The sequence below is a fragment of the Streptomyces sp. NPDC087300 genome (assembly GCF_044744425.1).
Taxonomy (GTDB): Bacteria; Actinomycetota; Actinomycetes; order Streptomycetales; family Streptomycetaceae; genus Streptomyces.
In genome coordinates this window covers 1-164366 of sequence record NZ_JBIUYI010000001.1, presented here as the reverse complement: position 1 = coordinate 164366, position 164366 = coordinate 1, and the positions used below count along the sequence as shown (strand labels likewise).

Below are 164366 nucleotides of genomic sequence, written 5' to 3'. Positions count from 1 at the left end.
GGGGGCCCCGGGGGGGGGGGGGGGCGCGGTGGGGGCCGGCGGGGGGGGGGGGGGGGCCCGCCCCCCCCCCCCCCCCGGGGGGGGGGGGCCCCCCCCCGCGCGGGGGGGGGCGCCCCCCCGCCACGGGTGCCCTTCCCGCGCTGTGTGGCGTCGTCGCGTCAGATCCTGCGCCAGCGCGCGTTGACCCACGAGAAGAGCCCGAACGCGGCGAGGCCGACGGCGATCAGGGCGAGGAGCCAGGGACCGGCGGCCGTATCGGTGAAGGACCGCAGGGTGTCGTCCATGCCCTTGGCCTTGCCGGGCTCGTGCCGCAGCGCGGCCGCGACGGCGAAGCCGCCCGCGGTGGCGAAGAGCACGCCGCGCGCCGTCCCGCCGGTCACCCCGAGGACGTCGGCGCCGCGGCGCACGCGCCGGGACATCTCCCCGATCCGCAGCCGGTCGCGGAACTTGCGCAGCAGGGCGCGGCCCGCGATCCACAGTCCCGCGCCGAGCACCGCGGCGCCCCCGGCGGCCACGATCCACTGCCCGCCCGGCCAGTCGAGGGCCTTGGCCGTGACGTCCTGGGTCTGCTTGTCGCTCGATCCGCTGCCGCTTCCCTTGTCGCCCGCCGCGTAGGCCAGGACGGAGTAGGACACGAAGCCGTAGAAGACGGCGCGCCCGCCGGACATGGCCCGCTTGCTCGCCGAACGTCCTTCGGGACCCGCCTGGCCGAAGAAGAGTTCCGACAGGCGCCACAGCGCCATGCCGGCCAGAGCGGCGCCGAGCAGCCAGAGCAGCGCGTTGCCGAAGGGACGGTCGGCGATCTCCGCCACCGCGCCCCCTCGGTCGGCCTGCTGTCCGCCGGAGTCGGAGAAGGCGATCCGCAGCGCGATCGCGCCGACCAGGAGATAGAGCACGCCGCGGCCGACGAATCCTGCGCGCGCCACGGCGGCGACGGTGCGGCCCTTGGCCACCCGCCGCGCCTGTACGGTGCCGCTGCCTTTCGCATGGGGAAATCGCATGGATCCCAAGTGCCCAGGTCGGAGCGGCTCATGCCCGCCTGTGTCAGTTGTCAGTGGAACCCGCTTCTGGCCCACGGCCGTGCCCCCGCGACCGGGTCGCAGGAGGGGACCGTGAAGGCCCGGTCGAGTCGGGTGATGCAGAGCACCCGCCAATTGCGCGAGCTGCCGGGCACGAGCCACAACATGCCCTGATTGTCGGCCACTTGTCGTCTGATCCGCACAAGGAGGCGCAGGCCGCCGGCGTCGAGGAAGGTGACCTGCCGGAGGTCCGCGACGACCTGGTGGCCTGCGCGGTCGAGAAGTGCCGTCACACGCGGAGCGAGTTCCTGGTCGGCCCAGGCATCCAGTTCGCCCCAGAACGCAAGGACATCAGTGCCGTTCACCACGTCGTGATGCAGGCCGAAGGTGAAGTCGGCGGTGCCCGATTCCCAGTCCAGCAGTTTCCTGTCTCCTCACAGAGAGTAATCGTATCGGCGGTGGCGTGGCGTACATAGACCGGCGCCGGACGCCACCGGGGTCCTGGGCGGCACCGAAGTCATATCTGCATCGTGCCCGCTCAGGGCTATTCGTACCCTTGTCTGGGGGCGGCAATAAGGATCGAGTGCGGATGATCAGGCTTCAAGTGGTCGATTACGGAGAGTAGTTGAAGGTTTTGGGGTCCGCGCTGCCGGGTGTCCCGGGCCGGGTGCCGGGTCAGCGCGGTGTCGCGCGAAACGCCCTGCGATAGCCGCCCGGTGTCGTGCCGGTGGCACGCAGGAAGCGCCGGCGGAGATTGGTGGCCGAGGAGAGTCCGGAGCGCCGGGCGACGGCCTCCAGCGGAAGATCCGTGGACTCCAGCAACTCCCTGGCCAGGCCGATCCGTTGGGCGAGCAGCCACTGGCCGGGGCTGACGCCGAGCTGGTCGCCGAAGCGCCTGGCCAGCGTGCGCGCCGAGACGCCCGCCCGCGCGGCCAGGTCCTCGATGCCGATCGGCTCGGCGAGCCGCTCACGGGACCAGGCGAGCAGCGGCGCGAGCGACCCGTCGAACTGGACGGGGTGGGCGGGCGCCGCGTACTGGAGCTGGCCGCCCTCGCGGTGCGGCGGCATGACCATGTTCCGCGCGACGTGCGCGGCGTATCCGGCACCCTGGTCGGCGCGGACCAGATGGAGGCACAGATCGACGCCCGCGCCCGACCCCGCGCTGGTGGCCACGTCCCCGTGGTCCACGTACAGGACGTCGGGATCGACGTGAACGGCCGGGAAGAGCGCGGCCAGTTCGTCCGCGAGCGCCCAGTGCGTGGTCGCCCGCCGCCCGTCGAGCAGTCCCGCGTGCGCGAGGGCGAACGCGCCGGAACAGATGCTGAGCACCCGGGCACCCCGCCCGTGCGCCCGGCGCAGCGCGGCCACGACCGCGTCGGACGGCGGCTCCCGCGGGGGCAGCCAGCCGGGCACGACGACGGTGTCCGCCCGCTCCAGCGCGTCGAGGTCGTCGCTCACGACCATGTCGTAGCCGGCGCGCGTCGCCACCTGGCCGGGGTGCTCGGTGCACACCCCGAACGAGTACCGCCTCTCCAGGCCCTGCTGCTCCCTCCCGAACACCTCGGCCGCGCAGGCGAGTTCGAAGGGGGACTGCGGCTCGTGGACGAGGGCGACGACACGGTGCATGGCAGGAAAGTACCTCGGCACGACTTTTCTGACACTGGGTGGGTCGACCACCGCCGGACAGTGTTGAGCCATGACGACAGAACAGACCCCCGCGTCGGCAGGCCACGCGGACCAGGACGCCATGGCGGGCTACGTGTGGTCGGCCGTGCGGGACGCCCCGGTCCGTGAACTCTTCCCCGGCATCCGGCTGCGCCCGCTGTGGCGCGGCGCCGACGGCGCCAGCGCCCAGGTGCTCGAAATGGATCCGGGCTCCCACTGGGAGGGCATCGACGTGCACGAACCGGGCCCCGAGGAGGTCTTCGTGGTCTCCGGGGTCTTCCACGACGGCGAACGCGCCTATCCCGCGGGCTCGTTCATCCATGCCCCGGCCGGCTCCTGGCACATCCCGCAGACCACCACGGGCTGCACGCTCTTCGTCTTCTACCCCGAGGGCTGAGACCTCTCCCGCGCCCGGTCGGAGGACTTCTCCGACCGGCTGCGGCCCGCGGCTTCCAGGAGGGTCGGCAGCGCCTGCTCCAGCGCCTCAACCCCGTGCGCGTACGGCAGGCGCAGCCGGTCCCTGAAGCCGTCCACCGCCGAGAACGCGGACCCCGGCACCACGGCCACGCCCCGGCGCCGCGCCCACTGGGCCATCGCCTCCGTGTCGGTGCCCGGCACGCGCACCCACAGCGCGGCGCCCCCGTCGGGACGGTCCCACTCCCAGTGCGGGGCCAGGGACCGCAACAGCTGCTCCGCGTCCGCCCGTTGCCCGCGCAGCGCCGTACGCCGCGTGGTGCGCGCCTGCGGAAGGCGGCCGAGCAGCCGCACCGCCACCAGCTGCTCCACCACGGGGCAGGACAGGTCCACCGACGTCTTGATCTTCGCTAGGCGGGCCACGACCTGCGGCGACGAGCGCACCCAGCCCACCCGAAGGCCGCCCCAGAACAGCTTCGACAGCGTGCCCACGGTGATCGTGGAGGCCTCGGGGAGCCGGGCGGCGAGCGGCACGGGCGGCCCGTCGCCGTCCAGGGCGAGCTCCGCGCACGAGGTGTCCTCGACCGTGAACAGCTCCCGCTCGGCGAGCGCCGTCGCCCACGCCCGCAGCGCCGCCCCGTCCAGGCTGCGGCCGGTCGGATTGTGCACGGTCGGCTGGAGGTACACGAGCCGCGGCCGCACCCGCGCGCCGAACCGCCGGAGCGCCTCGGGATCGGCGCCGTCCGGGCCCCCGCCGGGCCGGTCCCCGCCGACCGGCACGAGGCGCGCGCCGCGCGAGCGCAGCGCCTCCAGGGCGCCGCGGTAGGTCGGGTTCTCCACCACCACCGTGTCGCCCGGGTCGACCAGCGCCTGCGCGACCAGCCACACCGCCTGCTGCGACCCCGAGGTGACCAGGATCTGCTCGGGCCCGGTGGGCACCCCGGCGGCCCGGTAATACGCGGCGATCCCCTCGCGCAGCTCCGGCAGCCCGTACGGCAGATATCCGTCGGCGCCGAGCAGCGGCGCAAGGTCGTCGGCCGTCAGTGCGCCCACCACGTCACCCACCGTGCCGAGCCCGTCCAGGGCGCCGCTGGACAGGTCGACCGTGCCCGTACGCGCGTCGAAACTGGCGAGCCTGCCCTCGCCCGCACCCTGGTCCAGGGATCCCGAGCCGCGCAGCCGCGAACCGCTGCCGCGCCGGCTCTCCAGCCAGCCCGACTCCTCCAGGAGGCTGTACGCGGCGGTCACCGTGGAGCGGCTGACACCGAGCACGAGCGCCAGCTCGCGCTGCGAGGGCAGCGTCGACCCCGCCGGCACGTCCGCACGCTCGGCGAGCTCCCGCAGGGCGGCCGCGAGCCGTCCGGGCAGCGGCCCCGACCCGTCGGCGGCCCAGCCGGTGAGCAGTCGGGACAACCGGGCCGTCGGAATCTTCGCCATGCGCCCATCCTCCTCCACACGGGCCACCGTTCGCCCCGCACGCCCCATGACCAGGCAGGACGCGCAGGCCAATCGGGCCCGACTGGTCGTTGCCAGGGCCCCGGCGGCGACGCAGGATCGGCAGCACCGCGCACAAGAAGGAGTGTGAAGGACATGGCGACCGTCGTGCTGGCCGGAACCCTGGACACCAAGGGCGAGGAGTACGCCTGGCTGCGGGAACGCCTCAGGGAGTACGGCAGCGACGTCCTCCTCGTCGACATCGGCGTCCAGCCGCCGCCCGCCCACGCGCCCACCCCGGACGTACCGGCCGACGTGGTGGCGCGGGCCGCCGGGCACAGCCTGACCAAACTGCGCGCGGCGGGGGAGCGCGGCACCGCGGTCGCCGCGATGGCCGAGGGGCTCACCCGCGTCGTCCTCGACCTGCACCGCGAGGGCCGGCTGCACGCGGTGCTCGCCGCGGCGGGCAGCGGCGGTTCGGCGATCGCCGCGCAAGCCATGCGGGCCCTGCCCATCGGCGTGCCGAAGGTCCTGGTCAGCACCATGGCGGGTGGAGACGTGGCGCCGTACGTCGACAGCAGCGATCTCACGATGATGTACAGCGTCGTCGACATCTCCGGCATCAACTCGGTCTCGCGCCAGGTGCTCGGCAACGCGGCCGCCGCCGCGGCCGGCATGGCGCGCCGCAGGGAGCGCAACCACGAGCAGCTCGCGGGTCCGCGCCGCAAGGTCGTCGCCGCGACCATGTTCGGCGTGACCACGCCCGCCGTCGACACGGCCCGCGCCCGCCTCGCCGAACTCGGCTACGAGGTCCTCGTCTTCCACGCCACGGGCGCGGGCGGCCGCGCCGTGGAGAAGCTCGCCGCCGACGGCATGCTCGACGGCGTGCTCGACCTGACCACCACCGAACTCGCCGACGAACTGGTCGGCGGCGTGCTCAGCGCGGGCCCCGACCGGCTCACCGCGGCGGGCGCCGCCGCCGTCCCCCAGGTCGTCGCGCCCGGCGCGCTCGACATGGTCAACTTCGGCCCCGCGGCGACCGTGCCCGAGCGGTTCGCCGACCGGCGCCTGCTGGTGCACAACTCGACGGTGACGCTGATGCGGACCACCGCCGACGAGATGACCGAGCTCGGCACCGTCCTCGGCCACAAGCTCGCCGCCGCCCGCGGCCCCGCCGAACTCTTCTGGCCGCTGCGCGGTCTGTCCGCCGTGGACGTGACGGGCGGCCCCTTCGACGACGGCGTGGCCGACACCGCGGGCCTGGAGGCGCTGCGCGCCACGGTGCGCGGCAGCGGCGTACGGCTGCGGGAGATCGACGCGCACATCAACGACGCGTCGTTCGCCATCGCCATGGCCGACCGCCTGCACGAACTGATCACCGAGCGCTCCGCGGGCGCGGCAGCCCACTGACCGTCACCCGCACACGAAGGAGAACACCATGAACCGCGAGGAAGCACTCGCCAGGCTGCGCGCCCAGGTCGCCGCGGGCAAGCCAGTGATCGGGGCGGGCGCGGGCACCGGCCTCTCCGCCAAGTGCGCGGAGGCCGGCGGCGTCGACCTCCTGATCATCTACAACTCGGGCCGCTACCGGATGGCGGGGCGCGGCTCGCTGGCCGGACTCCTGCCGTACGGCGACGCCAACGAGATCGTCGTCGACATGGCCCGCGAGGTGCTGCCCGTCGTCAAGGACACCCCGGTCCTCGCGGGCGTCTGCGGCACGGATCCCTTCCGCCGCATGGACCTCTTCCTCGACCAGCTCAAGGCCATGGGGTTCAGCGGCGTGCAGAACTTCCCGACGGTCGGCCTGTACGACGGCACGTTCCGCGTCAACCTCGAAGAGACCGGCATGGGTTACGGCCTGGAGGTCGACATGGTCCGCGCCGCCCACGAGCGCGACCTGCTGACCGCGCCCTACGTCTTCGATCCCGAGCAGGCCGCGGACATGGCACGCGCGGGCGCCGACGTCCTGGTGCCCCACGTGGGACTCACGACGAAGGGCTCGATCGGCGCGGGCACCGCACTCACCCTCGACGACGCGGCGGCCGCCGTGCAGGAGATGCACGACGCCGCCAAACGCGTCAATCCGGACCTGCTCGTGCTGTGCCACGGCGGCCCCATCGCCGAACCCGAGGACGCACGGTACGTCCTCGAACACACCGAAGGCATCGTCGGCTTCTTCGGCGCCTCGTCGATCGAACGGCTGCCCACGGAACAGGCCATCGTCGAGCAGACCAGGGCCTTCAAGTCCCTGACGCCCTGAGGCGAGGGGAGTTCACCAGAGGCGTGCGCCCCGCCGCGCCAGGTACTTGAACGGACTGACGTCCGAGCCGTAGTGCCGCCGGGCCCGTATCTCCAGATGGAGATGGGGGCCCGTGGCGCGCCCGGTGGCTCCGCTGCTGGCGAGCCGCGAACCGGTGCGGACGCGGGCGCCCCTGCGGACGCTGATGCGGGAGAGGTGCGCGTACACCGCGTAGTGCCCGTCCGGCATCCGCACGGTGACGGCGTTGCCGTACGCCCCCGACCAGCTGGCCAGGACCACGGTGCCGCCGCCGACCGCGTACACGGGGGTGCCGCTGGGCACCGCCAGGTCGATGCCGGTGTGGTACCCGGCGAGCCAGTCGCCGCGCACGCCGTACTGGGTGGTGATCCGGTAGTGCCGCCGCAGGGGCAGGGCACACCGTCCTGGAGGTCCGAACTGCGCGAGTCCGCGGTCGTCGTCGGGTATCTCTTCGTCGCCGCGAGCCAGCGCTGACTCGAACTCGGCGTCGTAGTGGGCCGTGCAGGAGTCCTCGGACTCCTCGGCCGATGCCGGGGTGGCCGCCCGCAAGGAGAGCGCACCGCCCGCCAGAAGCGCCGCGGCCATGCCCAGTGCGTCACGTCGTGTGGTGCCCGCTCGAGGCGGGCTGTCTATGTGGTAGCCCATTTCAGCCAGCAGACCGGTCGGGGCCGCGATGCGCACGCCGACTGCGCCATCCGGTGTACGCGGCCGGGGCGGGGCAGCGGGCCGCCGGGAGAAGTTCCGGCAAATCTTCCCGGGACCGAGCAGCCGGTGGCACCCGGCGGGAAAGCCCGTGCCGCGCGGACCCGCCACGCCGAACGCCCCGGTCAACTGCTGCACACCTATAGTCAGTTCACTCCGTACGATGTGCGGGCGGGCCCCGCGGGACACGCCGGCCGAAGTGATCGTCCCCGGCGCCGGGGGACCGGTTATTCGTACAGACCGCCTGTCCGGTTGTCGTGCCCGGCGCAAACAGCGGATACGGTGCTGCCGTGGTGATCGAGAGGGAGGGGCCGGTGCCAGGAACTGCGCTGCTCGTCGCGGCGGCTCCGGTGGGCAAGGGCCGCCTCGTGGACGCGGCCTCCGTACTTCCCGTGCTCGCGGCGGTGTCACCGGCGGCCCTCGCCGGAACCCCGACCGCCAGCGTCGTGGAGCTGGCCGACCCGCTGGACCCGCAGACGGTCCTGACCCGGCTGCGCGCCGCCGCCATGGCGCCGGGACCCCTGACGATCTACCTCGTCGGGCAGGTCCATCTCGACCGCCGCCAGCGGCAGTTGCACCTTGCGCTCGCCAGGTCGACGCCCGCGACCATGCGCTACACGGGACTGCCCTGGCACTGGATCACCCAGGAACTGCGGCTGCGCCCCGCGGGCGACACGACGATCCTCGCCGACCTGCACACCGACCCCGAGAGCTGGGCGACCCTCACCCGGCACCCGCTCGACGCGGGACCCGGCGTCGCCCTGTACGGGCGGATCGCCCCGCCCGTCCGGCGCCGCGGCATCGAGACGCCGGCGTACATGAGGGCGCTCGCCACCGTCCTGCGCAGCGGCCACCGGCCGCCGCTGCCCCAACTCCACCAGCAGGCCGCCATCCAGTCCGTCGCCGACGACGCGCAGGACCTGCTGCTCGCGTCGACCGGCGCGGCCCCGATGCCGCAGGGGCCCTACCGGCAGGCGCCCACCGCCTCCGACATGGACCCGCACGCGGCGATCACCGCGGCCGTCGAGGCGGGCCGGCACGGCGAGGCCGCGTCCATGGCCGCCACCTGGGAACAGACCGCGCTGCGCATGCACGGTCCCGGCTCGGGCGAGGTCATCCACTGGATGGAGGTCCGTGCGGACCTCGCGAGATTCGCCGGGGAACCGGCGCGCAGCTGCGAGACCTGGCTCGCCGTCGCCGCCGCCCGGCTCTCCGCGGGCCAGGCCCCCGACTCCGCCGAGGTGGAGGCCGCCGCGGACCGGGCCCACCACTTGTGGGACCGCGTGCGCGACCCCGAGACCGTCCGCGGGCTCGGCCCCGCCCTGGTCGCCCTGCGCCGCCAGGTCCCGGGACGCCAGCGCGGCACGCTGCTGCTCGCCCAGCGGCGGCTCGAACAGTTCCACACGCAGCAGGTCGGCTGACGGGGCCGCCCGCCCCGGGTACGGGGCGGTGGCGGGCCCCGCGCGGGTCAGAGCGCCGTGCCGAACGCCTGTGTCCACCACGGGCCGCCGGAGCCGTTGTGGATGCCCACGCCCAGCTCCTTGAAGTCGCAGTTGAGGATGTTGGCGCGGTGGCCGGGGCTGTTCATCCACGAGTCCATCACCGAGGCGGGGGTCTGCTGGCCGCGCGCGATGTTCTCGCCGTACGTGCTCCAGCGGTACCCGGCCGCGGTGATGCGGTCGCCGGGGTCGGTGCCGTCCGGGCTCGTGTGGTCGAAGTAGTCCCTGGCCGCCATGTCGGCGGAGTGCTTGGACGCGGCGGTGGCGAGCTTGTCGTTGGAGCGGACGGGACCGCAACCCGCCTTGGAACGCTCGGCGTTGACCAGCGAGACCACCTGCGCGGCGTCGCCGCTCGGCTGCTGCGGCGCCGGATCGTGCTTCTCCGGCTCGGGCTTCGGCGCGGGCGCCGACCTGGTCTTCGTGGGCGTCGGTGACGGCTTCTTCTTCGGCTTCGCCTTCTCCTTGGACTTGCTGGGGCTCGGCGACGCGGAGGGCGAGGGGGAGTGCGAGGGCGACGGGCTCTTCGACGCCGTGGGCCGGTCCGACGCCGATGCGGGCGCGGCCGCGGTCGACGGCGTGCTCTCGTCCGCGTCCGGCTCGGTGAGCAGATGCACCGCCGCGCCACCGGCGACGAGCGCGACCACCGCGGCCGCAGCCCCCGCCGTGCGACGTCGGCGCGTCGCCCGCTCCCGACGGGCCAGCGCCCGCGCGGACGGCGGAGCCTGCCCCGAAAGGGAGGTGGTGGAGCCGACGCCGACCATGTCGGTGGGCGGCAGCAGCCTGCTGGCCAGAACGGCCCCCACCGGCACCAGCCCCAGCGCCACCAGCAGCCCCTCGGCGGGCACCAGGTTCGACCAGTGGCTCTCGCAGACCTGACAGCCGCGCGCGTGCCGGGCGATCCGCTTGCGCCACAGCGCCGACGGCAGTCCGTCCCAGGCTTCGGTCACCTGTTGCAGGCCCGCGCAGCGCGGCGCGGCCGACAGGGCGCGCACCACCACGCGCGCCGTCTCCAGCTGCGCCTTCATCCGCTGGACCCGCACCGCCGCGTGCTGCGGCGCGAGCTCCAGGGCGGCGGCGACCTCGGGCCGCGTCAGCTCGCCCGCCGACTCCAGCCACCACAGGGACAGCAGCGCCCGATCGTCCTCGTCCAGCCACCGGGTGGCCTCGGCGGTCTCGCGGCGCTGGCCCGAGAGGCCGAGCCGGGTGATGGTCAGGTCCACGAAGTCCGCGCCCGGATCCACCACGTCGTACCCGTCACCGAGATGACCGCCGGTGGGTATCGCGCCGGTGGCACGCTCCCGCCAGTGGCCGCGTATCTGGTTCATGGTGATGGCGACGAGCCAGCTGCGGAACGTCTCCGGACTGCGCAGCCCGTCCAGGCCGCCCAGCACGCGGAGCATGGTCTCCTGCACCACGTCGTCCACGTCCGCGTGCCCGTTCAGGGCGCGCCCGACGATGTTGTAGACCAGCGGAAGATACTCCGCCACGAGCGCGTCCTGCGCCTGCTGGTTCCCGTCCTGCGCTGCTCTGACCATCGCGGCTTGGCGTTCGCTGCTCACGCTGTGTCCACTTCCTCTGTGGGGGGTCCGTCTGCTCCGACAAAGGGGAGACGCCCCCCGCCCGCCCCGATAACAGAAACCCGTCGGATTCCGTCGGCGGCGGTCCACTATGCCGTGCCGCCGGTCCCGGGTGGACAAGGGGTCCTTACGCGTGGGCGTCACTCGAATGGGCGTACGTCACGGGGTCAGGGCGCGACAGAACAGGCGCGGACAGGCATCTCGGCAGACGATGGCCGGGGGGTCCGGCAGAGCCTGCGAGGTGGTTGCTGTGCAGATCAGAGCGGTGGTATCGGAGTTCATCGGGACCTTGCTCCTCGTCTTCTTCGCCGTGGGGTCGGCGGTGCTCGGCGCCGAGTTCATCGGCACCCTCGGCATCGCGCTGGCCTTCGGCTTCACGCTGCTCGCGCTGGCGTACACCCTGGGCCCGGTCTCCGGCTGCCACGTCAACCCGGCGGTGACCCTGGGCATGCTCTGCGCGCGCCGCATCGACGGGCGCACCGCCGTGACCTACTGGGTCGCGCAGTTCCTCGGCGGCATCGTCGGCGCGGCCCTGCTCTTCCTGCTGGCCAAGCAGGTGCCGGGCCTGAAGACGAGCGAGTCCTTCGGCAGCAACGGCTACGACGACCGGTCCGCCGTCGGCATCAACCTGGGCGGCGCCTTCCTCGCGGAAGTGGTCCTGACCTTCCTGCTCGTCTTCGTGGTCCTCGGCGTCACCCACCGGGTCGCGGTGACCGGCTTCGACGGCCTGCCGATCGGCATCGCGCTGGCCGTCATCCACCTGGTCGGCATCCCGCTGACCGGCACCTCGGTCAACCCCGCGCGGAGCCTTGGCCCCGCCCTCTTCGCCGGCGGGGCCGCGCTGTCCCAGCTGTGGCTGTTCATCGTGGCCCCGCTGGTGGGCGGCGTCGTCGCGGCGCTCGTGCACCGGGTGACCCACCCCGCGGGCGAGGAGCGGGTCATCGCCGACAAGGCGTCCGCGGCCTGACGGAGGCCTCGGTCCCGGCACCGGTCACTGCTTGCGGAAACCCACCTCGGGGTGAGCCGGGGACGGGCCGTCGAGCAGCGGCTGGTGCCGGCCGCGCAGCTGCTGTTCGAAGAACGCGCCGACGTAGGCGCGGGTGATCCGCTGCGAGCGCTCACCGGAGAGGGGCACGGCGGGATCCACCACCCCGGCCTGGCCGGTCAGTACGGGCAGGTCGGTGAACGTGAAGTGCCCGGACCCCTTGACGGTGAGCCAGCGCTTCCAGCCGTTCAGCCCCTGCCAGGTGCTGTCCCAGTTCACGCCGTCCTCCTGCCCCGGGGTGTGGTCGAGCTCGGAGCCCATCATCAGGAAGGGGCGGCCGCCGATCCCGGCAGGACCGGTGTGGAAGTGACCGTCCATGTTCATGCCCGCGCGCACCCGTCGGTCGGCGGTCATCGAGGCCAGCGCGGCGGCCCCGCCGATGGAGTGCCCGCCGGCCCCGACGCGCCCGGGGTCGATCATGCCGGTGTGCCGCCAGCTCGCACCGCGTCCGGTCAGCCGGTCGATGACGTACGAGATGTCCTTGGCCCGCCCCTCGGTGACGACCTCGCCCATCCCTGGCTCCTCGGCGGGACCGCACGCCTCGCAGGTGAGGATCCGGCCACCGGGGAACGCCGTGCCGACGGACTCGTAGGCATGGTCGACGGTGGCGACGACGAACCCGCGGCTCGCGAGGTCCTCGGCGAGGTGCGTCAGCGTCGAACGGGGAGCGGTGAACCCGGGCGAGAGCACGACCAGCGGGAACCGGCCGGGGGCGGGCCGCGCCCCGGCGCGCGCGAAGGTCCGGGTCTCGCTGTACGCGGCGGCGGAGATGTTCTTCTCCAGCTCTCCCGCCTCAAGGAGAAGCCGGGCCTCCGCCTCCGAGGTGTAGGCCGTGGGGCGTCCGCCGCCGTGCCGCGTGGGGTAGTACACGGACGTCATCAGCTCGCGCGCCCCCGCCGAAGGCACCCACGGGTCGCGGCGGCTTTTGTCGACGAGGTGAAGGGTGTCGCGGCCCACGGCGAACGGGCCCGTGGGGCGGGGGAGGTGCAACGGAGCCGTCGCCTCGTCGGACCCCCGCTCGGCGGCTCGGTCCACCGACGCGGGCGCGGCGTGTGCGAGCGCGCCACTCGCGGCGGGCAGCGCCAGGGACAGGGCGAGAACGGTGACAACGGCGCGCCCGCGCAGGGCAGTTCGGGTTCCGGTCATGACACAGGACGCTAGACGGGGCGGCCGATGCGGCACGTCGCCCCGCGGTCTGACCCGCACCAGCCTCCGGAGGTACACGGACGTCAGCTCCTGGTAGGAGACTTGATACGGCCACGGTGGCGCTTTCGGCGCCTCCGGTGGCCGACGCGTGCGTCACGCGGCCGCACTCGGCGGACCCGCACCGCGCCCGCACGTCGCCAACCGCATCTCACTGACCGCGCGTCACCACTCGTCACCAGGAGGCCCGTTGCCCCCGCAGGAAGCGCAGTCACCGCAAGAACCACGGAAGCCGAGGCAAGCCCCCGAAGCCGGGCGGCCTGCCCCTAAGGACCAGCAGGACCACCAAGACCCACAGGATGAGGGCGGCGAGGCGCCCTGCGCCCTCGACCGGGTGTGCCCGGAGTGCGGCCGTCTCAACGAGGCGGCCGGAGCGCGCCACTGCGAGCGGTGCGGCGGCGAACTGCCGAGTGCCCGCCCGTGGTGAACGGCTAGCGCGGCCCCGAGCCCGGCGGGAACGCCGCGTTGACGGCGTCGGCCACCGTCCCCACCCACGGCGCCCTGACGATGTCGTAGTGCGTCGCATCGAGCTGTCTGCACTCCTGGAGGTCCGCCAACCGCTCCTGCCACAGCCGCTGTTGGTGATCCGGTGAGCCATGCGCGGGGAGTTCGGCCACCGGCCGGCCCGCCAGCCACAGCCAGGTCGGTGTGGCGTCCAGGCGTGGCGGTTCGTGCCGCGCCATGCCGGTGACGTTGGCCCGGCAGCAGTGCGCGAGGCGCTCGGCGTACGCCTGGGCCTGGGGGCCCGCGGGTGCACCGGAGCCCGACTGGCTCAGCTCGTGGGCGAAGACCGCCTCGATGCGGCTCTCGTCGTACTCACGGAAGCGCGGCGCGGCGTCCGGCGGCGGCGGGTCGATCAGATGCAGCCCGTCGAAGCGACGGCCCGCGTCCCCCGGGTCGGCCGCCATGGCCTGGGCCACCCAGGCGCCGAAGGACCAGCCCACGAGGTGCGTGCGCCATTCGTCGCCCGGGAACCGGGTCCACAGCGCGTCCCGGTAGCGGCGCGCCCGCTCGGTCAGCGACCAGGCGGGCAGGTCGGGCCGCCGCAGCGCGGGGTCGGGGATCAGGCAGACCGTGAGGCGTGGATCGAGCTCCGAGACCAGGGCGCGGTAGGCCTGGATGTCGCCGCCGACCGGGTGGATCAGGCACACCAGGTCACGCCCGGTGCCTTCCTGCCACACCTCGACGGCGACCGGATCGCCGGACGGGTCCACGGCCCCGGGGCCCGCGTCGGCGACGCGCGCCAGGACCTCGTTGAGGCTCACCCGGTGGCTGAGCCGGGAGAGTTCGATCGCGACACCGTGCTCCTGCTCGACCTCGGCGATCACGTCCAGCAGGGTCAGGGAGTCGGCGCCGTGGTCGTACAGGGAGGCGTCGGGATCGAGCTCGTCGAGGCCGAGCAGCTCGCACAGCAGGCCGGTGAGCCGGGCCGCGACGGACTCGGCCGTGGGGTCCACGAGGGCCGGTCCGAGGTTCTCCCGGCCGACGTCGACGGCTGGTTCGTCGCCGTGCGGCGCGTAGAACGTACGGGCCTGCTCGATGTCCGTGGTGGACACCAGCAGATGCGGCAACTGGAGCCGCAGCGCCCGCGAGAAGACGGCGCGGCCCTCCTTCACCGCGAGACCGACCGCCAGATGCGCCTGATGGCGTGCGTCGGAGTGGAGGGCGTCGCGGGCCATGCCGACCTCGCTCCACACGTCCCAGTCGACGGCGATGCGCAGCGTCGTCTCCGCGGGGCCCGAGCGGTGCCGGGCGAAGCCGTCCAGGAGGCCGCCCGCCGCCGCGTAGTCGAACTGGCCGATGCCGCCGAACAGTGCCGCCATCGACGAGCAGTACACCGCGAACGCGGGCCGGTGCCGCTCGATCAGGCGCTCGACGAGCAGGGCGCCGCGCGCCTTGGCGTCCGTGACCCGGCGCATCGCGGCGGCGTCACGACGGGCGAGCAGCCCGCCGCCCGCCACGCCCGCGGCGTGCACGACTCCGTCGACGCGGTCCGTGACCTCCTCGATCCTGCCGAGGACCGCGTCGGGCGTCTGCCCCGCGAGGTCGGCCCGCACCAGGTCGACGCGGTCCGCCCACTGCGCGAGATCGGCGGGCAGCCGCGACTGACGGGACGTCAGAACGACCCGGCAGTCGGACTGCGTGAGCAGCCAGGCCGCGATGGCGGAGCCGATGCCGCCGGTCCCGCCGAGCACGAGGTACGTCGCGGGTCCTGGCGGCAGCGCGGACGGCGCTGTGGGTGCGGGCGCGGGCACCGCGAGCAGGGCCTGGCGCCACCAGTAACCCTGGCGCAGCGCGAGCCGCCGGGGCAACGACGGGGAGTGGTCGCTCCCCGCCAGCAGGGCCGCCACGGACGGCGCCCAGTCGGCCGGTTCCGCGGTGGGCAGGTCGAGCCAGTGCCCGTCGACACCGCACTCCTGCGGCGCGACCTCGCCCGCGCCCGCCAGGAGGCCCGACTCGGGCCGCTGGACGGTGCCTTCGACCGGCTGCGCGCCGTACGAGATCCACCAGGGCCGCAGCCGTACCGGCGATGACGATTCCGCGGTCGCGACCGCGGTCGCGCGCAGGAGCGCGGCGGGTGTGTCCAGGCAGGCCCAGCGGGCGAGTTCGAGCGAGTCCTCGCCGACCGGGCCGGTCACCGCGAGCGGCAGGGCGTGCAGCCAGTCGATGCCGGCCGGTCCCGCGTCGGCGAGCTCGCCGATGAGCCGTCGCAGCGAGTCGGGGTCGGCGGGGTCGACTTGGTAGACGTCGTCCGCGAGCCGGGCGAAGGAGTCGGCGGCGGTGACGCGTACGACCCGGTCGTAGACCGCCTCGAAGGAGCGGACCGCCGCGGCGGCCAGCGGCTCGGCCGTCAGCGCGACCAGCACCCCGGGCAGGCGCGGCGCGTCGCCGGTGGCGCGGCTGAGCCGCACCCAGTGCGGCTGGTGCAGCCAGTCCGCGTCGGGCAGGCGCTGCGGACGGTCGGCGGAGGAGCGAGCGGTCCGGTCGCCCGACGGTGCGGTCTGCTCGATGTCGTACTCGGCGAGCGCGAAGGCGGGCGGCGGGAAGTCCCACGGAGCCTGGGCGGGACCGGCGGGCCAGTCGACCGGACGGCCGGACAGCCAGGCATCGGCCAGTTCCCCCGCCGTGCGGCCCTCGGCGGACAAGGCGGACAGAGGGGCCTGTGCGGTGTCGTCCGGTGTCACCTCGACGCCCGACACCGTACGCAGCCAGGCCACGGCCGAAGCCACGTCCGCGCAGACCCCGGCCGCACGCCAGCGGCCGGGCGTCCGCCCCGCCTGGAGGTGGCGCAGCACCTGGCCGTACGTCTCCGGCCTGGCCTGGAGGTGGTCCGCGATCCGCGCGGCGTCGGCGCGCAGAGCTTCCGCGCTGCTGCTGGAGAGCAACAGGCAGGAGGGGCTGTTCAGTTGACGTGCTTCCGGTGTCTCCTCAGGGGCGTCGGTGTCCGCTTCGAGCACCAGATGCGCGTTCGTGCCGCCGATGCCGAAGCTGCTGACGGCGGCGACGCGCGGGCGCCCCGCAGGCCAGGGGAGTGCCTCGGTGGGGATGTGGAACGGTCCCGCGTCGGCGCCGATCTGTGGGTTGAGCCGACGGAAGTCGACGTTCGGCGGGATCACGCCGTGGTGGACCGCCAGCGCGGCCCTGACCAGGCCGACGACGCCCGCCGCCGCGCCCAGGTGCCCGATCTGGCTCTTCACCGAGGACAGCGCGCACCGCTGCGACGCGTCCAGGTCGAAGGCCTGGCGCAGCGCGCCGACCTCGACCGGGTCGCCGAGCCGGGTGCCGGTGCCGTGCGCCTCGACGTAGCCCAGATCGGCGCTCTCCCGGCCGCTGCGGCGCAGCGCGGCGCGAATCACCTCGCGCTGGCCCGGCAGGGAGGGCGCGCTGTAACTGAGCTTGCCCGCACCGTCGTTGTTGAGGGCCGAGCCGGTCACCACGGCGTACACGGTGTCGCCGTCGCGCCGCGCCAGACGCAGCGGCTTGAGGACCACCACGCCCGCGCCGCTGGCGCCGACGGTGCCTCCGGCGTCGTCGCTGAACGGTCTGCAATGCCCGTCGTCGGAGAAGATGTGCTGCGGCCGGTACGCGTAACCGTCGGTCAGCAGCCGGTCGACGAGGACGCCGCCCGCCAGCATCACATCGGCGTCGCCCTGCCGCAGCAGACCCGCCGCGACGTGCACCGCGACCAGCGAACTCGCGCAGGCCGCCTGGACGGTGAAGGCCGGGCCCGACAGGTCGAGGTGGTAGGCGACCTTGGTGGTGAGGAAGTCCTTCTCGTGGTGCAGGGCGAGCTGGAATCCGTCGGGCAGCCGCGCCGGGTCGACGTGGCGCAGCATCGACTGGAAGTAGGTGTTCTCGCCGCAGCCCGCGACGAGCCCGACGCGCTGCCCCGACGGGTCGGCGATCCCGGCGTGCGCGAGCGCCTGCACGGAACTCATCAGGAGATGCCGCTGCTGCGGGTCCATCAGCCGTGCTTCCTGGCGGCTGATGCCGAAGTGCTCCGGGTCGAAGGACAGCAGCCCCGACATCTGACTGCGCGCGCCGACCAGGCCCTCGGCCGTGTCGAAGTGCTCCACGCCCCGGCCGCCGCCGCGGACCAGCTCCCAGAAGGCCGCCAGATCGTCGGCTCCGGGCAGCCGCACGGCCATGCCGATGACGGCGATGGGCTCGTCGGCGGGACCGGCCGCCACCGGGTCCGGTGCGCCCGCGTCCGCGGTCCTGCCGCCCGGCGCGTCCCTGCCGTCCAGGAATCCGGCGAGCGCGCGCACGGTCACGTGCTCGAACAAGTCCGGGATGCTGAAGGCCAGTTCGGGCTCGGCCGTGCACCGCAGATGGAAGCGCATCAGGTCCAGGCTGGTCGCGCCCGCGTCGAAGAAGCGCTGGTCGGGTCCGACGGTCCGGCCCACGACCGACTCGAACAGCTCGGTGAGCCGGACCTCGCGCGCCGAACGCACCGTGGCGGCCGGACGGTCCTGGCCTTCGATGGACCGCTCCGACCCCTCGGAAAGCCGTGCCCGCTCCGCCAGTTCCTCGCCCGGCGCGCTCGCGGCCGCGCGCCGGTCCAGCTTGCCGCTCGGTGTGAGCGGCAGCCGTGCCAAGCGCCGGAAGCGGTCGATCCGTACGTACGGCGGGAGCAGCGGCGCCAGGTGCCCGGCCAGCTCGGCCGGGTCCGGGGCGGGGGCGTCGTCGCGGCACTGCAGGCAGGCCACCAGGCGGGCACCGTCCCGTACGACCACCGCGTTCACGATGTCCTGGTGCCGCAGCAGGGCCGCTTCGACCTGGCCCAGTTCGAGACGGTGTCCGCTCAGCTTGATCTGCTGGTCGTCCCGCCCCCTGAAGTGCAGCAGGCCGTCCGCGTCGAAGCGGGCGAGGTCGCCGCTGCGGTAGAAGGTGCCGAGGCCGGGCAGATCGACGAACCGGTCCGCGTTGAGGGCGGGGTCACCCAGGTAGCAGGGCGCGGCCATCGGACCGCCGATGAGGAGTCGGCCCGTGCGGCCGGGCGGCAGCGGCTCGTCGGCCTCGTCGACCACTCGCAGCCAGGCGCCCGCGACCGGCGATCCGACGGCGGGGCGCTCCGGCCAGTCGGCCGTGTCGCCGGCCAGGCGCAGCGCGCTCACCACATGGGTCTCGGTGGGACCGTAGTGGTTGAACAGGCGCGCGCCGGACAGCCCGGCGAACCAGCGGCGGATGGCGTCGGTGCACAGCAACTGCTCGCCCGCGGTGACCACTTCGCGCAGCCGCGAGGGACAGCGCCCGAGCCGCACGCCGTGTTCGGCGAGGAGCTGAAGCGCGACGTAGGGCAGGAACAGCCGCTCCACGCCCGCGAGTTCGAGCCGCTCCAGCAGCGCGGGCACGTCCTGGCGCCACTCGGGACGGACCAGATGCAGCCGTCCGCCGCCGCACAGCGTGCCGAAGATCTCCTGGAAGGAGACGTCGAAGGAGAGCATGGAGAACTGCTGGGTGACCGCCGCCTCGGCGAGATCTCCGGACTCGGCCTGCCACTGGATCAAGTTGCACAGCGTACGGTCGGGCACCCGCACGCCCTTGGGCGTGCCGGTGGAGCCCGAGGTGAACAGGGTGTAGAGCGGGCGCCGTCCGTCGTGCGGCAGCGGTTCGGGTGCGCCGACGGGGGCCGGGGGGTCAGCCGCCAGGGTGACGGGGTGGCGCGGTGGCCCGTCCGGGGCGATCGAGTCGAGCACGCCGAGCGCCTCACGCGTGCCCATGGCCCCCTGCGCGGCTGGCTCCTCCGGCGGCACGAGGACGCACAGCGGCTCCGCCTGCGCCAGGATCTGCCGCAGCAACTCGGGCGGGTAGGAGGGGTCGAGCGGCACGATCGTCAGATTCAGCCGGGCGAGCGCCAGCAGCGCCACCACGTGCTCGGCCGACGGCTGGAGATACAGCGCCACGCCGCACGGCTCCTCGCCGTCCGCGCGTGACGGATACAGTTCGCGCAGCTCGGCGGCCAACGCGGCGGCATGCGCGTCCAGTTCGGCGTACGAGAAGGTGCGCCCCTCGGCCGTGACGACCGCCTGCGCGTCGGGCGTGCGGCGCACGGTCCGCGCGAAGCCCTCGGCCACGGTGCGGAAGACGGGCGGGACCTCGGCGGCCCTGCCGGGCTCGGGGAGCGCCTGCCGGTAGGGCGCCGCCAGCTCCGCGGGCGTCACGTCCGCGCCGTCGGCCAGCAGGTCGATGCCGCGCCGGAACAGCGCGGCGAGCGCCGTCACCTCGTCGGCGTCGAAGTGCCGGGCGTCGTACTCCCAGAGGCAGTCGAAGCCCGTGCCCCGCTCGATCACCGACAGGGTGAGCGGGCACTTCGCGTCGACCGGCGGACGCCACTGGGGACGGACGGCGCAGCCGGGCAGCGCCAGCGCGTCGAAGTCGGTGTTCTCCAGGACGAACAGGAAGTCGAACGGGGCACCGTGCTCCGCGCGGTCGGCCAGGGCGTCGGCGAGCGACACGTCCTGACGGTCGAGGACCGACCGCACGACGGCACCGTGCCGTCGCAACTGCTGGCGCAGGTCGTCGCGGGGTGCCAGGTCGAGGGGGAGGAGCACGGTGTTGGCGAACATGCCGACACCGGAATCGAATTCCTGCACGGGCCGGTTGGCCACGGGGCTCGCGACGCGCGGCCGCGTCAGGCCCGTGACTCCGTAGAGGCTCCAGGCGTAGACGCTCAGGAGCAGTTGGAAGCGGGTGAGACCGAGCTCGGCGCAGAGCCGGTCCAGCGCGGCCCTGCGCCCCGGGTCGAGCGTGTCGTGCAGCAGCCGCCCCGCGGTACCGTCCACCGAGTGGACCTGCTCCAGGGGTTCGTCCCTGGCCTCCAACTCGCCGTAAAAGTCCGCCAGTTCAGTGCGCTGAGTGCGGTACGCCTCGTGGGTGAACCACTCGGCCTGCCAGGCGGCGAAGTCGAGCGGGGTCGGTACGGGGGCGGTGCGCGGGTCTTCGGTCCCCGCGCGCAGGGCGGCGGCGTAGTCGGCCGAGAGCTCGCCGAACAGGACGTTGAGCGACCAGCCGTCGACGGCGATGTGGTGCAGGAGCAGCCGCAACTCGCCGCCGTTGCCGCCGGGGTGCGGCAACCAGGCGGCCCGGAACAGCCGGGGGTCCGCCAGGTCGAAGGGCTCGGTGAGTTCGCTGAGTTCGGTGAGCTGGGTCGGCTCGTTCTGGTCGATCCAAGGGTCGTACGGCTCCGCGACCGCCTGCCGCAGTCCCTCGGGCGTCGCCTCGAAGGCGGTGCGCAGCGCCGGGTGGCGTGTCACGAGGCCGCGCAGCGCCTGCCGGAGCGCGGTGGTGTCGACCTCGCCGTCGATCCGGAAGGCCATCGGCACGTCGTACGCGCGGGATGCGGGGTCCCGCTGCTGGAGCAGCCACAGCCGTTCCTGCTCGGCCGTCGCGGGTGCCGTGCGCGCGCCCGACGGTGCGCCAGGGGCCGGATACGACGTCGTCCCCTCGCCCGCCGCCACGGCGAGCTGGGCGAAGTCACCCCCGAGGATCGCGGCCTGGGACACCTCGCGGCCCCAGCGCCGCCGGGCTTCGAAGCGCAGCCGCAGCGCCTTGAGGGAGTCGCCGCCGACCGCGATCCAGCGGTCCGCGAGACGCAGCTGGGTCACGCCGAGCACCTCTTCGGCGAGGTCGAGCACCTCGCGCTGCCAGGGCGTGAGGTCGGTGTCTCCGGCCCCGTCGCGCCGCCAGGGCGCGTCGTCCCTGGCGAGGAGAGCGGCCGTGTCGACCTTGCCGTTGGCGTTGAGCGGCAACTCGTCGACGAGGTAGGCGCGGTGCGGGCGCATGTACGCGGGCAGCGCGGCGGCCACGTGGCGGTCGAAGTCGTCGAAGGACAGCTCGGCGCCGAGCACCAGATAGGCGAGCAGCTCGTTGACGCCGCTCGTGTCGCGGCGGGTGCACACATACGCCTGGCGCACCGCCGGATGGGTCACGATCTGCCGCTCCAGCTCGCCCGGTTCGACGCGGAAGCCGCGGACCTTGACCTGCCGGTCGGCGCGGCCGACGTACTCGACGCGGCCTGCCTCGTCGAGCCGCACCAGGTCCCCGGTGCGGTAGTGGCGCGCGGAGCCGCCGTCGGGCCGGGGCAGGGCGACGAAGCGCCGCTCGGTCTCCTCGGGCAGATTGCGGTATCCGGCTGCCAACGCCTCGCCCGCGAGGCAGAGTTCACCCACCTCGCCGGGTTCCGCGAACCGGTCGCCGTCCGTCGTCACGAGCAGGTCGGTGCCCGGCAGCGCGCGCCCGATCGGCACCACTTCGCCGGTGAAGTCCCGGGGGATCGGATGGCACAGCGCGAACGTGGTGGCCTCGGTCGGGCCGTAGACGTTGTGGAGCCGGGTGGTGCTCTCGGGGTTGTCGCGGTACCAGCGGCGGATCAGCCGCGCGTTCAACTGCTCGCCGCCGACCAGGACTTGGCCGATCGTGGCGAAACAGTGCGGCGCCTTGTCGACCACAGCGTTGAACAGCGCCACCGTCATGAAGAGCACGTCGACGCGTTGCCTGGTGAGTTCGGCCGCGAGGACGTCGGGCGTCTGTACCGTCTCGTCGCCGAGGATCACGCAGCAGCCGCCGGTCAGGAGCGGCACCCAGACCTCGAAGCTGATGGCGTCGAAGGCCGGGTTGGACAGACACGCGTACCGCGCGCCCTCGTCGATGCGGAGATAGCCGGGCCGGGCCAGGCGCAGGATCCCCGCGTCGAGGACCTCGACCCCCTTGGGGCGGCCGGTCGTGCCCGAGGTGTAGAAGACGAAGGAGATCGGCGCGTCGCCGGTCCCTCCGGCGGGCACGGGGTCGTCCGTGCCGTCGGCGCGCGTGCCGTCGCCGCTCGCGAGCAGCTCCGCCACCGGCAGCGGCCGTACGCCGTCCGGCAGGGCGTCCGGTTCGGTGTCCGCGTGCAGGACCGCCACGCAGGCCGCGTCGGTGAGGATGTGGCGGCGCCGGTCGGGCGGGCTCTGCGCGTCGAGCGGCACCACCACCGCGCCGGCGCGCAGGATCCCGAGCATGGCGCAGACCAGCTGCCAGGAGCGTGGCAGACAGACGGCGACGGCCTGTCCCGGACGTACGCCATGGCCACGCAGCGCCTCGGCGACGGACGCGCTGGCGGCGTCGAGTTCCGCGTAGTCGAGGCGGTGCGCCCCGTCGACGACGGCGGGGGCGGACGGATGGCTGCGCGCCCGCCGGAGCACGGCCGCGGCGAGGCAGCCGTCCTGCGGGGAACACGCGGCCGGACCCTGCCGTGGTGGGACGGACGGGCCGGAAGGGGCGGATGGGCCCGACGCGGACCCCATCAGCTCTCCTGAGCCGGAGCCGGAGCCGGAGCCGGAGCCTGCGCCGAACCGGTCCCGGCTGCGGAGTCCGCGAGCCGCCCCAGCTCCGCATCGATCGTCGCCGCCACCCGCAGGACCTCCGCGGACTCCAGCATCTCCCAGTGGTCGCACTTCACCGACTCGACCGCGTGATCGCCCCCGGCGCGCTCGTGCCAGAAGGCGCGCACGGCGCTCAGCATGGCGTCGGTCGTGCCCTCGACGGCCTCGATGAGGACCGTGCGCGCCGTGGTCGGGGCGGGCACGTGGTCGCGCGAGGTGTGCAGGTTGTGGTTGTAGATGCGGTGGTACTGCTCGATCTGCCGGTCGTCGATCCCGGGGTACATGCCGTTGAACTTGATGAGCTTGGAGCGGAACACCGCGAGCCCCACCGGGTCGGTGGCCACCCGGAGTTCGGGGTCGTCCGTGGCCTGCGTGTCGAGCAGCACCACGCTCAGCCGCTCGTGCCCCGCGGCGGCCAGACGGCGCCCCATCTCGTGGGCGACGAGCCCGCCGTAGGAGAGGCCGGTGAGGACGAGCGGCCCGTCCGGCAGGGGCTCGATGAGCTTCAGATACGCCTCGGCCATGGCCTCCACCGAGGGCAGGAAGTCCTCGCCGGGGTTGACGCCGGGCGACTGGATGCCCTGGACGCCGACGGACTCCGGCAGCGCCTTGGCGAGCGACAGATAGCAGAACGCGGTGCCGCCCGCCGGGTGGACGCAGACCACCCTGGCCCGGCCGTCGCCCGCGCGGAACTCCAGGAGGTTGCTGGGCGGCGGCCCCGACGCGCCCCTGCGCAGCCGCGCGGCGAGCGCCTCGATGGTCGGGTGGAGCACGATGTCGCGGACCGGCAGGGCCTCGCCGAACTCCTCGCGTACGGCGTGCGCCAGCTTGATGGCGGAGATCGAGGTGCCCCCGACGTCGAAGAAGCTGTCACTGATGCCGATCTCGGACTGGAGCAGCAGCCGCTGCCATATCCGGTACAGCGCCAGCTCGACGTGGTCGCGCGGGCTGGCCTGGTTGACCTGGACGGGGCGGTCGGCGCGCGCCTTGGCGAGCAGGGCGGCGCGGTCGAGCTTGCCGTTGGGGGTCAGGGGGAGCTGCGGCAGTTCGACGAAGTAGGCGGGGACCATGTAGGCGGGCAGCCGCTGCCCGAGCGCAGCGCGCCAGGCCGCGAAGGACCGCGGCGCCGAGTCGCCCACCGCGACCGCGGCCACCAGGAACTGCTCGCCCGCCGCGTCCCGGTCGGCGAGGACCACGGCCTCCACGACGCCCGGCTGGTCGAGCAGCGTCACCTCGATCTCACCCGGCTCGATGCGGAAGCCCCGCAGCTTCACCTGCTGGTCGCTGCGCCCGGCGTACACGAGATGGCCGTCGGGCAGCCTGCGCGCCAGGTCACCGCTGCGGTACATCCGCTCCCCGGGCGCGAACGGGTCGGCGACGAAGCGCTCGGCGGTCGCCGCCGTGCGGCTCAGATAGCCGCGGGCCATGCCGGCGCCCGCGACGTACAGCTCGCCCACGACGCCCGGGGGCACCGGCTGGAGCCGCTCGTCGAGCACGTAGGTCCGCATGTTGGCGATCGGCGAGCCGATGGGGGACTGGCGCGCGGCCGGGGTCAGTTCGGGGTACGCGGTGCAGTACAGCGCGGTCTCGGTGGGCCCGTAGGTGTAGAGGATGCGCAGTCCAGGCAGGGTCTGTTCGAGGCGGTGCAGGCCGTCCTCGGGCAGTGACTCCAGACCGGTGTGGATGTAGCGCAGCGCGAGGCCCGCGAGGCGTTCCTCGGGCGCCTCGCAGAACCACTTGATGTAGGAGGGCGGCAGGAACACCTCGACGATGCGGCGCTCGCGCAGCCAGCCCGTCATCAGTTCGGGGTCGTGGCGCACCTCCGCGGGCACCAGGTCCAGGGTGCCGCCGCTGGTGAGGGGCAGCAGGAACTCCTGGACGGAGGCGTCGAAGGCGAAGCTCGGCCACATCGCCGACGGCAGTCCCGGCGTCGTGCCGAACGTGGCGATCCAGTTGTCGAGCACGTTGAGGATGCCCCGGTGGGTGGCGGCCACGCCCTTGGGGCGGCCGGTGGAGCCCGAGGTGTAGATGACGTACGCCAGGTTGTCCGGGCGGAAGCCGACTCCGGGCGCGTCGTCGCGGGGGCCCTCGGCCTCGACCTCGGTGAGCGTCGGCCAGCCGTCCGGCGCCGCCGCGGCATCGCTGAGGACCAGCGCGGCCCCGGCGTCCGCCACCATGCCGGTGAGCCGCTCGGCGGGCAGTACGGGATCGAGCGGCAGATAGGCGCCGCCCGCCTTGAGGATGCCCAGCATGCCCACCACGAGGTCCACCGACAGGTGGTGGTGCAGGCCGACGACGTGATCGGTGCGTACGCCGCGCGCGATGAGGGCGTGGGCGAGGCGGTTGGCGCGCCGCTCCAGGGTGGCGAAGTCGAGCTGCTCGTCCTCGAAGACCACGGCGGGCTGGCCGGGGCGCTCGCGTACCTGCGTCTCGAACCGCTCGACCAGACCGGCCGGGGTGCCGGGCCTGCGGGTGTCGTTGAAGTCGGTCAGGATACGCCGGCGCTCCTGCTCGTCGAGCAGCGTGAGCGCGGCGGCGGTCCGCTCCGGGGCCTCGGTCATCTGCCGCAGGACCAGGGCGAGTTGGTGGCAGAAGCGCTCGGCGGTCGTCGCGTCGAAGAGCGCGGCGGCGTACTCCAGGGCGCCCACGACGCGGCCGTCGTCCTCGGTGAGGGACAGCGTCAGGTCGAACTTCGCGACGGTGTACGGCGAGGGGAGCGGCGTCGTCTCCACACCAGGCAGCGTCAGCTCGCCCTGCGTGGCGTCCCGCCAGTCGAAGAGCACCTGGAACAGCGGTGTGTGGGCGAGGCTCCGCTCCGGGTTCACCACGTCGACGACCTGCTCGAACGGCAGCTCCTCGTGCTGGACCGCGGCAAGGCTCACGTCCCGTACGCGTGCCAGGAGTTCGGCCACCGTCGGCTCGCCCGAGAGGTCGACGCGCAAGGCCAGCGTGTTGGCGAAGAGGCCCATCAGGCCGTCGAGTCCGGCGCGGCGGCGATTGGCGGTGGGCGCGCCGATCACCACGTCGGTCTGCCCGGAGAGACGCGAGAGGACCAGGGCCCACCCGGCGAGCACGGCCATGGACACCGTGCATCCGTGGCGCCGCGCCAGGTCGCCGAGGGCCGCGGTGAGCTGCTCGTCGAAGCGGATCGGCACCCGACCGCCGCGGACGTCCTGCTCGGCGGGGCGCGGCCGGTCGGTCGTCAGCTCGAGCAGCGCCGGGGCGTCGGCGAGGACCTGTCGCCAGTAGGCACGCTGCTGCTCCGCGTCGTCCTCGGACAGCCACCGGTGCTGCCAGGCCGCGTAGTCGGCGTACTGCACCGCGAGCGGCGGCAGGGGGTCGGCCGCGCCGTCGGCGAACGCGCCGTAGAGTGCGCCGAGTTCCCGCGTCAGTACGTCCAGCGACCAGCTGTCGGCGATGCTCTGGTGGAGTGTCAGCAGCAGGACGTGCCGGTCGGCGCCGAGCGCCACCAGGGAGCCACGTGCCAGCGGCCCGTGCGCCAGGTCGAACGGTGCGGTGGCCTCCTCGCGCTGGAGCAGGGCGAGTTGCTCCTCCGCGTCGGCCCGGTCGGTGAGGTCGTGGAGCGCCAGCGGGAAGCCCGCGTCGGCCGGTCCGATCTCCTGGAAGGGCGTGCCCGTCACGGTGGCGAGCCGGGTCCGCAGTGCCTCGTGGCGAGCGGTCAGCGCGTCCAGCGCGTGCCCGAGCGCCGCGCGGTCGAGGGCGCCGCTCAGCTCGACCGCCAGGGGCAGGTGGAGCGCCTCGCCGGCGGACCGCATCTGTGCCAGGAACCACAACCGCTGCTGCGCGTAGGACAACTCCAGGGGCGCGGTGCGGTCGGCGGGCGGAACGGCGGAGGGCTCGCCCCGCGTCACCTCCGATTGTCCGGGAGGTGAATTGCGGAACTCTTGGTACGCGGGCAAGGCTGACTCTCCACTCCGAGGGAACCCTATTCACGGTGGTGACGGGATTTCACCCGGCGGGGTCTGCCGGGCTCAAAAGCTTCCCCTCAACGCTCGATTGCGGTCCCGTAATGCACGATGCCGACCTTCAAACGCGATGATTGATCAATGCTTCGGAGCCTGTCAATGGCCAGTGGTACGAGCTTCAACACTTGTGGCCCCTGGGCCCGCCACCTGTCCGAACGGGCAGGCGGGAAGGTACGAAAGGGCAGTCGGGGCGGGCGGGGCATTGCCATTTCGGGCCTGCATGAGGCAGTTTGAGGGGAACGCGTACCGCCATGGGAGGGCTTGCGATCACCCTGTCCGATGGCGTGTCCTGGGCGTGTCCGAGATGAATCCGGTGCCGGTTCCCCGCGATGTGAACCCGCCCTGTTCTGATGTGCACCCGCCCTGTTCTTCGGAGCCGGAGGAAAGCAGGGGAAGGCGGGAAAAGCCGCGAGGATCTCTCGTGTTCACCTGACTGCGGCCCCGAGTCGGCTCCCGGTGTCTTGACAGCACCCGCTCCACGGCGATCGCCTGGGACCCGTCGCGGCGAAGGACCGCGGCCGCCATGGCGGCGAGCGCGGGCACGGGGGAGCGGCAGATCATGCTTCGGGTGCACTTCACGTCCGAGGATCTGACACGGGTACGCATCGCGTCGGGTCCCGACCACCTGTGGGAGATCAGCAACAGCGTGCAGACGCTGCAACGGCGCGACGGGGCAAGGGAGTTCGGCGAGTGGCGCCGCTGGGCGGGGCCGCGCCTCTCGGAGAGTTCCCGGCTCCTCTCGCCCCTGCTGCCGCCGCACGGCAACTCGCCGGACTTCCTCACCCCGTCGCTCGGGGAGAGCGCGACGCTGGAGTCCGCGGTGGACGCGCTGGTGCGTACGCCCCGGCCGCGGCTCCGCGCCGATCTGCGACGGGTGGCCGCCTCGCGCCGACTGCCCGGCTGGACCGAGTCGCTCGCGGGCGGTGACGGCGCCACGCTGAAGCAGCTCGGCCGGGCGCTCCAGACGTATCACCTGGAGGCGCTCGCGCCGTTCTGGCGCCGCGTGCACGCCCACGTGGACGCCGACCGGGTGCTGCGTGCCCACAGCCTCCTGGAGGGCGGCACGGAGGGCCTGCTGGCCGGTCTCGGGCCCCAGTTCCGCTGGCGCGCACCGGTCCTCGAGGTCGACTACCCGGTGGAACACGAGCTGCGCCTGGACGGGCGCGGGCTCACCCTCCAGCCCTCGTTCTTCTGCTGGCCCACACCCATCACGCTCGCCGACGCGGAACTGCCGCCCGTGCTGGTGTATCCCATCGACCACGACATGGACTGGACGCGCGCGGCGACCGGCGGCCGCCCGCACGACGGCGCGCTCGGCGCGCTCGTCGGGCACACCCGCGCCGCCGTCCTCAGGGCGGTCCGCACCGGGGCGAGCACGGTCGATCTCGCCCGTCGTCTCGACGTGACCCATCCCGCGGTCAGCCAGCACATGAAGGTGCTGCGCGCGGCGGGTCTGGTGACCACGGTGCGCAGGGCGGGCCGTTCCCTGCACGTCGCCACCGCGGAGGGGCGCGCGCTGCTGCGCAGCTGTGACCGCGGGGACGGCGGCTAGCCGCACAAGAGCGCGCAAGGGTGCGCCAGGGGGCACGAGGGCGGTGCCGCGGCCGTAAGCCTGGGCTTTCGCCGGTTGCGTATGGCATGAGCATGCAAGGAGGCTGACCGGGCTGTGACACACGCGTCCCCCACCGTTCGTGTATCAACAGCCAGAACCAGGCGCGCGGTTGGCGCGCGCACCTGGCGGTTCCGGCGCGCCCGGTCCGACTGTGCCCCGCCGGTCCGCTGTCCCGGCGCGCTCCGCCGGCCGGACCGGGCGACCGGGCCGTGCGCGGTCCCACGAGCGGGCCGGGGACGCATCGACGATCCGACGAAGGAGTGGCGATGCGCACCAACCGTCCCCGAACCCCCGTACGCCCGGCGGTCGTTGCCGTCACTTTGGCCGCCGTCGGCGCGCTGTTCGGCGCGCCGGGCGCGGCCCACGCGGCCACGCCCTCGCCCGACGGCACCGCCGCGACCTCTCCGGCGGCCGCCGGGCACGGCCTGGAACGGTTCCAGGCCCGGCACGGGCTGCCGAGCACCGGCTCCGTCGACCGCGCGACCGCGAGAGCGCTGCGGGCGGCCTCCGACGCCGAGCTGCACAGGACCTTCCGGACCGCCGCCGACCTCGGCCCGGAGGAACTCGCCAACGCCCGCACCGTCATCGGTGTCGGCAAGGGCGCCCAGATCCCCGAGCAGGGCCAGGTCATCGCGCTGATGACCGCCATGCAGGAGTCGAAGTTCGTCAACTACCTGACCCCGGTGGACCACGACTCGCTCGGCATCTTCCAGCAGCGCCCCAGTACCGGATGGGGCACGCCCGAGCAGATCACCGACGTGCCCACCTCGTCCAAGTCCTTCTACGGAGTGGCCCCCTTCGGCAGCAATCCGGGCCTGATCCAGATCGACGGCTGGCAGACGATGCCGCCCGGCGAGGTCTGCCAGGCGGTCCAGGTCTCCGCCTACCCGGACCGCTACGCGCAGTGGGAGCAGTTCGCCCGGGACCTGCTCGCCCAGGAGGGCCCGTCGGTCCCGCCCATTCCCTGAGCGGCCCACGCGCCGGCCCCCTTCAGTCACGTACGACCCGTAGACCCCGCGTACTTGTCGAGCACCCCTCACTCCAGGAGCCCGTATGCGCAAGAGACTTCTCTCCACGGCGATCGCCGCGGCCGCCGTAGGCGCCCTCGTCACCCCGGCCGCCGCCCACGCCGGGACCGACCCCGCGCCCCGTGCCGCGGTGTCGGTGCTCGACCACGGTTCCGAGGCGGGGACCGCGGTCGTCAGCGGGCACAACGAGCAGGGCACCCGGCTGCGCGTCGACGGGGCGCGGACCAGGAGCGCCCACACCCTCCAGGTCGACTACCAGGTACAGGAGACGGGCTACTGGTGCGGCCCCGCCGCCACCCGCATCGCGCTGTCCGCCCGCGTCGCCCCGCCGGGACAGGGCGCCCTCGCCGCGCAGCTCGGCACCACCGAGGCGGGCACCGATCACATCAGCCAGGTGACCGGCGTCCTCAATGCCAACCTCGGCACCGGCTGGTACGAGACCAAGGAGATGCCGAACGATCCGCCCACCCAGGCCCAGAAGGACCTGCTGTGGCGCGACATCGTCCTGGACATCGACAACAACTACCCGATCGTCGCCAACATCGTCGCCCCGCCCGGCAATCAGCCGCCTGGCTACCCCTCGGACCAGACGATCTACCACTACTTCACGGTGATCGGCTACGACGACGCCAATGGGACGGTCCTCATCGCCGACCCCGCCTCCTTCGGCGGCAACCAGATCTACTGGCTCTCCTTCGACCAACTCGCGAGCCTGATCCCGCCGAAGGGCTACGCGGCCTGAGCCGCACGGAACGTCGGGGGGCCGTGAGTGGTGCGGATCGGGGAACCGCGCACGGCCCCTCAACCCTCTTGACACATGTGTACGGTTTGGCGACCTTTGAGCATCGCCGACGCGTCATTGGGGGGAGTGATCGCCCGTGCGACCAGAGAGCTTCGAGCCATTCGCGGCACCGTTCCGCGCCACGGTGGGAACGTCTGGCGCGTGCCACGGCGAGTCCGCGGAGAGGTGGCCGAGCTGACATGGACGACATCACGCTGCACGGAGCCGACGGACTGAGCCCCGCGCTCCGCCTCGCCTGGCACCGCACGATGGACATGTCTCCGGTGTACGCCAACCCGTTCCTGGCACCGGAGTTCGCGGCCGGTGTGGCCAGGCACCGCGGCGGGGCCCGGGTGGCGGTCCTGCACGAGAACGGCGAGCCGGTCGGCTTCCTCCCGTTCGAGCGCAACTCCTTCGGCGTCGGCAGGGCCATAGCGCTCGGCCTCTCCGACTGCCAGGCGCTCGTGCACCGCCCGGGGGTCATCTGGGACACCGGGGAACTGTTGCGCTCCTGTGGACTCTCGGTCTTCGAGTTCGACCATCTGGTCGAGGAGCAGCAGCCGTTCGCCGGTTCCGTCACCGGCACCTTCGCCTCGCCGGTGCTCGACCTCAAGGTCGGCGAGGAGAGCTATCCGGAGTGGCTGCGCGGCGCCTACCCGGGCCTCGCCAAGACGACCCTGAAGAAGGAACGCCGCCTCGGCCGCGACCACGGTGAGGTGCGGTTCGTCTACGACGAGCGGGACCCGAAGGCGCTGCGCACCCTCATGCGCTGGAAGTCCGCCCAGTACCGCAGGACGGGGCGGATGGACCGGTTCGCCAAGCCGTGGATAGTCGACCTGGTGGACGACCTCTTCCAGGTCAGGGAGGAGCACTTCACGGGTGTCCTCTCGGTGGTGTACGCGGGGGACCGCCCGGTCGCCGCACATTTCGGGCCGACCTCGCGCACGGTCTTCGCGGCCTGGTTCACCGCGTACGACCCCGAGCTGAGCTACTACTCGCCCGGTCTGATGATGCACCTGCGGATGGCGGAGGCCGCGGGCAGGGACGGGGTGCGCGTGATGGACATGGGGCGCGGCGAAAAGGAGTACAAGGACTGGCTCAAGACCCGCGAACTGCGCGTGGGCGAGGGCTTCGCGACCCGGCCCCACCCGGTGGCGGCCGCGCACAGAATGTGGCGCAGACCCGTGCGCGGACTGCGCAACACCGTCCTGGCCCATCCCGCGCTGCGCGAGCGGGCCGATCGCCTCCTGAAGACGGTGGGCAATCTCCGTACGTCGACCGGTCCCGGCTCAGGGAGCACCGCCGGGCACGAGCACTGAGCGGACTTCCCGCGAACCTTACCGGCGGGTAGGGTCATGGCCTCCGAGGAACGGAGCATTCCATGACCCGTACGTTCACCGTATCCCGCAGCATCGTGGTCCAGGCGTCGCCTTCGGCCGTGTACGAACAGGTCAGCCGCCCCGCCCGGATGGGCAGATGGAGCCCGGAGAACCTGGGCGCGACCGTCGCGGGGGCGGACGGACCGGCCCGCGTCGGCCTGGTCTTCGAGGGGCACAACAAGCGCGGGGCGTTCCGCTGGACCACGCGCTGCACGGTCACCGCGTCCGATCCGGGCCGGAGTTTCGCGTTCCGCGTGCACGCCATCGGGCTGAAGCGGCCCCGCCTGCGCGCACCCATCGCCACCTGGGAGTACCGATTCGAGGAGGCGGCTGCCGAGGGGGCAGGGGCGGAGTCCGGGGGAGCGGGTGCGACGCGGGTGACCGAGACCTGGACGGACGACCGGCGCCGCTGGCCCACCTTCGTGGCCAACGCCTTCGACCGGATCGCCACCGGCGGACACACCTTCGCGGCCTTCCAGGTCGGCAACATCGACCGGACCCTGGGCAACCTCAAGAAGGACCTGGAGGACGGGAGCCGCTCCTGAACCGGCGTGCGCCGAACGAGGTGGGGTCGTCCATGCGAATCCCGACGCGTTCCGCGCGGAATCCGGCGAGGGGGAGGTGGCTCACCTGGTGGGAGGGGCGCGCCAGGGAGCCCGCCACCCCCTCGCCGGCCAGCTCCCGGCGGGGGCCGGACGGCCGGTGTCTCCCGCGGTGGCCGCCCTGACGGTTGGTGCTGCCCACGGGAGCCTGCTGTGGTCCGCACGGGGTGGGAGTCGTGGGCCGGGACGGGAAGAACGGCTGATCCGTCCTCCCGTTCCTGTGCCTTCACGATGGCAGCGGCAGGGGGGCCTGTCCATGACTAATCCGGAGGATTGTGGACAGGTTCCGGGTGGCGGAAGTGGCCTGACTCCCGGCGCGCACAGGGGTGTTGAGGGTCGCGTCGACGCGCCTCACGCGGCCTGGCATCCGTGGCGTAGGAGGGGCGGGGCCGTCGGGCGTACGCCTTCCTCGGCCCTGGGCGGCGGCCGGGTAGGGGCTCGCGATGGCCGAGATGCGGCGGTGTCCTGGCCCTGGCCGAGGAGTGGCGCGCCGTCGCCCCCACGGTGTTGCCCCTGGCGCGGGCGATGCGCGAGTGTGCTCTGTCATGGACTGTGAGCGGAACCATGCCGCGTTGCCCCTGTCCCGTCGTCAACTTCTCCTCGCCGCGGGCGCCACCGGCGCCGCGGGAGCGATCACCACGCTGGGCGCCACCCCTGCCCTCGCCAGGCCGGACACCGAAGTCGCCCTCTCCTTCACCCGGGGCACCAACGCGGCGGCGACGCTCGCGCCCGCCGGGGACCGTCTCGTCGCGGAGGTGCAGGCCACGCTCTGGTCACTGCCGCGCGCCGGTGGTGAAGCCGTGCCGATCACCCCCGCGGGCCTCGAACCGAACCGGCCCGTGCACGCCCCGGACGGCGTACTGGTGGCCTTCTGCGCCTACCAGGGCGGCGGCTTCCACATCTGGACCGTACGGCCGGACGGCACGCGGTTGCGACAACGCACCGAAGGGCCCTGGGACGACCGGGGCCCCGCCTGGTCGCCCGACGGCACGCGCATCGCCTTCGCCTCCGAGCGGGGCGGCGACCCGGTCGCGGGCAGTCCGTACCGGATCCACGTCCTGGACCTCGACAGCGGCAGGCTCACCCGGATCACCGGCCTTCCCGGGCAGCAGGGGCCGCTCCAGGACGGCGCGTGGGAGGACTTCGACCCCACCTGGTCGCCCGACGGGAAGCGGATCCTGTTCGTCCGGGGGACGCCGGTCACCACGCCCCAGGGCACCGGCCTCGACGCCCGCACCATCGCCGCGGTCGACGCCACGGGCACGGGCCCCGTCACCGTCGTCCACACCGAAACCGGCACCGCGCAGGTGATGACCCCGGCCCTCTCCGCAGGTGGGGGAGGCGCCAAGGTGGGGAAGGCGGGCGGCGGCCGCCTCGCCCATCTGCGCACCACCGCGTCCCCGAGCGGCTCCTGCACCCTGGTCGTGGACGGCGAGCCCGTCGCCGTCGAAGGCGACGTCGCGCCCGTGCCCCCGCGCTGGGCGCCGGACGGACGGCTGCTCCTCACCGTGGACGGCCGCTTCACCCTCGTACGCCCGGACGCGCCGAAGACCACGGAGGCCATCGCGTTCGACGGCACCCTCCCCGTGGACCGCCCCCGCTACCGCGTCAAGGAGTACGACCTGGGCGAGGGCCGTGCGCGCCCCGTGCGCGGCATCCATCTGCCCGCCCTCTCGCCCGACGGGCGGCAGATCGCCTTCGCGGCCCTCAACTCGCTCTGGCTGGCCTCCACTTCGGGCGGCAAGCCGCCCCGGCGGCTGCGCAAGGCGAGCGCCACCCAGTACCTCCTCGGCCCCGCCTGGTCCCGCGACGGCAAATCGCTCGTCTACGCCGACGACCGCGACGGACTGCTGGGCGTACGCAGCCACGACCTCTCCACCGGCGAGGAGACCGCGCTCGCCACGGGCGGCCGCGTGCACCCCGCGCTCTCGCCCGACGGCAAGCGGCTCGCCTGCCTCGACCTGACCGGCGCACTCGTCGTACGCGACCTGGCCGCGGGCACCGAGCGCGTCCTGGTGACCCCGCTGGGCGGCGGAGGCCTGCCCGGCAGACCCAGCTGGTCGCCCGACGGACGCCACATCGCGCTCTGCGACCGCAACCGGCTCAACCTGCGCTTCCGCGAGGGCTACAACCTCATCCGCGTCGTCGACGCCACCTCGGGCGCCGATCGGCTGCACGCCGTCGCACCCCACACCTCGATCTCCGACCGGTACGCCTCCGGGCCCGTCTGGTCACCGGACGGCCGATGGCTCGCGGTCATCGTCGAGTCCGCGCTCTGCCTGCTGCCCGTGGCACCCGACGGCACCCCGCGCGGCGCCCTGCGCACGCTCACCCACGAGGCGGCCGACCACCCCTCCTGGTCAGGGGACTCCAAGACCCTCCTCTACCTCTCGGGCACCCGGCTGCGCCTGATCGGCGTCGACGGCGGCGACGCCCGCACCGTCCGTGTCCCGCTGGACGCGCGCAGGCCCGCACCCGCCGACACGGTCGTGCACGCGGGACGGCTCTGGGACGGCACCGGGGAGGCCGTGCGCGACGACGTCGACATCGTGATCCACGCAGGACGCGTCAGCGCCGTCGAACCCCACAGGGCCGCCCGCCACGCGGCCGCGAAACACCGCGTCGACGCTTCGGACCGCACCGTCGTGCCCGGCCTCTGGGACACCCACACCCACCCCTGGCAGTCCACCTACGGCGGGCGCCAGACCGTGGGACAGCTGACCTACGGCATCACCACGGCGGTCTCCCTCGGCGGTTTCGCCCACGAACAGGCCCGCATCCGCGAGGCGGTCGCGGCCGGGCAGCTCGCCGGGCCACGGCTGTTCACCACGGGGGAACTCCTCGACGGCGCCCGGGTCGCGTACAGCATGGGCCGCGCGCACACCACCCGCGCGGGCCTGCGCCGCTCCCTGGACCGGGCCGCCGCCCTCGACTGGGACTTCGTCAAGACCTACGTACGGGCACCGGGCTGGATCATGGCGGACGCCGCCCGGTTCGCACACGAGCGGCTCGGCGTGCGCACCGGCGGCCACCTGCTCTCGCCGGGCATCCAGCTGGGCCAGGACGTGACGAGCCATCTCCAGGCCACCCAGCGCGCCGAGTTCGGCCACGCGATCACCGCGTCGGGCCGGGCCTACGAGGACGTCGTGGAGATCTACAGCGCGGCCGGCGCGCACTTCTCCCTGATCGCCACGCCGTTCACCTCCGCCCCGCTCATCGGCGCCGACCCCGGCCTCGCCGAGGACCCGAGGGTCACCGCCGTCATGGCGCCCTGGGACGCCGAGACCGTGCGGAAGGCGGCGCAGGTGCCGCCCACGCAGGCCCAGTTGAGCACCCTGCGCACGGAGACCGACATCTACCGCAGGGTCCTCGCGGCGGGCGGCCTGGTGGCGCTCGGCACCGACCAACCCATCGTCGCGGTCGGCCTAGCCCTCCACCTGGGGCTGCGCGCCCTGCACCGCGGCGGTCTGAGCCCGGCGCAGACCCTGCGCACCGCGACCGTGCTCCCCGCCCGGCTGTTCGGCGTCGAACGGGACCTCGGCACCGTGGAACCCGGCAAGCTCGCCGACCTCACCGTGGTCGACGGCGACCCGTTCACGGACTTCAGCACCATGGTGCGGACGGTCGCCGTGCTGCGTGGCGGAACGCCGTACACCACCAAGGAGTTGGTGGCGGCGTACGAACCGGCCGCCAGGCACATGACCCGACGGCGCGACGCGACACCCGGCGGCGCGGCCGGGCGGGACGACTGGCTGGAGGTCGGCGTCCAGATGCGCAAGGACGGGTGCTGCTGACGGGTGACGTCGAGCGGTGCCGTCGAGCGACGTCGAGCGCTGCCGTTGGGCGAGGACGAGCGCTGGCGGTGAACGACTACGTGGCCTGCGTCAACTTCGCGCCGCCCACCGTCAATACGGAGCCTCCCGTACACCAGGCGGCTTCCCGGCCGCCCGCGCCGACGCTCCCGCCGGTGCACCAGACTGCTGCCCATGGAAGGAAAGGTTCCTGAGGAGAAGACCAGTTTCGTGGGGCGCGAGGCGGACCTGCGACGGCTGAGCGAGTCGCTCGCCGCGCACCGCCTCGTGACCCTGACGGGCATGGGCGGCGTCGGCAAGACCCGCCTCGCCGTCCGGGGCGCCCTGCGGGCCGGGGGCGAGTACCGCGACGGCGTGTGCTGGGCCGACCTGTCCCCGCTCATGGACGACCACCTACTGACCGCGACGGTGTGCGATGCCGTGGGCCTCGCCGACCACACCCCCCGCATGCCGGTGGACGCGCTGCGGTCCTGGCTGCGCGCCAAGCAACTGCTCCTCGTCCTCGACTCCTGCGAGCACCTGACCGACCAGTGCCGCGGGCTGATCGGCGAGCTGCTCGCCGCGGCCCCCGGCCTGACCGTCCTCGCGACCAGCAGGCAGCCGCTGCTCCTGTCCACGGAGCGCGTCCTCGACGTGGGGCCCCTGCCAATCGGACAGCCGCCGCACGAGGGGCCGCCACCCGAGGGCCCGGCGGCGGCCGGGGCCGCGGCCGACGAGGCCCGCATCGCCGAACACTCCGACGCACTGCGCCTGTTCACCGACCGGGCGGCCCGCTTCGTCCCCCGGCAGACCCTCGAATCGCCGGACTGGGCGGCCGACGCCGCCGAGGTGTGCGAACGCCTCGAAGGCATTCCGCTCGCCCTGGAACTGGCGGGCGGACAACTGCGCCACCGCAGCGTGCGCAGCCTCGCCGAAGGGCTCGGCTCCCGGCTCGCCGAGCTCACCGGCGCCCCGCGGGTGCGGCCGCCCCGGCACCAGAGCCTGCGCACGACGATCGGCTGGAGCCACGAACTGTGCACGCCGGGGGAGCGGCTGCTGTGGGCTCGGCTCTCGGTGCTGCGGGGCCCGTTCGACCTCGGCATCGCCCAAGCGGTCGGCGCGGGCGGGCCGTTGACGCGCCGCGGCGTCACCTGGGCGCTCGCCGGTCTGGTCCGCCAGTCGGTGGTCGGCAGGGACGGGGCCCGCTACCACATGCTCGACACCCTCAAGGAGTACGGCCGCATGTGGCTGGCGGAGCTGGGCGAGGAGGACCTCCTCGCCGACCGGCACGCGGAGTGCTTCCTCAACCTCGCGCGCCGCGCCGACACCGAGTGGCTCGGCCCCCGCCAGACGCACTGGTACCGGCGCGTCGCCGAGGCCCACGCCGACCTGTGCGCGGCGCTGCACCACCTCTTCGACCGCGACCCCACCGAGGGCCTCGAACTGGTCAGCCGCGTGGCGTTCTTCTGGAGTTGCTGCGGCCATCTGCACGAGGCCCGCTCCTACTTGGAGCGCGGCCTCGCCCTCCACCACGAGCCGGGCCCCGTCCACACCCGCGCCCAACTGGCGCTCGGCGTCGCCGCGCTCCTCCAGGGCCAGCACGAGACCGCCGAGCGGCTCGGCGAGAACTGCGCGCGCGAGGCCGCCCGCGACGGCGACGGACAGGGCGTGCTGGCCGCCGGCTATCTGCGGGGCATCACGTATCTGCTCACCGGCCGCCCCCTCGTCGCCCGCGCCCTCGCGCTGCGCGCGCTGGAGGAGGTGCCCGGCGAGGACTTCACCTCGGCCTCCCGGCTCCGCTGCCGCCTGGTCGTCGTCTTCGCGCTCACCGCGCTCGGGGCCCTGGACGAGGCGATGGAGTCGGCGCGCGAGCTGCGCGCGGTCTGTGAGCGGCTCGACGAGCACTGGACCCGGTCCTATCTGGACTACCAGCTGTCCCTGATCGCGCTCTTCCAGGACCGGCCCCGCGAGGCGGCCGACCACGCCCGTGCCATGCTCCTCGGCAAGCAGCGCATCGGCGACAGCTTCGGCATCGCCCTCGGCCTCGACCTGCTCGCCGCCGCGTCGGCCGCGCAGGGCCGGGCCGAGCAGGCCGCGCTGCTCTCCGGCACGGGGCACGCGTACTGGCGCAACGTCGGCCATCCCCAGCGCGGCACACCGGAGTTGGCGCCGTTGCGCGCCCGCACGGAACAGCTGGCCCGCGAGGGCATCGGATCGAAGGCGTACGCACGGGCCCTGCGCCGGGGCGAGACGGACACGGGAACGGGTCTCGCGCTGGCCCTCGGAGACGACTCCCACGGGGCGCCCGGCGACGACGACTGACCGTCCGGAAAGAATCCGGAAAGAATCCGGAAAGAAGCGGAAAGCACAGGGAAACGATCAAGGGGGAAGGGGCAAGGAGGAGTACCCACTCCTTTCCACTCTCAACTTATAGCGCACAGGGGGGCTTGCGGCAAGGCCCCCGTGATGCCGCACAATCTCTCGCCGAGGCCAGAACTTGCGGAAATGGGAGATTCATTCAGTGCATGTGTTTTTGTCGGTCTTCGGGGCGTGCGCGACGCCGGACTTCGCGGGTACGACCTCGGATCGGAGCTGATTCCATGACCCCCCTCAGCACCAGCGCGTTCGACCTTCCCGACCACCTGGCGGCCAAGGTCGACCCGAAGCTCGTCGAAGCCGACGAGCGGCACTTCGCGGCCGTGGCGGAGAGCCTGGAGCAGACGATCGCCGAGGTGTCCGACGCCCTGGAGACCGTGCGCAGGGCGCCCGGCGGCACCGGCCGCGCGGCGATGGACCGGGACACGGAGATCCACCGCCTGACCGGGCGGCTGCGCGCCCTGCGCCGCTTCGGCCTCGACCTCTGCCTCGGCCACTTCGTCGGCGAGGACGACCCCGAGCCCGTCTACATCGGACGGCTCGGCCTCACCGACAGCACCGGGCGCCGCCTCCTGATCGACTGGCGCTCGCCCGCGGCCGAGCCGTTCTTCGCGGCGACCCACGCCAGCCCGATGGGACTCGTCAGCCGCCGCAGGTACCGCTGGACCAACGGCCGGATCCGCGACTACTGGGACGAGGTGTTCACCGCCGAGGGCCTTGAGGGCCATGCGGCGCTCGACGACCAGTCCGCGTTCATCGCCAGCCTCGGCAGCAACCGCTCGGACCGGATGCGGGACGTGCTCGGCACCATCCAGGCCGACCAGGACGCGATCATCCGCGCCGGATCGCGCGGCGCGCTCGTCGTCGACGGCGGTCCCGGCACGGGCAAGACCGTCGTCGCCCTGCACCGCACGGCCCACCTGCTGTACTCCGACCCGCGCCTGGGCCACCGGCGCGGTGGCGTGCTCTTCGTCGGCCCGCACCAGCCCTACCTGTCGTACGTCGAGGACGTCCTGCCCAGCCTCGGTGAGGAGGGCGTGCAGACCTGCACCGTGCGGGACCTCGTCGCCGAGGGCGCCGCGGCGGTGGAGGAGACCGACCCGGAGGTGGCGCGGCTGAAGTCCGACGCACGCATGGTGCGGGCGATCGAGAAGGCCGTCAGGTTCTACGAGGAGCCGCCGGCCAAGGGCATGACGGTCTCGACCGACTGGGCCGACATCCGCCTGACCGCAGAGGACTGGGCCGAGGCGTTCGACGCGCCGGGGCCGGGCACCCCGCACAACGAGGGCCGCGAGCAGGTCTGGGAGGAGCTGGTCGCGATCCTCCTGGACAAGGTCGACGACGACGTCCCCGCCGAGCTGTTCGAGAGATCGTTGCGGCACGACGAGGAGCTCGTCACGGAGCTGCACCGCGCATGGCCGCTGCTGGAAGCCGCCGACCTGGTCTCCGACCTGTGGACGGTCCCCGCCTATCTGCGGATGTGCGCGCCCTGGCTCGACCGGGACGAGGTGCGCAAGCTGGGGCGCAAGGACGCGCCGCAGGCGTGGACGGTGTCCGATCTGCCGCTCCTGGACGCGGCACGGCAGCGGCTCGGCGACCCGGAGGCGGCCCGGCGCAAGCGGCGCCAGGCGGCCGTCCTGGAGGCGCAGCGCGAGCGGATGGCGCAGGTCGTCGACAACCTGATCGAGGCGGCGTCCGCCTCCGGCGCCGACGGGGACGAGGGCGAGGGCCTGGTGCGGATGCTGCGCGGCCAGGACGCGCGGGTCAGCCTGGTGGACGAGTCGGAGCTGCCGCCCGCCGACCCGGACCTGCTCGCGGGCCCCTTCGCGCACATCGTGGTGGACGAGGCGCAGGAACTGACCGACGCGGAGTGGCAGATGCTGCTGCTGCGCTGCCCGTCCCGGAGCTTCACGATCGTCGGGGACCGGGCGCAGGCCAGGCACGGCTTCACCGAGTCGTGGCGGGAACGTCTGGAGCGGGTCGGGCTCGACCGGGTCGAGATGGCGTCCCTGAGCATCAACTACCGCACGCCCGAAGAGGTCATGGCGGAGGCCGAGCCGGCCATCCGCGCCGTGCTCCCGGACGCCAACGTGCCGACGTCGATCCGCAGCAGCGGCATCCCGGTCGTGCACGGGTCCCTCGCGGAGCGCGACGCGGTCCTGGAGAGCTGGCTGGCCGCGCACGACGACGGGATCGCCTGCGTGATCGGTGACCCCTCGTTCCGGGCGACGCCCCGGGTCAGGTCGCTGCCGCCGGAGCTGACGAAGGGCCTCGAGTTCGACCTGGTCGTCCTCGTCGACCCGGAGGAGTTCGGCGAGGGCATCGAGGGGGCGGTCGACCGCTACGTCGCGATGACCCGCGCGACGCAGCGCCTGGTCGTCCTCACGAGCTCATGACCCGCCGCTGTTCCGCCCGCACTCCGGGCGGAACGCCTGGTGGCCGCCGCGCGCGTCAGGTGGTGGCCACCAGGAGGTCTTCCCCGGTGGACGGGTAGAGACCGTCGCTCCGGCCGCTGAAATAGCGCTCGGCGAGGGCGGTTCCCGGCACGTGCCTGGCGTCCGCGAACCCGGCCTCGTCGGCCAGGGCCAGCATCTCGGGCGGGCTGTAGGCGCTGCGGAACGGCGTCCCCTCGGCCCGCGTCAGCGGTCTGAACGCCTCGACCGCCGAGCGGTCGGCCGGCGCGATGAACGCGGGCGTCAGCAGGAACGTCATGGCGAACGTCGAGCCGGGCGCGAGACCGGCGGCCCGGCGCAGGGTCGCCGCGTTGGCGTCCTTGGTGAGGTACATGCTGACGCCGGTGCAGACGACGATGGCGGGCTCGCCGGGGTCGAATCCGGCCTCGGCGAGCCGCGCCCACCAGTCACCGCCCGCCTCGAAGTCGACCGGCACCAGGCGCAGCCAGTCGGGCACCCCGAGGCCGAGCTCGACCAGCCGCCGGCGCTTCCACTCCTGGGTGTCGGGGTGGTCGATCTCGAACATCCGCAAACGGGCCGCGATGTCGGGCCTGCGCTGGGCGAACGTGTCGAGCCCCGCACCCAGTACGACGTACTGGCCGACGCCCCGGCCGCTCTCCTCGGCGACGAGGTCCTCGATGAACCGCGCACGCCCCACGATGGCCGCCCGGAACCCGCTGGTGTCGCCCGGATCCATGTCGGGCCGCTGCCGCCACCCCGCGTCGGGCGCCGCGAGCCGCAGTCCGACCTCGTCCCGGAACACGTGGGGAGGCGCGTCGATCTGCACGTGCATCGCCCGCCAGAGCGCGACCCGCACCGCGGTGCTGTCCGGCACCTGCCCCTGCACGTCACTCACGGTGCTCCCTTCGTCGCTTTCGGTTCCGCGCGAGCCTAGGGGAGTGACTGCGGCGGCGTGCCGTTATGCGGTGTGCAGCAGCTGGACGAGGTTGCCGCAGGTGTCGTCGAGGACCGCGGTGGTGACGCCGCCCATGGCCAGCGGCTCCTGGGTGAACCGCACGCCCTGCGCGCGCAGCCGGTCGAACTCGGCGGGGACGTCGTCGACGGCGAAGGCGGCGAGCGGGATGCCGTCCTCGGCGAGGCCCTCCCGGTAGGCCCTGACCACGGGGTGCTCCGCGGGTTCGAGGAGCAGTTCGGTGCCGTCGGGGGCCTCCGGGGAGACCACGGTCAGCCAGCGGTTCTCCCCGAGCGGTACGTCGTGCTTCTTCACGAAGCCGAGCACGTCGGTGTAGAAGCGCAGGGCCTTCTCCTGGTCGTCGACGAAGACGCTGGTCCGGTGGATCTTCATGGGGTGCTCTCCGGGGTGTGGGGCCTGATCCACCGGGTCGCGATGCGCTCGAGGGGTTCGGTGTTCAGGTCGTGGAACTTGTAGCGGCCCTGGCGGCGCGTGCGGAGCAGGTCCGCGGCTTCCAGTACGGCCAGGTGCTGGCTGATCGCCTGCCGGGTCAGCCCCAGGTCGTGCTTGGTGGCGAGCCTGGCGCATATCTCGAACAGGGTCTGGCCGTCCCGGTCCACCAGCTCGTCGAGGATGAGCCGGCGGGTGGGGTCGGCCAGGGCCTTGAAGACATCCTCTGCCATGCCTCCACGATAGGCAAGCGGTGACTTGCCTATCAAGTCGGGTGGCTCGCGGCGGGGTGTGCGGCCCGGACGAATCCGGCCACTTCGTCGGGGCGGGCCTGTGAAGCACTCGTGAATACCCTGTGGAAGCAGAGCCCTTGGTGCCGCTTATGCTGCACCGGACGATCACGCGGACCAGGGGAGGGCGCGGCATGCTCGGCAAGCTGTTCGGCAGGGGCGGGGAGAGACCGGGGGCGGACCCTTTCGCCCTTCCGGTTCCGCGCAGGCGGAAGAACGGGACGTACACGCTGCGCGCGCTCGGGGACGCGCGGGTGCTCGCGCTCGTGGAGGCGGCCACCGCGGGGGACTGGGCGGCGGTCAAGGCGGCCCTTGCCCCCTTCGACCTGGGACGTGACCACGCCGTCCTGGGGGAGATCGCCGACGTGGACGGCGTGCAGGAGTGGATCGGGCGGGCCGTCCAGGAGGACGCGGAGCACCGGGCCACCGCGCTGTTGATCTCCGGGGCGCGGCACATCACTTGGGGCTGGGAGGCCCGCACCTCGGCCCGTGCCTCGCACGTCACGCGGGAGCAGTGGCAGATCTTCTACGAGCGCCTGACGATCGCCGAGGAACAGCTCCTGGAGGCCGCCGAGTTGCGGCCGGAGTGGGTCACGCCGTGGCGCCGCCTCCTCACCTCCGGCCGCGGCATGTCGGTGGGCACCGACGTCAGCGAGGCCCGGCTCCACGCGGCCCTGCGTCGCGACCCGCTGGACCTGGAGACCCACCTCGAATGGCTGTCGCGGCTCCAGCCGCGGTGGTCGGGCGAGCCGGGCCAGGCCCTGGCGTTCGCCCGCGACGCGCTCGCGCACGTCCCGCAAGGGCACCGGCTCGGCTGTGTGATCGCCATGGCGCACATCGAGGAGTGGGTCGAGTCCGACCGCGGTGACTGCCTCCAGGAGCCGCAGATCCAGGCCGAGTTGCGCAAGGCGGCCGATCACAGCATCCTCCACCCCGCCTATCAGCGGCGGCCGGGCTGGCAGCAGGACTTCCACCTCTTCGCCATGGCCCTCTCGCTGGCCGACGAGCGGCACACGGTCCAGCGCGTCGTTCAGACGCTCGACGGCGCCTACACCAGCTGGCCCTGGGAGTACTTCGCGGAGCCGGAGAAGCAGTTCGCGGGACTGCACCGCCGCGCCGGCTGAGCACGCGGCCCACGTCGACACCCGCGCCCCGCGTGTTCCGTGTTCCGTGGCCCGCGGTCTGCGACCCGCCAGTTCCGTGACCCGCGCCCCGTGATCCGCGCACGCCGGGCCCCGCCCCCGGCCCCGCCCGCCATCCCTCGTCCCTCACACCACCGGACTGCCCGATGACTCTGCCCGACACCGCAGCCACCCCGGCCGGCGCCGACCGCACCTTCCAGGTGGATCTGCGCGGCCTCGTCGACCTCCTCTCCCACCACCTCTACTCCAGCCCCCGCGTCTATCTGCGCGAACTCCTGCAGAACGCGGTGGACGCGCTGACCGCCCGCCGCAACCTCGAACCGGACGCGCCCGCCGACGCGTTCGGCATCCGGCTGTACGCCGACGGCGCGGTGGTCCGCGTCGAGGACGACGGCGTCGGTCTCACCGAGGCCGACGTGCACGCCTTCCTCGCCACGATCGGCCGCAGCAGCAAGCGCGCCGAGCAGGTGGCCGAGCAACGGGCCGACTTCATCGGCCAGTTCGGCATCGGACTGCTCTCCTGCTTCCTGGTCGCCGACGAGATCCACGTCCTGAGCCGCTCCGCCCGTACGCCCGACGCGCCCGCCGTCGAGTGGCGGGGGCGCGGCGACGGCAGCTACACCGTCCGCGCCCTGCCCGCCGCCGCCCGCCCCCGGCCCGGCACGACCGTCACCCTCACACCGCGTGCCGACGCGGGCGAGTGGACCCGGTCAGGTCAAGTGCTCGCCCTGGCGCGGCACTTCGGGTCCCTGCTGCGCCACCCGGTCTCCTTCGACGACGGCTCGGGCGGGCCGGAAGCGCCGGTCAATCCCGAGCCGGCCCCCTGGGCACGTACGTATCCGACGCCGGGGGCACGGGCGCGTGCGCTCGCCGCGTACGGCGAGGACGTCTTCGGGTTCAAGCCCCTGGACACCATCGAGCTCGACCTGTCCGCGGTGGGGCTCAAGGGCATCGCGTGCGTGCTGCCCGATGCGGTGCCCGCCGGGCGCCGCCACGGCCATCGCGTGCACGTCAAGGGCATGCTGCTGTCCGAGCGGGCCGAGACGATCCTGCCCGAGTGGGCGTTCTTCGTCCGCTGCGTCGTCGACGCCGAGAGTCTGCGGCCGACGGCGTCGCGTGAGTCCCTGTACGAGGACGACACCCTCGCCGCCGTCCGTGACGCCCTCGCCGAGCGGCTGCGCGCATGGATCGCGCGGGCCGCCGCCAGCGACCCGGAGCTGCTCGGCCGCTTCCTCCAGGCCCACCACCTGGCCGTGAAGTCCCTCGCGGTGCACGACGACGAGATCCTGCGGATGCTGCTGCCCTGGCTGCCGTTCGAGACCACCGACGGGCACACCACCCTCGACGAATTCGCGCGCACCCACCGCACCGTCCTCGTGACGTCGAGCGTCGAGGAGTTCCGGCAGGTCGCCGCGATCGCGTCCGCCGCCGGCCTCGGCGTCGTCAACGGCGGCTACACGTACGACCGCGAACTCGTCCACCGGCTGCCCGAGATCAGGCCCGAGGCCAACGTCGCCGACCTCGACCCGGCGACCCTCACCGCCCACCTCGACCCCGTCGACCGCGAGACGGAGCTGGCCGCCACCGCCTATCTCGCGCGGGCCCGCGACGCGCTCGCCGTCTTCGACTGCGACGTGGCACTGCGCGCCTTCCAGCCCGCCTCCGCGCCCGCCCTGCTCGTCGACAGCCGCGAGGCACGGCACGAGCGCTCCCGCGCCCAGCTCGCCCGTGAGCAGGAAGGTGGCCTGTGGGGCGACATCCTGGGCGCACTGCGCCAGGAGGCACCGCGCGCCCAGCTGATCCTCAACCAGCTCAACCCGCTGGTCCGCACCGCCGTCGCCATCGACGAACCCGAACTGGCGCGCACCAGCGCCGAGGCCCTCTACGGACAGGCCGTGCTGCTGTCCCGGCGTCCGCTGCGGCCCGCCGAGTCGAGCCTCATCAACCGCTCCTTCCTCGACCTCCTCGCCCACGCCCTCCGCAAGGACAGCTGACGATGCCGACCGCACCCCACCCGCAGAACACGGACGAGCTGTACCAGGCGCTCCGGGAGAACGACCGGCGTCCCTACGGCCGCCCCCGCACCGTCACCGCCGAGGAACTCGTCGAGGCCGCCGAGCAGTTCGCCGAGCCCGCCCCGCTCATCGAAGCGCTCCTGGAACTCCAGGAGGCGTACACCTACGGCTCAGAGCCCCGCAAGTCGCCCGTCGTCATCGCCCGGCTGCTCACGCTCTTCGACGAGCAGCCCGACGCCTTCGACGAGCGCACGCGCTCCGTGCTCTTCTGGCGCTTCAAGTGGGTGGCGGGCGCCCTGCGCGCGCTGCCCGAGATACCGCTGACCAGCCTGCACCAGTGGCTGCAGGAGATGCGCGACCGGTACGAGAAGGCCGGGCTCGGCCTCCAGCCGTACTACGGCCAGGCGTACCAGCTCGCCGCCCACGTCGGCGAGGACACCGTGCTCGCCTACGAGTTGTGGACCGGCCGCACCCGTACCCCGCTCAGCGACTGCGAGGCCTGCGAGATCTGCCAGCGCGCCCGCTACCACCTCGCGGCGGGCGACGACGAACGGGCGCTGAGCACCTGGGAGGCCGTCCTGTCGGGGAAGGAGTCCTGCCAGGAGGAACCGGCCCGCTCGGTGTCGTACGCGCTGCTGCCCCTGCTGCGCACCGGGCGCACCGAACGGGCCCGCGCGCTGCACCTCGCCGGGTATCGCGGCTGCCGGCGCAACCCCTCGATGTCCGGGGAGGTCGGCCGCCACCTGGAGTTCTGCGCGCTGACCGGCAACGAGGCGCGCGGCCTGGAACTGCTCGCCGAGAACCGGAGCCTGTTCGACGAGGTCGACTCGCCGCTCGAACTCCTCGACTTCCTCACCGGCGTGGAGGTCCTGCTGCGCCGCGTCGAGCTGCTCGGCCACGGCGATGTGCCCGCCGCCGGGTTCACCGGCCGCGCCTGGACGGCGGCCGCCCTCGGCGCCGAGGTGCGGGCCCGCGCCGACGACCTCGCCGCCCGCTTCGACGCGCGCAACGGCACGACGGCCCTGACGGACCGTCGCCGGACACGTCTGGACCGGGCCCCGCTCCTGGACGCGCTGGAACTGACCCTGCGCGCCCGCACCCTGGACGACGTGGCGCCCGCCGCCCCGCTCGCCGCTCCCACCACGCGGGCGACCGAGCCCCCGCCCGATTCGTTGCCCGAACTCATCCTCCGGGCACGGCAGTTGCACGATCTGGGCCATCCGGACGCGGACGCGTGCTGGGACCGGCTGCGCGCGCTCGTCGCCGCCCGTGACTACGTCCACCCCGACGACCCCGAGGTCGGCCCGCTCGTACGGCTGCGCGCGGACCTGCTCGCGGACGAGGCGAGGCGGGCGGACGAGAAGGACGAACACGCCGTCGCCGTGCCCCTCTACGAGGAGGCGGCGGGCCTGTACGACGACGCCGACGCGCCGGGGGAGGCGGCGATCGTCCGGGCCTTCGCGCTGCTCGCCGCGGTGGAGGCAGCAGCGGCGGACGCGGCCGACGGGCCCGAGGCCCGGGTCGACGCGCTCACCGCGGCCCACGCGTCCCTCGTCCGGTTGCACGAGGAGACGCCCGGTCTCACCCCGCACCAGGAAGGCCGCCTGCTGCGGCTGCGGGCGACCGCGCGCGGTCTGCGGCTCCAGACGTCGGGGAGCGAGGAACACGTCGCACCGGCCTTCGCCGAGGCGGAGCTGCTGCGCACGTTCGCCACCCGGCACGACCTCGCGGGGCACCTCTCCGGCGCGCTGTTGCTGCGCGTCAGCACGCACGCCCTCGCCGGTGACCTGCCCGCCGCGGTCGCCGAGGCCGACGCACTCCTCCAGCGGCTGACGGCCCACGGCCCGGCCTGGCACGTGCCGCGGACCCTCGGGCTGCGCGGCCGGCTCCGGATCGGTCTCCAGGACGCGGAGGCCGCGCACGCCGACCTGACGGAGGGGCTCCGCCTCGCCGCCGACTGGCCCGGCGACATCCGCAACTCCTCCCGTATCCACGGCGACCTGGCCGAGGTGTGCATGCGGCTCGGCCGGCCCGACGAGGCACTGCGGCACCTGACGCGCTCCGCGGAACTCGACCTGCGCCGTGGCAGCAGGATCGAGGCGTTCTGCACGTACAGCAACGCCGCCCGGCTCAGCCTCGATCTGGGCCGTGTCGAGGACTGCATCGCCCTGCTCGACTCCGTACTCGCCGAACCCGACGTCCGTACGGGGGAGTTGGACGACCGGCTCGCCGCGCAGCTGCGTCTGACCCGGGCCCGCGCGCTGCACGCGGGGGAGGACCTCAAGGCGGCCACGGCGGAGTTCGTCGCCCTCGCCGCCGAGTCGGCAGGCTGGGCCGACGACCCGGGGAGCCACGCCATGATCGCGGGGGAGACGGCCGTACTCCTCGCCGAATCGGGCGAGTTCGGCCGGGCCCGGGAGGCCGCGGACCAGGCGCTCGCCGCGCACGCCCGGGACCCGCGCCCCGAGCAGCTCAGCAACAACCTGCGGGAACTCGCCCGCCTGCACGCCAAGGAGCAGGGCTCCGACGGCCTTGACCCGGCCCTCGCCTATCTCGCCCTCGCCGCCCGGGTCGCCGACGAGGCCCGCGCGACCGCCTTCGAGCCCGAGGGGCGCTCCCTGGAGACCGCCCTGGCCTACGAGCACGGCCGCGTCTACACCTACGCGGAGCGGTACGAGGAGGCCCTGGTCGCCCTGGCGGAGGCGGCCGGCCTGGTCGGCGAACCTGGCGAGGACGAGGACCGCGCCGGGGAGTGGGCGGAGTGCGTGCGCCTCTCGGCCGCCGTGGAGGGCTTCTACCTGGAACGCCCCGCAGCCGCCCTGGCCCGCGTGGACGCGGCGCTCGCCCGCCTGAGCGCCCTGGGCCACACGGCGCTCCTGGAAGAGCTGACCTCGTTGGCGGCACAGCTGCGCGACTAGGAGCGGAGGACCACCTACGAGGGACCGCCCACGAGGGACCGCCCACGAGGCTCACGGCACGGCGGGTGCCAGGCGCTTGACCTCGCGGAGCGTCGGGGCGGTCTCGATGCCCTGGATGCCGGGGAGCCCGCCGATGTGGCGGTCCACGTAGTCGTAGAGATCGCCGGGGCCGCGGAAGATGCCGCTGGCGACGAGGTTGGACGCGCCCGTGATCGCGGCGGCGAAGGCGATCTGCGGATGCGTGGCGAGGGCCTCGCCGACCGTGCGCAGGTGCTTGGGCATCACGTTCAGCCAGATCCGCGTCGCCATGTGGAAGCCGAGGAGCTGCGGGTCGAAGTCGACGGCGAACACGAGGGCGCCCTCGCCGCGCAGCCGGTCCAGATGGCGCTGCACGCTGGAGGGCGACCGGCCGGTGGCCGCGGCGAGTTCGGGCAGCGTGGCCCGGCCGTCCTTGGCGAGCTCGGTGAACAGGACGCGGTCGGTGGCGTCGAGGGAGAGCGGCGGGGCTTGGCCCGCGCCGGAATCCACCGCGGGCGTGAGGTCGTGGGGCCCGAATCGGGTGGCGTGCCAGGTGCTGGTGGCGCCGACGAAGATCCGCATCATGCAGTGGGCGCTGACCGAGACGACCTGTGGGGTGCGCGGGAGCCGGTCGAGGAGCAGCGCGTTGCGCTCGTCGGCGTTCCGCGCGTTGAGCGCGCAGTACAGCTCGGTGCCGCCCGACGCGAGGGTGACCCAGCTGGTGTCCGGCCTGCGGGCGAGGGCATCGGCGATGGTGCCCGCCGCGTCCGGCGTGCAGTGCAGCCGCAGCAGCCAGCGGGTCAGGCCGAGGCGGGACACCACGGGCTGCCCGACGATGCGCAGTCCTCGCGGCCGCATCCGCTGGAAGCGCCGGGCGACCGTGCGCTCCGAGACGTCCAGGTCGCGCGCGATGCGGCTGAAGGGGGCCCGGCCGTCCAGCTGAAGCGCCTGGAGCAGGCGCTGGTCGAGCTCGTCGAGACTGTCGTGATCCACCGCTGAACGTCCCTTCGGTGCCGGATCCTTCCGCCGTCCAGGGTATGGCTTGGGGCCGTGCGGTTCCGGCCCCGATGGTGGCGCGGTCAGAGTCCGCCCTGCCGAAAGAGTGGGAACACCATGCGTATCTGGGGGCCGTTGGCCGCCATCTGTCTGGGCACGTTCATGCTGCTCGTGGACGTCACCATCGTTCTGGTCGCGCTGCCGGCCATGTCGGATTCACTCGGATCCTCGCTGTCCCAGCTCCAGTGGGTCGCCGACGGCTACGCGCTCGCCGTGGCCGCCGCGCTCCTGGGCGCGGGGATGCTCGCGGATCTGCACGGCAGGCGCCGGATGTACGTCGGCGGGCTGATCGTCTTCGCCCTCGCCTCCGTCGCCTGCGCCCTCTCGCCGAACATGCCGGTCCTCATCGGCGCCCGCGTCGTACAAGGCCTGGGCGCCGCGGCGATGTTCACCACCACGCTGTCCCTGATCAGCACCCTGTACACGGGCCGCAGGCTGGGACTCGCCTTCGGCGCCTGGGCGGCGGTCGCCGCCAGCGCCTCCGCACTGGGCCCTGTCCTCGGCGGACTGCTCACCCAGGCCCTCGACTGGCGGTGGATCTTCTTCGTCAACGTGCCCGTCACGGTCCTCGCCCTGGCGCTGACCTTCCGGTACGTCCCGCGCTCCCAGCCAGGGACGCGGGACGCCGCACGGCGTCTGGACGTCCCCGGCGTGCTGTTGTTCGCACTCGGCGCGGGCGGCTTCGTCCATGCTCTGACCGAGGCGCACGCCCAAGGGTGGGCGTCGGCCGCCACGCTCGTACCGCTCGGCGTCGCGCTGGCCGCGTTCACGGCCTTCGTCCGCGTCCAGCTCCGTGGCACGCATCCCCTGCTCGACCTGTCGCTGTTCCGCAGGCCCGCGTTCACCGCGGCGATGATCACCATCGCGGTGGGGGAGGGCGCCGTGTACGGGATCCTGCCCTACACCTCGCTGTGGCTGCAGTCCGTCCAGCACCTCTCGCCGATCGGCGCCGGCCTCGTCGTCCTGCCGCACGCGGCGGCCGCGGCGCTGGTGGCGCTGGTGTGCGGCCGGTGGATGCCCAAGCCGTCACCGCGCGTCGGCGCCTGTCTCGGCCTGCTGCTCGCCGGGCTCGGCGTGGGTGCGGAGGGCTTCCTCCGCCCTGACTCGGGCTGGCCCGTCCTGGTGGGCGGCCTCGCCCTGAGCGGGGTCGGCATGGGCCTGGTCTTCCAGGTCGCCGCCTCCCTCGCGCTCGGCTCGGTGCCGCCGGAGCGCGCGGGCATGGCGAGCGGCGCGTACAGCACCTTCGAACAGCTCGGGTACGCCTTCGGAGTCGCCGTCTTCGGCACCCTGGCCGTCTCCGCCATGAGGGTCTCCCTCGACGGCGAGGTCACCGACGCCTCAGGCACCGCGCAGACCCTCTCCGGCGGCGGCGCCGACACCCTCCTCGCGGCGGTCCCCGGCGAGCTGCGCCCCGGCCTCGACCACACCCTGCACGCGGCCTTCGCCACCGGGCACAACACCCTGGCCCTCACCGCGGGCGCACTGTGTTCGGCGGGTGCCGGGCTCGTCGTGTGGTTGACCAGAGCTCCGCGCGACGAGGGAACCGGCCACGCCCGTGCGGACGCCGCCACCGAGGACAGCGCCGCGGGCGTCGGCACCCACTGACCGGCGTACGGGCCCCGCCCGCGACCGGGCGGGGCCCACGCGTCACTTGCGCCAGAACAGGTGGTGCGTCACCGCCCCGCTCGGGCTGGGCACCACGTCCAGGTGGAACCGGTCGAGCAGCTCGTCGGGAGACTCCCAGAGCCGTGAGCCGGCGCCGATCTTCGTCGAGGACACCGCCACATGCAGGGTGTCGACCAGATCCGCGTCGAGGAACTGCCGGATGACGCTCGCGCCGCCGCCGAGCCTGACGTCCTTGCCCTGCGCGGCCTCGCGCGCCCTTTCGAGGACCGCGGCCGGTTCGTCGTCCACGAAGTGGAACGTCGTGTCGGACAGCGAGAACGACGGGCGGAGGTGATGCGTCATCACGAACACCGGTGTGTGGAAAGGCGGTTCGTCGCCCCACCAGCCCTGCCACTCGTGGTCCTGCCAAGGCCCGCGCTGCGGACTGAACTTGTTGCGCCCCATGATCTCGGCGCCGATGTTGTTCCGGAAGTCCCGCGTGAGGTAGTCGTCCAGACCGTGGCTGCCGCCCGGGTCGGTGCGGTTGGGCCAGCTGGCCGTCGCCCCGGCCCAGGCGAACATGGCGCCGGGATCGGCGTCACCGAAGGGCCTCTCCAGGCTCTGGTGCTCGCCCGCACCGAACCCGTCCTGCGAGACGTTGAAATTCTGCACTCGTAGCAGCTGAGCCACGTGCTTCCTCCTGTACCGGTGGCGCCAGTGTCGGCGTAACGCTATGACCGCAGGGGCCGGGCGAACTCATCGGCGCGGCGAGAACCCGTTCCGCGTCCCCGGGTGAGCCCGGTCGCCGTGACCGAGCCTTTCGAGCCGTTCGGCGGCCGCCGGGATTGACACCGTACGACGGGTCCTGTGTGATCGCGCCCGCTCCGGCCAGTCGATCACCCCCAGGGCCCGGAGCCTCCCCGCCGCACCGACAGCCAGCCCCCAGACGCAGCGCGCTGCGCCCTACCAGGAGGTCACGTTGAGCGAGCAGTCCCCCGAGCGGTCTCCCGAGCAATCCCCCACCCGCCGAGGCGTCCTGCGAGCCGTCGGCGGGCTCTCCGCCACCCTCGCGCTCGGCGGCGCGGGCGTCGTCGCATCGGCGTCGTCGGCGAGCGCGGCCGACGACGGCTTCGGCCTGCGGATCGTGGACCGCAAAGAGAACGATCCCCGCATGTGGTACTACCGCTTCGCGACCGACGCGATCGGCTGGAACCCCGGCGTCAACGTCCTGCTGCCCGACGACTACCACAGCAGCGGGCGCACCTACCCGGTCCTCTACCTCTTCCACGGCGGCGGCACCGACCAGGACTTCATCACCTTCGACCGGCTCGGCATCCGCGCCTGGACCGCGGGCAAGCCCATCATCGTCGTGATGCCCGACGGCGGTCACGCGGGCTGGTACTCCAACCCGGTCACCACCAACGTCGGCCACCGCGACTGGGAGACCTTCCACATCGACCAGCTGCTGCGCTGGGTCGAGGCGAACTTCCGTACCTACGCCGAGTACGACGGACGCGCCGTCTCCGGCTTCTCGATGGGCGGCTTCGGCGCACTGAAGTACGCGGCCAAGTACTACGGCCACTTCGCCTCGGTGAGCGCCCACTCGGGACCCGCGAGCATGCGGCGCGACGGCGGGCTCGTCACCCACTGGGCCAACGCGACATCGGCGGCCCTGGACCTGGGCGGCGGGACGGTCTACGGAGTGCCGTGGGACGAGGCCCGGGTCAACGCCGACAACCCGGTCCAGCGCGTCGAGAGCTACCGGAACAAGCGGATCTTCCTCGTCGCGGGCACCAGCCCCGACCCGATCAACTGGTTCGACACGGCCAACGAGACCCAAGTGCTCGCGGGGCAAAGGGAGTTCCGCGGACTCCTCGGCGACGCGGGCATCCCGCACGAGTGGTACGAGGAGCCGGGCGGCCACTTCGTGCGCGAACACCTCTTCCGGCGGGACCTCGACGGCATCATCGGGCGGCTGCGCCCCGCCTGAGGGCGCCGGCCGGGGACGGCGGGAAAGTAGCGGTGTACTGCAACCATTGGTGCGTGTGGTGCGTCAGTTCGGGCAGTCGGAGTTAAGCGGCGGTGAACTCCGCCCGGCATCCGGGGGGATGGGAGGCGCCGATGTGCGCAGCTCCTCCCGGAGTACTGACCGACCGACCGATGACGCAAGAGCCACAGGAACCAAGGGAAGCCACATGTCGCGAGCATCTCGCAGCGCCCGTCTCACCACGCCCCTGATCGCAGCCTCCTTGCTGACGGGCGGACTCACGATCTGGTCGCTCGGGCTCGACCAGGCCCACGCCGCCACCCCCGCGGCGGGCGACGGCAGCCGGGCGGCCGCCGCCAAGGCGTCCGACGACTTCAACGGCGACGGCTACGCCGACCTCGTCGTCGGCGCCCCCGGCGGCACGATCTCCGGCCAGAAGAAGGCCGGGTACGTCGCGGTCACCTATGGTTCCAAGGAGGGCCTGAAGCCGGCCAACAAGCAGGTCATCAGCCGGTCGACCGCGGGCGTGCCCGGCGCGGCCGCCGCCAAGCAGGAGTTCGGCAAGTCCGTGACCAAGGGCGACCTGGACGGTGACGGCTTCACCGACCTCGTCATCGGCGCCGACGGCGACGGTTATGACGGCAACGGCGCCGACGCGGGCGCCGTGATCCTGTGGGGCTCCGCGTCCGGCCTCACCGGCGGCACGAAGATAGCCACGTTCGGATTCGCCCCGCAGGCAGGGGACTTCGACGGCGACGGCAAGACCGACCTGGCCCTCTTCGCCAAGCAGGGCTCCCACGGCGACGACCCGGTCGGCCAGAACGCCCGCCTCTGGAAGGGCCCCATCGCCCGCACCGGCACCCCCGCGGGCACGGGCGACTTCATGGACAAGTCGGAGTGGTGGAGCTACGAGACCGACGACCGCCCCGACCTCGGCTGCGCGGACCGTCCCCAGACCTGCGTCGACGGACCGCAGTCCGTGATGGGCCCGGTCGTGCCGCAGGCCGTGGGCGACCTCAACGGCGACGGCCGCTCCGACCTCGCCCTCAACCAGTACAACGGCGACGGCCAGTGGCAGAACCAGGTCCTGTACGGCAGCCCCACCGGGTTCAAGCGGGGCTGGGCGCCCGGCTACGAGGGTGCGCTCGCCGTCGGTGACGTCAACGGCGACCACTACGACGACCTGGTGGCGGGCACCAGCAACGACGACGCCAAGGCCAAGGTCGCGTTCGGTTCCAAGGACGGCCTCAAGACGGACGGCGTCCAGTCCTTCGACCAGGACCTGCCCGGCGTGCCCGGCGCCGAGGAGGAGGGCGACGAGTTCGGCGCCTCCGTGGCCGTGGGCGACGTGGACGGCGACGGGTTCGCCGACGTCGCGCTCGGCACCCCCGGCGAGGACGTCCGTGACCTCGCCGACGCCGGCTCCGTCGTCCTCGTCCGCGGCAGCGCCTCCGGCGTGACCGGCACCGGCTCGCAGGCCTTCCACCAGGACACCGCGGGCGTGCCCGGCGCCGCCGAGCAGGGCGACCGGTTCGGCGAGGCCACGGCGCTGCTCGACGTCAACGGCGACGGCCACCGTGACCTCGCGGCCTCCGCCGCCCACGAGAACGCCGACATCGGTGCCGTCTGGGCCCTGCCCGGCACGGCCACGGGCCTGACCGCCACGAACTCCGTCGCGATGGCACCGAAGGATCTCGGTGCCCCGGACGTCGCCGCTCTCTTCGGCAGCGCGCTGCGCTGAGGCCCGGCCGCGGAGCTGGAACACTGGCCGCATGACCACGCCGAACCAGCTCCGCAAGGCCGCGCTCGCCCTCCCGGAGACCGTGGAGGGCGCCCGGGGCGGCGAGATCTCCTTCGCCGTACGCGGCAAGCGGTTCGCGGCCCTGGCGAAGGACGGCGTCGTACAGCTGAGGCTGGCGGACGCGGAGGCCGCCTCCGCCGTGGCGGCGCACCCGACAGCTCCACGGCGTAGGCCCCAAGGCGGTGCGGATCCTCTCGGCGGAACTGGAGCTGCGGGGCCTCTCCCTGCGCGGCTGAGGCGTCCCTCCTCTGGTCAACTCGCCTTCCTGGCCCCACAATCCTCCCGTACTCGTGCGTAGCCATGAATCTCGCGCCGTGGGAGGCACCGTGCCGATGGTCAAGCGAGCCCGCGGGCTCGTCCTGTTGCTCGCCGCACTGCTGACGTCCGCCGCGGCGTCGGCCGCCACCCCGGCATCGGCGTCGGCGGGCGCGGCCCCGCGCGCCGCGCACACGCCGGTCGTCTTCGTCCACGGCTACAACGCGGACCCGGGCGTGTGGGGATCGCTGCGCGAGGACCTGAAGGCGTCCGGCTACGCCGACGACGAGCTGTACTCCTGGGGCTACGACACCAGCAAGTCCGTGAACGAGACGCTCTCCGGGCAGCTCGCCGACTACGTGGCCGACGTGCGGGCCCGCACGGGCGCCGCACGCGTCGACCTGGTGGCGCACTCCTTCGGCAGCCTCGTCACGCGCTGGTACGTGAAGTTCGGCGGCGGTGGCTCCACCGTCGACCACTGGGTCTCGCTCGCCGGACCCAACCACGGCACGAGCACCGCCTGGGCCTGCGCCCTGTGGTCACAGGCCTGCCGCGACATGACGCCCGGTTCGTACGTGGTGGACGGCCTCGCGGAGGGCGACGAGACGCCGGGCACGGTGTCCTACGCGACGTGGTGGTCGAACTGCGACGAGGTGATCAACCCGGACGACAGCGTCCCGCTGAACGGCGCGGCGAACCACGCGGCGGGCTGCCTGGCCCACAACGACCTGCTCTCCGACGACGGGGTCTCCCAAGGGGTGCGCGCCTTCCTCGCCGGATGAGCCGGTCGCGCCGCCTGACCGGCCCAGCCGGTGTGCCCTCTACAAGTCGGTGGCGATGATCTTCTCGATGTTCCGTTCCGCGAGCGCGGTGATGGTGACGAACGGATTGACGCTGGTGTTGCCGGGGATCAGCGCGCCGTCGATGACGTAGAGCCCCGCATGGCCGTGCAGGCGGCCGTAGTTGTCGGTGGCCTTGTTCAGCACGGCGCCGCCCAGCGGGTGGTACGTCAGGTGGTCGCCCCAGATCTTGTAGGTGCCGAAGAGGTCGGTCCGGTAGATCGTCCCCTCCTTGGAGTTGATCTTGTCGAAGATCGTCTTGGCGGCGTCGATGGAGGTCTGCTTCCAGGCGGTCTGCCAGTTCAGGTCGACCCGCCCGGCCCCGGCGTTCCAGGAGAACTCGGCGCGGTGCGGGGTCTTGGTGATCGACAGGTAGAACGAGGCGTACGTCTCGATCCCGGTCGGCAGCGGGGCCACCTCCGCGAACGCGCCGCCCGCCGCCCAGTTGTCGATGCCGCCGCACGGGATGGACGACTGGACCTTGCCGGTCGGGTCCCACAGGTGGTTGGCGCGGCCGCACATGACGTTGCCGTTGTCGCCCCAGCCCTTGCCGATCTCGCCGTTCAGGCCGGGCAGCGCTCCGGTGGCCTTGAGCCTGGTGAGGAGCTTGCTGGTGCCGACGCTCCCGGCCGCGAAGAACACCTTGTCCGCGGTGACGCTCTTGGTGGCCGTGGCGTCGCCGTTGGTGTTGAGCTGGTCGATGACGACCGTGTAGCCGCCGCCGGACGCGGGGGAGACCGAAGTGACCTTGTGCAGCGGGGAGATGGTGACCCGCCCGGTGGCCCTGGCCTGGGCGAGGTAGGTCTTCTGGAGCGACTTCTTGCCGTAGTTGTTCCCGTAGAGGATCTCGCCGTCCAGCGCCGACTTGGGCGCGGTGCCCGCGGCCTCCTGCTTCATGTAGTCCCAGTCGTAGACGTCGGGCACGAAGACGAAGGGGAATCCCGAGCGCTGGGCGTGCTTCCTGCCGACCCGGGCGTACTGGTAGCAGTCGACGGAGTCGAACCAGGCGGGGTCGACGGTGGCGACGCCGAGCCCGGAGTTGGCGCGCGGGTAGTAGACGCCGTACATCTCGTCGGCGTTCACGGACGGCAGGACCGCGCCGAAGTTCTCCCGCTTGGGCGTGACGGCCATGCCGCCGTTGACCAGGGAGCCGCCGCCGACGCCACGGCCCTGGTAGACGATGATGCCGCCCATCTCCTCGGCGTCCAGGATCCCGGTGTAGCGGGGGATGTCCTTGTCGATGGGGAAGCCGAGGAAGTTGCTGAGGGGCTGCTTCGTACGGGTGCGCAGCCAGTACGAGCGCTGGTCGGGCTTGGTGGTGTTGGCGAAGATCTTGCCGTCGGGCCCCGGGGTGTCCCAGGCCATGCCCATCTCGACCATGTGGACGTCGACGCCGGCCTGGGCGAGGCGGAGGGCGGCGACGGACCCGCCGTACCCGGTGCCGATCACCAGGGCGGGTACGCGCGCGGCGTCGGCGATCGGCTTGGCCACCGCTGGCACGGCCTGCGCGGCAGAAGCGCGACCCGCGAGGATCGCGGCACCCAGAATAGAACTTGTTCCTGCTATGAATCTTCGACGTGACACACCATCAGAAGCGTGGTTGTACATGGCATTACCACTCATGTGATGTTCCTCACTCTAGACGGAATGGGAACGAGTTCTACTGCCGACCGGATGGGAAGTCACTGGATACCAAAAGGTAACTTGTACCTGATCTTTACGATCCGTCCCTTTTTGTCGATCGGGAGGGGAGTGCACGGTGGGAAAGGTGGGTATTGGACTAGACCCCTGAAGGGATATGTGCGTCCGCCAACCCGTCGGCATTCCGCGCGGCAGCCGCCCTCACCTGCGCGCATCCCGTACCCGGCCACGCCTGGTGACGGGTCACGCACGCGACGGCCTCTCGCCGCGCGTGACCTGCCGTGGTATAGACATGTGGAAGAAGTTCTCTCCCGGTCCGGACCACCGGACCCGCCGACAGGCGGCGTCACCGCCGGAAGGCCTGCCCCCGTGCACGATCCCGATCACACACCCCCTGCCGCGACAGTGCGGCACGCCCGCAGGGCGCCCCTGCTGCCGGGCGGCAGCGGCGGCGCCCGGCGCCTGCGGCGTGCGGGCATCGCGCGGGTGCTCGTCGCGGGATGCCTGGCCCGGGTCACGCTGCGCGGCGAGGTCACCGCACACCAGGCCGACTCGCTCGCGGCACAGCTGCACCGCCTGGTGCAGGACGGCTGCCGCCATCTGATCGTCGACCTGTCCGAGGTCACCTATCTCGCGCGGGACGGCGCCGGTGTCTTCTTCGGCGCGCTGCGGGCGCTCAAGGACGTCGAGGGGTCCCTGGTCATCCGCGGCGTCTGCCCCCGGTCGGCGGCCACGCTGCACTGTCTGGGCATGGGCCGGCTCATCGCGGCTCAGGACGCGTCGGTCACCTGACGGAGCGGGCGGCTCCCCGCGGGCACGACGCGCCCGCCGACCTCCGTCCATCCCCCGTCGCGGACCCGCGCCACGATCTCGGACCCCGCGCCCTGCCGTACGTGCACGGCGCGGCCCAGCTCGGCAGTGAGGAGCATCGCGGCCGAGCCGGTCGCCTCGTCCTCGGCGATCGCGTCCCCGCGGCGCGGAAAGCCACGGGCGCGGAGGGTGCCCGAGGCCTCGTCCTCCCAGGCCCACGCGTACAGCCAGCCCTCGCCCGGGGGCGGGGCGGGCAGCGCGTCGACCTCCGCCACGGAGGCGTACTGCCGCGTCCGCTTGCCCGAGACCCATTCCGCACGCCCGCGGATCCAGGTGAACTCGCCCTCGACCCAGGTCGCCACGTCACCGGCCGTGGTCCTCAGCACCTCCACGGGCCCGCCGTGCGCCCGCAGCACCGACGCGGCCCCGATCAGCGGGTAGCCCGCGAACGGCAGCCGGGTGCTGGGCGTGTAGATGTCGACCTCGCCCCGTGCGGCGTCGTCCACGAAAACGGTCTCGCTGAACCCCAGCCGCCGCGCCACCTCCTGGCGTTCCGTCACATCCCGGACCGCGTCGCCGTCGGCCACCACGCCCAGGGGGCTGCCACCGGTCCCGTCGGCACCCACGAACACACGCACCATCTCGACGTCGGTCATGCCAAGATCCAATCACAGGGGCCGAGACCGCCGAGGGCGAAGAACGCGCCGTACGGCCGGGTGCCGGGCCCTTGCCGAGTGGGGCATGCTGGAGGTACGCATCCTGGGCGGTGCGGAGGGAGGCCCGGTGGTAGGCCGTGGAATTCTCCTGGGCACTCACGCTGCCGCGTGAACAGATCAGTGTGCTGCTTGCGGGGCGGCTCGCCGGCGCCGCGGTCCTCGCCCTGGGCGTCGGCCCGTCGGCCGCGGAGACCATGCGGGAGAACGTGCAGGCGGCCGGCGGCTATCTGGTCACGCACAGCCACGCCCAGCGGACGGCCAGTACCTTCCCGGCTTCGATGGCCCTTGCCGGCCCGTGGTCTTCACCGCACCCCAGAGGGCTCACCACCATGGGTGGGGCAAGCACCGTCATCCACCGGCAGCCAGACCGGACAGCGCCACAGTGCGCCACAGGGCGGAGCACCCCATGCCTGACCAACCGGACAGCGGTCCCCATGAGGGCGGCGGTCACTACCCGAGCGGCCTTCTCGCCCAACGCCTGAACCTGATCTCCGACTTCGTCGACCAGGCGTGCACCGACTTCCAGCTCCATCCCGAGCAGTCCCGGCGGATGCTGTTGGTGTTCACCGCGGTCCTGGGCGGTCTCACCCAGGACCTGCGGTACCTCCTCACCCCGGAACTCGACGAGAAGGCCCGGCCGGAGATCGACGTCGCCGCGCAGGCCGACGGCCTCGTGCTCAGCGAGCAGGACCGGAACAGCTCGGCCCGGCTGCTCGCCGGAATCTGGGGCACCGGAGCCACCGAGGGCGTCAGCGCCGACAACTGGCAGACCTTCTCCCCGGGCCTGGCCTCCGCCTGTCTCCAGGTCGCCCGCCTCACCGGCAGGTACGTCCAGTGGAACCACGCCGCCCGCTAGGGATGTTCCTCCGTGGCCGGGGCCTCGCCCGCGATCAGCCGGTCCAGGTCGAGCACCGCGCCGAGTGCGCCCTTCAGCGCCCCGACCGACATGGCGTGCAGCTCGGCGCGGGTGAACGACTCGTTGGTCAGCCAGTCCACGCAGAGCACCCGGACGAAGACCAGCCAGCTGGTCAGCGCGGACGCGACCAGCTCGCGCGGTCCTTCGCCGAGCACGGTCGCGTCGAGGAGGCGGCGCCGCAGCTCCGCCAGTTCGCCCGTGATGATCGACTGGATGACGGGGTCGCCCGCGAGGACCCGGTTGGCCGCGAGCACCGTGTGCTTGTTGGCGGCGAAGTAGTCGAAGTGGGCGTCGAGCCCCGCCGACAGCTGGTCGAGGACGGGCGCGGACTGGTCGAGCTTCGTCACGGAGAGCAGCCGGTCCGCGGCCTGCCGGTAGACCGCGGCGAAGAGGGCGTGCTTGCTCGGGAAGTACTTGTAGAGCAACGCGCGTGAGACGCCCGCCCGTTCGGCGACCTCCTCCATGAACACCTCGTCGTACGGCTTCGCCGCGAACAGTCTCGCTCCGGTGTCGAGCAGTTCGCTGCGGCGCTCGGCGGGATCCAGTCTTCGGCGCGCGGTCATGGGCCCACCTTACTTGACACCTGTCCACTAGTGGCCCTAGCTTCCCGCTAGTGGACAGAGGTCTACTAGCGGACGGAAGGCGGGTCGCCCCATGGCCAGACTCCTCAAGTGGCTCTCGATGGCGATGGGTGTCGCCTGTGTGGCGATCGGCCTCTACCACGTCGTCCTCGGCATCGCCTCGGTGCCGGGGGAAGAGTCGGCGGGGGCGACCGTCGACAGCCGGGAGCGGTTCTACAACGCGATCTTCTTCGGCTTCGGGATCGCCTGGATCTGGGTGGCGCGCCAGTCGCCGATCCCCTCCGTCGTCGTGAGGTGGCTCGCCGGGATCTTCCTGCTCGGCGGCATCGGCCGGCTGCTCTCCGTCGCGGTGCACGGCTGGCCGCACTGGTTCCAGGTGCCCCTGACCGTCCTCGAAGTCGGACTGCCGCCCCTCTACTTCTGGCTGTCGACCGCCGACGAAAGGGCCGTGGCCGCGGGCCTGGCAGACTCGGCGGATGAACATCTGCCGGCCGACCTACCGTGAGCCCGCCCCCGAGACGTACGGACGCCTGCGTGTGCGGACCGCCGACCTCAGCCCTGCCCATTGGCTGAGCGAACACGGCCCGGGATGCGGCACGTTCGGCACGGTGACGGGCGTGGCGGCGGCCGGCTTCGCGGCGTACGCCCGGGTGTTGCACCCGGCGACGCTGGAGGAGCGTCCGGTGCGCTGGTCCACGGTGGCCGCCGCGTACGGACGCGAGACGGCGCCGGGTACCGATTGGTACGAGGTGGCGGGGCTCGACCGGGACTACCAGAACCTCTCCGAGTACGGCCTGCCCGGCGTCTGGGACGAGCACCCCTCGGAGGGGCCCCCCCGCCGGATGTGGCCCGCGCCCTCATCCCCGTACTGACCCGGCACACGGCGACCGCCGGCCACTGCTGGTTCGGCCTGTGGAGCGGCTACGGGCGCTGGGACTTCGACGGGGTGCCGGCCTTCGAGACGCCCGGCAGGGACGAGGTGCTGCTCGCGGGGCCGCTCACCGACGTCGTGTCTCCGCTGTCCCTCGACGAGTTCGCCGAGCTGCCGGACCTGTGGTGGCCGCAGGACCGGGCCTGGTGCGTGGGCGGGGACGTCGATCTGGTGAGCACCTACGTCGGCGGGTCCCCGGCGCTGATCGCGGAACTGCTCGCCTCCCCGGACCTGGAGGCGCACCGGGTGTCGCCCGGCGACGGCGTCGGCTGAAGCGGCCTTGTCCCCGTCGGGCACACGCGCGGCTCGCCGAGGACGGCGCCGGTCCTTCCGCTCCCGGCGCCGTGGGCGAGGCGGTTCACGGCATAGGATCGCCGGCCGACGGGGCCGGGCCGATGCCGGATGTGGGACGGTGGCGCGAGTCGGATTCCGGACCTGCCGCGCGGGCGTGCGTCACCGCGGGCCGTCGCGGTGGGTAGGAGTGTCCGGGCGGGCGGCCTCCGGACGAGCCGCCCCTGGACGAGGAGGGCGCGGATGCGAGGCACGACGGTCTTACCCGGGCACGGGCGCAACGGCGAGCCGTGCGGTGAGGACATGCCCATGCACCGGCTCGAAGTGCCGATGCCCAACGCCCTGCCGTTCGCGATCGGCACCTTCGACACCATCGGCGCGATGTCCCGCGCCACCTTCCCGCACCGCCACACCTTCCACGAGATCGTGCACGTGACCGGCGGCAGAGGCCACCACGTCGTGGACCTGTCCCGGTTCGTCCTGAGCCCGCCGAACCTCTGCTTCCTCTCACCCGGGCAGGTGCACCACTGGGACGCCGTGACCGGACTGGAGGGGCGGGTCGTCCTGTTCACCGACGAGTTCCTCGTCGACCACCCCGGCGACCAGTCCGTCCTGCGCGCGCTCGGGCAGAGTTCCTGGCTCGAACTGCCACCGAGCGAGGCGGAGGTGACGGCCCGTCTGATCGACGAGATGGACGCCGAGTACCGGGCGGGGGCCGACGGTTTCGCGAGCGTGCTGCGTTCCCTGCTGCACATCCTCGTGGTGCGCGCCGTGCGTCTCGCCGCTTCTCCGGCGGCCCTGCCGTGCCTGGTGCCCGCCGCGCCCGAGGGGGCACAGGGCGCCGGTTCGCGCCCCGGCCTGGTGGCAGGCGACTTCGTCGCCCTGCTCAGCGCCCCGGACGGCTGCCCGCACTCGGTGCGTGAGGGGGCGCGGCAGCTCGGCGTCTCGGTGAGCTATCTCAGTGAGGCCGTGAAGATGTTCACCGGCCGCACGCCCGGTGAGCTGATCCGCCAAGCACGCATACGCGAGGCCCAACGCCTGCTCCTGCGTACGGAGTTGTCGGTACGTCAGATCGCCGAGCGGGTCGGCGTCGGCGACCCGGCCTATTTCTGCCGGTTCTTCCGCAGGGAGACCGGCACGAGCCCCGGCGACTACCGCCGCGGGTCCGGCGATATTCACCACGACCACCGACTTGAGTCCATCGCCCGCCCCGGGTCCTCCGCCTAGCTTCGTAGCCGATCCCGCCGACGACGACAGAGCCGGGCGGGGCCCCTGTTGCGAAGGAGGAGCGATGGATCACGAGCCCGACCCTCGTACCGCCGACAGCTCTCGTACACCCGACGACGCGCCCGCCACGGAGGGCCCCCGCGCCGGCGGCGCGGGTCCCAGCCGCAAGACGGTGCTGAGAGCCGCGGCCGCCGTAGGCATGTCCGTGCCGGTGGCCATGATGGGCATCCCCGCCCTGGCCCGCACCGCCGACGGTGGCCGGGTGCTCGACGCCACGCCGACCTGCGACGACGGCGACGACCCGACGATCCCGCAGATGGAGGGTCCCTACTTCAAGCCCAACTCGCCGGAGCGCTCCTCGCTCCTGGAGCCCGGCACCGTCGGGGTCCGCCTGACCGTCACCGGCTATGTCTTCACCCGTGCCTGCAAGCCGGTCTCGCGTGCGCTGCTCGACTTCTGGCAGGCCGACACCAACGGCAACTACGACAACACGGGATTCCGGTTCCGTGGCCACCAGTTCACCGACGCGAACGGCGCCTTCACGCTCACCACGATCGTGCCCGGCCTCTACCCGGGACGCACCCGCCACCTGCACGTCAAGGTCCAGGCACCGGGCCGCCCGATCCTGACCACCCAGCTGTACTTCCCCGGCGAGCCCCGCAACAACACCGACTCGCTCTTCGACCCCCGCCTGCTGATGAATGTCCGGGACGTCGGGAACGCGAAGCAGGCCGACTTCGACTTCGTCCTGAACATCGGGGAACCGCCCACGCAGCCTCCCGGTGGCGGTACGTGGGCCGCCGGTACGGCCTACCGCGGCGGCGACCGCGTGACCTACGGCGGCCGCACCTACCAGTGCCTCCAGGCGCACACCGCCCAGCGGGGCTGGGAGCCGCCCAACGCGCCCTCCCTGTGGCGCGCCCTGTAGCGGACGGCCCCCCGCCCCGCTGCCCGAACGCCTTCCCCCGCGTCCTTCCCGTACGTTTCCCCGCCGGCCGTGCGCCGGAGCCGTCGTGCTCCGGCGCACGGCGCACGCGTGTGTGCCCGGCGGTGTCGGCGGGGCGGGGAACCGATCGTTCAACGTGTCGTGTGCGCACCCCCGTTGACGTGCAGCACCTGGCCCGTGACGTGGCGGGCGGCGGGCGAGGCGAGGAAGGCGATCGCGCCGACGACGTCCTCGGGGGAGCCGGGGCGGCCGGTCGCGGTGTTGGCGATCAGCTGGCCGCGCCGCTCGTCGGTGAGCCTGTCCCGGAAGAACTCGGTGTCGGCGATGTAGCCCGGCGCGACGACATTGGCGGTGATGCCGCGCGCGCCGAGCTCGTGCGCCAGGCTGATGTTCCAGGTGGCGAGCCCGGCCTTGGACGCGCCGTACGAACCGGCGCCCTGGTCGGCGGCGATCGACCCGATGTGCACCACGGCCCCGCCCTCGGCGAGACGCGCGTCGAGGGCCTTCGTGGTGAGCGCGGCGCTGATGAGGTTCGCCTCGATGTTGGCGCGGAAGTCCCGTGCGTAGGAGGCCAGATCGGCTCCCGCTTCGGTGTCGAACAGGACGTTACCGCCCGCGTTGTTGACCAACACGTCGATCCGGGGCGGCAGTTCGTCGAGGAGCCGGGTCAGCGCGGCGGGATCGGTGTGGTCGCACACCACGGCGCGCACGCCGTCCTCCGCCGCGAGTTCCTCGATCGGCGCCGCCCTGCGGCCGGTGACCACCACCTGCTCGCCCTGCTCGGCGAAGTGGAGTGCGACGGCGCGGCCGATGCCCGTGCCGCCACCGGTGACAAGGATGTTGCGTGCCATATGCTGAGCTCCGAATCGCAGTCGTTTAGCTCTAAATTTAGATCTGAACGTAACATCCGGGAGGCCGTTCATGGCAAGCCAGTCCCCGTCCGCCCAGGACATCGCCGACGCATGGCAGCGCGAGCGCCCCGGCACTCCCGTCGACTCGATCACGATCGTCACGCCGATCTGGCAGCTGGCCAAGCTGTTCGGCGACGACCGGCGCCGCGTGCTGACCCGCGCCGGGGTCGACACCGCCACCCTCGACCTGCTCAGCACGCTGCGCCGCAGCGGCGCTCCGTACGCCCTCAACACCCGCGAGCTGGCCCGGCGTTCGATGGTGACGGCGGGCGCCGTCTCGCAGCGCGTCGCCCGCGCGGAGGGCGACGGCCTCGTCACCAGGGAGTCCGAGCCCGGCCGCACGCGCACCGTCCTCGTCACCCTCACGGAGGCCGGTCACCATCTCGTCGAGGCGTCCGTGGACCAGGTGCTCCAGCGCGAGGCGGAGCTGATCGACGCCCTCACCCCCGAACAGCGCGACCAGCTCTCGGAGTTGCTGGGCGCGCTGCTCCAGGACGTCCAGTCACGCGTCGGCGACCACACGATCTCGCAGGTCGGGCAGATCTGACGGGCGGTCCGAAGTGGCCTGGGATGCTTGGCTCGTGCTCGCGCCGAACGGCGTCAGTACCCGGAACTCTCCGGCCGGCTCGCGAGCACGCGGTCCGGGGTGAGGGGCAGTTCCCGCAGTCGCGCCCCGGTGGCGTGGTGCACCGCGTTGCCGATCGCCGCCGCCGTTCCGACGATGCCGATCTCGCCGATTCCCTTGCTGCCCATGGGGTTGAGATGGGGATCGTCCTCGTCGATCCAGTGCGCCTCGATCGCCGGGACGTCCGCGTGCGCCGGTACGTGGTACGCGGCCAGGTCGCACTCCGCGAAGTCGCCGAAGGCCGCGTCCAGCGTGCTGCCCTCGGTGAGCGCCATCCCCAGGCCCATGGTCATCCCGCCGATGAACTGCGAGCGCGCCGTACGGGAGTTGAGGATGTGACCGGCCGCGTAGACGCCGAGGAGCCGGCGCACGCGCACCTCGCCGGTGACCGTGTCGACGCCGACCTCGGCGAAGTGGGCGCCGAAGGAGTGCCGCGAGTAGTTGCTGTCCGCGTCGGCGGTGCCCGCCGTGTCAGCCGTTGCCGACAGGCCCTCAGGGGGCAACGGTGCGTCCCGCTGTGCGGAGAGCAGCGCCGCCAGTTTCGTACAGGCCTCGTGGACCGCCCAGCCCCAGGACGCCGTGCCGGACGAGCCGCCCGCGAGTGACGCGGCGGGCAGATCGCTGTTGCCGATGTCGGCGCGCACACGCTCCAGCGGGACGCCGAGCGCGTCGGCGGCGATCTGGGCGAGCACGGTGCGGGCGCCCGTGCCGATGTCGGTGGCGTTGACCCGCACCACGAACGTGCCGTCAGGGCGGGCGTGGGCGCTCGCACGGGACGGCGAGACGATCACCGGGTAGGTCGCCGAGGCGACCCCGCTGCCCACTAGCACGGACCCCTCGGCGTGCGAGCGCGGGCGCGGGTCGCGCGCGGACCAGCCGAACCGGCGGGCCCCCTCCCGCAGGCACTCGGCGAGGTGACGGCTGCTGAAGGGCAGCGCGCTGTCGGGCTCGTGCCGGGTGTCGTTGCGCAGCCGTAGCTCGACGGGGTCGATGCCGAGTTCGGTGGCGAGCTCGTCCATCGCCGACTCCAGGGCGTACATGCCGGGAGCCTCGCCGGGCGCGCGCATCCAGGAGGGGGTCGGCACGTCGAGCGCGAGCATCCGCTGCGTGGTGCGGGCGGCGGGCGAGGGGTACATGACGCGGGTCGCGGCGGTGGCCGTCTCGACGAACTCCTTGACGCGCGAGGTGTGCGCGAGCACCTCGTGGATCACGGAGGTCAGCGTGCCGTCGGCCTCCGCGCCGAGGCGCACCCGGTGCAGGGTCGGCGAACGGTGGCCGACCACGGCCGCCAACTGGCGCCGGGGCAGGGCGAGTTTGACGGGCCTGCCGGTGACGCGGGCGGCCATGGCGGCGAGCACCACGTGCGGCCGGGGCGTGCCCTTGCTGCCGAAGCCGCCGCCGACGTGCTCGGAGACGACGGTGACGCTGTCCCTGGGCACCGCGAAGAGGCCGGCGAGGACGTTGCGGACGGTGGTGGCGCCCTGGCTGCTGTCGTGCACGGTCAGCCGCCCGTCACGCCAGTGCGCGGTGGCCGCGTGCGGCTCCATGGGGTGGTTGTGCAGGGGAGGCACCCGGTAGGAGACGTCGACGCGGGCGGGCGAGCGGGCGAACGCGCCCTCGGCGTCACCGCGCACGTGCTCTCCCGAGGTGCCGTCGGTGTCCTCCGGGACGTAGACGTCGGGATGACCGGCCCGCAGGGTGACGTCGTGCGGCTCCTCCGCGTACGACACACGGACCGCACCCGCGCCCTCGCGCGCCGCCTCCAGGCTGTCGGCGACGACGAGCGCGACGTACCAGCCCCGGTGCGGCACGCGCGCGTCCTGGAGCACGGCGAGCGTCGCGTCGTCCGGCTCGGCCAGGCGCGGCGCGTTCAGATGACTGAGGACACCGACGACACCGGGCAGCGCGAGCGCCTCCGTGTCGTCGATGCCGGTGATCTCGCCGCGCGCCACCGTGGCGGGCACCGGCCAGGCGTAGGCGCAGCCCTCGGGCGTGTGCTCGGCGGCGTACCGGGCGGTCCCGGTCACCTTGGCCGGGCCCTCCCTGCGCTCGGCGGCCGCCCCGAGCGCGCTCACGGTGTCCGACATGTGTTCTCCCTGGTCGCGGCGGGCGGGGCGGTCGTGGTCAAGGGCGCGGAGCCGACGGGGCCAGGCGGTGCAGGACGTCGCACGCGAGACCGCGGGCCAGGCGCACCTTGAACGCGTTGTCGCGCAGCGGCTCGGCGGCGGACAGCTCGGCGTCCAGGGCCCGCTCGAACGCGGCATCGGACGGCGCGCCGCCCAGCAGCGCGTCCTCGGCGCGCGTGGCACGCCACGGCCGGTGCGCGAGACCGCCGAACGCGATCCGCACCTGGCGTACGACGGAGTCCTCGACGTCCAGGAGCACGGCCACGGACACCAGCGCGAAGGCGAACGAGGCACGGTCGCGCGCCTTGCGGTAGGCGCACGGCACACCGGCGGTCGCGGGCGGGAGCAGCACGCCGGTGACGAGCTCGCCGTGCGTGATCGCGGTGTCCAGGTCGGGGCGGTCGCCCGGCAGCCGGTGGAACTCCGTGACGGGCAGGGCCCGTTGGCCGCGCGCACCCTGGAGTTCGACGCGGGCGTCCAGCGCGGCGAGCGCCACCGCCATGTCCGAGGGGTGCGTGGCGATGCACTCAGGGGAGTGGCCTAGCACCGCGTGATCGCGGTGGACGCCGTCGCGAGCGGCGCAACCGGTGCCGGGCTCCCGCTTGTTGCACGGCTTGTGCGGATCCTGGAAGTACGGACAGCGGGTGCGCTGGAGCAGATTGCCGCCGGTCGTCGCCATGTTGCGCAACTGCCCGGACGCGCCCGCGAGCAACGCCTGGGACAGGACCGGGTAGCGCGCGCGGATCAGCGGATGGGCGGCGAGGTCGCTGTTGCGCACCGTCGCACCGATCCGGACCGACCCGTCGGGCAGCTCCTCGACCGCGTCGAGCGGCAGCCCGCTGACGTCGACCAGCGTGCTCGGCCGTTCCACGCCCAGCTTCATCAGATCGACGAGATTGGTGCCGCCGCCCAGATAACGGGAGGTCGGACGGCCCGCGTGGGCCGCCGTCGCCTCGTCGACGCTGTGCGCGCGGACGTACATGAAGGGCTTCACCTGGCCACCTCCTCGACGGCCTCGACGGCCTCGACAATGTGCGGGTAGGCGCCGCAGCGGCACAGGTTCCCGCTGAGCCGCTCGCGGATCTCGTCCCCGGTCAGTGCCACGGGCGCGGTGCCGTCCGCGGACGGGTCCGTCACGTGCGAGGAGTGGCCCGCCGCGGCCTCCGCGAGCATCCCGACGGCCGAACAGAGCTGGCCCGGGGTGCAGTACCCGCACTGGAAAGCGTCGCGCTCCACGAAGGCCCGCTGCAAGGGGTGCGGGGCCTCGCCGTCGGCGCCGCGCAGCCCCTCCACGGTCGTGACGGCACGTCCCTCACAGGCCACCGCGAGCAGCAGACAGCTGTTGGCGCGGCGCCCGTCGACCAGCACGGTGCAGGCGCCGCACTGCCCGTGGTCGCAGCCCTTCTTGGCGCCGGTCAGGTCCAGCTGCTCGCGGAGCACGTCGAGCAGCGTCGAGCGGTGGTCGACGACGGGGGAGCGGCGCTCGCCGTTCACCGTCAGTGACACTTCCGACCGGAACACCTCGGTTCCCATGGCGCTCTGCTCCCTCGCTGCGGCACGGTCCGGGATGCGGCCGCTCGTCCAGCCTGGGCCAGGACACCCGTTCCGGCATGCCGGGCGGGCGTTCCGGGGTATGGGGGACGCCTACCGGGGCCCATCGCCACCGCCCCGGCCGCGCTCACTCCTGCTCGGTCGTCGTCCGGTGGGCACCGTGGCGTACGTCGGGGTCCCGGTGCGCGCGCAGCAGGCGCAGCAGCGCCCGCCACTCGTCGGACCAGCCGAGACCGGGGCCGCAGCCGGTCACCAGACCGACCGCGAGCAGCCCCGTGACGGTGCCGCCGTCCCTGGCGAGCCGGTCGGCCGCGGCGAGCAGCGCTGCGGCCTGCCGGGACGGCCCGCCGTGCGCCGAGCCGGTGCGCAGTCGGCCCGAGGTCTGCACGGCGACGGTCACCCCGGCGCCCTCCAGAGCCCCGGCCAGTTCGGCAAGGCGGGCCTGGAGCGCGTCGGGATCGGTCTCCCTGTCGACCAGCCGACGCAGCAGATCGGCGCGCTCCGCCACCAGGAGAGGCTCCTGCGCCAGCTGGGCGGCGAGCGGTTCGAGGATCTCGGGGCGCTGCCACTCGCCGCTGTCGGAGCTCGGCGACACCAGGGTGCGCAGGCGCTGGAGGGCCGGCAGGTCCCTGTCCTCCCCGGCGTCGCAGCCGCCCTCGGGCCCGTGCGCGGCGGCGAGCAACGCGGCCACCGCACCGTGCAGCACGCTGCCGGGCCCGGTGCCGCCCACCGGGTGCGGAAGGCCCGACGCGGCCAGGTCGCGCAGCACCCACGCCGCGTACTGCCAGTGCTCACGGGAGCCGAGGTCGCGGACCGTACCGGCGAGCCGGTCCGCAAGGCCGGGCTCGTAGCGGCACCACACGCCGAAGGACCGCAGCATGGCGTAGCCCACGAAGCCCTCGATCGACGCCAGGCACGCGTCGTAGGCCGCGTCGACCACCGCGGCGTACCCGCGGCGCCGCGCGGTGGGCAGCTCCCACGGGGTGACCTGCACCAGCGCGTTCAGCACGGGCTCGGCGTCGGTGCCCGCAGCGGCTTCCAGCAGAGGCCAGGCCTCGGGGACGCCGAGCAGCGGCGGCAGCGCGCCGACGACGGCGGCCCGTACGTCAGGGTGGCGGTCGGGGGCGTGGAAGGCGCGCGCCAGCAGGTCCAGCGCCTGCCGAGGCGGCAGGAACCGGGCCGCGAGCCGCACCGCCTCCTTACGGGACGTGACCTTCGCGGGCCGCTCGCCGTCCAGCAACGCGCCGAGGAGAAGGGCGAGTTCGGACGGCGCGGTGAAACGCGCGGCGCGCGCCGCCGCGTACACGGCGACCCTGGCCCGGTCGCCGCCCGCCTCTTCGAGGAGCACCGGCAGGGCGTCCTGCGGCCGGTCGGTCCAGGGCAGCGCGGCGAGCGCCGCCTCCGCCACCACGACCTCCGGGTCGTCCTTGTGCCGCATCGCCAGCTCGCGCCCGGACACCGGGACCGGTGCGGCGGCACGGATGGCGGCCGCCCGTACATCGAGCGGAAGGGACACGTCCGCCGCCCGCTGCCCGGCGATCCGCGCCGCGGCACGCTGCTGGCGCGGCAGCCAGCGGTCGCTGTCGCCGAGATCGGGCAGCGGCCGCCCGGCGCCCCGCACCAGGAAGCGGCCGTACGGCGGGGTGTCCGCGAGCAGCACGTCGAGCAGATCCGTGCGGCGCCGGGACACCGCGCGCCGTACGGGCGCCAGGACGATCGCGGAGGGCTCCCGCGCCACGATCGACGCGACGCGTTCGTCGCGGGTGGCCGGTGCGGCGAGCCACAGCGCCACGGCCCTCTCGCACGTGTCGTCGTCACCGCGCTCCAGCGCCGTGGCCAGCATCTCCTGGAGCTCGGGCAGCGACCGCGCCCGCGGCCCCAGCGCGTCGGCCAGGCCGAGCAGCAGCCGGAAGTCGGACCGCGCGGCCGCGGCGTCGAGCCAGGGGCGCAGTGCGTCGACGACCTGACGCTCCTGGCCCCGGCGCAGCTCGTGGTCGAGCCGCCCGAAGTCGGGCGCGCCCACCCGGCCCGCGATCCGCCCCAGCGTGCGCAACGCCCAGTCCCGCAGGGCCGGTTCGCCGTCCGTGGCGTGCTCGACCAGGACCCGTTCGGCGAGCGTGCGCAGCGCCCTGCGACTCCCTCGCGAACCGTCCCGTGCCTCCAGGGCGTCGACGGTGATCTTGTCGAGGGCGGTGATGTTCTCGGCGCGCAGGAGACGCGGATGCGCGGCCGCGAGAGCGGTCAGCGCGGCGCCGCGCACCGGGTCCTGCTCGTTGCGCAGACCGCCCATCAGGGACAGGAGTTCGGTGACGGCCGGACGGCCGGCGTCGAGGGCGACGCACGCCACCAGGATCGGCCAGGCGATCGCCCGGTCGTCCGCGTCCGAGCGGCGTACCGCGCCGAGCAGTTCGGCACGCGCCTCCTCGAACGGGCCGTGCGCGAGCGTGTCCAACTCGTCCCACCAGCACCAGGACTCACCGGTGAACTCGGCCGCGGCCCGCCGCACTTCCGCCCAGCGGCGTTCGCGAGGGAGCAGCGCGAGGACCCCGAGCGCCGGATCCGAGCGCGTCCCCTCGGCGACCACCGCGTCGACGAACGCGGGGCGCCGACCGGGGGCCATGGCCCGCACGAGCGCGGTGAACTGGGCGTCGCGCCCCGCCCAATGACGCCCGAGCGCGGGCAGCGAAGCGGGCTCGGCCCGCACCAGCCTGCGCAGCACGCCCGGCGGCGGGGCCGGCTCGTAGCGCGGCTCGACGCGGTCGGGAGAGACGATCCAGCCGATCACGCGCTCGGCGTCGGCGTCTACCAGCGGGCCAAGTCCCCTGGCCAGCGGGTACGGCAGGCTGTCGGGCCCGTACCGCTCCAGGAGACCGAGCACGCGCTCGGGCCGCAGCGGCGCGAGCGCCACGACCGTCGTGGCGTGCAGCCGCCACCAGACCTGCCGCTGCTCTCCGGCGCCCCTCTCGGCGAGGGCCGCATCGCAGTGGTCGAGGACCGCGTCGGGGTGACGGCGCGCAAGCCGCGTCCAGCCGGTCACGGCATGGGCGAGCGCGGGCAACTCCCGCGCCACGAAGCCGGAGGAACAGCCGGGCAGCAGCCGCGCGGCCTCCGCGTCCCCCCACTCGTCGCGCAGCCGCGCCACGAGCCGTTCGGCGAGAGCGGTACGGGTCCCGCCCGCGACCACCCGGGCGAGCCGCTGTCGCCGCGCGGCCGGCGCGTCGGCGTACGCCGCCTCCAACGCCTCGTCCGGCACGGGCAGCACGCGTGCGGCGCGCAGCGCGTACCCCGCGACCACCGGATCGGGATCGGCGAGCCGCGCACCGAGGAACGCGACGTCGTGCCCGGCGAACGCGGCAAGCGCGGCGAGCCGCCGCTCGTAGGGGCCGCGCGCGTCCCACTCGGCAAGCAGATCGGCGAGCCGCTCGCCATCGCCGACTCGCACCTCCGCGAGCCGCGACGCGGTGCGCGCGGTCAGCGTCAGACGCTCGGAGAACGGAAGCGGTTCCAGGGCACGGAGCAGGCTCTCCGCAGTGGTCGACATGCGGTGATTGTGCCCGTGGCGGGTGCCTCGCGCGATCGAATTAGGTCGCGAAACCTCAGGACCCGGCACACTCCGGGCATACGCCCCGGTAGGTGACCTCGGCCCCGGAGACGCTGAAGCCGAAGCGCTCGGTGGCGGGGAGTTCGTCCAAGGGGTCGCCGAGGGGGTGGACGTCGCGGATGGTGCCGCAGCCCGAGCAGGTGAGGTGCTGGTGGGGCCGGTGGGCGTTCGGGTCGTAGCGCTTGGCGCGGCCGATCGTCGCCACCTCGATCACCTCGCCGAGCGAGACGAGTTCGCCGAGGGTGTTGTAGACCGTGGCGCGGGAGATCTCGGGGAGTCGGGCCGTGGCGCGCGCGAGCACCTCGTCGGCGGTGAGGTGGACGTGTTCGCCGTCGAGCACCTCGGCGACCACCCGGCGCTGAGCGGTCATCCGCCAGCCTCGCCCGCGGAGCCGTTCGAGCAGGTCACTCATGCGCACCAGCCTCACTGTGCATCGTCAGACGAATGTTTCCGTACGGCCCTGTCTGGCGTATTGACTTGGACTAGGTCCATCGTAGGATCGGTTCCGGCCAACAGCCAAGGGTCAGGGCACGAGGGACAGAGCAACAGCAGGGGAAAACGCGTGACTTCAGGAGGCGGGTCCGCTCGCCGCGGCATCCGGTGTCCCGCTCGCGGACCATCCGGACGGCGAGCCGCTGGACGCCGTCGGCCGGACGCTGTCCGTCCTGCCGATGTCGCACCGGTCGACGCCGGATCGGCCCGCACCGGGCCGGTCGACGCCGCATCGGTCGGCATCGTGCCGATCGACACCGGCGCGGTCGCCGAAACGGTTGTCGTCGGACCGGCGCGTCCGACCGCGTTCCCCGCCCCGTCCCACCAGTCCCTCGCCCGATCGCGTCCGCGTCCGCCGACCGTGTTCTCCCGGCCGGCGGGGCCCGAGGCCGTCCACGGGGTCCGCGCCCCGAGTGCGTCAACCGCCCCGCAGTTTCTGAGCACCGTGATCCGCCCCGTCCGGAAGGATTCGCATGACTGAGAACCACGACGCGATCGTCACCGACCCGAAGCCGGAGGAAGTGACCGGCTGCCCGGTCGCGCACGGTCGTGCGCCGCATCCGACGCAGGGCGGCGGAAACCGCCAGTGGTGGCCCGAGCGGCTCAACCTGAAGATCCTCGCCAAGAACCCCGCCGTGGCGAACCCGCTCGGCGAGGAGTTCGACTACGCCGAGGCGTTCAAGAGCCTCGACCTGCCGGCCGTGAAACGGGACATCGCCGAGGTCCTGACGACCTCGCAGGACTGGTGGCCCGCCGACTTCGGCAACTACGGCCCTCTCATGATCCGGATGGCCTGGCACAGCGCGGGCACCTACCGCATCAGCGACGGCCGCGGCGGCGCCGGTTCGGGCCAGCAGCGCTTCGCGCCCCTCAACAGCTGGCCGGACAACGCGAGCCTCGACAAGGCCCGCAGGCTGCTGTGGCCGGTCAAGAAGAAGTACGGCAAGAACCTCTCCTGGGCCGACCTGCTCGTCCTCACCGGCAACGTCGCCCTGGAGCAGATGGGCTTCGAGACCTTCGGCTTCGGCGGCGGCCGCGCCGACGCGTGGGAGCCCGACGAGGACGTCTACTGGGGTCCCGAGACCACCTGGCTCGGCGACGAGCGCTACACCGGCGACCGCGAGCTTGAGAACCCGCTCGGCGCGGTCCAGATGGGCCTCATCTACGTCAACCCCGAGGGCCCCAACGGCACTCCGGACCCGATCGCCGCGGCCCGCGACATCCGGGAGACGTTCCGCCGGATGGCGATGAACGACGAGGAGACGGTCGCCCTCATCGCGGGTGGCCACACCTTCGGCAAGACCCACGGCGCGGGCCCGGCCGACGCGGTCGGCGACGACCCCGAGGCCGCCCCGCTGGAGCAGCAGGGCCTGGGCTGGAAGAGCTCGCACGGCACCGGCGTCGGCGCCGACGCGATCACCAGTGGCCTCGAGGGCATCTGGACCAACACCCCCACCGAGTGGGACAACAGCTTCTTCGAGATCCTCTTCGGGTACGAGTGGGAGCTGTTCAAGAGCCCGGCGGGCGCGCACCAGTGGCGGCCGAAGGACGGCGCGGGCACCGACACCGTGCCCGACGCCTTCGACGCGTCGAAGAAGCACGCCCCGACGATGCTGACGACGGACCTCTCGCTCCGGTTCGACCCGGCGTACGAGCAGATCTCGCGGCGCTTCCTGGAGAACCCCGCCGAGTTCGCGGACGCCTTCGCCCGTGCCTGGTACAAGCTGACCCACCGTGACATGGGCCCGGTCGTGCGCTACCTCGGCCCGGAGGTCCCCGCCGAGACGCTGCTCTGGCAGGACCCGGTCCCCGCGGTGACGCACGAGCTGGTGAACGCCGAGGACATCGCGTCCCTCAAGGCGAAGATCCTCGCCACGGACCTTACGGTCGGCCAACTGGTCTCCGTCGCCTGGGCGTCGGCCGCTTCCTTCCGCGGCAGCGACAAGCGCGGCGGTGCCAACGGCGGACGCATCCGCCTGCAGCCGCAGAGCGGCTGGGAGGTCAACCAGCCCGACCAGCTGGCGAGCGTCCTGCGCACCCTGGAAGGCGTCCAGGAGTCCTTCAACTCCGCCCAGAGCGGCGGCAAGCAGGTCTCCCTCGCCGACCTGATCGTCCTCGCGGGCACCGCCGCCGTGGAGCAGGCCGCCAAGGACGCAGGGCACGACGTCCAGGTCCCCTTCACACCGGGCCGTACGGACGCCTCGCAGGAGCAGACCGACGTGGAGTCCTTCGCCGCGATGGAGCCCGCGGCCGACGGCTTCCGCAACTACGTCGGCAAGGGCACCCGCCTGCCCGCCGAGTACCTGCTCGTCGACAAGGCGAACCTGCTCAACCTGAGCGCCCCCGAGCTGACCGTCCTCGTCGGCGGACTCCGCGTCCTCGGCGCCAACCACCAGCAGTCCAAGCACGGCGTGCTGACCACCAGCCCCGGCACGCTGACGAACGACTTCTTCGTCAACCTGCTCGACCTGGGTACGACGTGGAAGTCGACGTCCGAGGACGCGACCACGTTCGAGGGCCGGGACGCGGCCACCGGCGAGGTCAAGTGGACCGGCACCCGTGCCGACCTGGTCTTCGGCTCGAACTCCGAGCTGCGGGCGGTCGCGGAGGTCTACGCGAGCGACGACGCGAAGGAGAAGTTCGTGAAGGACTTCGTCGCGGCCTGGGACAAGGTCATGAACCTCGACCGGTTCGACCTCGTCTGACCGTCGCGACCGGGCTCGCACGGCTGAGCCCGAGCGGTTCATGAAGCTGCCGCACGCCCGCCGGCGTGCGGCAGCTTCCCCCGCAGGAGGCCCGTCCGGCGGCGTCCGGGCGGAGGGGGCCGGGCCGGGCCCCGCGCTCCGCCGGGATCACGTACCCCGGCGGCCTCCACCGCGAGGACCCCTCACGGTTCCTCGCGCATCTGTGATTCGTCGTCGAAGGCTTTGCGGATTGCCGCCGAGCGGCCCTCTCTCGGTGCCGCTCTCTCAGTGCCCGCCCACGCCCTCGGGCGCCCGGCGCGGCAGCAGCCGTACGGCGGGCAGGCACGCAGCCGTCACCGCGAGCACGACGATCAGGCTGACCTTCATCGCGTGGGCCGGCGCTCCCGCGTGGAAGTAGACCGTGGTGACGACGGCCGAGCCGAGCCCGTTGGCGAGCTGCTGGATCGCGGTGAGCGAACCGCTCGCGCTGCCCGCCTCGTCGCCCGCGATGTCGCCGAGCGCGATGTCGAAGATGGTGCCGAAGCAGCAGCCCATGCCGAGCCCGGTGAGGAACAGGGCCGGGGCCATCGCCCACAGCGTCGTACCGGTGCCGTGGGAGAGGACGAGGACGAGCAGCCAGCCCGCGCCCGCGAGGGTCAGCGCCATGCCGATGGCGATCAGGTCACGCCCCAGCTTCCCGGTGAGCCCGCCACCCATGCTCACGAACGCGGCGACGATGATGCCGACGGTCAGCGGCAGCAGCCCGAGCGAGGCGTCCGAAGGGCTCGCGCCGAGGCCCTGCTGCATGAAGAGCGAGACGACGTAGAGCAGTCCCGACGTCACCGCGAAGTAGAGCAGGCCGACGAACAGGCCTGACGTGAAGCCCCTGTTGTGGAACAGCGAGGCCTTGATCAGAGGCTCGGCCGCGGTGCGCTGGCGCCGCGCGAACAGGACCAGGAAGACCGCGCCGACGGCGAGCGAGCCGAGCGACAGGGCGCCCCAGCCGTTGGTCGAGCCCTCGATGAGGCCGAGCATCAGACCGAACATGGTCCCGGCGAGCAGCGCGGAGCCCCGGCCGTCGACGGTGAGCGAGCGGTCGCCCGCGTCCCGGGGCAGCAGCTTCGCGGCGGCGAACACGCCGAGCGTGCCGAGCACGACGTTGATCAGGAAGATCGGCCGCCAGGAGAGTCCGGCCAGGTCGGCGTCGATGAGGAAACCGGCGAGGATCGGGCCGCCGACGGTGGCGAGACCGAGCAGCGGGCCGAAGAGGTTGAACGCCTTGCCCATCTGCTCCCGCGAGAACGTCCTGGTCATGATGGCCATGCCCTGCGGTATCAGTACGGCTCCGAAGGCGCCTTGCAGCACGCGGGCCACGACCAGCAGTGCCGGGTCGGGAGACAGACCGCAGACGGCGGAGGCCAGCGTGAACCCGGTCATGCCGATCAGGAACAGGCGGCGCTGCCCGAACTTGTCGCCGAGCCGTCCCCCGACGACGAGCAGCACGCCCATCGCCAGGGCATAGGCGGACCCCAGCCACTTGATCAGGCCTTCGCCGCCGCCGATCTCGCCGACGATCGTCGGCGCGGCGATGTTGGTGACCGTTGAATCGATCATGTCGAGGGCGTCGGCCAGCAGGACGAGCCCCAGGATCAGCCAGAAGGCGGTCTTGGAGAGGCCCTGCGCGAGGGCGGGTGAGGTGGCTTCCGGCGGCCGGGAAGCGGCCGGTGCCGAGGACGAGGACGTCATGGCGAGCTCCTTGTACGGGTGAGTGGGCTGGGAGGGAGAGGGAGTCACCGGGCGCGACGGCCTCCATTTCAGAGAAACATAGCCACTACGAAAACGCAATGACTACGACTTTGAAGCGACTAGGGGGTCGCGGCTATGATGGAGCCATGACGACCCAGCCGCGCAGCCAGGACCCGACGCCAGGACGCCGCGAACGCAAGAAGGCCGCCACCCGCAAGGCGCTGTCCGACGCGGCCCTGCGCCTCTTCCTGGAGCGGGGCTACGACCAGGTGAAGGTCGCCGAGATCGCCGCGGCGGCGGACACGGCGCTGACCACGCTCTTCGCCCACTTCCCCGGCGGGAAGGAAGCGCTGATCCTCGGCGACAGCGCCGAGCGCGAGGCCTCCCTGACGGCGGCGGTCCGCGAGCGCGGAGCGGGCCGGTCGATCCTCGACGCCCTGCACGCCTTTCTCGCCGGACGCGGCACGTTCGCCGGTGACCTCGGCCCCGACGAGCGCCGCAAACTCGACCTGATCGTCGCCACCCCGGCCCTGCGGCGCTACGCCCGCACCCTGTGGACCGACTGCGAGGGCGCCCTGGCCGAGGCGATCGCACGGGAGACGGGCCGCGCCGCGGACGACGTCTCCGTACGCATCGTGTCCCGCTACGTACTGGAGATCCCCGACCTGGCGGGCCTGGACGCCGAACCGCTGACGGCGCTCGGCACCGCGTTCGACCACCTCAGGCGCGGGTGGCCCGACCTGTGAGGCGACCCGGTCCGTGCGGCGCCGACCGGCCCGCCGTGCCGCCGAGTTGATCGGATCCGCCCGGCGAGGAGAATGGGCCGATGCTGATCATCGCGGACCGCATCCTGACGGACACCGGCACCTACTTGGAGGACGGTGCCGTCCTCGTCGACGGCGACACGATCACCGCCGTCGGACCGAAGACGGACATCGCCCGGCAGGCGGACCCCGACGTACGCCAACTCGCCCACTCCGGCACGGTGTTGCCCGGACTCATCGACTCCCATGTCCACCTGATCTTCGACGGCGGCACCGACCCCGTCGCCGGACTGCGGGAAGGCGACGAGGTCCTGTACGACCTGATGTGCCGGCGCGCCGAGCAACTCCTGCGGTCCGGCATCACGACCGCGCGCGACCTCGGGGACCGGGGCGGCCTCGCCTTCCGGGTCGCCGCCGAGATCGAGGCGGGACGCCTGGCGGGCCCGCGCATCCTCGCGGCGGGCACCCCGGCGACGCCGCCCGGCGGGCACTGCCACTTCCTGGGCGGCGAGGTCTCGGGCGAGACGGCGGTACGTGATCTGGTGCGGCGCAACGTCGAGGCGGGCGCCGCCGTCATCAAGGTGATGACCAGCGGGGGAGGCCTGACCAAGGACGGCCCGCGCAGCTGGCAGAGCCAGTTCTCGCCCGGGGAGCTGACGGCCCTGGTCGACGCGGCGCACGCCGCCGGACTGCCGGTCGCCGCGCACGCCCACGGCGCCGACGCGATCGCCGAGGCGGTCGGCGCCGGGGTGGACACCCTGGAGCACTGCACCTGGATGACCGAGACCGGCTTCGACCTGCGCCCCGACGTCCTGCGGCGCATCATCGACGAGGACATCGCGGTCAGCCTGACCGTGAGCCCGCACTGGCGGATGCTGCCGAAGGTCTTCGGCGAGGAGCGCGCGGCCGTCATGTTCGACCAGGTCCGGCAGATGATCGAGGCCGGGGCGAACGTGATCGTCGGCACCGACGCGGGAGTCCAGCGCACCGGATTCGACGGCCTGCCCGGCGCCCTGCCCTTCTACGCGCACCTCGGCGTCCCGAACGACCGGATCCTCGACATGGCGACACGCCGCTGCGCCGAGGCGCTCGGCGTCGGCGACCTGACGGGCCGTATCGCGCCGGGCCTGCGAGCCGATCTGCTCCTCGTGGAGGGCGACCCGTTGAAGGATCTGGACGTGTTGGCGGGGGCGAGGACGGTCGTGGCGGCGGGGCGCGTGGTGGCATAGCCGTACGACATGCCCACCTGCCCACACGGCACCGGGCGGCTAGCCGGACTCGTTCAGATAGGCCAGGACCGCCAGGACCCGACGGTTGCTGTTGTCGTCGTCGGTGAGGGAGAGCTTGCCGAACAGGGACGTCGTGTACTTGCTGATCGCGCTGTCGCTGAGGAAGAGGCGCCGGGCGATGGCCTGGTTGGACAGGCCCTCGGCCATCAGACCCAGTACCGCGTGCTCGCGTTCGGTGAGGTGGTCGAGGCGGCGGTGGGAGGAGCCGCTGGAGAGCAGTTTGGCGATGACTGCCGGGTCCATGGCGGTGCCGCCCGCCGCGACGCGTTCCAGGGCGTCGATGAACTGGTCGGCGTCGAACACGCTCTCCTTGAGGAGATAGCCGATCGCCCCTGTCCCGTCGGCCAACAGCTCGCGGGCATAGAGCTGTTCGACGTACTGGGAGAGGATCAGGACGGGCAGGCCCGGCAGTCGGGCGCGGGCCGCCAGTGCCGCGCGCAGGCCCTCGTCCGACTGGGTCGGCGGCATGCGGACGTCGATGACGGCGACGTCGGGCCGGCTGGTGAGCAGCGCTTCGAGCGTCTCGGGTCCGGTGGTCGCGGTCGCCACCACCTGATGTCCGTACGCCTCGATCAGGCGGACCATCCCGTCCCGCAGGAGGTAGAGGTCTTCGGCTACGACGACGCGCATGGCACCGCCATCCTGGCACGCGTCGGACCACCCGCGGGACTGCTGATGTCCAGGGTGCCGTCGAAGACCGCGAGGCGGCGGCGCAGCCCCGCGAGCCCGCCGTCGGGCCGCACCTCGGCACCGCCCCGGCCGTCGTCCTCGACCGAGACGACGATGCCGTTGTCGTCCCGCGTGATGGAGACGCGCACCCGGGTCGCGTGGGCGTGCTTGACCGCGTTGGTGAGCAGTTCGGCGGTGCCGAAGTACACGGCGGACTCGATCGGCGGGTCCAGGCCGAGCCGGTCGCCCGCGCTGACCGTCACGTCGAGCGGACTGTCCAGGGCGAGCGCGCGGACGGCGTCGACGAGGCCGCGGTCGTTGAGTACCGGCGGATTGATTCCCTTGACCAGTTCGCGGAGTTCGCTCAGCGAGGTGGCCGCTCCGGTCCGCGCCTCCCGCATCAGCGCCCTGGCCTGCCCGGGATCGGTCTCCATCAGCTTCTCCGCGGTCGCGAGGGAGAGCCCGAGCCCGACCAGACGGGCCTGCGCCCCGTCGTGCAGGTCCCGCTCGATCCGGCGGATCTCGGCGGCCTGCGCGACCGTCGCGTCGGCGCGCTGCGCGGTCAACTGGTCGACCCGCTCCGCGAGTTCCATCGCGGGGGACGGACGCAGGAAACGTACGGCCACGGGCTCGACGCACCGCCAGGCGTACGGGGCTGAGCCGATGCCCACGGCCAGCGCGGCCACCCCGAAGAGGCGTGCGGGGAGCGAGGGTTGGGCGAGGCCGAAGGTCGCCGCCGCGAGACCGGCGGGCGGGACGGCCGCGAGCAGGCCCGCAGCGAACGGGGCGACCGCCGTGAACCGCAGATCGCGCCAGTTGGCGGGGTCGTTCCAGCGCAGCCGCCACCGCTGATCAAGGCGGGCGTCACGGCTGGTCTTCTCGTACGAGAAACCGTTCCACCAGTACCCGGTGGACATGAGCACCACCGGAGGCGCCTGCCGGTAGCCGGGCGTGATGACGGTGTCCGTCCAGCGTGCGACGAGGAGGCGGAACATCCCGCAGACCGGACGGGACAGGGCGAGGGTGCCGACCGGGGCCACGAGCGGGACGGGCGCCCATGACCACGGGTTTCCCGGCCCCCAGAAGACCGCGAGCGCCACCGTGGCGGCCCACACGGCAGGGACCGCCATGCTGAGGGCCACCACGACGCACGCCCGTATGAGTCCCACCCAGGCGCCCACCGCCCACGATGCCGCCCGCCTTGTGTCCATGCCTTCCCACTTCCTCGCTGCGCCCCAAGGACGCGCCGACCCGGCCGGTGCGGCTCGGTGGCTCCCACTCTGCACCGCGCGGGCCGCTTTCCCCGCCGGACCGGGTCAGAAGTGGGGCTAGCCCCACCTCGTCGTACGGCCGGACCCCGCCCGAAGGACAACCGTGTGGCCGGTTCCGTGGCCACGCGCCCCGGACCGGGCATAAGTTACTGAGGATGACACGGTGACTACAGCAGGGAGAGGCTGTGGCGAAGAGGGTTGGGCCGAGGGCGGGCCGATTACGAGCGGTGCGGTGCGCGGCCGTCGCGGGAGCGGCGATCGTGGGACTGGCCGCGTGCGGTGGTTCGTCCGGGGAAACGGAGAGTACGGAGAGCGCACGAGACTCGAAGGGCGCGCAGGACAAGGGAAGTTCGGCGCAGGGGCCCGACGCCGCCGACACCTCGGCTCCGCGCTCGTCGGCGTCCTCCGCCACCCGGGCCACCCAGACCAGTGTGGTGTTCACGCCCGCAACACCCCAGAAGGCGGGGGTCCTTGAGACCACGGCGGACCTCATGCGCCACCGGGCCGAACTGCTGGGCCTGAAGAACGCACACGTCGCCGTCTTCGGCGGCGGCATCACGGCGACAGCGCCCGGCAAGGCCGAGGAGAAGCTCACGGCGCTGGGCGAACAGGCCAGGCTGGAGTTCCGGCCGGTCCGCGGCGAGAGCGCCGCGACCGCGGACCGGTGCCCGGCGGCCACCGCGCCCGCCACCGAACCGCTCACCGCCTGCTCCACCAAATCCGGCAGCGTCCCGGCCAACCGGTACGAACTCGGACCCGCCGCCGTGCGGGGCGGCGACGTCTCCTCCGCCCGCGCACGCTACGACGAACAGGGCGGGAGCGGCTGGCTCGTGGACATCGCCTTCACGAACCGCGGCGCGCAACGCTTCACGGACCTCACCACCGAACTCTCCCGGCAGCAGCCGCCCACGAACGAGGTGGCGATCGTCCTCGACGGCCAGGTGCTCTCCGCTCCCTCGGTCAGTTCGACGATCCCCAACGGAAAAGTCCAGATCTCGGGCACCTTCACGCGCGCGTCCGCCCGCGAACTGGCCGCGCTCCTCTCCGCGGGAGCCCTCCCCGTCGACATGAAGGTGTCGAGTGTGACCGACATCGACGACGCGGCCACCGGCCGCGACGCGAGCACCGGGGACTAGACGGTCACCCGCCGATCCGCCCCGCGTCCGCGCTGATCAGTCCGGTCTCGTACGCGACGATCGCCACGCGCGCGGGGATGCTGGTCATGTAGGAAAGGGAACGCACGCACCGGTCCCGTGGCGGGCCGGCCGATCGCTCAGCCCGTCGCCGCGCCGAACCACTTCGACAGCTCGTGGGCCAGGCCCTCCTGGTCCTCGCCGACCCACACCACGTGACCGTCCGGACGCAGCAGTACCGCCGGTGCGTCCAGTTCCTCGCAGGTGTCGGTGACGTGGTCGACGCGGTCGGTCCAGCCGTTCACCGAGAGCCGGCCCGTCCGGTCGAGCAGCAGGGCGCGGCCCTCGTGGAGCAGCTCGTAGAGACGCCCCTGCTTCAGCTGTACGTCGCGCATCCGGCGGCCCAGCAGCTCGTGGGCCCCGTCGCCGGCGCCGAGGTCGTAGCGGATGTCGACCGCGGTGATGATCCCTGTGACGTACCGGTTCACCTCCTCGAAGTCCATCAGCTTCGAGAACAGCTCCCGCAGCGCGGTCGGACCCGGGTCGGTGCCGAGGAGGGTGATCTGCGCGCGGGTGTTGTCCAGGACGCTCGCGCCCACCGGGTGCCGTTCGGCGTGGTAGGTGTCGAGGAGTCCGTCGGGCGCCCAGCCGTTGACCGCCGCGGCCAGCTTCCAGCCCAGGTTGAACGCGTCCTGCACGCCGAGGTTCAGGCCCTGCCCGCCGGTCGGTGGGTGGATGTGCGCCGCGTCGCCGACCAGGAACACCCGGTCGACCCGGTAGCGCTCGGCCTGCCGCGTCGCGTCGCCGAACCGCGAGAGCCAGCTCGGCGAGTGCACGCCGAAGTCGGTGCCCGCGACCGCGACGAGCTGCTTCTTGAAGTCGTCGAGGGTCGGCTCGGCCGCCCGGTCCTCGGCCACTCCGTCGGCGGGCACGACGATGCGGTACAGCCCCTCCGTGCTGGGCGTGACACCGAAGCGCAGCTGCGTCTTGGTGACCTCCTTGACGACGGCGGCGATCGTCTCGGGCTCCTCGGTCACCGCCATCTCGCCGAGCAGCGTCTCGACCGTCGCGGCCACGCCGGGGAAGTCGACGCCGATGAGCTTGCGCACCGCACTGCGGCCGCCGTCGCAGCCGACCAGGTAGCGCGCACGCAGCCGCGTCCCGTCCGCCAGCTCGACGTCCACCCCGTCCTCGTCCTGACCGACCCCGACGACCTCGCAGCCGCGCCGGATGTCCGTGTCGAGTTCGGCCGCACGCTCGCCCAACAGCCGCTCGGTGAGCGGCTGCGGCGTGGCGACACCGTAGGCGTGCGCCGTGTCCAGCTGCTCGGGCCACGGCTTCATGATGCCGCCGAAGAGCCCCCCGACGCTGTACGTCTCGCTGACCGCGAGGAAGCGGTCGAGCAGGCCACGCTGGTCCATCATCTCGACGCTGCGCGCGTGCAGTCCCTGGCCGCGGGACTGCTTGGTCGGCTCGGTCAGCTTCTCCAGCACGACCACGTGCACCCCGGCCAGCCGCAGCTCGCAGGCCAGCATCAAGCCGGTCGGTCCACCACCGGCGATGATCACGTCGATCAACGCAACCCCCCATTTCGCTTGCTCTACGACAGGTGTTTCCTCGAAGCCGCATCCGCGGATCCCGGCTTCGGCCGATGATTCTGCGCCATCACCCGGGCCTTGCCGCAAGGCCCCCTGTCAGCTATAAATTAAGCACGGCAAGGAGCGGTTGACCTCCTTGTCCTTCTTTATGTCGGCTCCCGGGCCGAGCGGCAGGTGTCGCAGGTGTGCCCCCCCGTAGGCGGGCGAGGCCCCGCGTGGACGGCTGATTGTCAGGCCCTCCTGCCACGATTCGTTCATGGGATTCTTCGACGACTTAGTGCTGCCGGAAGAACCGTGGGGGGACCGGGGCGAGCCGGTCTTCCTCGGAGCGCCGGACGAGGACGCGTACGCCGGGCGGGAGCGGCCGCCCGCCGGATGGTTCGCGCCCGTCCTGGTCGCGCAGCCGACCCTGGCCGGTGCCGGGCCGGAGGCCAGGGTGATGGTCGTCGGGTGGTCGGTGTGGCCGGGTTCGGTGACGCTGCATCTGGCCGTGCACCGGATAGCGCACCGGCAGGAGCGGGGGAGTGCCCGTCAGTCGGGCCTGCGCGTGGGCCTGTCGCTGGCGGACGGTCGTCGGGTGACCTCGCTGGACGGGGCGGAGCCGCCGGTGGAGGTGGTCGGGCCGCCGGGGCTGCTCGACGCCCATGTGTCCCGGGGGCAGGGGCGTCGGTGCGGGCTCATTCCGCTCGACCCCGGCGCGGGCGCGTCGTGGAGCAGTCCGTTGAAGGACGACGTGGACCTGTACCTCGCGGAGCTGCCGCCCTCGGGGACGACGCGGCTCGTCGTCGAGTGGCCGGACGAGGGCATCGCGGAGACCAGCACTCCGGTCGACGCCGACGCCCTGCGTTCCGCGGCCGCCAGAGCCGTAGAGGTGTGGCCGGAGCTGAGGACGCAGGAGCCGCCGCTCCAGCCGGAGCTGCGCGCGTTCTTACGGATGGGCGGGCCACGGAACTTCCTTGCCCCACCGCTCTCCTGGCTCCAGCGCCACACGCTGCGCGAACTGGAGAAGACACGGCAGCGCGAGGCGCCCCGGGCGGACTGGGAACACATGCGGTACGACGACTGGCGCGACGCGGCGCTCATCCGCACCAGACTGGAGAGCGGCGCACCGGCCGACGCCCACGCCTGGGCGGGGGCCACACCACTCAACCTGGCGGCGGAGCGCGGCAGTCCGGAGGCCGTCGCCGCGCTGCTCCCGTACGTCAGCCAGGTCGACGCCCCCGACACCGAAGGGCACACCGCACTCTGGCACGCCGCCTGCAACGTGGACGGGGAGAGCGTCCGCGCGTTGATCGCGGCGGGTGCGGACGTATGGACACCCCAGACCGGGACCTGGTCCCCGGGCCGGCTGCTCCTGACCACGCCCCTCGCCCCACTCGTCGCGGACCTGCCGGACGCGGTGGCGCTGCCGCCCGACGAGGTGGCCGCCTTCCGTGCCGCGGACGAGCTCATCAAGGCGTATGGGGAAGGGGAGTTGTGGACCGAGGGGCTCGGCGTCGCCTTCGTCCGTGACCTGGATGAGGACGAGGTCATCCGGCGGCTGGGGCAGGAGCCGGGGCGGTTCCCCGTGAGGGAGGCGCGGCGGGATGAGGACCCCGACTCCGACTGCGACTCTGGGTGCGACCCCGACCCCGACCCCGACCCCGACTCTGATTCTGAGTTCGACTCCGACTCCGACTCCGACGACTTCCTGCGCTTCGTGGGCGTGACCGGTGTGCCGGGCGTCCCAGGCAGCCCCGGTGGCTGCGTCATCACCCAGGAGGGCTACATGCCCAGCGACGACGCGCTGTTGCGCGCGGTGACGCCAGGTACCACCGCCTACGGGCTGTACTTCAACCCCAAGGGCGGCACGCACGGAATCCTGGCCCGCGATGGCGACATCGTGGACAGCGAGGAGATCGGACTCCCACCGGACGAGTCGGCCCCGCCCGCCCACTGGCACTTCCGCTTCTGGCAGAGCGGCCGCCACTTCCCGCACGCGGCCACCGAGTTGGCGTACGCGTGCGCGGCGGCCGGGCTCCAGATAGGTGACGGCAGCGTGCGCGCCGCCCTCAACGCTCCCCGGCGCCGGGTGGAGCTGCCCCCGGAGCTGCAACGCTGACGGGGGAAACTCCCTTGCCGGACCCATGCAGCGAAGCCATGATCGCGGGATGGTTTCGACTCTCCCTCCCGACGGCCGCGCCGGAATCGACGCCGCGCTCGTACGGCGCCTCGTCGCCGTGCAATTCCCACAGTGGAGCGGCCTGTCCGTCACCCCGGTCGAGGTCGACGGCTGGGACAACCGCACCTACCGCCTCGGGGACGACAAGACGGTGCGGCTGCCCACCGCCGCGGGCTATGTCCCCGCCGTCGACAAGGAGAACGACTGGCTGCCGCGCCTCGCGCCGTCGCTGCCGGTCGCCGTCCCGCCCGTACTGGCCAAGGGCGAACCGGGAGAGGGCTACCCCTACCCCTGGTCGGTGCGCGGCTGGCTGACGGGGGAGACGGCGGCCCGGGGGCACATCGACGACCTGGACCAATTCGCCGTGTCCGTAGCCGAGTTCCTGCTGGCGCTTCAGCGCTGTGACACCGCGGGAGGGCCGGAGGCCGGGGAGCACAGCTGGTACCGGGGAGCCTCGCTCGCCCACTACGACGCGGAGACCCGCCGCTGTCTGACCGCGCTGGAGGGGCGGGTCGACACCGAGCGGGCCGCCGCCGTGTGGGAGGCCGCGCTGGCCGCCGAGTGGGACGGGCCGCCGGTGTGGTTCCACGGCGACATCGCCTCGGGCAACCTGCTCGTCCAGGACGGCGAACTGACCGCCGTCATCGACTTCGGCACCTCCGGTGTGGGCGACCCGGCCTGCGATCTGGTCATCGCCTGGGGCATGTTCGACGGCGAGAGCAGGGAAGCGTTCCGCCGGGCCGTCGCCCAGCCCGCCGCGACCTGGGCGCGCGCGAGGGGCTGGGCGTTGTGGAAGGCCCTGCTCGTCCTCTCCGAGTGCGTCGACACCGACGAGGAGAAGGCCGGAGTCAACCGTCGCGTCATCGAGGCGGTCCTGGCCGACCACGACGACTTCGCCACCGCGCGGGTCCGTGCGCGCACATCCCTCAGCCCGCCGTCCACCGCCTGAGCTTCTCGGGGTTCCGTACGCCCCACAGGTTCGTGATCCGGTCACCGGCGAAGTCGAATGCCAAGACCGACAAGGTGACGCCGTCCTGCTGGATCACCAGACCGGGCTGGCCGTTGACCGTCCGCTCCAGGATCGTCTGGTGTGCCGTCAGACCGATGGTGGCGGTCAAGTAGCGCGCGATCCGCTCGCCGCCGTAGACGGGGTGCGGCGCCGCGTTCACCACGCCGCCGCCGTCGGCGAGAGCGGTGGCTTCCGGGTCGAGGAGGCCGACGAGGGCGTCAATGTCCTTGGCCTCCCAGGCCAGTCTGAAGGCCCGGACGATGTCGGCGCGCCGGGCCGAGGGTGTCGCCGGGACGGGCGCGCGCGAAGCGCCGATGCGGCGGCGGGCCGACGAGGCCAGCTGACGGCAGGCCGCGGGCGTCCGGCCCACGACGTCGGAGACCTCGGCGAAGGAGTAGCGGAAGACGTCGTGCAGGACGAACGCGACGCGCTCGGCGGGCGTCATCGACTCCAGCACGACCAGGAACGCCATGCTGACCGACTCGTCGAGCGTGACGCGGTCGGCGGGGTCGGCCGTCCGCCCGGCGGGACGCCCGCCGATCCACTCCGTGGCGTCGGGCACCGGCTCGGGTATCCACTCGCCCACGTACGTCTCGCGCCGGGCGCGCGCCGAACCGAGCTGGTCGAGGCAGATGCGGCCCGCGACCTTGGTGAGCCAGCCCCCGGGTGACCTGACGGCCTCCTGCTGCTGGGGCGACATCGCGTACCACCGTGCGTACGTCTCCTGCACGACGTCCTCGGCGTCGGCCACGGAGCCCAGGAGCCGGTAGGCGACATTGATCAACTGGCGCCGCTCGCTGATGACCGCGCCCAGGTCCGGGTCGATCAGGTCACCCGTGCCCGGCTCGGATGGTGTGCTCATGCTGTCGCTGCTCCTTCGCCCGTCCCTGCTGCTGCCGCTGCGGCCGATGCCCGTACGACAGCAGCCTTCACACGTGCGACAGCTGCCGTCCCCTGTGCGGCAGCTGTCCTCACCCACACGACGAGACAGCCCTCCGAAATGTGAGGTGGCCACGGCGCCGCACGTCCCGGGAGGCCGTGCGCCTGACATTCCGAGGGGCTGCCTCGTCGTACTCCTGGGCGAACAAGCGACCGAAGGAGTCCATCATGCGGACCCGTATCGACTTCCACGCCAACCCGGTCGCGGCCCGGGACCGGGCGTGAGGCCACGGTGTTCACCGACGCCGAGCGCGCCGCCCTGAAATCCAGGACACCTCACGCGGACCGAACACCCCTCACCTCTCCAGGAGCAGCCTCATGTCCACCATGACCGGGTTCGACGAGCTGACCGGCGACTACGTCCTTGACGCCGCCCACACCAGGATCGGGCTCGTCGCCCGGCACCGGATGGCGTCGAGAGTGCGCGGGGAGTTCGAGGCGTGCGAGGGCGGCGTGCGGGTGGACGGCGAGGATCCGTCCAGGTCCGCCGTGCGGCTCACGGTCCGGACGGCGAGCATCCGGACCGGGGATCAGCGGCGTGACGCCATGCTCCGCACGTCGTTCCTCGCGGCGCCCGACCACCCCGACATGACCTTCACCTCGACCGAGGTCCGGCAGGTCGACGAGACCGCGTTCGAGGTCACGGGTGATCTGACGCTGCGCGGTGTGACCAGGCCCGTCACCGTGGAGGTCGAGCTGACCGAGGCGCAGGAGACGGGGGAGGGGGTCCGGCTGGGCTTCAGGGGCGGCGCCACCCTCGACCGGAACGACTGGGGCGTGAACTGGAACGTCCTCACGACGGCCCTCGTGAGCCCGCTCGTGGTGCTCGAACTCGACGTCGTCGTGGTCCGGCGGACGGAGGCCGCCGGGTAGGGGCGGGTTCTCTCCCATGGGCCGGGCTCGATCCGCCATGGGCCGGGCTCGATCCACGCAATGGGAACATATGGCTAGGGTGATCCAATGCCCCTCGTCGAAATCACCTACGCGCCGCACGTCGCCGAGACGACGCTGCGCGAACTCGGTTCCTCGCTCCCGCACTTGGTGTCCCTGGCCGTGGAGTGCCCCGAAGAGCCCTATGACGGGGACCTCCAGCCGGGCGACGTGGAAGTGCGCTTCCGGCAGCTCGGTCCCTTCGACCGTAGCGGCCTGGACTTCGTGATCGAGATCCGCTCCAAGTACTTCGAGAGCAGGGCCGCCGACCGCCAGGACCGCGTGGACCGGCTGTACGAAGGCGTCGCGGCAGCCACCGGTCTGGACGACTTCGGCATCTATCTGTCGCTGCCGGTGGCGGCCTGGGCACAGGGGGACTGACGGGGCCTCTGAACGCGTCCTCCAGCGGTTGTCCTGCAACTCGTGGGCCAGGGGCGGATGCCCCTGGAGGACACCGTCGAGCGGTGGCTGCCGGGCGTGGTCCCCACTGGGCCTGGCGGACACGCGCGTGCCGCGCAGGTGCCCGTTCATCCGGGGGCCGCACGCGCGGGGCTATGCCGGGTTCGGCGACGGTCCGGGCGGTGGCATCGGCAAGGGTGGCGGCGTCGGTCCCACCGGCCCGGGGGCAGGCCGTCGTCGAAGATGCGCGGTCCACCGCCGAGGAAGACGGGGAAGACCGTGAGCGCGAGTCGGTCGACCTGGTCAGCGGCGAGCAGTGCCTTGATGACGCTCGCGCTGGAGAGCACGAGGATGTCGTCTCCCTCAGCCGCCTTGAGGTCCGCGACCACCTCAGCGGTCGGCTTGTCGACAATCGTCGTCCGCTCCCAGGGAGCCTCACCGGCGAGGGAGGAGGAGAGGACGACCTTCTCGGCGTCGACCAGCCACCACGCGAACCGCCGCTCGTCACGCGGTTCGACACCCTCCATGCCGATGACGGTGGGCCAGAACCCGAGGAAACCCTCGGCGTTGACCCGCCCCAGCAGGGCCGTCGTCGCCGACTCCCAGAGGCCGGTCAGGTGATCGCGGGCGACATCGGTGTGCGCGTACGGCAGCACTCAGCTCATGTCCTCGGGGTGATCGGCGCGGGCGTAGTGGCCGTCGAGGGAGACGCTCATGTTGGTGACGACCCTGCGGCCGCCGGGCGGCCGGGTGAGGTGCGAAGGTTGTGTCATCGCGTGCTCCTGGTGTCGTTGCCCGTGGTGGTACGGGCGCCATGCCCGGTGTTGTCGGGGAGGCCGCGCGGGTCGCCGGTGCTGGGTGCGGTCCTCGTGAGCGTCGCCATGAGCTTGTCGAGGCTCTGGCCGAAGCCGATCTCGATGCCCGCGATGAAGTCCGCGGAGTCCACGGTGCTGCCGGTGACCCGCAAGCGGACCTCCAGCTCCGTGCCGGTCCCGGCGGGCCTGAGGACGTAGTCGATGTGACTGGTGAAGGCGAGACGTCCGTCGGGGAGCAGCGGCGCCAGCCTGTACGCGAGGTGCTCGGCGGGCCGTACGTCGTCGACAACTCCCTCCGCGCGTCCGGCGACCGGGTCCGATGCGCCGGTGTCCTCGGCATCGCGGTACTCGTGGACGATCCGCGCACCCGGCCGCGCCTCGAAGACGAGCTCCGACACGCGGAGATCGTCGGGCGTCCACCAGCGGGCCAGCAGGGTGGGCTCGGTGAGGTGGCTCCAGACGAGTTCCGGACGCGCGTCGAGCGACCGGCGGAAGCCGAACGAACGGCCGTCGGCCCACCCCGACGCGTCCGCGGCGAGCCGCTCCGTCTAGAGGCTGAGCCCATAACGGCCAAAGGTCGTGCGTGAACCATCTGCCTGGTCGGCGGTGTCCGCGAGTTGGCAGAGCGCGGCCGCGAGATCGCGCGAGGGAGCGGGCCGGAGCGCTGGGCGGTGACGGGTCCATCTGCGCCGCCCCCAGGAATCGGCGGACGAGATCCGCCGATTCCTCGGAGGCGCATCACTCGGCGAAATCAGTACGTGAAGGTCGTCATGACCGCGAGATGGTCTGAGGGCCAATTGGAGCCGCCACCCACGGTGGTCGAGCTGACCGCGTCCAGGGTCGAGCCCTTGTACTGGATGAAGTCGATGCGGTCCTGGGGCTCCGGCTTGCCGTCGGTCTCCTTGACGACGGGCGACCACGTGTTGCCGGGGCGCGCGGCCTCGTCGGGGTTCACCTCCCGGTAGGAGTCCCAGTAGCCCCCGTCCGCGAAGGCCTTGGTGGTGGGCCAGGTGACCACGGAGTTGCAGTGGGCGGCCTTGGTGTCCTGCGTCCAGTCCAGGTGCGAGGGGGAGTTGAAGTCGCCCGCGACGATGGCGGGGCTCGAACCGGCCCACTTGACGATGTCGGCCGCCTGCTTTCCGCGGTTGGCCTCGTCGGCGTAGATGGTCTCGTAGGAGTCGTTGTCCCAGCAGGCGTTGTAGGGACCGTACTTGGTGTAGTCGAGATGCGCCGAGTAGATCCAGAAGCCCTTGATCTTGGCGGCGACGACTCCGTTGCCGGTTCCGGTCCAGTCCTCCTGGTCGATGGGGTGGCGGGAGACGATGTCGACGTGGGTGCCGGTGGCGGTGGTGTACCAGCCGAGCTTGTCGGCGATGCGCTGAGCAGAGTCGCCGTCGTTCTCCTGGAGGGCGACGACGTCCGCGCCGGAGTCGGTTATCGCCGTTGCGATCTTGTTGATGCCGTCGGGGACCTGGCTGCCGCCGTGCCAGGTGTTGAAGGTCATCACCTTGAGGGTCTGCGCCGAGGGCGCGGAGGCGAGGGAGGCGGAGGCGGATGCGGAGGCCGGGGAGGCGGCGACCAGGGCGAAGGCCGCGGTGGCCATGGTGAGTCTGAGGGGCGTGAGTGTGTTCATGCGTGCTGGCCTACCCGGAGACGGACGGATGCCGGGCGGCCGGCGTGTGAACGGATCATGGAGATCGCACGGGGCGGCGCGGCGGGGTGGGGCGAGTCGGGGCGGAACGGGATGGATGGGACGGGACGAGCGAGTCGCATCGGCCAGGTCGCGCTGGGCGGGTCGGTGGAGCCGGGGGAAGCCTCGTCCAGTGGTGAACTGGACGAGGCCCGAAGGTAGTTGGTGACGTGCGCTCGGAGCCGGAGCCGGAGCCGGATGGGGGAGTGGGTGTGGGTGTGGGGGCCCGCGCCGATCCCCGGCCCCGGCGCGGGTCCCGGCCCCGGTCCCGGCCTCAACCCCAGGCGTGGTCCGGTCGGGTGCCGGACTGGCCCCCTGGAGTTTGGCCAGGCCCTAACCGGCCTACCCCCAGCCCTCAACCGGCCTGCCCCCGGCCCACCCCCGACGCTCAGCGCCCCGGACCCTGGTGGTCGCGCGCCTCGGCCGTGGTCTTGAGGTCGCGCATCCACGCTTCGAGGCCGTTGCCCAGGATCTTCGTGGCGGCGGGCACGTTCGCGTCGACCTGCGGGCCCCTGTGGGTCTCTTCCGTGGTCACCCGTATGCCGCCTTTGACCTTGGTGAAGTTCCATACGTGCACGCCGTCGATGTGCAGTCCTTCGCCGGTCGCGGGGCCGGTCCAGCGGATGCAGGAGTTGCGCTTGAGCTGCTCGACGGTCGAGGTGATGTCCAGGTTGGTGGCGGGGGTCGAGGGGTTGGGCGGCACGGGGGTCGTCCACCTGAACGCCGAACCCTTGCGGAAGGGGCCCTCGTCGAGGCGGTCCATCGTGGTGATGTGGGCCTGCCAGGAAGGCCAGCGCTCCACGTCGGTCTGCAACTTCCATATGGTGCGCATCGACGCGTGGATGACGGTGTCGGTCTTGTAGCGAACACGTGCGTCGGGGTCGACGCCCGCACCGCGGCAGGTGACGGGCTTGCCGTGGTGGTCGGCTTTGGCCCCGGCGGGTGTCGTCGCCGTACCGAGGATGCCGACGACGGCGAGCGGGACGGTCAACAGGGCGGCGCGGACGCTGGTGCTGCGGATGCTGGACATGATGTTCCCCTTGTCAATTCATCAATTCATCAATGTGTCAATCGGGCAGCGGTGGGCTGCTCTTGGTGGTTGTCAGGTGCCGATCGGCCTCTAGCGCGCGGACGGGAGCGCGCGGATGTCGGCGCGTCGAGGGGCGTGTCGAGCGGCGCATCGATAGGCGTGTCTAACGCCGCCCGCTCCGGGCCCGGCGCAGCGTCACGATGAAGACCGCGGACGCGGCGACGATCAGCGCGAGGAACACGGGGTGCATGTCCTTGGACAGGCTCTGCGCACCGTCGGGCCGCGTCAGCCATATGGCGAGCGGTACGGCGAATGAAGTGCCGAACGGCACGGCAGCCCTGCGGACGGCCCGGTCAGGGACGGAGCGGAGGGCGCCGAACAGGGCGATCAGGACCGGCAGCGCCGCGATCAGGGCGAACTGGCCGACGACCATGACGGGCACCGCCCAGGCGGAGATGGTCACCGACAGTGGAATGCGTCGGTCCGTGCGGGCGGGCTCCGTGCGGACGCCCTCTGTGCGGGTCTGCTGTGACTCGACCGTGGTGGCCATGGAGTTCCCCTCGTCCCGTGCGGTGCGATGCGCTAGAAGTTCCTTCGCTGGTTAGAAGGTATAGCGGGGCGAGGTGGAAGGTCAATAGTTTTCGTTATAGCTTCTAACTTCGAGTTGAGGGTGTAGTCGTGACCGTGGGCTACCCGTGGCAGCGGTCGTGTCTCTCGGCGCGCCCGGTCTCGCAGTTGTACGTCGTCACGGTCACGTCCTTGGCGGGCAGATACACGGCGCGTCGGCGGTCGTGGTCGTAGAGGACGACCGTGCCGGGGCCGTGCCCGATGTACAGCAGCCGCCCGGTGTTGACCGCCTTGAGGTCGAAGTTCTTGGCGCCGTCCGTGACGGAGAGGCGCACGTCGGCGGGGTAGGCGCGGACGGCAAGGAGCGTGACGGGCCCGAAGTGCATCGGCTCGACCCACTTGCCGCTCTTGGCCCGGTCGGCCATGTCGTCGGCCGCGTACACGACGAGCAGCCCGACCAGCGCGATCCCCACCGCGCAGCACCAGAGGACCACCGTTCTGCGCTTCCCTCGGTCCTGGAGCCCGATGAGCATGCGGTCGGCCCGTGCGCGCGTGCGTGCGGGGCCGACGCGGCGGGTGGTGCGCAGGCCGATGGACCCGAGTGCGAGGAGCGCGGCCGATGCGACGAGGCTCATCAGGACGAGCCCCAGCGATCCGCTGAGTCGGGTCGAGTACTCCGGGTCCACGTCCCCCGGGGCCATGCCCAACTCCCGGTAGAACTGGTCGTACTGCATGGTCAGGAGGCCGAACAGCAGCGCACCGCCGAGGCCGAGCGTCGGTAACAGGTACTTCTTGATCCAGGTGCTCAAGGCCATCGGGGACGGGGAGCCGGCCGGACCCGGGTCCGGTGCGCGCGCCGGATCGAGGGTCGTGGGTGGGCCGGGAACGGGGACGGAAGGACCGGAGATGGGGACGGACGGGCCGGGCCCGTGGGGTGTCGACGTCATGACGAGACGCTAGGGACGCACCGGGGCGGAGCCAATGCTTCCGGCACGGTGCGTCCCCATGTTCCCGCGTCCTGCCCCCGCTCCCTTCCCCCTCTGGTCAGCCTCCCGCTAGGGACTGCGTCAGGGCCGCATCAGCCCCCGCCTCGCCCCACCGACCTGCCTCACGGGTAGGAGACGACAGTGGACGGCACCGTCGAGGAGCCCGAGGTCGCGGAACCGATGTCGTTGATGACGTGCTCGTACTGGCCCATGCCGCCGAGCGAGACGACAAGCAGGTTGTGGAACTTGACCCCCGGCGTCTTCGGCGCCGCGAACCCGTGGTCCTGGCGGATGCCCGGGTCCGCCGTGTAGTTGCAGTAGCTGCCGAGCCCCCAGCCCTCGTGGGAGGTCACGGAGGCGTCGACCTTGTAGGCGGCGAAGCCCTTGACGTTGCCGTCCTGGACGGACCCCTGGTTCGGGGCGTCGTACGCCTTCTCGTTCTGGAAGAAGATCGTGCGCCCGCGCTGGCCCGACCACTGGACGTCGTACTTGTTGAAGTGCTCCACGAACAGGCCGGTCGCCAGGACGTCGTCGCCGTTGACGCGCACTCCGTAGTCCGCGCGATTGGTCTCCCAGCCCACGCCCGCGCCGTGGTCGGCGCGCCACACCCAGGTGTGGTCGATGATCGTGTGGCGGCTGTTGACCTCCATGCTGAGCGTGGCCTTGCCGGGACCCGCGCCGCCGATCCTGATGAAGACGTCCTGCACGGTGATCGGCTGCGCCGAGTGGTCGGCGCCCGCGCCACGGGGACCGATCTGGAGCAGGACGGGGGAGTTGACCGGACCGGCGTCGATGAGGAAGCCGGCGAGCCGTACGCCGTCGACGTCGGCGACCTTCATCGCGGTCACGCCGTTGTCGGGGATCAGCGTGGCGTAGCCGAGACCGAGCACCACGGTGTTGGCGCGGTTCACTTCCACGGCCCGGTCGAGGTGGTAGATGCCCGGGGTCAGCAGGAGGTGGAGGCCCTGGGCCAGTGCGGCGTTGAGCGTGGCCGCGCTGACACCGGGCTTCGCCACGTAGAACTGGCTCAGCGGCAGTGAGGTGCCGCGCGGGGTGCCGTTGCCCCAGGTGGTGCCGCGCGCGTTGGTGCGCTTCTCCGGCAGGAACACCTTGTAGGCGTTGCCGTCGAGGTACAGGAAGGGCTTCTCGCGCGAGACGGGCGTGGTGTCGAGAGTCGTGTACGGAGGGTTCGGGAAGCTCTGGCCCGGCGCGCCCTCGACGCCCGAGAACACCATGTTCCAGACCGCGTTGAGCCAGCCGCCCACGGAGCTGTCACGGGTGTACCACTGCTGCTGCGAGTAGGGGCCCACGGTGCCGTCGATGCGGCTGTCGGCTATGTAGCCGCCGCTGGCCCAGCCGTAGCCGTTGGGCGAGAGGTTGAGGCCGCCCTTGATGTGCATGCGGCGGAACGGGGCGGCCTGCGCGACCGCCCACCGGTTGGTGCCGTTGACCGGCTTGAGCGCGAGGTTCTCCGCCGAACGCCAGAAGTTCTGGGTCGCGTTGCCGTTGAACCAGCCCGCGTCGACCGTCACGTCACCGTTGATCGTCGTGTCGTCGGGGGAGAGGCCGAGGCCCGCGATCGAGGTGTAGAAGCCGAGCTGGGCGTTGAGGCCGTTGTACGTGCCCGGCTTGAAGAAGAAGGCGTAGCGGCCCGTGCCGAACTGGGCCGACTCCTGTCGCTTGAAGACCTCGTCGAGCTTGGCCTGGACGCCGGCCGTCGACGGGTCGAAGACGATCACGTTGGGGCCGAGGTCGCCGCCGCCGGGCAGCGCGGCGGGGGCGCTCCGCGCGTGGGCCGGAGCGGTGGCCAGGGCCGGCAGGCCCGCGGCGGTGGTCGACGCGGCGATCGCGCCCAGAACCGTGCGGCGTGTGGGGGTGGTTGGCATGCGGGCTCTCCTGTTGTGGCGGTGTGAGGTTTCAGGAAATGAACGATCAGGTGCCTCGGGAGCGCTCTCTTGACCGGGAATAGTTCATCCGCGTGAAGGGTGCGTCAAGAGGGTGTTCGGGGTCGTCGTTGTTTTCCCTGATGAGACGTCAAAAGAGTTACGCGGTAGTTCTGTTGCTCACTGGTGGCGGAACTGGGATGCGGCGAAGCGTTCACTTTCTATTGACACGCTCACGCCAGGGCCACGACACTCCGGCGGTGGGAGAGCGCTCTCCCGAGCGCTCCTCGCCCCGCACCACTGCCCGACCCCCCATTCGAACCGATGTGGCAGGAGGTCTCCATGGCACGGAGATCGAGGACCATCTCAGGATTACTGGTGACCGGCGCGCTCCTCGTGACCTCGCTGGGCGTGGGCGGGATGGCGCTCGGCGCCGACGGCCCGTCCGCGTCGAGCGAGCCGGCGGCTCAGGGGCACACCATGGCGGCGTCCACCGTCGCCGCGAAGGAGGACCGCGACGGCGACGGCTACATCCGCGCCGAGTCGCCGGTGACCGGCGTACGGCCCTCGGTGAAGGAGCCGCCCCACCGCTACTTCCACGAGTTCCAGGCCAACTGCTCGGTGACGCACACCAGGCCGGACGACCCGATCGTCTACCCGGGCCAGCCGGGCAAGTCCCACGACCACACCTTCATGGGCAACAGGACGACGGACGCGCACAGCACCACGGACTCCCTGAAGCGGGGCAACACCGCCTGCAAGGCGCCCGGTGACAAGTCCGCCTACTGGATGCCCACCCTCCTCAAGGGCGGCGAGCCGGTCCTTCCGGTGGGCCCGCAGGTCATCTACTACAAGGCGGGCGTCACCGACTACACCAGCGTGCGCCCCTTCCCCGAGGGGCTGCGGTACGTCGTCGGCAGCCCCATGCAGAGCGCCGAGGAGTTCCGCGCGCACCCGGGATTCGTGGAGGGCTGGGAGTGCGGCGAGAGCTACTTCAACGTCGACTTCCCCAAGAACTGCCCCACCACGGCGGACACCCAGCTCAACATCCGGGTCCAGGCGCCCAGTTGCTGGGACGGGGTGCACCTGGACTCGCCGGACCACCAGAGCCACATGTCGTACCCGAAGGTCCGGCCCGGCACGAACGACAACATCTGCCCCGCGTCCCACCCGGTCGCGCTGCCGATGATCGAGTTCAAGATGGCGTTCCCGGTCAACGGTGACCTCTCGCAGGTGAAGCTGGCCAGCGGCAGGGGCTACTCGTTCCACTACGACTTCTTCAACGCGTGGGACCCCGCGACGCTCAAGGCGCTGGTCGACCACTGTGTCGTAGGCGGATTGCAGTGCGACGCCCGTGGTTACGACGAGACCCACCCGGAGGCGGGCGCGGCCCTCGACGCGAACTACGAGCTGCCGTGACGGTGCGGGTGCCCACGGCCGCGCTGCGCGCACGCCGTGGGCACCCGCCCGCCCCCGGAGTGCTCATCCCCTCCCTCACCCTCACCCCCTCCCCTGGAGGTCTCGGCATGTCCGCAACCCGAGCCACCCGCCGCTTCGCCGTACCCCTCACCCTCGCCCTGCTCGCCACCCCCGGCCTCGCCCTGCCCGCCCAGCACGCGGACGCCGCGGGGAGCGTGGTCAAGGTGACGGGTTCGCAGGGCGACTGGCAGCTGTCCGTGAACGGTTCCCCCTACCAGGTCAAGGGCCTGACCTGGGGACCTGCCGTCGCCGACGCCGACAAGTACCTGCCCGATCTCAGGTCGATGGGCGTGAACACGATCCGGACCTGGGGCACCGACGCCACCAGCAAGCCGCTGTTCGACTCGGCCGCGGCGAACGGAGTCAAGGTGATCGCGGGCTTCTGGCTGCAGCCCGGCGGCGGTCCCGGCAGCGGCGGCTGTGTGAACTACCTGACCGACACCGCGTACAAGAGCCAGATGCTCGGCGAGTTTCCCAAGTGGGTGGAGGCCTACAAGGACCACCCCGGCGTCCTGATGTGGAACGTGGGCAACGAGTCGGTGCTCGGGCTCCAGAACTGCTACACCGGCGACGAGTTGGAGCGCCAGCGCGACGCCTACACCACCTTCGTCAACGACATCGCGAAGAAGATCCACTCCGTCGACCCGAACCACCCCGTCACCTCGACCGACGCGTGGACCGGCGCCTGGCCCTACTACAAGAAGAACGCACCCGACCTGGACCTGTACGCCGTGAACTCCTACAACGCGGTGTGCGACATCAAGTCGGCCTGGCAGCAAGGCGGTTACACGAAGCCGTACATCGTCACGGAGACCGGGCCCGCGGGCGAGTGGGAGGTCCCCGACGACGCCAACGGGGTCCCCGAGGAGCCCGCGGACCGGGCCAAGGCCGAGGGCTACACGAAGGCGTGGGGCTGCGTGACCGGCCACAAGGGTGTCGCGCTCGGCGCCACGATGTTCCACTACGGCACCGAGTACGACTTCGGAGGCATCTGGTTCAACCTCCTGCCCGCGGGCCAGAAGCGGCTGTCGTACTACGCGGTGAAGAGGGCGTACGGCGCGGACACCTCGCGCGACAACACCCCGCCCGTCATCACGGAGATGAACGTGGTGGGAGACGCGGCCAAGGTCCCCGCCGGCGGCTCGTTCACCCTCGCCACGAAGGCCACCGATCCCGATGGTGACGCGCTCGGCTACGAGGTCCTCGGCAACAGCATGTACATCGACAAGGACAAGAACCTGACGCCCCTGCGCTTCGCCGACGAGGGCTCCGGCCGCTTGAAGGTAACCGCTCCGGACCGGACCGGCGTGTGGAAGATCTACGTCAAGGTCACTGACGGCAAGGGCAACGTGGGCGTGGAGACCCGTTCCGTGCGCGTGGTGGCCCCGCCGGTCGACGGCACGAACATCGCCCTCGGCAGGGCGGCGACGGCCTCGTCCTACCAGACCGGTGGCGGGGACTGCCCCTGCACCGCCGCGGGCGCCGTGGACGGGAAACCGACGACGCGCTGGGCCAGCGACTGGAGCGACCCCCAGTGGCTCCAGGTGGACCTCGGCAGCAGTCAGACCTTCAAGCACGTGCAGCTCAACTGGGAGACGTCGTACGCGAAGACGTACGCGGTCCAGACCTCCGACGACGGGCAGAACTGGCGGACCGTGCGTGAGGTGAAGGACGGCAACGGTGGCATCGACGACTTCGACGTCACAGGGACCGGCCGCTACGTACGCGTCCACGGCACCGTGCGCGGCACCGGGTACGGCTACTCGCTCTGCGAGTTCGGCGTCTACCGGTGAGTCGGCCTCCGGTCGCCGTACTCGTACCCGTGCCCGTACCGGGAGAGCGCTCTATTCCCCTCCGCACGACGAAAGTTACAGTTCCCGCATGGAGAGACAGTCGCTGACGCTTGAGGACGTGGCTCGGGAGGCGGGCGTCTCCCGAGCCACGGTGTCCCGGGTGATCAACGGGATGCGCAATGTCGACCCGGCCATCCGGGACGTGGTGCGCGCGGCCGTCGAACGCACCGGGTACGCGCCCAACCGGGCGGCACGCTCCCTGGTGACCAGACGCACGGAGACGATCGCGCTGGTCATCTCGGGCGCGGGGGAGGACGGCGAGGACGCGGGGGACGACGAGTCGGCCGATGCGCGGAACGCCTTCACCGCCCGGGTGTTCGCGGACCCGTTCTTCGGGCGGGTGGTCGGCGGAGTGGTCGGCTTCCTGCGGCCGCGCTCGATGCATCCGGTCCTGATGGTCGCCGAGAGCGAGGCGGCGAGGAGCCAGGTGACCGCCTTCCTCCGGGAGGGCAGCGCCGACGGCGCGCTCGTCGTCTCCACGCACGCCGAAGACCCGCTGCCCGCACGGCTCGTCGCCGAAGGGCTGCACGCCGTGTGCTTCGCACGACCCGCGCTGCCCGCCCCGATCAGCTACGTCGACCTCGCCCACCGCGAGGGCGGACGGCTGGCCGCGGAACATCTCATCGCCCGCGGCCGACGGCGACTCGCTACGGTCACCGGGCCACTGGACCTGCCGGCGGGGCAGGAGCGTCACGCGGGCTTCCGGGAGACGCTGGAACGTGCCGGCACGGCCTACGTCCCCCTCGCCGAGGGCGGCTTCACCCTGGCCAGCGGCGCGCACGCGATGACCAGGCTCCTGTCCGAACACCCGGACCTGGACGGGGTGTTCGTGGCGAACGACCTCATGGCGCAGGGCGCCTGCGAGGCGTTGCGCGAACACGGCAGGCGGGTGCCGCAGGACGTGGCGGTGGTCGGCTTCGACGATTCCAGCGCGGCCCACACCTGCCGCCCGCCACTGACCACGGTGCGCCAGCCCGTGGAGGAGATGACGGCGGCGATGGCGCGACTGCTCCAGGAACACATCCAGGGCGCCCGCACGGAACCCACCGCGCTGATCTTCGAGCCGGAGCTGGTGGTGCGGGACTCGTCCTGAACGGGCGCGGTGAGAACGCCGCTCGGAGAAGTAGTTGAACGGAAGTAGTGCCACCGGGTGACGGCCCGCCCCGGCGGTGAGACGTTGTCGCATCCGGGTGCGGAGCCCGGTCCGACAGCGGCGCCGCTTCGCGGCATCCGGGAAGGAGCGTGCCATGCCGAAGCAGTTCAAGGGCATCACCTACGCGGAGAGCGAGAAGGAGGCCGAGACCCTGCTGCTCGCCTTCTGCGAGCGCATCGACTTCTCGCGGGACTGGATCTCCGCCGCGACGTGGCAGACGACGCTGGAGATCGCCTGCAACCGCGAGTACGGCATCGACGCGGCGGAGAAGGCCGTGCTCAGCGACCAGCAGTCCCGCAAGACCGAGACGGAGAAGACTGCCAGGCGGGAGAAGATCGCGGACGACAAGGCAGAGGTCCTGGGGCAGATCGACGGCGTCGACACCTTCGACGACCACGCGGTGAGCATCTTCAAGCAGGTGTGCGCCCAGTACGTCGGTGGCGGCGGCGTCAACATGACGTACGGCGACACGTTGTCCAAGGACCGCTACGACGATCTGTGCGGCCACTGGCGCCGGGTGGGCACCATCGCGGCCGCCGCCGATGACCACCGGTTCAGCGGCTTCTCCTACCGCCCGGTGGAGGACAAGGAGCAGAAGGGCAAGGGCACCACAGGCGACACGCTGGAACGCCGCAAGAAACAGGGGAACTTCTTCGTCACCGTGGGGAACGTGCGCTTCAACGTGCACATCAACATCAGCTGACGGACGCCCCACCAGTGTGTGGGGCCGGTACAGGGGCCGGGAGGGCGACAGCCTCCCGGCCCTGCGTGTGTCCGGCGTCAGCCGGTCGGGGTGGCCGACACCTCGGGGGAGAGCACGGACTCGATGCCCTCCTCGTTGACGGCGGCGATGGCGTAGTAGTACTTCGTGCCGCCGGTGAGCGCGCGGTCCACGTAATCCGTGCTCGTCGTGTCGTGGGTGAACTCGGCGTTCTCCTTGGTGACGCCCGGTGTCGTCGAGCGGTAGACGCGGTAGCCCTTGAGGGGCGAGTCGTAGGGGACGGCGTACCAGGAGAGCCGCACGCTGCCCGCGCCCGGCGCGACCTCGTAGACCTCGGTGGCGGGCGGCCGCTGCGGGTCCTTGTACGCCGGCTTGACCGACGCGGAAGCGGGCGAGGCGACGTTGTGCGGGGTCGTGGCGACGACGGCGTAGTAGTAGTCCCGCTCGCCCTGGTCGGAGCCGACCGTGGCGGTGTACTCGGTACCCGTCACGGTGGCCACGCGGTTGGCTTCCGTGATGTCCACCGGGGACGTCTTGGAACGGTAGACGGTGTAGGAGGAGACCGGTACGTACGGGCTCTGCGACCAGGACAGGGTCAGCCGCTTGCCCACGAGGCGGGCGTTACCGAGGGAGGGGGCCTTCGGGGCGGTGGCGTCCGTGACGGTCTTGGTGCCGGTCACGAAGTTCGACGACGCGGACTCGTTGCCGACGGCGTCGACGCCGCGCACCTCGTACACGTAGGTGCGACCCGCGTCACCCTTCGTGTCGCGGAAGGTCAGCGACGTCGTCGAACCGGCCTTGGTACGAGGGGCGTTGGGGGACTCCGCGCGGTACACCACGTACTTCACCGCGTCCGAGTCGCCGGTGCGCCAGGTCAGCGTCACCCCGCGCTCGTCCTCGCGGGAACGGGTGAGGTCGCGCGGGGCGAAGGGCGCGACGGTGTCCACGGTGCCCCGCTGGGTCTCCGTGTACGGCGAGACGTGCCCTGCGTCGTCCACGGCGCGGATCTTGTAGGCGTACGTGACGTCGGGGTCGGCGGAGACGTCGACGTACTCACCCGTGGTCACGGTGTCGAGCAGCGTGTAGGGGCCGACCTCGTCCGGCTCGGTGCCCTCGGCCTCGGCGCGGTAGACCTCGTAGCCGGTGGCCGCGGAGAGCAGGCTCCAGGAGAGGGAGACGTCCGTACGGCCGGAGGTGACCTGGAAGCTCTCCGGGGCGTCGTACAGGGGGTTGTCGGGCTGGTCGGGGTCGTCGCCGGTGCGGCCCGCCGAGCTGGGGGCCGCGGCGGGTACGGCGGCCTGCGCGGTGCCCGTGAACCCGAGGGCGAGGACGACGACGGCGGCCGCGGAGGCGACGACGGTCGGTCTGAGACGTGTGCGGTGAGACACGGCTGGCGTTCCCTTTCGGTGGAACCACGTACGGACGTACGGGAGTTCGGGATGCGGTCGTGGGGGGAGCCGGTGGACCTGGTGGGCCTGACCGACCTGGTGGTGCTGGTGGATCCGTTGGTGCTGTGGGGACAAGGAACTGTAGCTGCATATGACCGGGAGTTGGGAGGTGGCGCGCGCGGGCCGGTGGGCCTGGAGCGTGGGTCTGAAGTTCATGGGTGGGACGGGAATGACCAGTGGGGCGCGTGAGTTGGCCCTTGTGTAGTCCTGATGCGGCACGCCCCGACGGTGTGCTGTCGTGCGTGACGCCCGCTGTGAGGAGAGCCCGTTGACCCGCCGCCCCGGTCCCAGGTTCATCACCTTCGACATGTACGGAACCCTGACGGATTTCGCCGTCCGGGCCGCGGCGGAAGACGTGGTCAAGGACGCGGTGCCCGCCGGGCGACTGGACGCGTTCCTCCACCGGTTCGACTGCTACCAGCTCGACGAGGTGATGGGGGACTGGCGGCCGTACGACGAGGTGATCTCCCGGGCCTTCGAGCGGGCCTGCGCGAGCACCGGTGTCGAGTTCAGGCCGGGCGATCCCGCCGAGGTCTACGCGGCGGTCCCGGAGTTCGGACCGCACCCCGATGTCCCCGCTCCCCTCGCCGAGTTGGCGGAGCACTTCCCGCTGGTCATCCTCTCCAACGCGGCGGACGACCACGTCCAGGGAACGTGGCGAAGCTCGGCGCGCCGTTCCACGCGGTGTACACGGCGGAGATGGCACGGGCGTACAAGCCGAGGCTGCGTGCCTTCGAGTACATGTACGAGCGGTTGGGCTGCCGGCCCGAGGAGACGATGCATGTGTCGTCGAGCCCGCGCTACGACCTGCAGTCGGCGACCGACCTCGGTGTGCGCGAGACCGTGTACGTGAACCGGGGCACCGAGCCCTCGGCGCCGTACTACCACGCGCACGAAGTCACCTCGCTGGCGGGCGTGTTGGACGTCCTGGGCATCTGAGGCCCCTCGGGCAGGTCCCCATGAGGGATCGGAGACGGTGATCGTCTTCCGTTTACGTGTCCGCGGGGGGTACCTGAGGGGACGCCGGAATGACGGGCGGTCAACTGGCTCCGGAGGCGTTCCACTTCACCGCGCCGAGGGCCCCGCGGCGCACTCATCGGCAGGAAGATCGGCGGAGTCGGCGTAGGGCCATCCGCCCCTGTCCGGCGTGCCGTGCCGCTCCCGCGTCGCCCGGAGCGGCCGCCCGCTCGCGCCGCCGACCCGGCTCCGCCGACGAGATTCCGCCAAACAAGCCCTAAATGGGGCCGAGTTGGCAGAGCCTCGCAACCTGTGAGCCGTCGGTCCCTGCACTCTGGGGAACTCCCGTCATCACAGGTCACAGGGTGTGTCCCCGTCGTAGCACCGCGCTCAACCAGTGATCATTTCGTGGATTCTGCTTCAAAGCTTGAGCACAAGTTGCACACATCCCCTCTCCAGGCAGGCGCCAATGGTCTAGATTGACCGTGCTTCACATGGGGACACGAGGCGACAAACAATGATCTATAGGTCTGGCCTGACGGGCTGTCAGTAGCCGCGTCCCCGGCGCCAGACGTGGGGGTGATCGATTCCGGATCCCGAGAGGGCCCCTGGGTGTGGGGAGCACCCGAGGCATCCACGGGTTCCCGCGCACCACGGAACTCCGGCCGGACCGATGAGTCCGCTGCCGCCTGTGTGGGTTGGTTCGACATGCACTGACATAACCGGGTTGTGATGAACGGGAGGCGGGGGGTGCCTCCCGAAGGGGAGGAACAGCGCGGCGCGGGAGGCGGGGGCCTCCCGAGGGAGCATCAGTGCGGGGGGCGAGGGCCTCCCGGGGGGAGGAACCGTGTGGAGCGAACACGTCGAGCCCACTGGCGACCTGGGGGGCTCGGTGCAGCAGGGGGAATTAGTCCGCCCGTTCCTATCGGCGCGCGGGCGGCCGATGAACGGGGCAGTGAGCCAGCCCGCGATCGACTGGGAGCAGCGGTACCGACGTACCGTGATCACCAGCGACATGGTGGCGACAGCCTTCGTGGTGGCGGCGATCGGCAACTTCTTCGGGGTCAGGGACGCGGCCAACTGGCATGAGAAGTGGGGGATCCTGGCCTTCGGCACGGAGCTCCTCGTGCTCGGGGCGCTCGCGCTGAGCCGCGCGTGGGCCCCGGCCGTGCTCGGTCAGGGCGCCGAGGAATTCCGCAGACTGGGGCGCTCCCTGTTCACGGCGGCCGTCGTCCTGGCACTCGGCGGGATCGCCCTCACCTCGCGCAACATCAAACTCTGGATCTTCGTCGCGATACCCGCGATCGCGCTCGTCACCATGACCGAGCGCTACCTGCTACGTCTCTGGCTGCACAAACAGCGCAAGGAAGGACGGTGTTTGAGACCGGTGCTCGCGGCCGGCAGCCCGGCCACCGTGCGCGACCTGATCACCCGGGCCCGCAAGTTCCCGCACCTGGGCTGGCGGGTGGAGGCGGTGTGCACCGCCGAGAGCTCGGAGCTCGACGGCACCCACCTCGACGGAGTCCCCGTGGTCGGCAGGCTCACGGACGTCGCGGGCCACGTCCGGCGCGACGGCTACCGGGTCGTCGCGGTCACCCCGGATCCGCACTGGTCACCGGACCGACTGCAACGACTCGCCTGGAACCTCGAGGGCAGCGACGCCGAGATGGTCGTGGCCCCGGTGCTGATGGAGGTGGCAGGACCGCGGCTGCACGTCGACGCGGTGCTCGGCATCCCGCTGCTGCGGGTCAGCATGCCGACCTTCACCGGCGGGCGCAGGGCGGTCAAAGGGGTCGTCGACCGGCTCGGCGCGGCGTTCCTGCTGATGCTGTTCGCGCCGCTGATGATGCTCGTCGGGCTGCTCGTCCTGCTGGACAGCCGGGGTGGGGCGCTGTACCGACAGCGCAGGGTCGGCAAGGACGGCCAGGAGTTCACCATCTTCAAGTTCCGCACCATGGTCGTGGGCGCCCACGGGGCACGTGCCGAGCTGGCCGAGCACAACGAGGGCGCGGGACTGCTGTTCAAGCTGCACCGGGATCCGCGCGTCACCCGGGTGGGAGCCGTCCTTCGGCGCTACTCGATCGACGAACTCCCGCAGCTGTTGAACGTGTTGACCGGCTCGATGTCACTCGTCGGGCCACGGCCTCCACTCCCGGAGGAGTCCGCAGCCTACGGCCCGGACATCCGGCGGAGGCTGCTGGTCAAGCCAGGGCTCACCGGCCTGTGGCAGATCAGCGGACGCAGTGATCTGCCGTGGGAGGAGGCGGTCCGCCTCGACCTGCGGTACGTGGAGGACTGGTCGCTCGCCCTGGACACAGTGATCTTGTGGAAGACGCTGCGCGCGGTGCTCCAGGGGCAGGGAGCGTACTGATACGCGGGGCCGTCGTACGGCCGATGCACGGAAGACAGGCCGATGGGGCCTGACTGGGGGGAGGAACGGATCATGAGAATTAGCGTCTTAGGGCTCGGTTATGTGGGCTGCGTGTCGGCCGCGTGCCTGGCCAGCCTCGGCCACGAGGTCATCGGTGTGGACGTTAACCAGGCGAAGGTCGACCTGGTCAACGACGGCAAGGCCCCGGTGGTCGAGGAGCGGATCGGCGAGCTCACCGCCGAGGTCGTACGGACCGGGGCGCTGCGTGCCACCCGTGACGTCCGCGAGGCGATCATGGCCAGCGACGTGTCGCTGGTCTGCGTGGGTACCCCTTCGGAGCCCAACGGCAGCCTGAGCACCCAGTACTTGGAGCGGGTCACCGAGCAGATCGGCGCCACGCTGGCCGAGCGGGGCGGGCGGCACACCGTCGTGTTCCGCAGCACCATGCTCCCCGGCACCTGCCAGAACCTGCTGATACCGATATTGGAGAAGTACGTCGGCGGCACGGCGGGAACGGACTTCGGAGTCGCGGTCAACCCGGAGTTCCTGCGCGAGGGCACGAGCGTGCGGGACTTCTTCGACCCGCCCAAGACGGTCATCGGCGAACTCGACCCGGCGAGTGGCGACGTGGTCGCCTCGCTGTACGAAGGGCTGCCCGGTGAGGTGTTCCGGGTCCAGGTCCCGGTGGCCGAGGCGATCAAGTACGCGGACAACGCGTTCCACGGCCTCAAGATCGGCTTCGCCAACGAACTCGGCGCGGTCTACCAGGCGCTCGGGGTGGACTCGCACCAGGTGATGGACGTCTTCCTGGCGGACCACAAGCTGAACATCAGCCCCGCCTACCTGCGGCCCGGCTTCGCCTTCGGCGGCTCCTGCCTGCCCAAGGACCTGCGCAGCCTGGTCCACGCGGCGAAGCGCGCCGACGTCTCGGTGCCCATCCTGTCCCACGTGCTGCCCTCCAACTCCGACCACCTCCAGCGCGCGGTGGAGCTGGTCGAGCGCACCGGCAAGCGCCGCATCGGGCTCTTCGGGCTCTCCTTCAAGCCCGGCACCGACGACCTGCGCGAGAGCCCACTGGTCGAGCTGGCGGAGAGACTCCACGGCAAGGGGTACGACCTGCGGATCCACGACGCCAACGTCAGCCTCTCCCGGCTGATGGGCGCGAACCGCGAATACATCGAGACCCGGCTGCCGCACCTCGCGCAGCTGCTCGCCGACTCCGTCGACGAGGTGCTCGAACACGCAGAGGTGTGCCTGGTCGGAACCAGGGACCCCGCCGTCCTCGCGGCCCTGCCCCACGGCGACGCCCCGGTGATCGTCGACCTCATCCGCCTTCCCGACGCCGAGGCGCGCCGGACCGAACCGGGATACATGGGCCTTGCTTGGTAACGCAAACAGCAGTGACCGGCAGGACCGGCGCGCGCTGATCCTGGTGGAGAACCTGTCGGTGCCGTTCGACCGGCGGGTGTGGCAGGAGTGCACCACGCTGCGCGACGCGGGCTGGGAGGTGCACGTCATCTGCCCCCGGGGGACCAAGCGGGACACCGAGGCGGAGGCCGTGATCGACGGGGTGCGGATCCATCGCTACCCGTTACGCGCCGCCACCGGGGGTCCGGCCGGCTACCTGCGGGAGTACGGCTCCGCGCTCTGGCACACCGTCCGGCTGGCCCGCAAGGTCGGCCCGGTCGACGTGGTCCACGCCTGCAACCCGCCGGACCTCCTCTTCCTGCCCGCACTGTGGCTGAAGCGGCAGGGCGCCCGGTTCGTCTTCGACCAGCACGACCTGGTGCCCGAGCTGTACCTCTCCCGGTTCGACCGCGGCGAGGACCTGCTCTACCGCGCCGTGTGCGCGCTGGAACGGCGGACCTACCGGGCCGCGGACATCGTGCTCGCCACCAACGAGAGCTACCGGGACGTCGCGCTGCGCCGCGGCGGGAAGCGGCCGGAGGACGTCTTCGTGGTGCGCAGCGCGCCCGCGGTCGAACGCTTCCAACCGGTCCCTGCCGAAACGGAGTTGAAGCGCGGCAAGCCCCATCTGCTGTGCTACCTCGGCGTCATGGGTCCCCAGGACGGCGTCGACTACGCCCTGCGCGCCTTGGCGAAGCTGCGCGACGACGTCGGCAGAACCGACTGGCACGCGGTGTTCGTCGGTTCCGGTGACGCCTTCGACGCGATGGTGGAGCTGTCCCGGCGGCTCGGCCTCTCCGAGCAGGTGCAGTTCACCGGCCGCATTCCGGATGCCGACCTGGTGCGCTACCTGTCCACCGCGGACGTGTGCCTGTCCCCGGACCCGCGCAATCCGCTCAACGACGTGTCGACCATGAACAAGGTCCTCGAGTACATGGCGATGGGCCGGCCGATCGTCTCGTTCGACCTCAGAGAGGCGCGCGTCTCCGCCGGTGACGCCGCCGACTACGCGCCCGCCAACGACGAGGCGGAGTTCGCGCGGCTCATCGCGCTGCTTCTCGACGATCCGGAGAAGCGGGCCCGCATGGGCAAGATCGGCCAGGAGCGGGTCACAGGACAGCTTTCCTGGCGGAACTCCCAGCAGTCGCTGCTCGCCGCCTACGCCGCTGCCTGCCGTGACCTCGCCCCCGCATCGGCGGGCGGCCCGGTCCGGGTACGGAGGAGGCGGCGTCGTTGAGTGAAGACACGATACGCCTGGTCACGATCGGGCGGATCTTCCGCCGGCGCTGGCGGCTCCTGGTCACCGTCGCCGTGGTGGGCGCCCTCGTCGGCTACGGCGCCTCCCTGGTGTTCCCGCCGAGCTACACGACCTCTACGTCGGTCGTGCTCGCGGGGCAGTGGGAGGAGCGCGAGCTGCTGACCCAGACGGAGATCGCGGCCAGCTCGGCGGTCATCGACCGTTCGGCTGGCGCGCTCGACTGGAAGGGCGTCAGCGGCAGCGACCTCAAGGACCAAGTCAGCGCCACGGCCGCGGACGGGAACATCATCAAGATCTCGGGCACGGCCGAAACCCCGGAGCGCGCACAGCAGCTCTCCGACCAGGTGGCCAAGGACTTCGTCACCTTCGCCGCGCGCCTCGCGGGCGACAACACCGACGCCGACACGGCGGCCGGGCCCGAAGCGCTGCGGCAGAAGGTGGTGAAGACCAACCAGCGCATCTCCGACCTCGCCAACGCGGCCGACCCCGGGCAGACCGTCGAAGGCGTGCAGGCCCGCACCGAACTGGAGAAGCTGCGCACCGCGCTGCAAGAAGCCATGAAGAAGCTCGACGAGGCCGACCCGGCGACCAACAAGGCCAACATGGTCGTCATGGGCCCGGCGGCCCTGCCGACCGGCGAGGCACCGCCGACGAGGCCCCAACTCGTCGCCGCAGGGGCGCTGTTGTTCTTCCTGTTCGCCGTCATCGGTCATCTCACCGCCGCACGGGTGAGCCGCCGCCTGCGTACCGAACCGGAGATCGCCGCGGCGCTGGGCTCGGCGCTCATCGGCACCGTCGACGTACCCGGCGAACGGTCCGCGCACAAGCCGGAAGGCCACGGCCCGGGGGCCTTGGTCCGCCGGTTCCTCGGCCTCGACACCCGGTGGGACGTACCCGCCCCGCAGCCCTCCGGCGGTGAGGGCGGCAGACAGATCCGCTACCGGCGGGTGTGCGCCCGCCTGCGGGACCGGCTGCCGGCCGCCCGGCAGCTGCTGGTCGTCGTGCCGGAGGGCGACGAGATCGCCCACCGGGCCGCCGAACAGCTCGTCGTCGAGGCGCGGAACGACCCTGCCGCGAGCACCTCGCACCGGGGCTACCCCGTGCTGCGGGTCGTGGAGGTCCCGGTGAACCGGCCGCTGGTGCCGGACCGTGACACCGAATCCGGTGTCCTGGTCGTGCTCAGCGCGGGCGGTTGGACCGCCGCGGAGCTCGCCGGGATCGCCGAGGCGTGTGGGGACGCGGGGCACCAGGTCGTCGGCACGGTCGTCGCCGGCGCGGTCCGGGCCCCCTCGAAGCGGACCGCGGGCCGCCCCGCGCGGCCGGCCACCCCGGCGCTCGCGGTCGGCGACGACCTGCGGGGAGGTGCAGGATGATGACGAGCAAGGCTTCCGAGTCGTCGGCCGCCGCGCCGCTCTTCGATCTCCAGGGACTGGTCGCGGCCGTCCGCAGACGCCGCCGCCTCTGGTGCGTCGTGGCGCTCGTCGGGCTGCTGCTCGGCGCGGCGTTCGCGGTGCTGCGACCGCCACCGCCGGCCGCGGCGACCAAGGTGCTGGTCGCCCACCAGGACGACCAGCCGAACGACACCGGCACGCTGATCCGTACCGACGTCGAACTCCTGGGCACCACCAGGATCGCCGCCGAGGCCCTGAAGTCCCTCAAGTCCTCCGAGAACCCAGAGGACTTCATGCAGGACTACCGGGGCACGGGCCTGACCAACAACCTGCTCCAGATCGATGTGACGGGCGACAGCGACGCGGACGCGGTGGCCCGCGCCAAGGCGCTGGCCGACGCGTTCGTCGCCGACCACGTAAAGCGGATGCGGGAAGCCGCGAACGCCGAGGCCAAGGCCCTGCGCGACCAGCGTGACCGCATGCGCGACGAACTCACCAAGGTCAACAAGGCGATCGGCGACCGCTCACCGCAGAGCGAGGACCCGAAGGAGTCGGCGAGCACCGAGTCCCTCTTCGCCCGCAGGGCCGAACTCAACTCGCGCATAGCCGACTTCGACCAGCGCGCCGAGGACGCGCGGGTCGGAACGCCCCGGGTCGTCTCCGGCACCCAGATCGTGGACGCCCCGCGCGCGCTGCGCCACTCCGTGCCCAAGTCCATGGTCACCAACGCGGGCATCGGGTTCATCCTCGGGCTCGTCCTCGGCATCGCGGCGGCCGCGGTCGGCGCGGTGGTGGCGGGCCGGCCCGTGCTGCGCCGGGAGATCGCGGCGCACCTGGGCGCCTCGGTCATCGCGGAGCTGCGCAGGCCCAACCGGTGGTGGCAGCGCCGAAGCACCAGAGCCGCACGCGAACGGCTCACCACGACCATCGCCCGTACCGTGCGCGGCTCCGCGGAACCGGTGTCGCTCCTCGAACTGGGCTGCGCGGGCAGTACGAGCCTGATCGCCCTGGACGTCGCGAAGGAACTGGCGACGGACGGACGGGTGGTCGTCGTCGACGGCCTGCCGGGACCGCAGCTCACCAAGAGCGGTCAGCGCCAAGGAGATCCGTCCGTGGTCAGCGGGGCACAGGCCGCGGAACTGCCGCAGCAGGTGCGCCGGATCGGCGTCGGCTCGGTCGCGCCCGGCACGGCGTGGACCGACCTCCAGTACCTCGGCAGCCAGACCGTGCTCGTCGTGCGGGCCGGGCACGGCAGCGCCACCTGGCTGCACACCGTGGCACGGCAGCTGTCGGACCAGCGCATTCCGGTGATCGGTGTGGTGCTGATCGACCCCGATCCGCGGGACAGGACCGATGGCACCCTCTGGGACGGCCTGCACATCGCGCTGCGGGGCCACAGCGAGCGGCTCGCCCGGCAGAACGAGCGGGGCCAGCTGCGCGACGAACGGCAGCCGATATGGGCCGCGCGGGTCCCGGACAACGATCAGGAGGCGAGGTAGGACATGTGTGGCATCGCAGGCACGTACCGATGGCCGGACGGAAAGGTCGTCACCGACCGGCTCACCGACACCCTCGCCCACCGCGGCCCCGACGGGGCGGGCCGCTACAACCACCCCGTCGGCGACGGTGAGGTGCACCTCGGGCACCGGCGCCTCTCCATCATCGACCTGTCCGAGACCGGCGCCCAGCCGATGGTCAAGGACGGCCTGGCCCTGACGTACAACGGAGAGCTGTACAACGCGCCCGAGCTGCGGGCCGAGCTCACCGCAGCCGGGGTCGGCTTTCGCGGTACCTCCGACACCGAGGTGCTCCTGGAGGCCTGGCGGCGCTGGGGCACGGACTGCCTGCCCCGGCTGCGCGGCATGTTCGCGCTCGGGGTCTTCGACGAGCGGACCGGCGAACTGGTCCTCGCCCGCGACCAGTTGGGCATCAAGCCGCTGTTCCTGCTGCGGCGCGGCGAAGGCCTGGTGTTCGCCTCCGAGCTCAAGGCGCTCGCCACCGCCACCGGCGGGAAGCTGGAGGTGGACCACGCGGCGCTGGTGGCCTCGCTCCTCTATTACTGGGTGCCGGACACGCGCTGCGCCTACCGCGACGCGGAGAAGCTGCCGCCGGGCAGCTGGCTCAGATGCAGGCCCGACGGGCGGGTCGAGCGCGGCCGATACTGGAACCTGAAGGACGTCGCCGCCGAGGGCCGCGAACGGGCCCGCGCAGGCGACCTGCCGGACCTCGCCGCCATCGTCGAGGAGTCGACCCGCCAGCACCTGCTCTCCGACGTGCCCGTGGCGACCTTCCTCTCCGGCGGCCTCGACTCCAGCTATCTGACCGCGCTCGCGGCCCGCCACCGGCCCGGGATCTCCGCCTACACGATCGGATTCCGCGCCGAGGACGCCAAGTTCGAGGCGATGCCCGACGACCTGCGCTACGCGCGGCAGGTGGCCCAGCGGTTCGGCGTCGACCTGCACGAGATCGAGATCGCCCCGAACGTGCTCGACCTGCTGCCCGAGATGACGTACCACCTGGACGAGCCGATCGGCGACCCCGCGGCGATCAACACCTTCCTGATCTGCTCGGCCGCCCGGGAGGCCGGGGTCAAGGTGATGCTCTCCGGGATGGGCGCCGACGAGCTGTTCGCCGGGTACCGCAAGCACCTGGCCAACCTGATCGCGCTGCGCTACCAGCGCGTGCCGCGGCCGCTGCGGCGCGGGGTGTCCAGGGCCGTGGACCGGCTGCCCGTCGCCACCGCACGCCGCGGGTACCGGTCGGTGCGCTTCGCGAAGCGGTTCCTCTCCTTCGCCGATCTCCCGGAGGAGACCGCGTTCCGCCGCAGCTACACCATGTACGACAGGGACGAGCTGCTCGCGCTGATCGATCCGGACCTGGCGGGCACGGTCGACGACGTGCTGACCGAGCACGCGGACATCTACCGGGACAACGAGCTCGACGACTTCGTGAACCGCATGTGCCTCGCCGACTCCCGGATGTTCCTGCCGGGGCTCAACCTCGCCTACACCGACCGGTCGAGCATGGCCGCGTCGACGGAGGTACGGGTCCCGTACGTGGACGTCGAGGTGGTCAAGGCGGCGTTCGCCGTCCCCGGCGAGCGGAAGATCGCCGGGCGGCAGGGCAAGGCCTTCCTCAAGGAAGCGGCCACCTCGGTGCTGCCCCGGGAGATCGTCTACCGGCCCAAGGGCCTGTTCAGCGCCCCGCTGCGGGCCTGGATGAGCCGGGACCTGGCACCGCTGGTGCGCGAGGTGGTGCACGACGGCGTGCTGGTCAGCTCCGGCATCCTGCGCCGCGACGCCCTGGCGCGGATGGTCGCCGAGGACGCCGCCGGGCAGCGGGACTTCTCCAAGCATCTATGGCATGTGCTGACCCTCGAGTACTGGTATCGCGGCGCGACCTCTGGGTCCGGTCAGAGCACTCGGTAAACGGCTTAGGAATTCAGAGGAGTTCGAGTGAAGCAGGTTGTACAGAACTACAAGAGCGGCGAACTGGCGCTGCTCGACGTGCCGGTGCCGGGCTGCAAGCCGGGCGGTGTGCTGGTCCGCACCGCGTACTCGCTGATATCCACCGGGACCGAGCTCATGAAGGTCTCCGAGGCCGGCATGTCGATGGTGGGCAAGGCCCGCTCCCGCCCCGACCAGGTGGCCAAGGTCGTGCAGAGCGTGGCCACCAACGGGGTGCCCGCCACGTACCGCAAGGTGATGGGCAAGCTGGACTCCTACACGCCGCTCGGCTACTCGCTGTGCGGAGTGGTCGAGCAGGTCGGCGCCGGGATCGACGACGTGAAGGTCGGCGACCTGGTGGCCTGCGCGGGCAACGAGCACGCGCTGCACGCCGAGCTGAACTGGGTGCCGAAGAACCTCTACGCCCCGGTGCCGGAAGGCCTCCAGGCGCGCCACGCGGCCTTCGGCACCGTCGGGTCCATCGCCATGCAGGGCGTGCGCCAGGGCAAGTCGGGACTCGGCGAGGTGGCCCTGGTCATCGGCCTGGGCCTGATCGGGCAGCTGGTGGTCCAGCTCCTCGCCGCATCGGGCGTCCGCGTGGTCGGGGTCGACCCCGACCCGGCGCGCTGCGAACTCGCCGAGCGCACGGGCGCGGTGGTCTGCGGCGACCCCGAGTCGGCGGCCGTGGAGAAGTCCGTCGCCGAGCTCACCGACGGGCACGGCGTGGACCAGGTGTACCTGGCGGCGGGCGGCGGCAGCAATCAGCCCGTCGAGCTGGCCGCCCGGCTCTGCAGGGACCGCGGCCGCGTCGTCGACATCGGCAAGTGCCGCCTCGACCTGCCGTGGAACGCGTACTACGAGAAGGAACTCGACGTCCGCTTCTCCCGCAGCTACGGCCCCGGCCGCTACGACCCGGCGTACGAGCTGGAAGGGCGCGACTACCCGATCGGATACGTGCGCTGGACCGAGCGCCGCAACCTGGCCTGCTTCCTCGACCTGGTCGCCCGCGGCCGGGTCGACGTGGAGCCGCTGGTCTCCCACGTCGCCGACTTCGACGACGCCGTCGAGACCTACCGGAGCCTGAAGGACGGCGACCTGAAGGCCGTGGCCGTGCTGTTCCGCTACGCCGAACAGAAGGAGGCCGCGGAGGCCCCCGCGGTGTCGGTGACGGTGCCGACGGTGCGGCGCGGCGAGGGCGCGCCCGCCCCGTCCCGGCCCGCCAGGACGCCCGTGCGCCTCGCCTTCGTCGGCGCGGGCAACTACGCGTCGTCGATGCTCCTGCCGCACCTGGCCGACCGCGACCAGGTGGCCCTGTCGACCGTGGTCACCACGACCGCGCTGTCCGGGGCCAACGCGAAGCGGAAGTTCGGCTTCGCGGCGGCGACCACCGACCTGGACGCCGTGCTCGGCGACAAGTCCATCGACGCGGTCTTCGTGGTCACCCGACACAGCTCGCACGCCGAACTGACCCGCAAGGCGCTCCTCGCGGGCAAGACCGTGTTCGTCGAGAAGCCGCTCGCCCTCTCCGAGGACGAGCTGGCCGGGGTGCTCGCCGCGGTCGAGGAGTCCGGCAACGACCGGCTCCAGGTGGGCTTCAACCGCCGGTTCGCGCCGCTGTTGCAGGACGCCAAGGAGCGGTTCGGCGAGCGGACGGGACCGGCGAACCTCCGCTATCTGATCAACGCGGGCCGCCTGGAGCACGGCAGCTGGTACCTGCAGCAGGGCACCGAGGGCTCCCGGTTCGTCGGCGAGGGCGGCCACTTCATCGACACGGCGAGCTGGCTGCTCGGCGCCGACCCGGTCTCGGTCTACGCGGTCGACACCTCCGGCGACGAGGACCTCCAGATCGTCCTGCGCTACCCGGACGGGTCCACCGCCACCATCAGCTACGTCACCACCGGCGCGCCCAGCTTCCCCAAGGAGACGCTGGACCTGGTCGCCGACGGCAAGGTGCTGCGCCTGGACGACTTCGTCCGCGCCTCGGTCTACGGCCGCAAGCGCTGGGTCAGCTCCCGGCTGCCCAAGGCCAGGGACAAGGGCCAGAACGCCGAGCTCGCCTCGTTCATCAAGGCCGTGCGGACCGGCGGACCGATGCCCGTGCCGCTGGAGTCCCTCGTCGCCACCACCGCGGCCACCCTCGCCGTGCGGGCCGGTCTTGCCGGTGGCGCGCCGGTCACGTTGGCGGGCCCGCGATGACCATGAGCGTGGGCTGGTACCTGCGGCGCCTCTCCCGGATGGGGCCGCAGGAGGTCGCGGGCCGGGTGGGCGACGCGGTGCGCAGGCGACGGTGGCGGTCCGAGCAGCCGGACTGTCCCAGCGTGTCCGGCGCCCGGTTCACCGCGGTGCTGCCCGCCGGGACGATCGCCGCGGTGTCGCCGGAGGCCGCGAAGCGCCTCATCGCCGAGGCCGACCGGCTGATGGCCGGGCACGTGGAGTACTTCGGCGTGGTCCGCGACGACCTGGTCGACCCCGACTGGTGGTACGACCCGAAGACCGGGCGCCGGGCCCCGTGGGGCTACTCCTTCGGCCTGCCCTACCGGGACGAGGAGGCCGTCGGGGACATCAAGCAGATCTGGGAGCTGTCCCGCCACCACCACCTCACCGTGCTCGCCGCGGCCTACGCGATCACGGGGCACGAGCGGTACGCCGAGCGCGTGGCCGAGCACCTGCGGTCGTGGTGGGCGGCCAACGCGCCGCTGCGCGGGGTGCACTGGATCAGCGGCATCGAGCTGGGGATCCGGCTCCTGTCCTGGGTGTGGGTCCGCCGGCTGCTCGAAGGCTGGCAGGGCGCGGCCGAGCTGTTCGAGAAGAACCCGGTGGCGCTGAACCAGATCTGGCACCACCAGCGCTGGCTAGCCGCCTTCCCCAGCCGGGGCTCGTCGGCGAACAACCACGTCATCGCCGAGACCGCAGGGCAGTTCGCCGCGGCCTGCGCGTTCGACTGGTTCCCCGCCTCGGCCCGCTGGCGGACCGACGCGCTGCGGTCCCTCGACCGGAACCTGCGCGCCAACACCTACGGCTCGGGCCTCAACCGCGAGCTGGCCAGTGAGTACCACGGACTCGTCCTCGAACTCGGTCTGGCCGCGCTGGCCGAGGCGGACGCCGCCGACGTCCGGGTCCCCGCGACGACGCGCCTCGTGCTGCTGCGGATGGCCGACGCGCTCGCGGCCGTCGTGGACGACCGGCTGCGCCCGCCGCGCCAGGGCGACGCGGACGACGGACACGGCCTGATCCTGGACGGCGCGGGCACCGACCGCTGGGCCTCGTTGCTCGCCACCGGGGAGGCCGTGTTCGGGCGGCTCGACTGGTGGCCCGAGGTGACGGGCACCGATGTGCGCACGCCGCTGCTCGCCTCGCTCATCAGGCCGTACGGGAAGAAGGGCACCGCACCGGCCGTGGCGCGCCCGACGAGCCGGCCGGGCCACTTCGCCGACGCGGGGCTCACCATCCTGCGCGGCCCCGACAAGATCTGGTGCCGCTGCGACGGCGGCCCGCACGGCTTCCTGTCCATCGCCGCGCACGCCCACGCGGACGCGCTGTCCGTGGAGGTCAGGCACGACGGCGTCGACGTGCTCGCGGACCCGGGGACGTACTGCTATCACGGGCAGCCCGCGTGGCGGCAGTACTTCCGCTCGACCCTCGGCCACAACACCCTCGAACTGGACGGCGCCGACCAGTCGGTCTCCGGCGGCCCGTTCCTGTGGACCCGGCATGCCCGCAGCCGCGTCCTGGTCGCGGAGACGTCCGGGGACGGCGTGTCCCGCTGGTGCGCCGAGCACGACGGCTACCAGCCCTCCGTGCACCGCCGCCGGGTGGAACTGACTCCCGAAAGCCGGGAGTTGAAGGTGTGTGACGAGGTGCGGGGCGAACGGGGCGCGGTGCGCCTCGCGTTCCACCTCGGCCCGGCGATCACCGCGGAGCTCGCGGCGAACCGGGCGGTGCTGACCTGGACCAGGGACGGCGAGGACCGGTCCGCGGTGCTCGACCTGCCCGGCGAGCTGACCTGGCGTGCGCACCGCGGCGAGAGCGACCCGCCGCTCGGCTGGTACTCCGCCGGATTCGGGCGCAAGGAACCCGCCACCACGCTGGTCGGCACCGGCTTCGCCGACGGCGTGACGGGGTTCGTCACCGCGCTCAGGTTCGACGGCTAGGGGGCCTCTGGTGAACAAGTGGCGGAACTGGACCGTGCCGGCGGCGGCTTCGGCGCTCGTCCTGCTCGCGGCGACCGGGTGCGTGAGCACGTCGGACAGCCCGGCGGCGGAGTCGAAGGGCCAGCCGTCCACGTCCGCGGCCCGGTCCGTGGCGCGGATGTGCGCCAAGCCCGCGCCCGGTCCCGCGAAGGCTCCCGCGGGCGCGGTCACGGTCGACCCCGCGGTGGTGGGCGACCTGTCCGCGAAGACGAAGAAGAACCCCGCGGGCACCACGTTCTGGCTCAAGCCCGGCACGCACCGGCTCGATCCGGACCGCTACTCGCAGGTCGTCCCCAAGAAGGGCAACCGCTACATCGGCGCGCCGGGCGCGGTGTTCGACGGCCGGAAGAAGAACCAGTACGCGTTCGGCGGCGGCGCCCACGACGTGACGATCCGCTATCTGACCGTGCAGCGATTCGTCGCGCCGCCCGACGAAGGCGTGGTCAATCACGACTCCGCCGACGGCTGGGTCATCGAGCACGCCACGATCCAGCGCAACACCGGCGCGGGACTGATGGCCGGTGCCCGACAGCAGGTGCGCGCCAACTGCCTTCGTGACAACGGCCAGTACGGCATGAACGCGTACAAGTCCAAGGGCCGCATCAAGGACCTGGTGGTCGAGGGCAACGAGATCGTCGGCAACAACACCGGCGACTGGGAGCGGCGGCGCAAGGGCTGCGGCTGCACCGGAGGCGTCAAGTTCTGGGCCGTCGACGGCGCCGACGTGCGCGGCAACTGGGTGCACGACAACCGCGGCACCGGGTTGTGGGCGGACACCAACAACAACGACTTCCGCATCGAGGGCAATGTCCTGGAGGCCAACGACGGTGCCGCGCTGATCTACGAGACCAGCTACAACGCGGTCATCCGGAAGAACACGATCCGGCGGAACAACTGGGTCGAGGGCCGCAGGTACGCCGAGCGAGGCGACAACTTCCCGTTCGCGACCGTCTACGTGTCCGAGTCCGGCGGCGAACCGCGCGTCAAGGCCCGCACGGACAAGATCGAGATCTCCCGGAACGTACTGGAGAACAACTGGTCGGGGATCACCCTGTGGGAGAACGCCGACCGGTTCTGCAACAGCCCGGCCAACACCTCGTCCGGCGACTGCACCTTGCTGGTCCCTGACACCGACCGCTGCGCGAAGCCGGCCATCGCCAAGGCACCGCTCTACTCCGACTGCCGGTGGAAGACCCAGCGCGTGGACATCCACGACAACCGCTTCATCCTCGACAAGTCCGTCCTGAAGTGCACGTCGAAGTGCGACCGCATGGCGCTGCTCGCCAACTACGGCACCTACCCTGACTGGTCGCCCTACCAGGGCGAGCGGGTGGCCGAGGCGATCACGGCCAAGCAGCACAACCGCTGGCACGACAACGTCTACCTCGGACCGTGGAAGTTCGTGGCCCACGACCCGAGCCGCGTCCTGGACTTCGGACAGTGGCAGGCCACGCCGTACGACCAGGACAAGGGCAGCACCCTGCGGGCACGGGGCGGTGACTGAGATGGGCGCCGACCACACCTCCAAGCTCGTCGGGACGTCCTGGGGCCTGCTGATCCTCAACACGCTCGGCTCCGCGGGCGCCAAGACGATCGTCCCGCTGCCCCGTTCCCTCATCCAGATGGCCACCATGGGCGCGCTGGTCGCCGCGTTCGTCCTGGCGCTCGCGGCCAACCTGCGGCTGCGCATCAGACCCAGTTCCTACGTCTTCCTGCTCACCCTGCTGCTCATCCCGAGCATCATCTCCAGCGCGCACCTGGAGTCCGGCTTCGGCGCCCTGTTCCGCTGCGGCAGGCTGGCCCTGTTCGTCGCCACGCTGTGGCTGCTCAGCCGCTGGTGGGACGGCAGCCTGACGTTCGTCAGGCACCACGTCAGGGTGTACTTCGTGGTGCTCGGGACGGTCGCGGCGGGCCTGGTCATGTCACCGGGCGCGGCCATGCCCGAGCTCTACGGCGGACGTCTCGTCGGCGCGCTGTGGCCGCTCACGCCGCCGCAGATCGGCCAGTACGCCGCGGTGATCATCGGGCTCACCGTGCTGCTCCTGCTCGGCCGCAAGGTCGACCGGGGGAGCGCCGCGTTCGTCATCGTGCCCTCGCTCGTCCTGCTCGCGCTGACCCACACCCGTACGGCCACCCTCGGCCTGATCGTCGGCCTCGTGCTGGCGATCGGTTCGCTGATCCTGACCAGCGCCGCGGCCCGGCGGTTCTTCAGCTGGACGGTGCTGATCGCCGTGTTCGCGGTGGTGGCCCTCGGCCCCTTGCTCCAGGCGTGGTTCCTGCGCGGGCAGAGCAAGGAGAACTTCTCCAGCCTGACGGGACGGGCCAAGGTCTGGGACGCCCTGCTCGCGGCTCCCCGGTCGACCTCGGAGCAGCTCTTCGGCGTGGGCCTCGGCGACAAGTCCTTCGGCGGGCTGCCGATCGACAACAGCTGGCTCGCCGTCTACAACGAGCAGGGTCTGACCGGCGTCGGCCTGGTGGCGGCGATCATCGTCGTCCTCGCGGGCGTCGCGCTGCTGCGGCCCCCCTCGTTGCAGAGGGCCTGCGCGATCTTCCTGGTCAGCTACTGCGCGATCGCGTCGTACACCGAGGCGGGGCTCGGCGACGCCTCGCCCTATCTGCTCCATCTGGCGCTGGCCGCCTCGCTCCTGGCGGCGCCTGCGGAGGCCGCGCCGCTGTCCACGCCCGAAGTTCCCCGACGACGTGTCCCGCGCTGGGCCCGCAGGACGGAGGTGATGTGAGCATGCACATCCTCGTGGCGCACAACCGTTACGCCTCGGCGCAGCCGAGCGGCGAGAACAAGGTCGTCGACCAGGAAGTGGCGCTGCTGCGCGCGGCAGGACACCGGGTCGAGGTGTTCGAGCGGCGCAGCGACGACATCGCGGGCATGTCCCTCATGGACAAGGTCAAGGTGCCGCTGCTCGTGCCGTGGAACCCGTCGGTCCGCACGGAGCTCGCCGCCCGTCTGCGCGCCGAACGGCCGGACGTGGTGCACCTCCACAACGTCTTCCCGCTCCTGTCGCCCGCGGTGCTCGCGGCCTGCGCCGACGCGGGCGTGCCCGCCGTCGCCACGCTGCACAACTACACACAGATCTGCCCGCCGGGCACGCTGCAACGGGACGGCCGTCCGTGCACCGAATGCGTCGGCTCGACGGTGCCGACGCCCGCCGTCCGGCACGGCTGCTACCGCGACTCGCGCCTCGCGACCGTGCCGCTCGCGCTCAGCATGTCGGTCAACCGGCGGCGCTGGTGGTCCGGCGTGGAGCGGTTCTTCTGCATCTCCGCGGCGCAGCGCGACGTACTGGTGCGCGCGGGCATGCCCGCCGAACGCCTCGCGGTGAAGCACAACTTCGTGCCCGACCCGGACGCCCGCAGGACCGGCGAGGGCGAGCACGTGCTCTATCTCGGCCGGCTCGCGGAGACCAAGGGCGTACGGCTGCTGATGACCGCCTGGGACGAACTCGCCGCGGACGGCGGCGTGGGCGTGCCGCTCGTGATCGTCGGGACGGGACCGCTGGAGCAGGAGGTGACCGCCTGGGCGGCGGGCCGGGACGACGTCAGGTACGTCGGCCTGTACGACACGGCGGAGTGCCAGAAGGCCATCGCCGGGTCGGTCGCCGTGGTGGCTCCCTCGACGTGGCTGGAGGCGTTCGGCCTGGTGGTCGTGGAGGCGATGGCGGCCGGGGTGCCGACCGTCGCCGCCGGACACGGCGCCTTCACCGAACTCGTCGACGACGGGGTGACCGGGCTGCTGCACCGGCCCGGCGATGCCGCCTCGCTCGCGGCCCGCATACGCCGGATCGCGGTCGAAGGGGACCGCAACCGGGAGATGGGCCGGGCGGCCCGACGCCGGTACGAGCAGGGCTTCAGCCCGGCCGTCGGTCTCGAACGCCTGGTGGAGGGGTACCGCACCGCGATCGCGGTGCGGTCGGGCGGCGGGGAAGGCCCGCCGCCGGTAGGGAACAAGAGCAACGGCTCGCGGTGGGGGACCCGCGCGAGCAGGGATGGGGACAGCAGATGACTGGATGCCGACTCTGCGGCTCGGCGACGCTGGCGAGCGTCGTCGACCTGGGGGCGACCCCGCCGTGCGAGAGCTTCCTCGCCGCGGACCAACTGGACACGCCCGAGCCGGCGTACCCGCTGCACCTGCGGGTCTGCACCGACTGCTGGCTCGCGCAGATCCCGCCGCTGATCACGCCGGAGGACACGTTCAGCGAGTACGCGTACTTCTCCTCCTTCTCGACCTCCTGGGTGGAGCACGCGGGCCGGTTCGTCGCCGACGCCGCGACGCGCGTCGGGCTCGGCCCCGACTCCTTCGTGGTCGAGGTCGCGAGCAACGACGGGTACCTGCTGAAGCACGTGGTGGACCGGGGGATCCGCTGCCTGGGCGTCGAGCCTTCGGTGAACGTCGGCGCGGCGGCGCGGGAGGCGGGCGTGCCCACGCTCACCGAGTTCCTGAGCCCGGACACGGGTGCGGCCGTCCGCGCCGAGCACGGCCCGGCCGACCTGGTCGTGGCCAACAACGTGTACGCGCACATCCCCGACGTGGTCGGCTTCACCCAGGGCCTGCGCGCCCTGGTGGCCGACGACGGCTGGGTCTCCATCGAGGTGCAGCACCTGCTGACCCTGATCGAGGAGAACCAGTACGACACGATCTACCACGAGCACTTCCAGTACTACACCGTCGCCTCCGCGATCCGGGCGCTCGCCAGCGGCGGACTCGCCCTCGTGGACGTCGAGTTGCTGCCCACGCACGGCGGCTCCATCCGGCTGTGGGCACGGCCCGCCGAGATCGCCGGCGAGCCCACGCAGCGCGTGTCCGACGTCCTCGCCAGGGAGAAGGCCGCCGGGCTGCAGGAGCTCTCCGGGTACACCGAGTTCTCCGCCCGGGTGGCCAAGGTGCGCAGGGACCTCCTGAAGTTCCTCATCACGGCGGCCGAGAACGGCGAGACGGTCGTCGGCTACGGCGCCCCCGGCAAGGGCAACACCCTGCTCAACCACTGCGGCATCCGGCCCGACCTGCTCGCGTACACGGTCGACCGCAACCCGTACAAGCACGGCCGCTACACCCCGGGCACCCGCATCCCGATCCTGCCGCCCGAGCAGATCGCGACCGACCGCCCCGACTACGTGCTCGTCCTGCCGTGGAACCTGCGGGCCGAGCTCGTCGAGCAGCTGTCCTTCGTGCACGAGTGGGGCGGCCGCCTTGTCTTCCCCATCCCGGAACTGAGCATTGTCGAGGTCAAGTCATGAAGGTCGTCCTGTTCTGCGGCGGTTACGGGATGCGCATGCGCAACGGAACCTCCGACGACGTGCCCAAGCCGATGGCGATGGTCGGCCCGCGCCCCCTGATCTGGCACGTCATGCGCTACTACGCGCACTTCGGGCACAAGGAGTTCATCCTGTGCCTCGGGTACGGCGCCCACCACATCAAGAACTTCTTCCTCAACTACGAGGAGACGACGTCCAACGACTTCGTGCTGCGGGGCGGCAAGACCGAACTCCTCTCCACCGACATAGCCGACTGGACGATCACCTTCGCGCAGACCGGCATCGAGTCGCCCATCGGCGAGCGGCTGCGCCGGGTGCGCCACCACCTGGACGGCGACGAGATGTTCCTCGCCAACTACGCCGACGTGCTGACCGACGCCCCGCTGCCCGACATGATCGACTCCTTCGCCGCGCGTGACGCGGGCGCGTCGATGATGGTGGTGCCCCCGCAGTCCTCCTTCCACTGCGTGGAGTTGGGCGAGGACGGCATGGTGGGCGGCATCACCGCGGTGAGCGACATGCCGCTGTGGGAGAACGGCGGCTACTTCGTGCTCCGCCAGGAAGTCTTCGACCACATACCGGAGAACGGTGACCTGGTCGCCGACGGCTGCGGTCAACTGGCCAAGCGCGGCCGCCTCGTGGCGCACCAGCACCGTGGCTTCTGGAAGCCGACCGACACGGTGAAGGAGCGGGCCGCGCTCGACGAGGCGTATGCACGGGGAGAGCGCCCCTGGGCCGTGTGGGAGCGGGACGGCGTCACCGTGGGGTCCGCGTGATCGGCCTCGGGGCCGGACCCCTGAACCGGCTCGTCGCGGTGGGCGCGCACTGCGACGACATCGCCATCGGCGCGGGCGGCACGCTGCTCACCGCGTGCCTGGCACGGCCGGGCATCCGCGTCGACGCGCTGGTGCTCTCCGGCGGTGGCGGCGAGCGGGAGCAGGAGGAGCGGGCCGCGCTCGCCGCCTTCTGTCCGGGCGCCGACCTGCGCCTGACCGTGCTCAAACTGCCGGACGGCCGGCTGCCCGCGCACTGGGAAGAGGCCAAGACCGCGGTCGAGGAGCTGCGCGAGCGGACCGACCCGGACCTCGTGCTCGCCCCGCGCACCGACGACGCGCACCAGGACCACCGGGGCCTCGCGCAGTTGATGCCCACCGCGTTCCGCGACCACCTCGTGCTCGGCTACGAGATCGTCAAGTGGGACGGCGATCTCGGCCGTCCCACGGCGTACCAGCCGCTCACACCGGAGATCGCCGAACAGAAGGTCCGGCTGCTGCAGGAGCACTACCCCTCGCAGCGGCACAGGCCCTGGTACGACAGGGAAGCCTTCATCGGCCTCGCGCGGATCCGCGGCATCGAATGCCACGCGCGCTACGCCGAGGCCTTCGCAGCCACCAAAATCACTCTCAACCTGGGGAACTGAACCATGCGCGTACTGCTGACCGGGCACCAGGGCTACCTGGGCACCGTCATGGCCCCGGTCCTCACGGCCGCCGGACACGAAGTCGTCGGCCTTGACTCCGGCCTGTTCGCCGACTGCGTCCTCGGCCCGGCCCCCGCGGACCCGCCGGGACCGCGCGTGGACCTGCGCGACGTCACGGCCGAACACGTGGCGGGCGTGGACGCCGTGATCCACCTGGCCGCGCTCTCCAACGACCCGCTGGGATCGCTCGCGCCGGAGCTCACCTACGACATCAACCACCACGCGTCCGTACGCCTGGCCCGGCTGGCCCGCGAAGCCGGCGTCAAGCGGTTCCTGTACGCGTCGACCTGCTCCGTCTACGGCGCGGCGGGTGGCGACGAGCTGGTGACCGAGGACGCGCCGCTGCGCCCCGTGACCCCGTACGCGGAGTCCAAGGTGCGGGTGGAGGACGACCTGCACGCCCTGGCCGACGACGACTTCACCCCGGTGTACATGCGCAACGCCACCGCCTTCGGCTACTCGCCGCGGCTGCGCGCCGACATCGTCCTGAACAACCTCGTGGGCCACGCGCTGCTCTCCGGCGAGGTGCTCGTGCTCTCCGACGGCACCCCCTGGCGCCCGCTGGTGCACGCCGCCGACATCGCGGCGGCCTTCACGGCCGCGCTGAGCGCGCCGCGCGAGGCCGTGCACGACCGGCCGTTCAACATCGGCAGCGAGACCAACAACGTCACCGTCGCCGAGATCGCCGAGCAGGTCGCCGACGCGGTCCCCGGCGCCAAGGTGCGGATCACCGGCGAGAACGGCGCCGACCCGCGCTCCTACCGGGTGGACTTCGCCCGCTTCCGCGCCGCGATACCCGGCTTCGCCTGCGAGTGGACCGTCAAGCGCGGCGCGCTCGAACTCGCCGAGGCCTACCAGAAGCACGGGCTGACCAAGGAGAGCTTCGAGCAGCGCTTCACCCGCCTCGCCGTGCTGCGCGCCGGGTCCGAGTCCGGCGCCGTCGACGACACCCTGCGGTGGCGCCGATGACCACCCCGGGCGCGGAGATGCACGCCCTGGTGGAGCGGCTGTACCCGCTCTGCCGGAGCATCACGGGCGACGGCGTGCGCGCGACCCTGGAGATCGTCGACGAGTACGTTCCGCTGCAGGTGCACGAGGTACCGACCGGGACGCAGGTGCTCGACTGGACGGTGCCGCAGGAGTGGAACATCCGCGACGCATACATCGCCGACAGCGCGGGCCGTCGCGTCGTCGACTTCGCCGCGTCCAGCCTCCACGTGCTCGGCTACAGCGTCCCGGTGGCGCGCACCATGCCGCTCGCCGAGCTGCGCGCACACCTGCACACCCTGCCGGACCAGCCGGACTGGGTGCCGTACCGCACCAGTTACTACAAGCCGGAATGGGGATTCTGCCTCTCCCAGAACACCTTGGACGCGCTGCCCGACGGCGACTACGAGGTGCGGATCGACTCCACGCTCGCCGACGGCCACCTCACCTACGCCGAGCACGTGGTCCCCGGCCAGGTGCCCGACGAGGTGATCGTCTCCTGCCACGTCTGCCACCCGTCGCTGGCCAACGACAACCTGGCCGGCGTCGCGGTGGCGACGTTCCTGGCCAAGGCGCTCGCGGAGCGGAACCCTTACTACACCTACCGGTTCATCTTCGCGCCCGGCACCATCGGGGCGATCACCTGGCTGGCCCGCAACGCGGAGCGGGTCGACATGGTCAAGCACGGCCTCGTGCTGGCCTGCGCCGGGGACTCGGGCCACCTGACGTACAAACAGAGCAGACGCGGCGACGCGGAGATCGACCGGGTGCTGCGGCACGTCCTCACCGCCTCCGAACGCCCGCACGACGTCACCGAGTTCACTCCGTACGGCTACGACGAGCGACAGTACTGCTCGCCCGGGTTCAACCTCGGAGTGGGCTCGCTCAGCCGGACCCCGTACGCCGGATATCCCGAGTACCACACCTCGGCGGACAACCCGGACTTCGTCTCGCCCGAGGCGATGGAGGACACCCTCGCGGTCTGCCGTGAGGCGTTCGCCGTGCTCGACCGCAACCGGAGCTACGTCAACCTCAGCCCGTACGGCGAACCACAGCTGGGCAGGCGCGGGTTGTACGAGTCGCTCGGCGGCCGCAGCGACGCGAAGGAGGCCCAGATGGCCATGCTCTGGGTGCTGAGCCTGTCCGACGGCGAGCACGGTCTGCTGGACGTCGCCCAGCGGGCCGGGCTGCCGTTCGACACCGTCGCCGCCGCGGCGGACGCCCTGGTCGCCGCCGGACTGATCAAGGCATGACGCCGATGACCACCGAGGGGGAGAAGACGACGACACCCGGCAGGCCCGCGCGGCGGGCCGTGCTCGGCCGGCTGTCCTGGGGCCTTGCCGACCAGGCGGCCTCCAGCATCTCCAACTTCGCGGTGGGCATCTACGTCGCCCGCTCGCTGGGGCTGACCGCGTTCGGCGTGTTCAGCCTGGCCTGGGTGACCTACGGCGTGGTGCTCAGCGTCTCCCGCGGCCTGGCCACCGACCCGCTCGTGGTGCGCTTCAGCGGGGTGTCCGACGCGTCGTGGCGCGGCGCGGTGGCCCGCTCATCGGGCACCGCGCTCGGCGTCGGCACCGTCATCGGCGCGGCCTGCCTGGTGGTCGGCATCGCCGTCGGCGGGCACGTCGGTCCCGCGTTCGCCTGCCTGGGCGTCATGCTGCCGGGCCTGCTGCTCCAGGACGCCTGGCGGTACGCGTTCTTCGCCGCGGGCACCGGACGCAAGGCGTTCGTCAACGACCTGGTCTGGGGCGTCGCGCTCGTCCCCGCCATGGTCGTGGCGGCCCGCGTGGGCACCGTCGCCGCCTTCGTGCTCGCCTGGGGCGTGTCCGCCGCGGTGGCCGCGGCGTACGGCTGTTTCCAGTCCGGCATCAGGCCCCGGCTGACCGGCGCGCGCGAGTGGCTGCGCGCGCACCGCGACCTCGGCTACCGCTACCTGGTCGAGAACGTCGGCGTCAGCGGCGCCAGCCAGCTGCGGGCCTACGGGCTCGGCGCGATCGTCGGGGTCAGCGCGGTCGGCGTGGTCCGCGGCGCCGAACTCCTGCTCGGCCCGTTCATGGCCGTGCTGATGGGCCTCTCGCTGGTCACCGTCGCGGAGGCGGCCCGGGTGGTGCGGCAGGCCCCGGACCGGCTCGGAAAGTTCTGCCTCCTCCTCGGCGGCGTGCAGGCCGTCGCCGCGCTGCTCTGGGGCGCGGCGCTGCTCCTCATGCCGGACCGGCTCGGCGAGCTCGTGCTCGGCGACGTCTGGAGCGCCGCCTCCGAGCTCATCGTGCCGGTCACGCTCGGCGTCGCGGGCGCCGGGATCGGCACCGGCGCGGCCGCCGGACTGCGCGCGCTCGCCGCGGCCCGGCGCAGCCTGCGCTGCCAGCTGTTCGCCTCCACCTGCTACGTCATCGGCGGTCTCGGCGGGGCGGCCGCGGGCGGCACGGTCGGCTCGGCCTGGGGCGTCGCCACCGCGACCCTCTGCGGCTCCGCCGTGTGGTGGCTCCAGCTGCGCTCCGCCCTGCGCGAGCGCCACCAGAACCCCATTCCCGAAGTGAGGACCACATGACCGCCCAACCCAGGCTGAGCATCGGCCTGCCCGTGTACAACGGCGAGGAGTACCTGGCCGAGTCGCTCGACGCGCTGCTCGGCCAGACGTACGAGGACTACGAGCTGGTCATCTCCGACAACGCCTCGACCGACGGGACGCAGGACATCTGCCGCAAGTACGCGGCGCAGGACTCGCGCATCCGCTACGTCCGCCTGCTCCGGAACATCGGCGCGGCGCCGAACCACAACTACGTGTTCACCCAGTGCCGCGGCGAGCTGTTCAAGTGGGCCTCGCACGACGACCTGTACGCCCGGGACCTGCTGCGCCGCTGCGTCGATGCGCTCGACGAACGCCCCGAGGTGGTCCTCGCCCACTCCGACCAGGCGGTCATCGACGGCGAAGGCCAGGTGAAGGTCCCCTACGAGTACGGGATCGCCACCGACCTGCCACACGCGCCCGACCGCTTCCGCAGCTTCCTGTTCGAGCCCGGCGGCGACGACTTCTACGGGGTGATGCGGGCCGACATGCTGCGCAAGGTGAAGCCGCACGACAGCTACCACCACGCGGACCGCACCTTCGTCGCCGAGATCGTCCTGCACGGGCCCTTCCACCAGGTGCCCGAGCTGCTGTACTTCCGCCGAGACCACCCCACCCGCGCCGAGCGCGCGAACCCGTCCAAGCGCTCCCGGTGCGTCAACCTGGACCCGCGCAGGGCGGGCCCGCTGCACCCGACGCCCCGGCTGCTCGCCGAGTACGTCTGGGGCTTCGCGTCGGCGATCCAGCGGGCGCCACTGTCCGCCGCCGACCGGCGCGCCTGCTACCGCCACCTGAGCGCCTGGATGACCAGCAGGGTCCGTCCCGGCGCCGGTGAGCGGGTCGAGGACCGCGCCCCGGTCGACCCGGCACGGCTCACCGTCTCCGTCGACGACCTCGTCGCCGGACGCGAGGGCCGCGGGGGGAGGCAGGCATGACGTCCGCGGACCAGAAGCCGGTGCGGGTCGGGGTGTTCGGCCTGCTCGGCTCCGGCAACCTCGGCAACGACGGTTCGCTGGAGGCCGTCCTCGGCTACCTCCGCGCCGACCATCCGAAGGCGGTGGTGGACGCGCTGTGCGGCGGCCCCGAGACCGTCGCGGCCCGGTACCGGATCCCGGCCACCCGGTTGCACTGGTACCGGGGGGAGTACCGGACCGCGTCACGCGCGGGCGCCATCGTGGGCAAGGGGCTCGGCAAACTCGTCGACGTCGCCCGCACCGCGGCGTGGGTGCGCCGGCACGACGTGGTGATCGTCCCCGGCATGGGCGTCCTGGAGGCCACGCTGCCGCTGCGGCCGTGGGGCTTTCCGTACTCCCTGTTCCTGCTCTGCGCGAGCGGGCGGCTGTTCGGCACGCCGGTCGCGCTGGTCGGCGTCGGCGCCGCCCCGATCGGCGACCGGCCGACCCGGGCCCTGGTCCGCTGGTCGGCGCGGCTCGCCGCCTACCGTTCGTACCGGGACGCCCTGTCCCGCGACGCGATGCGGTCGATGGGCGTGGACACCGTGCGCGACGAGGTCTACCCCGACCTCGCGTTCGCCCTGCCGACGCCCCCAGCGACCGGCCCCGCGGAGTCGAAGGGCCCTGTCTGCGTCGGCGTCATGGACTTCCACGGCGGCAACGACGACCGGGCCAGGGCGGAGGAGATCCACCGGCGCTATCTGGACGGCACGACCCGGTTCGTGCGCGCCCTGGTCGAGGACGGCAGGCAGGTCCGGCTGCTGACCGGCGACCAGTGCGACGCCTCGGTGGTCGACGCGATCCTCGACGCGGTGGACTCACCGCTGGTCACCGCGTCCGACGCGGCCTCGCTCGCCGACCTGATGAGGGAGACGGCGGCCGCCGACAGCGTGGTGGCGACCCGCTATCACAACCTGGTCTGCGCCCTGAAGGCCGGCACACCGACGCTCGCCCTCAGCTACGCGGCCAAGAGCGACGCGCTCATGGACCGGATGGGCCTCGGGGCCTACCGCCACCCGGCCCGCGAGGTCGACGCCGACCGACTGCTGGAGCAGTTCCGGGAGCTGGAGCGCGATGCGGCCGAGCTGCGCCGGACCCTCGCCGAGCGCAATCTCGTCGCGTCCCGGCAACTCGCCCGACAATTCGACGACTTGACGGCCGCCCTGTTCCCGGCGGCCGAGCACACCCACGAACACGCCCTGCGGGAGACCTCATGAAAGCCACCGAAGTCGCGGCGATCGACGGCGCGTACCTCTTCGAGCCGACGCCGTACGCCGACGAGCGCGGCTTCTTCTGCCGCACCTTCGACGCCGACGTGGTCCGCGCGGTGGGCCTGGACCCGAACGCCTTCATCCAGGACAGCGTGTCCCGCTCGGTCCGCGGCGTGCTGCGCGGGCTGCACCTGCGCTCCGGCGCGGGCGAGGCGAAGCTGGTGCGGTGCTCGTACGGGAAGATCTTCGACGTCGTCGTGGACCTGCGGACGGACTCACCGACCTACCGCAACGTGGCCACCTTCGAACTGTCCGGCGAGACGCAGACGACCCTGTACATCCCCGCGGGGTGCGCGCACGGCTTCCAGGCGCTGACCGAGACCGCCGACACCTCGTACCGGATCGACCGCCCGCACGACCCCGCCGAGGACGTGACGATCGCCTTCGACGACCCGGAACTCGCCATCGCCTGGCCGCTGCCGGCCACCTCGATGTCCCAGCGGGACCGGCAGGCGCCGAGCCTCGCCGAGGTCCTGAAGCAGAAGTCCTGAAGCACAGAGAGAGTTGAGGCCGGCGTGGACACCGAACACACCGAAGAGGCCGCGGGGACCGAGGAGTTGCGGCTTCCCCGGTCGCGGCAGGCCAACGAGCGGCTGCACGCCCTGATCCCCGGCGGCGCGCACACCTACGCCAAGGGCGACGACCAGTACCCCGAGAACCTGGCCCCGGTCATCAGCCACGGCCGCGGTGCCCACGTGTGGGACGTCGACGGCAACCGCTACATCGAGTACGGGTCCGGGCTGCGGTCGGTCAGCCTCGGCCATGCCCACCCGCGCGTGACCGAGGCGGTGCGCCGTGAGATCGACCGCGGCAGCAACTTCGTGCGGCCCTCCATCGTGGAGGTCGAGGCCGCCGAACGCTTCCTGGCCACGGTGCCGACCGCCGAGATGGTGAAGTTCGCGAAGAACGGCTCGGACGCCACGACCGCCGCGGTGCGCCTGGCCCGCGCGGTCACCGGGCGCCCGCGCGTGGCCGTCTGCGGCGACCACCCGTTCTTCTCCGTCGACGACTGGTTCATCGGCACCACGCCGATGGCCGCGGGCATCCCGGCGTCGACCAACGAGCTCACCGTGGCGTTCCCGTACGGCGACCTGGCCGCCACCGAGGAGCTGCTGAACCGGTACCAGGACGAGGTCGCCTGCCTCATCCTCGAACCCGCCACCCACACCGAGCCGCCCCCCGGCTACCTCGCGGGACTGCGCGCCCTGGCCGACCGGCACGGCTGCGTCCTGGTCTTCGACGAGATGATCACCGGCCTCCGCTGGTCGGAGGCGGGCGCCCAGGGCCTGTACGGCGTGGTCCCCGACCTCTCCACGTTCGGCAAGGCGCTGGGCAACGGGTTCGCCGTCTCGGCGCTCGCGGGCCGCCGCGACCTGATGGAGCGGGGCGGTCTGCGCCACTCCGGCGAGCGGGTGTTCCTGCTGTCCACCACGCACGGCGCGGAGACGCACTCGCTGGCCGCCGCGATCGCCGTGCAGACCACCTACGTCGAGGAGGGCATCTCGGCGCGGCTGCACGCCCTCGGCGAGCGGCTGGCCGCGGGTGTCCGTGACGCCGCGGCGGGCATGGGCGTCGGCGATCACATCGTCGTCAAGGGCCGGGCCAGCAACCTGGTCTTCGCCACCCTCGACGCGCACGGGAGGCCCTCGCAGGAGTACCGCACCCTGTTCCTGCGCAGGCTCCTCGCGGGCGGGGTGCTCGCCCCGTCGTTCGTGGTGAGCAGCGCGCTCAGCGAGGACGACATCGACCACACCGTCGACGTGGTGGCCCAGGCGTGCGCGGTGTACCGGAAGGCGCTGGACGCCGGTGACCCGACACCCTGGCTCGCCGGGCGGCCGGTGAAGCCGGTGTTCCGCCGCCTGGCGTGAGGTGACGCGGCGTTTGCGCGGTGAGGTGATGCCGCGTCAGCGCGGTGAGGTGATGCCGCGTCAGTGCCGCTCCTCCTGAGGGGCCTTGGACGTCCGACCCGCGAGCCGGTCGGACGTCCGGTCCACCAGCCAGCCCGTCGCCGGTACCACGGCCAGCGCGGTGCACCAGCCGCCGAGCACGTCGGTGGGGTAGTGCGCGCCGAGGGCGACCTGGGCCCAGCCCATCGCGGCGCCGGCCAGCAGCGCCGCGCCGAGCGCGCGCAGCGTCCCGGCCGTCCTGCCGACACCGGGCCGACCGGTCGCCAGCAGCGTCACCACGAGGGCGAGGGCGGTGAGGAAGGCGGTGTGCCCGCTCGGGTAGGACAGGTTGTCGTCGCCGTGGATGGTGCGCGCCACCGGGAACTTGAGCAGCGTCGCCGTCACGACGGTGGCGCCGGTCCCCGCCACGACGAACACCGCCGCCCGGGGGCCCCGGAGCAGCAGACAGCACGCCACGACGGCCACGATCAGCGCCGCGGCACCGGCGGGCTCTCCCAGGAAGTCCGTGGCCAGGGCGACGTACCGCCACGGCCGCCGCACGCTGTCCGCCGTCGGGTCGATGACCCACCGGTCCACCGTGCCGGGCTCGCTGTGACCGGAGTACACGATCCCGAGCGCGACGACCACGAGCGCGGCGATGACCGCGATCACGCCGAGCGGTGTACGCGACCAAGGGGGCAGCACGGCAGCCGCCGACCGCCCGCTCACACGCCCACCGCGTCCGGCCGCCCGTTCCTGCCCGAACCGCACGATCCCAGGCGATCCAACGCGAGCCCCCCACCCTGTCCACATGCCCGTCCACCTGCGCGAGTCCGACCGTCCACCGGACCAGGGCATCGCGATCATCCGCTCCTCGCCACCCTAACCAACATTCCGGTCGAGGTCGCGGCAAACCGCAATCAAATGGGGCCGACAACACGCCCCGAACGAAAGGGAATTGGCGAGGGGACGCAGGGGAGCGGGCAGTAGAGTGAAGCGGTGAATTCTCTGCCGGACGACCTGTCGACAGCGATCGGCGACGACGACCGCGACGCGGCGGTGCGGCGCCTTCAAGAGGCGTACGCGGACGGGCACATCGCACACGAGGACATGGACGCACGCCTCGGCCAGGTGCTCTCGGCGAAGACGCGCGGCGACCTCGTGACGCCGCTGTCCTCGCTTCCGGCGGAGAAGCCCGGCACCACGGCCACGATCGCCGCCGCCGGCGGACGGATCAAGCGGAGCGGCGCATGGCAGGTCCCCCGGACCCTCAAGGTCGCGTCCGCGTTCGGCCGGGTGCGGCTGGACCTGTCCCGTGCGGTCATCGAGCACGCGGCGATCGACATCGAGCTGGCGCTCGGCACCGGCAGAGCGAAGATCATCGTCCCGCGTGACGCCGTGGTCGAGATGGACGACCTGCAGACCGGCTGGAAGGACTCGCGCTACAAGCCCCCGCGACGCTCCGCGGGCCCCCAGGGACCGAGGATCCGCATCTTCGGAACAACGGGCTTCGGCCGTGTGACGGTCCGCCACGCGCGGCGTTGAGGCGCGCATGCACCCACACCCGCACCAGCAGTCGGGCCACGGCGTCCGCTTCGACTGGGGACCCACGGGCGCGCGGAGACTGGCGCCCGACGTGAGCTGCGTTGTGGTCGTCGACGTGCTGTCGTTCACGACGGCGGTGACCGTCGCCGTCGAGGCCGGGACGTGTGTCTTCCCCTACCGCTGGCGGGACGGGACCGCCGCGGCGTACGCCGCCCAGCAGGACGCGAGCCTCGCGGTCGGGCGGCGACAGGCCGGTGCGGCGTCGCCCTGGACGCTCTCGCCCGCCGCCCTGCGCGGCGCCCCCTTCACACCCCGCCTCGTCCTGCCTTCCCCCAACGGCTCCGCCATCGCGGCGAGCGCCGCGGGGACACGCGTGGTCGCGAGCGCGCTGCGGAACGCGGCAGCCGTCGGGAACTGGCTGGCCCGCCACGGGTACGGCACGCCGGACCGGCCCGTGGCGCTGATCGCCGCGGGCGAGCGCTGGCCGGACGGCAGCCTGCGGCCGGCCCTGGAGGACCTGTTCGGCGCGGGAGCCGTCATCGATGCCCTCCACCGGCACGTCGGTGAGGCGCTGTCTCCCGAGGCGGCCGCCGCCGCATCCGCGTACCGGGCGACACCGGACATCGAAGCCGCCGTGGCCGAAAGCGCCTCCGGACGGGAGTTGATCGAGGGCGGATTCCCACAGGACGTCATGATCGCCACCGAACGCGACACGTGCGCGGTCGTGCCCGTCCTCGTGGACGGCGCGTTCTGCGACCGCGCGGACAGCCCCCCGCACCAAACGTCTGGATAGGAGCGCGAGATGGACCTGCGACTGGCGGCGTACGCCGTGTGTGTCGAGGGCGGGCGGGTGCTGCTCGCGCTCTCCGTGAAGCCGGACGGAGCGAAGACCTGGACCCTCCCTGGGGGCAAGGTCGAGCACGCGGAGGATCCCTTCGACGCGGTGATCCGGGAGGTCGCCGAGGAGACCGGTCTGGACGCGGTGGTCGAGCGTCTGCTCGGGGTGGACTCCAGGGTGGTTCCGGCCGCCGAGCGTCGCGTACCCGGACGGCCCGAGCTCCAGAACGTCGGCGTCTTCTACCAGGTCCGCGTCACCGGCGGCTGGCTCCGCCCCGAGCCCAACGGCGATACGGCGGAGTCGGCCTGGACCCCGATCCCCGATGTCGCCCGGCTGGGCCGGTCATCATTGGTCGACGTCGGCCTGTCCCTGGCCAGGACCACACCGGCGACCGGTCATGTGGCCCCGGTCCCGGTCGGGGGCTTGATCCGGCACTGAGGGGGCGGTGTGTTGCTGCCCCTCCGCATCCTCACATCGGCAGCGAATGCAGATGCGTCTCCCCGGCCGGCCACTTCGCGCCCGCCGTCAGCGGTGTCCACATCGCCCGCAACGGCATGCGGACAGCAGCGTCGGTCCCGGGCTGCTCGACCCGTATGCCGTCGTTCAGCTCCTGCCAGCCCATCCGCCCGTAGAGCGGGGTCAACTCCGGCACGCAGAAGAGCAGGCCGTGCTCCAGGCCGCCCACCTCGCGGGCGTCGTCCATGGCTGCCGTCACCACGCGGCGGGCGAGTCCCTGCCCCCTGAAGCCGGATGCGACGGCGACGCCGCCGAGGCCCGCCACATGCCACCGGTCGGCACCCACCGACATCGGCACCCGCACCCATCCCGCGTGCGCCACGAGACGCCCCTGCCGCCGGAGGCCGAAGTGCACGTCCTTGCCGCGCCACGTCAGCCCGGCCGAGGCCACGCCGAAGGGGTCGGCGCCGCCGCCGGTGATCTCGTCCTGCTCCGCCTCGGTGTAATGCGGGAGCCGTATGACTGCATCTGACATGGAGCTCACTTTCGCACTCCAGGCCCGCCTTGCGCACCTGTTGATCCAGTGCGTGGTGCGCCCGGACGGCGTGCCTCAGAAGCAGAGGGGAGAGCCGGGGCCGTCGGCTCTGTAAGGCGTCAGGACGGGCCGTCAAGGGCGGCCTATGCTCCAAGGCTTCGAAGGGAGACGGGTGTACGACCGATGAAGTCCCGTGCGGTACGGGTGAAATGGGCTTGGTCGGCGAAGCCCGCGGTGGCTGCGGCCAAGGCGGCGGCCTCGCCTGGCAAGTTGGCGACGGCGGTACGGAGCCGGCCCCAGCGCCGCAAGCGGGTGAGCGCGATGCCCACGTCTTGCCGGACCAAGGTGCGCAGCCGCGGTGCCGACAGGCCGACCTCGCCGGCGATGGAAGCGAGGGCCAGGTCCGGATCGCGCAGCGTACACACGTGGACGGCGTGGGCGACCCTCGGGTCGAGCGGTGCCGGGCGACCCGCGATGGCCCGTAGCTCGGTGTGACCGGCGGCCAGATCCACGTGGGCGCCGGGGCCGTCAGAATCGGCGGTTCCGAGCGCGGCGAGCAGTCGGCGGACCTCGCCTGCATCGAGTCGTATCGGCTCTGGGCAGGAGGGCAACAGCCAGGAGTCGACGAACAGCGCGACGTAGGGCGAGGTGGTCGCACAGACGTGGGCGAGCTGCGGCGGAACGATCAGTCCGGGCGCGGCCACCATGCGTTGTTGCGGCCGGAGGAGTTCGGCGTGGCCGCCGATCGGCAGCACGGCTTTCCACGCGGGCAGCCGGTGCTGGGACACGCGGTACGGGCGGGACTCGGCGAACATGGTGGCCACGGTGCCGGCAGCAAAGACGATGCGGCGATCGTTTTGTTCAAGCTCCCAGGCGCGAGGCGATCGGATCATCACGACATGCACGCTATCGCTGCCGTCGCCCTGGCGGTGTTCCTGGCTGTCACGGGGATCACGCACTTTCTGACTCCCGGCTATTTCCGCACGCTGGTACCCGAATGGCTGGGCCGGGAGCGGCTCCTTGTGGCCGTCACCGGGGCGGCGGAGGTCGTGGTGGGCGCGCTGGTGCTGGTTCCGTGCAGCAGGCCGGCCGGAGGCTGGGCCGCCGTCTTCCTGATCACCTGTTACCAGGTGTCGCACGTGGACGTGCTGCGGCATGCGCGGTCGGACCGGGCCCGGCTGCTGGAGCGGCCGGTCGGCGCGGTGGCCCGGGTGGTGGTGAATGTCCTGTACATCACCTGGGCTGTCGCCGTGGCCAGATCCGCGGCCTGACGCCGATGGGCGACGACTGACGGTCCGAGGTGGCGTTGAAGCCACCCGTAGTCACAGAGGATGTCATTTCATGAGTCATCGTCTCGTTGTCGTGGGCGCTGGTTACGCCTGTCTGCCGGCGGCCAAGCGCCTCGCGCGCAGACTGCACCGCCACGACGTCACCGTCACGCTGGTCAACGCCTCGGACCGTTTCGTGGAACGGGTCCGGCTCCGATCGATCGGCTACGACACCCTGGTGTACGCGGGCGGCAGCCAGGCGCGGTTTGACGGCGTTCCAGGAGCAGCCGAGCATGTCCACGCCGTCGCCGCCCCTGAGCAGGCGATGCGGTTGCGGTACAGAGTCGCCGAGATTGCGTCCGGTGGCACGGTTGCGGTGGTCGGCGGAGGGCTGACCGGGCTGGAGACCGCCTCGGAACTGCCCGAGAGTCATCCCTGGCTGTGCGTCCGGCTGTTCACCAGTGCCGATGACGTCGGAACCGGGCTTGCCCCCCGAGGCCGGACCCATCTGCGGCATGCTCTCGACCGGCTGGGCGTCTCGATTCGTCCGAAGACCGTCGTCACAGCGGTGCGGGAGGACGGTTTGGACACCCGCGACGGCAGGCCGTGCGCCGCCGACGCCGTTGTGTGGACCACCGGCTTCCGCGCGCCGGACCTGGCCGGCGCCGCAGGGTTCGCCACGGATCAGATCGGCCGGATACTCGTCGACGCCACCCTGCGCTCGATCTCACTCCCTGAGGTGTACGCCATCGGCGACGCAGCCGCCGGTATGCCGGTGAACGGGACGCGGAGCCGAATGTCATGTCAGGCGGCGCTGCCCATGGGCCGGGGTGTGGCCGATGTCGTTGCGGCGCGCTTGACGGGCCGGGAACCCGGGCCCAGGACGAAGACGCCAGCGGTCGCCACAGCAGACCACGCCACGACCGCGCCCGACCAACAACCCCAACTCGCCGCACTCACACCGGGATGACAAGCAGCTTCTCAGGGCAGCCAGCACCGCATGACCGCGAGCAGCACGTCGGAGTCCACCGGCTTCGCCACGTAGTCGGAGGCGCCCGCTTCCAGGGCCTTCTCGCGGTCGTACTTCATGGCCTTCGCGGTGAGCGCGATGATCGGGAGGCCGGCGAACCGCGGGTTCTTGCGGATGGCGCGGGTCGTCTCGTAGCCGTCCATGTCCGGCATCATCGTGTCCATGAGGACGAGCGCGATCTCGGCGTGCCGCTCCAGTACGGCGATGGCGTCGCGGCCGTCCTCCGCGTACAGCACGGTCAGCCCCTGGTGTTCCAGCAGGCTGGTGAGGGCGAACACGCTGCGGACGTCGTCGTCGACCACGAGGACGGCTGCGCCGTCGAACATGAGCGAGGAGTCGGGAGCGGGGGCGCTCTCCGTAGGCGCGGGCGACCACCGCGGCTCCTCGGCCGGTGGCGCGATCCGCGGCGGCACCGGGTCGATGTGGTGCGGGTGCAGCGGAAGGTAGAGCGTGAAGGTGGATCCGCGCCCCACCTCGCTCCGCGCGTGGATCTCGCCGCCGAGCAGCCGTGCGATCTCCCGGGCGATGGACAGGCCGAGACCGGTGCCGCCGTACTTCCTGCTGGTGGTGCCGTCCGCCTGTTTGAACGCGTCGAAGATCACCTGCATCTTGTCGGCCGGGATGCCGATGCCGGTGTCCGTCACCGAGAAGGCGAGCAGCTCGGCGTCCGGGTCGTGCAGGGAACCCGCCTCGTACAACTGCTCGCGGATCGCCACCGGAGCGCCGGAACCGGCGAAGGCGACGGTCATCTCGATCGTCCCGCTCTCGGTGAACTTCACGGCGTTGGACAGCAGGTTGCGCAGGACCTGGAGGAGCCGCTGTTCGTCCGTGGGAACGGTGCGGGGAAGCTCGGGGGACAGGTGGAGGCCGAGGTCGAGGCCCTTCTCCGCCGTCAGCGGGCGGAACATGGCCGCCAGGTGGTCGAGCACCTGATGCAGGTCCACAGGGCTCGGCAGCACGTCCATCTTGCCGGCCTCGACCCTGCTGAGATCGAGGATGTCGTTGATCAGCTGGAGCAGGTCCGAGCCCGCGGTGTGAATGGTCTCGGCGAACTGGACCTGCTGCGGGGAGAGGTTGGCATCGGGGTTGCCGGCGAGCAGCTTCGCGAGGATGAGCATGGAGTGCAGCGGCGTACGCAGCTCGTGGGACATGTTCGCCAGGAACTCCGACTTGTAGCGCATCGAGGTGTCGAGCAGTTCGTTGCGCTCCGCGAGCTCCGTCCGTGACTGCTCGATCTCGACGTTCTTGTACTCCAGGAGCCGGTGGGACTCCGTCAGGGCCGCCTGATGCCGTTCGAGCTCCACCGAGCGTGCGCGCAGCTGTTCCGTCAACTTCTGCGACTGGCGCAGGAGTTGCTGGGTCTGCTGCTGTTTGAGCACCTCCGCGCTGCTGTGCTCGATGAGGTCGGCGACCTCGGAGGGCACGTCGGTCCTGCGTTCGGCGAGCCAGTGCTGCGCCTCCGCCACGCGCGTGGCGGACAGCAGGTCCTTCTCCTTGCCCTGGGCGCGCTCCTCCATGAGCGTCAGCCAGTGCTGGAAGTCCGCGTCCGCCTCGACCCAAGCGGCGAGGCGCCCCCATTCGCGGATGAGGGCCTCGTGCGCGATCTCGGCCGTGTCCGGGCCGTCTGGGCCGAGGATCACCAGACGGCGCTCGGGATCGGCGAGGAGCTGCGCGATCGACCAGTCGGTGCCCAGGTGGGCGCGGTGGGCCGTGACGCGTACCGCGCTGGAGGCGCCACCGCGCGCCCTGACCATGGTCAACAGGGCGCGCCTGATGCGGGGTTCGTCGAGTCCGAGCTGTTCGGAGAGCCAGATGTAGACCTTCTCCGCATGCTGGTTGAGGGCCCCGGACACACCGCCGAGCCCGTAGTAACCGTCGAAGCTGATCCGGCGGTCGTGCTGCATGGGCCACAGCTCGGTGAGCGTGAATTCGAGCAGCGGCAGGCTGCCCGCGGCCTTGCTGGCCTCGCAGGCGATCTGCTCGGCCAGGCCCGGGGTGAAGGCGACACCCGCGAGCTGGGCCGGTTCCACGATCACCCGGGTCAACGCGCCCTCGTCCAGCGGCGATACGTTCAGCTGGCGGTCCTGGAGCCGGGGCCCCAGATCCGGAAGTTCCAGGAGCTCGGGCAGGAAGTCCGAGCGCAGCGTGCACACCAGCCGTACGTGCGGGTCCTGCACGGCGTCCGGGGACGGCAGCAGCTGCTGCAAGTACTCCAGCGGCTTCTCGCCGTCAGGACCCGCGCTCAGGATCTCCTCGAACTGGTCGCCGATCAGGGCGAGTCGCTTGCCGGTGAGCACCGCCACCCGGGACGCCACGGGCCAGAATCCGTCCTCGCGCACGGCTCGCGCCCGGTTGTCCAGCTGTTCGAGCGAGTGGTCACCGCCGGGGTGCTCCAGATCGAGCAGCGCCCGCGCCACCGACTCGTACGGCGTCACGCCGGGCCGGAACGACACCACGCTCCAGCCGTCCGCGGCGAGCGCGGGCTGCAGCCCCGCGGCGACCAGTGACGACTTCCCGACGCCCGAGGGCCCCGTGACCATCACGAAGGGCTGCGCCTTCACCATGTCGCGCAGCCGCTCGACCTCCCGCTCCCGGCCGACGAACACCCCCGTCTGCGCATCGTCGGCGGTGAAGGCCTGCAACCCGCGATAGGGGCAGGGCGGCAGCACCGTACGCCCAAGGATCTCCGGCCAGGCCGCGGCGACCTCGGTCATCGGCACCGCGTACGCGTCCTGGGCGGCGCCGCCGCGGCCCGCGACGGCGAGCATGCCGATGACGGCGTCGCCCCAGCGGTCGGTCGCGACGACCGGTGCCCCGCTGTAGCCGGGCTGGGCCCGCAGCGCCGACTCGGCGCCGGAGTCGAGCTGGATGAGCCCGCCGCCGACGGCACCCCGCAGCACACAGGTGCTCCAGGCCCCGTTGGCCTTCCGGTCCGGCACACCCGCGTAGCCGAACACCGATACGGGCGCGTCACTCGCGAGGCCCACCCGCGCGTCCAGCAGCCTGGCCGGGCCCGCCCCGACCGGCAGGGTGTCCCCGCCCACCAGGATCAGACCCGCCACGTCACGCCCCGGGCAGCCCGGACCGGCCGGCGGATCCCAGGCGGCGATCCTGCAATGCCGCAGCGGCGCGCCCTCCGCGTCGCCGAGGAGCACGAACTCGACCTGCACGCGCGCCGTGTCGGCGGGCTGCTCGCGGACGCCCTTGTCCCGGCCGAGCGCCGCGTTGACCACGTGGGCGCAGGTGACGATGTGCCGCTCGCCGACGACGAAGCCGACCCCGACGGGGGAGTCCGAGGTGCTGACCCGGATCTTGACGATGAGTCCTTCGCGCTGGGCGTGCACCGGAGTCAGCTGCTCTTCCAGACCATCCGAATCGCGAAGTTGACCTCTGCCGTCCCTTTGGCGATGATCACTCCGGTCTCGCCGCCCACCTTGAGGCCGAACTCGATCTCCGCCTCGTCGGGCTTCAACTCACGTACGGCAGCGGCGACTTGACCGAGAGCGGGCCTGACTCGGTCGAGCGCCTCCTGAAGCGTCATCTGCGCCCTCGCGGCCACGCCGTCTCCGCCGGCCGCCAGATCCAGGTCCGAGCCGAGCTGTTCGCCGTCCACCTCGAAGGCGGCCGTCGTCCCGTCGCCGTTCCCGAGTGCCATCACGAGTTCTGCCACGATGCCCCTTGCAGCCGCGTCCGCCGGCGGATGACCGGTGACCCCCAATCCTGGGGTACGGGGCGGGTGCGCCGCAGGCGTTCCCCGGGTTGCCGCACTCGCCTTCGCCCCGCCGCGATCCGCGGGACCGGAGGCATCAGGAGAAATCGTGTGCGCGTCGCAAGATGTGACCGAGCCGGAAGAGCAACTGGTGGCCGGTGCCGTTGATCTGCTCCTGTAGGCCGGGCACGTCGAGGAGGTCGGCGGGTGGCCGGACGTGGTCGTCCGCGCCTGACGGCCCGGTGTCGCGGTGCGCCTCGGCGGCACGGTGCAGTGCGCGGGCCTGCTCCATCAGCTGGTGGCTCGGCCGTCCGCGCAGGAGGTGCTGCACGCCCAGAATGACGGTCTCGGCGTGCGCGACGACATCGTCGACGGTCACCCGCGACTGGTCGGCGGGCGGCTCGGCGCGGGTCGAGCCGTCGTCGGGAACGAGCACGGCCCGTACGGCGGACTGGAGTTGGGAGTGTTCGAGCGGCGTCAGCTGACTCGCCAGGCTCAGCCGGGTGACCAGGCGCACGAGCCGTGCGCGGACCGGTGCCGTGGCAGGGAGGCCGGGCAGCGGCGCCAGTGGGTCGAGGGCGCCGTCGCGGGCGATCTGCTGGCTGCGGCGGCCGCGTCCCAGCCAGGTGAGCAGTGCCTTGTGGGCCTGGCGGGTGGGTACCCAGTCGTCGCTGCGCAGCCAGAGCCACAACGGCACTTGGGCGAGGGAGTGCAGCTTCGGCTGCGGCTCGCGCCGACGCTGTTCGAGGAGGATCAGCAGGAGTCTGCGCTGGCTCGCCGGGTGTTCGGCCTTGAGTGAGCCGCGCTGCGCGGGACGCTGGCGCGGATGGTCCAGAAGTCCCTTGGCGGTCCAGGTGTTGATCAGCCGCTCGGTGACATCGGGGTGGCCCGCGGTGCGCGCGTCGTGGAGGAGGTCGTCGATGGTGCCCGGCTCTGCCCAGTGCTGCACATTTTGCACGCTACACGGATACGGGCCCATTGGTACCGACCAATGGGAGCACATGTCCGTGTGCCGAACGGCCGATGGGGCAATGTGCGTTTCTCGCACACCTGAGCCACGAAGCGTTTACCCAACAAGCCCTGCATTGCCATGAATTGGCAATACGTGTGTGCTCACCGGGATCGGCTCTAAAGTGAGAGACATGAGCCTGGCCGCCACGCCTCTCCATGCCCTCGACTCGCCCGCAGAGGACCACCACGGCGAGGGCGCGCGCCTGCGGGCCCTGGGACCTGTCGTCGGGGTGGAGCTGCCGGGCGGTGTCGCCGCGTGGTTGATCACACGGCAGGAGGTCGGCCGGCAGGTGCTCGCCGACGAGCGCTTCGTGAAGGACCCGGCGGCGTGGGGCGCCCTGCGGCGCGGCGAGGTTCCCGCCGACTGGCTGTTGACGCCGTTCGTGACCGTACGGAGCATGACCACCGCGACGGGCCTGGACCACCGCCGCCTGCGTGCCCCGCTCGCCCGCGCCTTCACCGCGCGCAGGGTTCGGAGCCTGGAGCCGCGCGTCGCCGCGCTGACCGGCGAACTCCTCGACGCGATGGCGGAGATGCCCGCCCGGTCGGCGGGCGAGCCGGTCGATCTGAGGGCGTGCTTCGCGCGCCCGCTCCCGATCCGGGTCATCTGCGAGCTGTTCGGGGTGCCGGGGCAGCGCGCGCCGCGAGTGCGTGCGCTGTGCGGGCAGCTGTTCGGCACGATCTCGTCGACCCCTGAGGAGGTCGCGGCCGTCCGCGTGGCACTCCGTACGGAAATCGCCGAGCTGATCGACGAACGACGGGCCCACCCCGACGACGACCTGACGACGGCGCTGATCGACGCAGGAGGAGCCGCCGCCGACGAGGACGCGGCCAATGCCCACCAAGAGGACGGTCTGAGTGAGTCCGAACTGAGCGAGTCCGAACTCGTCGACACTCTCATGCTGATGCTCGTGGCGGGCCACGAGACGACCGTGAACCTGCTGGTGAACGCGGTGCGCGCGCTGCTCACCCACCCCGCGCAACTCGCACTCCTGCGGGACGGCCGGGAACCGTGGACGGCCGCCGTCGAGGAGACCTTGCGCTGGGACCCTCCCGTCGCCAACTTCCCCTTCCGCTATGCCCGCTGTGACGTGGAGCTCGCGGGGCGCACCGTGAGCGAGGGAGAACCCGTGCTCCTGGGGTACACGGCATTCGGCCGCGATGCCGACCAACACGGCCCGGATGCGGGGGAGTTCGACCTCGCCCGGAGCCCCGCCCGGCAACACCTCACCTTCGGCCACGGCATCCACCACTGCCTGGGCGCACCCCTGGCCCGTCTGGAGGCGTCCGTGGCCCTGCCCGCCCTGTTCGCCCGCTTCCCGAAGCTCTCCCTGGGGCAGGCGGATCCGCCCCCACTGGGGTCCTTGATCTTCAACAGCGTGCGCGGGCTGCCGGTGATGTTGGAGTAGCCGCGTGTGTCCTAGAGTCGCGGCATGAGGCGGAGAACAGGACTCGCGTTGGCCGGGGGCGCCGCTCTCGCCTGGGGCGAGTGGTTGAACTGGCGCTGGTCCCGGACCTTCGTGGGCGAGGGCGAGGGCGAGGGCGAGGGCGAGGGCGAGGGCCCTTCCGAGGCCGTCGTGGTGCTGGGATTCCGGAATCCCCGGGCGACGGCGAACGTGATCAACCGTTGGCGCGTCCGGGTCGGCATCCGCTCGCTCGCCACCGACGGCCGGCGGAAGACCTGCCTGATCCTCAGCGGTGGTGCGACCGGCGGTGGCGCCACGGAAGCCCAACTGATGGCCGACTACGCCAAGTTGGTGCTCACGTTCGACGGCACGGTGCTCCTTGAGGAGCGGAGTACTACGACGTGGGAGAACATCGAGCAGGTGATCCCGCTCCTCGAGGACGTCGACCGCATCAAGATCGCCTCTCAGCCGGCCCACGCACTCAAGGCCCGCGTGTACTTGCGGCGGCAGCGGCCCGACCTCGCCGAACGGCTGGTGCGCGCCGACGACTACCGCCCTGGCGAGTGGATGGCCGTCAAGCCGCTGCTGGCCCTGTACGGACTATGGACGCTCCGCGGCCTCAGAGAGGCGCCTGATGGCGGCGCTCAGTAGAAGCGGCGGATGAAGACGTCGGATGTGTTGTTGGTGTCGCCGGGGACGATGTCGTCGGCGGTGGAGTGGAAGACGACGTCGCGTCCTGCGGTGCTGACGGCGTCGGTGGTGGCGGTGGCGGGTTGTTGGGAGACGGTCTCGTCGGTGGCGGTGCGCAGGTCGCGTAGGGCGAGGGCGGGTCCGGTGGTGTCGAGCGGGGTGTGGAGGAGGTAGCGGCCGGTGGGGTCGATGGCCACGCCCTTGACGTTGGGCACGAGTTGGGCGGTGCCCGCGCTCACGTCGTAGACGTAGGTGTCGTTGCCCGAGAGGTAGACGGCTTTGGTGCCGTCGTCGCTGAGCTGGACCAGTGAGGCGTCTTTCGACGGTCCCTCGATGGGGCCGGTGGTGGTGCCGGTGGTGCGGTCCCAGACGAAGACGTCCTGGGTCTGGCCGTTCTGGTAGGCGACGTAACGGCCGTCACCGCTGATGGACGGGCGCGACGGCTGGGTGTGCGTGAAGGCGGCGATCGTCTGCGTGGTGCCGGTCTTCCAGTCCTCGACGTCGACGCGCTGGCCGTACGTCTGCTGTCGGTAGGAGACGCTGTTGTGGGCGGTGTAGCGCCCGTCGTTGCTCAGTGACGGCTGGTTGCAGGTGAAGAGCGAGCAGTTGCCGGATGCCGTCCTTCCCGTGCTCACCTGGTACTGGCGGATCCGCACGTTGCCGATCCACTCGACCGGATAGGCGACGTACTCGCCGTCACCGCTGATCACCGGGGGCTGGACGGGGGCCAGGTAGCCCATCCGCTGGGTCTGGCTGGTGCGTTGGTCTCGGACGAAGACCGTGGCGTTGCCCGTCGCGGTGTCGGACGTGAGGTTCGTCGCCGAGGACGAGAAGATGACACGGCGGCCGTCCGGCGTGATGGAGGGGTCAGAGGAACTGCCGTCCCCCTGCGTGCCGTCGGCCGCGACGCTGATTCTCTCGACACCGGCCCCGCCGAGTCCCGCCGCACCCCCGGGCCCGGCAAAGGCCGCCCCGGGCAGCACCGCCGTCACCGCACAGGCCGCCACCGCCACACTCAACGCGGCCCGCACACGTCTAGCAGAACCCCTATACGCGTTCCTTCTCATGTTCCCCCCACAGTCGGTCCGACCAGCCCTCCGGCTGAGGGTCGCAAGCATGCAACCGTGCCGGTGCCGTGGGGTCAATGGGACGGGCCTCGCCGGTGACGGGTCAGGCCGCCGCTCCACCGGCGTTGTGGATCAGCCGCTGGAGCACCTTCACCGTGGTGACGTAGTCCGTGTCGTCGATGCCCTCGTGGAGGGCGGCGCGGATCGCGGGAGCGTTGCGCGCGAGGTCGACGCGGGCCTGCTCCCCGGCATCGGTGAGCCACAGCCGGTCCGCCGCGTCCCGGGTGAGCCAGCCGCGCTCCAGAAGCGCTTCCGCCTCCACCGCCAGGTCGTCCTCAGGCCGGATGTAGGCGCTCATGGCCTCGCGTAGCGCGGGCAGGGTCATCCCCTCGCCGTCGGGTGAGATGTCGTTCGCCGACAGATTGCGCAGAAGCCAGAACTGGGGCTGTGTGTAGCCCTTTTCGGCCTGCCGCGCCCGGGTGTACGCGATGAGTGCCTCGTACGCGACACCGGTCCAGTACGCGGCGGGCTGTCCGGCGAGTTCGGCGTCGGAGAGCTGCTGGGTCGTCGTCATGGGAGGCCCCTCCTGGAACGTACTCGGTACGTCGCCCGCACGTGTTCGTGCAGGTCGTACGGCGACCGTAGGACCTCAAGTGAGGTTGAGGGCAAGCATGTCGGGCGCTGGGCGCCCGGCGGGTGGTGGGGGCGGAGACCATGCGTCGGGGTGGGCGGTGTCGGCCGCGCCGACGGGGTCTCGGTAATCGCCGGGTCGTTGCTTCCAGTTGGGCATTGCGCAGCGACGCAAGGGAAGCAACAGTGAGGGGGTGGTGCCGATACCTTCACAACGGAGGCTCTATTGACCGCTCACGGCCACGAGCGCCCTGAGGAGTCGACCGGCTCGAAGAGGCCGACCGGCTCGGAGGAGTCGGCTGGCTCCCAGGAGTCGACCGGCTCCGAGGACGAGGTCGCCGAACTCAAGGAAGAGGTCGCTCAGCTGCAGCAAGCCGTGCAGTCGCACGCGATCGTGGACCAGGCGATCGGGCTCCTCGTAGGGCTCGGACAGATCACTCCGGCCGAGGCGTGGGACGCCTTGCGCGAAGTCTCCATGAACACGAACACCAAGTTGCGTGAGGTGGCCGAAACGTTGATCGACTGGGGATGCAGCGGAGTTCTGCCCGGCGAGATCCGTGTGGAACTCGAACGTCGCCTGATGGACAAACGCCACAACAGCCAGTGCGCGGACGCCGAACCGCCGACCGCCTGAGCTCCGACCGCTCGCACCCGGACGCCTGACCGGCCCGCTGCCGCACCGTCCGAACCGCGACTGTCACTGCCTCGCCCCTTGCCGGTCGGCAAGGGGCGATGGGCGGGCTCACTGCCGAACCCGCCCTCACAGGAAGACCCGGTTGCTCCGCTGTTATCACGGAGTGCCCCTCTCGCGTGCGCTGAAACGGCATCGCGCCACCGGTCCCGCCCTGCCGACGGGCGAACGTCTCGAACTCACCGGGTGGGCGCGGCCCCGGGCCGGGCGAGGTGGTGCGTCGGCGGCACGGGAACCAGTCGGTAGGCACCCTCGTGCGAGATCAGGCGCCCGGACGTCGGCTCGGGGAAATGGGTGCCGAGGACGAGCGTGTCCGTGTCGGCGAGCGCGGCGAGCAGGGAGCGGCGCGACGCCTCGGCCTGCTCCGGGTCGATGTCGACGCAGCTGCCGATGTGCGGGTGGGGGAACTGCACGGGGTGGTGCAGCAGGTCGCCGGTGATGACCGCTGTTTCGCCGCGGCTGGTCAGCTCGACGGCGACGTGGCCGGGAGTGTGGCCGGGGGTGGGCAGCAGCCGCAGTCCGGGGACGACCTCGGCGCCGCGTTCCGGGACGACCTTCGGTCCGTGCTCCGAGCCGTGCTCCGGGGCGACCTCCGAGCCGTGCTCCGGGACGTCGACGAGGTCCAGTAGCCCGGCGTCCTCGACCGGGAGCACGGAGTCGCGGAACATCTGCTGCCGCGCCTCGTCCATGGTCTGTCCGGCCCAGAACTCCCGCTCGGCACGTGACGTGACGTACCGGGCGTTGGGGAAGGTGGGAACCCATGTCCCGTCCACCTCCCTGGTGTTCCAGCCGACGTGGTCGGTGTGCAGGTGGGTGAGGACCACGACGTCGACCGATTCGGGGGCGAACCCGGCGGCGGTGAGGCGCTGGAGGTAGTCGGTGCGGAGATCGTGCCAGGCCGGATTGGCCCGCGTCTTTCCGTTGCCGATGCCCGTGTCGACGAGTACGCGCAGCCCGCCCACGACGAACGCGAAGCTGTGGCTGTCCAGGCGCAGGACCCCCTCGTGGTCCGCGAAGTCGGGCCGCAGCCAGTCATGTTCGGCGACCACGTCGGGCGTGGCGCCAGGCAGGAGCCAGGGGCCGGTCTCCGGCGGCAGGGATATCTCGTCGACGCGGTGGACGGTGATGTCGCCGACGGTCCAGTGGGGGACTGCGACGGGCGAACCGGTCTGGTGGACGGACGCGTCTGCCTGATCGGTGGACGGTGACTGCATGGGTGCCTCCCCTGGCCGTAAAAGCTAAGCGTTTGCGTTAGCGCCACGGTAGGCCCTACGCTCACCTAACGCAAACGCTTAGCTTTTACGAGGAGAGGGATATCCATGACCGCCCCTGAGGAACTCACTCCGCCGGAGGCCGCCCGCCTGGCGTCCCGCTCCGGCCTGTCGCTCACGGCCGACCGCCATCAAGTGGTGGCGGCCACCGCCAATCACATCCACTCCGTGGTGAGCCGGCTGCGGGAGCTGGACTTCGCCGAGACCCCGCCCGCCGCCCACCGCACGGGAGAGGAGCGCCACGATGCAGCCGTATGAGCTGTCCCTCGCCGCCGCCGCGGAGGAGATGCGGGAACGTCGGCTCTCCCCGGTGGAGTTGGTGGACTCCGTGCTGGAGCAGATCGACACGACGGAGCCGGGCCTCCAGGCGTACGTCACGGTGACGGCGGAACGGGCGCGCGCGGCGGCGCGCGAGGCCGAGCGCGATGCAGGGGCCCCGGCGGCGGGAGGTTCCTCGACCACCGGCCGTCCCTCGCAGGGGCTGACTGGGTCGAGGGGTCCGCTGCACGGCATCCCCGTAGCCCTGAAGGACTTGATCGACGTCGCCGGGGTGGCGACCACGGCGAGCTCACGGGTCAGGGAGGGGCACCGGGCGGAAGCCGACAGCTCGGTCGCGGAGCGTCTGGCCGCCGCAGGGACCGCTCTGCTCGGCAAGACCCACACGCACGAGTTCGCCTACGGGCTGCTGACGCCGCAGACCCGCAACGCCTGGGACCCGGACCGGGTGGCGGGCGGGTCGAGCGGAGGTTCCGCCGTCGCCGTGGCGGCGGGCGCGGCGACCTTTGCCTTGGGCACCGACACCGGCGGCTCCATCCGCGTACCCGCCGCGCTGAACGGTGTCGTCGGCCTCAAACCCACGTACGGCCTCGTCGCCCGGCACGGCGTGACGTCCCTGTCGTGGTCGCTCGACCACGTAGGACCCCTCACCCGTACCGTCGAGGACGCCGCCCTGGTGATGTCCGTCCTCGCCGGGCACGACCCCCGCGACCCCGCGAGCCTCTCCGTGCCCGCCACGGACTACCGCCCTGCCCCCGGCGGCGATCTGACCGGTCTGCGCGTCGGCGTCCCCGGCAACTACTACTTCGACCACGTCGACCCCGAGGTCGAGACCGCGGTGCGCGCCGCCGTCACCCACCTGGAGGCCCTCGGCGCGACCCTCGTCGACGTCGAGATCCCGATGACCCGCTACATCCAGGCCACCCATTGGGGCCTGATGGTCCCGGAAGCCAGCGCCTACCACGAGCGGACACTGCGCTCGGCCCCCGAACGGTACGGGGACGACATCCGCGTCCTGCTGGAAGCGGGCGAGCTGATGTCCGCCGGCGACTATCTGCGTGCCCAGCGCGCCCGCACGCTCATGCGACAGGCGTGGCTGCGGATGCTGGCCGAGGTCGACGTGATCGCCGCGCCGACCGTTCCCGCGACCGCGGTGCGCTCGGGCCAGGAGACCGTCACCTGGCCCGACGGCACGACGGAGGGCGTCTCCGACGCTTACGTACGCCTGTCGGCCCCTGCCAACGTCACCGGCGTGCCTGCCCTGTCCCTGCCGGTCGGCCGCGACCGCGCGGGGATGCCGATCGGCATGCAGCTGCTCGGCCGGCCGCTCGCCGAGGACGTGCTCCTGCGCGTGGGCCACGCCTACGAAGAGACCGCTCCCGGCCACGGCTACGCCCCGGCGGACGTCGCCACCGCGTCCCGCTGATCCCGTGTCCCCGCCCACCCCGCCCACCCCGTGCCCGCGTGACCTCGCGGGCACGGGCTTTAAGGTGATGCCGTGAGTCGTAGACCGATGGCGCGCCCCGGCGGGCGCAGCGCCCGTGTGCAGGAAGCGGTGCACACCGCCGTGCGTGACCTCTCCGCGGAGGTGGGCCGCGACGCGCTCACGGTGCCTCTGATCGCCGCACGCGCCGAGGTCACCCCTTCGACGATCTACCGCCGTTGGGGCGACCTCCAGGCACTCCTCTCGGACGTGGCGGTCGAACGCCTGCGCCCCGAGACACCGCCGGAGGACAAGGGCGACCTGGAATCCGACCTGCGGGCCTGGGCCGAACAGTTCCTCGACGAGATGTCCTCCCCGGCGGGCCGCGCCTACATCCGCGACGCCCTGCTCGGCGACCCGGACGGCAGGAACGCGGGCCGGTGCTCGGCCTACGCGGCCGAACAGGTCGACGTCATCCTCACCAGGGCTGAGGACCGGGGTGAGAACGGCCCCGACGTGGAGACGGTGCTCGATCACGTCGTGGCACCGATGATGTACCGCATTCTGTTCCGCCCGGGGGGCCATGACGCGGCGTACGCGGGTCGGCTGGTGAGTGGGGTGCTCAGCCTGCCTTCCTGAAGCAGGGGCGGTGGGTGACCGTCATGGGCAGGCTGTCCGGGTAGGGGTGGATGGAGGCGACCTCGCGGACGGTGTGTCCCGGCGCGGGGCGCAGGTGCCAGCGGCGCAGTACCTCCGCGACGACGACGCTCATGTGGTTCCAGGCGAAGGCCTCGCCGATGCACTTCCTGTTGCCCTCGCCGAAGGGAGCGCACGCGCCCTTGGGTAGCTCGGTGATCTCCTGGCGTGTCCACCGGTCGGGGTCGAAGGACAGCGGGTCGGCGTAGAGGCCGGGATCGCGCTGGATGGCGTACGCGCTCACGGCGACCTCGGTCCCCGGCGGGATGACGATGCCCTGGACGGCGGTGGGGCTGTGGCTGCGCCGCATGACCAGGGTGAGCGGATGCAGGCGCAGGGTTTCGCTGAGCACCTGCCGCGTGCAGCCGAGGGCGGGGAGGTCGGCGGCGCGGAGCGGGCGGTCGCGGAGGACGGTGTCGAGTTCGCGCTGGACCCGCTGCGCCAGATCGGGCCGCTGCGCGAGGTGGTGGAAGGCCCATGACAGGACGGTGGCCGTGGTCTCCGACCCGGCCAGCATGAGGGTGATGGTCTCGTCACGGATGTGACGTTCCGTCATCTTCGTGCCGTGGAGGTCCGGTTGCGTCAGTACGGAGAGCAGGCCGGGGTCCGGGGCCGCGCCGGTGCGATGGCGGCGGACGGTGTCGTCGACGGCGGCGTGCAGCAGCGCGATGGCGCGGTCGAAGCGCCGGTTGAAGGGCAGGGGGAGTCGCGTCAGGGCGTGCGGCAGGAGGGCCCTGGCCGGGATTCCGGCGTTGACCTGGGCCATGGAACAGGCGATACGTGTGCCCGGCGCGGTGTGCGCCGAGAACATGACCTCAGCGAGCGTGGCGAACGTGAGGTCCTGGAGCGCCTCGGTGAGCGCCACGGTCTCACCCGGGCGCCACGCCTCGGCCATGGCCCGCGCGTGCCGCGACATGACGTCGGTGTAGTCGTCGAGACGTGCACGGCTGAACGCCGGTTGGACACGGCGTCGTTGGTCCCGGTGGAAGGAGCCGTTGGACGTGATGAGCCCCTCGCCGAGCATCGGCCGCAGCCGGTCGAACAGGCGCCCCTTGTCGAAGTAGCGGGCGCGGGCGACCAGTACGTCGTGTGCCGCGGCGGGCGTGGTGGCGACGTACAGCGGCCAGGTGCCGACGTCCACGCGGACGAGCGGCCCGAGGCCCCGCAGTGAACAGAGGAACGGCAGTGGACGCCGCGCGAGTTGCGTCGCGTGCCCCAGCAGGGGGAGGCGACCTGGCGCGACGGGCACCAGGCCGAGGTCACCGGGCGAGGTCACTCTCACTGCGGCCTCCCGGCTGCGTCGTGGTGCGTGTGTCGAGGAGTTGCCACCACCAGTCCACGGACGGCAGCGCGGGCGGTTCGAGCCGGTGATGGACGGGCTGGTCGGTGTAGAGGGCCCCGGGCCGGGGGCGGCCGGAATCCGGCAGGTAGCGGCTGCTGCTGGTGGCCCAGTCGATGTTCGCGCGCAGCCACAGGCCGAGGCTGGTCAGATAGCGCCGCAACTCGGGTGGCGCGTCGGGCGTCGTCTGCTCGCGCAGGGCGAGGAACAGGTTCATGATCCGGTCGCGGAGGGCGACCGCGTCGGGCAGGGCGTCCCGGGGTGAGGTGTCGTTCTCCTGGGCCAGGGAGTGGACATAGTTGAAGTAGGAGGTGTCGCGGCGGTTCTCCTTGTTGAAGGAGTACAGGTCGTTGTCGCAGATGATGAGGGTCCAGCAGATCTCGCGCAGGGCGCGGACCAGGGGCGAGTGGTAGACCTCGGGCGGCAGGAGATAACCGTCGGCCATGTCGTTGAGACTGGTGAGGGGCTCCATGCCGATGCTGCCGCGCCGGATCATCAGACACGTGTCGAGGTCCGGCCGTCGGCCTCGCGCCCGGTAGCGGGTCTCCCAGGCGAGGCCGTAGAAGAGGGTCTGCAAGCCGGTGATCCAGCGCTGGGTCTGCTCGGGCGTGGCGCAGGCGGCCACGCGGCGGGTGAGATCCCGCAGCGACGCCGCCCAGGGGTTCTCGGGCAGCAGCTCACTCCGGGGGTTCTCCGCGACGCGGGCCATGGTGCCCAGGAACTCGATGGCCTCGGCGGGCTGGTCGCCGAGGGCTCCCTCGTCGAGGTTGCCGTCGTCGAAGGTGAAGCCCCAGTACATGAAGTCGGCGGCGATCTGGACCCGGTCCGGAACCGCGTCGGGCATGGCCTGGGTGACCACGATGCCGGCCCGCGCCCGGGTGAGCGCGTCGAGGTACGCGCGACTCCGGTAGGCGCCCTGCCGGGTGATCCACTCCACGGCCCGGGATTCGATCTCCTCGGCGTCCGGACGGCTCGCGGGCGGGAAAGGGCAGTAGAACGGCGGAAGCGTCAACGCGGACTCCGTGGTCAAGGCTGCCTCGGTGGTCATGCTGATTCGCGCCTTCCTGGGGGGAGTTGCTCGGTACCGCGGCGCTACGTCGCCACTCGGCTCTGCGGGCGGGGCGATCCCGAGCCACCGGTCGTCACGCGGTCCGCCAAGCGCTCCGGCGCGCCAGTGACCGCAGTTGTGTGTCGGCCTCCTGCGGGAGACGCGCGGCGTCCAGGGCCGCCAGGGCTCGTTCGTAGCGGGTGACGATCATGTGCTCCACCGCTCGGAGCGCCCCGGTGTCCTCGAAGACCGTCCGCAGCGCGGCGGCTCCGGCCTCGTCGAGCGCCGGGTCGCCGTACCGGGTGCGCAGCCGGTGGACCTGGTCGGCGTCCGCGGTGCGCAGGGCGTGGGCGGCCAGGGCCGTGTGCTTGCCCTGACGCAGGTCGTCCAGCGCGGGCTTGCCGGTCCGCCCCTGGTTGCCGAACGCCCCGAGCAGGTCGTCGCGCAGCTGGAAGGCCTCTCCGAGCGGCAGGGCGAACTCGCTGAGCCGCGCGAGTAGTCGCTGTTCGGCCCCGGCCAGGGCGGCGCCGATCTGCAGGGGGCGTTCGATGGTGTACTTCGCGGTCTTGTAGCGCGCGATGAGCAGGGCGCTGTCCACGTCGGTGGTGGGCTGACCGGTGGACACCAGATCGAGGTGCTGGCCGTACATCACCTCGGACCGCATGACGTTCACGAGGGGGCGGACCCGTTCGCACTGGATGGCGTCCAGGCCGGCGTCCCCGCTGTTCAGGAGCTCGTCCGACCACAGCAGTGCCAGATCTCCGGCCAGGATGGCGGCTCCGGCGCCGAGGTTCCTGGCGGCTTGTGCGGTACGTCCGGCGCTGTGGTGCCGGGCGAGGGCGCGGTGCACGGTGGGGCGTCCGCGGCGCGTGTCGGAGTGGTCCATCACGTCGTCGTGGATCAGGCAGAACGCGTGGAACATCTCCAGCGCGGCACCCGCCTGTACCGCGGGGGAGGCGGAGCGGGATCCCCCGGCGGCGTGCCAGCCCAGCACGCACATGAGCGGCCGGATCCGTTTCCCACCGGCGGCCAAGAACTCCCCGACGGCCAGCGGCACCGCCACGGGCAGGCCTTGCCGGCGCGCGGCCTCGGTCTTGGCCGTGACGAACGCGGTCAGCACTGAGCCGACGCGGTCCCGCACCTGCTTCGTGTTACTGGGTGATGGCATGGTGAGTCCTGTGCTCTTGGGCAGCGCCCGGTTCCCGGTGCCCGCGTCCTCACGACGGAGCGCCTCTCCGAGGCCTGTTCGTCAACCGGCCGCCCTCCCACTCAACTCATCCGCCGCGCCCACAACAAGGCCACAGAGGGGCGCAGTGATCACAGCCGAAGCACTCGCCCGTGCTCCGCCGCGCGCCTGCCACCACCACTGCGGAATGACCACTTCCGCAAGCGTGCGGCCACCCTTGCGCGCCCCCTCTGCTCCTGGTGGGACGCGGTGAGGTGGTTGAGACCTGGAGAGCCCGTCCGTGGAGCTGGCACGATCAACCTCCATGAATGATCAAGAGGCCGTCGAAGCGCAGGCTCTCCGCGTCGTCAGGGAACTCTTTCCGCGCGCCTTGGGTGCCGTGCTGGGCGGATCCGCGGCGCAAGGGCGTGCCACCGCGACCAGCGACCTGGACATAGCCGTTCTCCTGCCGGACTCGGACATCGGCCGCCGGGAGGTGATCCGTCACGAGACCCGGATCGTCGAACTGTTCGTCAACACTCCTGCGGGCATAGGGGAGTTCTTCGCATGGGATCGGGCCAGGCGCCGCGCGACGGTTCTCTTTCTTTATGGGGAGGGCCTGACGCTGGCCGACCCACAGGGGTATGTGGCCCGTACGCGACGACTGGCCCGGGACCTACTCGCCTCTGGGCCGCCCGAACTCACCACGGCCGAGTGGGAGCGGGGCCGCTATGTGCTCACCTGCTTCATGGACGACCTGGTCGACTCCCCACCAGACCCGGGTCGCCGGTACGAACAGCTTTCCCTCGCCGATCACGTGCTGCGCGCGGCATCAGACCTGGTCACCGCACATCACCGTGCCTGGACCGGCATCGGCAAGTGGCTTCCGCGACGCTTGCTGAGCGCGGATCCCGCGCTCGGCGAAGCCCTGTTGGAGGGATACCGGATCGTTGCCGAGCGCGCGGACCCGCTGCCGCTGGCGGCCGCCGCGAAGGAGGCGCTGGACCTGGTCGGCGGTCCGCTGCGGGAGGGTTTCGGGCATCGCTGGCCTGTTTGAGCCGCGCTGCGCGGTGGGTCGCGCGCCGCCCCCCCGTTGGCGCTCCTGCGGTCCGGTTTCAAGGGATGAAACCGTGCTGAGTGCCCCCTGAAAGCGGTGTGCGGCACCTTTCCCGGTATGACAGGAACATCGCATTCAGAGTCGGTGGTCGAGCCGACGTGCCGGGCGGGGGCAAGTGCCTGCGAATCACTGGCCGTTGAGGTCCGAGGGTTGCGGAAGGCGTACGGGAGCAGGGTGATCCTGGACGGGATCGATCTCACGGTTCCCGCCGGGACCGTTTTTTCGCTGCTCGGGCCGAACGGGGCGGGGAAGACCACCGTCGTGAAGATCCTCTCCACCCTGGTCACCGCCGACGCGGGCGACCTGCGCGTAGGTGGTCACGATCTGCTCGGAGATCCGCGGGCGGTGCGTGAGGCGATCGGTGTCACCGGGCAGTTCTCCGCGGTGGACGGGCTGATCACGGGGGAGGAGAACATGTGGCTGATGGCGGATCTGCATCATCTGACCCGCCGCGAGGGACGCACCCGCACCGCCCGGCTCCTGGAGCGTTTCGATCTGGTGGAGGCCGCGAAGAAGCCCGCGTCCACCTACTCCGGAGGGATGCGGCGGCGTCTCGACATCGCCATGACCCTCCTCGGCGAACCGAGCGTCATCTTCCTCGACGAGCCGACCACCGGCCTCGACCCGCGCAGTCGCCGCAGCATGTGGGAGGTCGTCCGTGACCTGGTCGGCGACGGCGTGACCGTCTTCCTCACCACGCAGTACCTGGAAGAAGCCGATGAACTCGCCGACCGCATCGCCGTGTTGCACGGCGGCAAGCTCGTCGCCGAGGGCACGCCGGACGAGCTGAAGCGGCTCGTCCCTGGTGGGTATGTGCGGCTGCGGTTCGCCGACGTCGCCGAACTCGCACGCGCAGAGGGGGAGTTGCGTACCGGGGCCCGTGGCGACGATCCGCTGACTCTTCAGGTTCCCAGCGATGGCAGCGTGAAATCCGTCAAGGCGCTTCTCGACCGGGTCGACCGTGCGGGCCTGGACGTGGAGGGGCTCGCCCTGGACAGCCCGGACTTGGACGACGTGTTCTTCGCTGTGACCGGCCGCCCGGACGGTCACAGCAGCGGCGAAAAGGCGCGGGCCGACGCGGACGAGCAGGCGGTGACCCGGTGAACGCCCCCGTACGCGACAGCGTCACCATGCTGCGCCGCAATCTCCTGCACGTACGCCGCTATCCCTCCCTCACCCTGAACACCCTGCTCACCCCCCTCGTCCTGCTCCTGCTGTTCGTGTACATCTTCGGCGACGTGATGAGCGCCGGCCTCGGCACCGGCGCGGGCGGCGGGCCCGGTGGCGGCGGCCGCTCCGCGTACGTCGCCTATCTGGTCCCCGGCATCCTGCTGATGACGCTGGGCTGTTCCCTGGTGGGGACCGCGGTGTCGGTGTGCAACGACATGACCGAAGGCATCGTCGCCCGCTTCCGTACGATGGCGATCCATCGCGCCTCGGTCCTGGTGGGGCATGTGGTCGGCAGCGTGTCGCAGGCGGTCGTCAGCGTGGTGCTGGTCGGCGCCGTCGCGGTCGCCATCGGTTTCCGCTCCGTGCATGCCACGGTGGTGGAGTGGCTCGCGGCCTTCGGGCTGCTCGTCCTCGTCGCCCTCGCGCTCACCTGGATCGCCGTGGCGGTGGGCATGGCCAGTCCCAACGGAGAGGCGGCGGGCAACAACGCGGTGCCGCTGATCGTTCTGCCGTTCGTCTCCAGCGCGTTCGTCCCGCTGGACGCGATGCCCGGCTGGTTCAGGCCGGTCGCCGAGTACCAGCCCTTCACCCCGGCCATCGAGACACTGCGCGGCCTGCTGCTCGGCAGTGGGATCGGCGCCAACGGGTGGCTGACGATCGCGTGGTGCCTGGGCCTGGCCGCGCTCGGCTACGTCTGGTCCCTCTCGCTGTTCAACCGCGACACCTGATGAGCTCGCGGGCCATCTGACGCAACTCCTCGGGCCGCAGGGTGGTGTACGCCGACATCGCATCGGTGTACACCGCCGCGTCGGCGTCTCGGGCGGCCCGACGGGCGCGGTCCTCCGACATCGTGGGCTGGAACTCCCGCAGCGCCCGCAGCCGTTCGGCCAGCGCGACCATGCGTACGGCAGTGGCGCGGGTGCCGTCCTCTGAAGGGAGCCGTGCCGTGCCGAGGGCGTGGAGCACGGTCCCGAGGACGCGGAGATCCACGGGAGTGGGCGCTGGGGTGTCGACGTCGGTGTCGGTGTCGGTGTCGGTGTCGGTGAGCAGTGTGGCCAGTCTTCCGTCGAGCTGTTCGATCAGATCCGTGACCGGGTCGAGCTCACCGGCGTGCGCGTGCGCGGTCACCGCCGCGGCCTGGATCTGTAGCGCCCACGGGTCCAGCCACGGATCACCGCGGAGCTGCGAGCCGCTCCCGGGCATCTGCTGGACCGCGGCGCGCCACAGGCCGAGCCCGGCCTCCGTGCGGCCACGGGCGAGCGCGATCTCGGCGCGGATGCCGGGGAGTGGGCTGTAGAACGCGTCCTGGGTCCCGCCCTGCGGGGCGTCGTGCCGCGCACCGCCCCCGTCCTCACCCTCGGCCCGGATCAACCACTGCTCGGCCTCGTCCGTACGCCCGCACTGCAAGCAGGCCAGCGCCAGCGCCTGGCGGACACCGAGCGCACCAGGCGCATCGTTCTCCTCGCCGAGTCGCTCCATCGTGTCGAGCACCAACGTCAGGTGCTGGTGGGCCACCTCGCCCTGCCCCGACCGCAGTGAGAGATCACTCGCCCGGCCGTGGGCGATGACCCGCAGCGAAGGGATGTCGACCGGTGCGAGCGCGGTCACCATCCGCTGCGCAGCGGCGAGTTGACGGTCGGCGTCGTGTTCGTACTCCCATACGTAGGTCGCCACGAACTCGGCGATCCCGGCGACGAGCGGCTGTCCGTCGGCGCGGAGTCGGTGCAGCGCCTCGTACGCGGGAGGCCGCATCGTCGGGATCGCGGCGAGCACGGTCGCGGCGGCGCGCGGCAGGGTGTCGGGTGCGGCGGGAGGCAGTCGGCGCAGGGCGAGGAGTTGCCGCTGGGCACCGGCGTTCGGGCCGAAGCTCATGAAGAGACTCGCGGCGCACAGCGCCGAGGCGGTGCGGGCCGCTTCGATATAGGGGCGTGAGTCCGGGCGGTAGTGGGAGAGGGCGGGACCGGTGTCGGCGGCTAGGGCGGCGAGGCGCGGGTAGTGCGAGTCGGTGAACCACAGCGCGGCCAGGACGGCGGTGACGGCGACAGCGGTGGTGCCGTCACCGGTGGTGGCCGGCTCTGCCGCATCGGTGCTGGAGCCCTCCGTGCGGGGGAGCGCATGCCGCAAGGCGTGGGCGAGGTTGTCCTGCTCGGCCCGGACCCGCTCGCGCGCGACCGACGGGTCGGTGCCGACGAGTCCGTCGTGGTGGGTGAGTCCGAACTCCCTTGCCCAGTCGAGGAATCGGTCCCTCGTCGCCGCGTTCTCGCCCGCCTCCGTACGTCGGGCAGCGCTGAACTCCCGTACGGTCTCCAGCATCGCGAAGCGGACACCGGCCGGCGAGTCGGTGACGGTGACGAGCGACTGACCGGCGAGCTGCTCCAGCAGGCTCAACACGTCCCCGCCCAGGACCTGTTCCGCCGCCGGGCCTGAGAAGCCGCCGGGGAAGACGGAGAGGATGCGCATCGCCGCCTGCGCGTCCTGGGTGAGCAGGTTCCAGCTCCACTCCACGACGGCGTGCAGCGTGCGGTGGCGTTCGGGCCCGTCCTGCGCACCGCCGCGCAGCAACGCGAAGCGGTCGCCGAGTCGTTGGGTGATCTCCTCGACCGACAGGGCCCGCACCCGTGCCGCGGCCAGTTCGACGGCCAGCGGCAGGCCGTCCAGTTGGCGGCAGAGCTCTGTCACCGCCGGTGGCGGCAGCCGTACCCCGGGCCTGGCGGCGCGGGCCCGCTGGGTGAACAGCTCGACGGCCGTGTCGAGCGCGAGCGCGTCCGGCGCGTACACCGCCTCCGAGGTCAGGCCCAGCGGCGACCGGCTGGTGGCCAGGACGCGCAGCCGCGGCGACGCGGCGATCAAGTCGCGCACGAGGCGGGCGGCGCCCTCGACGACCTGCTCGCAGTTGTCCAGGACCAGCAGCGTGGATCCGGCGCCGAGGACGTCGAGGATGGCGACAACCGGGTCGGGTGAGGTAGCGAGTGCGGGCGGGGCAGGGGTGTGCGCCGTCCTGTGCGGGCGGCGATGACCCGCACCGAGCGCGAAGGCTACCTCTCTGGCCACGTCCTGGTCCTCGCGCACCCCGGCCAGCGGCACGAAGTAGACCACGTGTTGCTCGGCGCGGTGGCTCACGGCGTGTGCGAGCCGGGTCTTGCCGAGGCCGCCGGGGCCGACGACGGTGACGGCCCGGGACGCACGCAGCAGCTCCGTCACCGCCGTAATGTCGTCCTCCCGCCCGAGGAGCCGATTCGGCTCGTGGGGCACGCCGTGCCGGACCATACGCGGCTCGTCGTCGAGCAACTCCCGCTGGACCGCCTTGAGTCGTGCGCCCGGCTCCGTACCGAGCTGCTCGCGCAGGCCGCGCCGGTAGTCCTCGTACCGGGCAAGTGCCTGCGCCGGGCCCGCTGTTGCGGCCTGGCCGCGCAGCAGCTCGGCGAGTACTTCCTCGTCGCGCGGATGCGTGGCGGAGACCGACGCGAGCGGCCCGGCCGCCTCCGCGTGCCGGCCCAGCCGGGCGAGGGCGAGGGCCTGCGCGCGGACGAGCCGCCCGCGCGCCGGGGCCCCTGCGGCACGCAACTCGGCGACTGGGTCGGCCAGTTGGGCGAGCGCGTCGGGGGAAGCGGCGTCGGGACCGCCCTCCCACAGCGCGAGCCCCGCCTCGGCCGCCACGAGCGATCCGGCGGGATCCCCGGCCCGCGCCCGGTCCTCGCTCGCGGCGGCGTGCAGCAGCAGCGCCGCACAGTCGACCTGCTCGTCGGCCAGGGCGAGCCGGTATCCGACCGGCGTGCTGACCAGGACGTCGGCGTCCAACTGGGCCCGCGCCCTGGACACCAGGACCTGCACCGCCTTGCCCGGGTGCTGCGGCGCCTCGTCCGGCCACAGCCCCTGTACGAGTTGTTCGACGCTGCGGCCGCCGCGCAGATCGCCCGCGAGCAGCGCCAGAAGGCCGCGCAGCCGGGGCGCGGTGATCTCCTGCCCGCGATAGGAGACCCGTGTCAGCAAGGTCAGTTCGGTGCTCACCCGTGCAGGTTAGATCCCGCGTCGGACTGGTGCCGGTTGGATCCCGCGTCGGACCCGTGCCGGTGGGACCCCGCGTCGGGTCTCGGGGCCGACCAGCGGTTCTTCCCCCTTGCGCTGGAGTGGACTCCAGCTCGTATGGTCGCGGCGTTCGAGCAAGTGACAGACGGCGACGTCCAAGGAGAGTTCCATGCGCCACCGTGTTCTGGGCAGGACCGGCATCGAGGTCAGCCCCTACTGTCTGGGCACCATGATGTTCGGTTTCGTCGGCAATCCCGACCACGACGAATGCGTCCGGATCATCCACGCCGCGCTGGATGAGGGCATCAACTTCGTCGACACCGCCGACATGTACTCGGCCGGTGAGTCGGAGACGATCGTCGGCAAGGCGCTGAAGGGCCGCCGCGACGACGTGGTGCTCGCGACCAAGGTGCACTTCCCGATGGGGGAGGGGCCCAACAGGGGCGGCAACTCGCGGCGTTGGATCGTACGGGAGGTGGAGGAGAGCCTGCGCCGCCTCGGCACGGAGTGGATCGACCTGTACCAGGTGCACCGGCCCGATGACACGACCGACATCGAGGAGACGCTCTCCGCCCTGACCGATCTGGTGCACCAGGGCAAGATCAGGGCGTTCGGCTGCTCGACGTTCCCCGCGGACCAGATCGTCGAGGCCCACCATGTCGCCGACCGCCGTGGGCTGCACCGGTTCCGCACCGAGCAGCCGCCGTACTCGCTGCTGGCGCGCGGCATCGAGAAGCACGTGCTGCCGGTGACGGAGCGCCTGGGCATGGGCGTGATGACGTGGAGCCCGCTGGCATCGGGCTTCCTGACCGGCCGTTACCGCAAGGACCGGGCGCTGGATCTCAGCAGCGGCCGCCCGACCCTGACCCCGGGCCGGTTCGACCCTTCGGAGCCCCTCACCGCGGTGAAACTGGCGGCCGTCGAGGAGCTCGTCGCCGTGGCCGACGAGGTGGGCTGCACGCTGCCGGAGCTGGCGGTCGCCTTCCCGCTCGCCCACCCGGCCGTCACCTCGGTGATCATCGGCCCGCGCACGATGGACCAGCTGCGCGACACCCTCAAGGGCGCCGCGGTGACCCTGGACGACGCGGCCCTCGACCGCATCGACGCCATCGTGCCGCCCGGCACGGACCTCTACCCGCCGGACGGCGCGTGGACCCTGCCGTCCCTCGCGGCACCGGAGCTGCGGCGACGCCCGGCAGGCGCGCGGGCGGCCGCCTGAGGGGGAGCGGCCGGACCGGCAGGTGCCTCACCACCAGTACGCGGGATAGCGCGTGGCGCCAGGACGGCGTACGAGAAGGCCCAGCCCGCGAGGACGAGCAGCACCGTGGACCCCACGAGGAGCGGGACGAAGGACGCGGGGTGCGGAGAGTGCAGGACGATGACGACGGACGTGGCGCACGCCGGCGAGTGCGGCGTGCGGGCGACGGTCATCACCGCCAGGCCGACCCCCGCGGCCAGCGCCGCCGCCCATGGCGCACTGCCCAACGCGGCGGCGACCGCGTAGCCGACACCCACGCACAGCAGATGGCCCGCGATCACACTGCGCGGCTGCGCCAGCGGCAGCCCCGGGACGCTGGACGGGGCAGAGTCGGCGGGCGAGACGGAGTCGGTGGTCAGGACGGAGTCGGTGCGCAAGACAGAGGAGTTCCGGGACTCGGCCGTCCGGAGACCCGGACGGCGGGGACGACGGGGCAGAAGTCGGCGCGGCCTCCTCGCGGTCGGCGAGAGGGCTCGGCTGCCGGCGGCCTTCCAGGGGCAGGACGTCCGCGTACTCGTCCGAGATCTTACGAAGGCCCCACGCGTCGCCGCAGGTCAGGGTCCCGTTGCCCGCTGGCAGGGGCTCGCGACGAGGGCGAGGACCCCTCGGTAGGGGTGCGCCGCGCTGCGGCCCTCCGGCGCGGTTCCTCGTCCGTTCGGGTCCTTCGTCCCTGCCGTAAGTACCGCGCCGGGCGCAGGATGGGGATCATGAACAGCCTTCCGGTCATCACCGCCGTCGACGGATCCGACCACAGCCTCAAGGCCCTCGAGTGGGCGCTGGACGCCGCGCGGCGCCGCAGCGCGGAACTGCTCGTCGTCCACATCAGGGCCGACTACGTGAAGGCCCTGCCCGTGCCAGGAGTCCCGCCCGTCATGCCGTCCGTGGACGAGGTCCCGGTCCTCGCCTCGGTCCAGGAGGCGCTGGAGAGCCGGGAGGACATGCCGTCCGTGCGCTACTCCACGCTCGACGGGAGCCCCGCTTCCGCGCTGATCGAACTCGCCGACGACGCGCAGCTCCTGGTGCTCGGCTCGCGGGGGCGCGGCGGCTTCGCGAGTCTGCTGCTCGGCTCCGTCAGCCGCGCGTGCACCGCGCGCGCCGCCTGCCCTGTGGTCGTCGTCCCGCACGCCGCGCGGACCGAGGCGGTCGAGGCGGCGGGCACCTTCGGACGGGTCGCGCTCGGCCTCGCGCCGGAGGAGACGAGCGACGCCACGGTGGAGTTCGCGTTCGAGGAGGCCAAGCGCCGGAACGCCGGGCTCCAGGTGGTCACCACGTACCCGGTGCCGTTCTCCACCCTGGCGCTCATGGGCGGATACATGGACGCGACGGGAACGGCCGAGAGCCCCCGGATGGAGAAGACGCTCGCCGAGGCGCAGGACGCGCGACTCGGCGCCTTCATCGAGCGCTACCCCGAGGTCGCGGTCGAGAAGGTGGTCACCGCGGCCGACGCGGCGGGCCGTCTCGTCGTCGCCTCGCAGACCGCTGATCTGCTGGTCGTCGGACGCCACCGGCGCCGCGTGAACGCCGACTCGTTCCTCGTCGGCTCGGCCGCCAACGCGGTCCTGCTGCACGCCCAGTGCCCGGTCGCCGTGGTGCCGGCCTAGGGTCTTTCGTTTGGATCAGGCCGGGCTCGCGGGGTCTGGCACGCCCTCCCCCAAGCTCTCGGCTTCGCTCGAGCAGGGAGGTGCCCCCTCC

General features: G+C 72.1%; 128 protein-coding genes and 2 pseudogenes. 79 read left to right on the top strand and 51 right to left on the bottom strand.

Features of this window, described 5'->3' with window-relative positions; genetic code table 11:
* Positions 1 to 158: 158 nt before the first annotated feature.
* The 3 genes from ACIO9J_RS00650 to ACIO9J_RS00640 form a co-directional block, all read right to left on the bottom strand.
* Entirely contained in the window at positions 159 to 1001 is an 843-nt protein-coding gene (locus ACIO9J_RS00650; protein WP_401990276.1) for a DUF1206 domain-containing protein, read from the bottom strand.
* Between the two features lie 50 nt (positions 1002 to 1051).
* Positions 1052 to 1384 (bottom strand): STAS domain-containing protein, encoded by a 333-nt coding sequence (locus ACIO9J_RS00645; protein WP_401990273.1) that lies wholly within the window; start codon positions 1382 to 1384, stop codon positions 1052 to 1054.
* Between the two features lie 310 nt (positions 1385 to 1694).
* Positions 1695 to 2645 (bottom strand): GlxA family transcriptional regulator, encoded by a 951-nt coding sequence (locus tag ACIO9J_RS00640; RefSeq protein WP_401990270.1) that lies wholly within the window; start codon positions 2643 to 2645, stop codon positions 1695 to 1697.
* A gap of 121 nt (positions 2646 to 2766) precedes the next feature.
* On the opposite strand from ACIO9J_RS00640, the gene ACIO9J_RS00635 reads away from it, so the two are divergent.
* Positions 2767 to 3081, top strand: coding sequence for a cupin domain-containing protein (locus tag ACIO9J_RS00635; RefSeq protein ID WP_401992975.1), 315 nt, complete (start codon positions 2767 to 2769; stop codon positions 3079 to 3081).
* Here the strand turns inward: ACIO9J_RS00635 and ACIO9J_RS00630 are convergent.
* Positions 3066 to 4535: a PLP-dependent aminotransferase family protein gene (locus ACIO9J_RS00630; RefSeq protein ID WP_401990268.1), complete on the bottom strand. Its 1470-nt coding sequence runs from the start codon at positions 4533 to 4535 to the stop codon at positions 3066 to 3068. The genes ACIO9J_RS00635 and ACIO9J_RS00630 overlap by 16 nt on opposite strands.
* A 153-nt stretch (positions 4536 to 4688) precedes the next feature.
* Between ACIO9J_RS00630 and ACIO9J_RS00625 the strand changes: the two genes are divergently transcribed.
* Both ACIO9J_RS00625 and ACIO9J_RS00620 read left to right on the top strand, forming a co-directional pair.
* Positions 4689 to 5942: a Tm-1-like ATP-binding domain-containing protein gene (locus ACIO9J_RS00625; RefSeq protein ID WP_401990265.1), complete on the top strand. Its 1254-nt coding sequence runs from the start codon at positions 4689 to 4691 to the stop codon at positions 5940 to 5942.
* 28 nt (positions 5943 to 5970) lie between these two features.
* On the top strand, positions 5971 to 6792 hold the full coding sequence (locus ACIO9J_RS00620; protein WP_401990263.1) for a phosphoenolpyruvate hydrolase family protein: 822 nt from the start codon (positions 5971 to 5973) through the stop codon (positions 6790 to 6792).
* Between the two features lie 12 nt (positions 6793 to 6804).
* Here the strand turns inward: ACIO9J_RS00620 and ACIO9J_RS00615 are convergent, their stop codons facing one another.
* Positions 6805 to 7395 (bottom strand): M23 family metallopeptidase, encoded by a 591-nt coding sequence (locus ACIO9J_RS00615; RefSeq protein WP_401990260.1) that lies wholly within the window; start codon positions 7393 to 7395, stop codon positions 6805 to 6807.
* Between the two features lie 431 nt (positions 7396 to 7826).
* Here ACIO9J_RS00615 and ACIO9J_RS00610 point away from each other — a divergent pair, with 431 nt between their 5' ends.
* Positions 7827 to 8933 (top strand): hypothetical protein, encoded by a 1107-nt coding sequence (locus ACIO9J_RS00610; RefSeq protein WP_401992972.1) that lies wholly within the window; start codon positions 7827 to 7829, stop codon positions 8931 to 8933.
* A gap of 47 nt (positions 8934 to 8980) precedes the next feature.
* Here ACIO9J_RS00610 and ACIO9J_RS00605 read toward each other — a convergent pair whose 3' ends face one another.
* Positions 8981 to 10570 carry a sigma-70 family RNA polymerase sigma factor gene (locus ACIO9J_RS00605; protein ID WP_401990257.1) on the bottom strand — a complete coding sequence of 530 codons (1590 nt, stop codon included), beginning with the start codon at positions 10568 to 10570 and terminating at the stop codon, positions 8981 to 8983.
* A 268-nt stretch (positions 10571 to 10838) separates the two neighbouring features.
* Here ACIO9J_RS00605 and ACIO9J_RS00600 point away from each other — a divergent pair, with 268 nt between their 5' ends.
* On the top strand, positions 10839 to 11555 hold the full coding sequence (locus ACIO9J_RS00600) for an MIP family channel protein (protein ID WP_401990254.1): 717 nt from the start codon (positions 10839 to 10841) through the stop codon (positions 11553 to 11555).
* A 24-nt stretch (positions 11556 to 11579) separates the two neighbouring features.
* Here ACIO9J_RS00600 and ACIO9J_RS00595 read toward each other — a convergent pair whose 3' ends face one another.
* The 3 genes from ACIO9J_RS00595 to ACIO9J_RS00585 form a co-directional block, all read right to left on the bottom strand.
* Positions 11580 to 12779 carry an alpha/beta hydrolase family protein gene (locus ACIO9J_RS00595; protein WP_401990251.1) on the bottom strand — a complete coding sequence of 400 codons (1200 nt, stop codon included), beginning with the start codon at positions 12777 to 12779 and terminating at the stop codon, positions 11580 to 11582.
* 488 nt (positions 12780 to 13267) lie between these two features.
* Positions 13268 to 22621: an amino acid adenylation domain-containing protein gene (locus ACIO9J_RS00590; RefSeq protein ID WP_401990248.1), complete on the bottom strand. Its 9354-nt coding sequence runs from the start codon at positions 22619 to 22621 to the stop codon at positions 13268 to 13270.
* Positions 22621 to 26571, bottom strand: coding sequence for an amino acid adenylation domain-containing protein (locus ACIO9J_RS00585; RefSeq protein WP_401990245.1), 3951 nt, complete (start codon positions 26569 to 26571; stop codon positions 22621 to 22623). The genes ACIO9J_RS00590 and ACIO9J_RS00585 overlap by 1 nt, the downstream gene beginning before the upstream one ends.
* 673 nt (positions 26572 to 27244) lie before the next feature.
* Here ACIO9J_RS00585 and ACIO9J_RS00580 point away from each other — a divergent pair.
* The 8 genes from ACIO9J_RS00580 to helR all read left to right on the top strand — a co-directional run bounded on the left by ACIO9J_RS00580 (position 27245) and on the right by helR (position 40650).
* Positions 27245 to 28237, top strand: coding sequence for an ArsR/SmtB family transcription factor (locus tag ACIO9J_RS00580; RefSeq protein WP_401992969.1), 993 nt, complete (start codon positions 27245 to 27247; stop codon positions 28235 to 28237).
* A gap of 326 nt (positions 28238 to 28563) precedes the next feature.
* The gene (locus ACIO9J_RS00575) at positions 28564 to 29265 is read left to right on the top strand and encodes a peptidoglycan-binding protein (RefSeq protein ID WP_401990242.1); all 702 of its coding nucleotides are present in this window, start codon (positions 28564 to 28566) and stop codon (positions 29263 to 29265) included.
* Between the two features lie 85 nt (positions 29266 to 29350).
* A complete protein-coding gene (locus tag ACIO9J_RS00570; protein ID WP_401990239.1) occupies positions 29351 to 30067 on the top strand; it encodes a C39 family peptidase in 717 nt (238 codons plus the stop codon).
* Positions 30068 to 30306: 239 nt separating this feature from the next.
* Positions 30307 to 31425 (top strand): GNAT family N-acetyltransferase, encoded by a 1119-nt coding sequence (locus ACIO9J_RS00565; RefSeq protein ID WP_401990236.1) that lies wholly within the window; start codon positions 30307 to 30309, stop codon positions 31423 to 31425.
* A 62-nt stretch (positions 31426 to 31487) separates the two neighbouring features.
* Positions 31488 to 32030, top strand: a complete 543-nt coding sequence (locus ACIO9J_RS00560; RefSeq protein ID WP_401990233.1) for an SRPBCC family protein — start codon at positions 31488 to 31490, stop codon at positions 32028 to 32030.
* 602 nt (positions 32031 to 32632) lie between these two features.
* The gene (locus ACIO9J_RS00555; RefSeq protein ID WP_401990230.1) at positions 32633 to 35881 is read left to right on the top strand and encodes an amidohydrolase family protein; all 3249 of its coding nucleotides are present in this window, start codon (positions 32633 to 32635) and stop codon (positions 35879 to 35881) included.
* 192 nt (positions 35882 to 36073) lie between these two features.
* Positions 36074 to 38200, top strand: coding sequence for an ATP-binding protein (locus tag ACIO9J_RS00550; RefSeq protein ID WP_401990227.1), 2127 nt, complete (start codon positions 36074 to 36076; stop codon positions 38198 to 38200).
* Positions 38201 to 38478: 278 nt separating this feature from the next.
* Positions 38479 to 40650 carry an RNA polymerase recycling motor ATPase HelR gene (helR, locus tag ACIO9J_RS00545; RefSeq protein WP_401990224.1) on the top strand — a complete coding sequence of 724 codons (2172 nt, stop codon included), beginning with the start codon at positions 38479 to 38481 and terminating at the stop codon, positions 40648 to 40650.
* A gap of 55 nt (positions 40651 to 40705) precedes the next feature.
* Here the strand turns inward: helR and ACIO9J_RS00540 are convergent, their stop codons facing one another.
* The 3 genes from ACIO9J_RS00540 to ACIO9J_RS00530 all read right to left on the bottom strand — a co-directional run bounded on the left by ACIO9J_RS00540 (position 40706) and on the right by ACIO9J_RS00530 (position 42303).
* Complete coding sequence (locus tag ACIO9J_RS00540) at positions 40706 to 41563, bottom strand: class I SAM-dependent methyltransferase (protein WP_401990221.1); 858 nt, start codon at positions 41561 to 41563, stop codon at positions 40706 to 40708.
* Between the two features lie 63 nt (positions 41564 to 41626).
* Positions 41627 to 42013 carry a VOC family protein gene (locus ACIO9J_RS00535; protein ID WP_401990218.1) on the bottom strand — a complete coding sequence of 129 codons (387 nt, stop codon included), beginning with the start codon at positions 42011 to 42013 and terminating at the stop codon, positions 41627 to 41629.
* The gene (locus tag ACIO9J_RS00530) at positions 42010 to 42303 is read right to left on the bottom strand and encodes an ArsR/SmtB family transcription factor (protein ID WP_401990216.1); all 294 of its coding nucleotides are present in this window, start codon (positions 42301 to 42303) and stop codon (positions 42010 to 42012) included. Before ACIO9J_RS00530 ends, ACIO9J_RS00535 begins: the two co-directional genes overlap by 4 nt.
* Before the next feature lie 191 nt (positions 42304 to 42494).
* Between ACIO9J_RS00530 and ACIO9J_RS00525 the strand changes: the two genes are divergently transcribed.
* From ACIO9J_RS00525 to ACIO9J_RS00515, 3 genes are all read left to right on the top strand, one after another.
* The gene (locus ACIO9J_RS00525) at positions 42495 to 43484 is read left to right on the top strand and encodes a hypothetical protein (protein WP_401990213.1); all 990 of its coding nucleotides are present in this window, start codon (positions 42495 to 42497) and stop codon (positions 43482 to 43484) included.
* Positions 43485 to 43648: 164 nt separating this feature from the next.
* On the top strand, positions 43649 to 45496 hold the full coding sequence (locus ACIO9J_RS00520) for an HSP90 family protein (protein ID WP_401990210.1): 1848 nt from the start codon (positions 43649 to 43651) through the stop codon (positions 45494 to 45496).
* A 2-nt stretch (positions 45497 to 45498) separates the two neighbouring features.
* Positions 45499 to 48435, top strand: coding sequence for a hypothetical protein (locus tag ACIO9J_RS00515; protein ID WP_401990207.1), 2937 nt, complete (start codon positions 45499 to 45501; stop codon positions 48433 to 48435).
* Between the two features lie 51 nt (positions 48436 to 48486).
* Here ACIO9J_RS00515 and ACIO9J_RS00510 read toward each other — a convergent pair whose 3' ends face one another.
* Positions 48487 to 49446, bottom strand: coding sequence for an Lrp/AsnC family transcriptional regulator (locus ACIO9J_RS00510; protein ID WP_401990204.1), 960 nt, complete (start codon positions 49444 to 49446; stop codon positions 48487 to 48489).
* Positions 49447 to 49566: 120 nt separating this feature from the next.
* On the opposite strand from ACIO9J_RS00510, the gene ACIO9J_RS00505 reads away from it, so the two are divergent.
* On the top strand, positions 49567 to 51114 hold the full coding sequence (locus ACIO9J_RS00505; RefSeq protein ID WP_401990201.1) for a DHA2 family efflux MFS transporter permease subunit: 1548 nt from the start codon (positions 49567 to 49569) through the stop codon (positions 51112 to 51114).
* Positions 51115 to 51156: 42 nt separating this feature from the next.
* Here the strand turns inward: ACIO9J_RS00505 and ACIO9J_RS00500 are convergent, their stop codons facing one another.
* Positions 51157 to 51804, bottom strand: a complete 648-nt coding sequence (locus ACIO9J_RS00500; RefSeq protein WP_401990199.1) for a dihydrofolate reductase family protein — start codon at positions 51802 to 51804, stop codon at positions 51157 to 51159.
* A gap of 289 nt (positions 51805 to 52093) precedes the next feature.
* Between ACIO9J_RS00500 and ACIO9J_RS00495 the strand changes: the two genes are divergently transcribed.
* The 4 genes from ACIO9J_RS00495 to ACIO9J_RS00480 all read left to right on the top strand — a co-directional run bounded on the left by ACIO9J_RS00495 (position 52094) and on the right by ACIO9J_RS00480 (position 55939).
* Entirely contained in the window at positions 52094 to 53104 is a 1011-nt protein-coding gene (locus ACIO9J_RS00495) for an alpha/beta hydrolase (RefSeq protein ID WP_401990196.1), read from the top strand.
* A 205-nt stretch (positions 53105 to 53309) separates the two neighbouring features.
* On the top strand, positions 53310 to 54842 hold the full coding sequence (locus ACIO9J_RS00490; RefSeq protein WP_401990193.1) for a hypothetical protein: 1533 nt from the start codon (positions 53310 to 53312) through the stop codon (positions 54840 to 54842).
* A gap of 31 nt (positions 54843 to 54873) precedes the next feature.
* On the top strand, positions 54874 to 55200 hold the full coding sequence (locus tag ACIO9J_RS00485) for a hypothetical protein (protein WP_401990191.1): 327 nt from the start codon (positions 54874 to 54876) through the stop codon (positions 55198 to 55200).
* A gap of 34 nt (positions 55201 to 55234) precedes the next feature.
* A complete protein-coding gene (locus ACIO9J_RS00480) occupies positions 55235 to 55939 on the top strand; it encodes an esterase/lipase family protein (protein ID WP_401990189.1) in 705 nt (234 codons plus the stop codon).
* Between the two features lie 39 nt (positions 55940 to 55978).
* Here the strand turns inward: ACIO9J_RS00480 and ACIO9J_RS00475 are convergent, their stop codons facing one another.
* Positions 55979 to 57619: a GMC oxidoreductase gene (locus tag ACIO9J_RS00475; protein WP_401990186.1), complete on the bottom strand. Its 1641-nt coding sequence runs from the start codon at positions 57617 to 57619 to the stop codon at positions 55979 to 55981.
* A gap of 387 nt (positions 57620 to 58006) precedes the next feature.
* Between ACIO9J_RS00475 and ACIO9J_RS00470 the strand changes: the two genes are divergently transcribed.
* Positions 58007 to 58429, top strand: a complete 423-nt coding sequence (locus ACIO9J_RS00470) for an STAS domain-containing protein (RefSeq protein ID WP_401990184.1) — start codon at positions 58007 to 58009, stop codon at positions 58427 to 58429.
* Here the strand turns inward: ACIO9J_RS00470 and ACIO9J_RS00465 are convergent.
* The gene (locus ACIO9J_RS00465) at positions 58408 to 59103 is read right to left on the bottom strand and encodes a PhzF family phenazine biosynthesis protein (RefSeq protein ID WP_401990181.1); all 696 of its coding nucleotides are present in this window, start codon (positions 59101 to 59103) and stop codon (positions 58408 to 58410) included. The genes ACIO9J_RS00470 and ACIO9J_RS00465 overlap by 22 nt on opposite strands.
* 466 nt (positions 59104 to 59569) lie before the next feature.
* Between ACIO9J_RS00465 and ACIO9J_RS00460 the strand changes: the two genes are divergently transcribed.
* Positions 59570 to 60019: a hypothetical protein gene (locus ACIO9J_RS00460; RefSeq protein ID WP_401990178.1), complete on the top strand. Its 450-nt coding sequence runs from the start codon at positions 59570 to 59572 to the stop codon at positions 60017 to 60019.
* Here ACIO9J_RS00460 and ACIO9J_RS00455 read toward each other — a convergent pair.
* Entirely contained in the window at positions 60016 to 60642 is a 627-nt protein-coding gene (locus ACIO9J_RS00455; protein ID WP_401990175.1) for a TetR/AcrR family transcriptional regulator, read from the bottom strand. The two genes, ACIO9J_RS00460 and ACIO9J_RS00455, sit on opposite strands and share 4 nt — an antisense overlap.
* 91 nt (positions 60643 to 60733) lie before the next feature.
* Between ACIO9J_RS00455 and ACIO9J_RS00450 the strand changes: the two genes are divergently transcribed.
* The 5 genes from ACIO9J_RS00450 (at position 60734) to ACIO9J_RS00430 (ending at position 64037) form a co-directional block, all read left to right on the top strand.
* Positions 60734 to 61165 carry a DUF4345 domain-containing protein gene (locus tag ACIO9J_RS00450; protein WP_401990173.1) on the top strand — a complete coding sequence of 144 codons (432 nt, stop codon included), beginning with the start codon at positions 60734 to 60736 and terminating at the stop codon, positions 61163 to 61165.
* Positions 61137 to 61532 carry a hypothetical protein gene (locus ACIO9J_RS00445; RefSeq protein ID WP_401990170.1) on the top strand — a complete coding sequence of 132 codons (396 nt, stop codon included), beginning with the start codon at positions 61137 to 61139 and terminating at the stop codon, positions 61530 to 61532. Before ACIO9J_RS00450 ends, ACIO9J_RS00445 begins: the two co-directional genes overlap by 29 nt.
* Positions 61505 to 61864: a hypothetical protein gene (locus tag ACIO9J_RS00440; protein ID WP_401990167.1), complete on the top strand. Its 360-nt coding sequence runs from the start codon at positions 61505 to 61507 to the stop codon at positions 61862 to 61864. Before ACIO9J_RS00445 ends, ACIO9J_RS00440 begins: the two co-directional genes overlap by 28 nt.
* Before the next feature lie 321 nt (positions 61865 to 62185).
* Positions 62186 to 63109 carry an AraC family transcriptional regulator gene (locus tag ACIO9J_RS00435; RefSeq protein ID WP_401990165.1) on the top strand — a complete coding sequence of 308 codons (924 nt, stop codon included), beginning with the start codon at positions 62186 to 62188 and terminating at the stop codon, positions 63107 to 63109.
* A 64-nt stretch (positions 63110 to 63173) separates the two neighbouring features.
* The gene (locus tag ACIO9J_RS00430) at positions 63174 to 64037 is read left to right on the top strand and encodes a carbohydrate-binding protein (RefSeq protein ID WP_401990162.1); all 864 of its coding nucleotides are present in this window, start codon (positions 63174 to 63176) and stop codon (positions 64035 to 64037) included.
* Positions 64038 to 64186: 149 nt separating this feature from the next.
* Here the strand turns inward: ACIO9J_RS00430 and ACIO9J_RS00425 are convergent, their stop codons facing one another.
* Positions 64187 to 64906, bottom strand: a complete 720-nt coding sequence (locus ACIO9J_RS00425) for an SDR family NAD(P)-dependent oxidoreductase (RefSeq protein WP_401990159.1) — start codon at positions 64904 to 64906, stop codon at positions 64187 to 64189.
* Positions 64907 to 64976: 70 nt separating this feature from the next.
* Between ACIO9J_RS00425 and ACIO9J_RS00420 the strand changes: the two genes are divergently transcribed.
* Positions 64977 to 65513: a MarR family winged helix-turn-helix transcriptional regulator gene (locus tag ACIO9J_RS00420; RefSeq protein ID WP_401990156.1), complete on the top strand. Its 537-nt coding sequence runs from the start codon at positions 64977 to 64979 to the stop codon at positions 65511 to 65513.
* 53 nt (positions 65514 to 65566) lie between these two features.
* Here ACIO9J_RS00420 and ACIO9J_RS00415 read toward each other — a convergent pair whose 3' ends face one another.
* The 5 genes from ACIO9J_RS00415 to ACIO9J_RS00395 all read right to left on the bottom strand — a co-directional run bounded on the left by ACIO9J_RS00415 (position 65567) and on the right by ACIO9J_RS00395 (position 73281).
* Positions 65567 to 67678 carry a xanthine dehydrogenase family protein molybdopterin-binding subunit gene (locus tag ACIO9J_RS00415; RefSeq protein ID WP_401990153.1) on the bottom strand — a complete coding sequence of 704 codons (2112 nt, stop codon included), beginning with the start codon at positions 67676 to 67678 and terminating at the stop codon, positions 65567 to 65569.
* Positions 67679 to 67715: 37 nt separating this feature from the next.
* Positions 67716 to 68711 carry an FAD binding domain-containing protein gene (locus tag ACIO9J_RS00410; RefSeq protein ID WP_401990150.1) on the bottom strand — a complete coding sequence of 332 codons (996 nt, stop codon included), beginning with the start codon at positions 68709 to 68711 and terminating at the stop codon, positions 67716 to 67718.
* Positions 68708 to 69250, bottom strand: a complete 543-nt coding sequence (locus ACIO9J_RS00405; protein WP_401990147.1) for a 2Fe-2S iron-sulfur cluster-binding protein — start codon at positions 69248 to 69250, stop codon at positions 68708 to 68710. Before ACIO9J_RS00405 ends, ACIO9J_RS00410 begins: the two co-directional genes overlap by 4 nt.
* Before the next feature lie 145 nt (positions 69251 to 69395).
* Complete coding sequence (locus ACIO9J_RS00400; protein WP_401990144.1) at positions 69396 to 72809, bottom strand: hypothetical protein; 3414 nt, start codon at positions 72807 to 72809, stop codon at positions 69396 to 69398.
* 55 nt (positions 72810 to 72864) lie between these two features.
* Positions 72865 to 73281: a Fur family transcriptional regulator gene (locus tag ACIO9J_RS00395; protein WP_401990141.1), complete on the bottom strand. Its 417-nt coding sequence runs from the start codon at positions 73279 to 73281 to the stop codon at positions 72865 to 72867.
* 553 nt (positions 73282 to 73834) lie between these two features.
* On the opposite strand from ACIO9J_RS00395, the gene katG reads away from it, so the two are divergent.
* On the top strand, positions 73835 to 76066 hold the full coding sequence (gene katG, locus ACIO9J_RS00390) for a catalase/peroxidase HPI (protein WP_401990138.1): 2232 nt from the start codon (positions 73835 to 73837) through the stop codon (positions 76064 to 76066).
* Positions 76067 to 76330: 264 nt separating this feature from the next.
* Here the strand turns inward: katG and ACIO9J_RS00385 are convergent, their stop codons facing one another.
* Positions 76331 to 77791 carry an MFS transporter gene (locus tag ACIO9J_RS00385; protein ID WP_401990135.1) on the bottom strand — a complete coding sequence of 487 codons (1461 nt, stop codon included), beginning with the start codon at positions 77789 to 77791 and terminating at the stop codon, positions 76331 to 76333.
* A 146-nt stretch (positions 77792 to 77937) separates the two neighbouring features.
* On the opposite strand from ACIO9J_RS00385, the gene ACIO9J_RS00380 reads away from it, so the two are divergent.
* Complete coding sequence (locus tag ACIO9J_RS00380; RefSeq protein ID WP_401990132.1) at positions 77938 to 78537, top strand: TetR/AcrR family transcriptional regulator; 600 nt, start codon at positions 77938 to 77940, stop codon at positions 78535 to 78537.
* 80 nt (positions 78538 to 78617) lie between these two features.
* Complete coding sequence (locus ACIO9J_RS00375) at positions 78618 to 79784, top strand: amidohydrolase family protein (protein WP_401990129.1); 1167 nt, start codon at positions 78618 to 78620, stop codon at positions 79782 to 79784.
* 39 nt (positions 79785 to 79823) lie between these two features.
* On the opposite strand, the gene ACIO9J_RS00370 is transcribed toward ACIO9J_RS00375, so the two are convergent.
* A complete protein-coding gene (locus ACIO9J_RS00370; protein WP_401990126.1) occupies positions 79824 to 80474 on the bottom strand; it encodes a response regulator in 651 nt (216 codons plus the stop codon).
* Complete coding sequence (locus tag ACIO9J_RS00365) at positions 80459 to 81724, bottom strand: sensor histidine kinase (RefSeq protein WP_401990123.1); 1266 nt, start codon at positions 81722 to 81724, stop codon at positions 80459 to 80461. The genes ACIO9J_RS00370 and ACIO9J_RS00365 overlap by 16 nt, the downstream gene beginning before the upstream one ends.
* Before the next feature lie 245 nt (positions 81725 to 81969).
* On the opposite strand from ACIO9J_RS00365, the gene ACIO9J_RS00360 reads away from it, so the two are divergent.
* On the top strand, positions 81970 to 82920 hold the full coding sequence (locus ACIO9J_RS00360; protein WP_401990120.1) for a SecDF P1 head subdomain-containing protein: 951 nt from the start codon (positions 81970 to 81972) through the stop codon (positions 82918 to 82920).
* Between the two features lie 137 nt (positions 82921 to 83057).
* On the opposite strand, the gene rox is transcribed toward ACIO9J_RS00360, so the two are convergent.
* The gene (rox, locus tag ACIO9J_RS00355) at positions 83058 to 84494 is read right to left on the bottom strand and encodes a rifampin monooxygenase (protein ID WP_401990117.1); all 1437 of its coding nucleotides are present in this window, start codon (positions 84492 to 84494) and stop codon (positions 83058 to 83060) included.
* A 277-nt stretch (positions 84495 to 84771) separates the two neighbouring features.
* On the opposite strand from rox, the gene ACIO9J_RS00350 reads away from it, so the two are divergent.
* The gene (locus ACIO9J_RS00350; RefSeq protein ID WP_401990114.1) at positions 84772 to 86616 is read left to right on the top strand and encodes an ankyrin repeat domain-containing protein; all 1845 of its coding nucleotides are present in this window, start codon (positions 84772 to 84774) and stop codon (positions 86614 to 86616) included.
* 49 nt (positions 86617 to 86665) lie between these two features.
* Entirely contained in the window at positions 86666 to 87625 is a 960-nt protein-coding gene (locus ACIO9J_RS00345) for an aminoglycoside phosphotransferase family protein (RefSeq protein WP_401990111.1), read from the top strand.
* Here ACIO9J_RS00345 and sigJ read toward each other — a convergent pair.
* Positions 87603 to 88547 (bottom strand): RNA polymerase sigma factor SigJ, encoded by a 945-nt coding sequence (gene sigJ / locus ACIO9J_RS00340; protein ID WP_401990109.1) that lies wholly within the window; start codon positions 88545 to 88547, stop codon positions 87603 to 87605. The genes ACIO9J_RS00345 and sigJ overlap by 23 nt on opposite strands.
* Positions 88548 to 88942: 395 nt before the next feature.
* Between sigJ and ACIO9J_RS00335 the strand changes: the two genes are divergently transcribed.
* On the top strand, positions 88943 to 89497 hold the full coding sequence (locus tag ACIO9J_RS00335; RefSeq protein WP_401990106.1) for a YceI family protein: 555 nt from the start codon (positions 88943 to 88945) through the stop codon (positions 89495 to 89497).
* Between the two features lie 87 nt (positions 89498 to 89584).
* The gene (locus ACIO9J_RS00330) at positions 89585 to 89935 is read left to right on the top strand and encodes a hypothetical protein (protein ID WP_401990103.1); all 351 of its coding nucleotides are present in this window, start codon (positions 89585 to 89587) and stop codon (positions 89933 to 89935) included.
* Between the two features lie 146 nt (positions 89936 to 90081).
* On the opposite strand, the gene ACIO9J_RS00325 is transcribed toward ACIO9J_RS00330, so the two are convergent.
* From ACIO9J_RS00325 to ACIO9J_RS00295, 7 genes are all read right to left on the bottom strand, one after another.
* Positions 90082 to 90609, bottom strand: a complete 528-nt coding sequence (locus ACIO9J_RS00325; protein ID WP_401990100.1) for a dihydrofolate reductase family protein — start codon at positions 90607 to 90609, stop codon at positions 90082 to 90084.
* Positions 90610 to 90722: 113 nt separating this feature from the next.
* Positions 90723 to 91199, bottom strand: coding sequence for an SRPBCC domain-containing protein (locus ACIO9J_RS00320; protein WP_401992966.1), 477 nt, complete (start codon positions 91197 to 91199; stop codon positions 90723 to 90725).
* A gap of 320 nt (positions 91200 to 91519) precedes the next feature.
* Positions 91520 to 92401, bottom strand: a complete 882-nt coding sequence (locus tag ACIO9J_RS00315; protein ID WP_401990097.1) for an endonuclease/exonuclease/phosphatase family protein — start codon at positions 92399 to 92401, stop codon at positions 91520 to 91522.
* Between the two features lie 445 nt (positions 92402 to 92846).
* Positions 92847 to 93488 carry an SRPBCC family protein gene (locus ACIO9J_RS00310; protein WP_401990094.1) on the bottom strand — a complete coding sequence of 214 codons (642 nt, stop codon included), beginning with the start codon at positions 93486 to 93488 and terminating at the stop codon, positions 92847 to 92849.
* A 163-nt stretch (positions 93489 to 93651) separates the two neighbouring features.
* Positions 93652 to 94038, bottom strand: a complete 387-nt coding sequence (locus ACIO9J_RS00305; RefSeq protein ID WP_401990091.1) for a hypothetical protein — start codon at positions 94036 to 94038, stop codon at positions 93652 to 93654.
* Between the two features lie 139 nt (positions 94039 to 94177).
* Complete coding sequence (locus tag ACIO9J_RS00300; RefSeq protein ID WP_401990088.1) at positions 94178 to 95002, bottom strand: hypothetical protein; 825 nt, start codon at positions 95000 to 95002, stop codon at positions 94178 to 94180.
* Positions 95003 to 95163: 161 nt separating this feature from the next.
* A complete protein-coding gene (locus ACIO9J_RS00295; RefSeq protein WP_401990085.1) occupies positions 95164 to 96927 on the bottom strand; it encodes a coagulation factor 5/8 type domain-containing protein in 1764 nt (587 codons plus the stop codon).
* A 339-nt stretch (positions 96928 to 97266) separates the two neighbouring features.
* On the opposite strand from ACIO9J_RS00295, the gene ACIO9J_RS00290 reads away from it, so the two are divergent.
* From ACIO9J_RS00290 to ACIO9J_RS00275, 4 genes are all read left to right on the top strand, one after another.
* Complete coding sequence (locus ACIO9J_RS00290; RefSeq protein ID WP_401990082.1) at positions 97267 to 98343, top strand: DUF1996 domain-containing protein; 1077 nt, start codon at positions 97267 to 97269, stop codon at positions 98341 to 98343.
* A gap of 107 nt (positions 98344 to 98450) precedes the next feature.
* Positions 98451 to 100196, top strand: coding sequence for a discoidin domain-containing protein (locus ACIO9J_RS00285; RefSeq protein ID WP_401990079.1), 1746 nt, complete (start codon positions 98451 to 98453; stop codon positions 100194 to 100196).
* Between the two features lie 88 nt (positions 100197 to 100284).
* On the top strand, positions 100285 to 101349 hold the full coding sequence (locus ACIO9J_RS00280; RefSeq protein ID WP_401990077.1) for a LacI family DNA-binding transcriptional regulator: 1065 nt from the start codon (positions 100285 to 100287) through the stop codon (positions 101347 to 101349).
* A gap of 154 nt (positions 101350 to 101503) precedes the next feature.
* Positions 101504 to 102112, top strand: coding sequence for a hypothetical protein (locus ACIO9J_RS00275; RefSeq protein ID WP_401990074.1), 609 nt, complete (start codon positions 101504 to 101506; stop codon positions 102110 to 102112).
* Between the two features lie 77 nt (positions 102113 to 102189).
* Here the strand turns inward: ACIO9J_RS00275 and ACIO9J_RS00270 are convergent, their stop codons facing one another.
* Positions 102190 to 103518, bottom strand: a complete 1329-nt coding sequence (locus ACIO9J_RS00270; RefSeq protein ID WP_401990071.1) for a fibronectin type III domain-containing protein — start codon at positions 103516 to 103518, stop codon at positions 102190 to 102192.
* 714 nt (positions 103519 to 104232) lie between these two features.
* Here ACIO9J_RS00270 and ACIO9J_RS00265 point away from each other — a divergent pair.
* The 22 genes from ACIO9J_RS00265 to ACIO9J_RS00160 all read left to right on the top strand — a co-directional run bounded on the left by ACIO9J_RS00265 (position 104233) and on the right by ACIO9J_RS00160 (position 132991).
* The gene (locus tag ACIO9J_RS00265; RefSeq protein ID WP_401990068.1) at positions 104233 to 104517 is read left to right on the top strand and encodes an HAD hydrolase-like protein; all 285 of its coding nucleotides are present in this window, start codon (positions 104233 to 104235) and stop codon (positions 104515 to 104517) included.
* A 910-nt stretch (positions 104518 to 105427) separates the two neighbouring features.
* The gene (locus ACIO9J_RS00260) at positions 105428 to 106906 is read left to right on the top strand and encodes a sugar transferase (protein WP_401992963.1); all 1479 of its coding nucleotides are present in this window, start codon (positions 105428 to 105430) and stop codon (positions 106904 to 106906) included.
* 72 nt (positions 106907 to 106978) lie between these two features.
* Positions 106979 to 108295: a nucleotide sugar dehydrogenase gene (locus ACIO9J_RS00255; protein ID WP_401990066.1), complete on the top strand. Its 1317-nt coding sequence runs from the start codon at positions 106979 to 106981 to the stop codon at positions 108293 to 108295.
* Positions 108285 to 109550: a glycosyltransferase family 4 protein gene (locus ACIO9J_RS00250; protein WP_401990063.1), complete on the top strand. Its 1266-nt coding sequence runs from the start codon at positions 108285 to 108287 to the stop codon at positions 109548 to 109550. Before ACIO9J_RS00255 ends, ACIO9J_RS00250 begins: the two co-directional genes overlap by 11 nt.
* Positions 109547 to 110944: a Wzz/FepE/Etk N-terminal domain-containing protein gene (locus ACIO9J_RS00245; protein WP_401990060.1), complete on the top strand. Its 1398-nt coding sequence runs from the start codon at positions 109547 to 109549 to the stop codon at positions 110942 to 110944. Before ACIO9J_RS00250 ends, ACIO9J_RS00245 begins: the two co-directional genes overlap by 4 nt.
* Positions 110941 to 112461 carry a Wzz/FepE/Etk N-terminal domain-containing protein gene (locus ACIO9J_RS00240; RefSeq protein WP_401990058.1) on the top strand — a complete coding sequence of 507 codons (1521 nt, stop codon included), beginning with the start codon at positions 110941 to 110943 and terminating at the stop codon, positions 112459 to 112461. The genes ACIO9J_RS00245 and ACIO9J_RS00240 overlap by 4 nt, the downstream gene beginning before the upstream one ends.
* Before the next feature lie 3 nt (positions 112462 to 112464).
* Entirely contained in the window at positions 112465 to 114390 is a 1926-nt protein-coding gene (gene asnB / locus ACIO9J_RS00235; protein ID WP_401990055.1) for an asparagine synthase (glutamine-hydrolyzing), read from the top strand.
* 27 nt (positions 114391 to 114417) lie between these two features.
* Positions 114418 to 116604 (top strand): bi-domain-containing oxidoreductase, encoded by a 2187-nt coding sequence (locus tag ACIO9J_RS00230; protein WP_401990052.1) that lies wholly within the window; start codon positions 114418 to 114420, stop codon positions 116602 to 116604.
* Complete coding sequence (locus ACIO9J_RS00225) at positions 116601 to 118559, top strand: alginate lyase family protein (protein ID WP_401990050.1); 1959 nt, start codon at positions 116601 to 116603, stop codon at positions 118557 to 118559. The genes ACIO9J_RS00230 and ACIO9J_RS00225 overlap by 4 nt, the downstream gene beginning before the upstream one ends.
* 10 nt (positions 118560 to 118569) lie before the next feature.
* A complete protein-coding gene (locus tag ACIO9J_RS00220; protein WP_401990048.1) occupies positions 118570 to 120102 on the top strand; it encodes a right-handed parallel beta-helix repeat-containing protein in 1533 nt (510 codons plus the stop codon).
* A 1-nt stretch (position 120103) separates the two neighbouring features.
* Positions 120104 to 121336, top strand: coding sequence for an O-antigen ligase domain-containing protein (locus ACIO9J_RS00215; protein WP_401992961.1), 1233 nt, complete (start codon positions 120104 to 120106; stop codon positions 121334 to 121336).
* A gap of 2 nt (positions 121337 to 121338) precedes the next feature.
* The gene (locus ACIO9J_RS00210) at positions 121339 to 122616 is read left to right on the top strand and encodes a glycosyltransferase (protein ID WP_401992958.1); all 1278 of its coding nucleotides are present in this window, start codon (positions 121339 to 121341) and stop codon (positions 122614 to 122616) included.
* Positions 122613 to 123848 (top strand): methyltransferase domain-containing protein, encoded by a 1236-nt coding sequence (locus tag ACIO9J_RS00205; protein ID WP_401990045.1) that lies wholly within the window; start codon positions 122613 to 122615, stop codon positions 123846 to 123848. The genes ACIO9J_RS00210 and ACIO9J_RS00205 overlap by 4 nt, the downstream gene beginning before the upstream one ends.
* Positions 123845 to 124642, top strand: coding sequence for a glucose-1-phosphate cytidylyltransferase (locus ACIO9J_RS00200; RefSeq protein WP_401990042.1), 798 nt, complete (start codon positions 123845 to 123847; stop codon positions 124640 to 124642). The genes ACIO9J_RS00205 and ACIO9J_RS00200 overlap by 4 nt, the downstream gene beginning before the upstream one ends.
* Positions 124639 to 125286, top strand: a complete 648-nt coding sequence (locus tag ACIO9J_RS00195) for a PIG-L deacetylase family protein (protein WP_401990039.1) — start codon at positions 124639 to 124641, stop codon at positions 125284 to 125286. The genes ACIO9J_RS00200 and ACIO9J_RS00195 overlap by 4 nt, the downstream gene beginning before the upstream one ends.
* Positions 125287 to 125289: 3 nt before the next feature.
* Complete coding sequence (locus ACIO9J_RS00190; protein WP_401990036.1) at positions 125290 to 126315, top strand: NAD-dependent epimerase/dehydratase family protein; 1026 nt, start codon at positions 125290 to 125292, stop codon at positions 126313 to 126315.
* Entirely contained in the window at positions 126303 to 127586 is a 1284-nt protein-coding gene (locus ACIO9J_RS00185; protein ID WP_401990033.1) for a DUF4910 domain-containing protein, read from the top strand. The genes ACIO9J_RS00190 and ACIO9J_RS00185 overlap by 13 nt, the downstream gene beginning before the upstream one ends.
* A 5-nt stretch (positions 127587 to 127591) precedes the next feature.
* Positions 127592 to 128881 carry a hypothetical protein gene (locus tag ACIO9J_RS00180; protein ID WP_401992955.1) on the top strand — a complete coding sequence of 430 codons (1290 nt, stop codon included), beginning with the start codon at positions 127592 to 127594 and terminating at the stop codon, positions 128879 to 128881.
* Complete coding sequence (locus ACIO9J_RS00175; RefSeq protein WP_401990030.1) at positions 128878 to 129834, top strand: glycosyltransferase family 2 protein; 957 nt, start codon at positions 128878 to 128880, stop codon at positions 129832 to 129834. The genes ACIO9J_RS00180 and ACIO9J_RS00175 overlap by 4 nt, the downstream gene beginning before the upstream one ends.
* Positions 129831 to 131069 carry a polysaccharide pyruvyl transferase family protein gene (locus tag ACIO9J_RS00170; RefSeq protein WP_401990027.1) on the top strand — a complete coding sequence of 413 codons (1239 nt, stop codon included), beginning with the start codon at positions 129831 to 129833 and terminating at the stop codon, positions 131067 to 131069. The genes ACIO9J_RS00175 and ACIO9J_RS00170 overlap by 4 nt, the downstream gene beginning before the upstream one ends.
* Entirely contained in the window at positions 131066 to 131614 is a 549-nt protein-coding gene (gene rfbC, locus ACIO9J_RS00165; RefSeq protein ID WP_401990024.1) for a dTDP-4-dehydrorhamnose 3,5-epimerase, read from the top strand. The genes ACIO9J_RS00170 and rfbC overlap by 4 nt, the downstream gene beginning before the upstream one ends.
* A gap of 24 nt (positions 131615 to 131638) precedes the next feature.
* Entirely contained in the window at positions 131639 to 132991 is a 1353-nt protein-coding gene (locus tag ACIO9J_RS00160; RefSeq protein ID WP_401990021.1) for a glutamate-1-semialdehyde 2,1-aminomutase, read from the top strand.
* A 60-nt stretch (positions 132992 to 133051) separates the two neighbouring features.
* On the opposite strand, the gene ACIO9J_RS00155 is transcribed toward ACIO9J_RS00160, so the two are convergent.
* On the bottom strand, positions 133052 to 133738 hold the full coding sequence (locus ACIO9J_RS00155; protein WP_401990018.1) for a phosphatase PAP2 family protein: 687 nt from the start codon (positions 133736 to 133738) through the stop codon (positions 133052 to 133054).
* 270 nt (positions 133739 to 134008) lie between these two features.
* Here ACIO9J_RS00155 and ACIO9J_RS00150 point away from each other — a divergent pair, with 270 nt between their 5' ends.
* Genes ACIO9J_RS00150 through ACIO9J_RS00140 form a run of 3 tightly spaced genes read left to right on the top strand, consistent with a single transcriptional unit; the run spans position 134009 to position 135830 of the window.
* Positions 134009 to 134554, top strand: a complete 546-nt coding sequence (locus tag ACIO9J_RS00150) for a DUF1707 domain-containing protein (protein ID WP_401990015.1) — start codon at positions 134009 to 134011, stop codon at positions 134552 to 134554.
* Between the two features lie 7 nt (positions 134555 to 134561).
* On the top strand, positions 134562 to 135347 hold the full coding sequence (locus ACIO9J_RS00145) for a 2-phosphosulfolactate phosphatase (RefSeq protein WP_401990012.1): 786 nt from the start codon (positions 134562 to 134564) through the stop codon (positions 135345 to 135347).
* Between the two features lie 9 nt (positions 135348 to 135356).
* Positions 135357 to 135830 carry an NUDIX hydrolase gene (locus ACIO9J_RS00140; RefSeq protein WP_401990010.1) on the top strand — a complete coding sequence of 158 codons (474 nt, stop codon included), beginning with the start codon at positions 135357 to 135359 and terminating at the stop codon, positions 135828 to 135830.
* 31 nt (positions 135831 to 135861) lie between these two features.
* On the opposite strand, the gene ACIO9J_RS00135 is transcribed toward ACIO9J_RS00140, so the two are convergent.
* Entirely contained in the window at positions 135862 to 136383 is a 522-nt protein-coding gene (locus tag ACIO9J_RS00135; protein ID WP_401990007.1) for a GNAT family N-acetyltransferase, read from the bottom strand.
* Positions 136384 to 136526: 143 nt separating this feature from the next.
* A complete protein-coding gene (locus ACIO9J_RS00130; protein ID WP_401992952.1) occupies positions 136527 to 137276 on the bottom strand; it encodes a helix-turn-helix domain-containing protein in 750 nt (249 codons plus the stop codon).
* 6 nt (positions 137277 to 137282) lie between these two features.
* Here ACIO9J_RS00130 and ACIO9J_RS00125 point away from each other — a divergent pair, with 6 nt between their 5' ends.
* Both ACIO9J_RS00125 and ACIO9J_RS00120 read left to right on the top strand, forming a co-directional pair.
* Entirely contained in the window at positions 137283 to 137654 is a 372-nt protein-coding gene (locus ACIO9J_RS00125) for a hypothetical protein (protein ID WP_401990004.1), read from the top strand.
* A 70-nt stretch (positions 137655 to 137724) separates the two neighbouring features.
* The gene (locus ACIO9J_RS00120; protein ID WP_401990001.1) at positions 137725 to 138621 is read left to right on the top strand and encodes an NAD(P)/FAD-dependent oxidoreductase; all 897 of its coding nucleotides are present in this window, start codon (positions 137725 to 137727) and stop codon (positions 138619 to 138621) included.
* 11 nt (positions 138622 to 138632) lie between these two features.
* Here ACIO9J_RS00120 and ACIO9J_RS00115 read toward each other — a convergent pair.
* The 4 genes and pseudogenes from ACIO9J_RS00115 to ACIO9J_RS00100 form a co-directional block, all read right to left on the bottom strand.
* Positions 138633 to 140174: pseudogene (locus tag ACIO9J_RS00115) on the bottom strand (hybrid sensor histidine kinase/response regulator); the annotation flags it as partial.
* Between the two features lie 66 nt (positions 140175 to 140240).
* Positions 140241 to 142025: pseudogene (locus ACIO9J_RS00110) on the bottom strand (AAA family ATPase); the annotation flags it as partial.
* Between the two features lie 5 nt (positions 142026 to 142030).
* Entirely contained in the window at positions 142031 to 142351 is a 321-nt protein-coding gene (locus ACIO9J_RS00105) for a CU044_2847 family protein (protein ID WP_401989999.1), read from the bottom strand.
* Positions 142352 to 142487: 136 nt separating this feature from the next.
* Complete coding sequence (locus tag ACIO9J_RS00100; RefSeq protein WP_401989996.1) at positions 142488 to 143339, bottom strand: hypothetical protein; 852 nt, start codon at positions 143337 to 143339, stop codon at positions 142488 to 142490.
* 193 nt (positions 143340 to 143532) lie between these two features.
* On the opposite strand from ACIO9J_RS00100, the gene ACIO9J_RS00095 reads away from it, so the two are divergent.
* Positions 143533 to 144810: a cytochrome P450 gene (locus ACIO9J_RS00095; protein WP_401989993.1), complete on the top strand. Its 1278-nt coding sequence runs from the start codon at positions 143533 to 143535 to the stop codon at positions 144808 to 144810.
* A gap of 24 nt (positions 144811 to 144834) precedes the next feature.
* Positions 144835 to 145458, top strand: a complete 624-nt coding sequence (locus ACIO9J_RS00090; RefSeq protein WP_401989990.1) for a YdcF family protein — start codon at positions 144835 to 144837, stop codon at positions 145456 to 145458.
* On the opposite strand, the gene ACIO9J_RS00085 is transcribed toward ACIO9J_RS00090, so the two are convergent.
* Entirely contained in the window at positions 145452 to 146528 is a 1077-nt protein-coding gene (locus ACIO9J_RS00085; RefSeq protein ID WP_401989987.1) for a TolB family protein, read from the bottom strand. The two genes, ACIO9J_RS00090 and ACIO9J_RS00085, sit on opposite strands and share 7 nt — an antisense overlap.
* A 139-nt stretch (positions 146529 to 146667) precedes the next feature.
* Complete coding sequence (locus tag ACIO9J_RS00080; RefSeq protein ID WP_401989985.1) at positions 146668 to 147138, bottom strand: MarR family transcriptional regulator; 471 nt, start codon at positions 147136 to 147138, stop codon at positions 146668 to 146670.
* 282 nt (positions 147139 to 147420) lie between these two features.
* Here ACIO9J_RS00080 and ACIO9J_RS00075 point away from each other — a divergent pair, with 282 nt between their 5' ends.
* A complete protein-coding gene (locus ACIO9J_RS00075) occupies positions 147421 to 147828 on the top strand; it encodes an ANTAR domain-containing protein (protein WP_401989982.1) in 408 nt (135 codons plus the stop codon).
* Positions 147829 to 148064: 236 nt separating this feature from the next.
* On the opposite strand, the gene ACIO9J_RS00070 is transcribed toward ACIO9J_RS00075, so the two are convergent.
* Positions 148065 to 149099 carry an MBL fold metallo-hydrolase gene (locus tag ACIO9J_RS00070; RefSeq protein WP_401989979.1) on the bottom strand — a complete coding sequence of 345 codons (1035 nt, stop codon included), beginning with the start codon at positions 149097 to 149099 and terminating at the stop codon, positions 148065 to 148067.
* A gap of 105 nt (positions 149100 to 149204) precedes the next feature.
* Between ACIO9J_RS00070 and ACIO9J_RS00065 the strand changes: the two genes are divergently transcribed.
* The 3 genes from ACIO9J_RS00065 (at position 149205) to ACIO9J_RS00055 (ending at position 151494) form a co-directional block, all read left to right on the top strand.
* Positions 149205 to 149414, top strand: coding sequence for a hypothetical protein (locus ACIO9J_RS00065; RefSeq protein WP_401989976.1), 210 nt, complete (start codon positions 149205 to 149207; stop codon positions 149412 to 149414).
* Positions 149401 to 150858: an amidase gene (locus ACIO9J_RS00060; protein WP_401989974.1), complete on the top strand. Its 1458-nt coding sequence runs from the start codon at positions 149401 to 149403 to the stop codon at positions 150856 to 150858. The genes ACIO9J_RS00065 and ACIO9J_RS00060 overlap by 14 nt, the downstream gene beginning before the upstream one ends.
* A gap of 87 nt (positions 150859 to 150945) precedes the next feature.
* A complete protein-coding gene (locus ACIO9J_RS00055) occupies positions 150946 to 151494 on the top strand; it encodes a TetR/AcrR family transcriptional regulator (RefSeq protein WP_401992949.1) in 549 nt (182 codons plus the stop codon).
* Here ACIO9J_RS00055 and ACIO9J_RS00050 read toward each other — a convergent pair.
* From ACIO9J_RS00050 to ACIO9J_RS00040, 3 genes are all read right to left on the bottom strand, one after another.
* On the bottom strand, positions 151478 to 152833 hold the full coding sequence (locus ACIO9J_RS00050; protein WP_401989971.1) for a cytochrome P450: 1356 nt from the start codon (positions 152831 to 152833) through the stop codon (positions 151478 to 151480). The genes ACIO9J_RS00055 and ACIO9J_RS00050 overlap by 17 nt on opposite strands.
* Positions 152811 to 153938, bottom strand: a complete 1128-nt coding sequence (locus ACIO9J_RS00045) for a hypothetical protein (protein WP_401989968.1) — start codon at positions 153936 to 153938, stop codon at positions 152811 to 152813. Before ACIO9J_RS00045 ends, ACIO9J_RS00050 begins: the two co-directional genes overlap by 23 nt.
* Positions 153939 to 154032: 94 nt before the next feature.
* Entirely contained in the window at positions 154033 to 155106 is a 1074-nt protein-coding gene (locus ACIO9J_RS00040) for a polyprenyl synthetase family protein (RefSeq protein WP_401989965.1), read from the bottom strand.
* Positions 155107 to 155428: 322 nt separating this feature from the next.
* On the opposite strand from ACIO9J_RS00040, the gene ACIO9J_RS00035 reads away from it, so the two are divergent.
* The 3 genes from ACIO9J_RS00035 (at position 155429) to ACIO9J_RS00025 (ending at position 158118) form a co-directional block, all read left to right on the top strand.
* Complete coding sequence (locus ACIO9J_RS00035) at positions 155429 to 156160, top strand: nucleotidyltransferase domain-containing protein (RefSeq protein ID WP_401989962.1); 732 nt, start codon at positions 155429 to 155431, stop codon at positions 156158 to 156160.
* Between the two features lie 117 nt (positions 156161 to 156277).
* Positions 156278 to 157324, top strand: coding sequence for an ATP-binding cassette domain-containing protein (locus tag ACIO9J_RS00030; protein ID WP_401989959.1), 1047 nt, complete (start codon positions 156278 to 156280; stop codon positions 157322 to 157324).
* 26 nt (positions 157325 to 157350) lie between these two features.
* A complete protein-coding gene (locus ACIO9J_RS00025) occupies positions 157351 to 158118 on the top strand; it encodes an ABC transporter permease (RefSeq protein WP_401992946.1) in 768 nt (255 codons plus the stop codon).
* On the opposite strand, the gene ACIO9J_RS00020 is transcribed toward ACIO9J_RS00025, so the two are convergent.
* Positions 158102 to 161398 (bottom strand): ATP-binding protein, encoded by a 3297-nt coding sequence (locus tag ACIO9J_RS00020; protein ID WP_401989956.1) that lies wholly within the window; start codon positions 161396 to 161398, stop codon positions 158102 to 158104. The genes ACIO9J_RS00025 and ACIO9J_RS00020 overlap by 17 nt on opposite strands.
* Positions 161399 to 161585: 187 nt before the next feature.
* Here ACIO9J_RS00020 and ACIO9J_RS00015 point away from each other — a divergent pair, with 187 nt between their 5' ends.
* Complete coding sequence (locus ACIO9J_RS00015; RefSeq protein WP_401989953.1) at positions 161586 to 162635, top strand: aldo/keto reductase; 1050 nt, start codon at positions 161586 to 161588, stop codon at positions 162633 to 162635.
* Here the strand turns inward: ACIO9J_RS00015 and ACIO9J_RS00010 are convergent.
* On the bottom strand, positions 162548 to 163051 hold the full coding sequence (locus ACIO9J_RS00010; RefSeq protein WP_401989950.1) for an HPP family protein: 504 nt from the start codon (positions 163049 to 163051) through the stop codon (positions 162548 to 162550). The genes ACIO9J_RS00015 and ACIO9J_RS00010 overlap by 88 nt on opposite strands.
* 330 nt (positions 163052 to 163381) lie before the next feature.
* On the opposite strand from ACIO9J_RS00010, the gene ACIO9J_RS00005 reads away from it, so the two are divergent.
* Positions 163382 to 164275, top strand: coding sequence for a universal stress protein (locus ACIO9J_RS00005; protein WP_401989947.1), 894 nt, complete (start codon positions 163382 to 163384; stop codon positions 164273 to 164275).
* Positions 164276 to 164366: the final 91 nt, after the last annotated feature.

What these genes read in the sequence shown, in the direction of transcription:
- ACIO9J_RS00625 (WP_401990265.1), top strand. Translation starts at nt 4,689, where the DNA reads ATGGCGACCGTCGTGCTGGCCGGAACCCTGGACACCAAGGGCGAGGAG.
- ACIO9J_RS00205 (WP_401990045.1), top strand. Translation starts at nt 122,613, where the DNA reads ATGACTGGATGCCGACTCTGCGGCTCGGCGACGCTGGCGAGCGTCGTC.
- ACIO9J_RS00475 (WP_401990186.1), bottom strand. Translation starts at nt 57,619, where the DNA reads ATGAGTGGTAATGCCATGTACAACCACGCTTCTGATGGTGTGTCACGT.
- ACIO9J_RS00080 (WP_401989985.1), bottom strand. Translation starts at nt 147,138, where the DNA reads ATGACGACGACCCAGCAGCTCTCCGACGCCGAACTCGCCGGACAGCCC.
- ACIO9J_RS00555 (WP_401990230.1), top strand. Translation starts at nt 32,633, where the DNA reads ATGGACTGTGAGCGGAACCATGCCGCGTTGCCCCTGTCCCGTCGTCAA.
- ACIO9J_RS00045 (WP_401989968.1), bottom strand. Translation starts at nt 153,938, where the DNA reads ATGACCACCGAGGCAGCCTTGACCACGGAGTCCGCGTTGACGCTTCCG.
- ACIO9J_RS00620 (WP_401990263.1), top strand. Translation starts at nt 5,971, where the DNA reads ATGAACCGCGAGGAAGCACTCGCCAGGCTGCGCGCCCAGGTCGCCGCG.
- ACIO9J_RS00330 (WP_401990103.1), top strand. Translation starts at nt 89,585, where the DNA reads ATGCCCCTCGTCGAAATCACCTACGCGCCGCACGTCGCCGAGACGACG.
- ACIO9J_RS00490 (WP_401990193.1), top strand. Translation starts at nt 53,310, where the DNA reads ATGTCGCGAGCATCTCGCAGCGCCCGTCTCACCACGCCCCTGATCGCA.
- ACIO9J_RS00305 (WP_401990091.1), bottom strand. Translation starts at nt 94,038, where the DNA reads ATGGCCACCACGGTCGAGTCACAGCAGACCCGCACAGAGGGCGTCCGC.
- ACIO9J_RS00420 (WP_401990156.1), top strand. Translation starts at nt 64,977, where the DNA reads ATGGCAAGCCAGTCCCCGTCCGCCCAGGACATCGCCGACGCATGGCAG.
- ACIO9J_RS00640 (WP_401990270.1), bottom strand. Translation starts at nt 2,645, where the DNA reads ATGCACCGTGTCGTCGCCCTCGTCCACGAGCCGCAGTCCCCCTTCGAA.
- ACIO9J_RS00635 (WP_401992975.1), top strand. Translation starts at nt 2,767, where the DNA reads ATGGCGGGCTACGTGTGGTCGGCCGTGCGGGACGCCCCGGTCCGTGAA.
- ACIO9J_RS00070 (WP_401989979.1), bottom strand. Translation starts at nt 149,099, where the DNA reads ATGCAGTCACCGTCCACCGATCAGGCAGACGCGTCCGTCCACCAGACC.
- rfbC (WP_401990024.1), top strand. Translation starts at nt 131,066, where the DNA reads ATGAAAGCCACCGAAGTCGCGGCGATCGACGGCGCGTACCTCTTCGAG.
- ACIO9J_RS00040 (WP_401989965.1), bottom strand. Translation starts at nt 155,106, where the DNA reads ATGCCATCACCCAGTAACACGAAGCAGGTGCGGGACCGCGTCGGCTCA.
- ACIO9J_RS00090 (WP_401989990.1), top strand. Translation starts at nt 144,835, where the DNA reads ATGAGGCGGAGAACAGGACTCGCGTTGGCCGGGGGCGCCGCTCTCGCC.
- ACIO9J_RS00505 (WP_401990201.1), top strand. Translation starts at nt 49,567, where the DNA reads ATGCGTATCTGGGGGCCGTTGGCCGCCATCTGTCTGGGCACGTTCATG.
- ACIO9J_RS00130 (WP_401992952.1), bottom strand. Translation starts at nt 137,276, where the DNA reads ATGATCCGATCGCCTCGCGCCTGGGAGCTTGAACAAAACGATCGCCGC.
- ACIO9J_RS00180 (WP_401992955.1), top strand. Translation starts at nt 127,592, where the DNA reads ATGACCACCGAGGGGGAGAAGACGACGACACCCGGCAGGCCCGCGCGG.
- ACIO9J_RS00225 (WP_401990050.1), top strand. Translation starts at nt 116,601, where the DNA reads ATGACCATGAGCGTGGGCTGGTACCTGCGGCGCCTCTCCCGGATGGGG.
- ACIO9J_RS00650 (WP_401990276.1), bottom strand. Translation starts at nt 1,001, where the DNA reads ATGCGATTTCCCCATGCGAAAGGCAGCGGCACCGTACAGGCGCGGCGG.
- ACIO9J_RS00400 (WP_401990144.1), bottom strand. Translation starts at nt 72,809, where the DNA reads ATGTCGACCACTGCGGAGAGCCTGCTCCGTGCCCTGGAACCGCTTCCG.
- asnB (WP_401990055.1), top strand. Translation starts at nt 112,465, where the DNA reads ATGTGTGGCATCGCAGGCACGTACCGATGGCCGGACGGAAAGGTCGTC.
- ACIO9J_RS00030 (WP_401989959.1), top strand. Translation starts at nt 156,278, where the DNA reads ATGACAGGAACATCGCATTCAGAGTCGGTGGTCGAGCCGACGTGCCGG.
- ACIO9J_RS00215 (WP_401992961.1), top strand. Translation starts at nt 120,104, where the DNA reads ATGGGCGCCGACCACACCTCCAAGCTCGTCGGGACGTCCTGGGGCCTG.
- ACIO9J_RS00590 (WP_401990248.1), bottom strand. Translation starts at nt 22,621, where the DNA reads ATGGGGTCCGCGTCGGGCCCATCCGCCCCTTCCGGCCCGTCCGTCCCA.
- ACIO9J_RS00405 (WP_401990147.1), bottom strand. Translation starts at nt 69,250, where the DNA reads ATGGGAACCGAGGTGTTCCGGTCGGAAGTGTCACTGACGGTGAACGGC.
- ACIO9J_RS00385 (WP_401990135.1), bottom strand. Translation starts at nt 77,791, where the DNA reads ATGACGTCCTCGTCCTCGGCACCGGCCGCTTCCCGGCCGCCGGAAGCC.
- ACIO9J_RS00210 (WP_401992958.1), top strand. Translation starts at nt 121,339, where the DNA reads ATGCACATCCTCGTGGCGCACAACCGTTACGCCTCGGCGCAGCCGAGC.
- ACIO9J_RS00455 (WP_401990175.1), bottom strand. Translation starts at nt 60,642, where the DNA reads ATGACCGCGCGCCGAAGACTGGATCCCGCCGAGCGCCGCAGCGAACTG.
- ACIO9J_RS00570 (WP_401990239.1), top strand. Translation starts at nt 29,351, where the DNA reads ATGCGCAAGAGACTTCTCTCCACGGCGATCGCCGCGGCCGCCGTAGGC.
- ACIO9J_RS00465 (WP_401990181.1), bottom strand. Translation starts at nt 59,103, where the DNA reads ATGACCGACGTCGAGATGGTGCGTGTGTTCGTGGGTGCCGACGGGACC.
- ACIO9J_RS00200 (WP_401990042.1), top strand. Translation starts at nt 123,845, where the DNA reads ATGAAGGTCGTCCTGTTCTGCGGCGGTTACGGGATGCGCATGCGCAAC.
- ACIO9J_RS00595 (WP_401990251.1), bottom strand. Translation starts at nt 12,779, where the DNA reads ATGACCGGAACCCGAACTGCCCTGCGCGGGCGCGCCGTTGTCACCGTT.
- ACIO9J_RS00445 (WP_401990170.1), top strand. Translation starts at nt 61,137, where the DNA reads ATGAACATCTGCCGGCCGACCTACCGTGAGCCCGCCCCCGAGACGTAC.
- ACIO9J_RS00005 (WP_401989947.1), top strand. Translation starts at nt 163,382, where the DNA reads ATGAACAGCCTTCCGGTCATCACCGCCGTCGACGGATCCGACCACAGC.
- ACIO9J_RS00055 (WP_401992949.1), top strand. Translation starts at nt 150,946, where the DNA reads ATGGCGCGCCCCGGCGGGCGCAGCGCCCGTGTGCAGGAAGCGGTGCAC.
- ACIO9J_RS00450 (WP_401990173.1), top strand. Translation starts at nt 60,734, where the DNA reads ATGGCCAGACTCCTCAAGTGGCTCTCGATGGCGATGGGTGTCGCCTGT.
- ACIO9J_RS00295 (WP_401990085.1), bottom strand. Translation starts at nt 96,927, where the DNA reads ATGCCAACCACCCCCACACGCCGCACGGTTCTGGGCGCGATCGCCGCG.
- ACIO9J_RS00335 (WP_401990106.1), top strand. Translation starts at nt 88,943, where the DNA reads ATGTCCACCATGACCGGGTTCGACGAGCTGACCGGCGACTACGTCCTT.
- ACIO9J_RS00140 (WP_401990010.1), top strand. Translation starts at nt 135,357, where the DNA reads ATGGACCTGCGACTGGCGGCGTACGCCGTGTGTGTCGAGGGCGGGCGG.
- ACIO9J_RS00280 (WP_401990077.1), top strand. Translation starts at nt 100,285, where the DNA reads ATGGAGAGACAGTCGCTGACGCTTGAGGACGTGGCTCGGGAGGCGGGC.
- ACIO9J_RS00535 (WP_401990218.1), bottom strand. Translation starts at nt 42,013, where the DNA reads ATGAAGATCCACCGGACCAGCGTCTTCGTCGACGACCAGGAGAAGGCC.
- ACIO9J_RS00395 (WP_401990141.1), bottom strand. Translation starts at nt 73,281, where the DNA reads ATGAGTGACCTGCTCGAACGGCTCCGCGGGCGAGGCTGGCGGATGACC.
- ACIO9J_RS00285 (WP_401990079.1), top strand. Translation starts at nt 98,451, where the DNA reads ATGTCCGCAACCCGAGCCACCCGCCGCTTCGCCGTACCCCTCACCCTC.
- ACIO9J_RS00550 (WP_401990227.1), top strand. Translation starts at nt 36,074, where the DNA reads ATGGAAGGAAAGGTTCCTGAGGAGAAGACCAGTTTCGTGGGGCGCGAG.
- ACIO9J_RS00485 (WP_401990191.1), top strand. Translation starts at nt 54,874, where the DNA reads ATGACCACGCCGAACCAGCTCCGCAAGGCCGCGCTCGCCCTCCCGGAG.
- ACIO9J_RS00190 (WP_401990036.1), top strand. Translation starts at nt 125,290, where the DNA reads ATGCGCGTACTGCTGACCGGGCACCAGGGCTACCTGGGCACCGTCATG.
- ACIO9J_RS00615 (WP_401990260.1), bottom strand. Translation starts at nt 7,395, where the DNA reads ATGGCCGCGGCGCTTCTGGCGGGCGGTGCGCTCTCCTTGCGGGCGGCC.
- ACIO9J_RS00315 (WP_401990097.1), bottom strand. Translation starts at nt 92,401, where the DNA reads ATGAACACACTCACGCCCCTCAGACTCACCATGGCCACCGCGGCCTTC.
- ACIO9J_RS00435 (WP_401990165.1), top strand. Translation starts at nt 62,186, where the DNA reads ATGCCCATGCACCGGCTCGAAGTGCCGATGCCCAACGCCCTGCCGTTC.
- ACIO9J_RS00175 (WP_401990030.1), top strand. Translation starts at nt 128,878, where the DNA reads ATGACCGCCCAACCCAGGCTGAGCATCGGCCTGCCCGTGTACAACGGC.
- ACIO9J_RS00300 (WP_401990088.1), bottom strand. Translation starts at nt 95,002, where the DNA reads ATGACGTCGACACCCCACGGGCCCGGCCCGTCCGTCCCCATCTCCGGT.
- ACIO9J_RS00365 (WP_401990123.1), bottom strand. Translation starts at nt 81,724, where the DNA reads ATGGACACAAGGCGGGCGGCATCGTGGGCGGTGGGCGCCTGGGTGGGA.
- ACIO9J_RS00310 (WP_401990094.1), bottom strand. Translation starts at nt 93,488, where the DNA reads ATGTCCAGCATCCGCAGCACCAGCGTCCGCGCCGCCCTGTTGACCGTC.
- ACIO9J_RS00580 (WP_401992969.1), top strand. Translation starts at nt 27,245, where the DNA reads ATGCTTCGGGTGCACTTCACGTCCGAGGATCTGACACGGGTACGCATC.
- ACIO9J_RS00065 (WP_401989976.1), top strand. Translation starts at nt 149,205, where the DNA reads ATGACCGCCCCTGAGGAACTCACTCCGCCGGAGGCCGCCCGCCTGGCG.
- sigJ (WP_401990109.1), bottom strand. Translation starts at nt 88,547, where the DNA reads ATGAGCACACCATCCGAGCCGGGCACGGGTGACCTGATCGACCCGGAC.
- ACIO9J_RS00350 (WP_401990114.1), top strand. Translation starts at nt 84,772, where the DNA reads ATGGGATTCTTCGACGACTTAGTGCTGCCGGAAGAACCGTGGGGGGAC.
- ACIO9J_RS00525 (WP_401990213.1), top strand. Translation starts at nt 42,495, where the DNA reads ATGCTCGGCAAGCTGTTCGGCAGGGGCGGGGAGAGACCGGGGGCGGAC.
- ACIO9J_RS00025 (WP_401992946.1), top strand. Translation starts at nt 157,351, where the DNA reads ATGCTGCGCCGCAATCTCCTGCACGTACGCCGCTATCCCTCCCTCACC.
- ACIO9J_RS00415 (WP_401990153.1), bottom strand. Translation starts at nt 67,678, where the DNA reads ATGTCGGACACCGTGAGCGCGCTCGGGGCGGCCGCCGAGCGCAGGGAG.
- ACIO9J_RS00095 (WP_401989993.1), top strand. Translation starts at nt 143,533, where the DNA reads ATGAGCCTGGCCGCCACGCCTCTCCATGCCCTCGACTCGCCCGCAGAG.
- ACIO9J_RS00240 (WP_401990058.1), top strand. Translation starts at nt 110,941, where the DNA reads ATGATGACGAGCAAGGCTTCCGAGTCGTCGGCCGCCGCGCCGCTCTTC.
- ACIO9J_RS00370 (WP_401990126.1), bottom strand. Translation starts at nt 80,474, where the DNA reads ATGCGCGTCGTCGTAGCCGAAGACCTCTACCTCCTGCGGGACGGGATG.
- ACIO9J_RS00035 (WP_401989962.1), top strand. Translation starts at nt 155,429, where the DNA reads ATGAATGATCAAGAGGCCGTCGAAGCGCAGGCTCTCCGCGTCGTCAGG.
- ACIO9J_RS00145 (WP_401990012.1), top strand. Translation starts at nt 134,562, where the DNA reads ATGCACCCACACCCGCACCAGCAGTCGGGCCACGGCGTCCGCTTCGAC.
- ACIO9J_RS00255 (WP_401990066.1), top strand. Translation starts at nt 106,979, where the DNA reads ATGAGAATTAGCGTCTTAGGGCTCGGTTATGTGGGCTGCGTGTCGGCC.
- ACIO9J_RS00460 (WP_401990178.1), top strand. Translation starts at nt 59,570, where the DNA reads ATGCCTGACCAACCGGACAGCGGTCCCCATGAGGGCGGCGGTCACTAC.
- ACIO9J_RS00430 (WP_401990162.1), top strand. Translation starts at nt 63,174, where the DNA reads ATGGATCACGAGCCCGACCCTCGTACCGCCGACAGCTCTCGTACACCC.
- ACIO9J_RS00015 (WP_401989953.1), top strand. Translation starts at nt 161,586, where the DNA reads ATGCGCCACCGTGTTCTGGGCAGGACCGGCATCGAGGTCAGCCCCTAC.
- ACIO9J_RS00575 (WP_401990242.1), top strand. Translation starts at nt 28,564, where the DNA reads ATGCGCACCAACCGTCCCCGAACCCCCGTACGCCCGGCGGTCGTTGCC.
- ACIO9J_RS00520 (WP_401990210.1), top strand. Translation starts at nt 43,649, where the DNA reads ATGACTCTGCCCGACACCGCAGCCACCCCGGCCGGCGCCGACCGCACC.
- ACIO9J_RS00345 (WP_401990111.1), top strand. Translation starts at nt 86,666, where the DNA reads ATGGTTTCGACTCTCCCTCCCGACGGCCGCGCCGGAATCGACGCCGCG.
- ACIO9J_RS00565 (WP_401990236.1), top strand. Translation starts at nt 30,307, where the DNA reads ATGGACGACATCACGCTGCACGGAGCCGACGGACTGAGCCCCGCGCTC.
- ACIO9J_RS00275 (WP_401990074.1), top strand. Translation starts at nt 101,504, where the DNA reads ATGCCGAAGCAGTTCAAGGGCATCACCTACGCGGAGAGCGAGAAGGAG.
- helR (WP_401990224.1), top strand. Translation starts at nt 38,479, where the DNA reads ATGACCCCCCTCAGCACCAGCGCGTTCGACCTTCCCGACCACCTGGCG.
- ACIO9J_RS00290 (WP_401990082.1), top strand. Translation starts at nt 97,267, where the DNA reads ATGGCACGGAGATCGAGGACCATCTCAGGATTACTGGTGACCGGCGCG.
- ACIO9J_RS00425 (WP_401990159.1), bottom strand. Translation starts at nt 64,906, where the DNA reads ATGGCACGCAACATCCTTGTCACCGGTGGCGGCACGGGCATCGGCCGC.
- ACIO9J_RS00170 (WP_401990027.1), top strand. Translation starts at nt 129,831, where the DNA reads ATGACGTCCGCGGACCAGAAGCCGGTGCGGGTCGGGGTGTTCGGCCTG.
- ACIO9J_RS00515 (WP_401990207.1), top strand. Translation starts at nt 45,499, where the DNA reads ATGCCGACCGCACCCCACCCGCAGAACACGGACGAGCTGTACCAGGCG.
- ACIO9J_RS00375 (WP_401990129.1), top strand. Translation starts at nt 78,618, where the DNA reads ATGCTGATCATCGCGGACCGCATCCTGACGGACACCGGCACCTACTTG.
- ACIO9J_RS00135 (WP_401990007.1), bottom strand. Translation starts at nt 136,383, where the DNA reads ATGTCAGATGCAGTCATACGGCTCCCGCATTACACCGAGGCGGAGCAG.
- ACIO9J_RS00120 (WP_401990001.1), top strand. Translation starts at nt 137,725, where the DNA reads ATGAGTCATCGTCTCGTTGTCGTGGGCGCTGGTTACGCCTGTCTGCCG.
- ACIO9J_RS00530 (WP_401990216.1), bottom strand. Translation starts at nt 42,303, where the DNA reads ATGGCAGAGGATGTCTTCAAGGCCCTGGCCGACCCCACCCGCCGGCTC.
- ACIO9J_RS00480 (WP_401990189.1), top strand. Translation starts at nt 55,235, where the DNA reads ATGGTCAAGCGAGCCCGCGGGCTCGTCCTGTTGCTCGCCGCACTGCTG.
- ACIO9J_RS00630 (WP_401990268.1), bottom strand. Translation starts at nt 4,535, where the DNA reads ATGGCGAAGATTCCGACGGCCCGGTTGTCCCGACTGCTCACCGGCTGG.
- ACIO9J_RS00560 (WP_401990233.1), top strand. Translation starts at nt 31,488, where the DNA reads ATGACCCGTACGTTCACCGTATCCCGCAGCATCGTGGTCCAGGCGTCG.
- katG (WP_401990138.1), top strand. Translation starts at nt 73,835, where the DNA reads ATGACTGAGAACCACGACGCGATCGTCACCGACCCGAAGCCGGAGGAA.
- ACIO9J_RS00060 (WP_401989974.1), top strand. Translation starts at nt 149,401, where the DNA reads ATGCAGCCGTATGAGCTGTCCCTCGCCGCCGCCGCGGAGGAGATGCGG.
- ACIO9J_RS00125 (WP_401990004.1), top strand. Translation starts at nt 137,283, where the DNA reads ATGCACGCTATCGCTGCCGTCGCCCTGGCGGTGTTCCTGGCTGTCACG.
- ACIO9J_RS00380 (WP_401990132.1), top strand. Translation starts at nt 77,938, where the DNA reads ATGACGACCCAGCCGCGCAGCCAGGACCCGACGCCAGGACGCCGCGAA.